Origin of the sequence: Escherichia sp. 10290 (assembly GCF_030295155.1) — a bacterium.
Lineage (GTDB): Bacteria > Pseudomonadota > Gammaproteobacteria > Enterobacterales > Enterobacteriaceae > Escherichia > Escherichia coli_F.
This window is the reverse complement of the sequence record NZ_AP025741.1, coordinates 1,723,247-1,953,932: the sequence shown is the minus strand read 5'-3', so window position 1 is coordinate 1,953,932 and position 230,686 is coordinate 1,723,247. Positions and strand designations below refer to the sequence as shown.

240 protein-coding genes and 6 pseudogenes (1 of these 246 only partly in view) are annotated in these 230,686 nt (G+C 50.2%); 117 read left to right on the top strand and 129 right to left on the bottom strand.

Features of this window, described 5'->3' with window-relative positions; all coding sequences use genetic code 11:
• Positions 1-13 precede the first annotated feature (13 nt).
• From QUE74_RS09850 to QUE74_RS09830, 5 genes are read left to right on the top strand one after another with little or no spacing between them, the layout of a single operon-like run.
• A complete protein-coding gene (locus QUE74_RS09850) occupies positions 14-1,564 on the top strand; it encodes an ABC transporter substrate-binding protein (RefSeq protein WP_000830533.1) in 1,551 nt (516 codons plus the stop codon).
• Position 1,565: 1 nt separating this feature from the next.
• Positions 1,566-2,588 (top strand): ABC transporter permease, encoded by a 1,023-nt coding sequence (locus QUE74_RS09845; RefSeq protein WP_000145093.1) that lies wholly within the window; start codon positions 1,566-1,568, stop codon positions 2,586-2,588.
• Positions 2,585-3,481, top strand: coding sequence for a D,D-dipeptide ABC transporter permease (ddpC, locus tag QUE74_RS09840; protein WP_000979633.1), 897 nt, complete (start codon positions 2,585-2,587; stop codon positions 3,479-3,481). The genes QUE74_RS09845 and ddpC overlap by 4 nt, the downstream gene beginning before the upstream one ends.
• Positions 3,478-4,464, top strand: coding sequence for an ABC transporter ATP-binding protein (locus tag QUE74_RS09835; protein ID WP_000193572.1), 987 nt, complete (start codon positions 3,478-3,480; stop codon positions 4,462-4,464). Before ddpC ends, QUE74_RS09835 begins: the two co-directional genes overlap by 4 nt.
• A complete protein-coding gene (locus tag QUE74_RS09830; RefSeq protein ID WP_001285546.1) occupies positions 4,457-5,383 on the top strand; it encodes an oligopeptide/dipeptide ABC transporter ATP-binding protein in 927 nt (308 codons plus the stop codon). The genes QUE74_RS09835 and QUE74_RS09830 overlap by 8 nt, the downstream gene beginning before the upstream one ends.
• Before the next feature lie 55 nt (positions 5,384-5,438).
• On the opposite strand, the gene osmC is transcribed toward QUE74_RS09830, so the two are convergent.
• Positions 5,439-5,870, bottom strand: a complete 432-nt coding sequence (osmC, locus tag QUE74_RS09825; protein WP_000152305.1) for a peroxiredoxin OsmC — start codon at positions 5,868-5,870, stop codon at positions 5,439-5,441.
• 343 nt (positions 5,871-6,213) lie between these two features.
• On the opposite strand from osmC, the gene bdm reads away from it, so the two are divergent.
• The 6 genes from bdm to QUE74_RS09795 all read left to right on the top strand — a co-directional run bounded on the left by bdm (position 6,214) and on the right by QUE74_RS09795 (position 10,415).
• A complete protein-coding gene (bdm, locus tag QUE74_RS09820) occupies positions 6,214-6,429 on the top strand; it encodes a biofilm-dependent modulation protein (protein WP_000495766.1) in 216 nt (71 codons plus the stop codon).
• A gap of 101 nt (positions 6,430-6,530) precedes the next feature.
• The gene (gene sra / locus QUE74_RS09815) at positions 6,531-6,668 is read left to right on the top strand and encodes a stationary-phase-induced ribosome-associated protein (RefSeq protein ID WP_000841554.1); all 138 of its coding nucleotides are present in this window, start codon (positions 6,531-6,533) and stop codon (positions 6,666-6,668) included.
• Between the two features lie 156 nt (positions 6,669-6,824).
• A complete protein-coding gene (gene maeA / locus QUE74_RS09810) occupies positions 6,825-8,522 on the top strand; it encodes a malate dehydrogenase (RefSeq protein WP_000433464.1) in 1,698 nt (565 codons plus the stop codon).
• 134 nt (positions 8,523-8,656) lie between these two features.
• Positions 8,657-9,667, top strand: a complete 1,011-nt coding sequence (gene adhP, locus QUE74_RS09805; RefSeq protein WP_000642407.1) for an alcohol dehydrogenase AdhP — start codon at positions 8,657-8,659, stop codon at positions 9,665-9,667.
• A 185-nt stretch (positions 9,668-9,852) separates the two neighbouring features.
• Complete coding sequence (locus QUE74_RS09800) at positions 9,853-10,131, top strand: type II toxin-antitoxin system RelE/ParE family toxin (RefSeq protein ID WP_000605673.1); 279 nt, start codon at positions 9,853-9,855, stop codon at positions 10,129-10,131.
• On the top strand, positions 10,131-10,415 hold the full coding sequence (locus tag QUE74_RS09795; RefSeq protein WP_000781370.1) for a HigA family addiction module antitoxin: 285 nt from the start codon (positions 10,131-10,133) through the stop codon (positions 10,413-10,415). The genes QUE74_RS09800 and QUE74_RS09795 overlap by 1 nt, the downstream gene beginning before the upstream one ends.
• 227 nt (positions 10,416-10,642) lie before the next feature.
• Here QUE74_RS09795 and fdnI read toward each other — a convergent pair whose 3' ends face one another.
• The 3 genes from fdnI to fdnG are packed head-to-tail and all read right to left on the bottom strand — an operon-like array spanning position 10,643 to position 15,233.
• Positions 10,643-11,296 carry a formate dehydrogenase-N subunit gamma gene (gene fdnI, locus QUE74_RS09790; protein WP_000045648.1) on the bottom strand — a complete coding sequence of 218 codons (654 nt, stop codon included), beginning with the start codon at positions 11,294-11,296 and terminating at the stop codon, positions 10,643-10,645.
• Positions 11,289-12,173, bottom strand: coding sequence for a formate dehydrogenase N subunit beta (gene fdnH / locus QUE74_RS09785; RefSeq protein WP_001240580.1), 885 nt, complete (start codon positions 12,171-12,173; stop codon positions 11,289-11,291). The genes fdnI and fdnH overlap by 8 nt, the downstream gene beginning before the upstream one ends.
• 12 nt (positions 12,174-12,185) lie before the next feature.
• Positions 12,186-15,233, bottom strand: coding sequence for a formate dehydrogenase-N subunit alpha (gene fdnG, locus QUE74_RS09780; RefSeq protein ID WP_015953395.1), 3,048 nt, complete (start codon positions 15,231-15,233; stop codon positions 12,186-12,188).
• A 231-nt stretch (positions 15,234-15,464) separates the two neighbouring features.
• Here fdnG and yddG point away from each other — a divergent pair, with 231 nt between their 5' ends.
• From yddG to QUE74_RS09730, 10 genes are all read left to right on the top strand, one after another.
• Positions 15,465-16,346 carry an aromatic amino acid efflux DMT transporter YddG gene (gene yddG / locus QUE74_RS09775; RefSeq protein WP_000198214.1) on the top strand — a complete coding sequence of 294 codons (882 nt, stop codon included), beginning with the start codon at positions 15,465-15,467 and terminating at the stop codon, positions 16,344-16,346.
• Between the two features lie 259 nt (positions 16,347-16,605).
• Positions 16,606-17,706, top strand: a complete 1,101-nt coding sequence (gene ompC / locus QUE74_RS09770) for a porin OmpC (protein WP_000768391.1) — start codon at positions 16,606-16,608, stop codon at positions 17,704-17,706.
• A gap of 169 nt (positions 17,707-17,875) precedes the next feature.
• Complete coding sequence (locus QUE74_RS09765; protein ID WP_286332017.1) at positions 17,876-19,141, top strand: leucine-rich repeat domain-containing protein; 1,266 nt, start codon at positions 17,876-17,878, stop codon at positions 19,139-19,141.
• Positions 19,142-19,202: 61 nt separating this feature from the next.
• The gene (locus QUE74_RS09760) at positions 19,203-20,453 is read left to right on the top strand and encodes a leucine-rich repeat domain-containing protein (RefSeq protein WP_000671668.1); all 1,251 of its coding nucleotides are present in this window, start codon (positions 19,203-19,205) and stop codon (positions 20,451-20,453) included.
• 324 nt (positions 20,454-20,777) lie between these two features.
• Entirely contained in the window at positions 20,778-22,166 is a 1,389-nt protein-coding gene (narU, locus tag QUE74_RS09755) for a nitrate/nitrite transporter NarU (protein ID WP_001207897.1), read from the top strand.
• Between the two features lie 94 nt (positions 22,167-22,260).
• Complete coding sequence (gene narZ / locus QUE74_RS09750; RefSeq protein ID WP_001360619.1) at positions 22,261-26,001, top strand: nitrate reductase Z subunit alpha; 3,741 nt, start codon at positions 22,261-22,263, stop codon at positions 25,999-26,001.
• Positions 25,998-27,542, top strand: a complete 1,545-nt coding sequence (gene narH / locus QUE74_RS09745; RefSeq protein ID WP_000702545.1) for a nitrate reductase subunit beta — start codon at positions 25,998-26,000, stop codon at positions 27,540-27,542. The genes narZ and narH overlap by 4 nt, the downstream gene beginning before the upstream one ends.
• Positions 27,542-28,237 carry a nitrate reductase molybdenum cofactor assembly chaperone gene (narW, locus tag QUE74_RS09740; protein ID WP_001166338.1) on the top strand — a complete coding sequence of 232 codons (696 nt, stop codon included), beginning with the start codon at positions 27,542-27,544 and terminating at the stop codon, positions 28,235-28,237. Before narH ends, narW begins: the two co-directional genes overlap by 1 nt.
• The gene (narI, locus tag QUE74_RS09735; RefSeq protein ID WP_000617115.1) at positions 28,234-28,914 is read left to right on the top strand and encodes a respiratory nitrate reductase subunit gamma; all 681 of its coding nucleotides are present in this window, start codon (positions 28,234-28,236) and stop codon (positions 28,912-28,914) included. Before narW ends, narI begins: the two co-directional genes overlap by 4 nt.
• Positions 28,915-28,993: 79 nt before the next feature.
• Positions 28,994-29,887, top strand: coding sequence for a PhzF family isomerase (locus QUE74_RS09730; protein WP_000804357.1), 894 nt, complete (start codon positions 28,994-28,996; stop codon positions 29,885-29,887).
• A gap of 95 nt (positions 29,888-29,982) precedes the next feature.
• Here the strand turns inward: QUE74_RS09730 and nhoA are convergent, their stop codons facing one another.
• A complete protein-coding gene (gene nhoA, locus QUE74_RS09725; RefSeq protein ID WP_000187938.1) occupies positions 29,983-30,828 on the bottom strand; it encodes an N-hydroxyarylamine O-acetyltransferase in 846 nt (281 codons plus the stop codon).
• A gap of 174 nt (positions 30,829-31,002) precedes the next feature.
• On the opposite strand from nhoA, the gene QUE74_RS09720 reads away from it, so the two are divergent.
• A complete protein-coding gene (locus tag QUE74_RS09720; protein WP_000085933.1) occupies positions 31,003-31,572 on the top strand; it encodes a flavin reductase family protein in 570 nt (189 codons plus the stop codon).
• Positions 31,573-31,610: 38 nt separating this feature from the next.
• Here the strand turns inward: QUE74_RS09720 and QUE74_RS09715 are convergent.
• From QUE74_RS09715 to QUE74_RS09675, 9 genes and pseudogenes are all read right to left on the bottom strand, one after another.
• Positions 31,611-32,006, bottom strand: a pseudogene (locus QUE74_RS09715) (IS256 family transposase); the annotation flags it as partial.
• 14 nt (positions 32,007-32,020) lie between these two features.
• The gene (locus QUE74_RS09710; protein WP_000420776.1) at positions 32,021-33,157 is read right to left on the bottom strand and encodes an ISAs1-like element ISEc1 family transposase; all 1,137 of its coding nucleotides are present in this window, start codon (positions 33,155-33,157) and stop codon (positions 32,021-32,023) included.
• 206 nt (positions 33,158-33,363) lie between these two features.
• Complete coding sequence (gene ltrA / locus QUE74_RS09705; protein ID WP_001100280.1) at positions 33,364-34,686, bottom strand: group II intron reverse transcriptase/maturase; 1,323 nt, start codon at positions 34,684-34,686, stop codon at positions 33,364-33,366.
• 564 nt (positions 34,687-35,250) lie between these two features.
• Complete coding sequence (ltrA, locus tag QUE74_RS09700; protein WP_001100278.1) at positions 35,251-36,573, bottom strand: group II intron reverse transcriptase/maturase; 1,323 nt, start codon at positions 36,571-36,573, stop codon at positions 35,251-35,253.
• Between the two features lie 562 nt (positions 36,574-37,135).
• On the bottom strand, positions 37,136-37,525 hold the full coding sequence (locus QUE74_RS09695) for a hypothetical protein (RefSeq protein WP_000850032.1): 390 nt from the start codon (positions 37,523-37,525) through the stop codon (positions 37,136-37,138).
• 30 nt (positions 37,526-37,555) lie between these two features.
• On the bottom strand, positions 37,556-37,945 hold the full coding sequence (locus tag QUE74_RS09690; protein WP_000813323.1) for a hypothetical protein: 390 nt from the start codon (positions 37,943-37,945) through the stop codon (positions 37,556-37,558).
• A 77-nt stretch (positions 37,946-38,022) separates the two neighbouring features.
• A complete protein-coding gene (locus tag QUE74_RS09685; protein WP_024166165.1) occupies positions 38,023-38,355 on the bottom strand; it encodes a hypothetical protein in 333 nt (110 codons plus the stop codon).
• Between the two features lie 21 nt (positions 38,356-38,376).
• Entirely contained in the window at positions 38,377-38,577 is a 201-nt protein-coding gene (locus tag QUE74_RS09680; protein ID WP_001355405.1) for a hypothetical protein, read from the bottom strand.
• A gap of 337 nt (positions 38,578-38,914) precedes the next feature.
• Complete coding sequence (locus tag QUE74_RS09675; protein WP_001360615.1) at positions 38,915-39,532, bottom strand: glutathione S-transferase family protein; 618 nt, start codon at positions 39,530-39,532, stop codon at positions 38,915-38,917.
• A gap of 282 nt (positions 39,533-39,814) precedes the next feature.
• Between QUE74_RS09675 and ansP the strand changes: the two genes are divergently transcribed.
• A complete protein-coding gene (gene ansP / locus QUE74_RS09670) occupies positions 39,815-41,314 on the top strand; it encodes an L-asparagine permease (RefSeq protein ID WP_001256482.1) in 1,500 nt (499 codons plus the stop codon).
• Positions 41,315-41,428: 114 nt separating this feature from the next.
• On the opposite strand, the gene yncE is transcribed toward ansP, so the two are convergent.
• Positions 41,429-42,490, bottom strand: coding sequence for a 7-bladed beta-propeller protein YncE (gene yncE, locus QUE74_RS09665; RefSeq protein ID WP_000550653.1), 1,062 nt, complete (start codon positions 42,488-42,490; stop codon positions 41,429-41,431).
• Between the two features lie 241 nt (positions 42,491-42,731).
• Between yncE and pqqU the strand changes: the two genes are divergently transcribed.
• Complete coding sequence (pqqU, locus tag QUE74_RS09660) at positions 42,732-44,834, top strand: TonB-dependent receptor PqqU (RefSeq protein ID WP_000689342.1); 2,103 nt, start codon at positions 42,732-42,734, stop codon at positions 44,832-44,834.
• A gap of 35 nt (positions 44,835-44,869) precedes the next feature.
• On the opposite strand, the gene mcbR is transcribed toward pqqU, so the two are convergent.
• Both mcbR and curA read right to left on the bottom strand, forming a co-directional pair.
• Positions 44,870-45,535 (bottom strand): colanic acid/biofilm transcriptional regulator McbR, encoded by a 666-nt coding sequence (mcbR, locus tag QUE74_RS09655; protein WP_001119578.1) that lies wholly within the window; start codon positions 45,533-45,535, stop codon positions 44,870-44,872.
• Between the two features lie 198 nt (positions 45,536-45,733).
• A complete protein-coding gene (gene curA / locus QUE74_RS09650; RefSeq protein WP_001355404.1) occupies positions 45,734-46,771 on the bottom strand; it encodes an NADPH-dependent curcumin/dihydrocurcumin reductase in 1,038 nt (345 codons plus the stop codon).
• 180 nt (positions 46,772-46,951) lie between these two features.
• Between curA and QUE74_RS09645 the strand changes: the two genes are divergently transcribed.
• Both QUE74_RS09645 and QUE74_RS09640 read left to right on the top strand, forming a co-directional pair.
• Complete coding sequence (locus tag QUE74_RS09645) at positions 46,952-47,467, top strand: GNAT family N-acetyltransferase (RefSeq protein ID WP_000027557.1); 516 nt, start codon at positions 46,952-46,954, stop codon at positions 47,465-47,467.
• Complete coding sequence (locus tag QUE74_RS09640; RefSeq protein WP_001076528.1) at positions 47,467-47,916, top strand: DMT family transporter; 450 nt, start codon at positions 47,467-47,469, stop codon at positions 47,914-47,916. The genes QUE74_RS09645 and QUE74_RS09640 overlap by 1 nt, the downstream gene beginning before the upstream one ends.
• Here the strand turns inward: QUE74_RS09640 and ydcY are convergent, their stop codons facing one another.
• Positions 47,917-48,150 carry a DUF2526 family protein YdcY gene (gene ydcY, locus QUE74_RS09635; RefSeq protein ID WP_000018633.1) on the bottom strand — a complete coding sequence of 78 codons (234 nt, stop codon included), beginning with the start codon at positions 48,148-48,150 and terminating at the stop codon, positions 47,917-47,919.
• Between the two features lie 85 nt (positions 48,151-48,235).
• Positions 48,236-48,409, bottom strand: a complete 174-nt coding sequence (gene ortT / locus QUE74_RS09630; protein ID WP_000061178.1) for an orphan toxin OrtT — start codon at positions 48,407-48,409, stop codon at positions 48,236-48,238.
• 194 nt (positions 48,410-48,603) lie between these two features.
• On the opposite strand from ortT, the gene yncL reads away from it, so the two are divergent.
• The gene (gene yncL, locus QUE74_RS09625) at positions 48,604-48,699 is read left to right on the top strand and encodes a stress response membrane protein YncL (protein ID WP_001303494.1); all 96 of its coding nucleotides are present in this window, start codon (positions 48,604-48,606) and stop codon (positions 48,697-48,699) included.
• A gap of 399 nt (positions 48,700-49,098) precedes the next feature.
• Here yncL and QUE74_RS09620 read toward each other — a convergent pair whose 3' ends face one another.
• The 8 genes and pseudogenes from QUE74_RS09620 to hicB all read right to left on the bottom strand — a co-directional run.
• Positions 49,099-49,908, bottom strand: coding sequence for a CatB-related O-acetyltransferase (locus QUE74_RS09620; protein ID WP_001102745.1), 810 nt, complete (start codon positions 49,906-49,908; stop codon positions 49,099-49,101).
• A 233-nt stretch (positions 49,909-50,141) separates the two neighbouring features.
• Complete coding sequence (gene patD / locus QUE74_RS09615; protein WP_001163863.1) at positions 50,142-51,566, bottom strand: aminobutyraldehyde dehydrogenase; 1,425 nt, start codon at positions 51,564-51,566, stop codon at positions 50,142-50,144.
• A gap of 21 nt (positions 51,567-51,587) precedes the next feature.
• Entirely contained in the window at positions 51,588-52,382 is a 795-nt protein-coding gene (locus tag QUE74_RS09610; RefSeq protein WP_000555478.1) for an ABC transporter permease, read from the bottom strand.
• Complete coding sequence (locus QUE74_RS09605) at positions 52,372-53,313, bottom strand: ABC transporter permease (protein ID WP_001251300.1); 942 nt, start codon at positions 53,311-53,313, stop codon at positions 52,372-52,374. Before QUE74_RS09605 ends, QUE74_RS09610 begins: the two co-directional genes overlap by 11 nt.
• Positions 53,314-54,327, bottom strand: a complete 1,014-nt coding sequence (locus QUE74_RS09600; RefSeq protein WP_000220426.1) for an ABC transporter ATP-binding protein — start codon at positions 54,325-54,327, stop codon at positions 53,314-53,316.
• A gap of 17 nt (positions 54,328-54,344) precedes the next feature.
• Positions 54,345-55,490, bottom strand: coding sequence for a putative ABC transporter substrate-binding protein YdcS (gene ydcS, locus QUE74_RS09595; protein ID WP_000047460.1), 1,146 nt, complete (start codon positions 55,488-55,490; stop codon positions 54,345-54,347).
• 244 nt (positions 55,491-55,734) lie between these two features.
• Positions 55,735-57,141 carry an aminotransferase-like domain-containing protein gene (locus tag QUE74_RS09590; protein ID WP_000760601.1) on the bottom strand — a complete coding sequence of 469 codons (1,407 nt, stop codon included), beginning with the start codon at positions 57,139-57,141 and terminating at the stop codon, positions 55,735-55,737.
• A gap of 78 nt (positions 57,142-57,219) precedes the next feature.
• A pseudogene (gene hicB, locus QUE74_RS09585) lies at positions 57,220-57,456 on the bottom strand (type II toxin-antitoxin system antitoxin HicB); the annotation flags it as partial.
• A 178-nt stretch (positions 57,457-57,634) separates the two neighbouring features.
• Here hicB and QUE74_RS09580 point away from each other — a divergent pair.
• Positions 57,635-57,865: a YncJ family protein gene (locus QUE74_RS09580; protein WP_000494241.1), complete on the top strand. Its 231-nt coding sequence runs from the start codon at positions 57,635-57,637 to the stop codon at positions 57,863-57,865.
• Positions 57,866-57,960: 95 nt separating this feature from the next.
• Here QUE74_RS09580 and rlhA read toward each other — a convergent pair whose 3' ends face one another.
• Complete coding sequence (gene rlhA / locus QUE74_RS09575) at positions 57,961-59,922, bottom strand: 23S rRNA 5-hydroxycytidine C2501 synthase (protein ID WP_001355400.1); 1,962 nt, start codon at positions 59,920-59,922, stop codon at positions 57,961-57,963.
• A 72-nt stretch (positions 59,923-59,994) separates the two neighbouring features.
• A complete protein-coding gene (gene sutR / locus QUE74_RS09570) occupies positions 59,995-60,531 on the bottom strand; it encodes a DNA-binding transcriptional regulator SutR (protein WP_000429504.1) in 537 nt (178 codons plus the stop codon).
• Positions 60,532-60,583: 52 nt separating this feature from the next.
• Between sutR and ydcO the strand changes: the two genes are divergently transcribed.
• The gene (gene ydcO / locus QUE74_RS09565; protein ID WP_071533111.1) at positions 60,584-61,795 is read left to right on the top strand and encodes a BenE family transporter YdcO; all 1,212 of its coding nucleotides are present in this window, start codon (positions 60,584-60,586) and stop codon (positions 61,793-61,795) included.
• A 34-nt stretch (positions 61,796-61,829) separates the two neighbouring features.
• Here ydcO and QUE74_RS09560 read toward each other — a convergent pair whose 3' ends face one another.
• The 3 genes from QUE74_RS09560 to tehA all read right to left on the bottom strand — a co-directional run bounded on the left by QUE74_RS09560 (position 61,830) and on the right by tehA (position 64,382).
• Positions 61,830-62,498 carry a DUF3313 domain-containing protein gene (locus QUE74_RS09560; RefSeq protein ID WP_001261024.1) on the bottom strand — a complete coding sequence of 223 codons (669 nt, stop codon included), beginning with the start codon at positions 62,496-62,498 and terminating at the stop codon, positions 61,830-61,832.
• A gap of 301 nt (positions 62,499-62,799) precedes the next feature.
• On the bottom strand, positions 62,800-63,393 hold the full coding sequence (gene tehB / locus QUE74_RS09555) for a tellurite resistance methyltransferase TehB (protein ID WP_000586746.1): 594 nt from the start codon (positions 63,391-63,393) through the stop codon (positions 62,800-62,802).
• The gene (tehA, locus tag QUE74_RS09550; RefSeq protein ID WP_001355399.1) at positions 63,390-64,382 is read right to left on the bottom strand and encodes a dicarboxylate transporter/tellurite-resistance protein TehA; all 993 of its coding nucleotides are present in this window, start codon (positions 64,380-64,382) and stop codon (positions 63,390-63,392) included. Before tehA ends, tehB begins: the two co-directional genes overlap by 4 nt.
• A 123-nt stretch (positions 64,383-64,505) precedes the next feature.
• On the opposite strand from tehA, the gene ydcK reads away from it, so the two are divergent.
• The gene (ydcK, locus tag QUE74_RS09545; protein WP_001234021.1) at positions 64,506-65,486 is read left to right on the top strand and encodes a YdcK family protein; all 981 of its coding nucleotides are present in this window, start codon (positions 64,506-64,508) and stop codon (positions 65,484-65,486) included.
• Here ydcK and rimL read toward each other — a convergent pair.
• The 4 genes from rimL to hglS all read right to left on the bottom strand — a co-directional run bounded on the left by rimL (position 65,478) and on the right by hglS (position 69,668).
• On the bottom strand, positions 65,478-66,017 hold the full coding sequence (rimL, locus tag QUE74_RS09540; RefSeq protein ID WP_001353208.1) for a 50S ribosomal protein L7/L12-serine acetyltransferase: 540 nt from the start codon (positions 66,015-66,017) through the stop codon (positions 65,478-65,480). The genes ydcK and rimL overlap by 9 nt on opposite strands.
• Positions 66,018-66,079: 62 nt before the next feature.
• Positions 66,080-66,304 carry an HP1242/YdcH family protein gene (locus QUE74_RS09535; protein WP_001296778.1) on the bottom strand — a complete coding sequence of 75 codons (225 nt, stop codon included), beginning with the start codon at positions 66,302-66,304 and terminating at the stop codon, positions 66,080-66,082.
• Between the two features lie 140 nt (positions 66,305-66,444).
• Positions 66,445-68,100 (bottom strand): glucan biosynthesis protein OpgD, encoded by a 1,656-nt coding sequence (gene opgD / locus QUE74_RS09530; protein ID WP_000375956.1) that lies wholly within the window; start codon positions 68,098-68,100, stop codon positions 66,445-66,447.
• A gap of 224 nt (positions 68,101-68,324) precedes the next feature.
• The gene (hglS, locus tag QUE74_RS09525; RefSeq protein ID WP_000013752.1) at positions 68,325-69,668 is read right to left on the bottom strand and encodes a 2-oxoadipate dioxygenase/decarboxylase HglS; all 1,344 of its coding nucleotides are present in this window, start codon (positions 69,666-69,668) and stop codon (positions 68,325-68,327) included.
• Positions 69,669-69,884: 216 nt separating this feature from the next.
• Here hglS and QUE74_RS09520 point away from each other — a divergent pair, with 216 nt between their 5' ends.
• The gene (locus tag QUE74_RS09520) at positions 69,885-70,808 is read left to right on the top strand and encodes a LysR substrate-binding domain-containing protein (protein WP_000414564.1); all 924 of its coding nucleotides are present in this window, start codon (positions 69,885-69,887) and stop codon (positions 70,806-70,808) included.
• Between the two features lie 36 nt (positions 70,809-70,844).
• Here QUE74_RS09520 and trg read toward each other — a convergent pair whose 3' ends face one another.
• From trg to cybB, 3 genes are all read right to left on the bottom strand, one after another.
• Positions 70,845-72,485 (bottom strand): methyl-accepting chemotaxis protein Trg, encoded by a 1,641-nt coding sequence (trg, locus tag QUE74_RS09515; protein ID WP_001098536.1) that lies wholly within the window; start codon positions 72,483-72,485, stop codon positions 70,845-70,847.
• Between the two features lie 282 nt (positions 72,486-72,767).
• A complete protein-coding gene (locus QUE74_RS09510; protein WP_000731856.1) occupies positions 72,768-72,941 on the bottom strand; it encodes a YdcA family protein in 174 nt (57 codons plus the stop codon).
• 244 nt (positions 72,942-73,185) lie between these two features.
• On the bottom strand, positions 73,186-73,716 hold the full coding sequence (cybB, locus tag QUE74_RS09505) for a cytochrome b561 (RefSeq protein ID WP_001355398.1): 531 nt from the start codon (positions 73,714-73,716) through the stop codon (positions 73,186-73,188).
• 188 nt (positions 73,717-73,904) lie between these two features.
• On the opposite strand from cybB, the gene gap reads away from it, so the two are divergent.
• Complete coding sequence (gap, locus tag QUE74_RS09500) at positions 73,905-74,906, top strand: type I glyceraldehyde-3-phosphate dehydrogenase (RefSeq protein WP_000048645.1); 1,002 nt, start codon at positions 73,905-73,907, stop codon at positions 74,904-74,906.
• 41 nt (positions 74,907-74,947) lie between these two features.
• On the opposite strand, the gene aldA is transcribed toward gap, so the two are convergent.
• The 5 genes and pseudogenes from aldA to hrpA all read right to left on the bottom strand — a co-directional run bounded on the left by aldA (position 74,948) and on the right by hrpA (position 82,769).
• On the bottom strand, positions 74,948-76,387 hold the full coding sequence (gene aldA, locus QUE74_RS09495) for an aldehyde dehydrogenase (RefSeq protein ID WP_000115923.1): 1,440 nt from the start codon (positions 76,385-76,387) through the stop codon (positions 74,948-74,950).
• Positions 76,388-76,582: 195 nt separating this feature from the next.
• A complete protein-coding gene (gene ydcF / locus QUE74_RS09490) occupies positions 76,583-77,383 on the bottom strand; it encodes a DUF218 domain-containing protein YdcF (protein WP_001027936.1) in 801 nt (266 codons plus the stop codon).
• Between the two features lie 115 nt (positions 77,384-77,498).
• Positions 77,499-77,564: pseudogene (locus tag QUE74_RS29580) on the bottom strand (hypothetical protein); the annotation flags it as partial.
• A gap of 232 nt (positions 77,565-77,796) precedes the next feature.
• Positions 77,797-78,654 (bottom strand): DUF2262 domain-containing protein, encoded by an 858-nt coding sequence (locus QUE74_RS09485; RefSeq protein ID WP_000365422.1) that lies wholly within the window; start codon positions 78,652-78,654, stop codon positions 77,797-77,799.
• A gap of 212 nt (positions 78,655-78,866) precedes the next feature.
• Positions 78,867-82,769, bottom strand: coding sequence for an ATP-dependent RNA helicase HrpA (hrpA, locus tag QUE74_RS09480; protein ID WP_000139586.1), 3,903 nt, complete (start codon positions 82,767-82,769; stop codon positions 78,867-78,869).
• Between the two features lie 200 nt (positions 82,770-82,969).
• Here hrpA and azoR point away from each other — a divergent pair, with 200 nt between their 5' ends.
• Complete coding sequence (gene azoR, locus QUE74_RS09475) at positions 82,970-83,575, top strand: FMN-dependent NADH-azoreductase (RefSeq protein WP_000048948.1); 606 nt, start codon at positions 82,970-82,972, stop codon at positions 83,573-83,575.
• 53 nt (positions 83,576-83,628) lie between these two features.
• Here the strand turns inward: azoR and QUE74_RS09470 are convergent, their stop codons facing one another.
• The 10 genes from QUE74_RS09470 to QUE74_RS09425 form a co-directional block, all read right to left on the bottom strand.
• Positions 83,629-84,945, bottom strand: a complete 1,317-nt coding sequence (locus QUE74_RS09470; RefSeq protein ID WP_000206187.1) for a phosphatase PAP2/dual specificity phosphatase family protein — start codon at positions 84,943-84,945, stop codon at positions 83,629-83,631.
• Positions 84,935-86,692, bottom strand: coding sequence for a bifunctional alpha/beta hydrolase/class I SAM-dependent methyltransferase (locus QUE74_RS09465; RefSeq protein WP_000431867.1), 1,758 nt, complete (start codon positions 86,690-86,692; stop codon positions 84,935-84,937). The genes QUE74_RS09470 and QUE74_RS09465 overlap by 11 nt, the downstream gene beginning before the upstream one ends.
• Positions 86,693-86,707: 15 nt before the next feature.
• Positions 86,708-87,604 carry a phosphatidate cytidylyltransferase gene (locus QUE74_RS09460; protein ID WP_000890920.1) on the bottom strand — a complete coding sequence of 299 codons (897 nt, stop codon included), beginning with the start codon at positions 87,602-87,604 and terminating at the stop codon, positions 86,708-86,710.
• Positions 87,604-88,209, bottom strand: a complete 606-nt coding sequence (locus QUE74_RS09455) for a CDP-alcohol phosphatidyltransferase family protein (RefSeq protein ID WP_000177530.1) — start codon at positions 88,207-88,209, stop codon at positions 87,604-87,606. Before QUE74_RS09455 ends, QUE74_RS09460 begins: the two co-directional genes overlap by 1 nt.
• A 170-nt stretch (positions 88,210-88,379) precedes the next feature.
• Positions 88,380-90,686 carry a DUF2773 domain-containing bactofilin gene (locus tag QUE74_RS09450; protein ID WP_286332004.1) on the bottom strand — a complete coding sequence of 769 codons (2,307 nt, stop codon included), beginning with the start codon at positions 90,684-90,686 and terminating at the stop codon, positions 88,380-88,382.
• 63 nt (positions 90,687-90,749) lie between these two features.
• The gene (gene pdxI, locus QUE74_RS09445; RefSeq protein WP_000097814.1) at positions 90,750-91,610 is read right to left on the bottom strand and encodes a pyridoxine 4-dehydrogenase; all 861 of its coding nucleotides are present in this window, start codon (positions 91,608-91,610) and stop codon (positions 90,750-90,752) included.
• A gap of 207 nt (positions 91,611-91,817) precedes the next feature.
• Positions 91,818-97,355: a pectate lyase-fold domain-containing protein gene (locus tag QUE74_RS09440; RefSeq protein ID WP_001355392.1), complete on the bottom strand. Its 5,538-nt coding sequence runs from the start codon at positions 97,353-97,355 to the stop codon at positions 91,818-91,820.
• 646 nt (positions 97,356-98,001) lie between these two features.
• Positions 98,002-98,328: a YdbL family probable chaperone protein gene (locus QUE74_RS09435; RefSeq protein ID WP_001360607.1), complete on the bottom strand. Its 327-nt coding sequence runs from the start codon at positions 98,326-98,328 to the stop codon at positions 98,002-98,004.
• Between the two features lie 4 nt (positions 98,329-98,332).
• On the bottom strand, positions 98,333-98,518 hold the full coding sequence (locus tag QUE74_RS09430; protein ID WP_000698143.1) for a YnbE family lipoprotein: 186 nt from the start codon (positions 98,516-98,518) through the stop codon (positions 98,333-98,335).
• On the bottom strand, positions 98,515-101,154 hold the full coding sequence (locus QUE74_RS09425; RefSeq protein WP_000900929.1) for a YdbH family protein: 2,640 nt from the start codon (positions 101,152-101,154) through the stop codon (positions 98,515-98,517). The genes QUE74_RS09430 and QUE74_RS09425 overlap by 4 nt, the downstream gene beginning before the upstream one ends.
• Positions 101,155-101,361: 207 nt before the next feature.
• Between QUE74_RS09425 and ldhA the strand changes: the two genes are divergently transcribed.
• Both ldhA and hslJ read left to right on the top strand, forming a co-directional pair.
• Positions 101,362-102,351: a D-lactate dehydrogenase gene (gene ldhA, locus QUE74_RS09420; protein ID WP_000762229.1), complete on the top strand. Its 990-nt coding sequence runs from the start codon at positions 101,362-101,364 to the stop codon at positions 102,349-102,351.
• A gap of 110 nt (positions 102,352-102,461) precedes the next feature.
• Entirely contained in the window at positions 102,462-102,884 is a 423-nt protein-coding gene (gene hslJ / locus QUE74_RS09415; protein WP_001309480.1) for a heat shock protein HslJ, read from the top strand.
• Here the strand turns inward: hslJ and QUE74_RS09410 are convergent.
• Positions 102,881-103,147: a putative hemolysin gene (locus QUE74_RS09410; RefSeq protein ID WP_001295715.1), complete on the bottom strand. Its 267-nt coding sequence runs from the start codon at positions 103,145-103,147 to the stop codon at positions 102,881-102,883. The genes hslJ and QUE74_RS09410 overlap by 4 nt on opposite strands.
• Before the next feature lie 273 nt (positions 103,148-103,420).
• Between QUE74_RS09410 and nifJ the strand changes: the two genes are divergently transcribed.
• From nifJ to uspF, 3 genes are all read left to right on the top strand, one after another.
• Positions 103,421-106,945, top strand: coding sequence for a pyruvate:ferredoxin (flavodoxin) oxidoreductase (nifJ, locus tag QUE74_RS09405; protein WP_000628263.1), 3,525 nt, complete (start codon positions 103,421-103,423; stop codon positions 106,943-106,945).
• Between the two features lie 365 nt (positions 106,946-107,310).
• Positions 107,311-108,444 (top strand): porin OmpN, encoded by a 1,134-nt coding sequence (gene ompN / locus QUE74_RS09400; protein WP_000837907.1) that lies wholly within the window; start codon positions 107,311-107,313, stop codon positions 108,442-108,444.
• A 140-nt stretch (positions 108,445-108,584) separates the two neighbouring features.
• Positions 108,585-109,019: a universal stress protein UspF gene (gene uspF, locus QUE74_RS09395; RefSeq protein WP_001295593.1), complete on the top strand. Its 435-nt coding sequence runs from the start codon at positions 108,585-108,587 to the stop codon at positions 109,017-109,019.
• A 458-nt stretch (positions 109,020-109,477) separates the two neighbouring features.
• Here uspF and QUE74_RS09390 read toward each other — a convergent pair whose 3' ends face one another.
• From QUE74_RS09390 to QUE74_RS09290, 21 genes and pseudogenes are all read right to left on the bottom strand, one after another.
• On the bottom strand, positions 109,478-110,056 hold the full coding sequence (locus QUE74_RS09390) for a DUF4376 domain-containing protein (protein ID WP_000701862.1): 579 nt from the start codon (positions 110,054-110,056) through the stop codon (positions 109,478-109,480).
• A 14-nt stretch (positions 110,057-110,070) separates the two neighbouring features.
• The gene (locus QUE74_RS09385; protein WP_286331996.1) at positions 110,071-112,161 is read right to left on the bottom strand and encodes a prophage tail fiber N-terminal domain-containing protein; all 2,091 of its coding nucleotides are present in this window, start codon (positions 112,159-112,161) and stop codon (positions 110,071-110,073) included.
• 90 nt (positions 112,162-112,251) lie between these two features.
• Positions 112,252-113,043, bottom strand: coding sequence for a hypothetical protein (locus QUE74_RS09380; RefSeq protein WP_000017388.1), 792 nt, complete (start codon positions 113,041-113,043; stop codon positions 112,252-112,254).
• Entirely contained in the window at positions 113,040-113,411 is a 372-nt protein-coding gene (locus QUE74_RS09375) for a hypothetical protein (RefSeq protein ID WP_047089024.1), read from the bottom strand. Before QUE74_RS09375 ends, QUE74_RS09380 begins: the two co-directional genes overlap by 4 nt.
• A 45-nt stretch (positions 113,412-113,456) precedes the next feature.
• Positions 113,457-116,675 (bottom strand): annotated as a pseudogene (gene gpJ, locus QUE74_RS09370) (phage attachment tail tip protein J); the annotation flags it as partial.
• A gap of 66 nt (positions 116,676-116,741) precedes the next feature.
• The gene (locus QUE74_RS09365; RefSeq protein WP_001332187.1) at positions 116,742-117,080 is read right to left on the bottom strand and encodes a hypothetical protein; all 339 of its coding nucleotides are present in this window, start codon (positions 117,078-117,080) and stop codon (positions 116,742-116,744) included.
• Positions 117,081-117,152: 72 nt separating this feature from the next.
• Positions 117,153-117,728, bottom strand: a complete 576-nt coding sequence (locus tag QUE74_RS09360) for a tail assembly protein (RefSeq protein ID WP_236927366.1) — start codon at positions 117,726-117,728, stop codon at positions 117,153-117,155.
• The gene (locus QUE74_RS09355; protein ID WP_032287410.1) at positions 117,692-118,435 is read right to left on the bottom strand and encodes a C40 family peptidase; all 744 of its coding nucleotides are present in this window, start codon (positions 118,433-118,435) and stop codon (positions 117,692-117,694) included. Before QUE74_RS09355 ends, QUE74_RS09360 begins: the two co-directional genes overlap by 37 nt.
• 10 nt (positions 118,436-118,445) lie before the next feature.
• Positions 118,446-119,144 carry a phage minor tail protein L gene (locus QUE74_RS09350; RefSeq protein ID WP_001152535.1) on the bottom strand — a complete coding sequence of 233 codons (699 nt, stop codon included), beginning with the start codon at positions 119,142-119,144 and terminating at the stop codon, positions 118,446-118,448.
• Positions 119,144-119,473, bottom strand: coding sequence for a phage tail protein (locus QUE74_RS09345; RefSeq protein WP_000847337.1), 330 nt, complete (start codon positions 119,471-119,473; stop codon positions 119,144-119,146). The genes QUE74_RS09350 and QUE74_RS09345 overlap by 1 nt, the downstream gene beginning before the upstream one ends.
• Complete coding sequence (locus tag QUE74_RS09340) at positions 119,470-122,049, bottom strand: phage tail tape measure protein (protein ID WP_286331993.1); 2,580 nt, start codon at positions 122,047-122,049, stop codon at positions 119,470-119,472. The genes QUE74_RS09345 and QUE74_RS09340 overlap by 4 nt, the downstream gene beginning before the upstream one ends.
• Entirely contained in the window at positions 122,030-122,443 is a 414-nt protein-coding gene (locus QUE74_RS09335) for a phage tail assembly protein T (protein WP_000533421.1), read from the bottom strand. The genes QUE74_RS09340 and QUE74_RS09335 overlap by 20 nt, the downstream gene beginning before the upstream one ends.
• A 26-nt stretch (positions 122,444-122,469) precedes the next feature.
• Entirely contained in the window at positions 122,470-122,901 is a 432-nt protein-coding gene (gpG, locus tag QUE74_RS09330) for a phage tail assembly chaperone G (protein ID WP_000479033.1), read from the bottom strand.
• Between the two features lie 13 nt (positions 122,902-122,914).
• Positions 122,915-123,667, bottom strand: a complete 753-nt coding sequence (locus QUE74_RS09325) for a phage tail protein (protein WP_000235024.1) — start codon at positions 123,665-123,667, stop codon at positions 122,915-122,917.
• A gap of 7 nt (positions 123,668-123,674) precedes the next feature.
• On the bottom strand, positions 123,675-124,070 hold the full coding sequence (locus QUE74_RS09320) for a phage minor tail U family protein (protein ID WP_000683087.1): 396 nt from the start codon (positions 124,068-124,070) through the stop codon (positions 123,675-123,677).
• Positions 124,067-124,600: a phage tail protein gene (locus tag QUE74_RS09315; RefSeq protein WP_000975024.1), complete on the bottom strand. Its 534-nt coding sequence runs from the start codon at positions 124,598-124,600 to the stop codon at positions 124,067-124,069. The genes QUE74_RS09320 and QUE74_RS09315 overlap by 4 nt, the downstream gene beginning before the upstream one ends.
• Before the next feature lie 14 nt (positions 124,601-124,614).
• Positions 124,615-124,968 carry a head-tail joining protein gene (locus QUE74_RS09310; protein WP_001204560.1) on the bottom strand — a complete coding sequence of 118 codons (354 nt, stop codon included), beginning with the start codon at positions 124,966-124,968 and terminating at the stop codon, positions 124,615-124,617.
• Entirely contained in the window at positions 124,961-125,344 is a 384-nt protein-coding gene (gpFI, locus tag QUE74_RS09305; protein ID WP_001355131.1) for a DNA-packaging protein FI, read from the bottom strand. The genes QUE74_RS09310 and gpFI overlap by 8 nt, the downstream gene beginning before the upstream one ends.
• A 51-nt stretch (positions 125,345-125,395) precedes the next feature.
• Positions 125,396-126,424 carry a major capsid protein gene (locus QUE74_RS09300; RefSeq protein ID WP_000522660.1) on the bottom strand — a complete coding sequence of 343 codons (1,029 nt, stop codon included), beginning with the start codon at positions 126,422-126,424 and terminating at the stop codon, positions 125,396-125,398.
• A 57-nt stretch (positions 126,425-126,481) separates the two neighbouring features.
• Positions 126,482-126,838 (bottom strand): head decoration protein, encoded by a 357-nt coding sequence (locus QUE74_RS09295; protein WP_286332220.1) that lies wholly within the window; start codon positions 126,836-126,838, stop codon positions 126,482-126,484.
• A 298-nt stretch (positions 126,839-127,136) separates the two neighbouring features.
• On the bottom strand, positions 127,137-127,784 hold the full coding sequence (locus QUE74_RS09290; protein WP_286331990.1) for a helix-turn-helix domain-containing protein: 648 nt from the start codon (positions 127,782-127,784) through the stop codon (positions 127,137-127,139).
• 182 nt (positions 127,785-127,966) lie between these two features.
• Between QUE74_RS09290 and QUE74_RS09285 the strand changes: the two genes are divergently transcribed.
• The 53 genes from QUE74_RS09285 to QUE74_RS09030 all read left to right on the top strand — a co-directional run bounded on the left by QUE74_RS09285 (position 127,967) and on the right by QUE74_RS09030 (position 163,177).
• A complete protein-coding gene (locus tag QUE74_RS09285; protein ID WP_000989761.1) occupies positions 127,967-128,203 on the top strand; it encodes a helix-turn-helix domain-containing protein in 237 nt (78 codons plus the stop codon).
• The gene (locus QUE74_RS09280) at positions 128,203-130,245 is read left to right on the top strand and encodes a Mu transposase C-terminal domain-containing protein (protein ID WP_286331988.1); all 2,043 of its coding nucleotides are present in this window, start codon (positions 128,203-128,205) and stop codon (positions 130,243-130,245) included. Before QUE74_RS09285 ends, QUE74_RS09280 begins: the two co-directional genes overlap by 1 nt.
• 18 nt (positions 130,246-130,263) lie before the next feature.
• Positions 130,264-131,157, top strand: a complete 894-nt coding sequence (locus tag QUE74_RS09275) for an AAA family ATPase (RefSeq protein WP_021564510.1) — start codon at positions 130,264-130,266, stop codon at positions 131,155-131,157.
• A gap of 14 nt (positions 131,158-131,171) precedes the next feature.
• Positions 131,172-131,396, top strand: a complete 225-nt coding sequence (locus QUE74_RS09270) for a hypothetical protein (protein ID WP_000361029.1) — start codon at positions 131,172-131,174, stop codon at positions 131,394-131,396.
• A gap of 12 nt (positions 131,397-131,408) precedes the next feature.
• Positions 131,409-131,624: a hypothetical protein gene (locus QUE74_RS09265; RefSeq protein ID WP_000279302.1), complete on the top strand. Its 216-nt coding sequence runs from the start codon at positions 131,409-131,411 to the stop codon at positions 131,622-131,624.
• Between the two features lie 29 nt (positions 131,625-131,653).
• Entirely contained in the window at positions 131,654-132,298 is a 645-nt protein-coding gene (locus tag QUE74_RS09260) for a DUF3164 family protein (protein WP_000206137.1), read from the top strand.
• 1 nt (position 132,299) lies between these two features.
• Positions 132,300-132,533: an ANR family transcriptional regulator gene (locus QUE74_RS09255; protein WP_086217544.1), complete on the top strand. Its 234-nt coding sequence runs from the start codon at positions 132,300-132,302 to the stop codon at positions 132,531-132,533.
• The gene (locus QUE74_RS09250; protein ID WP_012904652.1) at positions 132,514-132,705 is read left to right on the top strand and encodes a hypothetical protein; all 192 of its coding nucleotides are present in this window, start codon (positions 132,514-132,516) and stop codon (positions 132,703-132,705) included. Before QUE74_RS09255 ends, QUE74_RS09250 begins: the two co-directional genes overlap by 20 nt.
• Positions 132,706-132,785: 80 nt before the next feature.
• On the top strand, positions 132,786-133,172 hold the full coding sequence (locus QUE74_RS09245; RefSeq protein WP_021564515.1) for a DUF7448 domain-containing protein: 387 nt from the start codon (positions 132,786-132,788) through the stop codon (positions 133,170-133,172).
• 63 nt (positions 133,173-133,235) lie between these two features.
• Positions 133,236-133,952 (top strand): DUF2786 domain-containing protein, encoded by a 717-nt coding sequence (locus QUE74_RS09240; RefSeq protein WP_286331982.1) that lies wholly within the window; start codon positions 133,236-133,238, stop codon positions 133,950-133,952.
• A gap of 2 nt (positions 133,953-133,954) precedes the next feature.
• Positions 133,955-134,182: a hypothetical protein gene (locus QUE74_RS09235; RefSeq protein ID WP_073521068.1), complete on the top strand. Its 228-nt coding sequence runs from the start codon at positions 133,955-133,957 to the stop codon at positions 134,180-134,182.
• Complete coding sequence (locus tag QUE74_RS09230) at positions 134,179-134,403, top strand: hypothetical protein (RefSeq protein ID WP_021564517.1); 225 nt, start codon at positions 134,179-134,181, stop codon at positions 134,401-134,403. Before QUE74_RS09235 ends, QUE74_RS09230 begins: the two co-directional genes overlap by 4 nt.
• A gap of 30 nt (positions 134,404-134,433) precedes the next feature.
• Complete coding sequence (locus tag QUE74_RS09225) at positions 134,434-134,769, top strand: hypothetical protein (RefSeq protein WP_166738691.1); 336 nt, start codon at positions 134,434-134,436, stop codon at positions 134,767-134,769.
• Positions 134,766-134,942, top strand: a complete 177-nt coding sequence (locus QUE74_RS29575; RefSeq protein ID WP_404856076.1) for a hypothetical protein — start codon at positions 134,766-134,768, stop codon at positions 134,940-134,942. The genes QUE74_RS09225 and QUE74_RS29575 overlap by 4 nt, the downstream gene beginning before the upstream one ends.
• Positions 134,943-134,954: 12 nt before the next feature.
• Complete coding sequence (locus tag QUE74_RS09220) at positions 134,955-135,365, top strand: hypothetical protein (protein ID WP_029392800.1); 411 nt, start codon at positions 134,955-134,957, stop codon at positions 135,363-135,365.
• Between the two features lie 154 nt (positions 135,366-135,519).
• Complete coding sequence (locus tag QUE74_RS09215; RefSeq protein WP_168997932.1) at positions 135,520-135,798, top strand: hypothetical protein; 279 nt, start codon at positions 135,520-135,522, stop codon at positions 135,796-135,798.
• On the top strand, positions 135,770-136,165 hold the full coding sequence (locus QUE74_RS09210; RefSeq protein ID WP_097456918.1) for a gp16 family protein: 396 nt from the start codon (positions 135,770-135,772) through the stop codon (positions 136,163-136,165). Before QUE74_RS09215 ends, QUE74_RS09210 begins: the two co-directional genes overlap by 29 nt.
• Complete coding sequence (locus QUE74_RS09205) at positions 136,162-136,500, top strand: hypothetical protein (protein ID WP_000734972.1); 339 nt, start codon at positions 136,162-136,164, stop codon at positions 136,498-136,500. The genes QUE74_RS09210 and QUE74_RS09205 overlap by 4 nt, the downstream gene beginning before the upstream one ends.
• A gap of 100 nt (positions 136,501-136,600) precedes the next feature.
• Complete coding sequence (locus QUE74_RS09200; protein ID WP_001192995.1) at positions 136,601-137,068, top strand: Mor transcription activator family protein; 468 nt, start codon at positions 136,601-136,603, stop codon at positions 137,066-137,068.
• A 26-nt stretch (positions 137,069-137,094) separates the two neighbouring features.
• Positions 137,095-137,373, top strand: a complete 279-nt coding sequence (locus tag QUE74_RS09195; RefSeq protein ID WP_000186479.1) for a hypothetical protein — start codon at positions 137,095-137,097, stop codon at positions 137,371-137,373.
• A 182-nt stretch (positions 137,374-137,555) separates the two neighbouring features.
• On the top strand, positions 137,556-137,948 hold the full coding sequence (locus QUE74_RS09190) for a phage holin family protein (RefSeq protein ID WP_001372993.1): 393 nt from the start codon (positions 137,556-137,558) through the stop codon (positions 137,946-137,948).
• Positions 137,938-138,234 carry a phage holin family protein gene (locus QUE74_RS09185; protein WP_059239175.1) on the top strand — a complete coding sequence of 99 codons (297 nt, stop codon included), beginning with the start codon at positions 137,938-137,940 and terminating at the stop codon, positions 138,232-138,234. The genes QUE74_RS09190 and QUE74_RS09185 overlap by 11 nt, the downstream gene beginning before the upstream one ends.
• Entirely contained in the window at positions 138,218-138,763 is a 546-nt protein-coding gene (locus tag QUE74_RS09180; RefSeq protein ID WP_286331976.1) for a glycoside hydrolase family 108 protein, read from the top strand. Before QUE74_RS09185 ends, QUE74_RS09180 begins: the two co-directional genes overlap by 17 nt.
• Positions 138,760-138,942, top strand: a complete 183-nt coding sequence (locus tag QUE74_RS09175; protein WP_250299391.1) for a hypothetical protein — start codon at positions 138,760-138,762, stop codon at positions 138,940-138,942. Before QUE74_RS09180 ends, QUE74_RS09175 begins: the two co-directional genes overlap by 4 nt.
• Positions 138,943-138,974: 32 nt before the next feature.
• The gene (locus QUE74_RS09170; protein ID WP_052922006.1) at positions 138,975-139,163 is read left to right on the top strand and encodes a hypothetical protein; all 189 of its coding nucleotides are present in this window, start codon (positions 138,975-138,977) and stop codon (positions 139,161-139,163) included.
• Positions 139,164-139,269: 106 nt separating this feature from the next.
• Positions 139,270-139,476 (top strand): hypothetical protein, encoded by a 207-nt coding sequence (locus QUE74_RS09165; protein ID WP_149012738.1) that lies wholly within the window; start codon positions 139,270-139,272, stop codon positions 139,474-139,476.
• Entirely contained in the window at positions 139,476-139,976 is a 501-nt protein-coding gene (locus tag QUE74_RS09160) for a DUF1804 family protein (protein ID WP_000312575.1), read from the top strand. The genes QUE74_RS09165 and QUE74_RS09160 overlap by 1 nt, the downstream gene beginning before the upstream one ends.
• A 52-nt stretch (positions 139,977-140,028) precedes the next feature.
• The gene (gene terL, locus QUE74_RS09155) at positions 140,029-141,669 is read left to right on the top strand and encodes a phage terminase large subunit (RefSeq protein ID WP_286331971.1); all 1,641 of its coding nucleotides are present in this window, start codon (positions 140,029-140,031) and stop codon (positions 141,667-141,669) included.
• Positions 141,669-143,264 carry a DUF935 domain-containing protein gene (locus QUE74_RS09150; protein ID WP_286331970.1) on the top strand — a complete coding sequence of 532 codons (1,596 nt, stop codon included), beginning with the start codon at positions 141,669-141,671 and terminating at the stop codon, positions 143,262-143,264. Before terL ends, QUE74_RS09150 begins: the two co-directional genes overlap by 1 nt.
• Positions 143,251-144,417, top strand: coding sequence for a phage head morphogenesis protein (locus QUE74_RS09145; protein WP_286331968.1), 1,167 nt, complete (start codon positions 143,251-143,253; stop codon positions 144,415-144,417). Before QUE74_RS09150 ends, QUE74_RS09145 begins: the two co-directional genes overlap by 14 nt.
• Complete coding sequence (locus QUE74_RS09140) at positions 144,414-144,965, top strand: phage virion morphogenesis protein (protein WP_286331967.1); 552 nt, start codon at positions 144,414-144,416, stop codon at positions 144,963-144,965. Before QUE74_RS09145 ends, QUE74_RS09140 begins: the two co-directional genes overlap by 4 nt.
• A gap of 209 nt (positions 144,966-145,174) precedes the next feature.
• A complete protein-coding gene (locus QUE74_RS09135; RefSeq protein ID WP_286331965.1) occupies positions 145,175-146,290 on the top strand; it encodes a phage protease in 1,116 nt (371 codons plus the stop codon).
• On the top strand, positions 146,291-146,686 hold the full coding sequence (locus tag QUE74_RS09130) for a hypothetical protein (protein ID WP_000375807.1): 396 nt from the start codon (positions 146,291-146,293) through the stop codon (positions 146,684-146,686). It abuts the gene before it with no gap.
• A gap of 10 nt (positions 146,687-146,696) precedes the next feature.
• Entirely contained in the window at positions 146,697-147,605 is a 909-nt protein-coding gene (locus tag QUE74_RS09125; RefSeq protein ID WP_012904629.1) for a Mu-like prophage major head subunit gpT family protein, read from the top strand.
• Between the two features lie 3 nt (positions 147,606-147,608).
• Positions 147,609-147,950: an HI1506-related protein gene (locus QUE74_RS09120; RefSeq protein WP_096981717.1), complete on the top strand. Its 342-nt coding sequence runs from the start codon at positions 147,609-147,611 to the stop codon at positions 147,948-147,950.
• A 3-nt stretch (positions 147,951-147,953) separates the two neighbouring features.
• Positions 147,954-148,385: a gp436 family protein gene (locus QUE74_RS09115; protein WP_000119402.1), complete on the top strand. Its 432-nt coding sequence runs from the start codon at positions 147,954-147,956 to the stop codon at positions 148,383-148,385.
• A complete protein-coding gene (locus QUE74_RS09110) occupies positions 148,382-149,020 on the top strand; it encodes a DUF1834 family protein (protein WP_071533729.1) in 639 nt (212 codons plus the stop codon). Before QUE74_RS09115 ends, QUE74_RS09110 begins: the two co-directional genes overlap by 4 nt.
• Positions 149,021-149,033: 13 nt before the next feature.
• Complete coding sequence (locus QUE74_RS09105; protein WP_001371970.1) at positions 149,034-149,243, top strand: DUF2635 domain-containing protein; 210 nt, start codon at positions 149,034-149,036, stop codon at positions 149,241-149,243.
• Complete coding sequence (locus tag QUE74_RS09100) at positions 149,236-150,657, top strand: phage tail sheath C-terminal domain-containing protein (RefSeq protein WP_286331962.1); 1,422 nt, start codon at positions 149,236-149,238, stop codon at positions 150,655-150,657. The genes QUE74_RS09105 and QUE74_RS09100 overlap by 8 nt, the downstream gene beginning before the upstream one ends.
• A 12-nt stretch (positions 150,658-150,669) precedes the next feature.
• Entirely contained in the window at positions 150,670-151,044 is a 375-nt protein-coding gene (locus tag QUE74_RS09095) for a phage tail protein (protein WP_109955566.1), read from the top strand.
• Entirely contained in the window at positions 151,041-151,424 is a 384-nt protein-coding gene (locus QUE74_RS09090; protein ID WP_032082845.1) for a hypothetical protein, read from the top strand. The genes QUE74_RS09095 and QUE74_RS09090 overlap by 4 nt, the downstream gene beginning before the upstream one ends.
• A 14-nt stretch (positions 151,425-151,438) precedes the next feature.
• Positions 151,439-151,597, top strand: coding sequence for a hypothetical protein (locus tag QUE74_RS09085; RefSeq protein ID WP_176478299.1), 159 nt, complete (start codon positions 151,439-151,441; stop codon positions 151,595-151,597).
• Positions 151,587-153,818, top strand: a complete 2,232-nt coding sequence (locus QUE74_RS09080) for a phage tail tape measure protein (protein ID WP_286331958.1) — start codon at positions 151,587-151,589, stop codon at positions 153,816-153,818. Before QUE74_RS09085 ends, QUE74_RS09080 begins: the two co-directional genes overlap by 11 nt.
• A complete protein-coding gene (locus QUE74_RS09075) occupies positions 153,818-155,167 on the top strand; it encodes a DNA circularization protein (RefSeq protein ID WP_111986178.1) in 1,350 nt (449 codons plus the stop codon). Before QUE74_RS09080 ends, QUE74_RS09075 begins: the two co-directional genes overlap by 1 nt.
• The gene (locus QUE74_RS09070) at positions 155,151-156,362 is read left to right on the top strand and encodes a phage baseplate assembly protein (protein WP_286331891.1); all 1,212 of its coding nucleotides are present in this window, start codon (positions 155,151-155,153) and stop codon (positions 156,360-156,362) included. The genes QUE74_RS09075 and QUE74_RS09070 overlap by 17 nt, the downstream gene beginning before the upstream one ends.
• Positions 156,362-157,012, top strand: coding sequence for a phage baseplate assembly protein V (locus QUE74_RS09065; RefSeq protein ID WP_286332203.1), 651 nt, complete (start codon positions 156,362-156,364; stop codon positions 157,010-157,012). Before QUE74_RS09070 ends, QUE74_RS09065 begins: the two co-directional genes overlap by 1 nt.
• 53 nt (positions 157,013-157,065) lie before the next feature.
• Complete coding sequence (locus QUE74_RS09060; RefSeq protein WP_000372931.1) at positions 157,066-157,416, top strand: phage GP46 family protein; 351 nt, start codon at positions 157,066-157,068, stop codon at positions 157,414-157,416.
• Positions 157,416-158,495 carry a baseplate J/gp47 family protein gene (locus QUE74_RS09055; protein WP_129049175.1) on the top strand — a complete coding sequence of 360 codons (1,080 nt, stop codon included), beginning with the start codon at positions 157,416-157,418 and terminating at the stop codon, positions 158,493-158,495. Before QUE74_RS09060 ends, QUE74_RS09055 begins: the two co-directional genes overlap by 1 nt.
• Before the next feature lie 3 nt (positions 158,496-158,498).
• A complete protein-coding gene (locus QUE74_RS09050; protein ID WP_286331892.1) occupies positions 158,499-159,071 on the top strand; it encodes a YmfQ family protein in 573 nt (190 codons plus the stop codon).
• Positions 159,071-160,000 carry a phage tail protein gene (locus QUE74_RS09045; RefSeq protein WP_286331893.1) on the top strand — a complete coding sequence of 310 codons (930 nt, stop codon included), beginning with the start codon at positions 159,071-159,073 and terminating at the stop codon, positions 159,998-160,000. The genes QUE74_RS09050 and QUE74_RS09045 overlap by 1 nt, the downstream gene beginning before the upstream one ends.
• The gene (locus tag QUE74_RS09040) at positions 160,000-160,575 is read left to right on the top strand and encodes a tail fiber assembly protein (protein ID WP_286331894.1); all 576 of its coding nucleotides are present in this window, start codon (positions 160,000-160,002) and stop codon (positions 160,573-160,575) included. Before QUE74_RS09045 ends, QUE74_RS09040 begins: the two co-directional genes overlap by 1 nt.
• Positions 160,576-160,619: 44 nt before the next feature.
• On the top strand, positions 160,620-162,584 hold the full coding sequence (locus tag QUE74_RS09035; RefSeq protein ID WP_286331895.1) for a prophage tail fiber N-terminal domain-containing protein: 1,965 nt from the start codon (positions 160,620-160,622) through the stop codon (positions 162,582-162,584).
• 14 nt (positions 162,585-162,598) lie between these two features.
• Positions 162,599-163,177, top strand: a complete 579-nt coding sequence (locus tag QUE74_RS09030) for a DUF4376 domain-containing protein (protein WP_000701861.1) — start codon at positions 162,599-162,601, stop codon at positions 163,175-163,177.
• A gap of 125 nt (positions 163,178-163,302) precedes the next feature.
• Here the strand turns inward: QUE74_RS09030 and QUE74_RS09025 are convergent, their stop codons facing one another.
• The 5 genes from QUE74_RS09025 to QUE74_RS09005 are packed head-to-tail and all read right to left on the bottom strand — an operon-like array spanning position 163,303 to position 168,986.
• Positions 163,303-164,808, bottom strand: coding sequence for a S49 family peptidase (locus QUE74_RS09025; RefSeq protein WP_001253890.1), 1,506 nt, complete (start codon positions 164,806-164,808; stop codon positions 163,303-163,305).
• The gene (locus tag QUE74_RS09020; protein ID WP_024262268.1) at positions 164,798-166,390 is read right to left on the bottom strand and encodes a phage portal protein; all 1,593 of its coding nucleotides are present in this window, start codon (positions 166,388-166,390) and stop codon (positions 164,798-164,800) included. Before QUE74_RS09020 ends, QUE74_RS09025 begins: the two co-directional genes overlap by 11 nt.
• The gene (locus QUE74_RS09015) at positions 166,387-166,593 is read right to left on the bottom strand and encodes a phage head-tail joining protein (protein WP_000259002.1); all 207 of its coding nucleotides are present in this window, start codon (positions 166,591-166,593) and stop codon (positions 166,387-166,389) included. The genes QUE74_RS09020 and QUE74_RS09015 overlap by 4 nt, the downstream gene beginning before the upstream one ends.
• On the bottom strand, positions 166,577-168,505 hold the full coding sequence (locus QUE74_RS09010; RefSeq protein ID WP_001355129.1) for a phage terminase large subunit family protein: 1,929 nt from the start codon (positions 168,503-168,505) through the stop codon (positions 166,577-166,579). Before QUE74_RS09010 ends, QUE74_RS09015 begins: the two co-directional genes overlap by 17 nt.
• On the bottom strand, positions 168,477-168,986 hold the full coding sequence (locus tag QUE74_RS09005; protein WP_000235436.1) for a terminase small subunit: 510 nt from the start codon (positions 168,984-168,986) through the stop codon (positions 168,477-168,479). Before QUE74_RS09005 ends, QUE74_RS09010 begins: the two co-directional genes overlap by 29 nt.
• Before the next feature lie 377 nt (positions 168,987-169,363).
• Between QUE74_RS09005 and QUE74_RS09000 the strand changes: the two genes are divergently transcribed.
• Positions 169,364-169,576 (top strand): YlcI/YnfO family protein, encoded by a 213-nt coding sequence (locus QUE74_RS09000; protein ID WP_000095729.1) that lies wholly within the window; start codon positions 169,364-169,366, stop codon positions 169,574-169,576.
• Between the two features lie 174 nt (positions 169,577-169,750).
• Positions 169,751-170,979 (top strand): IS3-like element IS2 family transposase gene (locus tag QUE74_RS08995; protein WP_088895425.1). Its coding sequence is split into 2 segments (ribosomal slippage): positions 169,751-170,066 and positions 170,066-170,979, totalling 1,230 coding nucleotides; the frame shifts between segments, so codons are not numbered across the junction.
• A gap of 943 nt (positions 170,980-171,922) precedes the next feature.
• Here the strand turns inward: QUE74_RS08995 and QUE74_RS29570 are convergent.
• From QUE74_RS29570 to QUE74_RS08870, 25 genes and pseudogenes are all read right to left on the bottom strand, one after another.
• Complete coding sequence (locus tag QUE74_RS29570; RefSeq protein ID WP_001355464.1) at positions 171,923-172,390, bottom strand: lysis protein; 468 nt, start codon at positions 172,388-172,390, stop codon at positions 171,923-171,925.
• Position 172,391: 1 nt separating this feature from the next.
• Positions 172,392-172,529: a hypothetical protein gene (locus QUE74_RS08985; protein WP_000227441.1), complete on the bottom strand. Its 138-nt coding sequence runs from the start codon at positions 172,527-172,529 to the stop codon at positions 172,392-172,394.
• 75 nt (positions 172,530-172,604) lie between these two features.
• Positions 172,605-172,886 carry a hypothetical protein gene (locus QUE74_RS08980; protein ID WP_000271099.1) on the bottom strand — a complete coding sequence of 94 codons (282 nt, stop codon included), beginning with the start codon at positions 172,884-172,886 and terminating at the stop codon, positions 172,605-172,607.
• 70 nt (positions 172,887-172,956) lie between these two features.
• Complete coding sequence (locus QUE74_RS08975; RefSeq protein ID WP_042966600.1) at positions 172,957-173,328, bottom strand: M15 family metallopeptidase; 372 nt, start codon at positions 173,326-173,328, stop codon at positions 172,957-172,959.
• Positions 173,329-173,412: 84 nt separating this feature from the next.
• Positions 173,413-173,784: an enterotoxin gene (locus tag QUE74_RS08970; protein WP_000095643.1), complete on the bottom strand. Its 372-nt coding sequence runs from the start codon at positions 173,782-173,784 to the stop codon at positions 173,413-173,415.
• A complete protein-coding gene (locus tag QUE74_RS08965; protein WP_001355274.1) occupies positions 173,774-174,553 on the bottom strand; it encodes an enterotoxin A family protein in 780 nt (259 codons plus the stop codon). The genes QUE74_RS08970 and QUE74_RS08965 overlap by 11 nt, the downstream gene beginning before the upstream one ends.
• A gap of 88 nt (positions 174,554-174,641) precedes the next feature.
• Positions 174,642-175,187: a glycoside hydrolase family 108 protein gene (locus QUE74_RS08960; protein ID WP_000836752.1), complete on the bottom strand. Its 546-nt coding sequence runs from the start codon at positions 175,185-175,187 to the stop codon at positions 174,642-174,644.
• A 1-nt stretch (position 175,188) separates the two neighbouring features.
• Positions 175,189-175,467 carry a phage holin family protein gene (locus QUE74_RS08955; RefSeq protein ID WP_001355273.1) on the bottom strand — a complete coding sequence of 93 codons (279 nt, stop codon included), beginning with the start codon at positions 175,465-175,467 and terminating at the stop codon, positions 175,189-175,191.
• Positions 175,457-175,849: a putative holin gene (locus tag QUE74_RS08950; RefSeq protein WP_001294583.1), complete on the bottom strand. Its 393-nt coding sequence runs from the start codon at positions 175,847-175,849 to the stop codon at positions 175,457-175,459. The genes QUE74_RS08955 and QUE74_RS08950 overlap by 11 nt, the downstream gene beginning before the upstream one ends.
• Positions 175,850-175,906: 57 nt before the next feature.
• Positions 175,907-176,332 (bottom strand): subtilase family AB5 toxin binding subunit, encoded by a 426-nt coding sequence (locus QUE74_RS08945; protein ID WP_000823297.1) that lies wholly within the window; start codon positions 176,330-176,332, stop codon positions 175,907-175,909.
• 67 nt (positions 176,333-176,399) lie between these two features.
• Positions 176,400-177,125 (bottom strand): scabin-related ADP-ribosyltransferase, encoded by a 726-nt coding sequence (locus QUE74_RS08940; protein ID WP_001355271.1) that lies wholly within the window; start codon positions 177,123-177,125, stop codon positions 176,400-176,402.
• 387 nt (positions 177,126-177,512) lie between these two features.
• The gene (locus QUE74_RS08935) at positions 177,513-178,055 is read right to left on the bottom strand and encodes a DUF1133 family protein (protein WP_000640112.1); all 543 of its coding nucleotides are present in this window, start codon (positions 178,053-178,055) and stop codon (positions 177,513-177,515) included.
• Entirely contained in the window at positions 178,052-178,342 is a 291-nt protein-coding gene (locus tag QUE74_RS08930) for a DUF1364 domain-containing protein (RefSeq protein ID WP_000228027.1), read from the bottom strand. The genes QUE74_RS08935 and QUE74_RS08930 overlap by 4 nt, the downstream gene beginning before the upstream one ends.
• Positions 178,342-178,941, bottom strand: a complete 600-nt coding sequence (locus QUE74_RS08925; protein ID WP_000940302.1) for a DUF1367 family protein — start codon at positions 178,939-178,941, stop codon at positions 178,342-178,344. Before QUE74_RS08925 ends, QUE74_RS08930 begins: the two co-directional genes overlap by 1 nt.
• Before the next feature lie 155 nt (positions 178,942-179,096).
• Positions 179,097-179,174, bottom strand: a pseudogene (locus tag QUE74_RS08920) (hypothetical protein); the annotation flags it as partial.
• Between the two features lie 250 nt (positions 179,175-179,424).
• The gene (gene hokD / locus QUE74_RS08915) at positions 179,425-179,580 is read right to left on the bottom strand and encodes a type I toxin-antitoxin system toxin HokD (protein ID WP_000813254.1); all 156 of its coding nucleotides are present in this window, start codon (positions 179,578-179,580) and stop codon (positions 179,425-179,427) included.
• 320 nt (positions 179,581-179,900) lie between these two features.
• On the bottom strand, positions 179,901-180,659 hold the full coding sequence (gene paa / locus QUE74_RS08910) for an AcfC family adhesin Paa (RefSeq protein WP_001815900.1): 759 nt from the start codon (positions 180,657-180,659) through the stop codon (positions 179,901-179,903).
• 160 nt (positions 180,660-180,819) lie between these two features.
• Positions 180,820-181,353: pseudogene (locus QUE74_RS08905) on the bottom strand (fimbrial protein).
• 4 nt (positions 181,354-181,357) lie between these two features.
• On the bottom strand, positions 181,358-181,522 hold the full coding sequence (locus QUE74_RS08900) for a hypothetical protein (protein ID WP_122368318.1): 165 nt from the start codon (positions 181,520-181,522) through the stop codon (positions 181,358-181,360).
• Positions 181,519-182,265 carry a DUF1627 domain-containing protein gene (locus tag QUE74_RS08895; protein ID WP_000450653.1) on the bottom strand — a complete coding sequence of 249 codons (747 nt, stop codon included), beginning with the start codon at positions 182,263-182,265 and terminating at the stop codon, positions 181,519-181,521. Before QUE74_RS08895 ends, QUE74_RS08900 begins: the two co-directional genes overlap by 4 nt.
• 32 nt (positions 182,266-182,297) lie before the next feature.
• Positions 182,298-182,759 carry a replication protein P gene (locus QUE74_RS08890; protein WP_000139472.1) on the bottom strand — a complete coding sequence of 154 codons (462 nt, stop codon included), beginning with the start codon at positions 182,757-182,759 and terminating at the stop codon, positions 182,298-182,300.
• The gene (locus tag QUE74_RS08885; protein ID WP_001355270.1) at positions 182,752-183,666 is read right to left on the bottom strand and encodes a DnaT-like ssDNA-binding domain-containing protein; all 915 of its coding nucleotides are present in this window, start codon (positions 183,664-183,666) and stop codon (positions 182,752-182,754) included. The genes QUE74_RS08890 and QUE74_RS08885 overlap by 8 nt, the downstream gene beginning before the upstream one ends.
• Before the next feature lie 509 nt (positions 183,667-184,175).
• Complete coding sequence (locus QUE74_RS08880; RefSeq protein WP_000695003.1) at positions 184,176-184,589, bottom strand: hypothetical protein; 414 nt, start codon at positions 184,587-184,589, stop codon at positions 184,176-184,178.
• Between the two features lie 19 nt (positions 184,590-184,608).
• Complete coding sequence (locus tag QUE74_RS08875) at positions 184,609-185,031, bottom strand: toxin YdaT family protein (RefSeq protein ID WP_000702028.1); 423 nt, start codon at positions 185,029-185,031, stop codon at positions 184,609-184,611.
• Positions 185,015-185,290: a transcriptional regulator gene (locus QUE74_RS08870; protein ID WP_000171142.1), complete on the bottom strand. Its 276-nt coding sequence runs from the start codon at positions 185,288-185,290 to the stop codon at positions 185,015-185,017. The genes QUE74_RS08875 and QUE74_RS08870 overlap by 17 nt, the downstream gene beginning before the upstream one ends.
• A gap of 104 nt (positions 185,291-185,394) precedes the next feature.
• Here QUE74_RS08870 and QUE74_RS08865 point away from each other — a divergent pair, with 104 nt between their 5' ends.
• Both QUE74_RS08865 and QUE74_RS08860 read left to right on the top strand, forming a co-directional pair.
• Positions 185,395-185,859, top strand: a complete 465-nt coding sequence (locus QUE74_RS08865) for a helix-turn-helix domain-containing protein (RefSeq protein WP_001253183.1) — start codon at positions 185,395-185,397, stop codon at positions 185,857-185,859.
• A gap of 235 nt (positions 185,860-186,094) precedes the next feature.
• Positions 186,095-186,400: a hypothetical protein gene (locus QUE74_RS08860; RefSeq protein ID WP_000144718.1), complete on the top strand. Its 306-nt coding sequence runs from the start codon at positions 186,095-186,097 to the stop codon at positions 186,398-186,400.
• Here the strand turns inward: QUE74_RS08860 and QUE74_RS08855 are convergent.
• Positions 186,362-186,595 carry a hypothetical protein gene (locus QUE74_RS08855; protein ID WP_001559054.1) on the bottom strand — a complete coding sequence of 78 codons (234 nt, stop codon included), beginning with the start codon at positions 186,593-186,595 and terminating at the stop codon, positions 186,362-186,364. The genes QUE74_RS08860 and QUE74_RS08855 overlap by 39 nt on opposite strands.
• 400 nt (positions 186,596-186,995) lie before the next feature.
• On the opposite strand from QUE74_RS08855, the gene QUE74_RS08850 reads away from it, so the two are divergent.
• The 11 genes from QUE74_RS08850 (at position 186,996) to ttcA (ending at position 195,961) form a co-directional block, all read left to right on the top strand.
• Entirely contained in the window at positions 186,996-187,844 is an 849-nt protein-coding gene (locus QUE74_RS08850) for a Rha family phage regulatory protein (RefSeq protein WP_000935601.1), read from the top strand.
• Positions 187,845-187,890: 46 nt separating this feature from the next.
• A complete protein-coding gene (gene kilR / locus QUE74_RS08845) occupies positions 187,891-188,112 on the top strand; it encodes a killing protein KilR (RefSeq protein ID WP_000560228.1) in 222 nt (73 codons plus the stop codon).
• Positions 188,106-188,282: a YdaE family protein gene (locus QUE74_RS08840; RefSeq protein ID WP_000258918.1), complete on the top strand. Its 177-nt coding sequence runs from the start codon at positions 188,106-188,108 to the stop codon at positions 188,280-188,282. The genes kilR and QUE74_RS08840 overlap by 7 nt, the downstream gene beginning before the upstream one ends.
• 74 nt (positions 188,283-188,356) lie before the next feature.
• Complete coding sequence (locus QUE74_RS08835; RefSeq protein ID WP_001355267.1) at positions 188,357-188,632, top strand: hypothetical protein; 276 nt, start codon at positions 188,357-188,359, stop codon at positions 188,630-188,632.
• A 101-nt stretch (positions 188,633-188,733) separates the two neighbouring features.
• Complete coding sequence (gene recE / locus QUE74_RS08830; RefSeq protein WP_000105093.1) at positions 188,734-191,880, top strand: exodeoxyribonuclease VIII; 3,147 nt, start codon at positions 188,734-188,736, stop codon at positions 191,878-191,880.
• A gap of 14 nt (positions 191,881-191,894) precedes the next feature.
• Positions 191,895-192,983 (top strand): RecT family recombinase, encoded by a 1,089-nt coding sequence (locus QUE74_RS08825; RefSeq protein WP_001355266.1) that lies wholly within the window; start codon positions 191,895-191,897, stop codon positions 192,981-192,983.
• A gap of 63 nt (positions 192,984-193,046) precedes the next feature.
• Positions 193,047-193,241, top strand: a complete 195-nt coding sequence (ralR, locus tag QUE74_RS08820) for a type I toxin-antitoxin system endodeoxyribonuclease toxin RalR (protein WP_021500490.1) — start codon at positions 193,047-193,049, stop codon at positions 193,239-193,241.
• A complete protein-coding gene (locus QUE74_RS08815) occupies positions 193,234-193,422 on the top strand; it encodes a DUF1187 family protein (protein WP_001356607.1) in 189 nt (62 codons plus the stop codon). Before ralR ends, QUE74_RS08815 begins: the two co-directional genes overlap by 8 nt.
• Positions 193,423-193,521: 99 nt before the next feature.
• Entirely contained in the window at positions 193,522-193,737 is a 216-nt protein-coding gene (xisR, locus tag QUE74_RS08810) for an excisionase XisR (RefSeq protein WP_000079604.1), read from the top strand.
• 1 nt (position 193,738) lies between these two features.
• Positions 193,739-194,974, top strand: a complete 1,236-nt coding sequence (locus QUE74_RS08805; RefSeq protein WP_000040840.1) for a tyrosine-type recombinase/integrase — start codon at positions 193,739-193,741, stop codon at positions 194,972-194,974.
• Positions 194,975-195,025: 51 nt separating this feature from the next.
• Positions 195,026-195,961 (top strand): tRNA 2-thiocytidine(32) synthetase TtcA, encoded by a 936-nt coding sequence (gene ttcA, locus QUE74_RS08800; RefSeq protein ID WP_001157387.1) that lies wholly within the window; start codon positions 195,026-195,028, stop codon positions 195,959-195,961.
• 128 nt (positions 195,962-196,089) lie between these two features.
• On the opposite strand, the gene dbpA is transcribed toward ttcA, so the two are convergent.
• The 4 genes from dbpA to ydaN all read right to left on the bottom strand — a co-directional run bounded on the left by dbpA (position 196,090) and on the right by ydaN (position 198,986).
• On the bottom strand, positions 196,090-197,463 hold the full coding sequence (gene dbpA, locus QUE74_RS08795) for an ATP-dependent RNA helicase DbpA (RefSeq protein WP_000123713.1): 1,374 nt from the start codon (positions 197,461-197,463) through the stop codon (positions 196,090-196,092).
• 30 nt (positions 197,464-197,493) lie between these two features.
• Entirely contained in the window at positions 197,494-197,667 is a 174-nt protein-coding gene (ynaL, locus tag QUE74_RS08790) for a proline-rich small protein YnaL (protein WP_001296046.1), read from the bottom strand.
• Positions 197,668-197,941: 274 nt separating this feature from the next.
• Positions 197,942-198,925 carry a zinc transporter ZntB gene (gene zntB, locus QUE74_RS08785; RefSeq protein ID WP_000387385.1) on the bottom strand — a complete coding sequence of 328 codons (984 nt, stop codon included), beginning with the start codon at positions 198,923-198,925 and terminating at the stop codon, positions 197,942-197,944.
• Between the two features lie 13 nt (positions 198,926-198,938).
• The gene (gene ydaN / locus QUE74_RS08780) at positions 198,939-198,986 is read right to left on the bottom strand and encodes a protein YnaN (protein WP_211180494.1); all 48 of its coding nucleotides are present in this window, start codon (positions 198,984-198,986) and stop codon (positions 198,939-198,941) included.
• Positions 198,987-199,179: 193 nt separating this feature from the next.
• Here ydaN and dgcM point away from each other — a divergent pair, with 193 nt between their 5' ends.
• Positions 199,180-200,412 (top strand): diguanylate cyclase DgcM, encoded by a 1,233-nt coding sequence (gene dgcM, locus QUE74_RS08775; protein ID WP_001355263.1) that lies wholly within the window; start codon positions 199,180-199,182, stop codon positions 200,410-200,412.
• A 20-nt stretch (positions 200,413-200,432) separates the two neighbouring features.
• Here dgcM and smrA read toward each other — a convergent pair whose 3' ends face one another.
• Together smrA and QUE74_RS08765 are read right to left on the bottom strand one after the other, a co-directional pair.
• Positions 200,433-200,996, bottom strand: coding sequence for a DNA endonuclease SmrA (gene smrA / locus QUE74_RS08770; RefSeq protein WP_001046832.1), 564 nt, complete (start codon positions 200,994-200,996; stop codon positions 200,433-200,435).
• Between the two features lie 329 nt (positions 200,997-201,325).
• Positions 201,326-202,234, bottom strand: a complete 909-nt coding sequence (locus QUE74_RS08765) for a LysR family transcriptional regulator (protein ID WP_000885452.1) — start codon at positions 202,232-202,234, stop codon at positions 201,326-201,328.
• Between the two features lie 175 nt (positions 202,235-202,409).
• Between QUE74_RS08765 and abgA the strand changes: the two genes are divergently transcribed.
• The 6 genes from abgA (at position 202,410) to uspE (ending at position 209,303) form a co-directional block, all read left to right on the top strand.
• The gene (gene abgA, locus QUE74_RS08760) at positions 202,410-203,720 is read left to right on the top strand and encodes a p-aminobenzoyl-glutamate hydrolase subunit AbgA (RefSeq protein ID WP_000444963.1); all 1,311 of its coding nucleotides are present in this window, start codon (positions 202,410-202,412) and stop codon (positions 203,718-203,720) included.
• Entirely contained in the window at positions 203,720-205,165 is a 1,446-nt protein-coding gene (gene abgB / locus QUE74_RS08755) for a p-aminobenzoyl-glutamate hydrolase subunit AbgB (protein ID WP_001156423.1), read from the top strand. Before abgA ends, abgB begins: the two co-directional genes overlap by 1 nt.
• Positions 205,166-205,201: 36 nt before the next feature.
• Positions 205,202-206,728 carry a p-aminobenzoyl-glutamate transporter gene (gene abgT, locus QUE74_RS08750; RefSeq protein ID WP_000062976.1) on the top strand — a complete coding sequence of 509 codons (1,527 nt, stop codon included), beginning with the start codon at positions 205,202-205,204 and terminating at the stop codon, positions 206,726-206,728.
• A 10-nt stretch (positions 206,729-206,738) separates the two neighbouring features.
• Complete coding sequence (ogt, locus tag QUE74_RS08745) at positions 206,739-207,254, top strand: methylated-DNA--[protein]-cysteine S-methyltransferase (RefSeq protein WP_000945011.1); 516 nt, start codon at positions 206,739-206,741, stop codon at positions 207,252-207,254.
• Between the two features lie 194 nt (positions 207,255-207,448).
• A complete protein-coding gene (gene fnr, locus QUE74_RS08740; protein ID WP_000611911.1) occupies positions 207,449-208,201 on the top strand; it encodes a fumarate/nitrate reduction transcriptional regulator Fnr in 753 nt (250 codons plus the stop codon).
• A gap of 151 nt (positions 208,202-208,352) precedes the next feature.
• Positions 208,353-209,303: a universal stress protein UspE gene (gene uspE / locus QUE74_RS08735; RefSeq protein ID WP_001252105.1), complete on the top strand. Its 951-nt coding sequence runs from the start codon at positions 208,353-208,355 to the stop codon at positions 209,301-209,303.
• Positions 209,304-209,352: 49 nt separating this feature from the next.
• Here uspE and QUE74_RS08730 read toward each other — a convergent pair whose 3' ends face one another.
• On the bottom strand, positions 209,353-209,610 hold the full coding sequence (locus tag QUE74_RS08730) for a DUF2534 family protein (protein ID WP_000605090.1): 258 nt from the start codon (positions 209,608-209,610) through the stop codon (positions 209,353-209,355).
• 243 nt (positions 209,611-209,853) lie between these two features.
• On the opposite strand from QUE74_RS08730, the gene ynaI reads away from it, so the two are divergent.
• The gene (gene ynaI, locus QUE74_RS08725; protein ID WP_000559880.1) at positions 209,854-210,885 is read left to right on the top strand and encodes a low conductance mechanosensitive channel YnaI; all 1,032 of its coding nucleotides are present in this window, start codon (positions 209,854-209,856) and stop codon (positions 210,883-210,885) included.
• Between the two features lie 45 nt (positions 210,886-210,930).
• Here the strand turns inward: ynaI and mppA are convergent, their stop codons facing one another.
• Positions 210,931-212,544, bottom strand: coding sequence for a murein tripeptide ABC transporter substrate-binding protein MppA (mppA, locus tag QUE74_RS08720; RefSeq protein ID WP_000683032.1), 1,614 nt, complete (start codon positions 212,542-212,544; stop codon positions 210,931-210,933).
• Positions 212,545-212,726: 182 nt separating this feature from the next.
• On the opposite strand from mppA, the gene mpaA reads away from it, so the two are divergent.
• Complete coding sequence (gene mpaA, locus QUE74_RS08715) at positions 212,727-213,455, top strand: murein tripeptide amidase MpaA (RefSeq protein WP_000219116.1); 729 nt, start codon at positions 212,727-212,729, stop codon at positions 213,453-213,455.
• On the opposite strand, the gene ycjG is transcribed toward mpaA, so the two are convergent.
• Complete coding sequence (gene ycjG / locus QUE74_RS08710) at positions 213,430-214,395, bottom strand: L-Ala-D/L-Glu epimerase (protein WP_001355260.1); 966 nt, start codon at positions 214,393-214,395, stop codon at positions 213,430-213,432. The two genes, mpaA and ycjG, sit on opposite strands and share 26 nt — an antisense overlap.
• 118 nt (positions 214,396-214,513) lie before the next feature.
• Here ycjG and tpx point away from each other — a divergent pair, with 118 nt between their 5' ends.
• Positions 214,514-215,020, top strand: a complete 507-nt coding sequence (tpx, locus tag QUE74_RS08705; RefSeq protein WP_000084379.1) for a thiol peroxidase — start codon at positions 214,514-214,516, stop codon at positions 215,018-215,020.
• Between the two features lie 43 nt (positions 215,021-215,063).
• Here the strand turns inward: tpx and tyrR are convergent, their stop codons facing one another.
• From tyrR to QUE74_RS08690, 3 genes are all read right to left on the bottom strand, one after another.
• Positions 215,064-216,605, bottom strand: coding sequence for a transcriptional regulator TyrR (gene tyrR / locus QUE74_RS08700; RefSeq protein WP_001355259.1), 1,542 nt, complete (start codon positions 216,603-216,605; stop codon positions 215,064-215,066).
• Between the two features lie 147 nt (positions 216,606-216,752).
• Positions 216,753-217,814 carry a YcjF family protein gene (locus QUE74_RS08695; protein ID WP_000138728.1) on the bottom strand — a complete coding sequence of 354 codons (1,062 nt, stop codon included), beginning with the start codon at positions 217,812-217,814 and terminating at the stop codon, positions 216,753-216,755.
• Entirely contained in the window at positions 217,811-219,208 is a 1,398-nt protein-coding gene (locus tag QUE74_RS08690) for a YcjX family GTP-binding protein (protein ID WP_000825801.1), read from the bottom strand. The genes QUE74_RS08695 and QUE74_RS08690 overlap by 4 nt, the downstream gene beginning before the upstream one ends.
• Positions 219,209-219,352: 144 nt before the next feature.
• Between QUE74_RS08690 and QUE74_RS08685 the strand changes: the two genes are divergently transcribed.
• On the top strand, positions 219,353-220,351 hold the full coding sequence (locus QUE74_RS08685; protein ID WP_000075351.1) for a LacI family DNA-binding transcriptional regulator: 999 nt from the start codon (positions 219,353-219,355) through the stop codon (positions 220,349-220,351).
• A 110-nt stretch (positions 220,352-220,461) separates the two neighbouring features.
• Here QUE74_RS08685 and ompG read toward each other — a convergent pair whose 3' ends face one another.
• The 10 genes in view from ompG to QUE74_RS08635 are tightly spaced (at most 44 nt apart) and all read right to left on the bottom strand, a layout consistent with a single transcriptional unit that may run on beyond the window.
• Complete coding sequence (gene ompG, locus QUE74_RS08680) at positions 220,462-221,367, bottom strand: monomeric porin OmpG (RefSeq protein ID WP_000735233.1); 906 nt, start codon at positions 221,365-221,367, stop codon at positions 220,462-220,464.
• A gap of 44 nt (positions 221,368-221,411) precedes the next feature.
• Positions 221,412-222,494 carry an ABC transporter ATP-binding protein gene (locus QUE74_RS08675; RefSeq protein WP_000057969.1) on the bottom strand — a complete coding sequence of 361 codons (1,083 nt, stop codon included), beginning with the start codon at positions 222,492-222,494 and terminating at the stop codon, positions 221,412-221,414.
• Positions 222,495-222,507: 13 nt separating this feature from the next.
• Entirely contained in the window at positions 222,508-223,167 is a 660-nt protein-coding gene (gene pgmB / locus QUE74_RS08670; RefSeq protein ID WP_000775805.1) for a beta-phosphoglucomutase, read from the bottom strand.
• Positions 223,164-225,431, bottom strand: a complete 2,268-nt coding sequence (locus QUE74_RS08665; protein ID WP_000198075.1) for a glycoside hydrolase family 65 protein — start codon at positions 225,429-225,431, stop codon at positions 223,164-223,166. Before QUE74_RS08665 ends, pgmB begins: the two co-directional genes overlap by 4 nt.
• The gene (gene ycjS / locus QUE74_RS08660) at positions 225,428-226,483 is read right to left on the bottom strand and encodes a D-glucoside 3-dehydrogenase (protein ID WP_000833584.1); all 1,056 of its coding nucleotides are present in this window, start codon (positions 226,481-226,483) and stop codon (positions 225,428-225,430) included. The genes QUE74_RS08665 and ycjS overlap by 4 nt, the downstream gene beginning before the upstream one ends.
• Positions 226,484-226,492: 9 nt before the next feature.
• Positions 226,493-227,281, bottom strand: a complete 789-nt coding sequence (ycjR, locus tag QUE74_RS08655; RefSeq protein WP_000690245.1) for a 3-dehydro-D-guloside 4-epimerase — start codon at positions 227,279-227,281, stop codon at positions 226,493-226,495.
• Between the two features lie 16 nt (positions 227,282-227,297).
• Entirely contained in the window at positions 227,298-228,350 is a 1,053-nt protein-coding gene (ycjQ, locus tag QUE74_RS08650) for a D-guloside 3-dehydrogenase (RefSeq protein ID WP_000737371.1), read from the bottom strand.
• 30 nt (positions 228,351-228,380) lie between these two features.
• Positions 228,381-229,223 (bottom strand): carbohydrate ABC transporter permease, encoded by an 843-nt coding sequence (locus tag QUE74_RS08645; protein ID WP_000224670.1) that lies wholly within the window; start codon positions 229,221-229,223, stop codon positions 228,381-228,383.
• Positions 229,210-230,091 (bottom strand): carbohydrate ABC transporter permease, encoded by an 882-nt coding sequence (locus QUE74_RS08640; protein WP_001080777.1) that lies wholly within the window; start codon positions 230,089-230,091, stop codon positions 229,210-229,212. Before QUE74_RS08640 ends, QUE74_RS08645 begins: the two co-directional genes overlap by 14 nt.
• A gap of 20 nt (positions 230,092-230,111) precedes the next feature.
• A protein-coding gene (locus QUE74_RS08635) for an ABC transporter substrate-binding protein (RefSeq protein WP_000597441.1) crosses the window boundary here: on the bottom strand, positions 230,112-230,686 show its 3' end. The gene runs 718 nt beyond the window's last position; only the last 575 of its 1,293 coding nucleotides appear in the window; the start codon falls outside the window, past its right edge — the gene reads right to left on this strand; it ends in the stop codon at positions 230,112-230,114.

The window sequence follows — 230,686 nt, the reverse complement described above, 5'->3', positions numbered from 1 at the left end:
TCAGGAAACTGTTATGAAGAGATCGATTTCGTTTCGTCCTACATTGCTCGCGATCGTCCTTGCCACAACAATGCCGGTTGCGCACGCCGCCCTACCGAAAGATATGCTGGTGATCGGTAAAGCTGCCGACCCACAAACCCTCGACCCGGCGGTAACAATTGATAATAACGACTGGACAGTGACCTACCCGTCTTATCAGCGACTGGTTCAGTACAAAACGGACGGTGATAAAGGCTCAACAGACGTTGAAGGCGATCTGGCGAGTAGCTGGAAAGCGTCTGACGATCAAAAAGAGTGGACGTTCACCCTGAAGGACAATGCTAAATTTGCCGATGGCACACCCGTCACTGCCGAAGCAGTAAAACTCTCTTTTGAGCGGTTACTAAAAATCGGTCAGGGGCCAGCAGAAGCATTTCCCAAAGATTTAAAGATTGATGCTCCCGACGAACATACGGTGAGGTTTACCCTTAGCCAGCCATTCGCACCGTTCCTCTACACGCTGGCGAATGACGGTGCATCCATTATCAATCCGGCGGTCTTAAAAGAACATGCGGCCGATGATGCCCGTGGTTTCCTCGCGCAAAATACCGCTGGCTCCGGACCGTTTATGCTGAAAAGCTGGCAAAAAGGTCAGCAATTAGTTCTGGTGCCAAATCCGCATTACCCCGGCAATAAACCGAACTTCAAACGGGTATCGGTAAAAATTATCGGTGAAAGTGCCTCCCGTCGCCTGCAGCTCTCCCGTGGCGACATTGACATTGCCGATGCGCTGCCGGTGGATCAACTCAACGCCCTGAAGCAGGAAAACAAAGTCAACGTGGCAGAGTATCCGTCACTGCGCGTCACCTATCTGTATCTCAATAACAGCAAAGCGCCACTTAATCAGGCGGATCTGCGTCGGGCCATTTCCTGGTCTACCGATTATCAGGGTATGGTTAACGGCATTCTGAGTGGTAACGGAAAACAAATGCGCGGCCCGATTCCGGAAGGCATGTGGGGATACGATGCGACGGCAATGCAATACAACCATGACGAAACGAAAGCCAAAGCCGAATGGGATAAAGTGACGAGCAAACCCACCAGCCTGACGTTTCTCTACTCCGATAACGACCCGAACTGGGAACCTATTGCTCTGGCAACACAATCCAGCCTCAACAAGCTGGGCATCAATGTGAAGCTGGAAAAGCTGGCGAACGCCACCATGCGCGACAGAGTGGGTAAAGGTGATTACGACATCGCGATTGGCAACTGGAGTCCGGATTTTGCCGACCCGTATATGTTTATGAATTACTGGTTTGAGTCAGACAAAAAAGGTCTGCCGGGTAACCGCTCGTTCTATGAAAACAGTGAGGTCGATAAGCTACTGCGCAATGCGCTAGCGACCACCGACCAGACGCAGCGTACCCGGGACTACCAGCAGGCACAGAAAATCGTCATTGATGACGCTGCTTATGTGTATCTGTTCCAGAAAAACTACCAACTGGCGATGAACAAAGAGGTGAAAGGCTTTGTGTTCAATCCCATGCTGGAACAGGTCTTCAATATCAATACCATGAGTAAATAACGTGACCTTCTGGAGTATTTTACGCCAACGCTGCTGGGGGCTGGTGCTCGTGGTGGCGGGCGTCTGCGTGATTACGTTTATTATCTCGCACCTGATCCCCGGCGACCCGGCGCGGTTACTGGCGGGTGACCGCGCCAGCGATGCTATCGTGGATAATATTCGCCAGCAACTGGGACTGGACCAGCCACTGTACGTACAGTTTTACCGCTACGTCAGCGACCTGTTTCAGGGTGACCTGGGAACATCCATTCGTACCGGGCGTCCGGTGCTGGAAGAGTTGCGCATATTTTTCCCGGCGACGCTGGAACTGGCATTTTGCGCCCTGCTGCTGGCACTCCTGGTTGGTATCCCGCTGGGCATACTCTCTGCAGTCTGGCGAAATCGCTGGCTGGATCATCTGGTGCGAATAATGGCCATTACCGGAATCTCCACGCCTGCGTTCTGGCTTGGGCTGGGCGTCATTGTGCTGTTTTATGGTCATCTGCAAATTCTTCCCGGCGGCGGAAGGCTTGATGACTGGCTGGATCCACCAACGCACGTTACCGGCTTTTATCTGCTCGATGCGCTGCTTGAAGGCAACGGTGAAGTCTTCTTCAATGCGCTACAACATCTCATCTTACCGGCATTAACGCTGGCGTTCGTTCACCTGGGGATTGTCGCTCGCCAGATCCGCTCAGCTATGCTGGAACAATTGAGTGAAGACTACATTCGTACCGCCCGGGCCAGCGGCTTGCCCGGCTGGTATATCGTTTTATGTTATGCGCTACCCAATGCGTTGATCCCCTCAATTACCGTATTGGGGCTGGCGCTGGGCGATTTGTTGTATGGCGCAGTGCTCACCGAAACCGTTTTTGCCTGGCCCGGAATGGGTGCATGGGTAGTAACATCAATACAGGCGCTCGACTTCCCGGCAGTGATGGGCTTTGCCGTCGTGGTTTCATTTGCTTATGTGCTGGTCAACCTGGTGGTGGATTTGCTCTATTTGTGGATTGATCCGCGTATCGGACGTGGAGGTGATGAATGATGCTAAGCGAGGAAACGTCCGTCGTACGCCCACCAAAACAAACGCGATTTAACGGTGCAAAACTGGTATGGATGCTGAAAGGCAGTCCGCTCACCGTGACCGGCGCAGTCATCATTGTATTAATGCTACTGATGATGATTTTTTCACCGTGGCTGGCGACGCATGATCCCAACGCCATTGATTTAACTGCCCGCCTTTTGCCGCCTTCTGCGGCGCACTGGTTTGGCACCGATGAAGTGGGACGCGATCTGTTTAGCCGCGTACTGGTCGGCAGTCAGCAATCAATTCTCGCCGGATTAGTGGTGGTCGCCATTGCGGGTATGATGGGTTCGCTACTCGGGTGTCTATCCGGTGTGCTTGGCGGACGCGCAGACGCGATCATCATGCGCATCATGGACATTATGCTGTCGATTCCTTCGCTGGTGCTGACAATGGCGCTGGCTGCCGCACTTGGACCGAGCTTGTTTAACGCCATGCTGGCGATTGCTATCGTGCGAATCCCGTTTTATGTGCGCCTGGCGCGGGGGCAAACATTAGTTGTCCGCCAGTACACTTTCGTTCAGGCGGCGAAAACCTTTGGTGCGTCACGCTGGCATCTGATCAACTGGCATATTTTACGTAACTCCCTGCCGCCGCTGATTGTGCAGGCATCGCTGGATATTGGTAGCGCGATTTTAATGGCCGCCACGTTGGGATTTATTGGCCTGGGTGCTCAACAACCGAGTGCTGAATGGGGGGCGATGGTGGCGAATGGTCGCAACTATGTGCTCGATCAATGGTGGTATTGCGCATTTCCGGGGGCAGCGATTTTGCTTACCGCCGTCGGGTTCAATCTCTTTGGTGATGGTATTCGCGATCTGCTTGACCCGAAAGCAGGAGGAAAGCAGTCATGACCCAACCCGTTCTGGACATTCAACAGCTGCATTTGAGTTTCTCCGGTTTTAACGGCGACGTTCACGCGCTCAACAATGTGTCATTGAAAATCAACCGCGGTGAAATTGTCGGTCTGGTGGGAGAATCCGGCTCGGGTAAATCAGTCACTGCAATGTTGATTATGCGTCTGTTACCGACGGGCAGTTATTGCGTACATCGGGGACATATTTCACTGCTGGGAGAAGATGCTCTTAACGCTCGGGAAAAACAGCTTCGTCAGTGGCGCGGAGCACGAGTGGCGATGATCTTTCAGGAACCGATGACCGCCCTAAATCCGACACGTCGAATAGGTCTTCAGATGATGGACGTGATCCGCCATCATCAACTAATAAGTCGTCGGGAAGCCAGAGCTAAAGCGATTGCCCTGCTGGAAGAGATGCAAATCCCGGATGCCGTGGAAGTTATGTCGCGCTATCCGTTTGAGCTTTCAGGTGGTATGCGCCAGCGGGTAATGATTGCGCTGGCATTCTCCTGCGAGCCGCAATTGATTATTGCCGACGAACCGACTACGGCGCTGGACGTCACGGTACAGTTGCAGGTACTGCGTCTGCTTAAACATAAAGCCCGCGCCAGTGGAACTGCGGTACTGTTCATCAGCCATGATATGGCCGTGGTGTCGCAACTGTGCGATAGCGTTTACGTGATGTATGCCGGAAGCATGATCGAGAGCGGCATGACGGCAGACGTTATCCATCATCCCCGGCATCCGTATACCATTGGTTTGCTGCAATGCGCACCGGAACATGGAATACCACGCCAGCCATTACCCGCCATTCCAGGGACGGTACCAAACCTCACCCATTTGCCTGACGGCTGCGCTTTTCGCGATCGTTGCTATGCGGCAGGTACACAGTGTGAAAACGTCCCGGCGCTGACAGCGTGTGGTGACAACAACCACCGCTGCGCCTGTTGGTATCCTCAGCAGGAGGTCATTAGTGTCTGACACGTTATTAACGTTACGCGACGTCCATATCAATTTCCCGGCCCGAAAAAACTGGCTTGGTAAAACTACGGAACATGTTCATGCCATCAATGGTATTGATTTACAGATCCGTCGTGGTGAAACCTTAGGGATCGTCGGTGAGTCAGGCTGCGGCAAAAGCACCCTCGCACAGCTTTTAATGGGTATGCTGCAACCGAGCCACGGGCAGTACATCCGTTCAGGATCACAACGCATTATGCAGATGGTGTTTCAGGACCCGCTCTCTTCGCTTAATCCGCGCTTACCGGTGTGGCGCATCATCACGGAACCGCTCTGGATTGCTAAGCGTAGTAGTGAACAACAGCGGCGAGCGTTGGCAGAGGAGCTGGCTGTGCAGGTGGGTATTCGTCCGGAGTATCTCGACCGCTTGCCTCATGCGTTCTCAGGCGGGCAGCGGCAACGTATCGCCATTGCCAGAGCACTCTCTTCGCAGCCTGACGTGATTGTGCTTGATGAGCCCACCTCGGCGCTGGATATCTCCGTCCAGGCGCAGATCCTCAATTTACTGGTAACGCTACAGGAAAATCGCGAGCTGACTTATGTGCTGATTTCACACAATGTCTCGGTGATTCGTCATATGAGCGATCGGGTAGCGGTGATGTATCTCGGGCAGATTGTAGAACTGGGCGACGCGCAGCAGGTGCTCTCTACTCCGGCACATCCATACACCCGATTATTGCTGGATTCCCTGCCCGCCATTGATAAACCGCTGGAGGAAGAATGGGCATTGCGTAAAACGGAACTACCAGGAAACCGCACGTTGCCACAAGGCTGTTTTTTCCGTGAACGTTGCCCTCTGGCAACCCACGGATGTGAAGTCCGGCAATCATTAACAATAAGGGAGGACGGACGTGAGATCCGGTGCTGTCGGGCGCTGTAGAGACGCTAACAACGCATCAGGCAATCACGCGCCTGACGCGTCATCCGGCAACGCTTTACGATTTCAACTGGTAATCCAGCGTAATTTCCGCTTTCAGTACCTGAGAAACCGGGCATCCTGCTTTTGCTTTCTGGATAATGCCGTCAAAGGTAGAGGCATCAATACCCGGCACGGCAACTTCGCTCTTCAGGGCGATTTTAGTAATCGCAAACCCGGCATCCACTTTATCCAGCGACACATCGGCGGTGGTATCAATCGATGTTGGCGTGAATCCCGCTTCCCCCAGCATTAATGAAAGCGCCATTGAGAAACATGCTGCATGCGCCGCGCCAATCAGTTCTTCAGGGTTAGTTCCTTTTTCGCCTTCAAAACGCGTATTAAATCCATACGGCTGTTGGTTCAGCACGCCGCTCTCGGTGGATACGGTTCCCTTCCCGCGTTTGATATCGCCTTCCCAGTGTGCCTGACCTTTCTTATGGATTGTCATTGTTGCTCTCCTGTGGGCTTAAAAAGGAAATTATAGACTACGTGAGAAACAGCATGAGGATAAGCGGGATATTCCGAATAGAATCCGGCGAAAATATTATCTATGTACTTAAATAAAATTCCCACAATAGATAACCGGGAATATATAACTCAAGAGATATTGCATCAATATCAATCAACTCACACCAATAATATTCCCATTAATATCATGGAGTTAAAATATAAAATTCATCAACCAGGACTAATCTTAACAACGAAGCGGCAAATATTTGCCATGCTGAATGTGCTTTATAAATCTGCGATCCGTAGCAGACACCATAAATACACAGACACGGAGAATCACTATGTTTACTTATTATCAGGCAGAAAATTCAACAGCAGAACCCGCTCTGGTTAATGCCATTGAGCAAGGCCTTCGGGCAGAGCACGGTGTTGTCACTGAAGATGACATTCTCATGGAGCTGACCAAATGGGTGGAAGCTTCTGATAACGACATCCTCAGTGATATCTACCAGCAAACGATCAATTATGTGGTCAGTGGCCAGCACCCTACGCTTTAAGGTGCTATGCTTGATCGGCAACCTAATTTAGGGGTTTAGCACGTGTTTCTTCGCTACGGCGATGTTGTCCTTAAAACTAGCAACAGGATTGAGGAGTTAAAATGAAATCGAACCGTCAGGCACGTCATATTCTTGGACTGGACCATAAAATTTCTAACCAGCGCAAAATAGTTACCGAAGGTGATAAATCCAGCGTGGTAAATAACCCAACCGGCAGAAAACGTCCCGCTGAAAAGTAATCTTTAACAATCAGTCCTCAATGACGATTAAACACCATTGCCTGCGCAATGGTGTTTTTGTTTTTAACTGCTTTATACTTGGAGCCGATGCCCTGGCGGTAAAGCAAAGACGATAAAAGCACCCCAGGGATGGATATTCAAAAAAGAGTGAGTGACATGGAACCAAAAACAAAAAAACAGCGTTCGCTTTATATTCCTTACGCTGGCCCTGTACTGCTGGAATTTCCGTTGTTGAATAAAGGCAGCGCCTTCAGCATGGAAGAACGCCGTAACTTCAACCTGCTGGGGTTACTGCCGGAAGTGGTCGAAACCATCGAAGAACAAGCGGAACGCGCATGGATCCAGTATCAGGGATTCAAAACCGAAATCGACAAGCACATCTACCTGCGTAACATCCAGGACACTAACGAAACCCTCTTCTACCGTCTGGTAAACAATCATCTTGATGAGATGATGCCTGTTATTTATACCCCAACCGTCGGCGCAGCCTGTGAGCGTTTTTCTGAGATCTACCGTCGTTCCCGCGGCGTGTTTATCTCATACCAGAACCGCCACAATATGGACGATATTCTGCAAAACGTACCGAACCACAATATCAAAGTGATTGTGGTGACGGACGGCGAACGTATTCTGGGGCTTGGTGACCAGGGCATCGGTGGGATGGGTATTCCGATCGGTAAACTGTCGCTCTATACCGCCTGCGGTGGCATCAGCCCGGCGTATACACTGCCGGTGGTGCTGGATGTCGGGACGAACAACCAGCAGTTGCTTAACGATCCGCTGTATATGGGCTGGCGTAATCCACGTATCACTGACGACGAATACTATGAATTCGTGGATGAATTTATCCAGGCTGTGAAACAACGCTGGCCGGACGTGCTGTTGCAGTTTGAAGACTTCGCACAAAAAAATGCGATGCCGTTACTTAACCGCTATCGCAATGAAATTTGTTCTTTTAACGATGATATTCAGGGCACCGCGGCGGTAACAGTCGGCACACTGATCGCAGCCAGCCGTGCGGCGGGCGGTCAGTTAAGCGAGAAAAAAATCGTCTTCCTCGGCGCAGGTTCAGCAGGATGCGGCATTGCGGAGATGATCATCGCCCAGACCCAGCGTGAAGGATTAAGCGAAGAAGCGGCGCGGCAGAAAGTCTTTATGGTCGATCGCTTTGGTCTGCTGACCGACAAGATGCCGAACCTGCTGCCTTTCCAGACCAAACTGGTGCAGAAGCGCGAAAATCTCAGTGACTGGGATACTGACAGCGATGTGCTGTCATTGCTTGATGTGGTGCGCAATGTCAAACCGGATATTCTGATTGGCGTCTCAGGACAGACCGGGCTGTTTACGGAAGAGATCATCCGTGAGATGCACAAACACTGTCCGCGTCCGATCGTGATGCCGCTGTCTAACCCGACTTCACGTGTGGAAGCCACACCGCAGGACATTATCGCCTGGACCGAAGGTAACGCGCTGGTCGCCACCGGCAGTCCGTTTAATCCGGTGGTATGGAAAGATAAAATCTACCCTATCGCGCAATGCAACAACGCTTTTATCTTCCCGGGCATTGGGCTGGGCGTTATTGCTTCCGGCGCGTCACGTATCACCGATGAGATGCTGATGTCGGCAAGCGAAACGCTTGCTCAGTATTCGCCGCTGGTACTGAACGGCGAAGGTCTGGTACTGCCGGAACTGAAAGATATTCAGAAAGTGTCCCGCGCAATTGCGTTTGCGGTTGGCAAAATGGCGCAGCAGCAAGGCGTGGCGGTGAAAACGTCTGCCGAAGCTCTGCAACAGGCCATTGATGATAACTTCTGGCAAGCCGAATACCGCGACTACCGCCGTACATCCATCTAAGCCTGCGCCCGGTAGTGACTGCTACCGGGCAATTTTCCTCTTCCTTTTTCAGATCTCATCCATACTGGGTAGTGGCGAATAAATCTCATTTGCCTCACCTGCTATGCAGAACATCATCCGAAAAGGAGGAAACTATGAAGGCTGCAGTTGTTACGAAGGATCATCATGTTGACGTTACGGATAAAACACTGCGCTCACTGAAACATGGCGAAGCCCTGCTGAAAATGGAGTGTTGTGGCGTATGTCATACCGATCTTCATGTTAAGAATGGCGATTTTGGTGATAAAACCGGCGTGATTCTGGGCCATGAAGGCATCGGTGTGGTGGCAGAAGTTGGCCCCGGCGTTACCTCATTAAAACCAGGCGATCGCGCCAGCGTGGCGTGGTTTTACGAAGGATGCGGTCATTGCGAATACTGTAACAGCGGTAACGAAACGCTCTGCCGTTCAGTAAAAAATGCCGGATACAGCGTTGATGGCGGCATGGCGGAAGAGTGCATCGTGGTCGCCGATTACGCGGTTAAAGTGCCGGATGGCCTGGACTCGGCGGCGGCCAGCAGCATCACCTGTGCGGGCGTCACCACCTACAAAGCAGTAAAACTATCAAAAATTCGTCCAGGACAGTGGATTGCTATCTACGGTCTTGGCGGTCTGGGCAACCTCGCCCTGCAATACGCGAAAAATGTCTTTAATGCAAAAGTGATCGCCATTGATGTCAATGATGAGCAGTTGAAACTGGCAACCGAAATGGGTGCAGATTTAGCGATTAACTCACGCACCGAAGACGCCGCCAAAATTGTGCAGGAAAAAACCGGTGGCGCTCACGCTGCGGTGGTGACAGCGGTAGCTAAAGCTGCGTTTAACTCAGCGGTCGATGCCGTTCGTGCAGGCGGGCGTGTTGTAGCAGTCGGTCTGCCGCCGGAGTCTATGAGCCTGGATATCCCACGCCTTGTGCTGGATGGCATTGAAGTGGTCGGTTCGCTGGTCGGCACGCGCCAGGATCTAACCGAAGCCTTCCAGTTTGCCGCCGAAGGCAAAGTGGTGCCGAAAGTCGCCCTGCGTCCGTTAGCGGACATCAACACCATCTTTACTGAGATGGAAGAAGGCAAAATCCGTGGCCGTATGGTGATTGATTTCCGTCGCTAAGAGGCCCTTGCTGCGACTGCCATGTTTGAGTCGCAGCCTGTTTTGCGAGACGCTTTCCGCAATTTCACTCTTCTTCTTTTCCTCCCCCATCTTTCCCCTCACAATTCGCGAAAACGTAGCGAAATTTGTTGCGCTGCACGGAACAATAGTGATAGTGTTCCTTTCGAGGGAACAAGGATGAAGAGATGATAATGAATTTCAGACACAAGGGATTGCGTGACTTGTTTCTTCTCGGCAAAACCTCCGGCGTTATACCGACGCAAATCAAACGATTACGCCACCGACTCGCTGTGATTGATGCAGCAAGCTGTCTTGCTGATATCGATATGCCCGGTTACCGACTACACCCGTTAAGCGGCGATCGTGATGGAATTTGGGCGATATCTGTCTCGGGCAACTGGCGAATCACATTTGAATTCGTCAATGGCGATGCATACATACTGGATTACGAGGACTATCACTGATGAAAATGGCCAATCATCCCCGCCCGGGGGACATTATTCAGGAATCACTGGACGAGCTGAACGTCAGCCTGCGCGAGTTTGCCAGAGCAATGGAAATTGCGCCCTCAACGGCAAGCCGATTGCTGACCGGAAAAGCCGCGTTGACGCCAGAAATGGCGATTAAACTTTCCGTGGTGATCGGCAGTTCGCCGCAAATGTGGCTGAATCTACAAAACGCCTGGAGTCTGGCAGAGGCAGAAAAAACGGTAGATGTGTCGCGATTACGCCGTCTGGTTACGCAATAAAAAAATGGCACCTTATAAAGCGCCATTTGAAACTGATGGCAAACGCAAAATTGCCTGATGCGCTACGCTTATCTGACCTACACGTTCACTGCAATCTATTGGATTTGAACGGTTTGTAGGCCGGATAAGGCGTTCACGCCGCATCCGGCATGAACAAAGTGTACGTTGTCTACAATAAAAAATGGCGCTTTTTACAGCGCCATTTTCAGCTTAAAGTTCAAAAGAGATTATATCCCTTCTTCACTCTCTTTTTTCGCTTCTGCCTTTTCGATTTCACGATACCAGCGTGGATGGTGTTTCTTCGCCCAACGACGGCTCACCTTCCCTTCGATCATCCCTTTAATCGACCCTTTCACCCAGAATGCCATATACATATGAATCAGGATGGCGTGGATCAGGATGATACCCGCAGCCGCGTGAATCAACAGGCTATAACGGACAACCTGCATCGGGAAGTACTGCGCAAAGTACGGACGCCAGATAATCACCCCGGTTACCAGCAGCACGAAAATCATGCTCATGATCGACCAGAACATCATCTTTTGCCCGGCGTTGTACTTACCAACATCCGCCACTTTGTGTTCATTGCCTTTTAATACTTCGACAATGTTCAACAGCCACGGAATATCTTTCTTATCCGGGATGTTGTGATGCACAAAACGCACAAACATAAACATCAGCGCGACGAAAATCGCAATGCCGAAGAACGGGTGCAAAATGCGTCCCATCTGCGGCGTACCGAAGGTTTGTGTCAGCCATTGCAGCGTCGGGAAGAAGAACGAAATCCCGGACAGCGCTACCAGGAAGAAGCAAATCACCACGGTCCAGTGACAGGCGCGATCAATAAACTTGGTGCGCACAATCATTTTCGACTTACTCATGATGATCCTCCTCGTCATCGTCCACTTCCTTATTCGGGCCAATACCGATGTAGTGGAAAATTAACCCGGCAAAAGTGGCGATAAAGCCAGCCGCTGCCAGCGGTTTCAACGCGCCTTTCCACAGATTTACCGATGTATCGATCTTCGGATCTTTCGGCAGACCGTGATACAGCTCCGGCTGATCGGCGTGATGCAGCACGTACATGACGTGCGTACCACCGACCCCTTCCGGATTGTAGACACCAGCATGTTCGTAACCACGCGCTTTCAGTTTCGCCACGCGCTGTTCCGCCAGCTCCAGCATCTCCTTCTTGGTGCCGAAGTGGATAGCCCCGGTCGGACAAGTTTTCACACAAGCCGGTTCCTGACCAACGCTGACGCGATCGACGCAGAGTGTGCATTTATATACACGGTTATCCTCTTTGTTGAGGCGTGGAATATTAAACGGACACCCGGCAATGCAGTAACCACAGCCGATGCAGTTTTCCGACTGGAAATCGACAATCCCGTTAGCGTACTGAATGATCGCACCAGCAGACGGGCACGCCTTCAGGCAGCCCGGATCTTCACAGTGCATACAACCGTCTTTACGGATCAGCCACTCCAGCTTGCCGTTCTGTTCGGTTTCGCTAAAGCGCATCACCGTCCAGGACTTGGCGCTCAGATCGGCGGGGTTATCATAAACCCCGACGCAGTGCCCCACTTCATCACGGATATCGTTCCACTCCGAACACGCCACCTGACAGGCTTTACAGCCGATACAGGTGGAAACGTCGATAAGTTTCGCGACTTCTGCTTTGTAATCACGCACCTGAGAAGGCGGCGTGATGGAGTTAGTTGCGGACCTTTTGATAATGTCCTGCGTTTCCATAGCCATCTGTTCGCCCCCTTACGCCTTCTCGATGTTGACTAAGAACGCTTTATATTCCGGCGTTTGCGAGTTTGCATCACCGACATTCGGCGTCAGAGTGTTAGCGATATAACCTTTACGCGCGACACCCTCAAAGCCCCAGTGGATTGGAATACCCACCGTTTCAACCTGCTGACCGTTTACATTCAGTGGTTTCAGACGGCGCGTTACCACAGCCACCGCGCGGATAAAGCCACGCTTGCTGGAGACAGTGACACGATCGCCATTGGCAATGCCTTTCGCCGCCGCCAGCGTTTCGCTGATTTCCACAAACTGTTCCGGCTGAGCAATTGCGTTGAGCAACGCGTGCTTGGTCCAGGTGTGGAAGTGCTCGGTCAGACGATAGGTCGTACCCACATACGGGAACTGCTCTTTTTTACCCATCCGCAGCGCGTCTTGTTCATACAGACGAACCACCGGGTTAGACACCACGTTCGGATGCAGCGGGTTAGTGCCCAGCGGCGTTTCAATTGGCTCGTAGTGTTCCGGGAACGGACCTTCCGCCATTTTGTTGATGGCAAACAGGCGTCCCATCCCTTCCGGCTGCATGATAAACGGCCCGGTTGGTGTACCCGGTGCGGCATTGCCGAAGTCCGGAATATCGTTACCCGTCCACTTGCTGCCGTTCCACTGGATCAGCATCCGTTTCGGATCCCACGGTTTACCGTTGATATCCGCCGAAGCACGGTTGTAGAGTACGCGACGGTTGAGCGGCCACGCCCAGGCCCATCCCAGCGTATTCCCCAGACCGGACGGGTCGGAGTTATCGCGGTTAGCCATCTGGTTGCCTTGCTCTGTCCAGCTACCGGTGTAGATCCAGCAAGACGATGCGGTTGTACCGTCATCACGCAGATGCGCAAAGCTACTCAGTAACTGACCTTTCTTCGCAATCAGCACGCCATTTGCGTCATAGAGATCTTCCAGCGCATAGCCGTTGTTCTCTTTTGCCACTTCGTCAGACTGCGGCTCGTGCGGCTGCTTGTAGTTCCAGCTCATCTTCATCAGCGGTTCTACGCCTTTACCACCTTCGGCCTGGTACAGCTCGCGCAAATGATGGTAGATACCCGCCAGAATTTCGCCGTCATTACGCGCTTCGCCCGGCGCATCCTGACCTTTCCAGTGCCACTGCAACCAGCGACCGGAGTTAGCGATAGAACCATCTTCTTCGGCAAAGCAGGTCGAAGGCAGACGGAATACTTCAGTCTGAATAGACGCCGGATCGACATCGTTCGACTCGCCATGGTTCTGCCAGAAGGTGGAGGTTTCAGTCACCAGCGGATCGATAACCACCATGTACTTCAGCTTGCTCAGGCAGCTCACCACTTTGTTTTTGTCCGGGAAGGACGCAACCGGGTTAAAGCCCTGGCAGAAATAACCGGTGACTTTACCTTCATCCATCATGTTGAAATACTTGATGACGTCGTAGGTCTGGTCCCACTTCGGCAGCCAGTCGTAGCCCCAGTTGTTCTCTTTCTGCGCAGCATCGCCGTAGAAAGATTTCATCAGGCTAACGAAGAACTTCGGATAGTTGCTCCAGTAGTTCACCTGATCAGCCAGCGTCGCTTTCGGCGTGTTCGCTTCCAGATACGACTGCAAATCAACCTGTTTTTCTGACGGCAGCGTCAGATAACCCGGCAGGCTGGTAGAGAGCAGGCCTAAGTCAGTCAGGCCCTGAATGTTGGAGTGACCACGCAATGCGTTCACGCCGCCACCGGCCATACCCATGTTACCGAGCAGCAACTGGATCATCGCCATAGTACGGATGTTCTGCGCACCCACGGTGTGTTGGGTCCAGCCCAGTGCGTACAGGAAGGTGGTTGTGCGATCCGGCGCGCTGGTGGAGGCCAGCACTTCACACACTTTCAGGAAGTCAGCTTTTGGCGTACCGCAGATGTTTTCTACTACGTCCGGCGTGTAACGGGAAACGTGCGCTTTCAGCAAGTTCCACACACAGCGCGGATGAGTCAGTGTTTCATCGCGTTTCGCATAGCCGTTTTCATCGAACTGATAGTTCCAGGACGACTTATCGTACTGACGTTTTTCAGCGTCGTAACCGCTGAACAGACCGTCTTCAAAAGTAAAATCATCACGCACCAGCAGGCTGGCGTTGGTGTAATGCTTAACGTATTCGGCGTTGATCTTGTTGTTTTCGATCAGGTAGCGCAAAACGCCAGACAGGAACGTAATGTCCGTACCGGAACGAATAGGTGCGTAGATATCCGCCACAGAAGCGGTACGCGTAAAACGGGGATCGACAACGATCAAGGTTGCATCGTTGTTGTTTTTCGCTTCCATCGCCCAGCGAAAACCGACGGGATGCGCTTCAGCAGCGTTACCGCCCATCACCATTACGACGTTAGCGTTTTTGATATCCACCCAGTGGTTGGTCATCGCACCGCGACCAAATGTTGGAGCAAGACTTGCTACCGTTGGTCCGTGTCAGACGCGCGCCTGGTTGTCTACCGCCAGCATCCCGAGGGAGCGGGCAAATTTCTGTGTCAGCATCCCGGTTTCGTTGCTGGCACCGGAAGCACACAGCATACCGGTAGAAAGCCAACGGTTTACCGTTACTCCCTGCTCATTCTTTTCAATAAAGTTAGCGTCACGGTCTGCCTTCATCAGCTTCGCAATGCGGGAGAATGCTTCTTCCCAGCTAATGCGCTGCCATTTGTCAGAACCTGGCGCACGATATTCCGGGTAGCGCAGACGGTTTTCGCTGTTGACGTAATCCAGCAATCCGGCCCCTTTCGGGCACAGCGCACCACGGCTTACCGGATGATCCGGGTCACCTTCAATGTGATAAATCGCTTCTCTGGCGTTTTTCGCGCCATCACCCAGGCTATACATCAATAGCCCGCAACCTACGGAACAGTATGTACAAGTGTTACGGATCTCTTTCGCGCGTAATAATTTGTAGTTTCGCGCCTGAGCCAGTGCTTGCTTCGGGGCAAAACCCAATGCCGCGACTGTTGTTCCCGCCATACCGCCCGCGCAGATTTTAAAAAATTGTCTGCGACTGACGTCCATTGCTTTCCTCTTTTTTCAGGGGTATTACTGCGCGAGGAAACTAACAGTAAAATTCTGAATCTTTTTGCGCGAAATCAAAAAGAACAGCTGTTTGCCACAAAATAATCCGCCTGCGCAAATTGACCTACCTCAATAGCGGTAGAAAAACGCACCACTGCCTGACAGGCCAGTTAAAAAAATGCTATAAAATTCAGCTTAATTTTTAACGGCAAGAGAGACAAAACAGCAAGCATGACACGACAAAAAGCAACGCTAATAGGGCTAATAGCGATCGTCCTGTGGAGCACGATGGTAGGATTGATTCGCGGTGTCAGTGAGGGGCTCGGCCCGGTTGGCGGCGCAGCTGCTATCTATTCATTAAGCGGGCTGCTGTTAATCTTCACGGTTGGATTTCCGCGTATTCGGCAGATCCCGAAAGGCTATTTACTCGCCGGGAGTCTGTTATTCGTCAGCTATGAAATCTGTCTGGCACTTTCCTTAGGTTATGCGGCGACCCGTCATCAGGCAATTGAAGTGGGTATGGTGAACTATCTTTGGCCCAGCCTGACAATTCTCTTTGCCATTCTGTTTAATGGTCAGAAAACCAACTGGCTGATTGTACCTGGATTATTATTAGCCCTGGTCGGTGTCTGCTGGGTGTTAGGCGGTGACAATGGGTTACACTATGATGAAATCATCAATAATATTACCACCAGTCCATTAAGTTATTTCCTGGCGTTCATTGGCGCTTTTATCTGGGCAGCTTATTGTACAGTAACGAATAAATACGCACGCGGATTTAATGGAATAACCGTTTTTGTACTGCTGACAGGAGCAAGTTTGTGGGTTTACTATTTTCTCACGCCACAACCAGAAATGGTATTTAGCACACCCGTCATGATTAAACTCATCTCTGCGGCATTTACCTTAGGATTTGCTTACGCTGCGTGGAACGTTGGCATTTTACATGGCAACGTCACCATTATGGCAGTAGGTTCGTATTTTACGCCCGTACTTTCGTCGGCGCTTGCTGCGGTACTGCTTAGTGCTCCGCTATCGTTCTCATTCTGGCAAGGCGCACTGATGGTCTGCGGCGGTTCCCTGCTCTGCTGGCTGGCGACACGTCGTGGATAAAATTATTGCCGGGTCATAGCACCCGGCAGTTAACCCGCTAAATTACGACAATAATAAAAAATAAACTTCAAATACCAGTAATTCACCTTATATCTCATTTCGACTTCGATCACATATCGATAAATAATATTATTTCATCTATTATTCTCATTGTTTTTAATCACCATTCTATTTTAAAAACAGTATGTCATTTGTAAATGACGCCGTTTAAAATTCGTTTAGAAAATAGGTTTAACGATAATTAAAAGGATACTGTTAAATGAAATTAAAAATAGTTGCGGTGGTTGTAACTGGTTTGTTAGCTGCGAACGTAGCACATGCTGCCGAAGTATATAACAAGGATGGTAATAAACTCGACCTTTATGGCAAGGTTACCGCTCTACGTTATTTTACTGATGATAAGCGTGACGATGGTGATAAAACTTATGCCCGTCTCGGTTTTAAAGGAGAAACGCAAATCAATGATCAAATGATTGGTTTTGGTCACTGGGAATATGATTTTAAAGGCTATAACGATGAAGCCAACGGCTCGCGCGGCAACAAAACCCGCCTTGCCTATGCAGGTTTAAAAATTAGTGAATTTGGCTCTCTGGACTATGGTCGTAACTACGGTGTCGGTTATGACATTGGTTCATGGACCGATATGTTGCCAGAATTTGGTGGCGATACCTGGAGCCAGAAAGATGTCTTCATGACATATCGTACCACTGGTGTGGCAACCTATCGCAACTACGATTTCTTTGGCTTAATTGAAGGGCTGAACTTTGCCGCACAATATCAAGGCAAAAATGAACGCACTGACAACGCTCATCTTTATGGTGCTGACTATACGCGTGCCAATGGTGACGGTTTCGGTATCTCCTCAACTTATGTTTATGATGGCTTTGGGATCGGTGCTGTGTATACCAAATCTGATCGGACAAATGCGCAGGAAAGAGCAGCGGCTAATCCTCTCAATGCCTCCGGTAAGAATGCAGAACTGTGGGCAACAGGTATAAAATATGATGCCAACAACATTTACTTTGCAGCTAATTACGCTGAAACATTAAACATGACCACCTATGGTGATGGTTATATCTCTAACAAAGCACAAAGTTTCGAAGTGGTGGCCCAATATCAATTCGACTTCGGCTTGCGCCCATCACTCGCTTACCTGAAATCAAAAGGCAGAGATCTGGGGCGTTACGGCGATCAGGACATGATTGAGTATATCGACGTTGGTGCAACGTATTTCTTCAACAAAAATATGTCGACCTATGTTGATTATAAAATCAACCTGATCGATGAAAGCGACTTTACCCGTGCCGTAGATATTCGCACCGATAACATCGTCGCAACGGGCATTACCTATCAGTTCTAACATCATCTCCTGACCAGCCCTTATCTGGGCTGGTTTTTAATTTAAGTGCTGCTGTATGACTCCTTAAGTAAAAATGAGCAATTTTTGATATTTCTGGTCATTCACCTCAATTAATATTCTTCCATACCCTCCGGGGACATCTTAGTATAATATTTATTGATGAGTGATTATGACCAATATTAATACAGCTTGTGTAAAAAATAATGCCAGTTATCAAGTGAATAACGCATTACCTAACAGAGAAACCATCGCCAGCAATTTTTTTGAACAACTGGCACAATGGGGTGAGAAATCGCTTAATAATGGCGTAGAAAAAAGAACTATTCTAGAGCGAATTAATGAAGCTTACAACTCAAACATGGAATCTCTTAATTTGTCATATCTTGATTTGAGTGAGTTACCGCCTATCCCCCCTACAGTTAAGACATTGAATTTGGAGGGGAATTGTCTAACTTTCCTTGACTTTACCGACAATGCTAGTCTTATCAATATCAACCTCACCTTGAATAATATTGAAACGATAACCTTTCCAAATGAATCAAAACTGGAAAATATTTATATCGATTGCAACAAGCTGGAAAGTTTAGATTTAAAAAATCAGCATTCATTGGTTAATCTGGAAGCGCAAAATAATAATCTAAAAGAAATTAATATTTCTGACAGTTATAAACTGAAATTTCTTAACCTTGATAATAACCAGCTAACATCGCTGGATGTTTCTCAACAAGAATCTCTGATTGAGTTAAGTGCTTGTCACAATATGATCAATGATCTTAAATTACACTATCACCCCATGGTGAAAAAAATCGCTTTAAACGACAACCATATTGCAAATTTAAACGCTAAAAGCACTGCGATACTAGAATATTTAGACTTAAGTAATAACAATTTATTACCAACAGATAACATTAATGAGTTAATATCATCAAAACATCTTTGGTATTTATCAGTTAACGGTATTAACAATGATCCTATTGCACAAATGCAGTACTGGAATGCAATAATGGATTTAGTTGATAATATTGATGAAGTGACCATTAAGATATCTTATGATCTAGCAATTAAAAATATCGACACCAGTAATAAGCATCTTGTAGAAATAAGCAAAAATACTGAAGGTGATAATAAAGAAAACAATGATTCAATGTCGATTCGTTACCGTTCAAAACCTTATTTCAGCAATTTAACTTTAATAGAAAAAGAAACAACACTTTCTGAAGAAGAATTAAAATCTATTCTGCCTATGTATCGCGCGTGTCGGTTTGATAACGACACGCCCCTATCCTCATCCTCATCCTCATCCTCATCCTCAGAACTCAAGGACGCAACAGGCACCCCTATCTGTTATTACATTTATGATGAGAATAAAAATTCCTTAGGTTATGGACCAACATTTCATAATTGGTTAAGCCAATCCTTTACCACAGAGTTATAAAAAACATCCTGACTTATCAAGGATAATAAATCAAAAAATATATTATTGCCATGGAGTAGTTATGAAGTTTCCTTTAATCTTTTTTAAAACAAAGCAGTCCCTACAGCGACTCCCAGAACAGAATTTATATAGCTGGATGCATGAATTGAATAAATGGAAAGAAGAATGCATAGTCACAGGTGAACTTCATCGTCAAGAATGCCGAAAAGAAGCGGCAGAAAGGATAAACCGTGCTTTTTTGTCGAAGCAGAATGACATTGATTTATCTGGACTTAATTTAACTACTCAACCACCAGGGCTGCAAAACTTCACCTCTATCAATCTTGATGAGAACCAACTCAAACATTTTGATGCAACCAACTACGATAAACTCATCAACCTTAGTCTGAATAGTAATGCTCTTGAGTCTATAAATTTTCCTCAAGGCAGAAATGTAAGCATTAAACATATATCTGTGAATAATAATGCTCTCAGAAATATTGATATAGATGGGCTTTCATCAGTTACTTATTTTAGTGCGGCACATAATCAACTAGAGTTTGTGCAATTAGAATGTTGCGAAAGGCTGCAGTACCTGAATCTCAGCCACAATCAATTAACTGATATTGCTGCAGGAAATAAAGATGAACTCTTACTTCTGGATCTATCCCATAATAAACTAACAAGTTTACATAATGCCTTATTTCCCAACTTGAATACGTTACTTATCAACAACAACTTGCTTTCTGAAATTAAAATATTCTTTAGCAACTTCTGCAATGTACAGACATTAAACGCTGCGAACAATCAGTTGAAAAAAATAAACCTTCATTTCCTGACTTATCTTTCATCTATCAAAAGTTTAAGGCTGGACAATAATAAAATAACCCGCATTGACACTAAGAATACATCCGATATTGGAACTTTATTTCCCATAATAAAACAGAGCAAAAACTTAAATTTTTTAAATGTTTCTGGGAAGAACAATTGCCCTACTATGCAGCTCATGTTATTTAATTTGTTTTCCCCAGCACTTAAGCTTAATACTGGCCTGGCAATTCTTTCGCCTGGTGCATTTGAAGTTCACTCTGACGGACTAGATGTGGATAACGAATTGTTTCACTATACTTTTAAAGAAGCATACACCCCATATAATATACACACTTATAAAACAGAAGAAGTTGTAAATCAGATGAATATAAAAATTAAAAATATGACCTTAGATGAAATAAACAATACTTACTGTAATAACGATTATTACAATGAGGCGATAAGAGAGGAACCGATAGACTTTCTGGACAGATCGTTTTCCTCCAGCTCATGGCCTTTTTAGTGAATAAATCATCACTAATTCTATAAGTGTCTGGTCTTATTAAGAATATAGTTAATATGCAACCCTTTAGATTCACGATCTGAAGGGTTGAAACATGGCATACGTTCAAAGATTAACCCACGTTTGAAGGTTAGCCTGTTAGTTACATTTAGTAACACATATCTGTCTGCTTAATCCCCATTCTGCCCCCGCGGTTACGCTTTCTTATCTATTCTTTCAATCAGCACTTCACCTAATTCATCCTTAATTCTAATAACTGGCTATTGCGCCTTACCTCCTGTTTTGTCTTTTTTTCATTACCAATGTGTACATGTGAGGAACAATATGGCACTGCAAAATGAGAAAAATAGTCGTTATCTTTTGCGCGACTGGAAACCAGAAAACCCGGCCTTCTGGGAAAATAAAGGAAAGCATATTGCACGAAGAAACCTCTGGATATCAGTCAGTTGTCTACTTCTTGCCTTCTGTGTCTGGATGCTATTTAGCGCAGTTACTGTTAATCTCAATAAAATCGGTTTTAATTTCACTACCGATCAACTCTTTTTATTAACCGCATTACCCTCCGTTTCTGGCGCATTATTGCGTGTCCCCTACTCCTTTATGGTGCCTATATTTGGTGGACGCCGATGGACGGTTTTTAGTACTGCAATCCTGATTATTCCTTGTGTCTGGCTCGGAATTGCCGTGCAGAATCCGAATACTCCTTTTGGGATATTTATCGTTATCGCTTTGCTATGCGGTTTTGCAGGTGCGAACTTTGCTTCGAGCATGGGCAATATCAGTTTCTTCTTCCCAAAAGCCAAACAAGGGAGCGCACTTGGGATTAATGGCGGATTAGGAAACTTAGGTGTAAGTGTGATGCAGCTGGTTGCGCCGCTGGTGATTTTTATCCCCGTATTTGCCTTTCTCGGCGTCAATGGCGTACCACAGGCCGACGGTTCGGTAATGTCGCTGGCGAATGCCGCATGGATTTGGGTGCCATTACTGGCGATTGCCACTATTGCCGCCTGGTTAGGGATGAATGATATCGCCAGTTCACGCGCGTCAATCGCCGATCAATTGCCTGTATTACAACGTCTGCATCTCTGGCTGCTCAGTCTTCTCTATCTCGCCACCTTCGGTTCGTTTATCGGTTTTTCTGCGGGTTTTGCCATGCTGGCGAAAACCCAGTTTCCGGATGTGAATATTCTGCGTCTGGCGTTCTTTGGCCCATTTATTGGTGCCATCGCGCGGTCGGTTGGTGGTGCTATTTCCGATAAATTCGGCGGCGTGCGGGTGACGTTGATCAACTTCATTTTTATGGCGATTTTCAGCGCCCTGCTGTTCCTTACCTTACCGGGCACAGGCTCTGGTAATTTCATCGCATTTTACGCCGTCTTCATGGGGTTGTTTCTGACCGCGGGTCTGGGAAGTGGTTCTACTTTCCAGATGATCGCCGTCATCTTTCGCCAGATAACGATTTATCGCGTCAAGATGAAAGGCGGCAGCGATGAACAGGCTCAGCGGGAAGCGGTCACCGAAACGGCGGCAGCATTGGGCTTTATCTCAGCGATTGGCGCAGTTGGCGGCTTTTTTATTCCGCAGGCGTTTGGCATGTCGCTCAATATGACCGGCTCGCCGGTAGGTGCGATGAAAGTGTTTTTGATCTTCTACATCGTTTGTGTGCTGCTGACCTGGCTGGTTTATGGTCGGCGGAAGTTCAGCCAAAAATAAGAAATCGATGCCTGACACGTCTTATCAGGCTACAACCGTGTCGCATCCGACAAGGCATCAGATCCCAATTCATTCCTGGAGCAGGAGTTATGTCATGAGTAAACTTTTGGATCGCTTTCGCTACTTCAAACAAAAGGGCGAAACATTTGCCGATGGTCACGGCCAGGTGATGCATAGCAACCGCGACTGGGAGGACAGCTATCGCCAGCGTTGGCAGTTCGACAAAATCGTGCGTTCCACTCACGGCGTTAACTGTACAGGCTCCTGTAGCTGGAAAATCTACGTTAAAAATGGCCTGGTGACCTGGGAAATCCAACAGACCGACTATCCTCGCACTCGCCCTGACCTGCCCAATCATGAACCTCGCGGCTGCCCGCGTGGTGCAAGTTACTCCTGGTATCTTTACAGCGCCAACCGACTGAAATACCCGCTAATACGTAAACGACTGATTGAACTGTGGCGTGAAGCGCTCAAGCAACACAGCGATCCGGTACTGGCGTGGGCATCGATTATGAATGATCCGCAAAAGTGCATGAGTTACAAGCAGATACGCGGACGCGGCGGTTTTATCCGCTCCAACTGGCAAGAGCTAAACCAGTTGATTGCTGCCGCTAACGTCTGGACCATCAAAACCTACGGCCCGGATCGCGTTGCCGGTTTCTCGCCGATTCCAGCCATGTCAATGGTTTCTTACGCCGCCGGAACACGCTATCTGTCGCTGTTAGGTGGCACCTGTTTAAGCTTCTACGACTGGTATTGCGACCTGCCGCCCGCCTCACCGATGACCTGGGGCGAACAAACCGACGTGCCAGAATCTGCCGACTGGTATAACTCCAGCTACATCATCGCCTGGGGGTCTAACGTACCGCAGACACGTACGCCGGACGCCCACTTTTTTACCGAAGTACGCTACAAAGGCACTAAAACCATCGCCATTACCCCTGACTACTCTGAAGTGGCCAAATTGTGCGACCAGTGGCTGGCACCGAAACAAGGCACTGATAGCGCCCTGGCGATGGCAATGGGCCATGTGATTTTAAAAGAGTTCCATCTCGATAATCCCAGCGACTATTTTATCAACTACTGCCGCCGCTACAGCGACATGCCGATGCTGGTAATGCTGGAACCTCGCGACGATGGTAGCTACGTTCCCGGGCGCATGATCCGCGCGTCTGACCTGGTAGATGGGCTGGGCGAAAGCAACAATCCGCAGTGGAAAACCGTAGCAGTTAATACAGCAGGTGAACTGGTGGTGCCGAACGGTTCGATTGGTTTTCGCTGGGGAGAAAAAGGCAAATGGAATCTGGAATCCATTGCCGCCGGTACGGAAACCGAATTGTCGTTAACTCTGCTCGGTCAACATGATGCCGTTGCAGGCGTGGCCTTCCCCTACTTTGGCGGCATTGAAAATCCGCATTTTCGCAGCGTAAAACACAATCCGGTCCTGGTGCGCCAATTGCCCGTTAAAAACCTGACATTAGCCGATGGCAACACCTGTCCGGTCGTCAGCGTTTATGATTTGGTACTGGCGAATTATGGCCTCGATCGCGGGCTGGAAGATGAAAACAGCGCGAAAGATTACGCTGAAATTAAACCTTACACCCCTGCCTGGGGCGAGCAAATTACCGGCGTACCGCGCCAGTATATTGAAACCATCGCCCGTGAATTTGCCGATACCGCCCATAAAACGCATGGGCGCTCGATGATTATCCTCGGTGCTGGCGTCAACCATTGGTATCACATGGACATGAACTACCGTGGGATGATCAACATGCTGATCTTCTGCGGTTGTGTCGGCCAAAGCGGTGGCGGCTGGGCACACTATGTCGGTCAGGAAAAACTGCGCCCGCAAACCGGCTGGTTGCCGCTGGCCTTTGCGCTCGACTGGAACCGACCACCGCGCCAGATGAACAGCACCTCGTTTTTCTACAATCATTCCAGCCAATGGCGCTATGAAAAAGTCTCTGCTCAGGAGTTACTTTCACCGCTCGCCGATGCCAGTAAGTACAGCGGTCATCTGATTGATTTCAACGTTCGCGCCGAACGTATGGGCTGGCTACCTTCTGCGCCGCAGCTGGGGCGTAACCCGCTCGGGATTAAAGCTGAAGCCGACAAGGCCGGATTATCCCCCACAGAATTTACCGCTCAGGCGCTGAAATCGGGCGATTTACGTATGGCCTGCGAACAACCAGATAGCGGCAGCAATCATCCGCGTAATTTGTTTGTCTGGCGTTCTAACCTGCTTGGCTCCTCCGGCAAAGGCCACGAATATATGCAGAAGTATCTGCTGGGAACCGAAAGTGGGATTCAGGGTGAGGAACTCGGTGCCAGCGACGGGATCAAACCAGAAGAAGTCGAGTGGCAAACTGCGGCGATTGAAGGCAAGCTCGACCTGCTGGTGACGCTCGACTTCCGTATGTCCAGTACCTGCCTGTTCTCCGATATCGTTCTGCCCACCGCCACCTGGTACGAAAAAGACGATATGAACACCTCGGATATGCATCCGTTTATTCATCCGCTTTCTGCGGCGGTCGATCCGGCGTGGGAATCACGCAGCGACTGGGAAATCTACAAAGGTATTGCCAAAGCATTTTCGCAAGTGTGCGTAGGGCATCTAGGCAAAGAAACCGACGTGGTATTACAACCCCTACTGCATGACTCTCCGGCAGAGCTTTCGCAGCCGTGTGAAGTGCTCGACTGGCGCAAAGGCGAATGCGATCTGATCCCGGGTAAAACCGCGCCCAATATTGTGGCAGTGGAGCGTGACTACCCTGCTACCTATGAACGCTTTACCTCTCTCGGGCCATTGATGGACAAACTTGGCAACGGCGGTAAAGGGATTTCGTGGAATACCCAGGATGAAATCGATTTCCTCGGCAAACTCAATTACACCAAGCGTGATGGCCCGGCACAGGGGCGACCGCTGATTGACACCGCCATTGACGCATCAGAAGTGATTCTGGCGCTGGCACCGGAAACCAACGGTCATGTTGCAGTCAAAGCGTGGCAGGCGCTGGGCGAGATCACCGGACGCGAACATACCCATCTGGCGCTGCACAAAGAGGACGAAAAGATCCGCTTTCGCGATATTCAGGCGCAGCCGCGTAAAATTATCTCCAGCCCCACATGGTCCGGTCTGGAAAGCGATCACGTCTCCTACAACGCCGGATACACCAACGTTCATGAATTAATTCCGTGGCGCACGCTGTCGGGACGCCAGCAGGTCTATCAGGATCATCCGTGGATGCGTGCCTTTGGTGAAAGCCTGGTGGCTTATCGTCCGCCTATTGACACGCGTAGCGTCAGTGAAATGCGCCAGATACCGCCAAACGGCTTCCCGGAAAAAGAACTTAACTTCCTGACGCCGCATCAGAAATGGGGCATTCACTCAACCTACAGTGAAAACCTGCTAATGCTGACGCTCTCTCGCGGTGGACCGATTGTCTGGATCAGCGAAACCGATGCCCGTGAATTGACCATTGTCGATAACGACTGGGTGGAAGTGTTTAACGCCAACGGCGCGCTGACTGCCCGCGCGGTGGTCAGCCAACGTGTACCGCCGGGTATGACCATGATGTATCACGCTCAGGAACGCATTATGAATATTCCTGGTTCGGAAGTAACCGGCATGCGCGGCGGCATTCATAACTCGGTCACCCGCGTTTGCCCAAAACCAACGCATATGATTGGCGGTTACGCGCAGCTGGCCTGGGGCTTTAACTACTACGGCACCGTCGGCTCGAACCGCGACGAATTTATCATGATCCGCAAGATGAAGAACGTTAACTGGCTGGATGATGAAGGTCGCGATCAGGTACAGGAGGCGAAAAAATGAAAATACGTTCGCAAGTCGGCATGGTGCTTAACCTCGATAAATGTATCGGCTGCCATACCTGTTCGGTGACCTGTAAAAACGTCTGGACCGGACGCGAAGGCATGGAGTACGCATGGTTTAACAACGTCGAAACCAAACCGGGCATTGGTTATCCGAAAAACTGGGAAGATCAGGAAGAGTGGCAAGGCGGCTGGGTCCGCGATGTCAACGGTAAGATCCGCCCGCGTCTGGGCAGCAAGATGGGGGTGATTACCAAAATCTTCGCCAACCCGGTGGTGCCGCAGATTGACGATTACTACGAACCTTTCACCTTCGACTACGAACATTTGCATAGCGCGCCAGAAGGTAAACACATTCCTACTGCCCGCCCACGTTCGCTGATTGACGGCAAACGGATGGACAAAGTGATCTGGGGGCCAAACTGGGAAGAACTGCTGGGCGGTGAGTTCGAAAAACGTGCTCGCGACCGCAACTTTGACGCCATGCAAAAGGAGATGTACGGTCAGTTTGAAAATACGTTCATGATGTACCTGCCGCGCCTGTGCGAACACTGCCTTAACCCCAGCTGCGTGGCGACCTGCCCCAGCGGCGCGATCTACAAACGCGAAGAAGACGGTATTGTGCTGATCGATCAGGACAAATGCCGTGGCTGGCGTTTGTGCATTAGCGGTTGTCCGTACAAAAAAATCTACTTCAACTGGAAAAGCGGTAAGTCAGAAAAATGCATCTTCTGTTACCCACGAATTGAGTCAGGCCAACCCACCGTGTGCTCAGAAACCTGCGTGGGTCGCATCCGGTATCTGGGCGTGCTGCTTTACGACGCCGACCGCATCGAGGAAGCGGCGAGCACCGAACGCGAGGTTGATCTCTACGAACGCCAGTGCGAAGTGTTCCTCGATCCGCACGATCCCTCGGTGATCGAAGAAGCCCTGAAACAAGGTATTCCACAAAATGTGATTGAAGCTGCCCAGCGTTCGCCAGTCTACAAAATGGCGATGGACTGGAAACTGGCGCTACCGCTGCACCCTGAATATCGCACCCTGCCGATGGTCTGGTACGTTCCTCCGCTGTCACCGATTCAGTCCTATGCAGATGCGGGCGGCTTGCCGAAAAGCGAAGGCGTGCTGCCCGCCATCGAAAGCCTGCGTATTCCGGTGCAATATCTCGCCAATATGTTGAGTGCCGGTGATACCGGTCCGGTACTGCGGGCGCTGAAACGGATGATGGCGATGCGCCACTATATGCGTTCACAAACCGTGGAAGGTGTTACCGATACCCGCGCCATTGACGAAGTAGGCCTGAGCGTCGCCCAGGTCGAAGAGATGTATCGCTACCTTGCCATCGCCAACTATGAAGATCGTTTTGTCATTCCAACCAGTCATCGGGAAATGGCGGGTGATGCTTTCGCAGAACGCAACGGCTGCGGCTTCAGCTTTGGCGACGGTTGCCACGGCTCAGACAGCAAATTCAACCTGTTCAACAGTAGCCGTATCGATGCCATCAACATTACCGAAGTGCGCGATAAAGCGGAGGGAGAATAATGCAGATCCTCAAAGTGATCGGCCTGTTGATGGAGTACCCGGACGAGCTGTTGTGGGAGTGTAAGGACGACGCGCTGGCATTAATCCGCCGCGACGCGTCGATGCTCACCGATTTTGCACTCGACCTGCTCAACGCGCCGCTGCTGGATAAACAGGCCGAATGGTGTGAAGTGTTCGACCGCGGGCGCACCACGTCGCTGCTGCTGTTCGAACATGTTCATGCCGAATCCCGCGATCGAGGCCAGGCAATGGTGGACCTGCTGGCGGAGTACGAAAAGGTCGGTCTGCAACTGGATTGTCGGGAACTGCCCGATTATCTGCCGCTGTACCTGGAGTACTTAAGTGTGCTGCCGGACGATCAGGCAAAAGAAGGATTACTCAACGTTGCGCCGATCCTCGCCCTGCTTGGCGGACGCTTAAAACAACGCGAGACACCGTGGTACGCGTTATTTGACGCCCTTTTGCAACTGGCAGGAAGTCCCCTGTCAAGTGACAGTGTCACAAAACAAATTCGTAGTGAAGAGCGTGACGACACCCGCCAGGCGCTGGATGCGGTGTGGGAAGAAGAACAGGTGAAGTTTATTGAAGATAACGCCACGGCGTGTGACAGCTCGCCGCTTAATCAATATCAGCGACGCTTTAGCCAGGATGTCGCGCCGCAGTACGTCGACATCAGTGCGGGAGGTGGGAAATGATTCAGTATCTGAACGTCTTTTTTTACGATATCTACCCGTACATTTGTGCGACGGTGTTTTTCCTTGGCAGCTGGCTGCGCTATGACTACGGGCAGTACACCTGGCGCGCCTCCTCGAGCCAGATGCTCGATAAACGCGGGATGGTGATATGGTCGAATCTGTTCCATATCGGCATTTTGGGGATCTTCTTCGGGCACCTGTTCGGCATGTTAACGCCGCACTGGATGTACGCGTGGTTTTTGCCAGTGGCAGCGAAACAACTAATGGCGATGGTGCTCGGCGGTATTTGCGGCGTGTTGACGTTGATTGGCGGTGCAGGACTGCTGTGGCGCAGGCTGACAAATCAGCGTGTGCGTGCTACTTCCACCACGCCGGATATCATCATCATGAGCATATTGCTGATCCAATGTTTGTTGGGGCTAAGTACCATACCGTTTTCAGCACAGTATCCTGATGGTAGCGAAATGATGAAACTGGTGGGGTGGGCGCAAAGTATCGTCACTTTCCGTGGAGGATCGTCAGAAATGCTTAACGGCGTAGCGTTCGTCTTCCGCCTGCATCTGGTATTGGGAATGACCATCTTCCTGCTCTTTCCGTTCACCCGACTGGTGCATGTGTGGAGCGCGCCGTTTGAGTACTTTACTCGTCGGTATCAGATTGTGCGTTCGCGGCGATAATTCTCCCCCTGGCCGGATAGTCCTTCGCTCTCCGGCCACTTGCAGGCTATGATAGTTCTCCAGCCACAGGAGAACGTTAATGAAACCGCAGGTTTATCACGTCGATGCTTTTACCGCTCAACCGTTTCGCGGCAATTCTGCCGGTGTTGTTTTTCCCGCCGATAAACTTAGCGAAGCGCAAATGCAGCTTATCGCCCGCGAATTAGGTCATTCGGAAACTGCTTTTCTGCTGCACAGCGACGACAGCGATGTACACGTTCGATACTTTACGCCAACGGTTGAAGTGCCAATTTGCGGTCACGCAACGGTGGCTGCGCACTATGTACGTTCAAAGGTATTAGGTTTGGGAAATTGCACGGTATGGCAAACGTCGCTGGCAGGAAAACATCGCGTGACTATCGAAAAGCACAACGATGATTATCGTATTTCGCTGGAACAAGGTACGCCAGGCTTTGAGCCACCGCTGGAAGGTGAAACACGTGCAGCGATTATCAACGCGCTTCATCTCACTGAAGACGATATTCTGCCAGGCTTGCCAATTCAGGTGGCAACCACAGGACACTCAAAAGTGATGATCCCGTTGAAACCAGAAGTGGATATCGACGCTCTTTCGCCTGACCTTGCTGCGCTGACCGCAATCAGCAAGCAGATTGGCTGCAATGGTTTTTTCCCGTTCCAGATCCGCCCTGGCAAAAATGAAACCGATGGTCGCATGTTCTCACCTGCGATTGGTATTGTGGAAGATCCGGTGACCGGGAATGCCAATGGCCCGATGGGCGCATGGTTGGTACATCACAACTTACTACCCCACGATGGCAGCGTGTTGCGTGTTAAAGGCCATCAGGGGCGCGCACTGGGGCGTGACGGCGTGATTGATGTGACGGTGACAATTCGAGATAACCAACCGGAGAAAGTCACCATTTCTGGCACAGCGGTGATTCTTTTCCATGCTGAATGGGCCATTGATTTTTGATACCGTTGCCTGATGCGCTTCGCTTATCAGGCCTACAACCGGGCTAATGTGGGCCGGTTGTAGGCGTTTACGCCGCATCCGGCCCCTGGCACAAACTATTTCCCCGCCTCCGGATGCGTATCAAACGCCGCCATCACCAACGCCAGTTCATCCACAGTAAAGCCATGCTTTGCGTCATCTACGCCCAGACCAAACTGCTCCTGCATCACGGCATATAACGACGCCACATCCGCTAGATTCCGCTGCTCCACTGCATGTCCATTTTCATAATGGGTGAAATGAAAATTGGTCAGTGTCAGTTTGCCACCGTCCGGCAAATGGCGGCACATCAGCAAATGATGGCGAAAATGCGATTGCGGCCAGTGCGCCGACCAGAAATTCCCCATCACATAATCACTTTGTTGTTGTTCACAGAGATCAAAACGGTACATCGACTGCCAGTGCTGATGATGATTAAACTGCAAAATCCAGTCGTTCCCTTCCTGTAACAGCCGATATTCGCCATGTGGCGTTGTTTGCGCGATATCCGCCACTAAACGAATCGGCGCAGTCAAAGTCTGCCCACCGAAACCGACATCGGCAATCCAGTGTTCGCCTTCCAGCTCCACCAACAACAAACGATGGGTACGCGGCGGTAATGCTGGCGGATTAGATAACACTACGCGCCCTAACAGACTGCGTACCTGAAAACCCAGCTCGCGTAACACCCGCTCAAACACGCCATTCTGCTCAAAGCAGTAACCACCACGCCGGGCGAGCACCAATTTCTCTTCCAGCGATTGATCATCAAGCTGCATTTCTCTCGGCAGCAAAACATCGAGATTTTCAAATGGAATGGTGCAATTGTGTTTCAGGTGTAATGCGCGCAGCGTTTCGATATTGACCGCAGCCGCTCCCGACCAGTTAATGCGGGTAAAATAGTGATTCAGAATGGGCGTCATCAGGCGTTTCCGTTTGTGGTTTTCTCAATTTATAACCTGGAATAGACGCCGCACCGGCTATTTTGTGCGATCGCGGACATGCATCACGTTCGCAAATCGCCAATCCCGTTAATTTCGTTACTTATTGCGTTACGAGCTACGCTTTTAAAACACCCTTCTTAGCGAGGCGATACCGTGAGCCGATTCATCCCCGTCGAATTACACCATGCCAGCCGTCTGTTAAACCACGGCCCCACAGTTTTGATAACAACTTTTGATGAAAAATCACAGCGACGTAATGTGATGGCTGCGGCCTGGTCGATGCCGGTGGAGTTTGAACCGCCACGTGTGGCGATTGTGGTAGATAAATCGACATGGACCAGGGAGTTGATTGAGCGTAACGGTAAATTTGGCATCGTTATCCCGGGCGTTGCGGCGACTAACTGGACGTGGGCGGTGGGAAGTGTGTCGGGTCGTGAAGAAGATAAATTTAATTGCTATGGCATTCCGGTTGTGAAAGGTCCGGTGCTTGGATTGCCGCTGGTTGAAGAGAAATGTCTGGCATGGATGGAGTGTCGATTGCTACCAGCGACTTCTGCGCAAGAAAAATACGATACGCTATTTGGCGAAGTGGTATCGGCAGCGGCAGACGCACGAGTATTTGTCGAAGGCCGCTGGCAGTTTGATGATGACAAACTCAATACACTACATCATTTAGGTGCTGGCACGTTTGTTACCAGCGGCAAGCGAGTTGCCGCTGGTTAAAGAGAGAGCGTTCAGAATTCTGTGTGACGTTAAAAATTCTACAGCGTCATCACATTATTCAGCCGCCCTTCAAAATAAATAGCTAACTGTGACAATGTCAAATTCCAGCTCTGAACTGGCATTGTCCATTTTTTCTGCGCATTCATCAGTCCCAGGTAAAGTAGCTTCAACAGGCTGTTTTCATTCGGGAAGGCACCTTTTGTTTTGGTCAGCTTTCTGAACTGCCGGTGAACTGACTCGATAGCATTGGTCGTGTAAATCACCTTACGGATACCCGCCGGATAACGGAAGTAATGCGACAGATTTTCCCATTTTCGCCGCCACGACTGAAGCACCACCGGATACTGCTGACCCCATTTCGCCTCCAGCTCGTCCAGCGCTGTTTCTGCCGCCTCCTTCGATACCGCACGGTACACCGGTTTCAGGTCGGCCATGAGCCAGGGAAAGATTACGAAAGCCCGCTCCCCGCAAGGACTGACGCCAGATACTTTCTGTCCATGGCTGCTTTTCGCATCTTACGTCTTAACCCTGCCTTGAATACCTTATCATTCGTCAAAATATTAATAGCGATGTGCCGTATCCCTGAAAATAATTCTGCTGCATTTCCTCTTCTTATTTTGCAGTCGTCTTCATTCATTACCACGTCCAGACGCCAGTGCAGCTTATTCTCCACGTGCCAGTGATTTCGGATCGCTGTGGCGAACTTCTCTGCGGTTAAATCAGCAGAACTGATATAATATCTGACCGTCATTTCTGGCTCTTTCTTTTGTTCTGCTATTATTGACCGAAAGGAGACTGCCACGCATAATTTCTTCAGACCTTTCCATTCAAACGTGAAATCAATAAGTTCATCAGGGACATCGCAAACAATATGAAGACGGATTTCTTCTCTGCCGTGACTCTTTTCACTAATTGCGTAACTGTCATGCTCTGGATTATTTAATTCTTTCAGCGGAAATTTTTCCTCGAAGGCTTTATTTAGCCGCCCCTGGTTTCCTTTTACAGCGAATAAATAATCACCTCCCTGTTTTTGTATCTTCTCTGCAATATCTTTCTGGCAACCCATCGCATCAGTTGTGATGATTTTTCCTTTAATATCCAGCATGTTAAGAAGTTCTGGGATAGCTGTAATCTCATTGGATTTCTCATCCGTCTTGATCTGTCCGATGACCAGACTGTGCATTGTTGAGAACGCACTAATGACATGAATCGCTCCCCTGCGGCGACTCTTGTCATAAGAGTGCCGGAGCGTTTTTCCATCAATTGCAATGACGTCTTTATCATCTGAAGAATGACATTCACGCATCCGGTTAATAAAGCATTCGTGAAATTTTGCAGGACTGATACATGATACAACTCTGGCAATAGTATCGTGAACAGGAATACCATTTTCAAAATCACCATATTGCTTCAAAAAATCGAGATGAGTTTCCCCGAAATCCTCTATATCTTCCCAGCCTTCTGCACCCGAAATAACGGCACAAATAGTCAACAGTAGAATATCCGATAATTTATGCTCCACTTTCCAGGCTTGTCTGTAATCGGGGATAATAGAAATATGTTCCATCAATTTTTTAAGTTCCATTTTGTTCTCCTTAATTATGTAAGGAGTATTTGATCATGTATAAGCAATAAAAAACAGCTTCAGGTAATGAGGAATATCTCAATTTTTAAACATAAAATGCGAATTGTTTAGTACAAAAAAGCAGCGTTAAGTGAGTAGGCCACCGGAACCTCCCCGACAGCCTCTCGCAGAACCGTACGTGAAACTCTCGCTTCATACGGCTCCCGTCAGGCAAACGCGCTTCCTGGTCCTGCTTTCCAGTGGGCAAACAACTCCGGCTTCTCTTTTGACAGTCTTTCCATTAGCTGACACGCCTTCGTCTTTCTATACCACAGGGTTTTATATTTCTTTCTCGCCCACGCAATCAGCGTCAGATTAATATATCTGCATACTTTCTTCATCGCTGATTTGTGGTATCTCGCGTAATAATTCAGCCACCCCGATATTATCAGATTCAGCCACTTCGCAATATCTTCGAGACTCATCTCCACCCTGCGTCTGATCCACAGTTTCCTGAGTTTTCCAATCATGCCTTTCTGCGCACGGTTACTCGCCGCCGGGCTGAAACTCGTAAAGAGGTTTCCCCGCCGGTGGTTACGTGCTCTTCGCGCTCTGAACGTATACCCCAGAAAATCAAACTGCACTGTTTCATGGTTCGCCTGTCGTTCGCTGTCTTTGCAGTAAACTATTTTCGTTTTCTCCGGATGTAATTCCAGTCCACATTCCTGAAAACGTTTTGCCAGCTTATTCAGTAATTCCTCTGCCTGTTGTTTACTGCCACAATGAATTAATCCATCATCTGCATAACGGCACCAGGGAATTTCCGGATAATGTAACGTCAGCCATTTATCAAACACATAGTGCAGAAATAAATTCGCCAGTACCGGGCTGATGACTCCACCCTGTGGCGTACCTTTATTTCTTTCCTTCAGTGTTCCATCCGGCATCTGCACCGGCGCTGTCAGCCAGCGGCGAATAGACAGTCTTACCCATTTATCCGCACAATGTTTATCTACTGCCCTGAGTAATAAATCGTGGGGGATATTATCGAATAACCCTTTAATATCAAACTCAAGACACCAGTCGTATTGCCAGCAACGTTTTCTGGTGACTGCTATTGCATCCAGCGCTGATTTTCCATGCCGGTATCCGTATGAATCATTCAGGAAATAACGCTCCACTAATGGTTCAAACGTTACCAGCACCGTCATCTGCGCTATTCTATCGCTTACTGTCGGTATTCCTAAAAGTCTTTTGCTGCCATCCTTCTTCGGAATTTCCACCGCACGCACTGGCGGCGGCATCCAGCTTCCCGACGATAACCTGTTCCAGATTTTGTACAGATTTCCTTTCAGATCCCGCTCAAAATCTTTCAGCGTCTGGTTATCCACTCCGGCAGCTCCGGCATTCGCCTTTATCCGCCGGTACGCTTCCACCACATGCAATTTACTGACCTGAAACGGTTTTGTCTGTTCACACACAGTCTCCTCCTGCCTACAGTTGGGCTGTGATGCAGACTGCCCGACGCTGTCCCTTCGCTCCACGTTCATTACAAACGCTTCCTCACTACTACGAACAGCTCTGCCCCGGTTTCGCACATCGATACTCTCATACTCATAATTTCGGTTATTTGTAATTCTCTCTTGACATTGCGACGACCGGTTCCCGTAGTTCCTGCAAAGAGCCCGATACAGCGTCATGCCTGCTATACACCGGACATCATTCACGCAGCATTCGGAATTCACCCGTAAATTAATCCCGGCGGTATCACGAAACCTCCGGTTTTGATGTCACTTAGGACTAACGACGTTTCAACACAGGTTCGGGTTTACTCATCTCACTGTATCTCACATAGGATCAGATCTCGTCTGATCGTTCCCCCTGCGCTCACTACCATGGCTCTTTACCACAGCAGCCGGGGTTGTTTGGGACCGACTTCCGACAGCAGATCCCGGTGGGCCTGCCACCATCTCTTCACAAGCTTATGCTTATTACATGCAAAACGTCCCGTTTTGCATCTTTGTGCCTACGGCACACAGTGAGTAGGCCACCGGAACCTCCCCGACAGCCTCTCGCAGAACCGTACGTGAAACTCTCGCTTCATACGGCTCCCGTCAGGCAAACGCGCTTCCTGGTCCTGCTTTCCAGTGGGCAAACAACTCCGGCTTCTCTTTTGACAGCCTTTCCATTAGCTGACACGCCTTCGTCTTTCTATACCGCAGGGTTTTATATTTCTTTCTCGCCCACGCAATCAGCGTCAGATTAATATATCTGCATACTTTCTTCATCGCTGATTTGTGGTATCTCGCGTAATAATTCAGCCACCCCGATATTATCGGATTCAGCCACTTCGCAATATCTTCGAGACTCATCTCCACCCTGCGTCTGATCCACAGTTTCCTGAGTTTTCCAATCATGCCTTTCTGCGCACGGTTACTCGCCGCCGGGCTGAAACTCGTAAAGAGGTTTCCCCGCCGGTGGTTACGTGCTCTTCGCGCTCTGAACGTATACCCCAGAAAATCAAACTGCACTGTTTCATGGTTCGCCTGTCGTTCGCTGTCTTTGCAGTAAACTATTTTCGTTTTCTCCGGATGTAATTCCAGTCCACATTCCTGAAAACGTTTTGCCAGCTTATTCAGTAATTCCTCTGCCTGTTGTTTACTGCCACAATGAATTAATCCATCATCTGCATAACGGCACCAGGGAATTTCCGGATAATGTAACGTCAGCCATTTATCAAACACATAGTGCAGAAATAAATTCGCCAGTACCGGGCTGATGACTCCACCCTGTGGCGTACCTTTATTTCTTTCCTTCAGTGTTCCATCCGGCATCTGCACCGGCGCTGTCAGCCACCGGCGAATAGACAGTCTTACCCATTTATCCGCACAATGTTTATCTACTGCCCTGAGTAATAAATCGTGGGAGATATTATCGAATAACCCTTTAATATCAAACTCAAGACACCAGTCGTATTGCCAGCAACGTTTTCTGGTGACTGCTATTGCATCCAGCGCTGATTTTCCATGCCGGTATCCGTATGAATCATTCAGGAAATAACGCTCCACTAATGGTTCAAACGTTACCAGCACCGTCATCTGCGCTATTCGATCGCTTACTGTCGGTATTCCTAAAAGTCTTTTGCTGCCATCCTTCTTCGGAATTTCCACCGCACGCACTGGCGGCGGCATCCAGCTTCCCGACGATAACCTGTTCCAGATTTTGTACAGATTTCCTTTCAGATCCCGCTCAAAATCTTTCAGCGTCTGGTTATCTACTCCGGCAGCTCCGGCATTCGCCTTTATCCGCCGGTACGCTTCCACCACATGCAATTTACTGACCTGAAACGGTTTTGTCTGTTCACACACAGCCTCCTCCTGCCTACAGTTGGGCTGTGATGCAGACTGCCCGACGCTGTCCCTTCGCTCCACGTTCATTACAAACGCTTCCTCACTACTACGAACAGCTCTGCCCCGGTTTCGCACATCGATACTCTCATACTCATAATTTCGGTTATTTGTATTTCTCTCTTGACATTGCGACGACCGGTTCCCGTAGTTCCTGCAAAGAGCCTGATACAGCGTCATGCCTGCTATACACCGGACACCATTCACGCAGCATTCGGAATTCACCCGTAAATTAATCCCGGCGGTATCACGAAACCTCCGGTTTTGATGTCACTTAGGACTAACGACGTTTCAACACAGGTTCGGGTTTACTCATCTCACTGTATCTCACATAGGATCAGATCTCGTCTGATCGTTCCCCCTGCGCTCACTACCATGGCTCTTTACCACAGCAGCCGGGGTTGTTTGGGACCGACTTCCGACAGCAGATCCCGGTGGGCCTGCCACCATCTCTTCACAAGCTTATGCTTATTACATGCAAAACGTCCCGTTTTGCATCTTTGTGCCTACGGCACACCGTGATCTTTCCCTGGGAATAAAAGAAAGTTCACTGTAGTTATTAATGATATTTACTTCTTCATTCATATTTTACCTATTTAGAAAAACATATGCTCGCTTCCTCCGTGATAGAGATAACATAATCAGGTATTATTTCAAATACAGGAGTAATTAAGTATGGTCTGGAGTAACCATTATTAAAATCCACACTATCAACTAAAAAACTAATAATGCTATCTTTGTCAGAAACAATCAATGATTCTCGGTAATAAGTTTTTTTACCTTTATTTCTCACAATATTCAGTGCAATGTAGAATCTATCGTCTATCATAATGTCAGAAAGATTTTTAACATGATCTACCCAAGTGATGCTTCGACATTGCTCTTTTTTATTGAGCATTGCAAAAAAAATATCTTCTTTCACTTTCTCACTTGGTAACTGACTTAAAGGTTTTATACCTGTAAATATAAATTTAGTTTTCATATTGGCTAATTCGTTTGAAGAGTTGCTACTTTATTCAATCCAGTAAGCTAGTCGCTCTCCAGAACTTAGATTTTCCCTTTTGTAATAAAATACCGTATCGAAATTAAGTGAAATGTTTGCCGCTATAACTTTAAACTGTAATATTGACTCGGAATAAAACTCGAGAATAATATTAGCATCATTATCATCGTTAATTATTTTTAGTTTCATAAAATCATCAAGAGGATCACAAGTCCAGTGCGTATCACCACTCATGTAAGATGGTGCATTTATTATTATTTCAAAATTATGATAGTACGAAAGATCACTACTGCCAACGATAATTAATCGCCCATTACTATAGAGATAAATTTCAAAATCTATCCAACAGTTATTTCTGTAATTACGCCTAATTTCGTCCACTACATTTTGTTGTTTCATTTTGGATTCTTGTAAAAGATAATTACTACGCATTGACTAAGTGAAATATTATCTTCTATAGATCGTATCTGTAAAATTTAAAATGTGTTAACTTCACTTCTTAATAATACAAATTCCTCCAGGCTTAATATTTTATTTTTTAATTCATCATGCCTGATCGTATCATTGATATAGAGAAGATAAGTATACTCAGGATAATCGACCTCATCCACTACGCCATCCAAAACATCATAATTTTCTTTTAGAAGAAAATGTTCATGTCTTTTGTCTCCGGGCAATAAATAGATTCCGCCATAATAAAGGCTTTCTTTCTCTTTAAATGTGATTTTTATCAGATCTTCTAACATCTTCTGCGCATCATATATTTCCACCCCATAATATCCATACAAGTCATAATAACCCATTCCCATTTCACCTGTTTGAATTTGTATTCATTCACCCTCACGGGATTTACCAATTACATTCAGCAGTGGCATTAAATGTAATGTTACAAAACTATCACATCTTTCCTGAATTATCATTTGGATATAATGTTTTGTGTCATTGCTACCATATTCAGCCATATAGAATATTACTGCGTCCATTATATCTCTTTCATAGTTTTCTAATGCATCAACAAATACATCAACCAAAGTATTAACGTCTTTACTTGATGGATGCTCTGAAAGATTATTTTCATTTGTGAGAATCTGAATCGTACCATTACGATTCTCTTAGAAATATCATTAAATACGCTACCGCCCTACCCTGATAACATGATCTGCACTGCGTTATCATATCGACATGTTTCTCTATATGCGAAGAGATGTTTTATTTTCGGATTAAATTAAATTGATATTCAATATAAAATACAGAATCACATCAGCGACATAAATAGTTGTAACAACTTCAATTACCATTCATAGCAAACAAATAGACGTCCAGTTAACTTTGCCGGTGATTTATTAACATTAATCTCCGGCATTGTTGTTAAATAATGGCATTCCTTTTTAGTACTTCTTGTAACTTTGGTATCTGACATACAGCATCAGCAATCGCACTGATATTCGTGGCATTATCCTGAAACCATTCATGCCCAGGCCCCCATGTGCGCATTGTGCAAAGATAACAGTCCACCAGCGTGAGTTGCTCTCCAAACACATACGGTTCAGCAGTCAATTGTGAATTCAGCCAGATATAAAGCGATTTGCGATATTCAATAACATTCTTCTTCAACTGTTCAGGTGCGTCGGGGACCCAACGTTCAGGGTAATCGGCGAAGGTAAACGTTGGATAGACATTAGCGACCAGCCAGACCAATAGCCGTTGAAACTGCTGACGTTCGGCACGCCCAACTGGTGGCGCAAGATCCGGGCTGCGGTCGAGCACCATTAGCGCAATAGCCGCGCTTTCGGTCATAATCTCGCCATTTTCCAGCGCCAGTGTCGGAACCTGACATAGCGGATTGAGCTTTTGCAATAGCTCACGCGCAATACCTTCACTGTCAAAACCGCTGACATCAACAAACTTATAGGGAATATCTGCCAGCGTAAGCATGAGTTCGCTGATTGTAGAACCCCATCCCGGCACGCCATACATCTTTAACATAGCGCCTCCAAAACGCCTAAAAGCTTAAGTGTAGAACACCCATTTCACACGGCGTTGAGGGGCCAGAAGCGCCTTTCTGACTCTTTTATAACCACACACCTGAATTACCCCCCTAATTTATATGGTTATTTTTTGCATCGTTTCCCGAATGAAGGTAGGATTCTGCGCCGACAGACATATACCCATAAAGAATAACGGTTAGCGCTGTCATAGTTACCGTGAATAAAGAATGTATTTGTGGTAACGAGAAACGTTAATTCATGAAGATCATCAGGGAGCGCAATGAGATCACATAACAACGACGTAACTGATCAACACGCCGCGAAACGCCGCTGGCTTAATGCCCACGAAGAGGGGTATCACAAAGCGATGGGCAATCGCCAGGTACAGATGATCGCCATTGGCGGCGCGATTGGCACCGGCTTGTTTTTAGGTGCAGGAGCCCGACTGCAAATGGCGGGGCCAGCACTGGCACTGGTCTATTTAATCTGCGGCCTGTTTTCATTTTTTATTCTGCGTGCATTGGGTGAGCTGGTGCTACACCGCCCTTCCAGTGGCAGTTTTGTCTCTTATGCCCGTGAGTTTTTAGGAGAGAAAGCCGCTTACGTTGCAGGCTGGATGTACTTCATCAACTGGGCGATGACGGGGATTGTCGATATTACCGCCGTCGCTCTGTATATGCATTACTGGGGTGCGTTTGGCGGCGTGCCGCAGTGGGTCTTTGCGCTCGCTGCGCTGACCATCGTTGGCACCATGAATATGATTGGTGTGAAATGGTTTGCGGAGATGGAGTTCTGGTTTGCGCTTATTAAAGTGCTCGCCATCGTGACCTTTTTGGTCGTGGGTACAGTGTTCCTCGGTAGCGGTCAGCCGCTGGATGGCAACACCACTGGCTTTCATTTAATTACCGATAATGGCGGCTTCTTCCCCCACGGTTTACTGCCTGCGCTGGTATTGATTCAGGGCGTAGTGTTTGCTTTTGCCTCTATTGAAATGGTTGGAACAGCTGCCGGAGAATGTAAAGATCCGCAGACCATGGTGCCTAAAGCCATTAACAGTGTGATTTGGCGTATTGGCCTGTTTTACGTCGGCTCCGTGGTGTTGCTGGTTATGTTATTACCGTGGAGCGCGTATCAGGCGGGGCAAAGTCCGTTCGTGACGTTTTTCTCTAAACTGGGCGTGCCTTACATCGGCAGCATTATGAACATTGTGGTACTGACTGCTGCCCTCTCCAGCCTGAACTCAGGTCTGTACTGCACCGGGCGTATTCTGCGCTCAATGGCGATGGGCGGCTCTGCACCAAGTTTCATGGCGAAAATGAGTCGTCAGCATGTGCCGTATGCCGGGATCCTGGCGACGCTGGTCGTTTATGTTGTTGGCGTATTCCTTAACTATCTGGTGCCGTCGCGCGTATTTGAGATTGTGTTGAACTTCGCGTCGCTGGGAATCATCGCTTCATGGGCGTTTATCATCGTGTGCCAGATGCGCCTGCGTAAAGCGATTAAAGAAGGCAAAGCAGCGGATGTCAGTTTTAAACTCCCAGGTGCGCCCTTTACGTCGTGGCTGACATTACTGTTTTTACTGAGCGTCCTGGTGCTGATGGCGTTCGATTACCCGAACGGGACTTATACCATCGCTGCGCTGCCGATTATTGGCCTTCTGCTGGTTGTAGGTTGGTTTGGTGTACGCAAACGCGTTGCAGAAATACACAGCACTGCGCCAGTCGTCGAGGAAGATGAAGAAAAACAGGAAATTGTGTTTAAGCCTGAAACGGCGAGCTAATTGCAAAATTGCCCGGCTACGTGCCGGGCAAATTTAGATTACTGACGAAGGTGTGCCGCATGCGGCGTGATAAAAGTCAGGCAAGTCTCTCCGTTTTCACCCTCGCCATATCTATTACAGCGCAATACGAATCACATCGTCTGGCTGGGTAGCTTCCTGCTGTTTAGTGGATTTTTGTTTCACACTGACATACAGCGTTTTGCCATCGGCAGACAGCGCCAGGCTGTTTGGATGAGTCGGCGTATCGAACGTTTTCACCACTTTATAGCTTTTCGCGTCAATCACACTGACTTTACCTGCCTGACGATGCGTTACGTAGGCTTCATTACGCGCTGGGTTAAACAGCACAGCCAGTGATTCCGGTGCCGCAACCTTCGCCAGAATATTGCCATTACGGGTATCGACCACTAGCACTTCTGCCGCTTTAGAATCGGTGATAAATGCACGCTGCCTGGCGGTATCGAGGCTGATGTTGATAAAGAAGTGCTCTTTGCCATCATCCAGCAGCTTTTTACGGCTGAGGATTTTATTGTCGGCGGTGTCGATGGTAATCAATTCACCATCGGCATTAGTGGTGTAAAGACGTTTGCCTTTGCTATCCAGCGCCAGACCGGTACTCATTTTACCGGTGTTCTGGATGGCGGTTTTCAGTTTGATATTCTCGCCATCAACGACCCAAATCACGCTCTCTTTACCAATACCACTGATGTAAACGGTGTTCGTGGCATCATCAGCTACCAGCTCACGCGGTTGCAGCGGGCGCACCTCTTCCGTGCGCTTACGATCATCCAGCACCAGACGGCCTTTCACTTCGCCCGTTTTGGCATCTATCGCCGTGACCGCGCTGTTTACGGTGTTACCAAACCACAACGTCTGAGTCGTGTTATTGATGGTGGCACCAAACGGCTTGAGATCGTTATGGATCGCCTGAGTTACCTCCAGAGTGACCGGATCGAGACGATAAACCACCCCGCCTTTATCCAGTTTGCGGCTTTGTGAAGTAGCGAGCCACAGCGCGTTTTCCTGCTGGCTATAAGCCATTTCGTAGGCACCTTTACCTACCGCTTTACGCAGCATTTCTTCTGCGGCCTGCGTACTGAATGATGAAGCAATAAGCAATGAACCTAACAGTAATGAACCACGCAGGCGCGATGAAAACAGATGACGTAAATGCATGACGACTCCCTTTGATGAACCGATATTTTTGCTGCTTCACAATGCTTCGCTAAGCGTAATCATCGTTACGCTCTTGTTATAAATGGGAATGGTAATCATTATTTTCTCAAATGTGGAGCATTTCTTGCCGTTACGACTACAATTTTCTCAATTACTTAACGTATTGTGCCGTTTCATTTTCCATAAATTTACAATTTCATTACCATGACGGCGTTTTCCCATTCTTAACCTGGCTTTTTTCATGAAGATTTTTTCCGTCCGACAGACCGTTTTGCCCGCACTGCTTGTCCTTTCCCCCGTTGTTTTTGCCGCTGATGAACAGACTATGATTGTCAGTGCCGCACCGCAGGTGGTTTCAGAACTGGATACCCCAGCAGCAGTAAGCGTGGTGGATGGCGAGGAGATGCGCCTGGCAACACCGCGCATTAACTTGTCCGAATCACTGACCGGCGTGCCTGGTTTGCAGGTACAAAACCGGCAGAACTATGCGCAAGATTTACAGCTGTCGATTCGCGGATTTGGCTCCCGCTCCACTTACGGTATTCGCGGTATTCGCCTGTATGTGGACGGTATTCCCGCCACCATGCCCGACGGGCAAGGGCAAACATCCAACATCGATTTAAGCAGTGTGCAAAATGTGGAAGTGCTGCGTGGCCCCTTCTCTGCCCTGTATGGCAACGCGTCTGGCGGTGTAATGAATGTCACCACCCAGACCGGACAACAGCCACCAACCATTGAAGCCAGTAGTTACTACGGCAGTTTTGGCAGCTGGCGCTATGGGCTGAAAGCAACGGGCGCAACGGGAGACGGCACACAGCCCGGTGATGTCGATTACACCGTCTCAACCACGCGTTTTACGACCCATGGCTATCGTGATCATAGTGGCGCACAGAAAAATTTAGCCAATGCCAAACTGGGCGTTCGCATTGATGACGCCAGCAAATTAAGCCTGATTTTCAATAGTGTGGATATCAAAGCAGATGATCCTGGTGGTTTAACAGAAGCAGAATGGAAGGCGAATCCGCAACAAGCGCCACGCGCTGAACAGTACGACACGCGAAAAACCATCAAGCAAACTCAGGCTGGGTTGCGCTATGAACGTAGCCTAAGTTCGCAGGATGATATGAGTGTGATGATGTATGCCGGAGAACGAGAAACGACCCAGTACCAGTCAATCCCAATGGCCCCCCAACTTAACCCATCGCATGCGGGCGGTGTGATTACTCTACAACGTCATTACCAGGGGATAGACAGCCGCTGGACACACCGTGGCGAACTGGGTGTTCCGGTCACGTTCACTACCGGCCTGAACTACGAAAACATGAGTGAAAACCGTAAAGGCTACAACAACTTCCGCCTGAACAGCGGTGTGCCGGAGTACGGGCAAAAAGGTGAGTTGCGCCGCGACGAACGCAATCTGATGTGGAACGTCGATCCTTATTTACAAACGCAGTGGCAGCTGAGCGAAAAACTGTCGCTGGATGCTGGCGTGCGCTACAGCTCCGTATGGTTTGATTCCAACGATCATTACGTTACTCCGGGTAACGGCGATGACAGTGGTGATGCCAGTTATCACAAATGGCTACCAGCCGGATCGTTAAAATATGCAATGACCGATGCCTGGAATATCTATCTGGCAGCCGGGCGTGGTTTTGAAACGCCGACGATTAATGAGCTGTCTTATCGTGCTGACGGTCAAAGCGGTATGAACTTTGGTTTAAAACCATCCACCAACGATACAATTGAGATCGGCAGTAAAACGCGTATTGGTGATGGGCTGCTTAGTCTCGCATTGTTCCAGACCGACACCGATGATGAAATTGTTGTCGATAGCAGTAGCGGTGGACGTACGACTTATAAAAATGCCGGAAAGACCCGTCGTCAAGGTGCTGAGCTGGCATGGGATCAACGTTTCGCGGGAGATTTTCGCATAAAAGCGTCCTGGACCTGGCTTGATGCGACCTATCGCAGCAATGTTTGCAATGATCAAGATTGTAACGGTAACCGGATGCCGGGGATCGCCCGTAATATGGGCTTTTCGTCGATAGGTTATGTACCGGAAGATGGCTGGTATGCAGGTACGGAAGCGCGTTATATGGGCGATATTATGGCCGATGATGAAAATACGGCAAAAGCGCCGTCTTATACTCTCGTCGGCTTATTCTCCGGGTATAAATACAATTACCACAATTTAACTGTGGATTTATTTGGTCGTGTCGATAATTTATTCGATAAAGAATACGTTGGTTCTGTCATTGTCAATGAGTCGAACGGGCGATATTACGAACCTGCGCCCGGGCGAAATTATGGTATCGGCGTGAATGTTGCGTGGCGATTTGAGTGATTATCTTGATGCCCGGTATTTGCCGGGCATTTAATTTAACGATTATATTGCTGGTATAACATAGCAACATTTTGTTGCATAATTTCAGCAAGACAATGTCTGCATCGCTCTTTGTCTTTTACTTTCAACGCGGCGAGTAGTTCATGATAGCTTTCTATACGATCCTGTAATTCCGCTGGATTAATCGCTTCATAAAGATAATGTAAACCAGGTCCCATCCTGACCCACAGTTGCTCAATCATCTCACACAGGATGGGCATATTTGAACGATGATAAATCGCTAAGCGAAATAACCTGTTCGCATTAATGATTTGTTCCATGTCGCCCTTTTCTTGCGCCTGCTGTAATTTCTCGAGCAATTCCTCTAGTTCCGCCAGGTCTTGCGGGGTGAGGTATTCAACAGCCAGAGTAACTGCCATTAATTCCAGCTCGTAGCGGATCCGATTGATTTCGTCTAATTGACGTTTCCCCACTTCCGGAACTGTAAATGCTTGCGCTGGTGCGACAGAAAGCGCATTCACCGAAACCAGACGTAATAATGCTTCACGCACAGGTGTAATACTCATACCTAATTGCTCCGCCAGATTTTTAGTAATCAGGCGTGCGCCAGGTTTTAGTGCGCCAATACTTAGTTGATGTTTCAGGTCGTTCTCAACCTGCATAGTCAAACTGACATGTTTCATTTTTTCCGTTCCAGGCATTTTACTTCCTTCGCGTGTTTTCTTTCCGACCCTGCCTGCATAGCAGAAGGCGTTCACCTGGTGTGTTAAAATGAATAATCATAAGCCACTCACCTTTGTAGTTATTAGCAGCAGAACAATGATGTGGTCAGTTAATTAAAGCTGAAAATAAGCTTTTTGCCTGGATTTTTATGGCGGCCTTACGCCGCCGTTGAAACTTTAATCATCATCCGCCACGCGGATCACCACTTTGCCAAAGTTTTTACCCTTCAGCAGGCCGATAAACGTCTGTGGGGCGTTCTCCAAACCGTTGGTAATTTGTTCACGATAGTGAATTTTCCCCTCTTTCACCCATTGTCCCATCTCCTGCTGAAACTCATGGATACGGTGACCATAATCCTGACCAATAATAAACCCTTGCAAGCGAATGCGTTTTTTCAGCACCGTTGCCATCAACAGGGGTAAACGATCCGGACCGGGTGGTAGCTCTGTAGCGTTATAGCTGCTCACTAAGCCGCAGACGGGAATGCGCGCGGATGTATTGAGTAACGGTAGCACCGCATCAAATACCTTACCGCCAACGTTTTCATAATAAATATCGATACCTTTTGGGCACGCTTTCGCCAGTTGCTCGGCAAAATCATCCGCGTGATGGTCAAGGCAGACATCGAAGCCCAACACCTCGGTAGCATGGCGGCATTTTTCCGCGCCACCAGCTACCCCCACCACTCTGCAACCTTTAAGTTTGCCGATTTGCCCCACCGTCGCCCCCACTGGTCCTGTCGCTGCAGCTACCACCAACGTTTCGCCTTCTTTGGGCTGACCGATATCCAGCAGGCCCATATAAGCGGTAAAGCCTGGCATCCCCAGCACACCCAGCGACCACGATGGATTTTGCGGATGATCGCCAAGTTTCACCAAATCATCACCACTGGATATGTCATAGTCCTGCCATCCACTGTAGCCCAGCACCCAGTCACCAGGCTGGTAATCAGGATGATTTGACTCCACGACACGGCTCACCGTACCGCCGACTATCACGCCGTCAATGTCAACCGGCGGTGAATAAGATGGCTCATCGCTCATACGTCCACGCATATACGGGTCCAGTGACAAATAAACTGTGCGCAGTAATACCTGTCCTTCACCCGGTGTGGCGACATCATCTTCTTCAAGACGAAAATTCTCCGGAACCGGCGCGCCATGCGGACGCGAGGCCAGAACCCAACGGCGGTTACGCTGCTTTTGTTGCCCCATAATGCTCTCCTGTGCTTTTGGCATGAATCCATCAATAGTAGCAGGCTCGCAGGATTGGTTTTGTTTGCAGTCGTCACATCCCCTCTGCAACACGCAATAATTTCATCGAGGAATCCGTTGCTTCGGGCTGTTTTCGATAGTATTGATAACGTCATTATCATTATTTTATCGAGGCCAGACATGTCCATCCGTTTTGCCCGCAAAGCCGACTGTGCTGCCATTGCGGAAATTTATAACCACGCCGTGTTGTATACGGCGGCTATCTGGAATGACCAAACGGTGGATGCAGATAACCGCATTGCCTGGTTTGAAGCGCGGACCATAGCAGGTTATCCGGTGCTGGTGAGTGAAGAAGATGGCGTGGTGACGGGATATGCCTCGTTTGGCGACTGGCGTAGTTTCGATGGTTTTCGCCATACCGTGGAGCATTCGGTTTATGTCCATCCTGATCATCAGGGCAAAGGTCTTGGGCGTAAATTGTTAAGCCGATTGATTGATGAAGCGCGGGATTGCGGGAAGCATGTTATGGTCGCCGGGATCGAATCGCAAAATCAGGCTTCGCTGCATCTCCACCAGTCGCTGGGATTTGTCATCACCGCACAAATGCCGCAGGTGGGCACTAAATTTGGGCGCTGGCTGGATCTGACATTTATGCAGTTGCAACTCGACGAACGCAGTGAACCGGACGCAATCTGATGAATCAGTCGCTTACCCTTGCCTTTTTGATTGCCGCAGGGATTGGTCTGGTCGTCCAGAACACGCTAATGGTGCGCATCACCCAGACCTCCTCTACCATTCTCATCGCCATGTTGCTGAACTCACTGGTAGGGATTGTGCTCTTTGTTTCTATTTTATGGTTTAAACAAGGCATGGCGGGGTTTGGCGAACTGGTGTCCAGCGTACGCTGGTGGACACTTATACCCGGCTTGCTGGGATCTTTTTTTGTCTTCGCCAGTATCAGCGGATATCAGAATTTGGGAGCGGCGACAACTATTGCAGTACTGGTCGCCAGCCAACTGATTGGTGGTCTGGTGCTGGATATCTTCCGCAGTCATGGCGTACCACTACGGGCGTTGATCGGCCCAATTTGTGGCGCAATTTTACTTGTGGTTGGTGCCTGGCTGGTGGCCAGGCGCACATTTTAATCAGAGGATGGTGCCGCCTTTGGTTAACTGTTCGTGGCGCGCTTCCATATCTTCTTTATGCTTGCGACCGTGATGGGCGATCGCTGTGCGCAGACGCTGCTGCTGGGTGTAGCGATCTTCCCGACTTAACTCCGCGTCATCGCTCAGGGCGATTAATAATTCGTTCATATGGGCAATGACGCTCTCTTCAATCGCGGCATCCACGCGCGCGATGACTTCATCCAGATGCGACATACTTTCTCCTAAGCCACTTGTGAAATTTATCGATTCATCCAAATGATATAAGTCTGCGTGGTGCCGTCAAGCCAGTGCGTAAGATTTAAAACAGTGAAAACAACAGCGCCACCGGGAAACTCATCGGCCATGTTGCCCCCACCAGAAAGGCGCTTAAGAAACGGATGCGTTTCTTATCGTGAGAAAGAAACCAGGTGATAAGAAATGCGATTGCTGCCATAACCGCATAAAAAACAAGCATGTGTTGATAGAGAGACATGTACGGGCGTCCAGCCAGATGAATAAAACGCGCGCAAATATGCGTCATTTTTTGACGTGCATCAAGTTTTTTCACCAGTTTGAGAAAAAATCATCAAACAGCAACTTGCCCTTATCCATCTTCAGAATGAGTATTATTGCGGATTTTCTTAACCCGTACTATACACATAGGGGCAATGATAAAAGGTGGCAAAAATGAATGTTTCCAGTAGAACTGTAGTACTGATAAATGTCTTTGCTGCTGTTGGTTTGTTTACTCTTATCTCTATGAGATTTGGCTGGTTTATTTGATGTAGTGATTTTGCACGCAGCACGTACTGTCAGAGAAATCACTGCTCTGACAGTACGCAAGATCATCTCATACTCTCCAGGTTTACAACATTATCCTTAATATTTACTTCTTTTTGCTGACATCTACATTGAAATAAGTAGAAAACATCCCCCTCCTATCGTCCTTACAGACAGCTTACTGATTCAAAGGGAACTTTGTTTTCACATTTTTCTATCATCATTACTTTAGACGCGCGGGGTCTATAAATGCTTTGTACTTTCAGGGAATAAAGTAAATATAAAAAGATGGCATAAAGTTTATGCATGGCAGGATGTTTGCAACCTCCTTGAGGACGCTGTCCCATTGAAATTGCAAACCCCGCACTGGTTATCTGCCCATTTATCATGTAAAACAGACAATTATAGGTCTCTGAATATCTCAGAAAGATTGAATTTTTTATAGTCCCTCTCTTGGATATTTCCATTTGATATCAATCGATTCATCTCTTCAACAAAATAATTTATATCATCACATTTGTTATTATCCGGAAGATCTGAATAATTATAATTCCACCACTTTATTCTCAACAATTCATCAATAATATTTGAATCAAATCTAAATCTGATTATTTTTGCAGGAACTCCTGCAACTATGGCATATGGTGGCACATCTTTGGTAACAACGGAATTGGCAGCAATAACAGCACCATCACCTATTGCGATGCCACCTTTCAATACAACATCATTTCCTATCCAGACATCGTTTCCTATAATCGGATTTTCAGGTTTGGTAATGAATGGTTTCAATGTCCATGGCCGTTCGAACTCACTCAAGGCAAATTTATCAAATTCACCGTTATAAGTCATCATGTGAGTAGTAAAACGATTCATAGGATGATTTCCACCCATTATTTTTACATTTGATGCAATACTACAAAATCGTCCTATATGTATATTCCCTGAAAAATGACAAGTTGGAAATGAAAATGCACCTACACTGGAAAAATTTTTTACAGGCATTGTTGAATATTCTTCAGCAATAACATTCTCTTCAATTGATATTTTGTCACCTTTTGAGAAAAGAAATAAATTCCTTTCTTTGTAAGACTTCTTCCCTTTATGATTTAAAAATATTTTATTATCCATGCAAAATTCAAAGTGTTTTTTCGTCCACCTAAAGGTAATGGTTTTATTTTTATCTTCCGTGAATTTATATAACTGTACGTTCATACTAAAGACATCTACTTTTACTTATAAATTATTAGTTGAATAACGATACTCTAAAGTCTTCTATGAATCAACCATGACAGGATGAAAAATCACCATCATACCTTTAGCGCATAATAGTCGTCTAACTTTTCCACTCGTTTTAATGTATTCATTCTTATTAATCGCCAATGACTCAAAACTTCAAACGATAGTGGCCATCATATAATTTCATATAACAGCCACTAACATTTAACTTAATGTTTAACCATGACATGGCGGACGACGGTGTAATCCTCCAGCCCATAAAGTGACATATCCTTGCCGTAACCAGAAAGTTTCTGTCCACCGTGCGGCATTTCACTTACCAGCATAAAATGGGTATTGACCCAGGTACAACCATATTGCAGCCGTGCGCTGACACGATGCGCCCTGCCCACATCTTTAGTCCATACCGAAGATGCAAGTCCGTACTGGCTGTCATTCGCCCAGTTCACCACCTGTTCTTCATTGTCAAAGGCCGTCACGCTCACCACCGGACCAAATACCTCTTTTTGCACGATGGCATCGTCCTGTAACGCGCCAGCCAGCAGCGTAGGCGCATAGTAATAACCATTACCCTTGCGCTTTTCACCACCGGTGATCACTTTGATGTGCCCTGTCTCTTTCGCCTCTTCTACCGCCTTGCTGACACGTTCGAGATGTGCCAGCGAACTTAACGGTCCAAGCTCCGTGGACTCGTCATCCGGCGCACCAGATTTTAACGTTGCCACTGCAGCACCGAGTTTTTCCACCAGCGTATCGTAAATACCTTTTTGCGCGTAGATCCGACAAGCCGCAGTACAATCCTGTCCGGCATTGTAATAGCCAAAAGTGCGAACACCTTCGACCACTGCTTCAATATCAGCATCATCAAAAACAATCACTGGCGCTTTGCCACCAAGTTCCATATGAGTACGCTTAATAGACGGCGCTGTATGGCTGATGATGTGCTCGCCGGTGGCGATAGAGCCCGTCAGCGACACCATCCGCACTTTGGGATGTCCGGTCAGCGGATCGCCCACTGTTTTGCCTCTGCCAAACAGCACATTAATCACGCCAGCCGGGAAGATATCTTTCGCCAGTTCAGCCAGCTTCAACGCTGTCAGCGGCGTAATTTCTGATGGTTTAAGCACTACGCAGTTCCCTGCCGCCAGCGCCGGAGCCAGTTTCCACGCGGCCATCATCAGCGGATAATTCCACGGTGCGATAGAAGCCACGACCCCCAACGGATCCCGACGGATCATTGAAGTATGACCTTCAAGGTATTCGCCGGCCGCCAGACCATTGAGGCAGCGCGCCGCCCCGGCGAAAAAGCGAAAGACATCGACAATCGCCGGAATTTCATCATTGAACGCACTATGCAGCGGTTTGCCACAATTACGGGACTCCAATTCGGCAAAAACCTGACCATTTTCTTCAATAACATCGGCCAGTTTCAGCAGGCATTCCGCACGCGCTTTCGGCGTGGTTTGCCCCCATTCGGCAAATGCTGCATCTGCCGCGCGAACAGCAGCATCCACCTGCTCTGCGGATGCCTCGGCAATCTCCAGTAAAACGTCCCCCGTTGCCGGATTATAGACAGGCTGTTTTTCCCCTTCGCCGCTAACCAGTTCTCCGTTAATCAGTAACTTATGTTGCATAGCATATTCCTGTATCAGTGGTTATTGACCATTGTCGCCTTCGCGGGTTAGCCACCAGGCCCCCAGGATCGGCAAGGTTGTTACCAACATAACCAGCAGTGCCACCACGTTGGTTACCGGTACATCACGTGGTCGCCCAAGCTGATTGAGCAACCACAACGGTAACGTTCGTTCATGACCTGCCGTAAAGGTCGTCACGATGATTTCATCGAACGACAAGGCAAACGCCAGCATTCCTCCTGCCAGTAGCGCCGAACTGAGATTCGGCAACACCACGTAGCGGAAGGTTTGCCAGCCATTGGCCCCAAGATCCATTGACGCCTCAACCAGACTCCAGGAGGTACGGCGAAAACGGGCGATGACATTGTTAAACACCACCACTACGCAAAAAGTCGCATGACCGACCACGATGGTGAAAAATCCCGGCTCCAGATTGATGGTTTTAAAAGCAGTTAATAGCGCCAGACCAGTGACAATGCCCGGCAGCGCAATGGGCAGCAGCAATAGCAATGAAATGGCGCTTTTACCGAAAAAGTCCCGACGCCACAGCGCAGCAGCGGCCAGTGTCCCTAATACCAGCGCAATTAATGTCGCCAGCGCCGCCACTTTAAGTGACAGCGTCACGGCTTCAAGAATATCACTACGCTGTGCTGCCACGCTAAACCAGCGCAGCGTCAGGCCTTGCGGTGGAAAACTAAACGCTGCATCTTCGGTATTAAAAGCATAGGCGGCGATAATCAGGATGGGAAAATGAAGGAAAACCACGCCGCCCCAGGCCGCCAGTTTAAGGAAAAACGGTGCGCGTTCAGAGTGCATCGAATGCTCCCAGACGTTTCACGAACGCCAGGTACAGTGCGATGAGAACAATCGGCACCAGGGTGAATGCCGCAGCCATCGGCATATTGCCAATCGCCCCCTGCTGGGAATAAACCATATTGCCGATAAAATATCCTGGAGGGCCAACCAGCTGCGGAACGATAAAATCGCCCAGTGTGAGTGAAAAGGTAAAGATAGAGCCAGCGGCAATACCCGGGATCGCCAGCGGCAGCACCACATAGCGAAAGGTTTGCCGTGGACGCGCGCCAAGATCAGCCGACGCCTGCAACAATGACGGCGGCAAACGCTCAAGCGCCGCCTGCACGGGCAGGATCATGAACGGCAGCCAGATATAGAGAAACACCAGAAAGCGCCCCAGCCCGGAAGTTGACAACGTGTTACCGCCCACCGCGGGTAATGTAAGGAACGCTGTCAGCAGTGGTTCCAGCCCCAGATGTTGTAAAAACCACTGCGCCACGCCATCTTTTGCCAGCAATAAGGTCCAGGCATAGGCTTTTACGATATAACTCGCCCACATTGGCAGCATCACCGCAATATAAAAGAACGCTTTCATTTTCCCGCAGGTATAGCGCGCCATATACCACGCCATCGGAAAAGCCAGAATGGCGCTGGCGATAGTGACAGCCACAGCCATGGTTAGCGTGCGGAGGATGATGTCGTAATTCGCCGGATTAAACAGCGCACGGATATTCGCCAGCGTCAGTTCTGGCGTTACCGACATGGTGAAATCGTCAAAGGTATAAAAGCCCTGCCATAACAACGTCAGGAGTGAACCAAAATAGACAATGCCAAACCACATCAGCGGACCAAGCAGCAGCAAAAACAGCCCCAGTCCCTGTTTCCGCCAGAAGAAACCTGACACCTTACCCAACCCTGGGCGCGCAGGTGATTGCAATACGTTCATCGCCATTCACCTCTCCTCAACCAGCGGCACCATCACATCGCGCGACCAGGAAACCATCACCTGTTGTCCGGGCGTGAGCGTGGCAGGCAGTTCTTCGCCTGTCATATTGGCCTGACTCACCAGCAGTTTTTCACCGCCATTCAGTCTCAGTTCAAAACGGGTCGCCGCGCCCTGATACTGCACCGCCTGGATCGTGCCATTAACTTGCACTTCGCCGGGGGTGTTGAGGCGGATATGTTCCGGTCTCAGGGCAAAACTGCCTATCATGCCGCAAAGATTCTCGGCCATTAGCGGCTCAAAAACGTTGGATGTCCCGACGAATCCGGCAACAAACGGCGTGCGCGGACGCATATAGAGATCGCGCGGGGAATCGACCTGCTCAATACGACCGTTGTTGAATACCGCAACACGATCGGACATCGATAATGCCTCGCCCTGATCGTGGGTGACGAAAATAAAGGTGATGCCAAGAGACTGTTGTAGCTTTTTTAGCTCCAGTTGCATCTGCTCACGCAGCTTAAGATCCAGTGCGCCGAGCGGTTCATCCAGCAGCAATACGCGCGGTTCATTCACTAACGCTCTGGCAATGGCAACCCGCTGACGCTGACCACCAGAAAGTTGTGACGGTTTACGTTGCTGTACAAATCCGAGCGCCACTTTCTCCAGCGCCTCTTGCGCCATTACGTGTCGCTGTTTTTTATCCACCCCTTTGACCATCAGCCCATAGGCCACGTTGTCAAGAATCGACATATGCGGAAAAAGCGCGTAGTCCTGGAAAACGGTATTCACGTCCCGCTCCCACGGTGGCAGATTGCTGGCGGGTTTACCAAAGATAGATATAGTCCCGCCGGAAAGCTGTTCGAATCCAGCAATCAGGCGCAGGCAGGTGGTTTTGCCGGAGCCAGACGGCCCCAGCATTGAGAAAAACTCACCATCTTTTATCGCAATACTGACACCATCTACCGCGCGCACATCACCATACAGTCGCGATACGTTGTCAAACTCCACTGCGTACGTCATAAAACACCCCAGCGAAGTTAGCGGCCGCCCATAATGGCAATATAATCCTGCGTCCAGCGACTGTAGGGAACAAACTTGCCCCCTTCTGCTATAGGCGTTTTCCAGAAGGCGATTTTATCGAAATAGTTAAAACCGTTTGTTTCACAACCTTTTTCGCCTAATAACGGACTGGCTTTACACCCTTCCGGCACTACCGGTAACGAGCCAAACCAGGCCGCCACATCGCCCTGCACTTTTGGCGTTAATGACCAGTTCATCCATTTGTAGGCGCAAACCGGATGTTTCGCTTCGCTATGTAGCATGGTGGTGTCAGCCCAACCGGTAACGCCCTCCTTCGGGAAAACGGTAGCGACAGGCTGGCCTTCGGCTTTCAGGGCGTTGGCCTGATAGGGCCATGCACTGGAAGCAACCACACCCTCGTTTTTGAAATCGCTCATTTGCACGGTAGTGTCATGCCAGTAGCGATGGATCAAACTATGTTGATCGCGCAGCACTTTCAGCACCGCCTGGTACTGTTCTTCGGTGAGTTGATAAGGATCGCTGATGCCCAACCGCGGCTGAGTGGCTTTAACGAACAACGCAGCATCCGCAATATAAATAGGGCCATCATAAGCCTGAACGCGGCCTTTATTGCTCTTACCGTCCGGCAGATTCTGCGCAACAAAAACCACTTGCCAGCTATCCGGCGGCGTCGGGAAGGTTTTCGTGTTGTACATCAACAGGTTCGGACCCCATTGGTAAGGTGTGCCATAAACTTTGCCACTAACGTTAAACCAGTCGCCTTTAACCACGCGCGGATCGAGCGTTTTCCAGTTGGGAATCAATGCGGTATTAATCGGCTGCACGCGTTTGCCCATAATCAGGCGCAGCGAGGCATCGCCGGATGCTGTAACCAGATCGTAACCCCCTTTGGTCATCAGACTGACCATTTCATCAGAAGTCGCGGCGGTTTTCACATTTACCGCGCAGCCTGTCTCTTTTTCGAATTGCGTTACCCAGTCGTATTGTTTATCAGTTTGTCCGCGTTCGATGTATCCCGGCCAGGCGATAATATCCAGTCGCCCTTCCGGTTTATCTAAATTGGTAGGCGGTTCGGCGGCGTGAGCGGTCATTATTGTCATGGTGAGCGCACACAGGCTGCTGCGGGCAAATGTCTTGCTCATAAGGTCTTACTCCTGTCGTAATTAATTGTTCAGCCGCCGTGCCGTAAAAATATCTCCTTGTTTAACCATAGACGGCGGCTTGCAGGCACACCTTCGCCCCTGAGAAAATTTAATCAGGTTGTGAGCTACCGCGCATTATGCCGTCTGTGAGATTATCTTCTGGAGTATAGACAAGGGGTTAGGAAATATGACTGCTATTCGAAATTCATATTACCCAACCTAAGAGGAATTAAATTAAACGCTATTACAGCCGTTCTTGAATAAGTTTGCCTAATTGTTTAACCGCCTGTTCTTCGCGCTCGCCCCACTGCCATGCAGTATTAAAACGAAAAAAATGTGACCAATTTGCACCGGTAGAAAACATTTTACCCGGCGCAATACTGATATGATGCGTCAGTGCCGCAAGGCTTAATTCGCCCGCATCTAACGGCGCGGGGAGTTCCAGCCAGAGAAAATAACCGCTGTCATTATGATGAATTTTCACTTCCGCAGGCAGATAACGCAGCAGCGCCTGCCAGGCACGTTGTTTACGTTCCGCAAGCTGACGACGTAAACGACGAAGATGGGCGTCGTAACGGCGCGTGGAAAGATAATCCACAAGCGCAAGCTGCATCGGTGAACTGGTCGAAAGCGTACTCATCAATTGCAATCGTTGAATTTTGCGTGCGTGTTTTCCAGCGGCGACCCAACCAATACGAAAACCTGGCACCAGACATTTCGAAAACGAAGAGCAATGCAAAACACCATCGTGGCGATCCCACGCTTTCGCAGGCAGCGGTTTTTCCCGTCCAAAATAAAGTTCGCTGTAAACGTCATCTTCAATCAGCGTTACGTTGTACTGATTGAGCAACGCTACCAGCCGCGCTTTTTTCTGCGGCGTTAAGGTAAATCCGAGTGGATTCTGGCTATTAGTCATCAGCCAGCACGCTTTCACCGGATACTCCTGCAACGCCAGTTCCAGCGCCTGAAGATCGATCCCTTCGTTAACGTCCGTCGCCACCGATAACGCCTTCAGCCGTAACCGCTCCAGCGCCTGCAACGCGCCGTAGAAACAAGGATTCTCTACTATCACCCAATCGCCTGGTTCCGTTACCGCTTGTAAACTGAGGTTTAATGCCTCTAACGCCCCGGCGGTAATGACAATTTCATCAGGAGAAATAGTGATGCCCTGTAAGGCATAGCGACGAGCAATAGCCTGACGCAGTTCTGCGTTTCCTGGCGGTAAGTTTTCAATCACGCTCATCGCCGTGGCGGTTTTGCTTACCTGCGCCAGCGAGCGGTTTAGTTGTTGGAGGGGGAAAAGTCGCGGGTCGGGAAAGGCCGAGGCAAACGGAACTACCGACGGATCGCGACTGGCCTGCAACATATCAAAAATATAGGTGTTGATATCGACTGCTTCATCTCGAGTGACTGGAATGACTGGCGCTTTCGGCATTTTTATTGCCTGTGGCGCAACGTAATAACCCGACTGCGGTCGCGCGATAATATGTCCCTGACTTTCGAGCAACTGATAGGCATGGCTGACAGTCATAAAGCTCATGCCAGAAAGCGCCACCTGGTCACGCAACGAAGGCAAACGATCTCCGGGTTGCCAGATCCCCGACGCAATCTGCTCGCGTAATTGTTCTGCAAGCTGCTGGTATTTTTTCATTATCGAATCGTTATTATGTGCAGGTGATTCGGCAGTCTATATCAGTTGTTAAAAATGACAACTTTTCATTAACTGTTATCAAACCATCACCAGCGATAACTCTTTGCCAAGCGCCTTAGCCGCAAGCTGGACGGCGTCGATTTTTGTCGCATGGTGCAAGTTAAATAAGCGCGTAATTTCCTGTTTAGGTTTGCCAATTCGCCTGGCTAACTCTTGCTGAGTGATTTCTGACGGTAAAAAAGCATTTAACAGCAATACCTTAGAGGCGACGCTCAAAGGCACTTCAATAAAGTGATCGTGACTATTTAATGGCGAAGTTTACCTCCGTGTGTAATGTGCTCGAAAATAGCACTAAATCGCCGCAACGGCAGAATGCAATGCAAAATCAGGAAGGAAGATTCCAGAATTTCTTTGCGCTAATTTGCAAAACTGAATAATAACCTCAAGAAACGATCGGCATCATAGCGGCAAAAGGTGAGAAAAAGGTGGCGGGATGTTTACGAAGGCGTTATCGGTTGTCTTATTAACGTGTGCGCTGTTCTCAGGACAACTCATGGCAGGGCACAAAGGACATGAATTTATGTGGGTAAAGAATGTGGATCATCAGCTGCGTCATGAAGCGGACAGCGATGAATTGCGTGCTGTGGCGGAAGAGTCGGCGGAAGGTTTGCGCGAGCATTTTTACTGGCAAAAATCGCGCAAACCAGAAGCGGGACAACGTTGAGTCATTTATTTATTGCCGGATGCGGCGTGACGCCTTACCCGGCCGACAAGATCATGCAGATTCAATAAGTTGTGAGTAACCAGAAAACTGGCGTTTTACCCTTTTCGCTTCGGCAATGTTTTCAGCAGATCATCCGGACTTACGGATGCCACTACGCTTCCCGGTAACGGCATTTTCAGTATGTGATTTTTGATTTTGCCAATGACGTGCATCTCGCATGGGCGGCAATCAAACTTTAGCGTTAACACTTCATCGCCGTTAACCAGTTGCATTGGCGTCGCCTTCCAGCTTTTGATATTGCCTTTCGCCTGTTTCGGGCACAGATTGAAGGCAAAGCGCAGACAATGCTTGGTGATCATCACCGGCACTTCGCCCTTCTCTTCATGTGCCTCATACGCCGCGTCAATCAGTTGCACACCATAGCGATGATAAAATTCACGCGCTTTCTGGTTGTATACGTTCGCGAGGAAACTCAGATGCGTTTGCGGATAAACCGGCGCAGGGTCAGCAACCGGTTTACGACTGCCGCGCTGATAACTGGCAAGACGCGCAGCATCCAGCATTTCGGCGGCCTCACGGCGGAACTGATTTAACAGACTGTTCGGTACAAACAGCGCCCCCGGCAAATTAATTTGCACATTGCGGGCGTAATAGATGGTTTGCCCCAGTTTTGCCAGACCATCCTTCAGATTGTTCATTGCTTTTTCGGCGTTATTGGCTTCGTCGAACTGCCCGTCCAGCGTATGCGTAATGCTGACACCCTCTTCACTGGTGAGGGTCAGAATCAGTTGTTCCTGCCAGCCGCCCAGTTCAATGTCTACCGCTACGCGACGTTCGCTGGAGGTTTTTGTCAGTGCCTGCTGCCAGTTATGATCAAGATTACGGTTTAGTGGGTGATGAGGACGAATTTTGTGCAAATCTGCTGGCATTTCATTTGGCCAGACGCGGTACTGATTTTGCCCGGTTTTTTCGACTGTATTGGCGCGAAAGCCAACCACTTCACGTTTAATCATCACATTCAGACCATCGCCATTAGCTAACGGCTCGGTGACGGCAACATCGAGATGATCCTTCGCCACTTTTAATACTTCACCGACCGGCAGGCCGATAAACTTGGGGGAGTCGAACGCGCCGATATCCCCTTTACGGGCGTTAACAAAGTAGTCGGTACTGCCACGATGGAAGGTTTTTTCCGTCGACGGTACGAAGAAATGCTCGGTACGACCGGATGAAGCACGCGCCAGATCGCCACGTTCATCAATAATGGCGTCCAGCATTTGGCGATAATGCGCGGTGATATTCTTCACGTAGCTCATATCTTTGTAACGCCCTTCAATCTTGAAGGAGCGCACGCCAGCATCAATCAGCGCGCCAAGGTTAGCAGTCTGATCGTTATCTTTCATCGACAGCAGATGTTTTTCATAGGAAACCACCCGCCCCTGATCGTCTTTCAATGTGTATGGCAAACGGCATGCCTGCGAGCAATCGCCACGGTTGGCGCTACGCCCTGTTTGCGCATGAGAAATGTAGCACTGACCAGAATAGGCCACGCACAATGCACCATGAATAAAGAATTCAATGGTCGCGTCCGTGGCCTGGTGAATCGCGCGGATCTGCTCAAGATTCAGCTCTCGCGCCAGCACAATCTGCGTAAAGCCAACATCAGAGAGGAACTTCGCTTTTTCTACTGTGCGAATATCGCACTGGGTACTGGCGTGCAGTTCAATCGGCGGAATATCAAGTTCCAGAATCCCCATATCCTGAACAATCAGCGCATCGACGCCGGTCTGGTAGAGGTCGGTAATCAGCCGTTGCGCAGGTTCCAGCTCATCATCATGCAAAATGGTGTTAAGCGTGACGAAAATTTTTGCACCATAACGATGGGCAAACGGCACCAGTTCGGCAATATCTTTCAGGCTATTACTGGCATTATGACGGGCACCAAAACCAGGGCCGCCGATATAAACAGCATCGGCACCGTGCAAAATAGCTTCGCGGGCAATGGCGGCATCGCGTGCCGGGCTTAACAGTTCAAGTCGATGAGAAGATACGGTCACATTCTTATCCAGTAGCTGAAAAATGGCGGCTATTTTAGCCACAAGCGCGACGTTGCGAAATAGTTTTCCCGCTTAACTGCGTGGGTAATGGATGAGGGAATGAAAATGTACGATTTGCTCCCCACCATTACGATAGACATGCGTAACGTCTGCAGCAAATCGAGCGCCTTCTTCACAATTAAGGCTCTGCCATTCACCATCAACGCACAGATCAAGTTGCCCATCAATGACGACAACATGTTCGATTACTCCCTTCTCATGGGGCGTCGATTCACTTATTGCACCAGGTGCCATCTGAATCGAGAAGTGTTCAAAGCAGAGTTGTGGATCATAAGGAAACAGCGAAGTGATCACCATCGCCTGCTGTTGCGGATCATAAACTGAAGGCGTAGCGGACTGCGGCGGAGAAATAAATGTCGAAAATGGCACATTCAACCCGGTGGCAATTTTCCATAATGTCGCGACCGTCGGGCTGGATTCATTACGTTCAATCTGCCCTAACATCGCTTTAGAAACACCCGTCGCTTCTGCCAGTCGCGAAAGACTCCAACCGCGCTGCTGACGTAGTTGTTTAAGTGTGGTGGATAAAAAGCGAGTGAGATTTTCCATGTGACTCCTCCGGCAAAGCGGAAGTTTATCACTTGTGCGTTATAACGGACAAATGCTACGGTACCTGTACGCTATAACGCACGAGGTGACCATGCGTCTGTTTTCTATTCCTCCACCCACGCTACTGGCGGGGTTTCTGGCGGTATTAATTAGCTACGCCAGTTCAGCGGCAATAATCTGGCAAGCAGCGATGGTCGCCGGAGCCACCACTGCACAAATCTCTGGCTGGATGACGGCGCTGGGGCTGGCAATGGGCGTCAGTACGCTGGCTCTGACATTATGGTATCGCGTGCCTGTTCTCACCGCATGGTCAACGCCTGGCGCGGCTTTGTTGGTCACCGGATTACAGGGACTAACACTTAACGAAGCCATCGGCGTTTTTATTGTCACCAACGCGTTAATAATCCTCTGCGGCATAACGGGACTCTTTGCTCGTCTGATGCGTATTATTCCGCACTCGCTGGCAGCGGCGATGCTGGCCGGAATTTTGTTACGCTTTGGTTTACAGGCGTTTGCAAGTCTGGATGGTCAGTTTACGTTATGCGGTAGTATGTTGCTGGCGTGGCTGGCGACGAAAGCTATTGCGCCACGGTATGCGGTTATTGCGGCGATGATAGTTGGCATCGTAATCGTTATTTTACAAGGTGACGTTGTCACAGGGGATATTGCCTTTAAACCCGTTCTCCCCGCTTATATTGCCCCTGAATTTTCGTTTGCTCACAGTCTGAGCGTTGCACTCCCCCTTTTTCTGGTGACGATGGCATCGCAAAACGCACCGGGTATTGCGGCAATGAAAGCGGCCGGGTATTCGGCTCCTGTTTCGCCGTTGATTGTATTTACTGGATTGCTGGCGCTGGTATTTTCCCCTTTCGGGGTTTATTCCGTCGGTATTGCAGCAATCACCGCGGCTATTTGCCAAAGCCCGGAAGCGCATCCGGATAAAGATCAACGTTGGCTGGCAGCTGCCGTCGCAGGCGTTGTTTATTTGTTTGCAGGTCTGTTTGGTAGCGCCATAACTGGAATGATGGCCGCGCTGCCCGTGAGTTGGATCCAGATGCTGGCAGGTCTGGCGCTGTTGAGTACCATTGGCGGCAGTTTGTATCAGGCGCTGCATAATGAGCGTGAGCGCGACGCGGCGGTGGTCGCATTTCTGGTAACGGCAAGTGGACTAACGCTTGTCGGGATTGGTTCTGCGTTTTGGGGATTAATTGCCGGTGGCGTTTGTTACATGGTGTTAAATTTAATCGCTGACAGAAACCGATAATAAAAAGCGCCATCTTACGATGGCGCGACTGGAATTACTTTTTGTTAACGTCAAACATGGTGGCATCGGTCGCCATGTCATCAATAACTTGCTTAATATTCTCGAAAGCCATTGGCGTACTTTCATTATTCAGGTCTTTACCTTCGCCCTGACGAACGACTTTGATAACCGGTTTATTAGTAGCTGCATCAATTAGCTCACCTTCAAAATACAGGCGAGTATCCATGGTACGGTGGCCCGTCGCCATTTGCGTCCCCGCGACCACTAATGCGACAGGAACCACTTCATAGAATTGCAGCCCTTCTTTGCTGGTATCTACACCGGTAATGGCCCCACGGAAAATCAGACTACGCGGCCCAGCGGTGGTAACCAGTGGTTTACGCTGCGCAATCGCTTCTTTCATTTCGGTGTTGGTATAACTCAAAATTTTATCCAGAACTTTCTGCCCTACCTGGGTAGATGGTTTCGGTACCGGATAATAAGTGACTGGGTTCCAGACGATGCTGTCATATTTGCTTTGATCAAAACTCGGGTCTACCCAACGTAAAACAGGCTTACCCGTTGCAGAAGTTGTTTCTTTTAAATCAGAGTAATTGTTTAAAAAGCCAGAATATTTATCTGGCTGGGTGATTTTAGAGGCACAACCAGACAGAGCCAACAAGCCGCATAAAGCTGCAACTTTCGCAAATGATGTGGTACGCATGAATAGTTTCCTGAGATGATTATATTACTTTTTAAGTTATAGCAAAAAGCACCGCTTCGTGTTGTGGCAAAAAAAGTGTTGGTAAAAATAAATTTATCAGCCCCTTTTCAGACGACATAGTCAATGCCGAAAAAGGGGCTAAGTCAATCATCAGTAGTTAAATATCAGTGCGTTAAGCTGATGAAAAACTTCGACTACCGTGATTAATTTCACATCCTTTTGATTAAAAATATGCTTACCGAAAAGAACAACGGTTAACCATCTCAACGCGGGGCATTTTCACGCGCCTTGTTCTACCGGGTCATTTTTTACGTGCCAGTATCGTGGCGAAACGCAGTTTAATCCGATTACCGTTGGCATCGGTGCGGTGCAACTCACCGACGTTTTCATTGTATTTCACCATCTCCCAGCCTTCGTAATATCGACGTAATTCTCCCTCTTTGAAGGCAAACGGGAAGCCGACGGTACATGGATAATCAGCGGTATCCATCGCCGCCACAATCAGGTTGTAACCACCAGGTTTAGTGCAACGTTGCATATTGGCAATCAGCCCTGGGATGGTTTTAGCCTCAAGGAACATCAGCACCACAGTCGAAAGAATAAAATCGTATTGCCCATCAAAGGTGAGGTTATTCAGATCAACGACCCGGGTATGTAAATTATCCAGATTTTCAATGGATTTAATGCGCTCGACGTTGGCGATACTCATGGCATTTTTATCCCATGCGTCAACTTCATAACCATTGGCTGCCAGGTAAAGACTGTTACGACCATTGCCACAGCCCAGATCCAGCGTTTTACCGGGTTTAACCACTTTCACCGCTTCCAGTACTTCAGAGTGTGTGCGGGTTAATTCATATTTTTCAGTAAAATAGTTTTCGTCACGGATGATCATTCTTTGTCCTCAACTTTCATTAAAACAGCGCGCTCTGTTCTGATTAACAATTTCCCCTGCATCAGAAGCGCGAAAGTTCGGATGAGCAGTATTGCAATTATAAAATTGGTAAAGATAAACAGCGGCACCGCCAGCGTATGGAAAAATCCATTATCGCTGCCACTCCCCAAATGCAAACCGGTGGTTGCCAGTGCAGATACGCCGAACGAGAAACTCCAGAATGAAGCATTAAATGGCTGGGAGAGATACCATGGCATCAGACGTAGCATAAACAGCAGTTGCAGCAGCCCATAACCGAAAAGCATTTTCGCCAGCGTGTCACCCTCGCCGCCGTTGACGCTCAGCCAGGCACTACAGGCCACCAGCGCAGGAGCGAGCTGAATGCCGAGTGATGTCCGCAGCGCCGTGGGTAATTCTCCCGAACTGCGCAGACGCTGCAAGATCACCGGTTCCAGGCTTAACCATGAGAAAACGCCTGCGCCTAAAAACACCAGACCGGCGTCGGTGTAGCCCAATGCACCACAGGCCATTGCGCTGATAAAGTTGTTGGCAACTGTCGGCAGATACAGTCCAGGCGTGGTAGCTTCTTCAGGATGAGATCCGCGCCATAATCCCGCAGTTTGCCAGGCGGCATAAGCCAACTGAACCACGACACCAAAACTGAACAGGCATACCGCCAGTGGGCGAAACCACGGAACAAAACCAATCGCTACCAGCATCGTCGTTGCAGGAAACAAACTCACAAAACTGCTCATCACTGGATGGCGCACTTCCGCCAGCACGCTATTCGGAAAGCGTATGAGTCGGGTAATAAATGCGCTAGTCAATAATCCCCAGATGATCATCGCCAGAATTACCAGCCCATCTCCTAACCAGTGGCTGACCTGCCAAACCTGGCTGGCATAGCGCCAGGCAAATCCCATCCCTATCGTCCCCAACACAATACCAAAGTAGCCTGCCGGCAAATTGAGCACTTTATCGCTCTGCATCTTCTTACTCATTTTGTTTAATTTATAAAGTATATTTGAAATACATTTTATGGAATTTTCTCGAGCATAGCCAGACTCGCAGAATTTGCTACGGTTATAGTAAGTCACCTGTGGGAAAACGCTATGCGCAAATATCGTCTAAGTGAAGAACAGCGAGCCTTTAGTTATCAGGATGATGGCACTAAAAAAAGTGTGTTATTACGGCAAATTATCGCCATGAGCGATTTTAACGATGTGATAGCAGGAACCGCTGGCGGCTGGATCGATCGCGAAACGGTGTTAGCGCAGGAAGGTAATTGCTGGATTTACGATCAGAATGCTATTGCGTTCGGCGGAACGGTGATTTCCGGTAATACGCGTATCACCGGCACCAGCGTCCTTTGGGGAGAGGTTTACGCAACGGATAACGTCTGGATCGATAATAGTGAAGTCAGTCAGGGTGCATATATAAGTGACAGTGTCACCATTCGTGACTCATTAGTTTGCGGTCAATGTAGAATATTTGGTCACGCCTTAATTGATCAACATTCTATGATCGTCGCCGCGCAAGGCTTAACCTCCGACCATCAACTCCTGCTACAAATTTATGATCGCGCAAGGATTAGCGCCTCGCGTATTGTCCATCAGGCACAAATTTATGGCGATGCCGTCGTCCGGTATGCTTTTATTGAACATCGCGCCGAAGTTTTTGATTTTGCCAGTATTGAAGGTAATGAAGAGAACAACGTCTGGCTATGCGATTGCGCTAAAGTCTACGGTCACGCGCAGGTGAAAGCTGGCATAGAAGAAGATGCCATTCCGACAATTCATTACAGTTCGCAGGTAGCGGAATATGCCATTGTGGAAGGTAATTGTGTGTTAAAACATCATGTCTTGATTGGCGGAAAGGCAGTGGTACGTGGCGGACCGATTCTGCTCGACGAGCACGTTGTAATACAAGGTGAGAGCCGTATTACAGGTGCGGTGATAATTGAAAACCATGTGGAGTTGACCGACCACGCCGTCGTTGAAGCCTTTGATGGCGACACGGTTCATGTCCGTGGTCCAAAAGTCATTAACGGCGAAGAGCGCATTACGCGAACGCCGCTGGCAGGGTTATTGTGAATCGATAATACGCGCGTATAAGTTCACATCATCATAGGCATCATTCAGGAACTCAGCCTGTTTCAGGCAACCTTCAAGGATAAAACCATTGCGCAAAGCGACCTGGTTGCTTTGCGCATTGTCCACCCGACATTTGATCACGAAGCGTCTAAGTTCACCAGACTGAGCGTAATGATGAATCAATGCCTGCAGCGCCTGAGAAATGATCCCCTGCCCCTGATGAGATTCGTCCAGCCAGTAGCCGATTTCAGCGGTTTTATTCAGTGGTTCAATACGATTAAACGAGATAACGCCGATAAGTTCATCTTCTTTGAAAATCATGAACATTTTGGCATAGCCGCGTTGATGCAACATTACATTGCCCTGCACCGTTTTTCGCGTGTCCTCTTCACTTTGAACAAACTGCGGCCAGTTTAGCGACTGCTGTAACCAGGTTCTATTTTTACAGATTAACTGATAAAGAGGTGTGACATGACTTTCTGCAACAGCATGTAATTCAAGTGATTCACTTACTTTTATCGTTTCAGCCATCTTATCTCCAGTCAATCCATGCAGTTGTTAAAAAAGCCGCCTGGCTGGCGGCTTAGGAAAGTTTACACCTCTTTGACGCTCTCCTGCTGCAGGATTTTGAGCATCTCATCTTTTAACTGTAGCTTTTGTTTTTTCATGCGGACCACTTCCGCATTGTACCCTCGACCGTCGGAACCTTCCTTTCTGGCAATTTCATGATCAAGTTTATTGTGTTTATCGAACAAGGACATAAAGCGAGGATTTTCGTTTTTCAGACGGGATATTAAATCTCGGTATTCTGGAAACATACGCACTCCCTGTTAGTGGCTGACAAGGTGTATCTGAAATACACACCATCAGATTACTCATTTAACTTAGGGAAAAATGCGAGCGGGATCGTGTTTAACCAGACGGCACCTCCCGAAGAAGGTGCCGAAGAAAAAAACGATTAACTCATCACGCGGTCGTCAACATACTGACGTTTATCCGGCGCTGGCGGGAAATACTGATACAGCCATGTTTCACTGATAGCGTCGCCCTGACAACGCAGATACATCCGCATATCGACCGGATCAGTGGAGTCCGAAGTCGGATACCAGTCAAACTGAATACGATAACCATCAATGGGTTCAATATAGAGAATTTCGATTTGCTTCGCTTCCCCACTGGAAAGCGTAATCACCGGCTCAATGCCTTTTGGTGCGGCAGCTTTCAGATCACCACCAACGAAATCGACGGCAAAACGACGCGCCCATTTTTCGGGATAGTGTTCACCAGGCGCCCAACCTTCCGGGAAACCGCCCATGCCGGTACGCGTTGCCATAACGCGCGCTAATGGGCAATGAACAGGCGGTTGCGCACTCCAGTACAGACGATACTGGAATGCAAACTCATCACCCGCTTTTACAGCTTTTTCTGGCTGCCAGAAGCAGACAATGTTATCCAGCGTTTCGCCCGTTGTTGGGATTTCCATCAGGCCGATGGTGCCCTTACCCCACTTGTTACGCGGTTCCACCCACAGACTTGGGCGTTTGTTATACCAGCCCATAATGTCCTGATAATGAGAGAAATCACGATCCAGTTGCAATAAACCAAACCCTTTCGGGTTGTTGTCGGTGTAAGCATTGAACTGCAATTTTTGCGGATTATTCAGCGGACGGCAAATCCACTCGCCGTTGCCCCGCCACATGGACAGACGATCAGAGTCATGGATTTGCGGATGAATGGTGTCGCACATCCGACGTTCATTAGTGCCGCAGCTGAACATGCTGGTCATCGGCGCAATGCCCAGCTGTTTAATGTCTTTGCGCGCATACAGGTGATTTTCCACATCCATAATCACCTGACTTTTCTCACAATGGATAGTGAACTTATAGGCACCAGTAATGCTGGCGCTATCGAGCAACGCATAAACGGTAAAGGTGGTTGCCCCCGGTTTTACCGTATCAAACCAGAAGGCGGTAAAGTCGGGGAACTCTTCTTTACTGTCGGTGTAAGTGTCGATCGCCAGGCCGCGAGCCGACAAACCGTATTGATATGTATCATCAACCGCGCGGAAATAACTCGCACCGAGGAATGATACGACATCACGGCGCGCCAGTTCGGGGGCTTTAAACACGCGAAAACCGGCAAAACCGAGATCGCTTTGCCCTTCTAATTGTTTGGTATCAACACCCGCATCGTTGTATTTGAACAACTCCGGGCGAAAGTGAATTTCACGCGCCAGATGTGTTGCGGGATCAACAGAAAACATACGAACGCGGCGACGGAATCCCATTCCCATATGGAAGAACTGAGCGTCCAGTTGACGGTTCTCAACGTTATGCCAGAGCGATTTTTCGGCGTCGTATTGAATACTGTTATAAGCCTGCGGCGTCATTGTCGCCAGAGTGTCAGGTAACGGACGCGGCGCACCACGCCACGCGGTTTGCGCTAAGTCGTGCGCCATTGACTGTAGAATGGAGAAGTCAAAACGCTGGGTTTGCCCGTCGGCAATATCAGAATCTGCCGCGAATGCCGCCTGAGAAAAAAGAGAAGCAATGCCGCTGGTACCGCACACGGCGGCCATAGCCATTGAACCTTTAATAAATCGTCTACGATCCATACCTGAAAGTGAGTCCTTCTGGTGTTGTGAATGGTCCCGCGCTGGTCGTTTTCAGCGGCAAGAAAGTGCTTATTTATGACCGCTCACTCTAGACAATATTTATTAATAATCCAATTGTTGAACTCAGAGAATATGCATTAATCGGCAATTTTTTTATGTCGATGGGATGAGCCTGATTCGTTTGTAAAATCAGGCAAATTTTTGCAAAGGCGGATGGTCAGAATTTAAAGCAAACCACAGCGACGTTTACTGCGTTCTTCCGCTTCCTGATAAAGCTGGAACTCATCCAAAACCGGGCAGCCCAACGCCTGCTCAAATGCTTCGCGACTGGCATTACCGTGACTGCGTGCCTGCGTTTCATTACCCAGATTTGACTGGAAGATCCCCGCCGCGCTAACGGGCAAGAAATCTTCATAGGTAATGGGTTGCGCCACTATCCAACCACGTTCAATTAAGGGCTGTGGATCGTCTCCGGGATGAATCGCCTGACGATGCGCCTCACCCGAAGGCGTCAAACGGTACCGGAACCATGCCAACCCTTGCTGACGCATTAAAAACTCACTGTCAGGAAAAGTGCGGAAGGTTTCCTGTAAATGCATTTGGTGAGTGAGATTATCCTGCCCGGTTCCAGCGTTCCGCAGTAGATCATCATACAGTTGTCGTCCTTTCGGCGTTAATGCCACGCCACGCTGCTCTATTTCACCAAAGCGCGCGGTATGCGTGCCCTGTTTCTGCCCCGCAAACAACACCGTCTCTTCCAGTGCTTTAAAGCTGGTCTGGCGTAGTAAAATCGGTACCTCGCGGCGCGGCGGCCCTTCGATCAGAATTTTGGGTTCAATTCCGCATTCAGGCATCATCGACTGCACCCGGTCAATATCCAGCGTGCGTGGCGTCAGGTGGTTGATATGGCATCCAGGAAAACAGACCACATCAGCAATCAGCCGATGTTCGTTATGCAAGGCGCGATAGGTTACTTCATCCACCGTTGCTGACTGGTGCCAGCGAAACGTTTCCAGGGCTTCCTGCACAAACTCCTGTGCCTGTGTTTCGTTAAAACCGCCCCGCTGCTCATACTCCTCTAACAGTTGTCGACAACGTGGGGTGAAGATATCGCGCTGACATAGAATCTCCGCCGCTTTCTGGCGCAAAAATTCGTTCTCGATAAGCTCCAGGCGGAGTAATGAGGTAAAAACGCGGAAGGGATTACGCGCCAGAGAAGCATCATCAATGGGCCGAAATGCTGTGGAATGTACCGGCACCCCCGCCTGCGAGAGATCGTAATAGCTCACCGGGTACATCCCCATAATGGCAAACATCCGCCGAAGAGTAGCAAGCTCTTGTGCAGTCCCAACGCGAATTGCCCCATGACGTTCAACATTCAGTCGCGCCAGCTCGTCTGCATTTACCATTTTTTCGTGCAGTTGAGGATTGTTTTCCAGCACAGCCAGATTCACATCAGCTACCAGTTCCAGCAGCGTGCCGTACTGCGGAACTTCTTGCTGGTACATGGCTGACATTGCCTGCGAAAACTGTTCCCGAATCTCATCCGCCGTGATGCTGTTCGCCATAATGTCTGCCTCCATTGGTCAGTAATCTGGAGTGTAGGTAACCACATTCACTCTGGCGGGAAGAATTTACAAACTGTGATCTCGCCGCGAAAACATCAATATTATCCATTTTCCTGTAACGCAATTGCTTTAATTGTTAATAATATTTTGCAATCAAGTTATCATAATCAAACAACTTCACTTGTCAGCGACACCGCTTCGTTTTTAACATCGCTTATGGAAAAAAATAGTCTGTTTAGTCAGCGCATCCGTTTGCGCCACCTTCATACATTCGTAGCTGTTGCACAACAAGGAACTTTGGGGCGCGCAGCTGAAACCCTTAATTTGAGTCAACCTGCGCTCTCCAAGACATTGAATGAACTAGAGCAATTGACAGGTGCTCGCTTGTTTGAGCGTGGTCGTCAGGGGGCGCAACTTACCTTACCCGGCGAACAATTTTTAACACATGCAGTCAGAGTTCTTGACGCTATTAACACTGCCGGACAGTCGCTTCATCGTAAAGAAGGTCTTAACAATGATGTCGTCAGGGTAGGTGCATTACCTACCGCGGCGCTGGGAATATTACCTTCAGTTATAGGTCAGTTTCATCAGCAACAAAAAGAGACGACCTTGCAAGTTGCGACAATGAGTAACCCTATGATTCTGGCAGGTTTGAAGACCGGCGAAATCGATATCGGGATTGGTCGAATGTCAGATCCCGAACTGATGACCGGGCTTAATTATGAATTGCTGTTTCTTGAATCGCTGAAGTTGGTCGTTCGTCCCAATCACCCACTGCTTCAAGAGAACGTAACGCTAAGTCGGGTGCTGGAATGGCCTGTCGTTGTATCACCAGAAGGTACTGCACCACGCCAGCATTCAGATGCATTAGTGCAGAGCCAGGGCTGTAAAATTCCTTCGGGCTGTATCGAAACGCTGTCTGCTTCGCTATCTCGTCAACTTACGGTTGAATACGACTACGTGTGGTTTGTCCCTTCTGGCGCTGTAAAAGACGACCTGCGTCATGCCACGCTGGTGGCCCTGCCTGTTCCGGGGCATGGTGCAGGCGAACCGATCGGAATATTGACCCGCGTAGATGCGACGTTCTCTTCCGGTTGCCAATTGATGATTAACGCTATTCGAAAATCAATGCCGTTCTGAAAAGTAAGGGATCTTTCGATCCCTTCTTTGATATTTTCACGCTGTTGCGAAACTAACAGACTCACCAGCTCCGCGTGATTCTGCCAACACAGAATGTTTGTTCAGGCGGAAAACGTCTACCGCCTCAGTTAATCGTGCAGCCTGTTCTTCAAGGGACACCGCCGCCGCTGAGGCCTCTTCTACCAGAGAAGCATTCTGTTGCGTCACCTTATCCATTTCGGAAATCGCCTGGCTCACCTGCGTTATGCCTCTACTTTGTTCATCCGAGGCGGCGGCAATCTCCTGCATGATATGTGTGACACTCGCGACGGCATCAACAATCGTGCTCATGGTTTTCCCTGCCGTTGCCACTTCAACCGACCCCAGGTCAATTAACCTGACTGATTCACTGATCAAGCCTTCAATCTCTTTCGCCGCCTGGGCGCTGCGACTTGCGAGTGTCCGTACTTCGCTGGCGACAACGGCAAATCCACGTCCTTGCTCACCCGCTCGTGCGGCTTCAACGGCAGCATTCAGCGCCAGAATATTTGTCTGGAAAGCAATGCTGTTGATGACGGCAGTGATCTCGGAAATTTTCTTTGAACTCGTGGAGATTGCTCCCATCGTTCTAACTACACCGGAAACCGTCTCCCCGCCATCGCTGGCTTTAATGGAGGCCTCTTGCGCCAGTTTGCTGGCATGATGCGCGTTATCCGCATTCTGTTTCACCGTCGCAGTGAGTTGCTCCATGCTAGCGGCAGTTTGTTCGATTGCCGCCGCTTGTTCTTCGGTGCGAGATGAAAGGTCCGCATTGCCAGCGGAAATTTCGCTGGTGCCACGATAAATCTCTTCCGCGCCCTGTCGAACAGTCCCGACTGTCATCCCCAGTGAATGCTGCATTTGCTGTAAATGATGACTTAAGCGACCGATTTCATTACGACCCGCCGGTTCATCATTCATCGTCAGATCGCCACTGGCAATTTTTTCAATCCGTTGTGCGGCATGTTGCAGTGGACGAATGACGATCCGACGTAGCACCATAAATGTTATCAGCGTCATGACCACGGCAAGCACAAACGCGCCAATCATAAACATCACACCCAGGCGGGTACGCTGATGGGCCTGTTCCGCCAGTTGGTTGGCTCTGGTGCTACGTATCTTAACGGCTTTGTTCAAAATATCGGTATAAGCATTATCCAGCGGTCGGATCTGCTCACTTTCATGATTGATAATCGCTTCAAACATGCCATTTTTGGCATATTTCAACATAGGTTGCATACCCGTGATATAAGCCTGGAAACGTTGATTTAATTCAGCGTCGAGAGCTTCATCAGCAAGTGTTTTCACCGGCCGACTCTGGTAAGCCCGATAACCTTGCTGCGACTGTTTAATCTCCGATTCGGCTTGCGCAATATTTCGCTTCATTGCTTCCATTTCCGCAATACGACTCGCCGCCCCGGCCTGAATCATATTGATCCGGGCCGAACGCAAAAAATCTGAGCTGTTCGCTAACCCGGTCCGAATCTCAATCTCCGCAGTCACATCACGCTGATCGCGATCGGCCTGCCAGAGGAAATAGCCAGCCAGGGCTGAACTCAAGGCAAACAGAAGTAAGATACCGCCAAGAATGCAGGCAAATAACGGAACCAGCCTGATGTGATGCAAAAAACCTAATCGCTGTGAGGGAGTTGTATTCATTACCGTTGTCTCTCTTCCAGGTTTACTCCTGATAGAAAGTCATCGGCATTTGACGGTAATTACTTACGACTAAAAACCTCTTTGCGTCACATTTTTACAACAATTATTGCAGAGAAGATTAATGCCATTGGATTGAAGAAAGTGAGGAATGGTTAAACTGGCTAACCCGAATGACGAAAAATTCTGGAAAACAGCACGCTATTTCGTGAAGTGATTATTTTCGTCCCTAAGGAAACCTCATAGGATGCCTGCGGGTGCCTGTACTGCCCCCCTTTTTACGCTTCAGTTAGTGCATGTTTTTTTCGATGCACTAATAGAACCATCATTACAGACAAATTTGCCGCCTGCTGTACAGTGAGAGATCCCCCCTTTCGAACCAGAGCAGGGTTTGCGCCCGGCATCGGCATAAAAGGAAACAAGCGCTCCCATAACCAAGATAAGTGCCAATTTTTTCATATAACCTCCATGGTTTATCGAATCTTATGTTCGATTTGAACGTTATACGCTGGTTTATTTTGATACCGTTGATGAGATCAAAGAACGGGTGAATTGATTAAAGATAAGCCAGATGGGCATATGGACAAGGATTATGGTTTTATTTGTCATACAAATAAATATAATAGGCGCTTCCGATGTAGGCCCGTATTCTTCGCCTGTACCACGGGTCGGTTTTAGTACAGGCGTTTTCTTTAAATATCCTTCAGGAACGTTTACGCGGCATCATGCGTAGAAGTGTGTTGTCCTTCCAGAAATAGTGGTGTGCCAGTGCAGCCGCAGCGTGCAACCCGATGACAAAATATCCCAGATTCGCCAGCGTCTCATGCCACCACTTTAAGCTATCAACCCGTTCGAAATTGGCCTCTGCTGCGTAAGGCATTGTCATACCAAACGCAAACCATGGGTTGCCCCGGTTATACATCATCACCAAACCAATCACTGGTAGCGCAATAAACAGGAGATAAATCACCAAATGTCCCAAATGTGCCAGTCCCGTCATCATCGGTTTTGGTTTAGGTACAATCGGCGGAGTTGGGTATTTAAGCCTTAACAAAAGACGAACAACCATCAGCACGAGAATTGAGATGCCACAGGAAACATGAATCATGTTGATGAGCGGCCGATCGCTACGTGGGAAGAAACCACGAAACTCCATTGCGCAATACGCTGCGATAACCAGCAAAAAGACCAGCCAGTGAATGCCGATTTGTAACCTTGAATATTTACTTTCCATAACATTTCCTGCTTTAACATAATTTTCCGTTAACATAACGAGCTTTTCTTAAAATTTCATTAAATTTTGTTCACCCGTTTTCAGTACGTTACGTTTCACGGCAAGAATGTAGATTGCCCATCCCGCCATCCTGGTCTAAGCCTGGAAAGGATCAATTTTCATCCGAACGTTCCTGACAGGAGAAGACCATGAGTAAAGTTGGTATTAACGGTTTTGGTCGTATCGGTCGACTGGTGTTGCGTCGATTACTTGAAGTCAAAAGCAACATAGACATTGTCGCTATTAATGATCTCACTTCCCCAAAAATTCTCGCCTACCTGCTGAAACATGATTCAAACTACGGACCGTTCCCCTGGAGCGTTGATTTTACGGAAGATTCACTTATCGTTGATGGAAAAAGTATCGCGGTTTACGCCGAAAAAGAGGCTAAAAATATTCCATGGAAAGCGAAAGGCGCAGAAATCATTGTCGAATGTACTGGCTTTTATACCTCCGCCGAGAAATCGCAGGCGCACCTTGATGCTGGTGCGAAGAAGGTGTTGATTTCCGCCCCTGCCGGTGAAATGAAAACCATCGTTTATAACGTCAATGACGACACACTGGATGGCAACGACACCATTGTTTCCGTGGCGTCATGCACCACTAACTGTCTTGCACCGATGGCCAAAGCCTTGCACGACAGTTTCGGAATAGAAGTCGGCACGATGACGACCATTCATGCCTATACTGGCACCCAGTCACTGGTGGATGGCCCGCGAGGTAAAGATCTACGCGCTTCACGTGCAGCGGCAGAAAATATCATTCCCCACACTACAGGCGCGGCAAAAGCCATTGGTCTGGTGATCCCAGAACTGAGCGGCAAACTGAAAGGTCATGCGCAACGCGTACCCGTGAAAACAGGTTCGGTGACTGAACTGGTGTCTATTCTTGGAAAAAAAGTGACTGCCGAAGAGGTGAACAACGCGCTTAAAAACGCGACAAACAATAACGAGTCATTTGGTTATACCGATGAAGAAATAGTCTCTTCTGATATCATTGGCAGCCATTTCGGGTCGGTGTTTGATGCCACGCAAACCGAAATTACCGCCGTGGGCGATTTACAGCTGGTGAAAACGGTCGCCTGGTATGATAACGAATATGGCTTCGTCACGCAGCTTATTCGCACCCTCGAAAAATTCGCTAAACTCTGACGAGCAAAGGCGGAGGGAAAAGCCTCCGCCTCTTTCACTCATTACGACTGTAAATAAACCACCTGGGTCTGCAGGTATTCATGCAAGCCATGTTTGCCATCTGCGCCGCCAATACCGGATTTACGCCATCCGGCGTGGAATCCTTGCATAGCTTCGAAGTTTTCACGGTTGATGTAAGTTTCACCAAACTTCAGCCCTTTAATAGCTTTCATCGCGACGTTCAGATTTTGGGTATAGAGTGATGAGGTCAGGCCGTAATCACTGTCATTAGCCATTGCGATAGCCTCTTCCAGCGTGTCAAATGCGACCACTGGCAGCACCGGGCCAAAGGTTTCCTCGTGCATAATCGACATTTCCTGACGAACATCCAGCAGCAAAGTCGGCGGATAATAATATCCTTTCCCCTCAACCGCTTTGCCCCCCAACGCTACCCTCGCCCCCTCTTCGACTGCGCGCGCCACTTTTTGCTCGACCCTTTCCAGCGCCGCGGCGTTAATCAACGGCCCCATCGCAATGTCGTTGCGTTCAGCGGGGTTACCAAATTGAACCGCCTGCATCGCTTCACCCAGCCGATTGACGAAATGATCATAAATGCCTTTCTGTACATAAACACGTTCTGCACAGTTACACACTTGCCCACTATTAATGACGCGTGAATCAACGATGGCTTTGACTGCCAGTTCAAGATCGGCATCGTCCATTACGATAGCTGGTGCTTTACCACCCAATTCCAGACACACTTTTGTGATATTTTTTGCTGCAGTCGCCATGATCTTTTCACCTGCAGAGACGCTGCCTGTCATACTGACCATTGCGACCTTTGGGTTACCCGCCAGTTCTTGCCCAACGGTTTCACCACGCCCCAGCACAAGGTTAAACACACCGCGTGGAAGGCCTATTTCATCGACAATTTTGGCAAAAGCAATCGCATTGTTTGGCGTAAATTCACTGGGTTTAATGACGATAGTATTACCGGTCAAAAGAGCGGGAGCCATTTTGCGGGCAATGAGGAAGAACGGGAAGTTCCACGGCAGAATGCCGGTAGTCACGCCAAGCGCACGTTTAAAGAGAAGAATATTTTCTCCTGGACGATCGCTTTGAATAATCTCACCTTCGTAACGCCGCGCCCACTCTGCCATGTAATCGATATAATCCGCAGTAAATGCTACCTCAACTTCGGCCAGCTGCTGGATCTTGCCCCCTTCTTCAACAATCAGCGCACTGATTTCACTGGCGCGTTCGCGGATCCCGACGGCGATTTTGCGTAACCAACTGGCGCGTTCAATGGCAGGCAATGCTTCCCATTCTGGCTGCGCGCGCTCTGCGGCGTCGATTGCTTTGCGAGCATCTTCAGCCTGACCATCGGGAATGCGGGAAATCACCGCCTCTGTTGCGGGGTTAACCACATCAATCCATGCGTCTCCACGCCAGGTAACAAACTGTCCATCTATATACATAGGATGTTGAACGGGTACTGACATGGGCGACTCCTGTGATTTATATGTTTGTTTTTGGTAAATGTATTGTTAATTAACATCAATCATCATAGAGACGGCATCGTGAAAGGACAATTCTGTGAAGGGCTTCATAAAAAGAAGGGTAAAAGGAATAAAAGGCAGAAAAAAAAGTAAGGAGTCATGCCCGTTTGCAAACAGTTGTTCTCAAACGGGCAATTTTCAACGTAGCGAGCGACTTTCCATCGCCTCGATAAGCACAGCATCGTGTTTCAGCGTTTGCCATGCCTGGGTGACTTCTGCAGGAAAATCAACGTGAACGATAAAATCTCGCCCACGGGGACCATAGCCATCACTATCATCGCGTAAACGTGGCATCTCACCGGTAAGCAGTGATAGATAACGCTCAACCGGCCATAATCCTTCTAACTGGTTAATAAAGATTACACTGTCTTCGTTATTTCCCAACTGAGGAACGAATCCGGGATAACTTAACCAACGAGGTGCGTCTGGATTGTCACCGGTAATACGACGGAACGTCGCCATTGTGCGCCGCTGCATGGTGGGATCCTGTACAACAATAGCGGTGTGAACTCGTTCTACGGCCTGATTCAGTAGAGCAATGCTAAAGCGTGCGTTTTCACCGCAGTTTGTTGACTGGTCTTCAATCCAGATTTTTTCATGCGGAATGTGCCAGAACTGATGAGCGATATCCGCCAGGATGGTAGCTTCTGCTCTGCCAGTGGTGCGGATAGTGTTGTAGTGCGGATGCTGTGCGATGGCGCTATACAAAAAAGTTGTCGAGTGACCGATACCACCACTAATCAGTAGAGGAATTTGCTGATCGCGGGCAATCTTACATGCCGCATCGATAGTCGGCATAACCGCATTGCCTGCAAGGATCACGCAATCGGCCTGATACGGCACCTCACCGGAGAAATCATCCTGCGCCAGCCACTGACCGATAACATTTATGGCATCTATGGTTGCCGGCGAAAGCGTCGGAAACGGGGTAATGTTCATGGTTCCTCCTTATCGTTCCCTTAAGAATACTGCGTGAGATAATAATGAGAAGCGGAGCACTCTGAAAGGAAGATGATGCTTTTTCTATCGCGCCATCGCGAACCAGACACTGGTTTTAGTCATACTGTATTTGCGGAGAAACTGTTGATAAAACATCAATAACATAATGTTCTATCATTTTTAAATGACAGATAATCTGGTGTGATATTTATATAATATTCATTCTTATATTTCTCAATCAAGGGAACATTTGGTATCCAGTGTATCATCCTCATCAACCAGATGTGTTATAAGCACTTTACCTCGTTAATTTTAATATTACGAGTTACAGGACAAAACATCACTCGCATTTAGTCCAGTAACTCGTAGTAGCCAGAGTATACATACCCATTGATAAAATGCCTGGCAATAAATTAACCCGCTATACTCGCACTCGTCGGCCCTGTTTCAATACTACCCACAATATCAATAATGTGACCCCAGAACATATCATCATCGTTATAATATAATGAATAATCTCCATTATAATCCATAGCCAACTCAACAAGATTTATTCTGCTAACAAACATATCTTCTGTAATTTCTTCATCTTCTTCATCTTGAAGCCAGTCATTGGCCAATTCAGTTAATTGTTCTGCAGCATATTGGCGGAACTCCTGATCTTTTTGTTGCATATGACTACATAAAAATCGCAGATTTTCAAAAGCCTGTTGCCAGGTATATCTATCATTCTTATCTACTTCCATAGATACAGAAATATTCTGATCATTCCATTTCACTTCCCCGCTAAAACAGGAGTAGTCTTTATTAAGCACGAAAGTCCCCAATTGCTGATCTTCAACAACAACTGGTTTGCGATATTCTTTCTGAATATTGAGCAGTTCCTCACACTGAACATGACTTTCAAGAACCTCAAGAACATAAAACCGATTATAAAACTCGGCTAACTTTCCTTCCGGCACGGTCCTGTCAATCAAATCTCGTACTCTCAGGCGATATATACCACCAGACTGCATATTAAACGGCCACGCACAGCCTTGAGTTTTCTCATTTTCTTCTGTTATCAACCAGTTGAGTCGTCCATCTCCAACGTGAATTTCTCCCGTAGTCAGACTCTTCCAGGCGAGTAAGTGTTCAACCGCTGTCCAGTAATTATCACCGTTACTCTTACCCGCGCCACCGCCAGTATCACTAAGAAGAACGATAATTTCTTCTTCTGTATCTTTAAATGTATGACTAAATTTTTTGTATTCTTCAGAATTTAAGTCCATTTTTGCCCCGGTGAAAAATAAATTTGATCAATAACATTGAGTGCCGCAGTAAAGAATGTGTTATCGATAATTCAAAAATGACTGCGTACGCCACAAGCCTACTCCCCACGCGACGTAAGGAGTACCGCCCTTGCTATTTTTCAGAATTCATAAAGAAAAAACCCGGCGCTAAATGCTGACCGGGTTTTAGATTTATCAGGTAAATAGCAGGATTAACCGCTAATCTGCTCCATCGCCTGCAAAATACGCTTATCCGAAATCGGATAAGGCGTACCAAGTTGTTGAGCGAAGTAGCTGACGCGCAGCTCTTCTATCATCCAGCGGATCTCTTTTACGTCTTCATCTTCACGACGTGCTGGCGGCAGTTTGTTGATCCACTGCTGCCACGCCTGCTGGACATTTTCGACTTTCAGCATCTGGGCGCGGTCGCGATGTGGATCAACCGCCAGTTTTTCCAGACGTTTTTCAATCGCCTGTAAATAACGCAGCGTGTCGCCCAGCCGTTTAAAACCGTTGCCAGTGACAAAACCGCGATACACCAGCCCGCCCATCTGCGCTTTAATGTCAGAAAGCCCCAGCGCCATGGTCATATCCACCCGTCCTTTCAGGCGTTTGTTGATATTGAACACTGCCGTAAGGATTTGCTCGACCTGCTTCGCAATATCCACCACCGTGTCGTTCAGTTCAGCGCGGACTTTTTCATGAAGCGCGGCAAAGCCTTCTTCCGTCCAGACCGGGCCGCCCGCCTCATCAATCAACTTATCAACACCGCAGGAGATGCAGTCGTCAATGAGATCCAGCACTTTACCGTACGGGTTAAAGTAGAGACCCAGCTTCGCTTTGTTCGGCAGTTTCTCATGCAGATATTTAATTGGCGACGGAATGTTCAGCAACAGCAAGCGACGCAAACCACGCCACATAGCCTGCTGTTGTTCCTGCGGGTTATCAAAAAGCTTAATCGCTACGCTGTCACGCTCATCCACCAGCGCAGGCCAGGCCTTCACTTTGTAGTTGCCACGTTTCTGCTCGTAGTGATCCGGTAAATTACCGAAGCTCCAGATATGTAACCCGCTTTGCTCAATACCATCATCGGCAACGGCGGAAAGCGTTTCCTGCACTTTGCCTTTCAGGGCGTCTTTCAGATCCTGTAATGAGCGCCCTTCTTTTAGCTTCTTATTTTTGTCGTCCACCACGCGGAAGGTGATTTTCAGGTGATCGGGCACCTGATCCCAGTGCCAGTCTTCGCGGTCAACGGTAACGCCGGTCATCCGCCGTAGCTCGCGCTCAAGGCTGTCGAGCAACGGCAGTTCCAACGGCGTGACGCGACCTAAAAACGCTTCGGCGTAGTTTGGCGCGGGTACAAAATTACGCCGTACCGGTTTCGGCAACGATTTGATTAGAGCAATCACCAGTTCACGGCGCAGGCCTGGGATCTGCCACTCAAACCCGCTTTCCTCAACCTGGTTAAGTAACGGCAGCGGAATATGCACGGTCACACCGTCAGCATCCGCCCCCGGCTCAAACTGATAGCTTAAACGCAGCTTGAGATTGCCCTGATGCCAGAAGTTCGGGTAATCCAGCTTGCTGATTTTTTCCGCCCCTTCTTTGATCAACATGCTCTTTTCAAAGTTGAGCAAATCAGGTGTTTCGCGGCTGACTTTTTTCCACCAACTATCAAAGTGTCGTGAGGAGATCACATCGTGGCTGATGCGCTGGTCGTAAAATTCAAACAACGTTTCGTCATCCACCAGAATATCGCGGCGACGTGATTTGTGTTCCAGTTCTTCCACTTCTGCCCGTAGTTTCAGGTTTTCACGGAAGAATGCGTGACGCGTCTGCCAGTCACCTTCCACCAGCGCGTGGCGAATAAAAAGTTCACGACACAGCGCAGGATCAATCTGGCTGTAGTTGACCTTACGCGCAGCAACAATCGGCAACCCGTAAACGGTGACTTTTTCAGTTGCCATCACCGCGCCCTGCGCCCGTTCCCAGTGCGGTTCGCTGTAGGAGCATTTAATCAAATGCTGGGCAACTGGCTCTACCCATTCCGGATCGATGCGTGCCGCAATGCGCCCCCACAGGCGGCTGGTTTCTACCAGTTCCGCCACCATTGCCCATTTCGGCGGCTTCTTGAATAAACCAGAACCGGGGAAGATGGAGAAACGCGCGTTACGTGCGCCGGTATATTCCTGTTTATCGGCATCTTTCATGCCGATATGCGAAAGCAAACCTGTCAGTAAGGCGATGTGAATTTCGCGATACTCCGCCGGTTCGCTGTTAACCGGAATGCCAAGTTCTTTCACCACCTGGCGCAACTGGGTGTAGATATCCTGCCATTCGCGCACGCGCAGATAGTTAAGGTAATCGGTACGGCACAGGCGACGGAAGGCGTTTGAAGAGAGCGCCTTTTGCTGCTCGCCGAGATAATTCCACAGATTTACAAACGCCAGGAAGTCGGATTCTTTATCGTGAAAGCGACGATGTTTTTCGTCCGATGCCTGCTGCTTGTCCATTGGCCGCTCACGCGGGTCCTGAATAGAGAGCGCGGAAGTGATAATCATCGCCTCACGCACGCAGCCATGTTTCTGCGCTTCCAGCACCATTCGCGCCAGACGAGGATCGACTGGCAGTTGCGAGAGCTGGCGACCGAGCGGCGTCAGTTTATAGGCGCTGGCCTGTTCATCAGTGGTGATCGCGCCCAGCTCTTCGAGCAGACGCACGCCATCCTGGATATTGCGTTTATCCGGCGCTTCTACAAACGGGAACGCAGCGATATCGCCCAGCCCCAGCGCGGTCATCTGCAAAATAACCGAGGCCAGGTTGGTACGCAGAATCTCCGGATCGGTAAACTCCGGGCGCGAGAGGAAATCGTCTTCGGAATAAAGACGAATGCAGATCCCTTCTGACACACGACCACAGCGGCCTTTACGCTGATTAGCTGAAGCCTGCGAAATGGGCTCAATCGGCAGACGCTGCACTTTGGTGCGATAGCTGTAGCGGCTGATACGCGCCGTACCTGGGTCGATAACGTATTTAATCCCCGGCACAGTCAGCGAGGTTTCCGCGACGTTAGTCGCCAGCACAATGCGCCGTCCGCTGTGCGACTGGAAGACGCGGTTCTGCTCGCTGTTCGAAAGCCGTGCATAAAGCGGAAGAATTTCCGTATGGCGTAAGTTCAGCTTGTTCAGCGCATCGGCGGTATCGCGAATTTCTCGCTCGCCGCTCATAAAAATCAGAATGTCGCCAGGGCTTTCCTGGCTCAGTTCATCTACGGCATCGAAAATCGCCTGCAACTGGTCGCGCTCGGTGTCATCAGCTTCTTCAACAATCGGGCGATAACGCACCTCCACCGGATAGGTACGACCGGAGACTTCGATAATCGGCGCATTATTAAAGTGGCGCGAAAAGCGTTCCGGGTCGATAGTCGCGGAAGTGATAATGATTTTTAGGTCAGGACGCCGCGGCAGTAACTCTTTCAAATAACCGAGGAGAAAATCGATATTCAGGCTACGTTCGTGCGCTTCGTCAATAATGATAGTGTCGTACTGCATCAGCAGGCGGTCTTGCTGGATCTCTGCCAGCAGGATACCGTCGGTCATCAGCTTGACCATCGTGTTATCACTGACGTGATCGCTGAAACGCACTTTATACCCGATGCAACCGCCCGGCTCCGTTTGCAGCTCTTCCGCAATACGGTTCGCCACCGTTCGTGCCGCCAGACGACGCGGCTGGGTATGGCCGATCAGCCCTTTAATCCCGCGGCCCAGTTCCATACAGATTTTCGGTAACTGAGTCGTTTTACCGGAACCCGTTTCCCCGGCGACGATCACCACCTGGTGATCACGGATTGCTTCGAGAATGTCCTGCTTTTTCTGACTAACCGGCAAATTGTCCGGATAAGTGATTTCCGGTCGTGCTGCTTCACGCAGCAGGACTTTCCCTGCCGCCTGGTCAATCTCTTTCGCCATCTCCTGGAAAATGGCCTGTTGTGCATCAGGATTTTTAACCTTCTTCACGCCGTGCAGACGGCGGGAAAAACGCAGTCTGTCACGCAGCATCAGCGAATCCAACCGTTGCTGCAAGGCCGTAAAGGTCAATTTTTGTTGTTCTGTCATAACGTTAGTGGGCAGTTGGCTGCCTGATTAATTTTCTTTTAAATGATAGATATAGAGTACCACATCGCGGCTTTCTATGCGTTGTTCAATAAATTCGAACATAGGCTTCGATTTATTGCGCTATCTCTGTGGCAGGATTGTGAATAAAGTGTCAACAAGCAACGGGGCATCGCCCATTCAAACATCTATAAGGAAACACCATGAGCAAGGTATTAGTTCTTAAATCCAGCATCCTGGCAGGGTACTCTCAGTCTAATCAGTTGTCCGATTATTTTGTTGAACAATGGCGCGAAAAGCACTCCGCTGATGAAATCACCGTGCGTGACCTGGCTGCAAATCCGATTCCGGTACTGGATGGCGAACTGGTTGGTGCACTGCGTCCGAGCGATGCGCCGCTGACTCCGCGTCAGCAGGAAGCTCTGGCGCTTTCCGATGAGCTGATTGCCGAGCTGAAAGCCCATGACGTTATCGTTATTGCGGCACCGATGTATAACTTCAACATCTCAACTCAGTTGAAAAACTATTTTGACCTGGTGGCACGTGCAGGCGTTACTTTCCGCTATACCGAGAACGGTCCGGAAGGTCTGGTAACGGGTAAAAAAGCCATCGTTATTACCAGCCGCGGTGGGATCCATAAAGATGGCCCAACGGATCTGGTAACGCCGTATCTGTCCACATTCCTGGGCTTTATCGGCATTACCGATGTGAAATTTGTCTTCGCCGAAGGGATCGCGTACGGCCCGGAAATGGCAGCGAAAGCGCAGTCTGACGCGAAAGCAGCCATCGACAGTATTGTTGCTGCATAACCGGACACTATTTTGATGTGGACTGTAGATATTCAGTCCACATCTCAATCCACTTACCTGTTCTCCCACAATCTCAGCATCGCTTTGTGCTCGGCTGTCAGCACAATCTGCGGGCGTCTGACGCGAATATAGTTAATCGCTTCATCAACGGTTTTACAGTGTCCGTAACATAACAGCCATGCGGCCACCACCAGCGCACTGCGCGATAATCCCAACGCGCAATGGACCAGAATGCTGCCTTGCTCTTTGCGTAATGTTTCCAGCATCGCCACGGCCTGTCGGAGCTCCCCCTCTTCCGGAACCACCAGATCCAACATAGGTACACAAAAATAGAGTCGATCTTTTGTCGCTCGTCCGCGAGGGAATTCAAAGGTGACGTCCAGAACCGCATTCTGTGCCGGAATATGTCGTGGAAACGTCCCTAAATAAACACCCGCAGTAATTTCGCTCACCGGCTCCAGCCGACGACAAAACCAGTGCATCGATATCCACATACCGATGCGCCAGGGCAATGTCAGCCAGTAAACGGCAGGCGGGAGTTTCCCCTGACTATCTTTCCCTGTTGTTATCGCGCCAAGCCCACCGTACCCACGGCCAATAATGAGTAGCGATAATACTGGCCAACATAACCAGACTGACCACCGTAACTGATTCATCATCATTAGCGTCATCAATACTATGCACGAACACGCGCCTACGACATATGGCAGTGCTATTTTGATTCGACGTTGATCAGGTATCTGGTAGTTCCAGCGACGGTCGACGGGCACCATCCAGTCAATCAACATACCTACCGCCAGCCCTGTGATGACATCAATAAAATGATGCTGCCAGGTCGTCAGCGTAGAAATAGCGATGAGTAAAAACCATCCGCCACAGACTTTACGCCACCTCACAGCCAGATGCTGACGATAGTGACGCCAAAGTAGCCAGCAGAGAATAATATGCAGCGAAGGGGACTGGTTATAAGGCAGATCAAACAGTTCAAGTTGCGAAAATAGCCATCCCGTCACCCCACTCACTTCAGGGCGGATAAAACTAAACTTCAGCGGATAGAGCAAAAAACCGCAACAGGCCATTACCGTTGCCAGAATAAGCCGGTGGACCAGTCGGCGCTGTTCGAATGTCGAGCGACAAACGAACAGCGAAAATCCATATAAAAGATCCAGACTCCAGTAAGGAACAATAGTCCAGGGAAGAAAAGGGATCGCCGTTTCCCAACCGAACACCTGACTGGGGATATCATGGTTGTTAAGATCCTGAAACGCGGTGAACTGATTAAGAAATCCATATGTGAAGAAGAAAAACGGGGCCAGCAACAATAACCAGCCAGCTCCTTGTAGCAATACGCTCCGGCGTTCAGTGGTCACGACGCACCGCCATCGAAACCGTAAAAATGCCCCACTCATCAATCCGTTGTGTGCATTTATCAAATCCGGCATTACGCACGAGCGAATCCATCTCCCCTTGCGAACGCACGCGCATTACCCACGGTTTACCATCTTTATGACTGGTTAACACCCCGGCAATCAGCTCCAGTTGTGGGTGCCACGGCTGCCCGGTGTAGATGAGAATGCCACCCGGTTCGATGGCATTGGCAAGACCAGCGAGGGAGTTTTTTACCTGCTCGTTTTCGGGAAAAAGCTCATACAGGCCAGAGACAATCGCCAACGTAGGCCGCGGAGTTAACGCGCTGAGTTCTGCCGTATTAAACGCATCGCCCTGTTCAAAACGCGCCCGCCCAGACATTCCCTTTTGGGCAATCATCTCTTGCCCCTGTGCAACATTTAACTCACTGTAATCACGTAACAAAATATCGCTTACGGCAGGCTCGTTTGCCAGCGCATCCAGTACATAGCGCCCATGCCCTGCGGCAATGTCAACCACGCGGACGGCTAAACCTTTGGCGTGGAGATCGGCAACGGCTTGTTTAATCAGCATTTGTAAATGGGCTTTGCGCTGGCGAATACCGCGCCAGCCAACACTGTTCAGGTAGATTTTGTCGATAAAACGCCCGAATGCGTTACTGCCTTGCGGTTGATTTTGATAAACATAATCCAGCGAACTGCCTGAATCAAAGCCGGTGCTCATTCCGAGATGCAGGCCCGCAGATTGCGCCCCGAACAGTTTCATCGCCTTTCGCATAAAGCGATACGCCAAATCAATCGGCGATAATGGCACGGGTCCACCAGAAAGGAGCCGCCATCGATCCGCAGATGGTCCTGTGCGCTCTTCATGCTGATAATCAAATTTTTGCGACTTGTTAGCATATAAACGGCTGATAAAACTTTGCATTTTTTCAAATGCCTGCGCCCTGTTCTCTTCACCCAACGTGTCGTGATAAAAGCCCGGCAGCAGATGCAGCTCTTTCAGAGGGCTACGTAATCTCTGATAAAAATCAATCTGCGGTTGGCGACGCACCACATAGTCATCGCCCGATATCAGAAGTTGCGTGGGGAGCGTAATCGCCGCCGCATCGCTAACAATACGTTCAGACGTTTTATAGAGATCGAGCAAGATATTGACGGCAATCGCCCGTGTGATCAGCGGATCATTATTGAAACTCGCTACCCGTTCCCAATCGTGGGTCAAATAGCGTCCTTTCACATAGGAATTAATAAAAAACAGACCACGCAGACGATGCCATAACGCCAGCGCAGGACGTGCCAGCGGCACATACAATTTAACCTTAAAGGCCGGAGAAGCCAGCACCAGCCCGCGAATAGCAGGCGCATAATCATGAACCCATGTGGCAACCAGCACTGCGCCGACGCTTTGCGCGATCACAACCACCTCTTCCAGCCCGACCTGGCTGTCGCTGGCAGCAAAACGGACAAATTCATCGACATCCTGCACTGAACGCGCAAGAGATGGGCTATAACCACGCGGCCCCGAAGTTTGTCCATGCCCTCGGGCATCCCAGGCATAAAAAGCAGTATCTGGCATCGCCAGTTCATCAACGATATGTTGTAGACGACCAGAATGTTCATGACCGCGATGAAATAAGACGATGACCTTTTTCACCCCTGGCTGTAAAGCGGGCCAGTGCCGATAAAACAACGCTGTATTATCACTGGTGGTAAAAAAATGTTCCCCAGGGATGCGTGAATTTTCCATTTTCTCTATTTTCCTTCAGTAACAGCAGTAGCGAATAAAATAAAAAAATACCGGAGCGGTGAAAATTAATGAGTCAATCCTGTCAAGGAGTCCGCCATGTCCTGGTAATAGTTTTCCACTATCTTTAACACCAATATCTCGTTTGATGGCTGACATCACTACATCGCCGCAAAAACCACTAATACCAATTAACAAACCCGCTAATAATGCCTGTAATGTATCTAGCGGTGTCAGCAACGGTCCAATAATCAGTGACGCAATCATGGTGGTGATTACGCCGCCCATCAGACCTTCCAATGTTTTTCCCGGGCTGACTTTAGGGACCACTTTTCTTCTGCCGCAGGATTTTCCCCATAAATACTGTGCAATATCGTTTGACTCGGTTAATGCCAAAAGAAATAACACCAGTAACGCCCCGCCCTGGATATTTGTGGTTGGCAACATTAATAACCAGGCGGCATGACTCAAGGCGAAAACGGTCATTATCCAGCCACAAAAAATGGCGCTCACGGTATGCAGAAAACCAGAGGGGTCACCCACTAAAACTCGCCAGGTGGCTAATATCAGAAACCCAGCCAAAGGTATAAATAACAGAAACAGCTCAAAGCAATTAAAACCGATAAGCAAATAGTTAAGAGGAATACCCCAATATAACCAACGCGGAAAATGTACAGATATAAGCGTACAATATTCTTTCAATGCCAGAAAACTTATCAGCGCAAAAAACGTCAACGTCATCCAGCGTGGACCTGAAATCACCATTGAAAAACAAATGACGATGCCCCACCAGGTACGAATACGTAATGTAACCTCACCCCCTTTTCTCTCCGGTAACCGCCATATCAGAAAACGGTTTATCAGCGTTGCTAAAATTAACAACGCGAAAAGTGTTGCCAGAGATTTTTCCAGCATTATCTTTCAGCACTCATAAAAAGCACACTCCGACAACGATTAATCGCAGTCCAGATAAGCAGAATTGAAGCAATACTCCATAATAAATTATTCCATTGCATCCACTGGGGATAAATGGCAATGGCCAGCCCCCACAAACCAAATATTAACGCACGATCGCTTTTGCCAAATGGACCGGCATAACTGCGAATACCGTTAATCGTCTGCGCGAGTAAACCGCAAAACTCAGTCAATATGGTGCAAAATAACATGAGTATTACGAGTGATGCGTTACTTTCCGGTAAAAATAAAAACGGTAAATAAAGCGCAATATCGGAAATAACATCGCCAGTTTCGTTCAAAATCGCCCCAAGACGTGTTTGCTGATTACACTCACGCGCCATCATGCCATCCAGCGCATTGAGTGCCATACGGACAAAAAGCACGATGGGCAATAGCAAAAAAAGGATGGGGCGTGCCACCAACATCAACAGCAATCCGGTAAGAAGAGAAAGCGCCAGTGCAGCAAGAGTGATGTGATTCGCTGTAACATGGTGCTTATAAAGCCAAAACATCGTCGGCCTTAACAGCGACTGAAAGAGCGGTTTTATCTGGTAGAGCGTCATTATCAATCCTTGATAATTCGGTTTGCGCTATGGTGCATCAATTCCCCTTACGGAGATATCGCAACACGCCGCTTCATTAAAAATTCAGAATATATCAAGGTATTGGGGACTCACTGCCAGGAATGATTATCCCCAATTAATCAAATGGTTAAGAAACATTACGTTGTGGATCAATACAACTCATCAAGTTTTCTCATCGCTTGTTCCCGTATTGCGCGCGTCTTACCGTTAAGCGCCAGCTGGCGAACTAAATCCAGTTCAGGGTTAACAAGCTCTAACGCCAGCAAAGGATCACGTTTCAGCCTCGCCTTTAATACATCAACTGGAAAACGGGGATTATTCATCGCCACAATCCACCACTCGGGATCAATTTCTGCCGCCAGTGCCGCAGGGGGGGTGTGGCGGTTGCTAAGTGCGCCGAACTTGAAAAATGTGAGATTGCTTTTCGCCAGTGTACTCCACCATATACGATCCGGTTGTTTTGCCAGTACATCCAGTTGTGCTAACGCATCGGGGTCGAGTGCATAATAAACACGTAACGCTTCGTTAACCTGCGCACGGGAGCTGTTTTCCTGCCTCAGAAAAAACTTCGCCCAAATATCATTGCGTGGCGTGTTTTTCTGTAATTCTTTGAGAACAACAGCGGGTAAATTATCCCAACTAATTAATGCACTCTCTAAAAAGTCCCAGTCGTCCGAACGTATCAGAGAGGTGGCATTTAATAGCATCTGGTCATCAACTTCACCGTAGCTGATAAGCTCAGACAAAATCATATCAGCGCTGGTTTCATATGCATCTGAATCTGCTTTGGGATTATTTTTCCGATGCGATAAAGCACGTTGCCAAATTTTTTGTTTCATCGACGTGCTCAGATACTGATTTTTCGCCAGATTACTCCACCCCTCAGGATCGTTGAAACGTGTCAATAATCGTTGTAGAGCAGCGTCAGAGTGAATTACCTGCATATCCCGACAGCAAAAGTAGGCAGGGGATTTTTTCTCCATCCTTTTAACAAAATTAAACTGTAAGTTATCTGGCAATGCTAAAAATAACACACGTATTAGATCATCGTCATTCTCGAATTTTTGGTATAAATATACTGCAACTTTGTCACTCTCTTGTGGCGTCATCCGCAACAATTGACCATGGTGTTTCATCTCTGCCAGCTTTGACGCTAAGCTTGTGACAACATCGTTTGATGAATCGTTCGCCAACTGCATTGCCTGATTGTAGGTGAGTTGTCCTCCAGCACCGACCTGACGAATAGAGGGATCATCACTGCGGATATAGCCATCAATAATGGATTCGGGCAATAACCACGCATCTTTATAAAGCTCCTGAATGATCATATCCCAATCTCTTTTCGCCAGAGTCATGACGATATCCAGAGGGAGATTTTCACGTAGCGCAAGATTCAACGGACCGACACCATCAGGTAGATGACTCATTCGCGTCATTATTTCGACAGAGAGCGGTTCACGGTCGAGCAACCCCAGAACAACAGGCTGGTAACCCAATTGCTGATCGGTCAACTCCAGAATCTCATTGTCAGGCATATATCTCGCCATACTTGCAATCGTTTGTCCATCATTGCTATTAATAAGTTGTTTGCGTAGGTTAGCTGAAATTCCTTTAATCCTTGGGAGAGTTCGCATTATGGCAAGATCAAATGTCGCAATATCTCGTCCTTCAAATGCAGCAACGTTGCCTTCATCCAGCATTTGCAATTCCTGCACTAACTCAGGAGAAGGCTTAGGGCGAAACAGCGCTTCTTTTTTCATCAGATTACAGATATTCCCTGCCATGCGAATATTGCTTCGCTTAAAAATTTCTTTCAGAGCATCTTCATCATTTATTAGACCCCAATAATATGCATCAGGATTTATTATCATCAGCGCTTTTTTGACATTTTCAGTGTCATTTTTATCACTCGCACGGACCATGAATTCACTATTTGTCGAAGACGCAACAACAGGTGCAATTATGTCATTGATAAATATCCCACGCGCATTAACACTCCCCTTAATCGTAGACGGATTATCGTAATATGAATCGATAAATACCAGTCCACTTGCATTTATCGAACCGGTAATTAACAGTGGTGAATCTGTAACTATATTCGTTGCCGTCACGTTACCGAGAATAACCCATGGATTAGAAAGAGAGAAAGTGGAAATATTACCTTTGACTGTCAAATTGCCAAGAACAATCAATTTTTGATTACTCTCTATATTACCTTCTACCACTAAATCGCCACGATGCACTTTCCAGTCCGATGCAGATAAACCGAAGGGGACAAGATTCACGCTACTGTTGATAGCTTGTTCAACTTGCTGTTTATCTTCAGCGGTAGCCGCAGATAAAAATGGATTAATATCAACTGCATTTGCAACACATCGAAGTTCCGCCTGTACTGGAAGACTCAGGATAAACAGGGGAAGTAAACGTATCCAGCCGCAAATCCTGGCCTTAAACATATGCACTCCATGCCATTAAAAAAGAAACAAAAGGGAAATGCATCTTTCCCTTTTGTATATTCGTTATTCTCGCGAAATACCATCCAACGTAGACAACACGTCCGCAGAAAGATGCAATTTTTCTGCGGCCATATTCTCCCGTAAATGAGCAACAGAAGACGTTCCTGGGATCAGCAAAATATTCGGTGAACGCTGTAAAAGCCACGCCAGCGCCACCTGCATTGGTGTCGCATTAAGGCTCGTAGCAACATCGGAAAGCGTGGAGGATTGCAGTGGCGTAAAGCCCCCCAGCGGGAAGAACGGCACGTAGGCAATGCCATCATGAGCCAAAGCATCAATCATTGCGTCATCAGCACGATGAGCAATGTTGTATTCATTCTGCACACAGACGATTTCGGTAATCTTACGCGCCTCTGCAACCTGCGTCGGTGTTACATTGCTCAGGCCAATATGTTTTACCAGGCCTTGTTGTTGCATCTCTGCCAGCACGGTCAGGCTGGCTTCAATCGATCCTTCTGCTGGGCCATGACCATCCCCCATCATAACGCGCAGGTTAACCACATCCAGTACGTCCAGTCCGAGATTACGTAGATTATCGTGTACCGCTTTTTGCAACTCTGCCGGAGAAAATGCGGGCAACCAGGAGGCGTCCTCTCCACGCCGCGCCCCAATTTTAGTAACAATGGTCAGGTCGTCAGAGTAAGGATAAAGCGCTTCGCGGATAATCTGATTGGTGACGTGCGGACCATAAAAGTCACTGGTATCAATGTGATTGACGCCCAATGCTAGCGCCTCGCGCAGAACGGTTATAGCGACGTGGCGATCTCTGGGCGGGCCGAAAACCCCAGGACCTGCCAGTTGCATCGCGCCATAACCAAGACGGTTAACGGATTTTGTACCGAGAGTAAATGTGTTGCTGCTCATCGCACCCTGCCCTGTAATAAAACGAATTCAGAAAAATCAGTATAGAAATGAAAAGAGATAAATAATGCGAAGGCGTAAACAAGATTACTGGATGAGTTGCTCTATTGTCCTGAAAAACACCAAAACAAAACGCGTCAAGCGCCGCATCCGGCAATAAAAAACCGCAACCTGTATCAGCGTTGCGGTTTATGCATCACATACTAAAAATTAGAACGTTTTCTTGAAGTTCAGCATCACGCCTTTATCGCTGATACCATCCTCTTTCCAGTGGTAAGCATCCAGATTCAGCGAACTTTCTTTGCTGCTGTACTTCACGCCGACGCTTGCCAGACTGTTGATGCCGCCGCCCTTTTGCCCATCATCGACATTAAAGTGCTGGCTGCCTGCGCCTGCCAGGCTTGCCGTGCGCTGGCTCTTGCTGTAGCTGAGGTTCGGCCCACCTTCCAGCGTGGCGTTCACACTCCAGCCGTCTTTCCCTGCGTAGTCCAGCTTCAGCCCGACGATGCTGTCCACCGCCGTTTCGCTGCCGCTGTTCATGCTCAGGTTAAAGTCTCCGGCATTGCGCTCCTGATAGTCGCCTTCCAGCGTGTGACGCAGTTTCACACCCGCATATGGCGTGATTTTCAGCCCTTCGCGCGGTTCAAAGGTTTTCGCCCCTTCGCTGCGGAACTCCAGGTACTGTTGTTTCACATTCGTGTCTGCCGTCTTACTGATGTCGCCGTAAGCCACCGAACGGCTGCTGTCCAGTTGGTGGATATCGTAACGCAGCGCGTTATTCCAGCTCATACCGTTGTCAAAGGACATCTGATGCTTCAGGCCAAAGAACTGGCTGTAGCCGCCTGTAACACCATTATCACCCGCTTTCTGCGCACCGTCGCCGTCCAGACGGGCGATACCGTACTCCAGGCTCATGGTCTGGTTTTCGCTCAGGTCGAGGGTTTTACGCAGCGCCAGCATGTCGTACTCGGTATTGTTACCCAGCTCAGCACGCGGATCGCCTTTCGCCACCACGTTAAATGCCAGAGCGTTGCCCATCTTCGGTGCTGCGTCCGCCAACATGCTGAAGCGGTTACTCAACACGCGCGCCTCACGGAATACCGTGGTAGCCTGGCTCCCGCTGACTTGTTTTAGCGCGTTGTTCAGCTCTGCAGTGGTGCCGACGTTCAGACTGGTATACAGCTCGTTGTTGGTGTAACCCGCATCCAGCGCTTTTGCCACGTCATTCACTGAGGCATCCGTCGCCACATCGGTGTAGGCGTTTTTGCTCATGGTCACGTCAACGTTGCCGCTGGCGTCGGTACTGCCTGTCGCCTGCCAGACAACAGATGTCGAAGTGATCGCTTGCGCATCGGTCAGGTTGCTGCCTTGCACCACATCATCAAAGCTGACGGTTTTGTCCGCCGTTCCCGCCGCAAAAGCGGTGTTGATCTCCACGCCTTTCATACTGGCGTTATTGACCATCAGCTTACCGGCGCTACCGTCGGCGTTCGTCCCCACCACGTAACCATTGAGGTTGTTCATGCCATCGTTACGGCTAACGGAAGAAGAATGGCTGCCGTCGTATGGCGTAATGGTGGGTTCTTCCGGCGCGGTAAAGTCGACATAGTGTACTTCCGTACCGTCTCCCCCTTCGCCACTGCCCTCTATCGGCGTGCCAGATTGTTTAATCAATCCGGAACCATTCACGTTGTCGTCAATATAAACAGTGCCGTTGTTAACAATATGACCATTGCTCCCGAGCTTGCTGAAGGCGAAGGAGTTATTGGCGTAGATATTAATCGTACCGTTGTTTTCAACCACACCATCCGCTTTGGCGTCCGATGCTAATTGCATCCCAATCATGCCTGTTTGTGTCGTGCCTTCGCTGCCGACATTGATGGTGCCATTGTTAACCATTTTTGCGCTGCCGTGCGCATTCATGGCGATGGTATTATTTTTATCAATATTGATAGTGCCATCGTTAATTGCCCGGCTACCGGCGTTATTATTTGACGTCGTAACCTGGCCGTTAATCACACCTGTCGTACCGTTATACAATGTATGCCCATTACCGCCGGTAGCGATATCAGCATCCCCATTCACTGTACCCCAGTTGTTGAAATGCCCAGCCCAAAGTCCGTTATCAAGAAGATCGACAACACCACCGTCCAGGTTATTGAAGGTCGCGTTTTTATCAACCGAACCACTATGAACCGTTCCTGCGTTATTGAATGTGGCTGCGGCAGAAAAATTCACTTTATTGACCGTTCCACCCGCTTCGTTATTCATCACGGCAGAAGCAGAGGCTCCCTTCCATGCTGTTACCGTCCCGGCGTTATAAAACGTACTGGCCCATTGTTCAACAGTGTTGATAGTGCCGGAGTTGTTGATAACAGAACCCGCAACGGTTGTACCTACTTGCCCGGTCACTACACCTTCGTTAGTAAACACGCCGCCATCCACAGAAACGGTTTTTGTCGTGCCCTGGTTGGTGTATTCCCCACCCGTTGCAATATCAACCTCGTTTATACTGCCCGTGGTTTCATTGACCAGATGACCAAAGTCAGCCACGGTGACAGCCCCTCCGGTTACGGTACCCGCGTTGGTTACCAGGGTTTCAGCGGTCGCTATCATATCAGTAGAACCACCGGATGAAGACAGGTTAAGCGTCTCCCCCTCGGCCGTAATGATATCGCCGTTTCTCCAGCTTAATGAAACGAACCCATCAGTCGGGTTATAGGCGTTACTGTCCTGGCATATACCAAAAGTACAGATGGTTCCGTAATTAACGATAGTCCCGCTGCCATCGTTATAGAATGCCTGCCCGTTTTCAGCATTGATATTGATGATGCCCGTCTGGTCATTAACTGCGGTACCGCCACTATAAACTGCCATACCAACGAGTTTATTCGCCCCCAGGCTGCCATCAAAGTTCTCATTCTTCTCGAGGTTGATGGTACCCTGATTAACCACCGTATTATCGGTACCGTATGCTGCCATCCCAGCACCTGCATTATAGATAGTGATAGTACCTGACTGCTGGTTAAGCGCGGTAGCATTTTGCCTTGCGCCACCATAACTGTCCGTTCCTACCGCCATGCCGACACCATAATTTTTTGCATTGCTGCTGCCGATATCGTTGCGTAAGGTGGTGGTATCGTTTTCATCTACCCAGATCGTATCCAGGGTAATCTGGCCTGCATTTGTTACAGTCGAATGATTAATCGCCAGCATACCGACATTACCCCGGCCATACATATCAATAACGCCATTCGCACCATTTAGCGCTGAACCATTATCCTGAGCAGTCATGCCCGTCATACTAACAACGCCACTATTAAAAACCGTGGGATCGCTCAATGACAAAGCATTGAACATATTCAAAACGCTATACTGTTCCATCACTTTAGCCGTAATGGTACCGTTATTCACCGCCGTCCCACCTTCGGAGCTAAAGAAGGCTTTATTACCGGATTCCGGCGATACATCAATTGCGGATGAGTAATCATATTGCTCAAGTAAAACATTACCGTTATTCGTTGCAACGGAACCCGTACCCGATATATTGGTAAACCCCATATTCCAGAGCTCAACAAACCCGTTATTGATAACTTGTGACCCTGAACTGACGCTAAGTATTTCTGATGGGTTATTGCCATAATGCGCGTAAACGTCAATATCCTTCATACTGAAGGTCGCATCCTCCGTGATTTCAAGAAAAGCATTATTGCTTACCTGAATAATATTTGCATAGCCCAGCGGAAATTGACCGCTGACTGAGGAGTCTCCTCCCAGATAAACCGACGAATGACCATCAACCTTAATGAGCGGAATATCACCATAGCCCGTACGACTTGCGGCTGGGACTGAACCATCCGTCATAGCCGATGCTTCACCGAAAAGTTGAATACCACCCCGTAAGGTAACGCTATTTTCATCCCCTGAAATCACCAACCCACTGATGTTTTCCTGGCTACCATTGACAGTACTATAGGTGTGATGCGCAAGTTCGCTATCAACCTTCAATGTTAACTGACCATCCAGCGTCAGGTCATTATTGTTACCCGAAACACGAATACCTACGGAAGAATCGAAAAAGTGTTCTGCTGCATTATCAGTCGTCTGATCTTTATCCACCATAATATTACCGGTAATTTCAACTTCATTGCCATCACCGGCCACATTTACCCCTGTAGCAACACTGCCAGTCACATTAAGCTCATTCGTTGCCAGCGTCATGGTGTTATTATTTCCAGACACATCCAGACCGGTTGAATAATCCCCAACATCCATACGGCCAGCCAGAGAAATTTCGCCCCCATCTCCAACAACGCGAATCCCGGTACTGGCATTTCTGGCAGTGATATCCCCTACATTGATAAAGGTAGAATAATTACCCTCAATCAGAATCCCTGTCGCATTGGTCTCTGAACTGCCATTACTGACGGATATATCCCCCCTGTTAATGAACGTCGACGCATCACCACTGAGAGAAACACCCAGCGATTTTTCATCCACCACCGTTATATTGCCTTTGTTGCTGACGACTGCGCCATTGCCCTCAACATCAATACCCCGTGCAGCATTGCTAACGTATAAATCCCCTTCCTGTTTAACCGTCGCATTATTACCAACGATTTTGCTACCCGATGAATTTTGCCCATCAACCGTCATATGGCCTTTATTATCGGTCCTGACATCATTACCGATAATAAGGGCCCCTGTTCCACCATTATTGACGGTGGAGTCGCCAGTGTTATTTAAGATTGTACGATCGCCATTAACGATAACCGCCGTCCCAGCATCGACCACCGTCTGACCGTTATTATTAATGGTTATATTATCGCCGGTCAGGATACCGACCACCGAATCTTCACCGACAGCCTCTGTTTTACCCTCGTTTGTCAGCGTAATGTTGTCACCATTAATCATCATCACTGTACCGCCATTCAGGGCCGTGTTGCCGCCCTGGTCAGTGATAATTGCATCATTAACGGTAATTATTCTGCCCGTTGTTCCATCAGACACGACGCTGGCTAACTGTGTGACGTGGAGTTTACCTTCGTCATCATAGCGCCATTCCGTATCACCAGTGGTACTCACTCCACTAAAGATGGCGGTATGAGTCTCTTCATGGTTTTCCCACTCAGTCACAATGGTTTTTCGGCCATCTTTTGCCGTCAGCGTGTAGCTACCATCTTCATTTTGGGTATAAGTGAACGTCGCCCCGCGAATCTTCAAGGTTTGCGCGTCCTTGTCCCATGTCACATTGTTATCAAAGACAACGGGTTCTGTTCTCGGGGGGTCAACATCATCATCGCTATTGTCGGGTGGAGTAACATCACCGCCTTTATCTGGGGGGGTAACATCATCGGCGTTATCTGGCTTTACAGGTATATCTGAATCTTCATCACTGGGAAGGGGTGGCGGTAGAGGGCCATTATCATCTGGCGGTATGGGCTGGGAAAAAGAAGAGTGAGCAGAATGATCATTGTCATGAGACAATTCAATCACTGCGAGTGTTGTCAGTACCGCCGTGGCACCTAATGCCAGTAACGAGCTGAAACCATTATTTGTAACAACAGCACATTTTTCTGGCACTGTTTTCAACTTCGTTGACGGTCGGGCGTGCCCTTCTGACTGACATGTCATTTGAGAGCTTCTGCGCATACTGTCTGCACTCTCGCCTTCTGTTATTTCCGCCCCCCAGCTTTGGCCACTTAACGCTATAGCGATACACGCTGATAATAACGTTTTCTTTTGCATGAGAAATCCTTTTCAATGAATGACATTTCAAATAATAAAATATGAGTAACAGATAAGAAATAGCCACAGGCTGTGTCATGATTTAATGTCTGCTCTTGAAATTTTATTTAGCAATCCCAGAATATTCAACTTAATTAGTATTTCGAAACCTCAATGTAGACACATAAAAAACAAATTATTCGATTACTTAGGCTATTTGTTGCATTAATACACATCCTCTAACAATAATCAGACAAAAAGCAATGTCAGCGTCAAATTGGGTAGCTGATTCATATTACTGATCACTCCGTAAATTCATTCATCGTGAAAATATTAACATTTCAACCATGTTCCATTTAATCAACCCACTGAAAATCTGGAGGTTATCTACTGCGGTTTGTTGTTGACTGCCCCTGACAGGTTTACCTGGCGTTGACAGAAGATGAGGCTTGCAAAATGCTAAAAACAATGTGGTGTTACAAGCAATCCCATAAACCTCGTAACTTCACTTAAATGAGCGATGCCGTCCATATTTGGGTTGACTATAAAAACCCTTAATATTGAGGTTGATGATGATATTCATGATGGCGTTGGAAAAATAGGACACCCATAAAATATCTATACAGCCTTTAAATTAAATCATTGAAATATCGCTGTTGCATAGTGCTTATTTTTGCAACCATTTCCCGTTAATTCCCTGCACATATTCCCCCCGTTTGGCCCGAGCTACAAGCCTTTGTCCGGCAAGCTTCGCGATATCATCTACCGATACATTATTTTGCTTTGCCAGTTGTTGATAACTCACTTTACGTGCGTCATTAATCTCGGTTACTAATTTCTCTGTTTCAGCATCCGTTTTCAACGCAACCAAATAACCGTTAAATGTTTCACCTACCCGCCCCTGGATTCTGGCCTCGTCCAGTGTTAATGCCACTACATTGCTGCTTACCAGTCCAACAAGAAACGCACAAAGAAGTAATGTTTTCTTCATCATCGCCTCAGAAAAGATCGCTACGGGTTTTGAGTAAATCTTCGACATCTTTGTCTGCCTTAATGATGATCTCATGCTCAATTTTAACGTTCATATTGATAGTGATCGGTTCCTTAGGTGCAGCGACTTCAATGCGAGGCGTACAGCCAACCAGCATAAAAGATGACGTCAACGCAGCCAGTAAAATTTTCATTGTTTTTCCTCACACCTTTTTCCTTGCGGACAGCCATTTTCCGGCAGACGCGCGTTCTGCTCCAACCATGCCTGGAGATTATCGCCAAAGCGTAAACTGCGCCACAGCGTAAAAATATTCTCTTCATGATGGTAATTAAGATTTACCGTACCACTTTTACCGTCGACGCGACTGGTACCTGTAATATTGGCCTGCATGGTTAACACACCGAGATTATCTAAATTAATTTTTGTCGATGAACGGCTAATTTCCATATAGCGCAACCAGTTAATCGCAGAACCCGCGGTCATATTGTCTTTCACCACCGCATCTGCGGTGTCTTTATCCAGCCGCAAGGTCATTGGTCCGCTATTTGCCAGCCAGCCGTCTTTAACTATCCATTTTTCATTGTTCAGCCATAAAGGCAATGCCCCACTAAATGCCCCGGACATGGCGAATTGTTTCGGATTGACGGCGCTAACCAGTTCGCTGGATGAGAGATTATTCAGCCGCAACAGCGCCGGGTCATGTTGCGGCATGCGTAATTGTTTCATCAGCACGTTACCGCCTAACACATCGACGCTAACATCGGTCAACAACAATGGTTCGTCTTCACTCCACGGATAACGCCCTTGCAAGTCAGCCGTAATATTTTTCGCTGTCACCAGATTAATCACTTCGGCAATTCGCAACGTAACGGGGCCGCGAGTCCCCAGATGCCAGGCTCCATCGGAAAAGCGAAATGGCAAAACAAAATCGACACCGTTAACCTGATTATCTGGCATCCAGGCACTACCGCCTTTCAACACACCGTGCCCTCCCGCGCGGAATCCTTGTTCAGGCGCAGCAGAAAATGCGACCTGGGCATATAGTTCGCCATCGCGTAAGTTCATCTTCCAGTCGGGTGGCACCAGCGGCTGGAATACGGTCAGTGATTGTTTAGGCCACCAGGCGTTACCGCGCAGACGAATACCGTCCCAGCGACCATTTACCCGAACCGGGCCAATCTCACCAGCATGTAAATCGCCTTTAAAGAGGAAATACGTCGGATCGCGTCCATCGACACTAAATTTTAAGGTTGATGGCGGTAACACACTGCCACCAGTGAACAGTGTTTGCCCGGCGTCCAGTGACAGCGCGCCGCTGAACGAAGGATTCTGCACATCACGTACCCAGACAACGGGCTTGTCGAGAATCAATCGCGGCTTTTCTACCGTCATTGTCCCGTATTGCAATTTGTCAAAGCCGGTGGAGAGATCGGTCAGCGTAATCGTGCTGTCACGCCACTCACCTTTTCCTGCGACATCCCAACTGGCGTGCATTGGGGTAAAACTGCCCTTGCCCCAGTAGCGCCACTGCCAGCGGCCAGCGTCAGGGAGAAAATCATTCGCCAGTCCATCCATATGCAGCACGAAATCGCCCAGTTCATTTTCATGCGCCTGCAAAATGGCCTGCAAACGTCCGTCAACACCACGTTGGGTGACTTTTACACCCGCTAAAGGCCAGCGGATTTCATCGATGTCCAGCGAATCGATGACTCTTCCCTTCGAACGTAATAACGCGCCTGGCTCAAAGGCCAGCATTGGGTCAGTCAGACTTCCGCTTAGCTGCGCAGGTAAACGGGCATATAAAATGAGGTCCGCCTGTTTCGCTTCACCGGTCAGTTGCAAAGGCAGCTGGCTGTTATCCATACTTAATTTTCCTGGGCCAAAATTAAGCACCGCGTTGCCCTTACCCGCTTGCCCCTGGGTCAGCACACTCAGTCGTCCGCTGACCAGAGCATTCTCAAGCCCTGCCTGCCAGTTGTCGACTTTGACACCCAGTCGTCCACTCAAAGGAAAACCTGCATACGGCCAGCTCCAGCGACCATCGCTTACGGTCAATTGTTGGCGAGTAATTTGCCACGGCAGATCGAGCAACGGATCGCCGTTATCCCGTGCCAGCACAATCAATTGCCCGCTATTTTCCTGCCAGTCCAGCTCGGCATCCACCAGTGAAGGCTCCTGCGGCAAGTTTAACGTCGCAGTAGCATGACCACTTACAGGAAGTCCATCCGGCACTAGCGGCATAGTAAATTCCCCCACCAGTTTAACTGGCGGCTGATTTTCAAACGCGACGACATCCAGTTCGCTGACTGTAAGTTGTTGCCCTTTCAGCTGGCCTTGAAATTTAACTTTTTCGCCCTGATAACGCAGTTGCTGGATATCGGAGTTTAATGCGAGAGAGAGTTTTCCCTGCCATTCCTGCCAGGGAGAAAAAATCAGTTTATCGATATTGATCCAGGTGTTAGGCAACATGGCCTGCCACTGCGCGAGGGTTTTTGGAGCGGCTGGCGATTGCTCCGTCTGCGGCAATTTCGCCAGACAAGCAGAATCAAGTTCTACCGTGCCGACGTTCAATAACCAGCGGCTGGGATGAGAAAGGCTGGCGTTTGTGATATGTGCAAGCTGACAATCGCCCACCAGATAACGGAGATCGGGAATGATTAAACCTTTACGCGTAATGCGTGGGCTTTCATCTAAAGCAATACGTGTCCCGAGCGGTAGCCAGATGCCCGCCAGCGTGGGAACCCACAAGCCGAGCGTCATCAGCAGCGTCAACGGCACAAGAATAATCAGTAATAACAGCGCGAGAACGGCTTTATATTTACCCAGCATGGGTAGTTAATATCCTGATTTAGCGAAAAATTAAGCATTCAATACGGGTATTGTGGCATGTTTAACCGTTCAGTTGAAGGTTGCGCCTACACTAAGCATAGTTGTTGATGAATTTTTCAATATCGCCATAGCTTTCAATTATATTTTATATTTTGTAAAATATTTTTAGTAGCTTAAATGTGATTCAACATCACTGGAGAAAGTCTTATGAAACTCGCCGTATATAGCACAAAACAGTACGACAAGAAGTACCTGCAACAGGTGAACGAGTCCTTTGGCTTTGAGCTGGAATTTTTTGACTTTCTGCTGACGGAAAAAACCGCTAAAACCGCCAATGGCTGCGAAGCGGTATGTATTTTCGTAAACGATGACGGCAGCCGCCCAGTGCTGGAAGAGCTGAAAAAACACGGTGTTAAATATATCGCCCTGCGCTGTGCAGGCTTCAATAACGTCGACCTTGACGCAGCAAAAGAACTGGGGCTGAAAGTAGTCCGTGTTCCAGCCTATGATCCAGAAGCCGTTGCTGAACACGCCATCGGTATGATGATGACGCTGAACCGCCGTATCCACCGCGCGTATCAGCGTACGCGTGACGCCAACTTCTCTCTGGAAGGTCTGACCGGCTTTACCATGTATGGCAAAACGGCAGGCGTTATCGGTACTGGTAAAATCGGTGTGGCGATGCTGCGCATTCTCAAAGGTTTTGGTATGCGTCTGCTGGCGTTCGATCCGTACCCAAGTGCGGCGGCGCTGGAGCTCGGCGTGGAGTATGTCGATCTGCCAACCCTGTTCTCTGAATCAGACGTTATCTCTCTGCACTGCCCGCTGACACCGGAAAACTACCATCTGTTGAACGAAGCCGCCTTCGATCAGATGAAAAATGGCGTGATGATCGTCAATACCAGTCGCGGTGCATTGATTGATTCTCAGGCGGCAATTGAAGCGCTGAAAAATCAGAAAATTGGTTCGTTGGGTATGGACGTGTATGAAAACGAACGCGATCTGTTCTTTGAAGATAAATCCAACGACGTAATTCAGGATGACGTATTCCGTCGCCTGTCTGCCTGCCACAACGTGCTGTTTACCGGGCATCAGGCATTCCTGACAGCAGAAGCGCTGACCAGTATTTCCCAAACTACCCTGCAAAACTTAAGCAATCTGGAAAAAGGCGAAACCTGCCCGAACGAACTGGTTTAATTTTGCCGCTCCCCTGTACGCCAGGGGAGCTTATTCAGATAATCCCCAAAGATATTTCATCCTCTATTCTTAAAATATTCCTCAGTCAGAAACCGTAATTGAGAACCACAATGAAGAAAGTAGCCGCGCTTGTTGCGCTAAGCCTGCTGATGGCGGGATGTGTAAGTAATGACAAAATTGCTGTAACCCCAGAACAGCTACAGCATCATCGCTTTGTGCTGGAAAGCGTAAACGGTAAGCCCGTGACCAGCGATAAAAACCCGCCAGAAATCAGCTTTGGTGAAAAGATGATGATTTCCGGCAGCATGTGTAACCGCTTTAGCGGTGAAGGCAAACTGTCTAATGGTGAACTGACAGCCAAAGGGCTGGCAATGACCCGTATGATGTGCGCTAACCCGCAGCTTAATGAACTCGATAACACCATTAGCGAAATGCTGAAAGAAGGTGCACAAGTGGATCTGACCGCGAACCAGTTAACGCTGGCGACCGCGAAACAGACATTAACTTATAAGCTGGCGGATTTAATGAATTAATAGCTGCCACAGCTCCCGGCGGCAAGTGACTGTTCGCTACAGCGTTTGCCGTTGGGTAATGCACACATCCCAATCGCCGTACCATCCAGTTGACGGGCAACAGAAAGCGAACCGCCGATCATTGCACAATTTGCTTCTCCACTACTGGACATCGACGCTTTTAAACCTGGCGCTACGTGCGCCGCAGTCGCCTGCTGAACAGGTTCACTACTACACGCCGACAATAATAAAGCGGCACACCCTACCCAAAACGCTGCTCGCATCTTTTCTTCCTCTGATCTTCAAGCCAAACGACACCGCCATAAATAATAGGCAGCACAGAGGGCGGCGTCGAGAGCTGTCCTGCGCGTTGCCCCGCATTTTTACTTTTTTATGGCTATTTTTTTGCCCTCTGTTTGATCAAAACATTCATTACGCTGATGTAGGGGACACAAAAGAGAAAATGCAGAAGAAAGCCATTTGCTAAAATTGAAAGATAACTACTGGGCGCGCAGCAATTTCGTGCGCCCCTCATTTGCGCAATGTAAGGGTGTCATATGATTACTATTGACGGTAATGGCGCGGTTGCTTCGGTGGCGTATCGCACCAGTGAAGTTATCGCCATCTACCCTATTACCCCCAGTTCCACGATGGCAGAACAGGCTGATGCATGGGCCGGAAACGGCTTGAAAAACGTTTGGGGAGACACACCACGCGTGGTTGAAATGCAGTCGGAAGCGGGTGCTATCGCTACCGTGCATGGTGCTTTGCAAACTGGCGCCCTCTCAACATCGTTTACGTCATCGCAGGGTTTGCTGCTGATGATCCCAACGCTGTACAAACTGGCAGGCGAACTGACGCCGTTTGTCCTGCATGTTGCGGCTCGTACCGTTGCCACACATGCACTCTCTATTTTTGGCGATCATTCCGACGTCATGGCAGTGCGCCAGACGGGTTGCGCGATGTTGTGTGCAGCAAACGTCCAGGAGGCGCAAGACTTTGCTCTCATTTCGCACATTGCGACGCTGAAAAGTCGCGTGCCATTTATTCATTTCTTTGATGGTTTCCGCACCTCCCACGAGATCAATAAAATTGTCCCGCTGGCCGATGACACTATTCTTGAACTGATGCCGCAGGCAGAAATTGATGCTCATCGCGCCCGTGCACTAAACCCGGAACATCCGGTGATCCGCGGTACGTCCGCCAATCCTGACACTTATTTCCAGTCTCGCGAAGCCACCAACCCATGGTACAACGCAGTCTATGACCATGTTGAACAGGCAATGAATGATTTCGCTGCCGCGACAGGTCGCCATTATCAGCCGTTTGAGTATTACGGGCATCCACAAGCGGAACGGGTGATTATCCTGATGGGCTCTGCCATCGGCACCTGTGAAGAAGTGGTTGATGAATTGCTGACCCGAGGCGAAAAAGTGGGCGTGCTAAAAGTTCGCCTGTACCGCCCCTTCTCCGCCAAACACTTACTGCAAGCATTGCCGGACTCTGTTCGGACAGTGGCGGTGCTGGATCGCACCAAGGAGCCAGGTGCGCAAGCGGAACCCCTGTACCTGGATGTAATGACCACACTGGCTGAAGCCTTTAATAATGGCGAGCGCGAAACCCTGCCCCGTGTCATCGGCGGGCGCTATGGTCTTTCATCCAAAGAATTTGGCCCGGACTGTGTACTGGCGGTATTTGCCGAGCTCAACGCGGCTAAACCGAAAGCGCGCTTTACGGTTGGTATTTACGATGATGTGACCAATCTGTCACTTCCGTTGCCGGAAAACACCCTGCCAAACTCGGCGAAACTGGAAGCCTTGTTTTATGGTCTTGGTAGTGATGGCAGCGTTTCCGCGACCAAAAACAATATCAAAATTATCGGTAATTCCACGCCGTGGTACGCACAGGGCTATTTTGTTTACGACTCCAAAAAGGCAGGCGGCCTGACGGTTTCTCACCTTCGCGTGAGCGAGCAGCCGATTCGTTCCGCTTATCTCATTTCCCAGGCTGATTTTGTTGGCTGTCACCAGTTGCAGTTTATCGACAAATATCAGATGGCTGAACGTTTAAAACCTGGCGGCATTTTCCTGCTCAACACGCCGTACAGCGCAGATGAAGTATGGTCGCGCTTGCCGCAGGAAGTTCAGGCCGTGTTAAACCAGAAAAAAGCGCGCTTCTATGTGATTAACGCGGCGAAAATCGCCCGTGAATGTGGCCTGGCGGCCCGTATTAATACCGTCATGCAGATGGCTTTTTTCCATCTGACGCAAATTCTGCCTGGCGACAGCGCCCTGGCCGAATTGCAGGGCGCGATTGCCAAAAGCTACAGCAGCAAAGGCCAGGATCTGGTGGAACGCAACTGGCAGGCTCTGGCACTGGCGCGTGAATCGGTAGAAGAAGTTCCGCTGCAGCCGGTTAATCCGCACAGCGCCAATCGACCGCCTGTGGTTTCCGATGCTGCTCCTGATTTCGTGAAAACCGTTACCGCTGCGATGCTCGCCGGACTTGGCGATGCTCTCCCCGTTTCGGCGCTGCCGCCAGACGGCACCTGGCCGATGGGTACCACCCGCTGGGAAAAACGCAATATTGCCGAAGAGATCCCCATCTGGAAAGAGGAACTCTGTACCCAATGTAACCACTGCGTTGCCGCTTGCCCACACTCAGCTATTCGCGCCAAAGTAGTGCCGCCTGAAGCAATGGAAAATGCCCCTGCCAGCCTGCATTCGCTGGATGTGAAATCGCGTGATATGCGCGGGCAGAAATATGTCTTGCAGGTGGCACCGGAAGATTGCACCGGTTGTAACCTGTGCGTCGAAGTTTGCCCGGCGAAAGACCGTCAGGATCCAGAGATTAAAGCCATCAATATGATGTCGCGCCTGGAACATGTGGAAGAAGAGAAAATCAATTACGACTTCTTCCTGAATTTACCAGAAATCGATCGCAGCAAACTGGAACGTATTGATATTCGTACATCGCAACTGATTACACCGCTGTTTGAATATTCAGGTGCTTGCTCTGGTTGTGGCGAGACGCCGTATATTAAATTGCTGACTCAGCTCTATGGCGATCGGATGTTGATCGCTAACGCTACGGGTTGTTCTTCAATTTATGGCGGTAACCTGCCCTCTACACCGTATACTACCGATGCCAACGGTCGTGGACCGGCATGGGCGAACTCGCTGTTTGAAGATAACGCCGAATTTGGCCTTGGTTTCCGCCTGACGGTCGATCAACACCGTGTCCGCGTGCTGCGTCTGCTGGATCAATTTGCCGATAAAATCCCGGCGGAATTACTAACTGCGTTGAAATCAGACGCCAAGCCAGAGGTTCGTCGTGAACAGGTTGCAGCTTTACGCCAGCAACTCAACGATGTTGCCGAAGCACATGAACTGCTACGTGATGCAGATGCACTGGTGGAAAAATCAATCTGGCTGATTGGTGGCGATGGCTGGGCTTACGATATCGGCTTTGGCGGTCTGGATCATGTATTGAGTTTGACGGAAAACGTCAACATTCTGGTGCTGGATACGCAATGCTATTCCAACACCGGTGGTCAGGCGTCGAAAGCGACACCGCTGGGTGCAGTAACTAAATTTGGCGAGCACGGCAAACGTAAAGCGCGTAAAGATCTTGGCGTCAGTATGATGATGTACGGTCATGTTTATGTGGCGCAAATTTCTCTCGGCGCGCAGCTCAACCAGACAGTGAAAGCGATTCAGGAAGCAGAAGCGTATCCGGGACCATCGCTGATCATCGCTTATAGCCCGTGTGAAGAGCATGGTTACGATCTGGCACTCAGTCACGACCAGATGCGCCAACTCACTGCCACCGGCTTCTGGCCGCTATATCGCTTCGATCCACGTCGAGCCGATGAAGGCAAACTGCCGCTGGCGCTGGATTCACGCCCGCCGTCAGAAGCACTGGAAGAAACGTTACTTCACGAGCAGCGTTTCCGTCGTCTGAATTCGCAGCAGCCAGAAGTGGCAGAACAGTTATGGAAAGATGCCGCAGCTGATTTGCAAAAACGCTATGACTTCCTGGCACAAATGGCCGGAAAAGCGGAAAAAAGCAACACCGATTAAATGCTCTGGATAAGGATTATCCAATTCTAAAAAAAAGCCCGAACGACTGTTCGGGCTTGTCTTCTTATATGTTGGAAAATCAGTGGCAATGCAATGGCCCAACAGAAAATAAAATCTGTGACAATAAAGGCATATAACCCGCGCAGAATAACGTATAGCAAATTAAAAGTATAATTTTTATTTTGTATGTATTATCTTCGATACATTCACCAGACTTATTATCATTTCAGAGGAATTATTTGATTAAGGTTTTACTTAAGGCGTAACAAATGATATTTATCGGCTAACTGAACTTCTCCTTTAGGATGTTTTCATTCCCCGAAATGGGGATAAAAGGCAAATAAAATAACTAAAGGATTTATTCAATGAAAAGCAAAGTACTGGCACTTTTAATTCCTGCCCTGCTCGCCGCAGGTGCTGCACATGCAGCCGAAGTTTATAATAAAGACGGCAATAAATTAGATCTGTATGGCAAAGTTGATGGCCTGCATTATTTTTCTGATAATTCAGCGAAAGATGGCGACCAGAGCTATGCGCGTCTGGGTTTTAAAGGCGAAACCCAAATTAACGATCAACTTACTGGCTACGGTCAATGGGAATACAATATTCAGGCAAACAACACTGAATCTTCAAAAAACCAGTCATGGACCCGTCTGGCATTTGCCGGACTGAAATTTGCAGATTACGGTTCTTTCGATTACGGACGTAATTATGGCGTACTGTACGACATCGAAGGCTGGACCGATATGCTGCCTGAATTTGGCGGTGACTCTTATACCAATGCAGACAACTTTATGACTGGTCGTGCCAATGGCGTCGCGACTTATCGTAACACTGATTTCTTCGGTCTGGTAAATGGTCTGAACTTCGCGGTGCAGTATCAAGGTAACAACGAAGGAGCCAGTAATGGTCAGGAAGGCACCAACAACGGACGTGATGTTCGCCATGAAAACGGTGACGGCTGGGGTCTTTCCACAACATATGATTTAGGTATGGGCTTTAGCGCTGGTGCGGCATACACCTCTTCTGACCGCACCAATGACCAGGTTAACCATACTGCGGCTGGTGGTGATAAAGCAGACGCGTGGACTGCTGGGCTAAAATACGATGCTAATAATATTTACCTGGCAACCATGTATTCAGAAACGCGTAATATGACCCCGTTTGGCGACAGCGATTATGCTGTTGCAAACAAAACCCAGAACTTTGAAGTCACTGCACAGTACCAGTTTGATTTTGGTCTGCGTCCGGCAGTCTCTTTCCTGATGTCTAAAGGCCGTGACCTGCACGCTGCCGGTGGTGCAGACAACCCGGCAGGTGTTGATGATAAAGATCTGGTAAAATACGCCGATGTTGGCGCGACTTACTATTTCAATAAAAATATGTCCACCTACGTTGACTATAAAATCAACCTGTTGGATGAAGATGACAGCTTCTACGCTGCCAACGGCATCTCTACCGATGATATTGTCGCTTTAGGTCTGGTTTATCAGTTCTAAATCCTCCTGCCCGCTGTTATGGCGGGCTTTTTCTGCTTATTCTTCCTCCTTTGATCTAAATTAAAAATGTGAACTCCGTCATTACACAAAAAGTGTCATCTGGCGTTACACTTTATGCGGATACTAAAACAGGAGGTTTTATGAACAGAACGATTCTTGTCCCTATCGATATTTCCGATTCAGAATTAACTCAACGCGTGATTAGCCACGTTGAGGCAGAGGCAAAGATTGATGATGCAGAGGTTCATTTCCTGACGGTAATACCTTCACTGCCCTACTATGCCTCTCTGGGTTTAGCGTATTCCGCAGAATTACCGGCAATGGATGACCTGAAAGCGGAAGCCAAATCGCAACTGGAAGAGATCATTAAAAAATTTAAACTGCCAACCGACAGAGTGCATGTCCATGTTGAGGAAGGCTCGCCCAAAGACCGCATTCTGGAATTGGCGAAGAAGATCCCCGCTCATATGATCATCATTGCTTCCCATCGACCGGATATCACCACTTATCTGCTCGGTTCTAACGCCGCAGCTGTAGTGCGTCACGCAGAGTGCTCCGTGCTGGTTGTGCGCTGACACTAACGCCCGCACATTGCTGCGGGCTTTTTGATTCATTTCGCAAATGTGCTGACATTTTCCCCTCTAATCCGTACCATACACGCCACAGTTTTTATATCAGATTTCTTATGCTGGGCGTTCCGGCATGACGCATACTCTTCTGATGCCATATAACGAATTGAGTCGCTTTTAAATGTCGCAAAATCAAGAAATTAGTAAGAAAGAACAATACAACCTGAACAAGTAAGGACAAAAATTGCAACCATCTGACTCATAAGTATTTTATTTCATTTTCAATGAATTAAAACATATCAGCAACTACAATAAACCACAATGACCTACTCTTTTTTTGCCCCATTTTTGCCCCTTTTGTCCCAATTTTGCCACAACAAAACAATCCTGAACCCGATTAATTCCAGTCTAATTGACGTATAATTCTGGGCGGAAAGCGCGCCAAAAAAGCCCGGAATTGACCGCTAATTATCGCTAATCACCATTTCCCTGATTGAACGCAAATCATCCAGATTATTCAGTTGTTCCTTCATCTCCCGCTGGCGTTCGTGGATTTTAAAGCCCTCCTCCACCATGGCCACCATCATGGCATCGTTCAGCGCAATAAGTTTCTCCCTGGTCAGTACGACGTTATTATTATCCGCATCAGTCCAGAAAAAACCCTCCGGAAGCAGTCCGGCCTGCGCTGCTGCAACCACGGGGGCAAGACGTGACTGCGAGGTTTTTCCGCCATCAAAACGACGGCCATCAAACGTGAAAATAAACTCAACGTTTTCCTGACTGTCGCGCCATGCCTCAATTTCCCGCCTTTTGGCATCCTTTGCCGCTGCAATAAGTTCAGGCGTGACAGTGAACGGGGCGATTTCGCCCCATTTCCCGCTTTGCAGCTCCTGCCAGATGTGCTGGCCTGTCGGGGCCATATCATCCTGTATGGCGGTATACAGGGCAAACTCCGTTTCACCTTCAAATAACACCTCGCAGTCAACCGCACCATTTTCAAGATAATGTGCGTTTCTGATGCCTTTCACCGCTCTGATTTTCATGCCTGATTTCCTCATTACTCAATGCGTACAAAAAGACCGATAAAGCCACGCTGAGTACCATAATTGTTACCCAGGCCCGAAAGCGCCGTGTAACGACCGGGGAAGTTGTATTCACCGGCACCGCCAATCACAACCTGCGGTGAGGATGCGTATGTCCCTGTATCACTAACCTGTGCACTCATGGCCAGAGGACCAAGACGGGAACCCGGCACAGTATCACCGAGTCCCAGAGAAGCATTTTCACCAAAACTTTCTCCCTGATATACCGCCATAATCGGCACACCGACGGCCGGGTATTGGTAATATGAGAACGGGCCATTACCGGCGGTTGAGGACATCAGATATGCCAGGGAGTTGCCGTCATACACAATAAGGCTTGATGTTGCATTCCAGCTGTTACCACTGTAGCGATAACGCATACAATGTATGCTGTGCTCATCCTCGTAATACTGGTTGTAGTACAGCAGCGTTTTGAATTTACGCGCCGTGTCTGAACCATTGTTATCAGAGGGTGACCACATCACATCAATGATACCGTTAAATTTCGTGGTGCCCACCAGCAGCGTGGAGGAGTCCGCAATACTGACCGCATACCGCCCCGGGGTGACTGTCTGCAGCCATATAACGAAATCAGCCTGTCCGTTAAATGACAGAGCTTCGGCGCTGGTGAATGCCTGTCCAAACCCATACATCCCGGACAGGGCCAGCCTGCCCGGTGTGCGGTCACGGATATCACTCTGGGGTTCCATCGTCGCAGCCGCGTTCAGCTCAAGCTCCGTGCGCATGGCTTCAGCCGTGTCATGCGCCAGTAATGCGCGGCCCTTCTCTGACAGCAGAGACAGTGAGGCATTCCCGTCTGTATTGAAGTACAGAAGATTATCTGCCCGTTGCGTCAGTGCGCTGATTGCCGTTAAGACGTCATTAAGCGGTTGTTTGCCTGCCAGCGCGTTTGTGATTGTCGTCGCAAAGTTCGGGTCATTGCCCAGCGCCGCTGCCAGCTCGTTCAGGGTGTCCAGAACTTCCGGCGATGAGCCAACCAGCGCAGCAAGCAGTTTGCGCACAAACGCTGCGTTCGCTGCTTCCAGACCGGCGGCATCATCCGGTGGGGTTGGGGTGGTTGGGGTGCCGGTGAAGGCCGGACTGTCCAGTGGCGCTTTTGTTTTCGTCTCCTCCATGACGGTTTTGACAGCCTTTGGCGTGGCAGCCAGTTCCTCGCTGTCGTTATCCGTGTCACTACACAGTTGCACCAGACCTTTTTCTGTCGTGGAGGCATTTGTTGCATTCAGGTCATCAACTATCTGCTGCGCCTCATCCCTGTACTGTTTCGCGTCCTGCGCATTGTCTGCACCTGCATCCTGGCTGGCTTTAGCCTGTCGGGCGTATTCGGCGGCACTGTTTTTGTGCCCCAGCGCCGCATTTGCCGACAGTTCTGAACTGGTCGCTGCTGATGATGCGGCATTATGATAAAGGCGGGCGCGTTCGGCGGCATCGACTGATTCGTCCCGCGCTGTGCCTGATGACTGTGCGCTGTTTTCTGCCTCACCCGCAAAACGTTCCGCATCATCACGGGCCGTTGCGGTTGTCGTCACATCCTGTGCCGTCTGCTGTGCGTTTCCGGCTGCAGCTTCGGCGCTCTGCTGTGTCTGATTTTTTAGCTCTTCTGCCTCATCCTTACTAACCGCCGCAGATGTTGCTGCATTGATTGCATCATCAGCAGCTGTTTCTGCTCTCTCCCTGTCACTGACCACCTGCTCAGACAAGCGAACAACGGTATTTACCATTTCCTCAAAACGCTTCATTACCTCAGGGCGTAAATCACCCTCCTTTGGTGCATCCAGAAAAGCATTCAGCGTATCCGGCTCATCTGTCGGTGCAACATAAATTTCCCCCGCCTTTACAGGAGGATGCCCTGAGCGGGACAAAAATACATCATAAAATCCCGGCTCAGCATTAATAGTATACCCGCCATCACTTCCCGTAAGACAGGTTGCCACAATATTAACCACAACTGTCGGACTGGTTCTTCTGGCACGCAATTCAATCGCACAGTTTACGACAGGCTCACCCGCTCCGTCCTTCAGGACACCTGAAATCTTTACTGCCATATTCACCTCACAAAAAAGCCCGCCGGTTCCGGCGGGCTGTGATTACATTCAGATTTTCTGTTTCATTTTGCCGTGATTTCGTTACAGCACTTAACCGTTAACGTTCCTTATCTCCACAGGGTTATAATTCGTCGGTAAGCCGGATACATCCGCAACCATGACCTGGGTTTTCATTGAGCCAACCCAGCCTCCTGTCGGTGATATATCGAGATAAACACCTGTCGGTATTATGGATATATAGAGATTACCGTTACCGTCAAGATGACAACACTCATTATAGTAATATCCACCCTGTAAGGATGACTCAATCCAGCCCCTGCCCAGAGGCATTGATAATGCTGTGTTATTGACATCATCGGAAACATGCCCGACATTACTCCAGTTACTACCGCTCTCATGCCCTGAATGGTTTGGATATTGCGGTTCAAGCCATTTCACATCCCGTAATTTCAGAAAATACCACCCGGAATCAAATATAATTCCTCCTGAACCGTCAAACAGTTGCATACCGTATGAACTTCGCTCCGGCGGTATCCACTTGTCAAAAATATAATACTGAACCGTGCCAATATTTATATTCCACCATTTAAACACGTCTATACTTGTCACCGATATATATGTTCCGGGATTAACAAAATCAGGGGACAGCTTATTGACCCCGGTTTTTTGTGTCAGCCTCGAATTATTTGTATTCATCTTCAGAAACAATAAAGGACTGTTCATTCCGGTTGTTATCAGACTGATTGCGCTCGTCGTGTTCCCGCCAGAGATAAAATGACCATTACTGAACTGACCGGCACTTCGCAAAACATAATTCACATCTTCCGCATCTGCCACTGTCAGTCCATAGTCATTAATTAGCTGAATGCCATAACCGCTCATCGGTGGTAAACCCCACAATGAACATCCACACCGCCAACAGCCAGGAGATACCCCAAATCATCAGGATATGAAACATGTCTTGCTGTATAGGTTAAGGTGACGCTGTTACCGTTGATGATAATATCCGGTGCCACCGGATACCATACCCTGCCGGAAGGCACCGTAATCCCCTTCCGTGTCACACAATGTGTGAATGGGGTTCCATTGTTAAAACTGACACCAAATGTCACTGACCACGGGATATTTGATGCCAGTGCTTCAATGATCGGAACATGATATGAGAATAAACGTCTGCACATAATTGCAGACGTATCCGTAACCACCCTGCCCGTTGCATCCATGATTTGCCAGCCATATTGCAATGACATATTCGCTCCTCAGAATAACCTGCCCATTCTCACCCGAATGACATTGTTTTCATCATCGACCCTGAAGCAGTTCAGTTCCCGGCTCAGATCCCAGCCTCCCTGTCCCCTGACTTCAAATCCCGAAGAACGAAGAACCCCCGTAATTTCCGCAAAATCAATCGTCGCCCTGGACATGAAAACCTCATTCAGGAACAGCTGATCCCCCTGAGCCACAAACAAGGGTGTTGTATTACCATTCGCAGGATTAACCATCGCAATCCTGTCTGCCGCCAGCAGCACCTGGCTCTGCATACCGTCAGGGGTATTCTCAATACCGGCACCGATACCCGCAATATAAAGGCGACCATCCTGCATCTGCTGCAGTTTCACGGCCCACATACTGTTCAGGTTATTACTGGTGTCCGTCTGAACCTTTTGTATCTGCTGGATGGTGGCCTCCTGATCTCCCAGCTTCTGGTCCGTTGTCGTCATGATTTCACTGCTTTTTTGATCCACATACTGGCGAACCTGCGCTATCTGGCGTGCATTCTCTTCATTACTCTGACTGACCGTCTGCGTGAGTTCGCTGCTGACGTTATCCACTCTCTGGCTCACCTGTGATATACCCAGTGACAGCTCATCATTTTTTTTCGCAACCAGCTGCGTGAGGCTGTTTTCTGTCTCCCCGATTTTTTGGGTCACTTCAGCAATATCACTCTCTATCTGCTGATTGATCTCATCCTCCAGTTGCTCAACTTCACTGCGCAATGCCGAGGCATTAATACGATCGTTCAGCTCCTGCCCCAGCAGGGTGCTGTTTATTTTCCCTTCAAAAAAATGGAGATATTTCTCAGCATCGTTACCCGGCTGGCCAACAGCCTCCACAAATGCCGATTTGCCGACGGTATTCACACTGCGAACGTAAAAATAATAATTATTGCCCGGCTCAATATCCGGTCCGGAGGCTATCCAGTACAGCGCCGTACCAAGATAGCGGGCTGTGGTTTCAACCTGCCTGATATCGATAATCCGCTTTTCCGATAACCAGAACTCAAACTGTACCGTCGGGTCATATACAGCCAGTTTCGGGACCGCCGTTATCTGAAAATACCCCGGTATCAGTTCAATAGTGACAGGCGCTACCGGTGCCGCAATCCGGAACGATACCGACGCCGGATCACCCTGCTGCCCCCGGGCATTTACCGCCCGGACCGTCAGCATATAACGCCCCAGCGCCAGTTGTCTGAAGCGGTATGTGGTTTCCGTCGTCCGGGCTGTGCTGACCAGCCGCTCACTGCCGTCGTCCGCTGCCACGGTCAGGCGAAGCATGAAGCTCACGCCCTTCACCACCTTCGGCGTGTCCCAGCGGGCCAGTACCTGATACTCCCCGCTGTCTGCGGTGACTTCGGCGGTAAGGTGCTGCACCGCTGGCGGCGTGACACCATTCACCGTGCCGCTCTGGTCGCCGTCAAAGTGCGCCCCGTTATCCACGATGGCTTCTTTTTCCGGTACATGCTGCACGGCAGTGATGGCATACGTGCCGTCGTCGTTCTCACGGATACTCACGCAGCGGAACAGGCGCTGGCGCAGCGTCGGCAGCTTCAGCCCCCACACGCTGTATTCTGCAACGCCGTCAGGAACACGGCTCACTTTCACCTTCATGCCGTCGGTGACGGACTGAACCTCCACGCTGACCGGATTGCCATTTCCGTCAACCAGGCTTATCAGCGTGGTGCCGGAGGATGGCAGCGTGATTTCACGGTCGAGCGTCAGCGTCCGGGTCTGGCTGTTCACCGCCAGCACGCGACCACCGATGCTGATACCCGCATAGTCATCATCGCAGATTTCAATGATATCGCCCGGCACATGGCGAAGCCCTTCGGCACCCACGCTGAAGTCCACGGTCTGCGTTTCCAGCAGTTCCGTTTTAATCAGCCACAGCCCGGCGCGGTGCGCCTGCCCCCGGCTGGTACAGCCAAAGGCATCCATCTTCGTGACGTTACGACCGTAACGGGCAATGGCCTGCGTGTCCTCCACAAGCTCTGTTGCCGTCTCCCAGCCGTTGTCCGGGTCAATCCAGTTCACCTCAACGGCATTATGGCGGTCCTTCAGGGCGCTGAAGCTGTAGCGGAACGGCGCGCCGTCATCCGGCATCACCACATTACTGCGGTTATAGGTCCACACCTTATCCGACGGCCGGTCCTGCACGAACGTCAGCGTCTGCCCGTTCCATACCGGCATACAGCGCATCGCCGAGCAGAAATCACTGAGCACATCCCACGCCTTACGCTGTGTTGTCAGGTAAGCATTACAGGTGATGCGCGGCTCCGTGCCGCCAAAGCCGTCCGGCACTGACTGGTCGCAGTACTGGCCGATGACATACAGCGCCCATTTATCCACATCCGCCGCACCAAGACGTTTCCCCATGCCGTAGCGCGGATGGGTCAGCATATCCCACAGACACCAGGCCATGTTGTTGCTGTATGCCGGTTTAAACGTTCCGTCCCAGATACCGCTGTATTGCCGCGTCTGCGGGTTATAGTTCGACGGCACCTGCAGAATGCGCCCGCGAAGATGATAATTACGACTCACCTGCTGGCTGCCGAACTGCTCCGAGTCCACCTGTACACCGACCAGTGCCGTGTTCGGGTAGCCCTGTTTCACATCGATGATTTCGGTGTATGACGACCAGAGCGTTTTGTTCTGCAGCTGGTCTGTAGTGCTGTCCGGCGTCATCCTGCGCATCCGGATACTGAACGGGCGCGGCGGCAGGTTACCCACCACCACCGAGGCCAGATACTGTGAGGTGGTTTTTCCCTTAATGGTGATGTCTTTTTCCGTCACCCAGCCACCGTTACGTTGTATCTGAACCAGCAGGCGGACTTCCGACGGATTCCGGTCCCCCTTTGAGGTGGTTTCCACCAGTGCCTGCACACCGAAGGTAAAGCGCAGACGGTCGATGTTTGCAGACGTGATGGTCCGGGTAATCGGCGTGTCGTACTTCACTTCCGTACCCAGCACCGTCTCGGAGCCGGAGGATTCAAATCCCTCCGGCGGTGTCTGCTCCTGCTCACCTGCACGGAACACCACCGTGACACCGGAGATATTGGTATTCCCCTCACTGTCCAGCACCGGCGTACTGTTCAGCAGCACGCTTTTTAATCCATCCACCGGACCTTCAACCGGCCCTTCGCTGATGGCATCGATCACACTCAGCAACTGCGTGGACTTCAGGTTATCCTTCGCTTCGCGCGGGGTATGCCCCTTACTGCTTCCTTTACCCATTCCTCACACTCCATAAACGACAAAGCCGCCCAAAAGGCGGCTCATGAGTTACGGCAGGATTAACTATTATTTACATGCATTAACACTATCAGCAAAAATTTTTGGCGTTAATGCTGGTACTCGTTCATAAAGAGTAAAACTACTGCCATTTCCTGCTTTTTTGATATCAAGCACAACATCGTACCCACCCATAGCCTGTGGAACTAAAAGGCTTACCCCATTCTCAATAGGAAGGGATGTTATAGGTGTTCCATTACCAGCCCATTGTCTGGATATGCAGCCTGACAATTCATCAATATTTTTTAATGAATTACCTTCCATTACAGGTTTTCCGGATTTTACGTAATCCAAAGATTTACATCCTGTTAAGGCAATAATCGTGCAGAATAAAATCGTTTTGTTCATATAGCTAACCAACAGAATAATTATCAGTATTCGATATAAATATTAAATCAGTTAGAACATGAGTAAATAATATTACCGCCCAATTACCACAACCTGACCACCATCCCCTTCATCTGCCGTGCTGATCTCCTGAGATGCCACACGTGACCCCACGCGCATTTCACCGTACAGAACAGGCAGGACATTGCCCTGGGCAACCATGTTATCCAGCGAGGAGAAATAGGTGTTCTGTTTGCCGTTATCCGTTGTCTGTGTACGTGGAGTTTTGGGTTTAGGGGCCAGCATCTGTGCAACACCACCAAGCGTCATCGCTGCCCCCATAGAAAAGAGAATGTCACTGAAAGCGATACTGATTCCCGGCATCCAGATTGCCGTAGCAATCAGCGCCGCACCCAGCACTGCCTGAAAAACACCGCCACTTTTGGCACCCGCCAGACGCGGTACGATGTGGATCACGGCACCATTTGCCAGCGGCTCATTAAGACGGGCAGATAATTCGTTTTCGCCTGCATCACGCCCGGCAATGCGCACCTGATACCAGCCCTCATTCAGTTTCTGGCGAAACGACGGTAGCTGCGTGGCCAGCGCCCGGATGGCTTCGGCTCCCGTTTTCACACGAAGGTCGATGCGGCGGCCAAATCGTTGCAAATCCCCGTAAAGGCAGATGCGTGCCATGCCCGGTGACGCCAGAGGGAGTGTGTGCGTCGCTGCCATTTGTCGGTATACCTCTCTCGTTTGCTCAGTTGTTCAGGAATATGGTGCAGCAGCTCGCCGTCACCACAGTAAATGGCGGCATGATTCGGCACAGATGAACCAAAACAGCACAGCAGCACATCGCCCGGCTGCGCCGCTGACAACGGCACCTGATACAGCCCTGTGGCCTCCAGATTATCCAGATAGAGATTCTGGCCGTTACGCCACCAGTCATCCCCGCGATGAAAATCCGGCATCTCAATCCCCGCCAGATGGTAAGCATCCCGGAACAGCGTGTAACAGTCCGTCACCCCGTGCTCAAAGCGTCGCCCGGTAAGATGTGGCACACAGCGGAACTTGTGAATCGCCCCCCGGCAGACCAGCCACCACGGCAAATCACTCTGCACCTGCAGCCGCCTGTCGGCCTCACTCAGCCAGGGCAGTCCACCGGGGTGGCTGTGGACCAGCGCTACAATCTCACCCTGCATTTCTGCCCGCAGCCAGTCCTCCGGCGACATCCGGAAATACGCCTCCGGCTCACCGGAGATATTCACGCAGGGAAGATACCTGTCTCCCTCCGGCGTTCTCACCACGAAGCCGCACGATTCCGCAGGCGAACACCGCCGGGCGTGCGCCAGAATCGCTGATTCAGTCTGTGTCATAAAATGGGATTTACTGCGAAAGTTTGTTAATGGAAAGGAAGCCGCCAAAGTTGCCGACGTTATTGCGAAACTTACAGCCACTCAGGCATTTGCTGCATTTATCTTTCGTGATATCGGACGTCGGCTGGTCATATTCATCCGCGACAGCCGGACCGTGATAACCGCACTCGTCACCGCGATAGGTCCAGGTGCAGGTGTTGGCCAGCATGATACGTCCCGGAAAAACAGCGCCGTCCGTTTCCGTCGGCGTGGACAGTACAAAAGAGGCACTCACCGCGCTCAGTTCGCTGCACTGCTCAATGCGCCAGCGGCTGATCACCTCCTGCTCCGGATCGGCGTCACTGTTTCCGTTGACGAAGTTCACCGCATCCAGAAAACGGGCGTAAACCTTACGCCGGACCACCGTTCCGCCGACCAGACTCTGCAGATCTTCCGCCATCCCGGTGACCATACCGTACAGGTTAGAAACCGTCAGCGTGGGGCGCGTACTGGTGCCTTTGCCATTCAGTTCAAAACCGCTCCCCTGAATGGGATACGCCTGATACTGTCGCCCCTGCCAGGTGACCGGCTCACCTTTTTCGTTCTGCTCATTACAGAAAAAATAACGTTCTCCACCGACCTCTGTCAGATCGATTTCCCAAAGCACCACGCTGGCCGACTGCTCCGCACGGGTGCATTCATTCAGTGTTTCCTGCCGGATATCCTGCATCAGTTCACCACCTGTTCAAACTCTGCACTGAACTCAACACGCAGCATACTGACCCGCGACGACCATTTTGCGCAGGTCACCTTTATCTGCCGGTATGCATAAGGCGGCGTCCACAGAAAGGCCTTCCAGCCCCCGTGCTCTGCCAGAAACGACTCCAGATGCCGGGCCTCCTCCCGGGTCACGGAAAGCGTCACACTGTACGTTTTCAGGTCGGCATTCAGCCCGGCAGGCGCTCGCTGGGAATAGCCATCACCAAAGCGCACCTTTCTTACAGAAGGGGCCGAAGCCACATCCATACCGGGTTTCACTTTCCAGCGGAAGGTTTTCATCGTCCACCTCCGGAGAACAGGCCACCATCACGCATCTGTGTCTGAATTTCATCACGGGCACCCTTGCGGGCCATGTCATACACCGCCTTCAGAGCAGCCGGACCTATCTGCCCGTTCGTGCCGTCGTTGTTAATCACCACATGGTTATTCTGCTCAAACGTCCCGGACGCCTGCGACCGGCTGTCAGCCAGACTGCCCGGTGTACCGACATAACCACCGGTGGCATAGCCGCGCATCAGCCGGTAGAGATTCCCCACGCCAATCCGGCTGGTTGCCTCCTTCGTGAAGACAAATTCACCACGGTGAACAATCCCCGCTGGCTCATATTTGCCGCCGGTTCCCGTAAATCCTCCGGTTGCAAAATGGAATTTCGCCGCAGCGGCCTGAATGGCTGTACCGCCTGACGCGGATGCGCCGCCACCAACAGCCCCGCCAATGGCGCTGCCGATACTCCCGACAATCCCCACCATTGCCTGCTTAAGCAGAATTTCTGTCATCATGGACAGCACGGAACGGGTGAAGCTGCGCCAGTTCTGCTCACTGCCGGTCAGCATCGCCGCCATATTCTGCGCAATACCATCAAAGGTCTGCGTGGCTGCACTTTTAACCTGCGACATACTGTCCGTGGCGCTCTCTTCCCACTCACTCCAGCCGGACTTCAGGCCTGCCATCCAGCTCCCGCGAAGCTGGTCTTCAGCCGCCCAGGTCTTTTTCTGCTCTGACATGACGTTATTCAGCGCCAGAGAATTATCGCCATACTGTTCCTTCAGGCGCTGTTCTGTGGCTTCCCGTTCTGCCTGCCGGTCAGTCAGCCCCCGGCTTTTCGCATCAATAGCGGCCCGTTTTGCCCGTTGCTGCTGTGCGAATTTATCCGCCTGCTGCGCCAGCGCGTTCAGGCGCTCCTGATACGTAACCTTGTCGCCAAGTGCAGCCAGCTGGCGTTTATACTCCAGCGTCTCATCTTTATGCGCCAGCAGGGATTTCTCCTGTGCAGACAGCTGGCGACGTTGCGCCGCCTCCTCCAGTACCGCGAACTGACTCTCCGCCTTCCACAAATCCCGGCGCTGCTGGCTGATTTTCTCATTCGCTCCGGCATGCTTCTCCAGCGTCCGGAGTTCTGCCTGAAGCGTCAGCAGGGCTGCATGCGCCCGGTCTTCCTGACGCTCCCCGGCTGACACTTTGACACCTGACGACTTCGGTTTTTTCAGCGTCGATTCATAATCCTTTTTCGCCGCCGCCATCAGCGTGTTGTAATCCGCCTGCAGGATTTTCCCGTCTTTCAGGGCATTATTCAGCTCTTCCTGCCGGTCAGTATATTTCTCCAGTGGCGTCAGCAGGCGCTCATACGCCTTCTGCGCCTCTCCGGTATACTTCAGCTGTGACGCCTCACGCTCAGCCCGGTCCCTTGCCACCAGTTCACCGGCTTTTTCCATATCCGACTGCAGCGTGGCTGCCGCCAGCCCCAGACGGGCATTTTCACGGTCATCCCATGCACCCTGAAGGTTGGCACGGAAAGAGGAGGTCTTTCCCCGGCGCTGACTCCGGCTCTGGTACCACTGCCATTTTTTATCCGCCTCATCAAATGCCTTCTGCGCACTGGCGAGCATATCCGCTGAGGATTCAGGACGACCGATATCCAGGATGGCATCCCACATCAATTTGAATGCCTTCCCGGTTTTATCCGCCCAGGTTTCCAGCGTCCCCATGTTTTCTTTCAGGCGACGGGTCTGCTCATCAAAGCCTTTTGTGGCGATATCGTTCGCCGCCTGTAAGGCCCCTGCCTCATCACCCGAACGCTGCAGCTGCGCAACATACGCAATCTGCTCTGCCGTCACGTTACGGAACTGGCGCGCCATAGCCATCAGTCCCGACGTCGGGTCGGTGGTCAGCTTTCCAAAAGCCTCTGCAACCTTGTCCACTTCCACACCGGATACAGAAGCAAAACGCGCCACACTCTGGTTGATGGCATCAAACTGTTCACCACCACGCACACCGGCATTCACCAGGGCTGCCAGTGACTCACTCGCCTGGTTAAACGTCAGCCCTGCTGCCTGTCCGGCTCTGGAGAGCGTCAGCATGCGATCGGCAGTCAGTCCGGACTGATTACCGGAAAGAACCAGGGTTTTATTAAACGCTGAAAGCGTGGAATCCCCCTGGTACCAGGCATACGCCAGCGCACCTGTCGCCACCGCCAGCGAGGTGACCCCGACCATCGGCAGGGTGATCGCACCGGCAAGCCCCCTGAACATGGGGAGCATCCCGCCGAAGGCGTCCTTCACCTGACCGCCCTGTTGCAGCAGAATAAGCCAGGGATTCTGACCACCGGCAAGCTGCGTGGCGATATCCGTAAACTGTGCAGGCAGGGTACGCATGGCCGCTTTATACTGCCCGACGGAAATCCCGGCTTTTTGTGCAGCCAGCGCCTGACGGCTCAGGCCCTGTTCAACAGCACTGGCGGTTTTTCTGGCGTCGGTATCCAGTCCTGAAAAATGACGCCTTACCCGGCTTATCTGCTCATCGAAACGGACCGCATCCAGACTCAGGTCAATAACAAGATCACCAACCGGCTGGGACATATCTCACACCTCCAGGAATCCCCGCTGAAGCCATCATTAATGCGACATCATCCTCACTGACATCCACCACATCCGCAGAAGGTGAAATATCGCCCCCTCCTTCCCCACCAAACCGGATGCCTCCGGCAAGTCCTGCCGCTTTCTGCATCAGCATTTTTTCCTCATCCGCCATCTCCGTCTGCTCTTCCTCACGCCGGGGGGCAAGCAGACTGAAGTCCGAGGGATACATATCCGGATCGCAAAAAAACAGGCTGAGTACGGTGTACGTCAGCCCGGAAAAATGCATATCCAGCTGGGTATCGTGAAAATAATGCGTGCGGTAAAAATGTCGCCAGTCGGCATATTCGGTGGATGTCATCCCGGCAAGCATGGCGCGCCAGTCAGGCCTCCCCATCTCACGCGCCAGTCTGAGGGCAAAATTCAGCTCGCCGTCGAAGACTTTCCCGCAGAAAAATCATCATCAGTAAGCGCATTATTTTTCGCCACTTCGGTGATATCCGTATCCACATGAACAGGCTCACTCATCCCGGACAGACGCAACACCACGTCTTCCGCCCGGGCAATGGCATCAGCAGGCCAGGTGGTCAGGACTTCCTGCTCAATCTGCATCACAGCCTCATTCATTGACGGTGACTCCGTTTTCTGCGGATGGTTATGCCACAGGGACATCGCCACCAGAAACGCCCCGGTTCTGACAAGGTCTTCCACGCTCACCTGCAGGTTGCCGCTGGCTTCAGACTCTTCTGCCCGCCGTTTCAGGAGGGCAAGATGCTCTATACGCTGCAGCGCAGACAGTTCGGAAAGGGTGACGGACACACCGTTATATTCAAATTCTTCTGTTTTCAGAAACATGTATTACCTCCGTTTACCCTGCAGCGCCCGCTTCAGTAACGGTGACTTCAGCTACCGTGGCAAACTGACCATTACCGGAAATCACGGGGATACTCACTTTTCCAGCCTTAACCCCCGTCACAGTGATCACCATATCTTTCACAGCAATGGTTCCCGTTGACGGATCGGCGGAAACCGCTCTGAACGTCTTGTCGGTTGCACTTTCCGGCTCAAAAGAAACAGTCAGGGTGGTTGCTTTCCCTTTTTCCACAGTACCGGATGTCGGCGTCACCTTAATTGCAGTGACCGGCGTAATTTCGCTGCGTTCTTCCGCCACGGAGGGTTTGCCCACGTTGGTAACTTTCACTGTTCGGGTGATCACTTCTTTCGCCGTCACGGCCTTACCGATACTGCTGACCCAGCCACGAAACACATCCACCGTGCCATTCGGAAAACGGATTTTATAGGCCCGGACATCGCCGCTTTCAAACCAGCCTATAAGCCCTTTCTGGCCTTCCTCTCCCGGTTTCCAGGCCAGCGTAAAACTGGTATCACCCGCAGATTTCTGTCCCTGCCCGGTCGCGGTCCAGTCCGCGTCTTCATCATCCAGGTAGTTATCATCGTAGGATTCTGCCGTCATCTCGCCGGGTGTCAGATCCTTCACCTTAGCCAGTCGCTGCCAGTCATCGTCTGACAACGGGTTTGCATAAGCATCACCCGTGCCGGTGTAAACCCACAGTGTGGTACCGGCACCTTTTACCGGCGCCAGGGGATTTGGTGTTGCCATATCGTCCTCACATCTCGTATGTAATGGAATAAGTCAGATCTGCAGAACTCCACAATGCCATATCGTCATCACGACGATAGTCATAGCCCTGCGTAACCATCGTGGTAATCATGCCTGCCAGTGCAGGGATCGCCGCCATCGCCGGGTAAATCCGGCTTTCCATCCACTGATCAAGCTCTGAATCCGGTACCTGTGCCGGTAAAAACACCTCAATATGCAGTGTGGCCCGCCAGGTATCTGCATCCAGCTCTTCACCGGTATACTCTGCATCCGTCAGATAAACCGCGACCGCGGGAAAATCCTCTTCGTCAAAAACAACGGGGCGACCATCAAACAGCGTCGCCCCGTGTTCATGCTGCTCCAGTGCATCCAGCACTGCAGCACGGATATCAGTATGTTTCATCGTTTTATCGCAATCCTCAGTTGTTGTTTCAGCGCATATGCCAGTTCTCCGGGCAGGCGTTCACGCCGGATACGGTCAACGTTTTCATCAAACGCCTGTTTCAGTGGGGCCGCCATCGGGATTTTCACCACATCAATGGGGTAACGGTTTTTCCCGGCCACACGCTGCATTACATGCCAGCGACCATTTTTTAATCGCTGAATAAATGCCCGCTGATAACGATGCTGACCGGCTTTGAGTATGCTGTTCGGACGACGGCCCAGCATCCTGATCCCCAGCTTAATCACCGGGAGATCACCGCGTTTAACGATAATTTTGGCATTCGGATTTCTGACCGTGGCCCGTTTCAGTCTGGACCGTTCCTTTACCAGTTTCCGGCTCACCCTGGTCTCCCGGGCAACCTGTGACGAAGACTGATTAATCGCCGTTGTGGCCACGCGGTTAATGGCCATTGCTGAAGCCGCCGGAATGGCGTTTTTACGAACCCGGCTCAGATTTTCAATCGCCTGATCAAGCCCTTTTATCGCCATAATTCACCCTGCGTTTATCGTCGCCGGTTAACTGCCGGTGGTTGCCCACGGTTGAGCCAGAGATAACAACTGCCCCCGTCATCCGGAGAAACACGATCCACCCAGAATGTCTCACCATTAATGGTCAGCGTGTCACCACGCCGCACAGCACGAACCGTATCCGTCCGTACAAATAATGACGGGCAGCTTCCTTCAATACGGACCCCGCTACCGGCAAACCCCAGCGATTCCGGATCGTCAAAAACCCCCTGAACTTCGCTGCCACACTGTGCCCCCGAGGTGAACTGCGCACAGAGCCCCATCACTTCAACAATCGTGCTGTCCACCCCGGCAAGGGCAGCATCAAAGGCATTCTGAAAATCACGCATGCTCAGCCGTTCCGTGCTGTATCATGGCTGTCGCCAGTGGTGATGGCACCAGAACACGCATGCCCCGGTACGTCAGTTCAACGGGACGGCCTGTCTCCGGGCAATACCCCATCACATGCAGGCATTTCCGCACACGAACCGCTTTAACATCATCCGTAGCATCAGTGTTGTGCAACTGCTCACCATCGTCTGTGTGATTTTGCTCAGGCCCGCTCTCATCACCAGGCATAATGCCCTCCCGGGAAGCAGCAAGCTCCTCTTCCCACTCAGACACACGTTGCGCAATATCCGCAGCACTCCCCGATATATCCGCCTCGCGCCCCAGCAGGCCAGCCAGTTGACGAAGACGATTCAGATTTTCTTCTTTTGTTGCCATATCAGCCCCCTGTGAAAAAAGACACGGGGGCATTTCGCCCCCGCTCACGGATTATTTCACCTGCACCACCACAAACTCATCCGGATCCGGCAGCACCATCAGCGGTGCGGACTGCGTCATGGTAAATTCACGGGCCGGATCGCCCACGGTCAGCCAGTGTTTCGGATAACGGGAAGAGGCCACCACACCTTCGGACAACGCCTGTGCATCCTGAATGGCACCATAGCAACGAATGCCCTCTGCTGCCGTATTCCCCAGGACCAGTGTACCCTCCGGCAGATAACGTTTTTCGGTACCGTCTTCTGCCACATAAGACGTTTTTGCCACCACAATGGCCAGATCACCGTAATACCCTTTGAAAGACACCACAGCCCCCAGGTCTTTCACTGCCGTTTCGAGTTGTGAATTTGAGCCGCGACGGGTATCCAGTTTTTCGCGGAAAAGCTTAAAGCCATTCAGCAGACGCCAGACAGTACCGTCCATAATGGCAATATTCACAAGACCGCTGGCCTGATCGCAGTAAAGGTCAATATCATGCGTCGGATCAAACGTATCACGGTCCTGCTCAGACCATTTTTTACCGTCGGCCTGCTCAATGTTATTTCCTTCAGAGCGTCCAAAATCAACCTCAATTTTCTCGAACTGGTCTCCTTCCATGGTGTATTTGCCATACAGCACGGCATTCACCGCCTGCATTTCTTCCACCTGGACAATGGCGTGCTCTTCCTGTTTGAGGTTATCTGTGATGATACGCAGACGACGGTAGGCCGGGTCGTTCAGCTGAGCCGGATCTTCACCGGGAAGACGCTCAACCGCCTGCTGGTAATTAAATTCGTGTTTCGGCTTGACGTAGCCCGGACGTAACACGCGGGTTTCACCACCACGATGACGCAGCACTTTTCCTTCAACAACCGGGGAAACATAGGCCGCCACCGGCGTTTTTCCGGTAATTTTGTCCAGCATCACCTCTTCGGTATGGAAATTCACCGTACGGCGGAAAAACAGCTCCAGAAACAGCGCACGATATTTCACTTTTTGTTCGGTATAACCGAGCAACTGGCGGGTCGTAAACAATCCCATAAATCAGTTCCTTTCATTCAGAAATCAGTCAGGCCACCGCGGTGGCCTGATAACGTGTTACGGCAGCGCCGCGTGACTCAGGGCTGTGCCGACAAAGGCGTTGGCCTTTTTGTGTTCATCCACACTTTCAGGCCAGCGGATTGCCTCCGTCGCAAAGGTCCCCGACTTGTAATACGTCAGCACCGTCTCTGTGCCTTCAAGCGGCAGTACCAGTATGCCAGCCGCACTACCGGCTTTCTGTCCGTCCCAGACCACCAGTTTCCCGGTAGACTCATCCAGCATCAGGGGCGTCAGTGCCGGTGTTGCCTGAGAAATCCCGCTGCTGCCTGTGGCGGTGTGAGCCGGATCATTACCGGCAAAAATACGTACTTCCGCACGCTGTTCAGTGATGGTTTTCGTTTGTGGGGTGGTGATCAATTCTGGGCGGAGTTAGTACAGCCTGGTAGAACCTGCAAGCCTTGTGTGGCGCGGGGTGTGGTGATTTAGTGTGATTCTGGGCGGATTTGTGAGAAATGACCAAAAACGCTTTTTTTTGCGCTCATTTCTGGGCGCTTTTGATCTGGTTCTGCTACAAACTTAACGGGTTTTAAATGCTTTTAAAAAGTGTTTTATCCTTGCCCGTTTTCCTCAATTTGTTCTCATCTGTTGTGTTCGGTTTTGTTGTGGTTATTGCTGATTAGCTAACAGCACACGCCCCGCCAAAACGAGGCGCTTATGCTGATTTCTTGTTTACAGGCTTCGTTTCTTGCTCCGGCGTGGCAACGGTCTGACCACCTGGCGACCTAGCTCGTATATGAGATTCGATGCGGCGCAAAATCTCTTTGTCAATTTCTTCATTACCAGCCAATGCCATGCAAATAGTGTCTTTAAGCGATTCCCTGATGTTTAGTCTTCTGATGGCATTCTCCAGTTCGTCCAGGTCGCTGTCGGCCTGCGTAGCTTGCCTGGTGGGTTGCTGTAGGCGTTCCAAGATTCCTTTAATGCCCATATCGCATATTGCACTTATCAGTTGCTCCTTAACTTCTGTGGACGCTCTTTTCAATAACTCGTTAACTAGCTCGTTTGTAATATCGGGAGAAGGCTGCGCTGTTTGATTTGATAGAGAACCTTCTTTGGCGTTGGGTTCCTTACCGTAAGCGAGCCAATTTAAGCTCACTTGCTCTTTATCTGAGATAAGGCAAGCTATTTTAAAAGAAGGCTCAGTTCCTTTATGAATGTAGTTGTTTAAGGTTGAAGGGGGGATTCCCCAATCACTCGCAGCAGTTCTGACACTGCGGTTACCTATCAGCTTTACTAAACGCTCTCTGAAACTTTCTTTTCCCCGGTCGACAAAAGAAAAAGCATCATCATTTCTGGTCATTTTTTCTTTCCTCTATAACTAGTTGATTTTAATTGTAAAAACCATATAAAGACCAAAATCAAAAAGAAAATACAAAGAAAGGGCTATTTTTGCTTTACATGGGCTACATATGGATCAATACTTGTATCCGAAGGGATAACACGGCGGTGTTATCCGCACGGATAACTTTTAAGGGTAACCTAATGATGGTTAGAAATGAAGTAATGAACAAAGACTGGCACCGCGAGTACATCGTTGCCGCTGTGCACACCAAAGGTTTTACATTGCGTGAACTTTCTGAACGCGCTGGTCTAAAAAAAGACTCTTTAAAAAATGCACTGTATCGCTCATGCCCTAAATATGAACGCATCATAGCCGATGCTATTGGTGTGGAACCTGCGGAGATCTGGCCTAGCCGGTATGCCAGTAAGGCGGCGTAATGTTTTATTCAGCCAATGAGCTGGTCGGTCTTCCTGGTTTGCCCGGCACAGTTCAGGGGGTGCGCTGGACACTCAATCGGATCACAGAGACGCACCCGGAATGGAAGCGCAAGCGCGAAGGCACCAAAGCATTCGAGTATCACATCGACTGCCTGCCCACTGAAGCGCAGAAAGTTTTACGTAAGCGCCTGACCCATCAGGTCCTGGAAGATACGCAACTGCCCGCCGTTGTTGAGCAGAAGGCAGTTAAAAACGTCGCCGTTCGCGATGAACTGGAGGTGATGGTCAAATGCCCGGAACTGGCATTACGCGAAGTCCAGGCACTGACTGACAAGCAAAAGGCCATCGCTGATGCGCGGATATTGCTGGCTACTGAAGTGCATAAACTGCGCGAATACGCCGGAATGACAAGGAAGGCCGCGTTAAAGCACATCGTTGATGGCGTGCGCATGGGGGCGTTACCTGACCGCATTATTGAAGCGGCAAATACCGCAAATGCACGTCAGGGAAAGCGAACCGGTGTCAGCACCGGCAGCCTGGATAGCTGGTACTCCAGCTGGGTGATGGCGCGCGGTGATGCCAATCAGTTACTGGCGTTACTGGCTCCCGGTCATCATAAGGGGACACCGTGGGAGCAGGTCTGGTGGTTGAGCGATTTCTTTATGTTCTATCGCTCATGGAAGCGACCGACCGTTGAATATGCGTATCGCGAGTTTTCAGCCTGGTGGCATGAAAAACACGCGGATGATGCGGGAATGCTGGCGGCACTGCCTTCAGTTCACGCAGTAAGACGGGTGTTAAGCAACGTCCCGGTGATTGTTAAGGAGCGTTTCCGCTCCACCGGTTCCTCCTGGCGTTCGCTCAATCCCTTTGTGCGGCGCGACTGGACATCGCTACCGGTTAATGCGGTATGGGTCGGAGATGGTCACTGTATGAAAATGACCGCGTTTAACCCACTGACCGGCAATATTTTCCGACCAGAAGTGACGCTGGTTATGGATGCGGGGCAACGCTTTGTTGTGGGCTGGTCACTGTCCCTGTCGGAGAACGTGATAGCTGTTGCTGATGCGTTGCGTTACGGCATGGCACAGCACGGGATACCGCTGATTTATTACTCCGATAACGGGGGCGGCGAAAAAAACCGGGTGCTTGATGCCGATATCACCGGGATTCTGCCCCGTCTGGGTGTGGAACATCACACGGGGATACCAGGTAACCCACAGGGGCGCGGGGTGATTGAAAGGCTTAACAAGGAAATTCCCCGGGATGTGGCCCTGAGTTTCCGGACGTACTGCGCAAGGGATGCAGACAAGGAAACCGTAATGATGCAGCAACGGATTATGCAGTCAGCCATTAAGGCCACCCACAAAGGGAAAGAGCTGACAAAACGGCAGGTTAAGGCGAGGGATGAAATCCCCACCTTTGAGCAACTGATGGCAGCCATAGAGCTGGAGGTCAGACGCTATAACAACCGGCCACACAGCAGCCTTCCCCGCAAAGAGGATGGCGAACATTACAGCCCGGCAGCGTATCGCCGGAAACTGATAAAAGAGCAGAATGTTGAAATTGATTTCCTGTCGCCGGAAGAACTGCATGAAATGTTCAGGCCGGAAGTGACGCGCAAAACATTTCGCGGGGAAATTCAGTTATTCAACAATATTTATTACTCATATGAGCTGGCCGCAGAGCACGGGAATGAAGTCAGGGTCAGTTACGATATTCATGATGCAAACAGCGTCATTGTCCGGCGGGCTGATGGCTCTTATATCTGCGATGCCATCTGGAACGGTAACAAGGTTGATGCCTTCGCTAAACCAGTTATCGAACAAAAACTGGAGAAACGCGTCAAGGGCCGCATTGCACGGGCCACGCAGAAAATCGAAGAGGCTAAACGCGAGCTTACCCCGGCTATTACGCAGAAGCCTGACTTTAATCTGGGATATGGACTGGAACGCCCGGAGAAAAAGGAAAAAGAAGAACTTTATTTATTCGCATCTGAACGCGAACGCAATTTAAAGAAAAACGGCACAAACAACCGTTAATTTAAAAGGTATTTAATTATGAGTTTAATTACGCAATTAAATGACGTAATGGCCCGTCGCGGCTATACGCAAACCCACGTCGCCCGTGCTATTGGTCGTAGCAGCGCCGTTATCAACCAGTATTTACAGGGTAAATATCAGGGCGATATGGCTGATATTGAAGAACGCATTTCTGCCTTTGTGACCCGTGAGCGGGAAAAGGAAAACAGCCGCCGTATTAAAGCGAAATTTGTTGCCACCGGTATGGCTGCCAAAGGACTGGAGGTGTTGGCCTATGCTCACCTGGAATGTGAAATCTGCGTACTGTATGGCGCGGCAGGTCTTGGCAAAACAATGATTCTGCGTGAATACGCCGCCAGAAACCGGGATGCGGTCCTGATTGAAGCCGACCCGGGCTATACAGCCAGAACACTGCTTGAGGAGCTGTGCCGCCAGCTGGGGGTTAAGGTTCGTGGCAATATCCACGAACTGATTGATGCATGTGTGCGAGAACTGCGTGATTCCGGTCGCCTGCTGATGGTGGACGAGGCTGAACTGCTCCCCTATCGCGCACTGGAGGTTCTGCGCCGTCTGCATGACAAAGCGGGTATCGGGATTGTCCTGGCGGGTATGCCACGCCTTCTGATTAACCTCAAGGGACGTCGCGGTGAGTTCGCCCAGTTATACAGCCGTGTGGCGCTGGCGCTTAACCTGGGCGATACGCTGGCGCAGGAAGATTTTAACCAGATAGCCACCGGGCTGATGCCGGAAGCAGCAGAACCGGAAATCAGCGAGGCGCTTTATACACGTTCGCTGGGTAATGCCCGCCGCCTGTTCAAACTGGCGCGTGGTGTGTACCGGATTTGTGATATCAGCGATGCGCCGGTCAGTGTGCAGGCCATTGATAAATTCGCAGAAATGTTAATTCACTGATGGAGAATAAGACGATGGACAAGCAGACCATTAACGCCGTCCGTTCCCGTGCCCGTGTGGCCATTCACACCACCGGCGGTCGTGTAACGGGACAGCATCACCGTTTACCTGTGGTTTATGCCTGCCCGCCCGTGGGTGGTCCTGTATGGCCGGTAACGGAAATCGTCCAGACATTCAGCGGCCTGCGCCGCGTGGTGAAAACGTCCTGTATCGACGGCTGCACCGTCGTATGGCAATAAGAGGAAATCAGAATGGCGGTCAAGTTAGAAGTAATTATCTACACCGATGAAAACGGCACGCTTCGTGTCAGGAGTATGGGGGCTATTGATAAAAAAGGATTTACGGATGAAGAGGTCGGTGTAAGACAACGGTTATGGGAGGTAATGAATCAAACTCTTAATAAAGAATTTAACGGCGTTGATTTATTTTCTGTTGGCGTGGAACCCTGCGCGCATAACACACATTAATCTGTAAATATCACTGAGGTAATTTAATTATGACGACTGAAAATAAAGTTAAGCAATACACGAAAACTCAAGCGCCTGAAGGTTACTGGGTGGATGCCCGTGGCGTAATGACACCTGAAAGCCTTATCAAAGATATTGACCGCGACCGTGAGCAGCTGGTCGGTGAGCTTGTGGAGATGGTGATTGCTGCCTCTGCCTCACTGCGTGAACTGAAACTGCGTGCGTTTGGTGATATTCAGGCGTTTATTGACCTGTCGGCGGAGAAATACGGCGCTGTGAAAGGCGGTAAAAAAGGGAATATCACGCTTTACAGCTTTGACGGGCGTTACAAGATTCAGCGCGCTATGCAGGACCGTATCGCGCTTGATGAACGCATTCAGACCGCGAAGGCACTGATTGATGACTGCCTGGCTGACTGGACGGAAGGAGCGCGCCCTGAAATTAAAGCCATCATCAGTGAGGCATTCAGCACGGACAAGGAAGGCAACATTAACACCGGGCGCGTTCTGGCTCTGCGTCGTCTCGATATTACGGAGGAACGCTGGGATAACGCCATGAAACTGATTGGTGAAGCCGTCCAGGTGGTTGGCAGCAGAAGCTATATCCGCGTGTATGAGCGCGTCGGTGATTCTGATGAATACCGCGCAATCCCGCTGGATATTGCAGGGGTTTAACATGCATCAGGATATCAAAGAGTACAGAGCCGGAAATAGTTGCGCAGCGTATTCGCTGGGCGCATCCAGAGCAGAACAACGCGGTGATTATGCCGAGGCTGAAAAGCTGTGGCGTAAGGCAGCGCAAAGCCCGTGTAGCACCCTGCGCCGCATCTGGGCTGAACACCGGGCACAGTTCTGTGCCAATGCTCACCTGAAAGGATGGAGGCCGCCTCATGAACGCGAAGAACTTTAATCAGTTATATCCGGTGGGGACTCGTTTTACACATACCGACAGCGCAGTGTTTGGTTGTGGTCGTGTGGTGAAAACTGTTGCGCCAGCCAGAGATTTTAAATGTGGTTGTGTGGTTGAAATTAATGTTGAGCCTTATTTCGTAAAAGTCGAAACACTGAAAGCACCGCATTAATTTAATTTGTTTTTAATTGTTATTTAAAACAGGCGTAAACCCGCCGGGGCTGGCTTACGCCTGAATCTGGAGAAATGAAAATGAGTGTTACCGTTATCAATGAAATGATTGGGCGTACATTTAAAGAAGTAGTTAAGAATGAAAACGATGAACTTGTTTTTCGTGGTGATTATTCCCGGGGGGTATGGGGAACCGTGTTTACATTTTTCCACTTTCAGGAAGGTTGCGAAAAAGTCTGGATTGAGGACATCGTCGGAGACCTTGACGACCTGAAAGATGAACCGCTGACAGAGGCTGAAGTGGTTACCGAAGAATGTGATGTTGGGGAAGGTCATCAGACATGGAGTTTCTTTAAGTTCGGCACATCAAAAGGCTGTGTAGTCGTCAGATGGTGCGGTGAGAGCGAGGGCTTTTATTCTGAGTGCGTTTCACTGAAGCGGGAATTAACTGACGTCTTCGATTTTTAACTCTGACTTCGTTTTTTTATGGCGCAGGTAAACAGGTCTGCGCCTGAATAAGAGAAATTCATTATGGAAAATAAAAGCAAATACATCGCCAAAATTAAAAAACTGTTACGCCTTGCCAGAGGAACATCAAGCCCGGAAGAAGCCGCTAACGCTATTGCAAAAGCCCAGGCTTATATGCGCCAGCATGGTATCAGCGAAAACGACGCAGAATTGTTCGACATTCAGGAAGCTGTCAGCGCGGGTGCGCCGAGTGATGCCAGTACACCGCCGCGTTATATGCACATCCTGTGTGACCTGGTCTGTAAAGCCTTCGGCGTCGAGTGTTACATCTCCGGTGAGTACCGGGCATCTGGTTCACTCAAACGTTACGTTCGTTTTTATGGCCCTGACAGCCGCCCGGAAATTGCGGCCTACGCGTTTGATGTGCTTTCCCGTCAGATGATGGCAGAGCGCAAGAAATATCAGGATAAACACTGCAAACGTTGCGGCCCGTCCACGCGGGTGGCCCGTGGTGACCAGTTCTGCGAAGGCTGGGTCTTTGGTGCCCGTGATGTCATTGCGGTGTATGACGTCTCCCCGGAAGAAAAAAGCCGCCTTGAGCTTTACAGAAAGAACCTGCACAGCACTAAGGGACTGCGCGACGGGGATATGCGCACGGCTAAAGCGTGTCGGGGTGCAGAGTTTGCCGCTACTGCCGGTTTTATCGCCGGGAAAAACGCCAGACTGCATCAGGGGGTTAATGGTCAGAGCAACAGACCGCTGACACTGGGGAGGGTGTAACGATGGCTTTTAAACTTCTCAGTGTTACCGAAGCAATATACCAGCCGCCCGGAGAACGCCACGAATACAGGATGAATGACGGTAGCGCGGTGGTTGAGTTCCCCGGATATCCGGGGGCTTCCCGGTGGCGGTTCTATGACAGTGCGGGACGCCGGATTATTAAAAGAACCGTGCACAACGCCATGAAAGCCGCTGTAGAACGTCACAAAAGAAGGTTTAACTGCAAATGAATATTGAATTTTATGACTACGGAGTCACCGCAAAAATCATTGTTACCTGCTGGTTCTGGGAGTTCCGTCGCTATTGTCGGGTTGTGGATGCGGCGCTGTTTGTTGCTCCTGAAGTGCGCCACCAGAGTGGCGGTGGCCTTTTAATGAAAACCGTCATCACCGGTAAAACGGTTCCGATGTTACGGGCGTTTAAAGTGGCAAAACAGGAGGCTGCACAATGAGTAACGAGCACATCCATCATTATCAGCGTGATGGGTCAATTTTCATATGCCAGCGTTGCGGCACAGCAAAGCATCGTAATGGTAAATACTGGTGGGCCGGTCGCTATTCAGAATCTGAACCACCATGTGGTGATGATGTTGTGGGGCAGGATGCGTGGTTTGAAACTGCAAAAAGCGAGGAAGGATGAGATGAAAAACCGTAAAGCAAAACGACTTCTTTTACAGCGACCTGTGCGTGTGGTGGAGCTGGTTATTAGCAACCATAAGATAGCGGTACTCCATCCATTTGGTCAGGTGGCTTTTGCCGCAAAGCGTAAGCCTACTGCGTCACAGAACAGGCGGAATAAAGGGTACGCAGTACGATGAAAAACCGTAAGGCAAAAATTCTGTTAGCTCGCAGAAACGGCTTTGATGTCTGGCGATGGTTGAGGATTAGTAACAGACGAGTGAGATTGACGGGGTGTTGCAGGGTGATGGGGCACAGTTGTTGCAAAAAGCCCAGCGCGGCGCAAAACCGCAGGAAAAATCACGGTATGTAAAGGAGGTACCAGGTGAAGAAAATGATTTTTGTGGCGGCATTGCTAACCATTACCCAACATACGCAGGCTTCAGCAGTTATTGTGGCATCTGCCGCTGCGACCACGGCTGCTGTAGCTGCTGCAAACTCTGCGAATATCGCAAGCCAACAGGAGCGGGATGCTGCTAACGCATCAGCCAGTGCTCTCCCGATTTCTGTTAAGGGCAGTAAGCAACATCTGGGGTTCATAACGTGCGGTAAGCGTTCTTATGAAGCTGTAGGATCACTGGGATGTACGGTATATGGCGACAGTGAGAGCAGAGAAATTCCATGGAAAACGTGGCCCGGATACGTTCTTGGCTCGAAGCTCCCGGCCAGTTATGAGGTAAACGCCGTGTCGTTTGATCACTATAACGGCGTGGCAACTGTCTATTTCACATACTGAGGCCCGGCATGAAATTTTCTGAATCACGGAGCAACAACACGATGAAAGCCATCACCGTAACTCGACGTTCCTGATTTCGCGGGTTGTTTAAACAGTAATCAAATGCAGACCAAAACATGTGTTTTGGTCTGCCAAAAGTGATGTTTTGGTCATTATGAAGATTGAACAAATCGGAATGGCAGCTTTCAGGCAACAGGCTGAAAGCGGTGGCGTGGATGAGTTCGTCGTGCAGCGGTTCGGTGGTGTGTATCACCTCTTCGCTGTGAATCGCCACGCCGGGGTGTCCTATTTTCTACAGGAACGCCGTGGCGATTACAAGACGTGGCTGTCTCTTGATCGTGCCGCCACGTTCCTGTCAGGAATTGGCGTTTCACGTTTTACCGTGCGTTTTGAGGATAACAAACATGCTGAAAAAGATGATCGGAGCCATTAAAGCCGGTCAGGCGTATCTGGGGTGGGATGATGTCCTTTATCGCCAGACGCTGGCCCGCCTGACCGGTAAAACCAGCACCACACGCTGCAACCTCGATGAACTGCGCATCATCCGGGAATACATGCACGAACAGGGATTTCCGCGCAAGGCCCCCGCCGGTAAAGGTCGCCGCCCTCGTGTTGCAATGAGCAGAAAATCGGTATTATCCAAAATTGAAGCGTTGCTGGCTGATGCCGGTCGTTCCTGGGCGTATGCAGAAGGACTGGCATCTCACATGTATAAGCAACATGTGATCGAATGGCTGACGGATGAACAGCTTTTTGGGGTGATGGTGGCGCTGGTTAAAGATTCAAGGAGACGTAAATGAAAAAACTGTTATTACTTATTCTGGCTTTATGTTTTACAGGGATATCCCATGCTTCTGATTCAGAGGAAGATTTGATCAAAAAAACATTACAGGGCGATTATCAGGCACAACGTAATCTGGCTTATTCATACATGAATGGCTGGGATGATATTTCAAAGGATATCATCAGAGGATGCGCTCTCAGGAAGGTTATTCTCTTGACACAAGCCAAAGCTGACATTGGCGATTATGGAAATGAAGCCATAGATTGCCGAAAAGTGCATCCAACAGATAACCAGAAAGTATGGGAATATGTCAGAGGATACCTGGTGTTGATAAACGAGAATAAAAAATAATATGAACAAAAACCTTCGCAGGCGCGGAGGTTTTTTTATGGTCTGTACAGACGATCATGTATGGCTATAATAACAGTAAGTTACTACCGGAGACGCCATCATGCAGACCTTCAGTGAAACAGATCTTCGCGATGCGCAGGCACTGCTGCCCGATTCCGTGCAGCAACTGATTAGTGTGATTGGCTTCCCCGCTCTGACCCGGTTGATTCGTTCTTTTGGTGGCGTGACGTTAAGTGGTAAAACCGGCGCACACGCCGAACGCACCGGCGGTGTCCATGCCCTGTTACATGACGTGCTGACCGAAGACGAAATCAACAAACTGATCCGCTTTCTTGGCGGTGCTCCGTTTTACATTCCCCGTTGCGATCATGCGTTACGTGCCCTGCGTAACACCCGTTTTATGGCTGATTTACAGCAGCATGTAAAAGACGGATGCTCACACCGGCAGGCGCTGGCACTGCTCTGTCCCCGTTACGGCATTTCAGACCGGTACGCATGGCAGCTGATACACCGACGACAAAAACAGACTTCGCTGAAAAGCCCCACCCAGGTGGGGCTTTTTGATTAATGGGCCTCAGAAAAAAGGAGACACTTATGACCAACTATACGGCACTTGGCGAGTATACAGCCTACTCAGAGCAGGCACGGGATGCTGCCGGACGCCGCTTCGCTTATATGAAAAATCTGGCCAGCCAGTTAAACCGAATGGCCGAACAACCGGATATGGTTGTTCAGGAAGAAGCGTTGCAGTGTGCCATTGCTGACATCATCGCCAGCGAAAACGAGATGCGCGCAGCGATGGAAAAGGCGAACGCCTCTGCTCCGCTTTGTAATAAACCTCTTATTACGCCGGATTCTCTTTCCCGCTTCTGATTTATCACCCCGCCGCCGCGGGGTGCTGAACTCCCCCAGCAGTACCCACCACACCAGACCGTTTACCCTGTCCACTCAGACCACAAGGCACCTTAAGGGATAGCGCCCTGCAAAAGGCTTTTGTGTCTTTGACAGGGTGTTATTTACGGGCCGTCAGTGGCTCAGATTTACAGGAGAAACTCATGTCTGAACCCTTATCAGGCGGCGGAGCTGTGGCAGTCACCATCGGTGGTGCCAGTGTGTTTGGTCTTCTCACCAATACCGATTTCGGGGTCGTGGTGGGCGCGTTTGCCGGGGCGCTTTTTGTTGTCACGCAACAGAAAGAAATCCCGGTATGGCGAATGGCCATCCACCTGCTCGTCGCGTTTGTGGTTGGCGTTCTGGGGGCTGGCGTGGCTGCGTCACTGATGCAGTGGCTGACCCACTACAACGACAAACCGCTCGATGCATTGTGTGCGGTCGGTGTCTCTGCTTTATCCATCAAGATACTGACTTTTCTTTATCAACAGGAAATTTCATCGCTGTTCGGCCTGTTTTCCAGACTGCGCGGCGGAGGGGGTGGAAATGGAAAGTAGCCTTGCCGGTATCGTGAACGTCTGGCTGTGTCTCGCCATTGTGCTGGGGTTGTTTGTATATCGCCGCCACGGTGCGGCGCATAAACCGCTGATTACCTGGCTGGCGTACTGGCTGATGCTCGGCTACATCATCATCCCGTTCCGCTGGCTGTCCGGTACATACACGCACTCCAGCTGGCTGGTTGTGGCGCTGAATCTGGTTTTCTGTGCGCTTATCGTGTGGGCGCACGGGAATTTGTCAAAAATCCTTTCGTTACTGAGGCATCCACATGAAATCAAAAGATGAAATTTTTGATGAAGTCCTGGGCAAAGAAGGCGGTTACGTCAATCACCCGGATGATAAGGGCGGTCCGACCAAATGGGGCATTACGGAAAAAGTCGCCCGTGCCCACGGATACCGTGGCGATATGCGTGAGTTAACCCGCGAACAGGCGCTGGACATCCTTGAAGCCGATTACTGGTATGGCCCGCGATTTGACCAGGTCGCCGCATTATCCCCTGATATTGCCGCAGAGCTGTGTGATACCGGTGTGAATATGGGGCCATCCGTGGCGTCCAGAATGCTCCAACGCTGGCTGAACGTTTTCAACCTGCGCGGCAGGCTGTACCCGGATATGGACGCAGACGGACGCATCGGACCTCGTACCATCAGCGCATTGCGCGTCTTCCTGAATAATCGCGGTCAGGACGGTGAACGGGTGATGCTGACAGCCCTGAACTGCACGCAGGGTAACCGCTATCTGGAGCTGGCAGAGAAACGCGAGGCTAACGAATCGTTTGTTTATGGCTGGCTGAAGGAGCGCGTGGCGGTATGACGCGTCAGCACTGGACCCACAGAACGCCACGTAAAGCCGCGCGCTGTGTTCTGGCCCTGTTTCTGATGATGTTGCTTCCGGTGGGATGCACAGACATTAACAGAACGGGCCAGCTGTTTGACGCGGCGGCGCAGGTCTGCCGGATTGTTGATGGCATCCGGCAGTGTTCACAGAACTGAACATCTGCCAGTTGTTTCACTAAGGAGAAGTTATGGCATCACCAGTTATGAAATATTTCGCTTATGAACATCTTCCGGCTTCGTTACAGGAAGTGAGTAAACCGATTGGCGATCTGGCAAGAAAAATGGATGAGTCTCTGCCAGACGGGCCGGAAAAGTCGGTCGGGTTACGTAAATTGCTGGAAGCAAAAGATGCTTTAGTTCGGGCGAAACTGGGTTAATGACTTAACAAGGCTACCAATTTTTTGATGTGGTGGCGCAGGTCTGCCGGATTATTGACGGCATCCGGCAGTATTCACGGAACTGATTTTTTGAAGGTCTGACACAGTGAGCATTATCAGATTTACAGAATGCGCAGGCTCAGGGAGCACCAGCGCTGTCATGGTTGTCGCTGAACGCATAACCCATTTTTACCGTCAGTGTGGTGCATATGGTGGCACGATCATTGAGCTGGATACCGGGAAAAACGTGTATGTTCTTGAAAATCCCGACGAAGTTAAATGCCTGATTGAACAGGCTCAGAAGGACACTTAATGGCGTGGTCACAGGATATCAGGGACAAAGTCCGTAACGGGTACATCTTTGACCAGCTTCCGCTGGATATCGTCGCCATGAAGTACGCCGTGCCGCACGACACCGCGCGGCGCTGGAAAACGCAGGCGATGAAGAACGGCGACGACTGGGACAAGCTGCGGGCCGCGCACGCGCTCGCCGGTGACGGGCTGGAAAGTGTCGCCCGCACCGTACTTATCAGTCTGGTGGTGAAGTGTCAGACGACGCTTGAACGGCTGAACCAGAACCCGGACATCCCGCCGCAGGAATCCGTCGAACTGCTGGCGAGCCTGTCCGACAGTCTCAGTAAGGCGGTGGCCAGCAGTAAAAAAATCCTGCCGGAAACCGACCGGCTCGCCACGGCACTGGAAGTGGTGCAGCGGCTCGGCGCGTTCATCAAGGAGCGTCACCCGGCACAGTATGCCCCGTTTCTTGAGGTGCTCGAAGGCTTCGCTAAAGAGCTTGAGGATAATTTCAGTTAACCACAGCGGCCCGGTTTTCCGGGCCGTCTGATATTTGTATACCAGGTGTGACGTGGCAAAACGTAAACTTTCCATTAAAGAGTTTCAGAGAAGCCTGCAGGAGTACATCGCCAACCTCCGCCAGACCATTGAGGCTGAATGTCTGGGGTTCGATGTTAACCCGCAGGCCACACAGGCCCGCCGGGCGGCAGTCTGCGACCCGGTGACGGGCTACGATTATTTTGTCGAAAACTATTTCCCGCACTACGTCCGCAACCCGGCAAAAAGCGAGCTGCATAAATACCTGTTCACCCGTCTGCCACAGGTTGTGGCAAGCCCGGACCCGGAGAACGACGCCATCGCCGCGCCCCGTGGTGAAGCAAAATCCACGCTGGTGACGCAGCTGTTTACCCTGTGGAACATTATCCGGGCCATTAAGCATTACCCGGTCATCATTATGGACAGTATCGACCAGGCTTATCCGATGCTGGAAGCCATCAAGGCTGAACTGGAATTTAACCCCCGTTTAAAAAACGATTTCCCGGAGGTGTGCGGACAGGGGCGTGTCTGGCGTATGGGGACCATCGTCACGGCCAACAATATCAAGGTGACCGTTGCCGGTAGTGGTAAAAAACTGCGTGGTCTGCGCCACGGTCCGTACCGCCCTGACCTGGTCATCCTCGACGACATCGAGAACGACGAGATGGTGCGTAACCCGGAGCAGCGCGACAAGCTGCATGACTGGCTCACCAAAACCGTGATGCCGCTGGGTGAGGCTGGCGGTAAAACCGATATTATTTATATCGGAACCATCCTGCATTACGACTCCGTGCTGTCGCGCACGCTGAATAACCCGATGTGGAAAACAGCCCGCTTTAAAGCTGTTATTCAGTGGCCTGCCAATATGAAGCTGTGGGACGAGTGGGAAGAACTCATCCGCAACAAACAGCCGGAAGCGGCGGAGGCGCTTTACCGACAGAACGAGGCTGAGATGCTCGCCGGGTCGGTGGTGTCATGGGCGGCGCGTCCCCTGCTGGCGCTGATGAAAATCCGTGTCCGTGATGGTCACGACACCTTTGATTCTGAATACCAGAACGACCCGGTCAGCGGTGAAGATGCGCTGTTTGCGGGCTGCATTAAATTCTGGGTTAACCGTCTTGATGAATGGGTGTTTTATGGTGCTGTTGACCCCAGTCTCGGGAAGAAAAACAAAAACCGCGACCCGTCGGCCATTCTCGTGGGGGGCTTTAACCGCTTTACCGGCATTCTGGATGTGGTTGAAGCCGATATCCGCCGACGTCTGCCGAATAAACTTATCGAAGACGTGATCAAGTATCAGCGTGAATATCACTGCCTGTGCTGGTCGTTTGAGTCCGTCCAGTTTCAGGAGTTTCTGCGTACCGTGCTGGTTGAGCGTTCGGCGGCGCTGGGTGTGCCGGTTCCGGCGCTGCCGGTCATCCCGCTGGAGGATAAGGCGCTGCGTATCGAATCCCTTCAGCCGCATATGGCCAACGGCCTGATCCGCATCAGTCACACACATCAGACACTGATTGACCAGCTGCGCCACTACCCCAAAGCCGACCACGATGATGGCCCGGACTGTCTGCACATGCTGTGGACGCTGGCGGTATCGCGCAGCGCAAAATTTCAGATACACACCCCACGCAGCACCGGGCGTGACCGTGGCGGGCGTTTTGGTTCAGGAGGATGGTAATGGCACAGCTTGTTGATATTTACGGACGCCCGCTGAAACGTGAGGCACTCAAAACCACGCAGTCGGTCAGAGTGGCGGAACGGCTGCGCATTTATCCCGACCACCCGTCCCGTGGTCTGAACATCAGAAAACTGCCGCGCATTCTGGAAGCTGCCGAACGCGGTTATCTTCCGGCGCAGGCGATGCTGTTTGCGGATATGGAAGAACGTGATGGCCATCTGTTCGCCGAGATGGAAAAGCGCAAAAAAGCATTGCTGACGCTGGACTGGTCGGTGGAGCCGCCCCGCAATGCCTCGAAGGCAGAAAAGGAGCTGGCCGCCGCCGTGGATGAATGGCTGCACGGTATCCCGGACATGGAGGACATCATCCTCAACGGGATGAGCAGTGTCGGTTACGGTTTCAGTTGTCAGGAAATCAGCTGGGCGTTCGTGGATAAAACGTGGTTACCGGATGCGGTGACGCTGCGCCCGCATAACTGGTTCATTACCCTGCCGGAACACAATGACGAACTCCGTCTGGATGACGGCAATCGTGGGGAGGATGGTAAGGACGGTTCCGCGCTGTGGCCGTTCGGCTGGCTGGTTCACCGTTACAACGCCCGGTCGGGGTTCCTGGGTTCATCCGGCCTGTTCCGCGTACTGGTCTGGCCGTATCTGTTCAAAAACTTTGCGCTGCGTGATATGGCAGAATTTCTGGAGATTTACGGCCTTCCGGCGCGCATTGCGTACTATGCACAGGGCACCAGTGACGAGGACCGGGACAACATTCTTGAGGCGCTGGTCAATCTGGGTCATGAAGCGGTGGCAGCCCTGCCGCAGGGTAACGAAATTGAGTTCAAGGAGGCCGCGTCCGGCGGACCGGAGGCGTTCATGTCGATGGTGGAATGGGCAGAGCGCACCACCTCAAAAGTGATTCTGGGCAGTACGCTGACCAGCCAGGCTGACGGTAAAACCTCCACCAACGCGCTGGGTAATGTGCATAACGAGGTCCGGCACGACATTCTGGCCGCCGATGCTCGCCAGCTGTCCGGCATGTTCAGCAGCCTGATACAGATGATGGCCAGCCTGAACGGCTGGCAGGATATCCCGTCACGCCGTCTGCCGCGTCTGGTGTTTGATGTGCAGCAGGAAGCCGACATTAAGGGGGTGGCGGAAGCCGTCAGTGTGTTGCTCAACAGTGTGGGGATGAAGGATATCCCGGCGTCGTGGGTGCGCAAAAAAACCGGTATCCCCACCCCGAAAGACGGCGAAGAGGTACTGGTGCCGGTGGCACAGCGTCTCCCTGTGCAGGCGGGCCTCAGCCAGCTGCGTGAGCGGCTGAATGTTGCCGCGCTCAGTCAGCAGGACAACGGGGAGGACGACCCGGCACAGCGCGCCATCGACCGGGCAGAACTTCCGGCAGAGGCCATCGCGCAGGGGATGAACGAACTGGTGGCCCCACTGGTGCAGGCCATACAGGAAGGTCAGGATGCAGACGAGGCCATGAACGTACTGGCGGAAGCATGGCCGGAACTGCCGGATGACACGCTGCGGCAGCTGCTGACACAGGCATTCTTTGTGGCGGATATCTGGGGGCGACTGAATGCCGAAAGCTGACGATGTTGATCTGGGTTATGCGTACACCCTGAAACCGGAAGAAGCGATTAAGTATTTCGAAAGCAAGGGGTACGTTATCGGCTTCCGCTGGCACGATGTGAAGGACATCGCCAACGCCCGGGCGTTCACGGTGGCGGGCGTGCTGAAACTGGATGTGCTGAAGGATATCCGTGATGGCCTGACGGCGGCACTGGCTGACGGCGGGACGTTCCGGGAGTTTGCTGCACAACTGGAGCCGTTACTGGAGAAAAAAGGCTGGCTGGGTAAACGGCTGATTGTGGACGAGGACACCGGCGAACTGCACGGCAGGCAGCTGACGCCGCGCCGGTTGCGTACGATATTTGATACCAATATTCAGTCGTCATATAACGCCGGACGTTATCAGCAGCAGATGGCGAACGTGGCTGACCGGCCTTATTTTGAGCGCGTGGCAGTGATGGACCTTCACACCCGCCCGAAACACGCCGCCCTGAACGGTTTTACCGCCCGGGCGGATGATCCTGTCTGGGCGTTTTTATATCCCCCGGACGGTTATCACTGCCGCTGCCGTATCCGGGCGCGTTCGGCGTCGGATGTGGAGAAATATGGCCTGACGGTGCAGAGCTGCGAGGGGCGGCTGGTTGAGGTTGAACAGGAATATGGTCAGCCGGGCCAGACCATCAGAACAATGGGGCTGAAGATGCCGGACGGCTCTGTATACACCGCTGACCCGGGCTTCGGTTTTAACCCCGGCAAAGTGGCATGGCAGCCGGAACCGGAAAAATACGATTACCGCAGCGCCCGCCAGTACGTCACCGGCACCCTGACCGGGCCGGACTTTGCCCGGGGGCTGGCGAACGTCAGCGAACTGGATGCGCGCCAGCGATATCCGCTGGCTATCCGTTCACCGGAGCAACTCGCCGCCACGGGCGCTGCACGGCAGACGGTAAACCTTACGGCTGACGTCATGAAGCGCCTCAGTGCAGCAGACACGCCCCCGACCAGCGCCGACTATATGCTGATACAGCAGACCATCGAACGGGCGGAGCATGTCACGCAGGACGGCAACACGTGGCGGTATGCGTTACAGTCGGGCGACCGCTGGTCAGTGGCGACGGTTGAGGATGACACGCTGACAGACTGGGTGATGCAGGACACCCCGGAGGCATCATGAGCACCGCTAAACTGGATATTAAGATTGATTTAAGCGCGTATAACACCACGCTGGGTAAGCTGATTCGTTCCGTGAAGGACCGGCGTGACCTGATGACGGCACTTGCAGGCTCCATGCTGGATGCGGTTGAGACTAATTTTGAACAACAGGGTCGCCCGAAATGGATGGGCTGGAGTCCGTCATATGCGAAGCGACGCGGCCCCGGGCAAATCCTTCAGAAGTCCGGGCGACTGGCTGCCAGTATCCGCTCTGCGGTTAACAATAACGAGGCCACGGTCGGGACAAACGTCCGTTATGCCCGTATCCACAACGAAGGCGGCGAAATCCGCCATCAGGCACGGACGCAGAACCTGTATTTTAAACAGTACAAAAACGGCAGCGTCAGCAGTCGTTTTGTGAAAAAGCGCAACAGTAATTTTGTGCAGAGCGCAACTGTCGGAGCGTATACGGTCAACATGCCCGCGCGTCCCTTCCTTCAGCTTGTGCAGGACGACATCGACGAGCTGGAGAACACCGCAAACCGCTATTTTGCGCGTGTGATTGACTGAATGACCAGAAACGCGCTGTAATCATCTCTGACAACATAAACGCCTCACGGATGAGGCATTGCAGCACCGCACCCCATAAATGCCGTCAGAATCGTTTTTAAAAGGGTTTTAAAAACGGTTTTATTTCCCCTTTTATCCTTTCCCGTTATGGCAGGGTGCTGAACACCCTCCGCAGTACCCCGTGTTCCCCTTCTGTCATCATACCGCGTATGAAGATGAACATTGCGGCGTTAAGCCTCGAAATTACTAAAGCAACCCACAGCGAAATCCAGCTGTTTCCGGCGGGTGAGTTCAGCGCGGTGGATGGTCGCCCACATACCGATGAAGTCGAAAGCGGTAAATGGGTGCTGACCGCTGAACTGGCCGCGCAGCTTGTCGCGCAGGTGGCCGCCCGTACCACGCCTTTTGTCATTGATTACGAACATCAGACGCTGCGCGCCGTAAACAACGGAAAGCCCGCCCCGGCGGCGGGCTGGTTCAGCCAGGTGGAATGGCGGGAAGGTGCGGGCCTGTATGCCACCGGTGTGGAGTGGACGGATAACGCGGCGGCCATGATTGCCGCCGGTGAGTACAAGTTTATTTCCCCTGTTTTTGCCTACAACAAGCGCGGCGAAGTGCTGGAGCTGTTACACGCTGCGCTGACCAATACCCCGGCGCTGGACGGTATGGACGCGGTCATGCTGGCTGCGGCCAGCCGTCTGGCGAGTCTGTCAACTGAAACGGAGAACACAACGGTGGATGAAGAACTGTTAAACGATTTGCTGTCCAGTCTGCGCTGGATGCTTAACCTCCCGGTTACCTCAACGGCGGAAGATATCAAAAACGAGCTGCAAAAGGTCGTTGACATGATTTCGAACGGTCAGGGAACGGCGGCGGCATCCGTCAGCCTGCTGACCCTGCTGAATCAGAAAGACGAGCAAATCGCCAGCCTGTCAGCAAATGCCTATGACCCGACGAAGCATATCCCTCTGACGGCATATGAAGAACTTCAGGGACGTTATGCCGTACTGGCGCAACAGTCCGGTGAAGCCGAAGCCGGGGCACTGATTCAGGCGGCGCTGTCTGACGGGCGGCTGCTTCCGGCACAGGAGGACTGGGCAAAAGATTACGCCAGCCGCGATATCAACGGCTTTAAGTCCTGGCTGGATAACGCACCGAAACTTGTTGCGCTCAGTCAGACCCAGACCGGCGGCAAACCACCCAAAACGCCGTCACCGGCCCTGGCGCAGATTAAAACCGGCGATGACGTCGATGTCGATATCGCCATTTGTTCAATGATGGGCGTTGATCCAGAGGATGTCGCCCGTTACGCAGGAGATAAGTAAATGGATCGCAATACCCCCTACCGTGACGGCGAGCTGAACCCGGTGCCGGTTGCCGCTGCAACCGAAATTTTTGGTGGTCATATGGTGGCCGTTAACGCATCCGGTTATGCCGTTCCGGCCAGTGCCACGGCCTCACAGATTACGCTGGGCGTGTCTGATGGCTGGGCGGATAACAGTACCGGCAGCGATGGCGATGTCACCGTTCTGGTGCGTTGCGGCAAAGATTTTCTGATGGTGAACAGCACCTCAGACCCGGTCACACAATCGCAGGTCGGCAAGCTGTGCTACGTGGAAGACAGCGTAACCGTGGCAAAAACCGACAACAGCAGCGCCCGTCCTGTCGCCGGGAAAGTGATCGGCATCTGTGGCGATGGCGTCTGGGTTCATTTCAGTTAAGGAGCGAAACGTGATAGTCAACGCTAAAAACCTCAACCAGATTTTTATTAATCTGAAGACCACCTATCAGAAAGCCTTCGACCAGACTCCCACTGACTGGCAAAAAGTGGCAATGGAAGTGCCATCAGGCAGCAAGGAGAACGACTACAGCTGGTTGAGTCGTTTCCCGAAAATGCGCGAGTGGGTCGGTGATAAAAACGTTAAATCTCTGGAAGCCTTCAACTACACCATCCGCAACAAGGACTGGGAAGCCACGGTTGAAGTCGATCGTAACGACATCGAGGACGACCAGATTATGGGCTATGCCCTTCAGGCCAGAGACGCGGGCCAGTCAGCGGCAGAACTCCCGGCAGATATTGTGGCGTCCCTTATCAATAACGGTTTTACCAGTCCCTGTTACGACGGCCAGATGTTCTTTGATACCGACCACCTGGTCGCCGGTAAATCGGTGTCCAACAAAGGCACTAAAAAACTCAAAGTGGGGTCGCTTGCTGAAGCGAAAGCCTCCTACGGTGCTGCCCGTACGGCCATGCGCAGTCTGAAAGATGACGAAGGCGCGTCTCTCAGAATCCGTCCGAATCTGCTGGTTGTGCCACCGGCGCTGGAAGATGACGCGAACTACCTGATGACCGCCGAGAAGTTCCCGGACGGTACGCCGAACCCGTACCGCAACACCGCTGAAGTGCTGGTGATGCCGGAGCTGACGTCGGATTCTGCATGGTTCCTGTTCGACACCTCCCGCTCGGTCAAGCCGCTGATCTTCCAGCAGCGTAAGAAACCGGTTTTTGTGGAGCAGACGGACTACAACAGCGACAACGTATTCATGCGTAAGAAGTTCCGGTTTGGTGCCGAAGCGCGCTGTAACGGCGGTTACGGCTTCTGGCAGATGGCATTTGGTTCTGATGGTACGACGGAGTAATGCATGGAAAAGGTGATTGAAATTACCGCCCGCCGTGAGGGTTTTCGCCGCTGCGGTGTGGCACACAGCGCAACCACGAAGGAATGGCCTGCGGATGCGTTCACCCCGGAACAGCTGGCGGTGCTGAAGGCTGACCCCATGCTGATTGTGGTGGAGCGTGATAAAGCGTCCGGCCAGAACGACGCGGACCAAAGTGATGAACTGGTCGCACAACTGGATGCCGAACGCCAGAAAGTCAGCGAACTGACGGCGCAACTGGAAGAAGAACGCCAGAAAGTCAGTGAACTGACCGCACAGCTGAACGCCGCACAGAAAACACAAAAAGCGGACAAAAAGGAGAAGTAACCCATGTCTTACGCCACACCGGAACAGTTCATCAGGGCGTTCAGTGAACGCGAGGCGCGCACACTGACGGATGAAGACATGACGGGATTCATCGACGAAGAAAAGCTGGCCTCCGCGCTTGCGCGCGCCAGTGCCCAGATTGATGGCTATCTGGTGGGGCGTTACCGGACCCCGTGGCCTGACAGCCCGGGGATACTGGTGGGTTACTGCTGCGATATCGCCCGTTATCACCTGGCGACCGATTACCGTATCTGCTCAGAAGAAATTCAGATGCGCTACCGGGACGCCATCCGCTTTCTGGAGAAAGTCGCGGCAGGACAAATCAACCTCGGGCGGGATACGTCCGGCAGCGTGATCCAGTCATCGTCACAGGTGCGTATCCGCTCCGGCTCCCGTCAGTTCGGGCGTGAGTCCACGCGGGGAGGTGCATTCTGATTACTGACATTGAACGGGCGCTGGTTGAGCGTCTGCGCTGTGGTCTGGGGCATATGGTGCAGGATGTCCGCACCTATGCCGGTGAACTGGATGAAGACCCGGGCCGGATTGTTCGCAGCCTTCCGGCAGCCTGGGTGACGTTCGGCGGCATCGTGAAAACCGAACGCTATTCCACGTCACGCCGGAAATACATTGCCACCGGACGCTTTGTGGTTGTGGTGGGTGATTACAACACCCGCAGCGAACAGAGCGCCAGACAGGGAGGCTCTGTCCGGGATGAAGTCGGGACAAACCAGCTGGTTGAATCCGTCCGTCGCCTGCTGACCGGTCAGGATTTGGGGCTGGAGATTGATTATTTCGAACCCGGGCGGGTCAGGACGCTGTTTAACACCGGCGTGGCAGAGCGGGCAATGTCCGTGTTTGCCTGTGAGTTCGATACCCGCTGGGTGGAGCACGCGCTGGAGAACGGCAAATGGCCGGAGCGTGGCGCAGAAGCGGACCGCCTCTTCAACCGCTACCACGGCAGGCTGTCAGACCCTGACCCGGATTTACTGCGAATTGGTACGCAATACGGCGCAGATATCTGTGGTCTGGATGAATTAAGAGAGCAACAGCATGAACAAAATGAAGGTTAAGGCGGCTCACGGGATGAAGTTCCCGATGGAGGATAACGCCCGGAAATACATCACCACGGAAGCGGTGACCGTTGAGAATACCGCTTATTACCGGCGCGCCGTTCAGGACGGTGACCTGATTCTGGTGAAGGATGAGCCTGAAACCACCGTGACGGCTGAACAGGACGCCGTGCAGGTAAAAGCGAAGGCGAAGAGAGAGAAACAGGTGGATTCCGATGAGTGAAATTCAGTTTGACACCATTTCGGGCGGTATCCGTAAGCCCGGTGTGCATTTTGAGTTTAATACCCGGCTGGCCGTTAACACGCTGCCGGGTAATGAACAGCGTGTTCTTGTGATTGGTCCGATGCTGTCAGGCGGCACCGCCACGCCCCTGAATGCCGTTTCCGTGTATTCCGAAGACGAAGCGGATTTGTATTTCGGGGCCGGTTCGCTGGCCGCTGCAATGGCGCGCGCGGCCATTAATGCCAACAGCTATCTGCAACTGGATGTTATCGGTATTGCAGACAGTGGCGCAGGACAGGCAGCAACCGGCGCGGTTACCGTCAACGGTACAGCAATCAGCAGCGGCACACTGTCGGTATGGGTTGCCGGTGAGCAGGTCACGGTGGATGTGGAAACCGGTGATGAACCGTCGAAAATCATTCCGGCACTGGTGGAAGCAATGGCGCAGACGCCCTCGCTTCTGGTGACGGGGGAATACAAATCAGAAACCTCTCAGCTGACGGTGACCACCCGGACCAAAGGAGCCTGGGGGAATGACATCACCCTGTCAGCATCCACCACGGCAGGTGGTCTGACCGTGAGCGCCACGCCGATGGCGAACGGTGAAATGGACCCGGATATTCAGCCCGCACTGGATGCGGTCTTTGCCGCTGGTCACAACATTCTGATTTGTCCGTTCAGTACCACGCCAGCCCTTGCCGCCCTGAAGCAGCATCTGGAGAAAACCGGGAACGCGATGGAACAGCGCGGCGCGATTGGCTGTGCGGGCTGGACGGGCAGTCTCGGGAACGGGATCACCCTGGCAGCCGGTGTGAACAGCGGGCGCGTGTCCGTCCCCTGGTATCGCGGCTCCGTGAAGCTGCCAGCGGTACTGGCTGCCATCTACGGCGCTGTGATGGCGGGCGAGGAAGACCCGGCGCGTCCGCTGAACTCGCTGGCGCTGTCCGGGCTGGATGTGGTCGCCATGTCACAGCGCGAAAGCCGTAACGAGCAGGAAAACGCCCTGCATAATGGCCTGACGCCGGTTGAGGTTGGCCCGGGTAACACGGTACAGATTGTGCGTGCGGTCAGTACGTACACGGTTAACGCACAGGGCGTGACTGACGTCTCGTTACTGGATATCACGTCCATCAGAACGCTGGACTACACCCGCAAGGCGTGCCGCGAACGCATCAGCCTTCGCTTCCCGCGCGAAAAACTCAGCACCCGTACTATCGCAAAAGTGGAAAGCGAACTGTATGACGTGCTGATCAAGCTGGAGGAAGCGGAGATTCTGGAGAACGTGGAAGCGAACAAGGCAAAGCTGCGCGTTCAGCGAAACGGGAAAGATGCAAACCGTCTCGACTGTGTGGTTCCGGCGGATGTGGTTAACGGCCTGCATGTGTTTGCCGGTCGCATCGACATGATTTTGTAAGGAGCGCGGTAAATGTCCATTAAAGAATATGTCGGCTCGATTGTGCTGGAGGTGGACAGCCAGGAAATCGAGATCACCGACTTCGATGTTCAGATCAACACCGGACGAAAGCTGGTCAAGACCATGAACAAAACCGGCAGGGCCAAAGGCTTTGCCCGTGGCATTGCCACCTACGATATTTCAGTTTCGGCGGTTATCCCTGATACCAACGAGCCGGACTGGGAAAATCTGGAAGGTGTGAAAATTTCAATTTATCCGCTCAGCAACAGCGGTAAGCGCACCTCCTATCTGGACTGCTTCACTGTTGAAGTGGGTGAGAAATACACCGTCGACAATGAAGCGAAAATTGATATCAAAATGGCTGCACTCAGGAAGGTGACAGGATGACTTTGATTAATACACATACCGGCGAACTGTCAGTTGGCGTGGAGTTTAACGGTATCCTTCATAAAAACTTTGAGCTGCGTCTGCCGGTCATGCGTGATAACGGGCAGGCACTGGAAGAAACGGAAGAACGCTTTCAGACGGTGGCGGGATTCGCGGCGGATTATTACTACCGCTGTGCGGTGATGGCGGCAACGCTGGTCCGTCTGGGAGATATCCCGCAGGAAGAACTGACGGCGGAACTGTTGTATGACCATATGGTGCCGGAAGATTTTGAGATTCTGAAAGCGGCACGTGACATTCTGAAGGTAAAGCGGAGCGGCGGGAATCCCGGCTCGCCGGACTCCGGCTCGCAGTCCTCATCCTCGGGCGCTACGGAATAACCGAAGAGCAAATCATGACCATGAGCCGTCCCGAGCTGGACGGCTGGCTTGCCGCCGTTGACAGGCTGAACGGCGGCGGCTCAGGAAGGACGGACACCTCACAGACCACCCGCCAGTCATTTAAATCCCTCAGAAAGAAACGCAGAAAAGGTAAACAGAAAAATGGCCGGTAATTTCAAAGTTGGCATGACCCTGACTGCGAAGGACGAAGCCTCGCAGGTTCTGGAAAAGGGAAAAAAGAAGGTTGTAAAAGCCACTGAAGGAGTGGAAAAAGCAACCAAAAAGGCAGGTCAGGAGCAGAAACGCACCGATGATGAGAGCATCAACAGCACAAAAAGGGTTGTCACCGAATTACAGCGTGCAGCCCGTGCCCGGGAAACGCTTGGCATCCGTTCGGAGCATGAAATCCGCCGGGAAATCGCCCTTACTGAAGCCAGTTATAACCGCCTTGCCCGTAGTGGCGTCATGTCTGCCCGCGAACAGGCGCGGGCATGGCGTGCCACGAAAGAGCAAATCCGGGAACTGAAGCGGGAAATGCGCGGTGTCGGCACGCTGGCAAAGGCGGCCAATATCGGCGGCAACGTTCTGACAATTGGCGGTGGTATCGCAGCAGGTGCTGCCATCATGGCGCAGCCGGTCAAAAAGCAGATGAGTTACGAACGCCAGCTGGCAATGATGGCGAATACCGCCTTCAGTGATGGTGGACTGGAGGGGCGCAAAGCTGGTCTTGAACAGATGAAAAGCAGCATCCGTAACGCAGTGACCTATGGTGGTGGCACGAAAGAGGATGCAGCCGAAACGCTGGATGCCCTGCTGAAAGACGGCATTTCATTTGAAACAGCCAGTAAGTGGCTGCCTGAACTGATGAAATACGCCACGGCTTCCGGTGCATCAGCGACAGACCTGGCTAAGGTGATGATTAAGGGCAAAAAGACCTTTGGATTCAGGGATGAAGATATTTCCACCGTTCTGAATATGGCGATTGCAGCGGGCAAAGAAGGCAGCTTTGAACTGAACGACATGGCCCGCTGGTTATCCCAGCAAATGGGCGCTGCGTCAGCTGCGGGGATGAAAGGCAAAGATGATTTCGTCAAGATTCTGGCGCTGAATGAAGCTGCCGCCATCACGGCGGGCAGCAGTGATGAGGCTGGAAATAACGTGGTTAACTTGCTGGCAAAACTGACCAGTAAGGATATTGAAACAGCGGCTGCGGGGATAAATTACAACGGTAAGGGAATCGACTTTTCCGGCACACTGACTGAAGCGCGCGAACATGGACTTAATCCGATAGACGCGCTGTCCAGCCTGATAGACAAAATTGTTGCCAGCGATAAACGCTATCAGGAGCTGCAAAAGAAACTGGCCTCCGCCAGGGATAAAGGCGAGCAGACGGCTGTTTATGATTCGATGGCAACACTCCTTGAAGGCTTTGGTGTCGGAAAGCTGGTTGCAGACCGTCAGGCGTTGATGGCGTTGTTAGCCTACCGTAACAACCCTGAATACCGGAAAAAGGTTGAAGACGCGATTAATCAGCAGCGCACCCTGCCGGAAGGTCAGCGCGCGGGTGATGTGGATTTTAAATTCATATCAGACACGAATGATTTTAAAACCGGGCAGGCTAAAAACACGCTTGAATTTTCACAAATGGACAGCGTGAAAAAGCTGGCGGATGCATCCGGTACTGTGGCCGATGCCATAAGCTGGGCGGGTGAAAAGTTTCCGGGGCTGACCACGGCAGTGGTGGCAGCCACGACCGCCATTGAAGCGATGACCGCAGCGGCCCTGACATGGGCCGGGGTCAAAATCCTGACCGGGGGAAAATCCGGTGGCAAGATTGGCGACGTTGTTGGTGATGTGCTTGAAACCACAATTAAGAAAGGCAAAGGGTTAAAACTTCCCGGCATTGCCGGTGGTCTGCTTTCTTTCGGTGGCACCGTTACGGCACTGGCTACCGCAACCAGCCCGGAAGAAGACGCCGCCGTCGAAGGAAGCGAGGAGCGCTGGAAAAATATACGGGCTAAATATCCTCAGTGGCTGATTGATGCTGCCCGTGAAAAGTACCAGCCGTGGTGGCAGTTTGGCGAAGGTTACTCAACAGAAAACGAGAAATGGATCCAGCAGTATCTTGACGAACTGAAAAAAACCGGGGTTATCGCCGGTGATTCTCTGCCGACACCAGAACAAGTCCGACAGCAAGCCGGGATGACCGCGGCTGATACCATTAATGCATCCGGTAAACGTGGTGGTCAGCCCGGCGTTCAGAATGGCGGACAGCCGCCAGCGCCCCCGGTTAACGTCACCACTCAGGTGGTGCTCGACGGGCAGGTTATCGCAGAGGCGGTGAATAAATACAACCTTCAGGACGGTAACAGAGGCACGGGAGGAACTTACTGATGGGCTGGGCTGAAAACCTGCAAAACGCCTCCTTTCGTGGCGTGCAGTTTGATGTGCTGAACACGGATGAACAAATCAGCCGCGACCATGCGGTCTATGAATACCCGTTTGTTGACGGAGCGGATTTGCACGATCTCGGACGCAAGGCGCGGCCGTTCCGCATGACGGCGTTCCTGTGGGGGGAGTATTACGAATATAAACTTGAAAAGCTGATCGCCGCCCTGGACGAAGGCGGCGCTGGTGAGCTGATTCACCCGGTTTACGGCTCCGTACCATCGGTGATTGTGACCGGCTACAGTATCCGCCATGACGCAGAAAGCCCGGACAGCTGCACCATCGACATGAGTTTTCTGGAGAACCGCACCGGCAGCGCGTTGTTCAGCACTCCGTTACCGGAGCTGTTTGCACAGCAGTTATTTGAAGAACTGGATAAGTTACTGGCACAGTTAAGCGAATTATTTGACGCTGTTACGGCCCCTTTAAAGACCATTAACAGCGTGATTAAAAAAATCCAGACGGTACGCGCCACGCTGGTGAATACCCTGCTGACGTTCAAAAGCGATTTTCTCTCATCCATCGACAATATGATGTCACTGGCCAGCGAACCCGGAAAGTTCATCGGCGGGCTGGCAGAGGTGCTGGAAATCCACACGTCAGATGTCGGACACGCGGTGCCGGTGCTGGAGCGTACTGATTCCGCCACCACGACCGGACTGACCGGGGAAGACAGCGTCGCCAGTTCTGCGACAGTGATGACCTGCTGGAATGAGGTGATGGCAGATATGGATGAGCTGGTCGCGCTGCCGGTCGCACTGGTCAGCGGTGATAAAACGCCGTCTGTGGCACTTCCGCCGGATGCATCCGTGGAAGACGTGCAGGACGTGAAAGCGGCTTATGCGGTTCTGGCAGCCTCAGAGCTGGCCAGCGTGGCGACGGCGATACTGTCAGATGAGGCCCAGTCAGAGCAGCTTATACCGGCGGATATCGGGCGACTGGTCGGGGATGTGCGCACCCGCTTACAGGCCGCCATCACGCTGTTCCGTGAACGCTATGAAGGCGAACGCGAACGGATAACCGAAACCGCATCACCGCTGGGGCTGATGTACCCGGAAATCATTCAGAGCATGAAGAACGTGGCGGCATCCGTGCAGGATGTCGGCCTGCTGGTTCTGTCTCGCCGCCCACCGCTGACGCAGAAACAGGTGCAGGCGGACAGCTGTCTGCTGTTGCTGGCGTGGCAGTGGTACGGTGATTACAGCCGTGCGGCAGAGCTGCAACGTCTGAATCCGCAGCTGCGTGACCCGAACAACATAACCGCCGGGATGGTGATTAATGCCTATGCAAAATAACGACGACAAAATCAGCCTGGTCATTGCCGGAAGGTCGCATTCTGACTGGAGCAGTTATCGTATTGACAGCGATTTCCTGAAAGCCGCCGACGGCTGGCAGCTTCAGCTGGGACTGCCTGAAAAGGTGTTCCCGGCGGATATCGTCCGGGGTGCGCCGGTCCGTTTGCAGGTGGGAGACGAGACGGTCCTCAGTGGTCGCGTGGACAGCGTGCGCCGCAGTGTATCCCGTCAGAGCTGCACGCTGACCCTGTCCGGGCGTGATGATGCCGCCATCCTGGTGGACTGTGCCGCACCGGTGTTCAGCGCCAACCAGCTGACACTGGACGAGGTCATCGACAGGATAGTCAGACCGCTGGGGATACAGCGCATCCGTATTCAGGCGTCCGGTGTGTCACGTAATGACAAGGTCGTTATAGAGCCGGGGATGCGTGCGTGGGATGCACTGGCTAAAGCTGCCGCCGGTCGCGGCTTATGGCCGTGGTTTGAGCCTGACGGGACGCTGGTTGTGGGTGGCCCTGACTACACCACCACGCCGGTGGATACACTGATTATGAAGCTGGACGGCACCGGGAACAACGTGATGGAGCTGGACGATACCCGGTCCATTAACGGCTGTTTCTCCGAGCTAACGGTGCTGGCCCAGAGCCACGCCCGCCGCGCAGACAGCAAGAAACAGGTGGCCGTGGTGCCGCTGGATATCTGGAACGAGGACGGCAGCGTGCGCACATTGTCCGGGCAGGACAGCGGTAATACGGACAGTGGCCAGACAGGCATTCATAACATGAAAGCCGTTGCCACCGACCCCACCGTGGATTATTACCGCCCGCAGATAATCACCCAGGGCGACACCAGCAATCTGGAGCAGGTGAACTGGCGCGCAAAAAAAATGATGAGTGATGCCCGCCTGTCGGGGCTGGATATCGTCGCACTGGTTGCAGGTCATCGCACGGCAGATGGTGTTCTGTGGCAGCCCGGCCAGCGGGTGCGGATTGTCAGCGAACCCCACGGCATCGATGCCATCTTTTTTCTGATGGGGCGTGAGTTCAGCGTAGGCCGGAACGGGCAGACAACCCGGCTCCGCTTTAAGGAGGATGGCGTGTGGATACCTGATGCCTACCCGCGCGAGAAGAAACGCCATCATCGCAGGGGCAAAAAGAAAAAAGAGGTCGCCATTGTTAAGGTCTGGGAGAAATGATGTGGGACAAGGTTAATCAGCGCATACAGCAGGCACTGGTCGCCGTTCGCCAGGCGTTCAGGGTGGTGACCGGTACGGTGGACAGTTCGACCAAAGTACAGCTACTTCAGCTGAACGGGCTGGCAGGCGAACAGCTGGACGGTGCGGAGTATTTTCAGCATTACGGCCTCACCACATCCCCGCCGCCCGGCTCAATGGGTATTGCCGTTCCGCTGAACGGTAATACCTCCCATACTGTCGTCGTGGCCACAGAGCACGGCGCATATCGCCTGACGGAACTGAAACCCGGCGAGGTGGCCCTGTATACCGACGAAGGCGCGAAAATCGTACTGAAGCGCGGACGGGTTATTGAGCATGAATGTGATGTTTATCGGGTGAAATGCAAACGCTATGAGGTCGAGGCACAGGAAAGTGCCGCATTCACGACACCGTTACTGACGGCCAGTGATAAGCTGACGGTGGAAGGTAAAATCACCGGCAACGGTGGCATGGCCATCAGTGGGGGCAAGAAATACGCCGCCACCTTTGAAGGCAACATCAACCATGTGGGCGGTGTGATTACCTCCGTTGACGTCACCATTAATGGCGTTAAAATCGGAACGCACAAACACCCGACCCCACACGGCATGTCTGACACGCCGGTTAACTAAGTGCTGAACACCCTCACCTGATTCTGACCTGTCCATGCTGCCAGACTGGCGGCATGGACCAGACGATTTCACCTGCAACCGGCGACTACGAACGCCGCCGGATTTATACACTCCATAACGCGGTTTATCTGCGACTGGCGACACCGCTTGGCAGTTACTGGGCGGATGCGTCGCTGGGGTCACGCCTGCACGAACTGAAGCGGGAAAAAGACGTTTCCCGTGTTCACAGGCTGGCGGCGCAGTATGCCAGCCAGGCACTTCAGCCCCTGCTTGATGACGGGCGGGCAAAATCCATTACCGTTGACACGAAAGCGGGTCAGCGCGGCTGGCTGTTGCTGCTAATCACCGTCACGGATAACGCGGGCACACCGCAGACGTTTGAACACCCTGTGAGGATTATGTAATGCCGTTTCCTGTTCCGGGCGTTGCTGAAAACACAGAACGCCAGCTACGTGATATCGCTAACGCCCTGCCGGGAGAAACCATCGACACCGGCGCTGACAGCGACTACCGCATTCGTGCAAATGCCGTATCCGGCGTGGCTGACGGGCTTTATATGCATCAGGGATGGATCCTCCGTCAGGTGTTTCCTGACACGGCAGACCCTGAATATCTGGAGCTGCACTGCCGCACGCGCAATGTTTTTCGTAAAAAAGCAACGGCCTCATCCGGTCCGGTGGTGATTACCGGCACACCCGGTAAGACGCTGCCAGCCGGTGCGGAAATTCGCGGTGAAGGTGTCAGCGTGGCCACCACAGCAGACTGCACCATCGGTGATGAAGGCAGCGCAGAGGTGGCGGTAAAAAGCACCACCACGGGTGCACAGACGAATGCATCCACGACGCAGACGGCAACGCTGGTCAGCCCGCCGGAAGGCATCAACAGCACGGTGACGATTAAATCCCTGACCGGCGGAACGGACAGGGAAAGCGACGCCGACCTGCTGGCGCGTTATCTGGATATTCTGCGCAGGCCGCCCGCTGGCGGTAACAAATATGATTACAAACGCTGGGCGCTGGAAGTGGATGGCGTTACGTCTGCGTATGTGGAGCCGTTACGTCGTGGGCTGGGGACGGTTGATGTGGCCATTACGTCAGCCAATGACCTCCCTTCGCAGGAACTGATTAATGCCGTGCTGGCGCATATTGAGGAAGTCCGCCCGGTCACAGCGAAGGACACAATGGTACTGGCCCCGACGAAAAAAGCCGTTGATTTCGTTGTTCGGGTAAAAACCAGCGGCCTGACCGTTGAGCAGATAAAACCGCAGATAACTGACGTTATCACGGATTTTATGAACCGACTGGAGCCGGGGCAGGAATTAATTATTTCACAACTGGAAACCCAGATTTCATTAATTTCCGGTGTCAGTGACCGGCGAATCATTACGCCAGCAGACAATGTAAAAGCCATTATTAACGCGTCAACGTGGGAATGGCTGCGCCCGGGAAATATTGATATTCAGCCTTTTCCGCGTGAGGGGTGATTCATGAATATGGTCGATTTATTTCGCGCCATGCTGCCGCCTGTCAGTTATGACCAGAACGGGAAATATATTTCCGCGGAGCTGACCGCCGAGGCTGACGTCATGGAGGCCGTGAAGGCATCAGCGGCAAGCGTTCTGGCACAAATCACCCCATTGCAGGCATCGATGACGCTGTCCGACTGGGAGCGCGTGTACGGCATTGTCCCCCGTGAAGGAGCAACACAACAGGAGCGGCGGCAGAACATCCTGGTCAGGATGGCCGCCACAGGTGGGCTGTCAATCCCTTACTTTAAGAGCCTTGCCGCCAGCCTGGGCTACACCATCACCATTACGGAGCCGCGAGCGTTCCGGGTGGGGATAAACCGCTGCGGCGACCGTCTGCTGATACCGGAAATCCGCTGGGTGTGGCAGGTCAATGTTATCGGGACAAAAACACCGGTCTACCGTTTCAGAACGGGGGCGTCGGCAACCGGCGAACCGCTGACGGCCTTTGGTGAATCCATTTTAGAAAACACGTTTAAAGACCTTAAACCGGCTTTTACAGACTGTTATTTCACATATGAGGTGAAGGAATAATGCAGAATTTAATGCCTCCGGTGAATACGCCGGATAAGCTATTTCATGATGGTGACCCCACTCAGGGAATTGAGGGAACCATCGTTTACGCCGAATATATGAATAATCATCAGGCAGCAACGCGCGATTTGCAGCAGGAGGTGATTAACGTTCTTAAAGGGGTTGGCGTAACCCCGGACCCGAAAAAACAGAATCAACTGTTTGAGGCGCTGGCCTTATATGTCGGGAAAAAAGTTCCTGATGCATCATTAACGAATAAGGGTGTCGTTCAGCTCAGCAGCGCAATAAACAGTGATTCAGAAGAACTGGCTGCCACCCCAAAGGCAATAAAGTCGTTAGCAGAAAAAATCACTGATTTACAGGGTACAGCTTTGCCGGTTGGAACACCAATCCCGTGGCCATCTGATTCAGTGCCATCCGGTTATGCCTTAATGCAGGGGCAAAGTTTTGATAAAGGCTCTTACCCTAAACTTGCGGTTGCCTATCCGTCCGGGATTATTCCTGATATGCGCGGCTGGACAATCAAGGGTAAGCCTGCCAGTGGTCGTGCTGTATTGTCTCAGGAGCAGGACGGCATTAAATCACACGCCCACAGTGCCAGTGCGTCAAATACCGATTTGGGAACGAAAATAACCAGTTCGTTTGATTATGGTTCAAAATCGACAGATGCGGGTGGACTGCATAATCATGATGTCGGTCAGCAGGTATCTGTCAGTGCCGGTGGTGGCTCAACGGTAAACATGAATAGCGGTGTAAGAAACCTTTACACGGGGCAGGCAGGAAACCATGCGCATGGCGTATATATCGGCCCTCATAATCATGCCGTCGCCATTGGTTCACACGGTCACACCATTACTGTTAACGCTTCCGGTAACGCAGAAAATACCGTCAAGAACATCGCATTTAATTATATTGTGAGGCTTGCATAATGACTTTTAAAATGAGTGATAAAGCACAGACCATTCGTGTATTTAATTTTCTTGAAGATACAAAAGAATTTATCGGCAGTGGTGACGCTTATATACCGCCTCATACCGGATTACCCGCAAACTGTACGGATATTGTACCGCCGGAAATCCCCGAAGGTTTTACAGCAATGTTTGATACTGCTGACAATTCATGGCGTCTGGTTGAAGACCATCGGGGGGAAACGGTTTATTCAACAGAAACCGGAAATGCAGTCCCGATATCTGAACTGGGGGAACTTCCTGAAAATGTCACATTTATTGCACCAGACGGAGAATACCAGCGCTGGGATGGCAGTCAGTGGATGACGGATGAAGAGGCGAAGCGTGATGCGCTGATTAATCAGGCGGCAGAAAAGAAAGCCAGCCTGCTGAAACAGACTGGAGAACAAATCGCAATCTTACAGGATGCTGTTGATTTTGGTGAAGCAACACCAGAGGAACAGGAGCAACTGACAGCCCTCAGAAAATTACGAATAAAGTTAAATCGTATTCAACCGGAAAATGCACCAGATATCGACTGGTCAGACTTTGAATAAATCAGACAGCCGCCGCAGGCGGCTTTTTATCATTCAGAGGTTTTATGTCTGTATTAATCTCAGGTGTGCTTATTAATGGTGCCGGCGTTCCGATGGCGGAATGCAAAATTTATTTAGATGCACTGGTTAATACCAGTGAAGTGGTCACTGAATCATTCGCGGTTATTGAAACCGATGCGGCGGGACAGTATGCCTTTGAAGCGCAAAAAGGCAAATACACCGTTCACATCAAGCAAAAGAACGGCCCTAAGTGCTGCGTGGGTGATATTTCGGTTTACGACGACTCAAAGCCCGGCACGCTGAACGACTTTCTGACCGCCCTCGATGAAGGCGACCTGAAGCCGGATGTCGTTAAACGCTTTGAGGAAATGGTGGCACAGGCGCAGCAGAGCGCCGAAGCCGCAGCGAAAAGCGAGCAGCAGGCAGGGCAACATGTCGCTGATGCGCAGAAGATTAAGGGGGATTGCCAGACACTGGCGGATAACGTACAGCAGAATGCAGAATCCGTTACCGAAGATAAAAAGCAGGTGGCACAGCTGGCATCATCTGCCACACAGGATGCGGCCCGCGCAGAGCAGGCCGTAAAGGATGCCGACAGGATAGTCCAGAAAGCGGTTGATAAACTCGGTGAAGCCGCAACGCTGACCGGCGAGGCAAAAGCCAGCGCCGAAGCGGCAGCAAAAAGCGAGCAGAGCGCGAAACAGCACAGGGACGAGGCGCAACGGATAGTTGATGACCTGAAGGGAAGTAATGCTTCCACGACAGAAAAAGGTCTGGTGCAACTCTGTAGTGATACAGACAACGACAGCGAAGAACTGGCAGCCACACCAAAAGCCGTCAAAGCCGTCATGGACGAGACGAAAACAAAAGCGCCACTGGACAGCCCGGCGTTCACCGGCACGCCAACCACACCAACCCCACCGGATGATGCCGCCGGTCTGGAAGCAGCGAACGCAGCGTTTGTGCGCAAACTGCTTGCTGCGCTGGTTGGCTCATCGCCGGAAGTTCTGGACACCCTGAACGAGCTGGCAGCGGCGCTGGGCAATGACCCGAACTTTGCGACGACAATCACAAACGCGCTGGCAGGCAAACAACCGCTTAATGACGTCTTAACGGCAATCAGCGCACTGACGCAACGGGCAGATAATCTTCTGTACTTCAATACGGACGGGAATGCCTCACTGTCTCCGCTGTCAGAGAAGGCCCGCGCATTACTGGCGCATGACACGGCTGAAGCCATGCGCACGGAGCTTGAGCTGAACGCGGCTGCGACGATGGAACCCCAGAGTGATATCCGTGACCGCACACCGGGCAGGCTGGCCCTGTCCGGGATGTATGGGTTTGGACAGGCATTCACCAGCGCCGAAGCTCTGTCATTTAACGGACAGGCTGATTTCGTTATATGGCTGCAGACAGTCACCCCGGGGCGTTATGCGGTCAGTATTGCGGACTCCTCCACGCTGCTGAAGGGGACCACGAAATTTAACGGTATCATTGATGTGATGTGGTCACCGTCTGATAACGACGAATCAGACACGGCGCGTAAATTCAAAACGCTGCTGTACTACAACCAGTATTACGAGGATGAGCACAGCATACATTGTATGCGTTATCGCTACAGTGGTAACAGCTGGAATGCAACATCAAGCCTTATTGTGTATGACGGCAACTCCCTGGCATATCTGATGTCCTCAACCGCCGGTAATGGTCCGTTCTCATATTACCAATACCCGGCCGTCGGTGTGCCGATTATGGCGGTATATCAGGGAGAAAGTTTTGGTGAAAATGCTTCTCTGGGACTCGGTGATACTGTGCCGGGTTCCCGTCTTGGTCCTCTGGCCATGAGTGCACAGGTTAGTGATACAGGGACATACGCATCCTCACCGCAGGTTGTGATTGGCGGTGCCGGTGAATACAACTTCCCCGGTCGTTACACGGCGCTTTCGGGCCTGGGTAACAATTATGGTACTCAGCGTGGCTTTATCGGTCTTTTTGTACGCATTGAGTAATGAGGAAATCAGGCATGAAAATCAGAGCGGTGAAAGGTATCAGAAACGCACATTATCTTGAAAATGGTGCGGTTGACTGCGAGGTGTTATTTGAAGGTGAAACGGAGTTCGCCCTGTATACTGCCATACAGGATGATATGGCCCCGACAGGCCAGCACATCTGGCAGGAGCTGCAAAGCGGGAAATGGGGCGAAATCGCCCCGTTCACCGTCACGCCGGAACTTATTGCAGCGGCAAAGGATGCCAAAAAGCGGGAAATTGAGGCATGGCGCGACAGTCAGGAAAACGTTGAGTTTATTTTCACGTTTGATGGCCGTCGTTTTGATGGTGGAAAAACCTCGCAGTCACGCCTTGCCCCCGTGGTTGCAACAGCACAGGCCGGACTGCTTCCGGAGGGTTTTTTCTGGACTGATGCGGATAATAACAACGTAGTACTGACCAGGGAGAAACTTATTGCGCTGAACGATGCCATGATGGCGGCCATGGTGACGGAGGGCTTTAAAATCCACGAACGCCAGCGCGAGATGAAGGAACAACTGAATAATCTGGATGATTTGCGTTCAATCAGGGAAATGGTGATTAGCGATAATTAGCGGTCAATTCCGGGCTTTTTGGGCGCGCTTTCCGCCCAGAATTATACGTCAATTAGCCCAGAAAAAATCGCGAAGTTACACGTTACCATATTGTAAAAACCTCCTGTTGATGGTCAGCACTGACTTCATGGCATGGCCATGAGCAATTTCACGTCCGCATCACCGTCTGCCGACGTCTGTGACACGCCACCCTGCACGGCTGCCGGTGAATGGTTCGCCATGATGCGTTCAAACATGGCGGTTGTGGATGCAGAAACCGGTTCTGCTTTATCCGGCGATGAGGACAGAATGTCGCGGGCAGCCTCCACCGTCATTCCGGGAAACGCCGCCAGTTTTTCAGCCTGCGCCTCAGCCCCTTTTGCCTCATCCAGAGCCATAATCTGATCACGGAGTGAGGGTCCGGCATCCGCCTGCGGTGAAGCCGCCAGGATCGGGCGGGCTTTTTCCACCGTCATATCCGGCATCGCCGCCAGCGTTGCCGCCAGTTGTTCACGACCTTTAGCTTCTTCACACGCCATAATGCGATCGGCTTCACTCTGCGCGGATGCCACCGGCTGCTGCGGTGCTGCCGCGGCCAGAATCGCCCGGGCCTGTTCAACGCTCATGCCCTGTTGTCCTGCCAGCATCGTGGCAAGCTGTTCACGTCCTTTCGCTTCCTGACACGTCAGGATCCCCATCACTCGCTGGTTCTCCTGCGCGGCGGCTTCCGTTGCAGTTAATTGCGGCATAGTGCCTCCTGTATCATGTGTGTTCAGCGCCGCAGCCATCACGCTGATGGCATCCGACGCATTGATTAATTCATCCGCCAGCCCGGCCTCAATACCGGACTGACCTTCAAAAACGGCAGCCTCTGTCCCCGTGACCGCATCCACAGACAGCCCGGTATACATCGCCACTTTTTCGGCAAACATCCGGTGCGCCGCATCAATGCGCTGCTGCATGTCCTGACGCACCTCTGCCGGTAAGGCTTCAAACTGATTGCCATCCACCTTGTGCGCCCCGGCATAAATCAGCGTGATATCCACTCCGGCCTGCGCCAGATGACCGGCATAGCTGACATGGCCCATCATCACGCCAATGGAGCCGATACGGGATGTCTGGGTAACCAGCCGTCGGGAGCAGGCCGACGCCAGCAGCATGGCCGCAGAACAGGCCGTATCATTACACAGTGCCCAGACCGGCTTCTGCTGCCGGAGGCGGTAAATCATGTCAGCGCAGTCAAACGCACCGGCGGCCTGCCCGCCCGGACTGTCAATATCCAGCAGTACGCCCCGGACAGAGGTGTCCGCCATTGCCTGCTGAAGACAGGCAACAATGCCGTCATAGCCTGTCATTCCAGAAAATGGCCGCATACCACCCAGCCGGTGCACCAGCGTGCCGGTCACCGGCAGTACCGCAATACCGCTCACCACCCGGTAAACACGGGCCGGTCGTTTACCTCCGGCCATGTACTCGTCCGTTTCAGCCAGCATCCCGGGAGCATCAAGCTGTACCTGCTGTTGTGGTAACGAAAGACTTGCTGCCCCCATCTCGCGCCCGAGCGCGCAAAAGAAAACCCGCGCATAGGCGGGCTCCAGAAGCAGCGGTTCATTGAATGCTGCGGCAATAATGTGTGAAAGATTACGTCTCACGTGGTGTTGTCTCCTCTTCCGGCCTGCGACTCTCCGCTATCTGCTGCTGATACGCCTGCGCTATCCACACCGGACGTGAGAGTCCGGCTTTTTGCCGCTCTGCAGATTCCCTGACCTGCTGGCGGAAAATGTCCTGATAATCCTCGCCCATCAGCGCCAGCTCTTTCTCATACGTGCTCAGTCCGGCCTCAATGCGCATCACCGATTCCTGGACTTCCTTGAGCCCGTCAATGGCCATTCTTCCGGCACCAATCCACTCTGCCCGTGACCAGGCTGATCGCGCCTGATAAAAATCAAAACGTGCCCGTGGCGGACGAATAATCCCCCGAAGAAGTGCCTCTTCCAGCCAGCAGGAAAACATCTGCGTGGCCAGCCGGGCCGCAATAAATTTTCGCCGCCCCATAAAATAGCGCCACGACTCATTGGCGGAGGCGCGGGCACTTGAGTAACTGACCTTCGAGTAATCACGGGACAACTGTTCGTAGGAAACGCCAAGACCGGCGGCGATATACCGCAGAAGCGCCTGTTCAAGCGCAGAAAATCCATTGTCTGAATCCTGCGCAGTCTGTAGTTTCAGATCATCACCAGGGAAAAGGTGCGGAATTTTGACACCGCCCAGTGTCACGTGATTCGTGTCATACCAGCTGGAGAACTTCTCCAGAATATTAATAAGCGGATTATCCTTCTGCTCCTGTGGCGCGCCGGCGATATATTCAAAGGCCTTTTCGGTATCAAGTTCACTTTCAATCGTCGCTGCATACATCGCCTTCACTATGGCCGACTGAAGCTGTGTTGCCTGCAGGGAATCGAGCATCTTCAGCCGTTCCATGACGCTGTAAAACTGATTAGCCCCACGGGTCTGCCCGTCCTCCACCGGCTCGAAAATATGCAGCATGGCCGGACGCCCGGTGGGAAGTTCACGCGGGATCCGTTCCCATCGTCCACTACCAGAGAACGGAAAATCATCCTCACAGATATGGTACGCGACGGCACGGCCATATCGATCGACCTCCACACCAGCCCGCAGAAAACGGTTCCCCATACCGTGTCCAGGCGTGTCCACCCGTTTCGGACTCACGGCTTTAAAACGCGTACGGAATAACTGCGTGGTTTCCGTATCCCAGACCGGCTGCACAAAGATTTCGCCGTTAAACGCATGAACGCCCACACCTTCACGGATAAATTCCGTGAACGTGCGTTTTCCTTCCACGTCGATCTCGCCAGACATCCCTTCGGCGTATTCCGACCAGGCCGCCTCCACCTCATCGACAAAGCTTTTTGCTGCGGTCTCCCGCATCCCCAGCCAGCGCCAGTTCGGACGGTAGCTGATCAGAAACATATGCCCGACAATGTGATCCTTATGCAGGGCCACCGCATTAGCCGCTATTCCGTTATTGCGCACCAGATCATCTGCCCGGGCATTCCCCAGACGCAACGCGGGCAGCAGGGCCGCATCGGCACTCTGCGCCGGTGGCAACCACTCCGCCATTTGCCCGCCAAATCCTGCGCCGCCCCCGTGGTAGCTGAGGCTCTCCCGAAGCGGAACGCCGTTCACATCAATCAGGACAGGCGTTCGTTTCATAACCTCACTCCCAGCGGACGACGGCGACGGCGGGTTGTCCCCAGTACCGACTCCGCATCATTGATCGCACGGTTAAGCTCATCCAGAGAAGCCGCCGTATATTCAATTCTGCGACCATCTTTCTGGACAGACACCACCCGTTTACCGGTTAATAAATCAAGGCGCGCCTGACGCAGCGCCTGCAGTTCAGCGACTGTAACCATTCACTCCTCCGGACAGCTTCGCTGCCAGTTCTTTCAGGGTTGGCCGGGTTGTCTCTTCTTCCCGGGATTTTGCCAGTACAGCCAGATCAAGCTGCCAGCGTTGCACGGACACACGTAATGCCGCGTAGGCATACACCAGGCAGTCCAGCGCTTCGTTACGCCGCTTTTTGTTATCCCACAGCAGACGCATCTTTCCTTTTTCCCACTTCTCCACCAGCTCTTCCGCCACCAGTTGCTGCGCCTCTGTCTGCGAAAAAATCTCCGGATCATCAGGAAAACGGATGGCATACGACGTGGCTTCATCCGCAGGCGTGGGATCGGCTTTCATACGGGCATAGAGAATTTCTTTTGCGGTGTCTGTCCCCACTTCACACAGATACACTCCCCGCTGATTGCGGGTTTTTGGCATGGTGATCACCGGCTTGCCATAGACAGATGCGCCTTTTACCGGCAGTACCCGGAAAACACCGTGTTTTTTTGATCTCTGATAAACGATTTCACCATCGATCCCCCCGGTGTCCCAGCAGACACGGGAAATGGTCATTTCAGTGCCATCCGCATGGCGGTATTTTTTGTTGATCGCCGCATCCACACGTAACAGCGTCTCTTCCTCATCGGGACGCCCCATAATGATGATTTTATCCACCAGAAAGGCTTCCTCTCCCGGAGCCCATCCCCAGACATACATCTCAAAACGGTTTCGCTGCGAGTCAATGCCCGCCGTCAGATAAACCACCCGGGCAGGCACCGCCGCCGTGTAACGCACAACCTTATCCATCAGTACCTGGTGATCGAGTTTTTCGCCCACGGCCTCTTCCCAGGTCTCGCCCAGCGTGGTGTTCACAAAGGTTTTCAGGCCGTTGGGATCTTTCAGTGCATCCAGCCAGTCATAGACAATCTGTACCCAGGTGGTGAACGGACTGTACGCCGTCCAGATATGGAATGTGATGGAGCGCGGCGGCGGAATTTCATTACCCGCAGCGCTGAAAAACGTCAGGCCGTCACGGGTCCACATGCCCGTGTTTTCACAGATCCACCGCCCGTTGCTCTGGTCAAGTTCAGACTGATGGATCACGCAGCCATGATGTTCACAGAGGTAGAAAACGCTTTCGGGGCTGTCCTTCTCCCATTTAAGGCCAAAAGGCGTGGATTCATCGCCAAATTTCAGATACTGCGCCTCCCCACAGTGCGGGCAGGGCACATAAAAACGCATGAAATGTGCCGACTCGTTAGCGGCTTTTTCGATCTGACAGGTGCCTTTGATTTTAGGCGTCGAGCCGCGAATGGATTTTGGCCATACAGAGCCCTCAATACGCTTATCCCCCAGCAGGGTTGGCGAGCCCTCTTTTTCGACATCCGGCTCGAACGAGGAAAGTTCGTCATAGCAGACCACGTCCACGGATTTTTCACGGTAGTTTTTGGCGGCAGCGCCGCCCAGGCACCAGAAGCCCACACCCGATGAAAAGCGTTTCAGCGTGAGAGTATTGTCACGATGTTTACGACCCAGCCATGGGGAAAGGTCTTTCAGGCATGGCACGTCCCGAATCGTCGCCTCCACGTGAGACTTCATAAAATCTTCAGCGGCAGAATCCGTAGGCTGAAAAAGCAGACTGTTACGGGATTTATGCTCAATAAAATACCCGACCACCCCCAGCAACATCTTTGTATAGCCAACACGGGCAGATTTAATCAGATTAACAGTGCGGATCTGATCATTCCCCATGCTGTTCATGATGGCGATCTGGAATGGCAGCGTTTTCCATTCTCCCTCACCATATGAAGATTCTTTAGGCAGATAATAATTTTGATCAGCCCATTCAACTGGCGTCACCGGCAATGCCCTTATCAGGGGCTGTAATGCTGTTGTGACAGCGCTCATCATATTATTCAGTTGTTGCTCTGATATATTCATCGAGTAAATCCGGTAATTTATCCCCCGCCCGCGCACACTGATTTGCCCCCTTCGCAATAAGGGTTTTCAGATGGTCAAGATGGCGCGGTGTTAAATCAGGAAACTGTCGCTGCATGGATAAAGGGATGGAATCAAGCGTACTGGATAACGCCATTGCCAGCTTACTGAGGGCAAAAATACAGAACCCGGTGTCAATAAGTTTTCCTTTTGACACCTCATTTTTTAACTGCTGTGTAACAGCCTGTTCTGCTGTCAGTTCCCATCTGGCAATAAGCAATTTCTCCTCATAGTCGTCTTCGCTATCGCCATCAGGCACATCGTTTTTACTTCTCCTCAGATACGATATGTAAAAATCGCGCCAGGCATCCAGATCCAGTTGCCCTCGCTTATTCGATATCGGGGCACCCGGCAATTTCTGCAATCTGCGAAGCTGGCGATCGGTCAGACTTAAATGCCTGGCAACTTCAGTCTGCGTAGCCACTCCTCACCTCGCAATCACAACAAAACCGGTCATGTCCGGCTTACATGTCTATTTTTTGTTCATGTCCGGTTCACAGAAAACCTGTTTTTATATTTTTCATATAGTTAACTTGAAGAGAAACCGGACATGGATCCCGGAAAATTTTCATAAATAGCGAAAACCCGCGAGGTCGCCGCCCCGTAACAGGCCGGATCGCCAGAAAGGACCCGAAAATGATAATAATTATCAATTAAATAAAAGTTATCTCAACCGACAAGTTCACCATGAAAGAGGACAAATAATGAGTTCGGTCTCAATGCATTAATTGATCTGCATCAAATTTAAGTAAAAACATCTTTGGACAATACAGAACACTGCAGTGAATATGGAAAAAGACAATGTCATCGAAGAACAAAACCAGCAAAACAACAACCCGTAACATCCGTTTTCCCAATCACATGATTGAGCAGATCAATATCGCCCTTGAGCATAAAGGCTCCGGCAACTTTTCGGCATGGGTTATTGAAGCCTGTCGCCGGAGGCTGGCAGCAGACATAAAATGTGCCCGTCAGTTAACTGTAACAAAAAATGATACACCGTCTGCTCTGTGATAACTGTTCATATAACCATTTCTTTATATTGCTGAATTTACAAAAAGTCGCAGTTATTAGTCGTATTTATTCCGAATTGAAATTAGACTGGCCCCCTGAATCTCCAGACAACCAGTATCACTTAAATAAGTGATAGTCTTAATACTAGTTTTTAGACTAGTCATTGGAGAACAGATGATTGATGTCTTAGGGCCGGAGAAACGCAGACGGCGTACCACACAGGAAAAGATCGCAATTGTTCAGCAGAGCTTTGAACCGGGGATGACGGTCTCCCTCGTTGCCCGGCAACATGGTGTAGCAGCCAGCCAGTTATTTCTCTGGCGTAAGCAATACCAGGAAGGAAGTCTTACTGCTGTCGCCGCCGGAGAACAGGTTGTTCCTGCCTCTGAACTTGCTGCCGCCATGAAGCAGATTAAAGAACTCCAGCGCCTGCTCGGCAAGAAAACGATGGAAAATGAACTCCTCAAAGAAGCCGTTGAATATGGACGGGCAAAAAAGTGGATAGCGCACGCGCCCTTATTGCCCGGGGATGGGGAGTAAGCTTAGTCAGCCGTTGTCTCCGGGTGTCGCGTGCGCAGTTGCACGTCATTCTCAGACGAACCGATGACTGGATGGATGGCCGCCGCAGTCGTCACACTGATGATACGGATGTGCTTCTCCGTATACACCATGTTATCGGAGAGCTGCCCACGTATGGTTATCGTCGGGTATGGGCGCTGCTTCGCAGACAGGCAGAACTTGATGGTATGCCTGCGATCAATGCCAAACGTGTTTACCGGATCATGCGCCAGAATGCGCTGTTGCTTGAGCGAAAACCTGCTGTACCGCCATCGAAACGGGCACATACAGGCAGAGTGGCCGTGAAAGAAAGCAATCAGCGATGGTGCTCTGACGGGTTCGAGTTCTGCTGTGATAACGGAGAGAGACTGCGTGTCACGTTCGCGCTGGACTGCTGTGATCGTGAGGCACTGCACTGGGCGGTGACTACTGGCGGCTTCAACAGTGAAACAGTACAGGACGTCATGCTGGGAGCGGTGGAACGCCGCTTCGGCAACGATCTTCCGTCGTCTCCAGTGGAGTGGCTGACGGATAATGGTTCATGCTACCGGGCTAATGAAACACGCCAGTTCGCCCGGATGTTGGGACTTGAACCGAAGAACACGGCGGTGCGGAGTCCGGAGAGTAACGGAATAGCAGAGAGCTTCGTGAAAACGATAAAGCGTGACTACATCAGTATCATGCCCAAACCAGACGGGTTAACGGCAGCAAAGAACCTTGCAGAGGCGTTCGAGCATTATAACGAATGGCATCCGCATAGTGCGCTGGGTTATCGCTCGCCACGGGAATATCTGCGGCAGCGGGCTTGTAATGGGTTAAGTGATAACAGATGTCTGGAAATATAGGGGCAAATCCAAAAATAAAAAAGAATAACAATAATAATCTTCTACCCTTATCAGTACCTTTACTGCTGTGCTCCAACACAGCAGTTTTTTGATTATGCTCACATATTTTTCATCCCCACCGCACTGCACATTATAACTGTTGCTTTTCAATTCAGGCTTTGTGCAGGTATGTCTGAATCTCCTCCGGGAGAGGTCTTCATCGTTATCAGCCCCAAAACACACCAGCGACACTGACAAAGAGCCTGCGAGTGCAGTTGCCCCGTTTTCGTTTTATGATGTATTCACCCAGTCAAATAATGAGCAAATTCAATCCATGTCAGACGGCAGAGAATCATAAAATTTAACCATCGTGCTTACATAAACAATCCGATAAAGACTTAACATACTTAAAATCGCATATTGCATAAGAATAAATAATAAGTCATCAAAAAACATCGGGCAAAACTACCGCAACTCCAGTTAAAAAGACAATATATTAATCCAGCGACCTCATTTATTATTCAGAAATGCTTAATAATAAGATATTTCCTGTTATTCCTTTATGGAGATCGGGTAACTGCTCCATGCCAGTCTTGTTGAATGGCTCAAAAAATAAGAGAATAATTCATAACATATATTGTAATTCAGGCTCGGTTATTTCGAATTGAATACTTGCATTAAAATCTGATAAAAAATTCGTCATAACAACAACATTCTCTTCTGCATGTGCCATAACCTGCCGTAACAACCCGGCAGGTTTTTTTATTGAATAAATTTCCGGTTTCTTCCACCATCGCACCGGCCAGGCGACTATGAGGGGACAACGCCGCGCTCCGTTAACGCAGTAAACCCCGGTGTGTATCGTTTTTGATTATCCCCGCACACTCGCGCAGAGGAGTCTCCCCGTAGGGCTGCGGTCTCTGTTAATGCGGAAATACGGCGACGATACAACGCATTGAAAAAACTATTTCAGGCACTGAGTACGGATATATTCCTGAAGCGTTCTCAATGCTGCCTGGTCGCTGATGATTCCGTCTCTGATACCGAGAACGTTTCGTCCAGCAACTGGAGAGAGTTCGACGCCCGCATCATTGCCCACGCGGGCGGTGGCGGTGGCTTCACGCACGGAGCCTGGACAGGTGGCGTTGATCCGCAGGCGCTTACGACCAGCGGTAACATCAGCACGCAAAGTTTCATTTTCAGCTCTCGCATCGGCTAATTCCCTCGAGTATTTTGCATCGAGCGCAGCAACATCACTCTGGCGCTGCTGCATATCAGTAATAGTGGCATTCGCCAGTTTCAGCTCACTGACTTTTTTATCGCGCTGCGCTTTGTAGGTGATGGCGTTATCGCGGTAATGGTTTGTTGCCAGACACAGCGCACCACAAACCAACAGCAGGGCAATAATGACCATATACAGAATGCGGTTCATATCACCACCAGCGAATCTGCCCAATCAGGTAGCCAACAGAGGCGATAAACATCACCAGCCAGAGCATGATGAATTTCCAGTTTGGTAATTGCTTAATCCTTAGTCGCAACTCCCGAATCAATTTGCTAAAATCGACCACAGGTTCTCCCTTGCTCCTTTCAAGGCGTGAAAACTAAAAACCCCGGACTGTTCCCCCAGCCGGGGTTTTGTTTTTTTATTTACTGCCCTGGGTGCGGCATCTGGCTATTTCATTCCTGGCTTTACTGTCACCGCGACAGATACAACGCACCGTATCTCCGGTCAGCGTGGTAATGTAAGCCTCATCCTCTTTTTCTACCGGAATACATGGAATATCCCCGCCCCGGCAATACTCAATTTTTGCTACCAAGTGAGTGTCACGCGGATAGAACTCCAGACGATACATATCCCCCAGGACATGCACTTCCTCAACCTGGCGACCATCTTCAGTTACGGTAATTTTTTTCAGTGCGTACATACGTACCTCCGTTCTTTCGTTTTTTGAGCAATAAAAAAGCCGCTCATGGCGGCCCTGTATGTTTTGCAAGCTATCGCTTCAATTGAAAATGTGGGCCGTCTTTAAGCGTCCGCCAGTCCCCGCCCCATTCGATGGGGGTATTCAGCTCTTTCGCTGCCTGCTTAAATGCCTGCGCGATTTTCTCGTACAGAGGCCAGTTCCATGACACCTGGCTGCCCATGTAAGCAACAACATCCACCGCATCACCTGTCAGGTGGCGGCTGTTCATGGTCTGGCTCTTGCCTTCTGCAACCAGTTGTTTCTGGCGTTCTTTCGTGCGCAGACCTTCCGTAATACCGAAATCAACCTCCGTCAGCTCCAGCGCACGACGAACCACAGCAACCAGTTCTCGTTTAACGCCATCAAGATTATTTTCACTACGATAACTAAATTTTTCTGACATAATTAATCCACATATTAGATTTTCTCAATAAATAAAAATCTCCTTACACAGGGAAAATAAACACCATCAAAAAACAACTGACACTCATGACTCTCTATCTAATTCCATAGCCCAAATGTGATTTGGACTTGAAGATGTTTTTGCGCACAAATTAACTTTCGTATCTGAGAGGATGGCCGCCATTGCAGTTTTTCTGATTTCTCCACTTAAGAAATTATCCGGATAATCCCGTCCACCCGGAATATACCAAACACCTCCAGTATTACTTACCACATAGATCCCACGAGTATTTGTGTTTACATCAGCAATATATTTCTTCAGTTGCACTCCTGCCACAATATCTGCAGTGGTTTGATTACAAATATTCCTGAAGTGTTCACTTACACCAGCATATACCTGACCAGACAGAATGCCAGTCATCAAAACAAAAGCACCAATTATTTTCTTAGAGCTCATCTCTTTCTCCATGCACACCAATAAAATCATCTTCGCTCATGAAAAACGTTAACGCCAGCCTGCGTTTTAAGAGTTTTTTAAAATTCATCAAATCATATTTCGATAGCACATTTGTCGCTGAAATGCACACCCCTCCTTTAAATTCTTTATTATTCGGCACACACTGTTCAGGAGCAAATGTACTCCATGGCATTTCTCTCCAGGCTGGGAAATTGCTCGGAAACCCTGCAAGTTGATAGCCATCTTCATTAGGTGCAACCGTTAACCCTCGAAATAAATCTCCTCGATAATCCCTGTTTCGCTGCATTCCCCCTTCTATCGCACCAAAAGATACTCTATACCAGCCTATAATTTGTGATAAGGGAATCCCTCCTAATGCAGCAAATTCATTTTCACTGGGATATGGACTATACCGTCCTAACACACCATTCACATCAAATAAATTTGGTGCTGGTGCGACTACATATATGTAATATTCATTATAACTGCCAAGTATATTCTGCCCGATTAAATGAGCCTGTCTCAAAGTTGTAGTTGTAGATACATACCCATCGTTATATCTAGTGTTCCCCGTTACTGTTCCGCGAGCATGCTCATACAGATTGATGTTAATTGGCGTTCCGCGCTCATAAGCCTCCTGCTGCCCCCTTGGCAAAAGCCCTCCTGCACGTCTTATTTCATCAGGTGTTCTGGAGTCTGCTCTAAAGAAATCGTTTGCTGAAACAGAAAATGATATAAAAACAAAAAACAACAATACATGCTTAATCATTTTAATTTTTCACAACACCCTATCCATTTTAAAAAACATTATTAAAACTTATAACATAGGTGATTTTTTATAATCTATCTAAATCCAGCTATACAATGACGCGTTGTTTCAGCCAACCGTAGACAAATGACTGGTTGGCTTCTCGCTTCTCTGCCAGCTCCAGATAGAGTTCGCCCTGGGTACAGTTCAGCGCGGTCAGCATCACCAGTTCGCCATCTCTACCACGTTTTGACAGATAGGCGCGTAACGCATTAATGGTACGTGGGCCGATACGCCCGTCTGTGTCCATATCCGGGTACAACTTACCTTGCTGATTGAATACGTTCAGCCAGCGTTGAAGCATTTTGGTTGCAACTGACGGCCCCATGTTCACGCCCGTGTCGCACAACTCTGCAGCAATATCCGGCGACAGAGTTGCCACCTGGTCAAAACGTGGTCCGAACCAGTAATCCGCCTCGAGTATTTCCAGCGCCTGCCCGCGCGTCAGGTCACGCATATAGCCCTGATATCCGTGCGCGCGGGCGATTTTTTCAGTAATGCCCCATTTGGTCGGACCGCCTTTATCATCCGGGTGATTGACGTAACCGCCCTCTTTTCCCAGAACTTCGTCAAAAATTTCATCTTTCGACTTCATATCACCGCCTTCGTAATACAAGGATTTTTGAAACGTTACCGCGTGCGCGTATTACCAGCACGCAGAACAGCAGGTTAAAAAACACCACCAGCCAGTTACCGGGAATAATGGTGCCGCAGAGAAAGGCAAGCGGCGGAAGCGCATATACCGTCATCAGCAGCCAAGCCAGCCATGACATCAGCGGCTTATGTCTGGAGTCACGACGACGATAAAAAAAGAGCGTCAGCACTATAACCGTGCATGACGCCACATTCAGCAATCCGGGAAGGTTACTTAACATTGCCGCCTCCTCCGCCCCTCAGGCGGGAGAACAGGCCGGACACCAGTGATGCGATATCCTGCTGGTGGATGAACGACAGAATCTTTACCGACACCACCGATACCAGCACCGCACACAGCGCATCTGCCGATGTGCCGTCATAACCTGTTTTTGCCGCTATCCAGGCAGACAGCACACGCGCTCCCAGCACGCCGACAATGAACGACACCAGAAAATGCGCCGCCACCCGCCAGGCTGAAAGCGCCTGCGGCATCGTTGCCACAAATAACGCCCCGGCGAACGCACCAAACACAATCCCGAAATCCGTTCCGGTAAACAGCCCGAATACCGTCGCCCCGCCGAGCGCCGCTGCCGTACCGGAACCGGATAAGGGTTCAGACATAAATACCTCTCAAAATCAGCGTGATGGGAGTTTATACCAAGTTATAAAATTATGTGATTAAGTATCTTTTTGTGGTCCCATACAATAATCAGATGAACTACATGTGCTTAAAGAAATTAGTTCGTTAGTAGAGAAGGCCTTTTTAAACTCGGAATCACTCCACACATTCTCCTTATAATAGACCCTTATACTTTCACCAGTAGCATAATAATACTTAGCCATTTCCATCATGGCATCGAAACCTTGTTTATGAGATCCAAAGACATCCACCTTACACATATTGTGAATGGGAAGAGTCACATTATCACGCTTTATACCAATACAAAAAAACTGACTTTCCTTACCCCCGGATGTGTAAACTCCATATGATAAATTATTTATCTGAACATTACTAAAGTACTTATCATAATCACTCATTACGGCATGACTGGTACCAGATAACAATGAAAGAGCAATTAAGGAATATTTTATTTTCCGTTTCATAAAACCTCTTATATACGCTAATAAGTTAATCAACAAATAAAATAATAAACACATCATTTCAATAGCATTATTTTATTATTTCTTTTAACACACCTCTTGCATCATAAAACTCGGGTTCATAATAAGTGGCTCTTTTATTTAAACCATCTCTTCTGACTCCCTTCAGAGCAAAACAAGCACTGATCAGACTTCCAAATGCATTGATTCTTTCTCTAACTGACACAGTTGGTACAACTAATTGAGGTATAACACCTGGATTTACAAACGTGGATCCAGGAACATACCTGGCATTGGTGGTTCCTGGTCCATCAGATACTTGGCTGTTGAATCTGTCATAAGTCAACTCCACAGCCTCAACAATATTCTCACCAGGTATATGTTCCACCGCGACAATCTCGTTCTGCTCCCTCATCATTATCCGCTCAAATCCAGAGAAGGTTATACCGCGCTGGGTTAGATAATTGACTGACGGTTGAATAGGATAAAAAATATTATTTGCTCTGATACGGTAACGATATAACCTACCGTGAAATCCAGAACTTGAATAATATTGTCTGGCTATGTTATATGTTTCAATTAAACTGGTTGTGGTAGCAATAAATGCACTATCCCTACTCCCTGCCGCACATGAGTCCCCTCTTAAATGTTGCTGTAAGTTTCTGTTAAAACCATGGGATCTAAACCCATCACGAAATATTTCCTCTGGCGGGCGAGAATCCACTCTATAAACAAAATCCGTAGCATTCGCATACCATGAGAAAGAAATAAGAAATAATATAAACATTTTCAACACAATATTTCACCTCTTACTTAAAAATAATAACAACGCCTCCATCAAAATAAATGTAAGGAATGATTAAAAGTCAATCAGAGAGTTGCTGTCCTCCATGGTTAGCTGACATCTATTTACTCATTTAATTAATCAGAAACATACCACCATCACATCTCGCGCTAATTAAATAAGAAACACCATGTATCTAACAAAATATTAAAATTAATACGGTCTTTGTTTAACAGGAACAGCCAGAATGTGAAAATATAATCAGAAGTGTATACTACGGACGTATGAATAAAACAAAACCCGCTCGAAGGCGGGTTCTATTAAAGTTCATGCGCAGACTCACCTCGCGATACAGCTTTGCGAAGCGTAGCGAAATTGAAGCAGTTTGTGCGTAAAAAATCAAGCTATTTTTTGAGCAAGTGATTCTCGCATGGGAATGTATAGCGCATACTCAGCAACAGCCAACCAATTAGCAATTCGCTTTTCACATGTGCTAAAACACCACTCTGGGTGTGCATCATTCAGCAATTCAGCCATTTTGCGCTTAGTCATCCCCCGTCCTTCATACCGCTGCTGGAGGATACAAACCAACCCCGGATGATCTGCCAGCACTTCACTAATCACCCGATCAATGCATAGCGCCTCGGCATCAGTACAATGCACCAGCCAGCTCTTTTGCTTGCCATTGATAATTTCTCGCAAAAATGATTCCAGTTCAGGTTTCTCTATTCCCGCTTTTTTCATTCTGAATAGGGCTTCATTGATGGCTGTTTTCGTCAACTTTTTTGACGCCAGCAACTGATTGAACATATTCCCTGACCTACCGCCGCCAATGTACGACCAGCGCCCCCACATACGTAGTTTTCCCTGAATCCAGACACTTTCCAGCGTGTTGAGACGAAGGTGTTCTCCGCTTTTTCCTGTATTCGTTGGGTAAATCATAAATATCCCTCCTTTCTCCAGATTTCTTGTGTGCGAAAAACACCTTCTGCATGCATCAGGCGTAATTCTTCTTTGGTGTAATCGCTGTTTTTTACCCGCCCGTCGATTAAATCGTGGCACGAGCTACAGGCAATCGCTGCCTGCATATCGTGTGGCTTTATCGCTGTTCCGCACGTTCCCGCCAGTCGGTAATGCGCCAGCACAGACGTTTCCGGATCGTGATTGCAGTAGCCAGGAATTCTGACGGTGCACATCTGCCCCCGCGCCGCTTTACGTAAGTCCACCATTACGCAAACTCCAGCAGCTGCGCGGCCACATTTTCGACTTCCTCCGGAGAGGAAAATTTACGGAACAGAATCCAGTTCCACAGCACATTCAGTACAGATTTATAAACCTGCTGAAACTCGGTTTCGTCCATATTCGCAAACGAGATGGATTTCGCCCGACGCCCACGACTACCATCAGGATAAAAATGCTCGGTGTAAAATCCGGCCTGAATGGTTACCCACTCGCGGAAAGCGTCAAATGACTTGAGTAATGCCACATCCCGGGTTCTGCGAGTCGCAACGGTGTTAAGGTATTGCTCTGCGGCATCACTCAGGGCTGGCGTATGTTCCCGACCTACTGATTCGCACAGGTAATCAACGAAACCTGATACCAGTTTTCGTTCGCGAGGCGTGATCGCCCCACCGGCCGGAGTCCAGTAATCGAATCCCAGTTGCAGGAGTTTGAAAAAACGCTTATGGAATGCGTAGTTACGCACACGCTTAAAGTCTGCGTGTATCCACTCGCCTATTTTGATTTGATGCAGAAAATCGCAACTCTCCGGCGTCGCCGGGAGAAGTAAACCAGAAGAAGTTTGTTTGACCAGTTGTATATGCGCCATTGCTATCTCCAATGGCGCTGTAGGTTGCCAGTTGTTCAGGCTGGCTTACGAATTATAACTCATTCCCGAACCACCTTGAAACCGAGCCTTTCCAGGTATTCAATGAATGCCTCGATAGATAAAATTACATGATCATCAGGAATTAACGTTGCGTAGACAACTTCCCCATTCTCAACGCGCACAGCATAGAGGCCATTTTCACTAAAAATTTCACGCAATTCTTCGATTTTCATCAGCAGAATCCTTCCGGATAATTAGCATTCCCCTGTTTGGGGTCCATCCCTCTTCTCCCTGCGCGCTAACTAAGCAATATGATTCTATTTACTCCAAACGGCCCCTCAAGAACCACAACCAAAGGAGTACACAAAAAGCTAATCAACTACGCTGCACAACAAAAAACCCGCCGAAGCGGGTTAAGTGCGGGTGCGTTGAGGATGCCTGACACATCAGAGGTGGCGAGGGATTTCTCCCCCGCCTGGTCTCTTACTCCTCAGGTTCGTAAGCTGTGAAGACAGCGACCTCCGTCTGGCCGGTTCGGATTCGTACCTCGCAGAGGTCTTTCCTTGTTACCAGTGCCGTCACTATGACGGTTAAACAGATGACGATCAGGGCGATTAGCATCGCCTTTTGCTGCTTCATAGCCTGCTTCTCCTTGACCTTTCGGTCCGTAAGAGGCAATCTATATGTGACGAGCATATAGGGGCCTCACTTTGTACTGACCCCAAAAAGTTGGACAGTTAAACACGAGGCAGATAGCCTCAAGCACCCGCAGCAATTCTACTTAACTCTGCCGTTACAGCAAACCGTTTTCGCCCGATATGGGAATTCCCATATCGGAATGAATTCAGTTCACCTGGCGAGGCTTAGCGTACAATTTTTTCCGTTTTGTGAGCTGCCCCTACATGCCGCTGGCGCGGCATCCGGAAAAAGAATCCACGTCCTGAAGGACGTGGAGGATGTCAAGTGCCTTTCCTGGTCCAGCCATATTTTTTGAATGCAGGCGCCGCTTCATCGGTTTGTAGCCATTCTGCAAATCGACGGGTTTCATCATTTGCATCCTGACGTACTGTAATGTTCATATCACGCCATATCACGTAGTCTGGCGCTATTTCCACGACATCACCAATTTCTGGATTACTGGCTGCCCAGTCAGCCCAGGTTATCCAGACATCTGCTTCAGGCTGATTCTCAAGAGCCTTACGTGCAGTTCCGCTGTTGGGCGCATATAAAATAATATTTTTTCGGATTGCGGCGACAGTTTCTATATTCCCTTTACGTCCGGCAATATCTTCCCAGACGCCAGTGCCTGATGTATTACTGGTACCACCACCATCATTAACAATTACGCCAATCCCGGGTCTGGTCAGGTCGTCAATACTCCGGATATTTTTAGGATTACCTTTCTTTACCAATAAAATACTTTTTCGCAGATAAAGAGGCTGAATATCTTTTTCACTGAAGCTGTCTTTATGGTCCCGAATGATAGCCAGAGCAGATTGTTCTGATGCGCCAAACAAGATATCTGCATTTTTTTTGGCATCTTCATTCCATTTGTTCTGTGGGCCGTAATGAACGTTCACTATAATACCTGTTTTTTCGGCATAAAGTTTGGCTGCATCAAGCAAGGCTGTATGCGGGCCACCAGGACCATACAGATTGATATCAGCATAAGCAGCAGAAGACAGGAATATTAAAAAACCTGCCATTATGTTCCTCATAAAAAACTCCTTTTATTGGTTATCATGAAATAAAGTTATAAACACTACAAATAATATATATTACATCCAGATAAACTTATCCGACTTTACCTCGTGCATAGTTTGTTATTTAAAGTTAACAAAATAAGGAAAATTATACGCATATTGAAGAGTATAAACCTTACATGTTGATTACATTTTTGTAATCAACATCCTGTTTGGAATAGCCAGCCTTTAATGGATAACTATTTCTGACAATGCAATGAGTATAATCAAGTCCATCTTCCACTGAGAATTAGAGGCGGCATGCTTTTTCCGGCTCTTGCCGGATATCCGTAATTGTCCATAATCTGCAGATTTATACCTTCAGCATGACCTGTCAGCGAAAATTTGTCCGGTGTTTCTACGGGAATGACATCAAAAGTTACACGCACTCGCGTTACCGTGTAGACCTACTCTCCTGCACTTGCAAGATCACAGTGGTGTAACCGTAACAGGAATTTATTCTCTGGACCGGCAGTAAATCCCTGAGTGGCGTGGTTCCCATATCAATTTCCCGCCAGGCAGCCTCCATTGCCAGCGTACAGGCTGGAGCCATGACCTGCCCTTTAAATCTGGCCCGACCATCCCACCGGACGTGTTCTTCTCCCCTGAACTTAGGTACAGTCATCTCCAGTGGCACAAAAGTGTCAGCGCCATGATTTTTGACCGTTATCGCGCTACGGATATTTTGTTGACTGGTGAAAATCACCCCGCAGAATCAGGCTTATTCCCTTAACCCGGGCTTTCATCCTGACCGCCGCCTCACTACGGCCAATCAGACTGCCGATGCATTTTACCTTCATTGTTAGTATCATGATTTCAGGCCTGCACCATCCACTCATTGCCCGGACTTCCGACAAATCCCGGCAACCATATCCCGGTGCTTGTTCAGCTCCCGCAGCGCGGCGCAGACTCGCTCCCACTTCTGGACATGATTCTTCGCCCTACGCAGTTCGCGATTTGCCATATGCAGCGATGGCAAAATCAAATCATCTTCTCGCGTTGCAGTAAACGATGGCAGCGACTGCACAATGTCCGCCACAGTTTCTGTTTTAATATCTTCCTGTGTTGCATCTTTCTGTACCGGTAACGCAACACCGGCTGGCTGAGGAAAGGCTTTACCATCGGTTTCCGCTACCGATTCAACTTTCGGCTCTGCTGGTAAATTATCACCTGGTATGCAGTAACGAAATTTACCGTTCTGGTTTACGCGAATCAGACGACCTTTGCTGATTGCCATTGCCAGCGTTGAAGCAACTTTGCGGGATGTTGTACCGAACAGCGTAGCAAGTTCATCCGCCGTTTGTGGTCCGCGTTGTTCAATCGTCGCGGTTAAATCGCACTCTGAGATTTTCGCTACTGTTGCCGTGGTGGTTTCTTCCGGCTGTTCTTCTGGCGCTGGCTGTTCCTGCTGAACGTTGTTATCAGCCACACGCCAGGTGTACGCGCTTTTATCAACAAAACCAGCCTTTTTCAGTTCCCACAGCTCGTTCAGCACTTCTTCACGACTGATATCAAGTCGCGCAGCCAGCTCTACCGACGAGGCTTTTCCCATCGCTTTCAGTGCGTCAAAAACAGTCTCCATAAATTTCCTCCCGGTAAAAATTACTTCTCAACTCAAACAAAACCAGCCGTTTTCCGGCGTTCATACTCCTGTTTCAGCAACTCAATTGGCGTTGGTCCCGACGGGCGTTTTGGTGCCGCCAGCTGTCGCCGGACTGGCGGAATGCTCAGGCCGTTACCAACATGCTTTGCCCATTTCGTCAGTTGCCGTTCTGCAAGCCGTTTTAACTCCCCTTCGGTCATCTGGCGCTCAATCCCCTTTGAACGCATCTCGAGGCAAATGTGATACAGCACAGGCTGAGACCACGGGTATTTATCGCTTCCGTCGTATCGCCAGGACTCGTTGCGCCAGCGGCGGTACTCCTCCATCACAGCATCCACCGTCAGACCGAATGGATTGGCTCCGCTTTCCGAAATCAGCGCCACAAACTCAGCCAGGTCCGGAGGCCATGTTTCACCCGCCCGGCAGCGGTCCATGCACTGGCGGCAGACCTGCCGGATTTGCTGCTCAGTCATCGCGCCAATCTGTGCAATCCAGAGCTTCGAAGGTGCGGCCCCGTTCTTCCGGGGCCAGCGGTTCGAATAAACCTCCCCCATGAGTTCCCACAGCTTCCAGGCCGTTTCCGTCGCTGATAAATCCGTTTTCACGTTCCCACTGCTCACGTGCTGCCCGAATTTCCTGAACTGCCCGTGATGCGGTGCCACCTGGTGCTGCTGCATAGTTTGCCCCCTTGCTGACTGGTTTAACCTGCGCCCTGACATGATTTACGTGACGGGCGAATTTCTGCTCCCACTGAACCTGCGTGAAAACTTTCCCCTCCGCTGCCCAGTAGTCCCGGAAGGCGGCAAGTTCAGCAGGTGTAAATTCCGGCTCAGGAAGAGCCATCCCCCACAACGCAGCCCGTCGTCGAAAATCCCGTGACGGATACCAGCTATCGCTCATCGGGAATTTCCCGATGGGTTCGCTCAGGCCTTCCAGGTAATCAGGTTCCGCTGTCTGCAACGGCACGCCATTTGCCTCACTGGCCGGAGCACTCTCGCGCACGCGCGCGTTATGTGTGGGGTTTATATATCTGTTATCTGTTATCTGGATACCGCATGACAAAGCGTTAGCCTTATCCTTAGGCTTATCCTCAGGCAAAGGGATTGCCTTATCGAATGCCATCCCCAAAGCCTCAGAAACCCCGTAGGACGCGGCTCTCAGCGATTCCCTGGCCTCCCATTTGAGAGGGCAATCAGGAATTAAAGCGAATGCCTTTGCCCAGGATTTAATGACATTTATCGAGTTTGGCGGATTGTGTTTCGCAGCATTCGGGAGCCAAAAAACTCTGGCTTTGATATCTGCTTTCACCATGCCAAGATTCATGGCTTCGCCTAAGGCTAAGTCAAAGGCTTCGATATCCCACCCCAACTCTTCAGCCATTGCTGCCCGCCCGGCTTTAAACAACCCAGGAATAATCCCGGTAAATGGACTGGTCAGCAGATAAATAAACAAACTCTGTCCACTTGGAGGCAGAGGAGATAAAGCCCTAAATTTGGGATCATCCCATATCGTTATTTTTACCTTGCGATAAGGCTCATTGTTTGCCTTAGTTTTTGGCATGGGATTTGGCATGTTTTTAGCCTTAACCATAATTGCCTCATCTGGTGTCGAACCTTCCTCCGGATATAATCTGTGATTCCCCAAGCAACAGAACCAAAGGAGGTTCGACATGTCTTTAATGGCTGTTTGCCAAAAAATTAAAAATCACATGCGCACTGTGTACAAAATTAACCAGCACGACCACGACATGGTTAACCTGGTAACATGCAAGGCTATAGTTCTCACCCGCTTCCACCTGATTCTTACAAATCACTCACGGGATTCTCTCCTGAGCCCCAGTAGCTATGATTCGCTGGCGAGATTGCTATACCAGGCAAGTGAAAAACGTATTACTGATCCCTTATCTGTTTCCCCTGTCCTTGCTCTTCACATTCTGGAAGACGCTCTCTATGACCCCCATCAGGAATGCGACTATCAATTTCTTGAAGCTGAGAAATCAATGAGAGAATGGTTCGTTGAATATCGCGAACGGCAGCAAAAGTTATCCTCAGAGTATTCAGAACTTCCGCAACTTCGCTGGAGTGATCTTCCGAACGAATTATTTGCTCTGACCCCAGAAAATTAATTCTTGGGGATAAATCGTCCATAACTGAACGCAGGCTAAGTTCTGCGCTCTGAAGCTTCCGAACCGAAGTTTCTGTACCCCAACCCGCAATTTCTGCATTTTTTGCAAGTTTCAGGATCCAGTCTCGTAGTTCGCCGGGAGTAAGATTTCCAGCATTGATAAACGGTTTGATTTTCATTGTTAGTTACCCTATTCACTTAATGAACAACAACAGAATCGCCGGACGAACCGCCGCCGCTGAAATGTGCTTTCCGGTAAACGGCCTGGACTGCATCATCATGCGCATCAATTGCCGTACTCAACGCTTCCTGCGCCGCCAGTAATGCACGGCGTTCCAGGGTATCGAAGATGCAGAGTCGGTGACGCAGCTCGCGCGGAAGAATTGCCAGAACCGCAGGGATCAGTTTCTGAATTTTTTCCCTTTGCGCTTTCGTTTCACCTTTCAACCAACGGTGATAGATATTCTGCTGATTGTTCCAGTCCTTGCCTGGTACCAGGGGCAATTCGCCGCCCCCCTGGCGCAGATATTCTTCAGTAATTGCATTGGCTACCCATGCCTGCCCTTTTTCAGCGGCCAGGGCTAACAGCACTGATTCAATGTGCTCATGCCTGATTTTCATGAATCAACTCCTGTGCATTTTGTGTGTTAGCTTTACATCCAACAGGTAAACCATCGGTCGGATTCGGGTAGATATCAGGCCGAAGTTCATGAGGTGTAACCTCGAAATTCGTAGCCTCCGCGATACGCAATACCTTTTCGGGGCTTAACTGACTACGGCCAGTAGCTACGAGGCTAATCATCGATTGCGAACAACCAGCGAGTACGGCCAAACAAGACTGTCGTACACGATTTTTTTTCAAATATTCATCTAATGTCATAAGGGTCACCTTAGTAATGCCTGTCAAAATATTAACTATATTAATTTAAATGATCAATACCTATATCAGTTTGAGTTTATGAGTTGTGTTCATAAGATGGTGGTATGAGAAGAAAACGCGAAGAAATCGCATCGCCAGAAGCTACGCAGCGTCTGCGCGCAGTCTGGGATGCCAAAAAAAGAGAGCTCAAACTGACTCAGGAGCTTGCTGCTGAGCTAATGGGCTTTGAGACTCAATCCACAGTTAGCCACTATCTCAACGGAAAGGCTCCACTAAACACTGATGCAGCATTAAAATTCGCTGTATTACTAAGAGTTAAGCCTGAAGAGTTGAGGCCTGATTTAGCTGATCTGATGAATTACGTCCGTTCCTCAGGAACTTATGACGAAAGTTTCGAAGGCGAAGGTTGGCGGATGGTTAACAAGCAACAAGCTGATTTACTGGATCTTTTTGAAATCCTTCCCGAATCAGAAAAAGCAAAACTAATCGAAAGGCTTAAAGGTCAAAATGAACTCTACAAAGAAGCGTTTGAAAAGATGCTGGCAGCTCAGAAACGCATGAAGAAATAGCTCCCGTAACCTCGTAACTAAACCGCCATTTTTGGCGGTTTTTTTGTCCCCTCAGCTCCCTCACCTTACTTTTTTATCAAAAAAAACACTAAAAATTTCATTACGATAGTACATTTTTATCAACAAAATGCATATTTGTGTTGATCATTCATATGAATATAACTAATATTATTGCAGAAGCAGCACGGCGCTGTAGGTTTTAGTTCCGCCACCCGGCGTTAAGGGGAGATATAAGATGACATTTACTCAGGGTATTGACCCGCTAGAAACTAATAATGCTGTATTTTGTCTGGCGTATGAATTGTCTGTACAGGCATCAACAATGGCAAAGGAAAGAGAGCTAACTCCAAGGCAGGCACGTCTCGCACTGGAACTCGCCAGCCGGGTATCAGTAGCAAAAAAAATCGCACCAGCCGTAATGGCACAAAACCTGGCTGATGCAATTACAGATCTCAGGTCACTACAACCATACAATTATCATGTCGAAGAGGCATTAGAAAAATTAATCGCTGCTGCCGACGCCATCGTTGATGAACTGTAATAATTGATATGCGGGAGAATTTCTATTCCTGAGAGATGCATTTTTCACGCCCGGGCAACGCCCGGCAATTGCCAGATTCAGTTTTTCACGCTGCTCTGGCGTAAGAAGTTTAACAAGTTCTTCAAGAACAAGCGCGGTAGCCTCTAATCTGGCGGAAAGATAATCAATATTTTTGTGTTGAGATTGAATAGGCATAAGCAATTCCTTACTGGTTGTGTGAGAACTCCAGTATACCACCGAGCCTGAAGTGGTAAAAAGACAGGCATACAACACGAAGGCGCACTTCCGATATTCATAAAGAGTCTGTCTTGTCTGTGAAATTTAAATGGTGGGAGTGCGCCTCCGGTTGTAAATAACGACATTGCTGTGTGTAGTCTTGGCGGCATCATTTTTTTTCTTGAAGTTCGGCTGATGTCCGCCCTTTTTAAAGTGAATTTTGTGATGCGGTGAATGCGGCTAAGCGCACGCGGAACAGTTAAAAGCATCTGTGTTATGGGTGGATTATCCGGCGTTAATTGTTAACTGGTTAACGTCACCTGGAGGCACCAGGCATCGCATCGACAAAATTCACTTCGGTGATGAAAGGTGAGAGAAAATGTTGAATGTAGCTATTGAAAACCAGAACGGGTGGAATTATAGTGCACCTGCACCTTATAAAACGGGTGCCGGGCGTGGAAACCCGATGATGATTACCGCGCATAACCGCGCTCAGGCGGTTTTTTTATGCGTAATGCACAGCCACATTCAGATTATGGTGGGGCGTGCAGGGCAGCCGCAAAGCTGGCCGGTTTCGGTAGTCGCCGGTATTTCCACCCCTGTACGTCTCACCACCCTTATGGTCGTGGAAAACCTTGGTGGTGAGTTATTTAAACTGACTATCGAGGCTGTCATTATGACTACTATCCCTACCCTTTCTCACCCTGACGTAACCATCGAAAACGGTCGCGCTGTAACTACATCCATTGCGATCGCAGAGTTTTTTGGCAAGCAACATCATCATGTTGTCCAAAAAATAGAATCCCTCGAATGCTCTGAATATTTTTTAACCAGCAACTTTTCGCGGGTTAAATTCGAACATCGCGGCAATTCCTATAATGCCTACCAGATCACCAAAAACGGCTTCGTTTTCCTGGTGATGGGCTTCACTGGCAAAAAAGCCGCTGCATTCAAAGAGGCCTACATCGCTGAGTTCGACCGCATGGAAGCAGAACTACGCCAGAATAATACCACTCCCACAAACAAAATCATTCCGGGCGATGGGCGCACTCTGGTTGTTCGCTTCGACAAATTCGGCAACGTCGAATTCACTGAAACCGTTCCTGATGACGCTCTCGTCTGTACCCTAGACACTTTCCGCCTTTATCTGGAGAAACAGGGCTGGACTCTTGTAAACCGAAGCGCAATTAAAAACATGACCGTCGAGCAGTTGCTGAGTATTAAATAGTTTTCTGGAATTTTCTTAATACGACAAATTTATTAAGGAGATAATTATGATTGCTCATCACTTCGGAACCGATGAAATACCACGCCAGTGCGTGACTCCTGGCGATTATGTTCTTCATGAAGGCCGGACATATATTGCCTCGGCAAACAATATTAAAAAGCGAAAACTTTATATTCGTAGCCTAACTACAAAAACATGCATTACTGACTGCATGATTAAAGTCTTCCTCGGTCGTGATGGTTTACCTGTAAAGGCGGAGTCATGGTGACGACTAAGAAAATAAAATGTGCTTACCACCTTTGCAAAAAAGACGTTGAAGAAAGCAAAACTATAGAAAGAATGCTTCACTTCATGCACGGGACTTTATCAAAAGACGAACCGAGAAAATATTGCAGTGAAGCTTGTGCCGAAAAAGACCAGATGGCACACGAACTTTAATTAATTGACTATTCGAAACTGAATTTATGCCAGAAATGGCAGGGATTCGCTCAACCTTAATTCAGGAGAAAAACATGATTACCAATTATGAAACCACTGTTGTAACTACCGATGACATTGTTCACGAGGTGAATCTGGAAGGAAAGCGCATTGGCTACGTAATTAAAACAAAAAATAAAGAAACCCCATTCACTGTGATTGATATCGATGGTCCATCAGGCAACGTAAAAACACTTGATGAAGGTGTCACAAAAATGTGCCTGGTTCACATCGGAAAGAATCTGCCCGCAGAAAAAAAAGCCGGATTTCTGGCAACTCTGATTGCAATGAAATTAAACGGTGAAATCTGAAAGAAATAGCCTGCGTATGGCGCAGGCTATGAACAGTGTGTATCCGGCAAGATCATTCACTGAACAAAACGAATTTTAATCTGAGTTGAGGTTAAAAAACAATGAGCACAAAACCACTCTTCCTTTTACGGAAAGCGAAAAAATCATCCGGTGAGCCTGACGTCGTCCTGTGGGCAAGCGACGATTTTGAATCAACCTGTGCCACTCTGGACTACCTGATCGTTAAGTCAGGTAAAAAACTGAGCAACTATTTTAAAGCTGTTGCCACGAATTTTCCTGTCGTTAATGACCTGCCCCCTGAAGGTGAGATCGATTTTACCTGGAGTGAACGCTATCAACTCAGCAAAGACTCCATGACCTGGGAACTAAAACCGGGAGCAGCACCAGACGACGTTCACCACCAGGATAATGCTCAGGAAACCAAAGAACTGGCGGGAGGCCTGGAAGAAAACGCGCAGGCAGACGCCCACGGGGATTGCCAGGATTGCGAAGTCTCTGTAGCCACTTTGCGGTTCACACAGCGTCTTCTGCACATTTTTACGTATGCGGCCGGGGATCGGAAATACCTGCATCATGCCACCCGTAAACAACGCGAACACATTACCGCTCTTGAGATGGATCAGGAAAACAGCTATGTCCAGAATCTGCTGTTGGCCATACGCGGCATGGCAGAACCGACAACTCTGGATAATGCCGCCCTGCTCCGCCTGACTGATGCAATTAAGGCAGTTTTCTCTATCACGAAAAAACATCAGCCCTATGAATTTAAGAATTTCATTTCAGCCTGGCTGGACACCGAACACATTGATCGCGGTCTTCTAACAAAAGAATGGCGAAAAGGGAATCGTGTTTCACGCATCACTCGCACAGATTCCGGTGCTAATGCAGGCGGCGGGAACCTTACCGATCGCGGCGAAGGTTTCGTTCATGATCAGGCGTCGCTGGCCCGCGACGTAGCCACTGGCATTCTGGCCCGTTCAATGGACGTGGACATCTATAACCTTCATCCGGCACACGCTAAACGCATTGAGGAAATTATCGCTGAAAATAAACCGCCCTTTTCTGTTTTCCGCGACAAATTCATCACCATGCCTGGCGGGCTGGATTATTCCCGCGCCATCGTGGTTGCGTCCGTGAAAGAAGCACCAATTGGGATCGAGGTCATCCCCGCGCACGTCACTGAATATCTGAACAAAGTACTGACTGAAACTGATCATGCCAACCCTGATCCGGAAATCGTGGATATTGCCTGCGGTCGTTCCTCTGCCCCGATGCCGCAGCGTGTAACAGAAGAAGAAAAACAGGATGATGAAGAAAAACCGCAACCATATTGCGCAATGGCAGATGAACAGGCAACGGCTGAAACAGTGGAACCGGATGCAACTGAACATCATCAGGACACGCAGCCGCTGGATGCTCAGTCACAGGTAAATTCTGTTGATGAAAAATATCAGAAACTGCGGGCAGAACTCCATGAAACACGGAAAAACATTCCGCCCAAAAATCCTGTCGATGCAGACAAATTACTGGTTGCTTCGCGTGGTGAGTTCGTTGAAGGGATTAGCGACCCGAACGATCCGAAATGGGTAAAGGGGATCCAGACTCGCGACTCTGTGTACCAGAACCAGCCAGAAACGGAACAAAACACGCCAGAAACTGTAAAAACCAGCCCGGATGTGAAACAACCTGAACCAGTAGTGCAACAGAGACCGGAAATAGTCTGCAATGCCTGCGGTCAGACTGGCGGGGATAACTGCCCTGACTGTGGTGCGGTGATGGGCGACGCAACATACCAGGAAACATTCGATGAAGAGAATCAGGTTGAAGCTAAGGAAAATGATCCGGAGGAAATGGAAGGCGCTGAACATCCGCACAAGGAGAACGCTGGCAACCATCCGCATCACGATTGCAGTGATGAAACTGGTGAAGCGTCAGCTCATGTAGCAACTGAAATCATGTGGCCGTCATATTTCGAGCCTGGCCGCTATGAAAACCTCCCGAACGAGGTTTATCACTCCGCCAACGGAATAAGCAGCACAATGCTGAAGGATGCCCGCATCAGTCTGATGTATTACCACGGGCGGCACATTGCCGGAACTATTCCGAACGAGGAAAGTGATGCATTGCTGCGTGGGCGGATCATTCACAGCTATGTTCTGGAAACGGATAAATTCGCTGATGAATATGCCATTCCGGTACCGGTTCCTGAATATGTGGTTACTACTTCTAACGAACTGATCACCATCATTAAAAAACACAATGCCAGTCTGCCATCACTGATGACACCAGAGCAGATGAAAGAGTGGATCGAAAGCTACAACAGCACTCTTATACAGCCACTGTCAGTAAGCGCTGGGGCCGAAGAAACAGGCATCCTTTACGGTTCGCTTCCGGAGGAATTTCGGCGTATTCCTGAGGGGGAAAAACACACAGCATCAGCAATGAAAGCCTGTATTAAAGAATACAACGCAAGCCTCCCTCCTCTGCTGAAAACCAGTGGAACACGGGAGCAGCTTCTGGAGCAAATTGAAACTGTAGATCCAGAACTGGCAAAAAAAGAACGTGCTAAATCGTTGCCTTACAACATCAGTGGCACAAAAGAGCAATTAACCGAAATCGCCCGGAAAATTCGCCCGAAACTGGTAACACTGGAGGACTGGCAAAAACGCCAGCAAGAAGAAAATGCAGGAAAAACGTTTATCAGTCCAGATATGTATGAACAGGCAAAAAATATTCACGCGGCACTGCAAAACAATACTGACGCGGCAAGACTACTCAACCACCCGGATCGCAAATCTGAAATCAGCTATTTCGGGTTTGATGAAGAAACCGGGCTGGAAATCAGGGTCCGTCCTGATATCGAAATCCGGCTGCAATACGAAAGCATTTGCGCCGACGTGAAGTCAGTCAGCCTCGGTTATGTGCGACAGGAACGACTGAAAGATCGCCTGCACCGTGAAATTATTGAGCGTGATTATCACCTCAGCGCCGCAATGTATTGTGATGTGGCAAACCTGGACAAATTTTTCTGGATCTTCGTCAACAAAGATGTTGGCTATCACTGGGTGGCAGTCGTGGAAGCCTCGCAGGAACTCCTGGAACTTGGTCGACAGGAATATCGCCGGACGCTACGCCAGATAAACGAAGCCCTAGAGACAAACAACTGGCCAGCACCGATTACCGAAAGTTATACCGACGAATTAAACGACTTTGATCTTCGTCGTCTTGAAGCACTGCATCTGGCTTAATGGAGAACCTGACCATGCAAAATACCAATATCATCACGACAGAGCAGACACCAAATACCATTTTTGCCAGTAACACTATTTTTAACGTTCAGGCGTTGACGCAACTTCAGGAAGTAGCCGGGTTGATGTCACAGGCCACCGTCACAGTTCCCGATCACCTTCGAGGAAAACCTGCCGACTGCATGGCAATCATCATGCAAGCCATGCAATGGGGCATGAACCCCTACGCTGTGGCTCAGAAAACACACCTGGTAAACGGAGTTCTGGGTTATGAAGCACAACTTGTTAACGCTGTGATCTCTAGCTCAAGTGCAATTGTAGGCCGCTTCCATTACAAGTACGAGGGAGACTGGGAGAAATGCTCTCGCACCCGAGTGGAGACCGTTAAGAAAACGGCCAAAGGAGGCGGAATCTATGAGAAAAAAGAAACGATCCCATGTTGGACCAGTGAAGATGAGTATGGTCTATCAGTTCGAGTTGGTGCAGTTCTTCGCGGTGAAAGTGAGATTACCTGGGGAGAACCGGTGTTTCTTTCCAGCGTGATTACGCGTAATTCTCCTTTATGGACCTCAAACCCGAAACAACAGCTCGCCTATCTGGCGTTGAAATACTGGGCTCGCCTTTATTGTCCTGACGTCATCCTGGGCGTGTTTACCCCGGACGAACTGGAAGAGCCACAGGAAAAAATCATCAATCCTGTGCCGGTACAGAATTATAGAGAGGTAAGCGAGCAGCGAACAGAAACCATCGAACAGCGTATTGACGAAGCGTGGATTGATGAATTCCGGCAGCGTGTCGAAAGCGCGGCCACGACTGAGGAAACCACTGCATTACGCCAAGAGATAGAGGATCAGAAAAACCAGATCGGCGAATTCTTTGCCGAGCTTAAAGGAAAAGTGGTTCGGCGTCATCACCGTCTCAATGCTATTGCCAGTATCGAGAAGATGATAAATGACCTGCCTTCATCAGGTGATCCAGAAGCAGAACAAAAATTTACTGCTCTGGAAAATACGCTGAATGCTGCTCGACCACATCTGGGTGAATTATATGAGGCGTATAAAACGACACTGACAGATATGAAACCAAAATATATCGACTCCTAATATTGACTTTGGCGGTGTAGCCTCACCGCCATCACAAAATTTTATCATATGAGAGAAAAGACAATGCGGTATGAAAAAGTCAAACCATGTCCGTTTTGTGGTTGTCCATCAGTAACGGTTAAAGCTATTTCAGGATATTACCGAGCGAAGTGTAACGGATGCGAATCCCGAACCGGTTATGGTGGAAGTGAAAAAGAAGCACTCGAAAGATGGAATAAACGAACCACTGGAAATAATAATGGAGGTGTTCATGTATAAAATTACCGCCACTATTGAAAAGGAAGGTGGCACTCCTACTAACTGGACAAGATATTCAAAATCTAAACTAACGAAATCAGAATGCGAAAAAATGCTCTCAGGTAAAAAAGAAGCAGGCGTTTCCAGAGAGCAGAAAGTAAAACTGATAAATTTTAATTGCGAGAAACTTCTGTCCTCGTGAGTTGCATTGTATTCAAATTAAAACTTCATAGCTGATTATTAATAATCAACGTCGGGCGTCAATTTCAGTCTAATATTGTCGCCCGCCAGAGGTGATGCGATGGCACAAGTGATTTTTAATGAAGAGTGGATGGTTGAATACGGTCTGATGCTTCGTACTGGTCTGGGGGCCAGACAAATTGAAGCATACCGTCAGAATTGCTGGGTGGAAGGCTTTCACTTCAAACGAGTATCTCCTTTAGGTAAGCCAGACAGCAAGCGAGGGATTATCTGGTACAACTATCCAAAGATAAATCAGTTTATCAAAGACTCATGATATGTCTAAATTACCAACAGGTGTCGAGATTCGAGGTAAATACATTCGCATCTGGTTCATGTTTCGAGGAAAACGATGTCGGGAAACATTGAAAGGCTGGGAGGTTACTAACAGTAACATTAAAAAGGCCGGGAATTTAAGAGCGTTGATAGTTCATGAAATCAACTCCGGTGAATTTGAGTATTTAAGACGTTTTCCCCAGTCCAGCACTGGGGCAAAAATGGTGACAACGAGGGTCATAAAAACGTTCGGGGAGCTTTGTGATATCTGGACAAAAATTAAAGAGACAGAGTTAACAACAAACACAATGAAGAAAACGAAATCACAATTAAAAACACTCAGAATAATAATTTGTGAAAGTACCCCGATATCACATATTCGTTATAGCGATATCTTAAACTACCGGAATGAACTGCTGCATGGAGAAACGCTTTACCTGGATAATCCAAGATCCAACAAAAAAGGAAGAACCGTGCGCACAGTTGATAACTATATCGCCCTGCTCTGTTCGCTGTTACGTTTTGCGTATCAGTCGGGATTTATATCAACCAAACCATTTGAAGGAGTAAAAAAATTACAGCGAAACAGAATAAAGCCTGATCCGTTATCTAAAACAGAATTCAATGCATTAATGGAAAGTGAAAAAGGACAGAGCCAGAACTTGTGGAAATTTGCCGTTTACTCAGGACTTCGTCACGGGGAACTGGCAGCTCTGGCGTGGGAGGATGTGGATCTCGAAAAGGGAATAGTGAATGTCAGAAGAAACCTGACGATACTTGATATGTTCGGTCCCCCAAAAACAAATGCCGGGATCCGGACAGTAACACTACTGCAGCCTGCTCTTGAAGCACTGAAGGAGCAATACAAACTGACCGGGCATCATCGCAAAAGCGAAATCACCTTTTATCATCGGGAGTACGGCAGAACCGAAAAGCAAAAACTGCATTTTGTTTTCATGCCAAGGGTGTGTAACGGAAAACAGAAACCTTATTACTCGGTAAGCAGTTTGGGGGCAAGGTGGAATGCAGCAGTAAAACGTGCTGGTATTCGCCGCCGTAATCCGTACCATACGCGGCATACTTTTGCCTGCTGGCTGTTGACGGCAGGAGCGAACCCGGCATTTATAGCCAGCCAAATGGGGCATGAAACTGCGCAGATGGTGTATGAAATTTACGGTATGTGGATTGATGACATGAACGACGAACAGATAGCCATGTTGAATGCGCGGTTATCGTAATTTCAAAGTTTGCCCCCAATTTGCCCCATTTAGTACCAGAGAACTGAAATAATGCAAGAAAATCAACTAATTACAAAGAAAGAACAATACAACCTGAACAAATTACAAAAACGTCTGCGTCGTAACGTGGGCGAAGCCATTGCTGACTTCAATATGATTGAAGAAGGCGATCGCATCATGGTTTGCCTCTCCGGGGGTAAAGACAGCTATACCATGCTGGAGATTCTGCGCAATTTGCAGCAAAGCGCGCCAATCAATTTTTCGCTGGTGGCTGTTAACCTCGATCAAAAGCAACCGGGCTTCCCGGAACACGTTCTGCCCGAGTATCTTGAAAAGCTGGGCATTGAGTACAAGATTGTGGAAGAGAACACTTACGGTATCGTGAAAGAGAAGATTCCGGAGGGCAAAACCACTTGCTCACTGTGTTCTCGTCTTCGTCGCGGAATTCTTTACCGTACCGCAACGGAACTGGGAGCGACGAAGATCGCGCTGGGTCACCATCGTGACGATATCCTGCAAACGTTGTTCTTAAATATGTTCTACGGCGGCAAGATGAAAGGTATGCCTCCGAAACTGATGAGCGATGATGGCAAACATATTGTGATTCGTCCGCTGGCCTACTGCCGCGAGAAAGATATTCAGCGATTTGCCGATGCAAAAGCGTTCCCGATTATTCCGTGCAACCTGTGCGGTTCACAGCCTAACCTGCAACGTCAGGTGATTGCTGACATGTTGCGTGACTGGGATAAACGTTATCCGGGGCGTATCGAGACGATGTTCAGCGCGATGCAGAATGTGGTGCCGTCGCATCTGTGCGATACCAACCTGTTCGATTTCAAAGGCATTACCCACGGTTCTGAAGTGGTTAACGGGGGTGATCTGGCGTTTGATCGCGAAGAGATCCCTCTACAACCGGCGGGTTGGCAGCCTGAAGAAGATGAAAATCAGTTGGATGAGTTACGACTGAATGTGGTTGAAGTGAAATAACCCGGATAGCGCCCGATGCGCAAGCTTATCGGGCTACTCTTATGGAGGCCGGATAAGACGCGGCCAGCGTCGCATCCGGCAATCCCGAAGAAGATGTTTACTCTTGCACCCTGCGATTCAACATTTCATTATTTTAATAACCGCACCCGGCACGTTTTTCCTTTAATCTTCCCGCCCTGTAACTGTTTCCATGCTTTATGAGCAACAGCCTGACGCACCGCGACATAGACATGCGCCGGATGCACGGCGATTTTGCCAATATCTGCGCCATCAAGCCCGATATCTCCTGTCAGCGCACCTAATACATCACCCGGGCGCATTTTGGCTTTTTTCCCGCCATCGATACACAACGTTGCCATTTCTGCTTCCAGCGGCACAATGGAACTATTAACTGGCGGCGTTTGCCAGTTAAGTTTTATCTGCAACATGTCAGAAATGATATTGGCCCGCTGTGCTTCTTCCGGGGCACAGAAACTGATCGCCAGACCGCTATTTCCTGCACGCGCTGTACGACCAATGCGATGTACATGAACTTCAGGGTCCCACGCCAGTTCAAAGTTCACTACCAGCTCAAGCGATTTAATATCAAGACCACGCGCAGCAACATCCGTCGCGACCAGCACACGAGCGCTACCGTTAGCAAAACGTACCAGGGTCTGATCGCGGTCACGTTGCTCCAGATCGCCATGTAACGACAATGCACTTTGCCCTATGTCATTCAGCGCGTCGCAGACAGCCTGACAATCTTTTTTGGTATTGCAAAACACCACGCAAGAGGATGGCTGATGCAAACTTAATAACCGTTGCAACAGCGGAATTTTGCCTTTGCTGGATGTCTCATAAAATTGTTGTTCAATGGGAGGCAGAGCATCTGTTGAGTCAATTTCAATCGCCAATGGATCGCGTTGAACTCGTCCGCTGATTGCGGTGATGGCTTCCGGCCAGGTTGCCGAAAACAGAAGCGTCTGTCGAGATGCTGGCGCAAAACGGATAACATCATCAATGGCATCGCTAAATCCCATATCCAGCATGCGATCGGCTTCATCCATCACCAGCATATTCAACGCATCCAGTGATACCGTGCCTTTTTGCAGATGGTCCAGCAAACGCCCCGGGGTTGCCACGATAATATGCGGCGCATGTTGCAACGAATCACGCTGCATACCGAACGGTTGACCACCGCACAAAGTCAAAATTTTGGTATTTGGCAGAAAACGCGCCAGCCGACGCAATTCACCTGCCACCTGATCCGCCAGTTCACGCGTAGGGCACAGCACTAAAGCCTGGGTCTGAAATAGCGACGCATCAATTTTCTGTAGCAGCCCGAGGCCAAAAGCCGCCGTTTTGCCGCTGCCGGTTTTCGCCTGCACGCGAACATCTTTTCCGGCAAGGATCGCCGGAAGCGCGGCGGCCTGCACCGGCGTCATAGTTAAATAACCCAACTCATTAAGGTTCGTGAGTTGGGCGGGAGGCAAAACATTCAGGGTAGAAAAAGCGGTCACAATCTGTTCTCGTGGTCATCGACGCAAAAATTAGCAAGCGCGTATCCTCGCAGATCTACGCTCACGATGCGACAATTTAATCGGTTCTTCATCGGGTGGTGGGTCAGGCATGGGTTGCGGGCGAGGGATTGGATCGGGCACTGGAACAGGATCGCCAGGAATCGGTTCAGGGACAGGAATTTGCAAATAAATGAGTGTCGTCATATTTCCCTCCGGTCATTGGGTGGACTCTTAAAGGGTAGACGCTGATATATAACAGGCAAAAAAAAGCCGACTCATCAAAGTCGGCGTCGTACGAATCAATTGTGCTATGCAGTAATTCAAAAAAGGAAGTAAGACAATATGGAGCGCAACGCCCATCGCTTGACGTTGCATTCACCTGCAAGAGAGATATTGCCCTGAATGGGTAGAGAGTTTATTGACTTCGCTCAAACTTTGCGGCGTTTTTGTATACAGATAGTAGGGAAAATTGCTGTTGTTACAACCATTTACTACGATGCAACCATAAAGCAACACCACCAATAAGAACGACTAACAGAATACAAAAAATTGAAAATCCGAATTGCCACCCGCCACCTGGGATCCCACCAAGGTTGACACCAAATAACCCGGTCAGAAACGTACTGGGTAAAAAGACCATTGCCATTAATGACATTGTATAGGTGCGACGGGCTAAATTTTCCTGCATCACCTGAGCGATTTCATCCGCCATCACGCCAGTCCGTGCTATACAGGCGTCAATTTCGTCCAGGCCGCGCCCAAGGCGATCGGCAATATCCTGCATTCGGCGGCGTTGATCATCATTCATCCACGGCAGACGCTCACTGGCAAGACGAGCATAAACATCACGTTGCGGTGCCATATAGCGACGCATAACAATTAATTGTTTGCGCAGCAGCGCCAGAAATCCACGCGGTGGAATTTGTTGATCGAGGAGATTATCTTCAAGGTCGATAATTTTATCGTGCAGCTGCTCAATAAATTCACTGGAATGATCGGTCAACGCATCGCACACATCCACCAGCCATCCCCCGCAATCGGTCGGACCAGTGCCTTCTTCCAGATCGCTTACCACATCGTCCAGCGCCAGCACTTTGCGTTGTCGGGTCGAAACAATTAACCGCCCGTCCATATATACACGCATGGCGACCAGTTGGTCGGGGCGCTCATCGGTGCTGCCGTTTATACAGCGCAATGTAATCAGCGTACCTTCACCGAGACGGCTGACTCGGGGCCGTGTGCTCTCGCCCGCCAGCGCATCACGTACGTTATTGGGAAGCAGCGGTGTTGTCGCCAGCCATTGGGCGCTATCATGGTGTACATAATTAAGGTGGAGCCAGCAGGGATGCGCTTCATCAATCACATCTGTATTTTCCAGCGGTTTAACGCCGCCTCTACCATCCAGCATCCAGGCAAATACTGCATCCGGGACATTAACGTCCGATCCCTTAATCGCTTCCACAGTGCCTCCATCATCAACGCATTATTTTGTAGTCTAGCCTTCTGGCCCTGTTACGCAACATCTCATCACCCCATTACCCTGAAATGATTAATAAAATTCTGTCTAAATTGAATACAAAAAGCAAAATGCTTTTCCATATACAAACCGTGTGAAGTGTTAAATAGCGTCTATCATTATCAGAATTATCTGATCATATGACGTGGCTTTTTTGCGATCGGATAGCAACAAAAATTGATAAAAATAACGGGATCTCAATGATTACGCACAACTTCAATACCCTGGACTTACTCACCAGTCCTGTCTGGATCGTTTCGCCCTTTGAGGAACAGTTAATTTATGCCAACAGCGCGGCGCGACTGTTGATGCAAGACCTCACGTTTAGTCAGCTACGAACCGGTCCCTATTCCGTCTCCTCACAAAAAGAACTACCGAAATACCTCTCCGATCTGCAAAACCAACACGATATTATCGAAATCCTCACTGTTCAACGTAAAGAAGAGGAAACAGCATTAAGCTGTCGGCTTGTTTTGCGAGAGCTGACAGAAGCAGAACCGGTGATTATTTTCGAAGGTATCGAAGCGCCGGCAACGCTGGGTTTAAAAGCCAGTCGTTCGGCAAATTATCAGCGCAAAAAACAAGGTTTTTATGCGCGCTTTTTTCTGACTAACTCTGCACCAATGTTGTTGATTGACCCCTCACGAGATGGCCAAATCGTCGATGCTAACCTCGCCGCGCTCAATTTCTATGGTTATAACCATGAAACGATGTGCCAGAAACATACCTGGGAAATTAATATGCTCGGGCGTCGCGTCATGCCTATCATGCATGAAATCTCGCATTTACCCGGTGGTCATAAGCCTTTGAATTTTGTTCATAAACTGGCGGATGGTTCGACTCGTCATGTGCAGACCTATGCTGGGCCGATTGAAATTTATGGCGACAAGCTCATGTTATGTATTGTGCATGATATTACTGAGCAAAAACGGCTGGAGGAGCAGCTGGAACATGCTGCCCACCATGACGCGATGACCGGATTACTGAATCGGCGACAGTTTTATCACATTACCGAGCCAGGCCAAATGCAGCACCTCGCCATCGCTCAGGATTACAGCTTATTGCTCATCGACACCGATCGTTTTAAACACATTAACGATCTCTATGGGCATTCTAAAGGTGATGAGGTGTTATGCGCCCTCGCCCGCACTCTCGAAAGTTGCGCTCGCAAAGGCGATTTGGTGTTTCGTTGGGGAGGCGAAGAGTTTGTCTTATTGCTACCAAGAACCCCACTGGATACCGCGCTTTCGCTGGCTGAAACTATCCGCGTAAGCGTGACAAAAGTGAGTATTTCGGGCTTACCACGCTTTACCGTCAGCATTGGTGTGGCGCATCACGAAGGAAATGAAAGCATCGATGAACTGTTTAAACGCGTTGATGATGCTTTGTATCGGGCGAAAAATGATGGACGCAACCGCGTGCTGGCGGCATAAGCCGCGGATGCGTCTCGAGATCAACGACTGCGCTTAGCGTGGCGCTCCCAGTTTTCTTGCTTTGCCTGCGCCGTTTTACGTAGTGCGACGTAACACGCCCCGCTGCCGCCATGATGCGGTAGCGCGGTACAATATGCCTGGACATCATCAAATTCGGTCAACCAGCGCGCCACATAGCTGCGGACAATATTGGCATGCGATTTATCTTCCCGCCCTTTACCATGAATAATCAGCACATTACGCAAACCATCCGCCAGGGCTTGTTGAATGAAACTGAACACCATTTTGCGGCACTCTTCCACCGGCTGGCGCAAAAGATTCAGGCTCGCCTGTTGCGGATATTTACCACTGCGCAGCTTATCCAGCACCCCATGTTGCAACCCTTCCCGCCGAAACTCCAGCGGCTGGCTTAGCGGAATGATGTCGAGAAATCCGGTGGTGAGGAAATTATCAAGTTGCAGCGTGTCGATACGCTGCGGCGCACGTTGGTTACGCGTTGGATGCCAGTGGACATCTGTAGCACGTTTCAGCGGCTGGACATCTTCCATGGCGTCAAGAAACAGCGATTTGTCGTCAAGGTTCATGTTACATCCTCCCGCAATTAAGAGCGCGATATGATAACCAGACCGGGTCGGTCCAACAACGTATTACCCAAAATTCCAGTAATAAGTTCCAAATATTGCCGATATTTTAAGCAAAATGCTTATGCATGATTATTCATTCACGATATTAATAATGTAACTTATATTTTCGTGAAATCTGTCACTGAAGAAAATTGGCAACTAAAGGTTAAAACCGTTATAACACAGTCACCGGCGCAGAGGAGACCATGCCGGATTTAAGACGCGGATGCACTGCTGTGTGTACTGTAGAGTCTGGCGGATGTCGACAGACTCTATTTTTTTATGCAGTTTTAACTTTGCAGATAGCCGCATTCTCGCCGAAATTGCGTGATTAATGACGCGGTCAGTGGTGTCTGGCGACTATCACGCCGCTGAATCAAATAATAGGCCGCTTTCGGTAAAATTTCGATAACCGGCAACATCACCAGCCCCTGTCCGTGCAAGGGATCGCAGCCCATTTCTTCAGGTAGTATGCTGAGAAAATCGCTTTTTGCCACCAGACTGATACAGGCTGAAAACGTCTCGCAGACTACGCCGACCTGTGGCGTTTGCGCCTGATCGTCAAGCAATTCACTCAACTGTTTGTAGTAGCTGCCGTGTGGCGTCGGCATTGTCCAGCTGTAGTCCAGTAACTGTTTGATCGAACGGGCACCAATGGCGGGATGTCCCGGGCGGCAAAAGATCGCGAATTGCTTTTCCAGTAATTTCTCAAAAGTAAATTCGTGGTCGTAGGGTCCCTGATAATAGGTATTGATGGTGAAATCCAGTTCTCCCTGGCGCAATTCATTAATCATCGACACCAGTTGCCCTTCCATAATGCGTACTTTTACCTGCGGATGCTGCTGATGAAAACGAGATATGACAGCTGGCATCAGACTGCGGGAAATACTGGCCCCCATGCCGATATTAATTTGCCCTGCCAGTTGCCCTTGTCGTTGGCGAATATCCTCTTGCGCTGCGCGCAGCTCTTCAAGAATAAGACTGGCGTGCTGATAAAAACTTTCGCCGGCATCAGTTAACGTCACGCCTTTACTACGGCGAAAAAAGAGTTGTGCCGCTAACCCTTCTTCCAGCTCCTGAATAGATTTACTCAGTGCCGGTTGCGACATATTCAACATTCGGCTCGCTCCGCGAATGCTGCCCTGACGAGCCACTTCAACAAAAGCCCGAATTTGATGAATTTTTACCTGAAAAGCCATGACGCCACCGATAACCGTTATTTATCAGACCAAAGAAACTGGCATCTACTTTAATGCAGATGATTGTGTCAGGGTAATTTATGAACGGTTAAAACTGTGAAAAATCAGTTAGTGATAAGTAAAAACTATCACTACGTGAACCGGGTCACATTTTTTACTGATGACGGGAAAGGTTATGGAGTCTTTGAATCAATTTGTTAATTCGCTTGCCCCAAGATTATCGCACTGGCGACGTGATTTTCATCGCTATGCAGAGTCTGGCTGGGTGGAATTCCGCACAGCCACCCTTGTTGCAGAAGAATTGCACCAGCTCGGCTATTCACTGGCGCTGGGCCGCGAAGTCGTTAATGAAAGTAGTCGGATGGGACTACCTGATGAACTCACTCTACAGCGCGAATTCGAGCGCGCTCTTCAACAAGGTGCGTTAGCACAATGGATCGCGGCTTTTGAAGGTGGTTTCACTGGCATCGTCGCCACCCTGGATACCGGTCGCCCCGGTCCGGTGATGGCTTTCCGTGTCGATATGGACGCGCTGGATCTCAGTGAAGAACGGGATGTCAGCCATCGCCCCTACCGCGACGGTTTTGCGTCATGTAACGCCGGAATGATGCATGCCTGTGGTCATGATGGACATACCGCTATTGGGCTTGGGCTGGCGCACACCCTTAAACAGTTCGAGTCCGGACTTCACGGCGTCATCAAACTGATTTTTCAGCCTGCAGAGGAAGGTACGCGTGGCGCGCGGGCGATGGTCGATGCAGGTGTAGTGGATGATGTTGATTATTTTACTGCCGTGCACATTGGCACTGGCGTACCTGCGGGCACCGTGGTGTGCGGCAGTGATAATTTTATGGCAACAACCAAATTTGACGCGCACTTCACTGGTACCGCCGCTCACGCAGGCGCAAAACCACAAGACGGTCACAATGCCTTACTGGCGGCAGCACAAGCAACTCTTGCGCTGCATGGAATCGCCCCGCACAGCGAAGGGGCTTCCAGAGTAAACGTGGGCGTTATGCAGGCAGGAAGCGGTCGTAATGTGGTTCCTGCCTCGGCGTTGCTGAAAGTTGAAACTCGAGGGGTCAGCGACGTCATCAATCAATATGTTTTTGACCGTGCACAACAAGCGATTCAGGGCGCAGCAGCCATGTATGGTGTCGGCGTTGAAACTCGGCTGATGGGTGCAGCTACCGCCAGTTCTCCTTCGCCGAAATGGGTCGCATGGTTACAAAGCCAGGCGGCTCAGGTCGCGGGGGTCAATCAGGCCATTGAACGTGTTGAAGCGCCTGCGGGTTCCGAAGATGCCACATTAATGATGGCCCGCGTGCAGCGACATCAAGGGCAAGCCTCCTACATGGTATTTGGCACACAGCTGGCGGCAGGTCATCACAACGAAAAATTCGATTTTGACGAGCAGGTTCTCGCTATTACCGTCGAAACGCTGGCGCGCACCGCGCTTAATTTTCCCTGGACGCGAGGTATCTGATGCAGGAAATCTATCGTTTTATCGACGATGCGATTGAAGCCGATCGCCAACGTTATACCGATATTGCTGATCAAATCTGGGATCATCCAGAAACACGTTTTGAAGAGTTCTGGTCAGCGGAACATCTGGCTTCGGCGCTGGAATCTGCAGGCTTCACCGTTACCCGCAACGTAGGCAATATCCCAAATGCCTTTATTGCTTCGTTTGGTCAAGGCAAACCGGTTATCGCCCTGCTGGGGGAATATGACGCCCTGGCAGGTTTAAGTCAGCAAGCAGGGTGCGCGCAACCTACATCCGCGACGCCCGGTGAAAATGGTCACGGTTGCGGACACAATTTGCTCGGAACCGCCGCCTTTGCCGCAGCAATAGCCGTCAAGAAATGGCTGGAACAATATGGGCAAGGCGGCACGGTGCGCTTTTATGGTTGTCCTGGCGAAGAAGGCGGCTCGGGTAAAACGTTCATGGTCCGCGAGGGGGTATTTGATGATGTGGATGCGGCACTCACCTGGCACCCGGAAGCCTTTGCCGGTATGTTCAATACCCGCACGCTGGCAAACATTCAGGCATCATGGCGCTTTAAAGGGATCGCAGCACATGCTGCAAATTCCCCTCATTTGGGACGCAGCGCCCTTGATGCCGTAACGTTGATGACCACTGGCACCAACTTCCTCAACGAACATATTATTGAAAAAGCGCGCGTACACTATGCCATCACAGAGAGCGGCGGGATCTCGCCCAACGTGGTCCAGGCGCAGGCAGAAGTGCTTTATCTTATCCGCGCCCCCGAAATGACCGACGTGCAGCATATTTATGATCGGGTAGCCAAAATCGCCGAAGGTGCGGCATTGATGACCGAAACCACGGTTGAATGCCGCTTCGACAAAGCCTGTTCCAGTTATCTCCCTAATCGCACCTTAGAAAAGGCCATGTACCAGGCTCTGTCCCATTTTGGAACCCCTGAATGGAAATCCGAAGAACTGGCTTTTGCGAAACAAATTCAGGCTACGCTCACCCCCAACGATCGGCAAAACAGTCTGAATAATATCGCCGCAACCGGTGGAGAAAACGGCAAGGCTTTTGCACTACGTCATCGTGAAACGGTACTGGCGAATGAAGTCGCTCCATATGCCGCCACCGATAACGTGCTTGCGGCATCAACTGATGTCGGCGACGTCAGTTGGAAACTGCCTGTTGCCCAGTGTTTCAGCCCCTGTTTCGCCGTCGGTACACCGCTACATACGTGGCAACTGGTTAGCCAGGGGCGAACGTCTATTGCTCATAAAGGAATGCTGCTGGCGGCGAAAACTATAGCAGCAACCACACTTAATCTCTTCATTGATTCAGGGCTATTGCAAGAATGCCAACAAGAGCATCAGCAAGTTACGGACACGCAACCGTATCACTGCCCTATCCCGAAAAACGTGACACCGTCACCTTTAAAATAACAACAACAACGCAAACACAACAAACGAGGAATGCCCATGAGTATGTCATCCATACCGTCGTCCTCCCAATCCGGGAAGCTCTATGGCTGGGTCGAAAGAATTGGTAACAAGGTTCCCCATCCTTTTTTGCTCTTTATCTATTTGATTATCGTACTCATGGTGACGACGGCAATTTTGTCGGCCTTTGGCGTCAGTGCGAAAAACCCGACCGATGGTACGCCAGTGGTCGTGAAAAACCTGCTCAGTGTGGAAGGATTACACTGGTTTTTACCCAATGTGATTAAAAACTTTAGCGGTTTTGCCCCACTAGGCGCGATCCTGGCGCTGGTTTTAGGTGCCGGTCTGGCGGAGCGCGTCGGCTTACTGCCAGCGTTGATGGTTAAAATGGCATCGCATGTGAATGCTCGCTACGCCAGTTATATGGTGCTGTTTATTGCTTTTTTCAGCCACATTTCTTCCGATGCGGCGTTAGTGATCATGCCACCGATGGGGGCGCTGATTTTTCTGGCGGTGGGCAGGCATCCAGTTGCAGGTTTACTGGCCGCCATTGCAGGCGTCGGTTGCGGCTTTACAGCTAATTTACTGATTGTCACAACCGACGTGTTGCTGTCGGGGATCAGCACGGAGGCTGCGGCTGCGTTCAATCCGCAAATGCACGTCAGTGTAATTGATAACTGGTATTTTATGGCCAGCTCCGTAGTCGTACTGACGGTTGTTGGCGGCCTGATAACCGACAAAATCATTGAGCCACGGTTAGGTCAATGGCAGGGAAACAGCGATGAGAAACTGCAGACATTGACCGAAAGTCAGCGTTTTGGTTTACGCATAGCAGGTGTCGTATCGCTACTTTTTATTGCTGCGATTGCGCTGATGGTGATCCCGGTAAACGGTATATTGCGCGATCCGATCAACCACACCGTGATGCCATCCCCCTTTATTAAAGGTATCGTGCCACTGATCATTCTCTTTTTCTTTGTGGTTTCGCTGGCTTATGGCATCGCTACCCGCACAATTCGACGTCAGGCGGATTTACCGCATTTAATGATTGAACCGATGAAAGAGATGGCGGGATTTATCGTGATGGTTTTTCCCCTCGCCCAGTTTGTCGCCATGTTTAACTGGAGCAACATGGGGAAATTCATCGCTGTGGGGTTGACCGATATACTCGAAAGTTCAGGGCTTAGCGGCATCCCGGCGTTTGTCGGTCTGGCGTTGCTTTCCTCTTTCTTATGCATGTTTATCGCCAGCGGTTCCGCAATCTGGTCGATTCTGGCCCCCATTTTCGTACCGATGTTTATGCTACTTGGCTTTCACCCGGCATTTGCGCAAATCCTCTTTCGTATTGCCGACTCATCCGTATTGCCTTTAGCGCCGGTATCTCCTTTTGTTCCACTGTTTCTTGGATTCCTGCAACGCTACAAACCAGACGCGAAACTGGGTACTTACTATTCGTTAGTTTTGCCCTATCCACTTATCTTTTTGGTGGTATGGCTGCTGATGTTGCTGGCGTGGTATCTTGTCGGTCTGCCGATAGGTCCGGGGATTTACCCTCGTTTGTCTTAAGAGAGAACGGATGCTGAGATTACTTGAAGAAAAAATTGCCACGCCACTAGGTCCACTGTGGGTGATTTGCGATGAGCAATTTCGCCTGCGGGCGGTTGAATGGGAAGAGTACAGCGAACGCATGGTGCAGTTGCTGGACATCCATTACCGCAAAGAAGGCTATGAACGCATTTCTGCCACCAACCCAGGTGGTTTAAGCGACAAGCTTCGTGAATATTTTGCCGGTAATCTTAGCATTATTGATACGCTTCCCACTGCCACGGGGGGGACGCCATTTCAGCGCGAAGTCTGGAAAACATTACGCACAATCCCCTGCGGGCAGGTAATGCATTACGGCCAACTGGCTGAACAATTGGGCCGCCCCGGCGCGGCGCGTGCCGTAGGTGCGGCAAATGGATCGAATCCCATCAGCATTGTTGTGCCTTGTCATCGGGTCATTGGCAGAAACGGTACCATGACCGGATATGCAGGCGGAGTTCAGCGAAAAGAGTGGTTATTACGCCACGAAGGTTATCTTTTGCTGTAAACATTAAACAATTTGTGCCAGCTTGTTCACACTTTTATGTAAAGATACCCTTAACAACTTAAGGGTTTTCAAATAGATAGACATATATTTACATCTAATATCGGAATTCTCTGCTGTTAAGGTTTGCTTAGACTTACTTGCTCCCTAAAAAGATGTTAAAATTGACAAATATCAATTACGGCTTGAGCAGACCTATGATCCCGGAAAAGCGAATTATACGGCGCATTCAGTCTGGCGGTTGTGCTATCCATTGCCAGGATTGCAGCATCAGCCAGCTTTGCATCCCGTTCACACTCAACGAACATGAGCTTGATCAGCTTGATAATATCATTGAGCGAAAGAAGCCTATTCAGAAAGGCCAGACGCTGTTTAAGGCTGGTGATGAACTTAAATCGCTTTATGCCATCCGCTCCGGTACGATTAAAAGTTATACCATTACTGAGCAAGGCGACGAGCAAATCACTGGTTTCCATTTAGCTGGTGACCTGGTGGGATTTGATGCAATCGGCAGCGGTCATCACCCGAGCTTCGCGCAGGCGCTGGAAACCTCGATGGTATGTGAAATTCCGTTCGAAACGCTGGACGATTTGTCCGGTAAAATGCCGAATCTGCGTCAGCAGATGATGCGTCTGATGAGCGGTGAAATCAAAGGCGATCAGGACATGATCCTGCTGTTGTCGAAGAAAAATGCCGAGGAACGTCTGGCTGCATTCATCTACAACCTGTCCCGTCGTTTTGCCCAACGCGGCTTCTCCCCTCGTGAATTCCGCCTGACGATGACTCGTGGCGATATCGGTAACTATCTGGGCCTGACGGTAGAAACCATCAGCCGTCTGCTGGGTCGCTTCCAGAAAAGCGGCATGCTGGCAGTCAAAGGTAAATACATCACCATCGAAAATAACGATGCGCTGGCCCAGCTTGCTGGTCACACGCGTAACGTTGCCTGATTTTTCCGCATCACTCACTATCCTTCTGTCATATCATTAAATTTTTCTGATTTATTGATCTGGCAGAAGGTTCATCACTGTTTCATTCACCAGATATGGGTTAATCTTTTAATTACAAACTGCGTTGACAGTTGTTGTAAGGAGACCCTGTATGGCTATGTATCACAACATGCTCGTTGTTATCGATCCTAACCAGGACGACCAACCAGCATTGCGGCGAGCTGTTTATTTACATCAACGGATTGGTGGCAAAATTAAAGCCTTTTTGCCGATCTATGACTTCTCATACGAAATGACCACCCTGCTCTCCCCGGACGAACGTACCGCTATGCGTCAGGGCGTCATCAGCCAACGAACAGCCTGGATCCACGAGCAGGCAAAATATTATCTCAATGCTGGCGTTCCCATTGAAATTAAAGTGGTCTGGCATAACCGTCCATTCGAAGCCATCATTCAGGAAGTGATCAGCGGCGGGCACGATTTGGTGCTAAAAATGGCGCACCAACATGACCGTCTGGAAGCGGTGATTTTTACGCCAACGGACTGGCATCTGTTACGCAAATGCCCAAGCCCGGTGTGGATGGTGAAAGACCAGCCGTGGCCGGAAGGGGGTAAGGCGCTGGTGGCGGTGAATCTCGCCAGTGAAGAGCCGTACCATAATGCGCTCAATGAAAAACTGGTCAAAGAGACGATCGAACTGGCAGAACAAGTCAACCATACCGAAGTTCATCTGGTTGGCGCTTATCCGGTAACGCCAATTAATATCGCGATTGAACTGCCGGAATTTGACCCGAGCGTTTATAACGATGCCATTCGTGGGCAACATTTGCTGGCAATGAAAGCTCTGCGGCAGAAATTCGGCATTAATGAAAACATGACACACGTAGAAAAAGGTCTGCCCGAAGAGGTGATTCCTGATTTGGCGGAGCACTTACAGGCGGGGATTGTGGTTCTGGGCACGGTCGGACGCACCGGTATTTCAGCAGCATTCCTTGGCAACACGGCGGAACAGGTGATTGATCATCTTCGCTGCGACCTGCTGGTCATTAAACCTGACCAGTATCAGACACCCGTTGAACTGGATGACGAAGAAGACGATTAACGACTCTTCAATAACTGACAAGGCCCGAGTTATCGGGCCTATTTTTTACTTACTGCTCTTCGCCGCCAAGGAAATAAATACCCAACGGGATTGCCAGCAACACAGTAAAGACCAGGCTATAAACAAAAATCATCGATGACTGAATCACATACATTGATGTCGTCCACTCAGACAGCGGAATATTGTACTGTTCTATAACGCCGCCGATGGTCGCGCGAGTCACAACCGACGCCGCAATAATGAAAACCGCCAACAAACCAAAGAGAAATTTCTTCCCTTTCGCTGACTTCAGTTTCGCCATAATCATGATGTAATCCTTGTGCAGACAAATTTCTTGTTACCTAAACGTAACAATACCATGACATTTCACCGTTGTCTGCTCTGAAAACCTCACCTCTTAGCTGGATTTACAATCAACGCATTGATTAGTTAGCTAATGTTGCTACTTCCTTCCCTGACTATTGATGATCTGAATGAATTGTCGCGGTAAAATAGCCCCGCCAGGGGTTTCCGGCATGACGACAATTATCTGGAGGAGCCTGATAAAACAATGATCGCTGAACTGTTTACAAATAATGCGCTTAATCTGGTCATTATTTTCGGTAGCTGCGCAGCATTGATTCTGATGAGCTTTTGGTTTCGCCGCGGAAATCGTAAAAGAAAAGGATTTTTATTCCATGCGGTGCAATTTTTCATCTACACCATAATTATCAGTGCTGTTGGTAGCATCATTAATTATGTTATAGAAAACTACAAACTCCAATTTATCACTCCAGGCGTTATCGATTTTATCTGTACGTCCCTGATTGCTGTTATTCTGACGATTAAGTTATTTCTGCTGATTAATCAGTTTGAAAAACAGCAGATTAAAAAAGGTCGTGATATCACCAGTGCGCGGATTATGTCGCGTATCATCAAAATCACCATTATTGTGGTACTTGTTTTGCTTTATGGCGAACATTTCGGCATGAGCCTTTCTGGCTTGCTGACCTTTGGTGGTATTGGTGGTCTGGCTGTTGGTATGGCCGGTAAAGATATTCTGAGTAACTTCTTTTCCGGGATTATGCTCTATTTCGACCGTCCTTTCAGTATTGGCGACTGGATCCGTTCACCGGACAGAAATATCGAAGGTACAGTAGCGGAAATTGGCTGGCGAATTACCAAAATTACGACCTTTGATAATCGTCCGTTATACGTCCCGAACTCGCTGTTTTCGTCTATCAGCGTAGAAAACCCGGGGCGAATGACCAACCGACGTATTACCACGACAATCGGTTTACGTTATGAGGATGCGGCAAAAGTGGGAGCCATTGTCGAAGCCGTACGTGAGATGCTTAAAAATCACCCGGCCATCGACCAGCGACAAACCTTACTGGTTTATTTCAACCAGTTTGCTGACTCGTCATTGAATATTATGGTTTATTGCTTTACCAAAACCACAGTATGGGCTGAATGGCTTGCCGCCCAGCAGGATGTTTATTTGAAGATTATCGATATTGTACAGTCACACGGCGCGGATTTCGCGTTCCCAAGCCAGACGCTGTATATGGATAACATTACACCACCAGACCAGGGTCGTTAATTCAGACATCACTGGCGTTACCCACAAGGGTAACGCCAGTTCACATCAATGTTTCACAATATACATAGTCCGGCTATACGCCACATCTTCCGGGTTATTAATGGGATAACCTTTCAGCCACGGCTTGATTAATCGTCCATTGGTATATTGATAAATTGGTGCAATCGGTGCTTGCTCCATGAGGATTTTTTCTGCCGCATTGTAATCGGCATTACGCGCTTTAACGGTATTTTCCGTCGATGCCTGGGCCAAAACTTTGTCGTAGGCCGGGTTGTTAAAGCGTGAAATGTTGCCTGAATGCGTTGACGTTAATAATGTCAGGAAGGTGGAGGGTTCATTATAATCCCCCACCCACGAGGCGCGGATAACATCAAAATTACCTGTATTACGACTATCGATATAGGTTTTCCATTCCTGATTTTGCAGTTTGACATCTACACCAAGGTTCTTTTTCCACATCGATGCCACAGCAATCGCAATTTTTTGATGGTTTTCTGAAGTATTATACAAAAGCGTCAGCTTCAGCGGTTTTTGCGGACCATAACCGGCTGCGCTCAACAAAGTTTTTGCCTGCGCATTCAGTTCTTCCTGACTCATTTGTTCAAACGGCGAAGGCTCCGGCGTGAATCCGGCAGTAACATCTGGCGTAAAATGCCACGCTGGTTTTTCGCCCGTCCCCAACACTTTTTCGGTCATCAGGCGGCGATCTATCGTCATACTTAATGCCAGACGAACGCGCTGATCTGCCGTCGGCCCTTTTTGCGTGTTAAACGCATAATAATAGGTTCCGAGCTGCGGCGGTGTATAAACCTGCCCCGGAATATCCTTCAACAGCTTCTGATACATATTTTTGGGGAAGGATTCGGTGATATCAATATCCCCCGCGAGATAACGCTTAGTGGCTGCGGATTCCTGATTAATTGGCAGGAAGGTCACTTTTTGCAACACCGTTTTGGCGTTATCCCAATAATGGGTATTTGGCACCACGACCAGTTTTTCATTGACTACACGCTCTTTAAGAACATAAGCGCCATTGCCGACCAGATTTCCGGGTTTCGTCCACTCTTTCCCGCTTTCTACGTTAGCTTTTTGCACCGGGAAGAAGGCAAAATTGGCTGTTAAATTCACAAACCACGGCAACGGTTTATCAAGCTGGATTTTCAAAGTACGGGCATCAACCGCGGTGACGCCTAGCTGATCAGGCGTAGCTTTACCATCAATAATCGCCTGTGCGTTGTTGATTCCCGCCAGCGCGGCAAACCAGGCAAACGGCGACAACGTTTTTGGGTCAACCAGACGTTGCCAGCTGTAGACAAAATCCTGTGCCGTTACCGGTGTGCCATCCGCCCATTTTGCGTTATCGCGCAGGGTGAAAGTCCAGATACGGTTGTCATTACTTTTCCACTGAGTCGCAACGCCGGGGACAATCTCCCCTTTCTCGTTCTGATTCACCAGTCCTTCAAAAAGATCGCGAATGACCTGAATCTCTGGCAGACCCACGGCTTTAGCGGGATCCAGCGACGCAGGCTCATCTTTAATATGGCGCACCAGCTCCTGCTTCTCTGCCAGTACTGTGCCGCTCGGAACTTCTGCAGCATACGAAAGAGAAATGCTGCTGACCAACAGCGCACAACACGTGACTGAAACAGAGTGCTTCATAAGTTACCCTCAAACCTGCGTTAATAATCATGCGTAATTATTTGTTTCGCCTTAAAGAAATGCAAACAACTTCCGGCAAAAAAGTGATACGAGATCGATAACATAGCGTTGAAGAAAAGGATTTGATAATCCGCAAAATTTGCACAACACTGCCTGTAATACTTCCTGAACCAGAGACGATCATGACCGTAACTCGCCCACGCGCCGAACGCGGCGCATTTCCGCCCGGTACAGAACATTACGGACGTTCATTATTGGGCGCGCCTTTGATCTGGTTTCCGGCCCCAGCCGCCAGTCACGAAAGTGGTTTGATTCTGGCTGGCACCCACGGTGATGAAAACTCTTCGGTCGTGACCCTCTCCTGTGCTCTGCGGACATTGACACCTTCTTTGCGCCGCCATCATGTGGTGCTGTGTGTGAATCCTGACGGCTGCCAGTTAGGGTTACGGGCCAATGCTAATGGCGTGGATTTAAATAGAAACTTTCCGGCAGCAAACTGGAAGGAAGGTGAAACGGTTTATCGCTGGAACAGCGCCGCTGAAGAACGTGATGTCGTTTTACTGACAGGTGACAAACCTGGCTCCGAACCTGAAACTCAGGCGCTGTGCCAGCTTATACATCGCATTCAACCTGCCTGGGTGGTCTCATTCCACGATCCACTGGCCTGTATTGAAGACCCCAGACACAGCGAATTAGGTGAATGGCTGGCCCAGGCGTTTGAATTGCCACTGGTAACCAGCGTCGGTTATGAAACGCCTGGCTCTTTCGGCAGTTGGTGTGCAGATCTGAACTTGCATTGCATCACCGCAGAGTTTCCGCCCATCTCCTCCGACGAAGCCAGCGAAAAATATCTCTTTGCGATGGCAAACTTGCTGCGCTGGCATCCTAAAGATGCAATTCACCCGTTGTGAACTGAAGCGCCGGTTCCACATCTACCGCCAGCCAGGTCGGTCCGTCAAGATCGGCGAAACTGACCTGCGGCACCAGCGGTAAAGCGGCGCTAATGGCACGAGAGGTACACAACATGCAGCCCAGCATCAGACTAAAACCTTGTGCACGTGCTTCAGTCGCCAGCGCCAGCGCTTCCGTCAGGCCACCCGTTTTATCGAGCTTAATGTTAACCATCTCATAGCGCCCTTGCAGCGCCTTCAGATTGCTACGAGTATGACAACTTTCATCTGCACAAATCGGTAACGGATGAATAAAATTCTCCAGTGCCGCATCGTCCTGCGCAGGAAGCGGTTGTTCAAGCATCGCAACGCCTAAATCCGCCAATAGCTGGCAACGCGCCGCCAACCCTTCTGAACGCCAGGATTCATTTGCATCAACGATCAGCGTCGCATCGGGCACAGCTGTGCGAATTGCCACCATCCGCTCACTGATAAGATGGTTATCCAGCTTCACTTTCAGTAATTTCGCGCCTGCCTGCCAGAGTGTTGATGCACTATTGGCCATCTGATCAGGCGTACCGATGACTACCGTCTGGGCAGTGGTGACTGTCTCGGGAAGCGTTATGCCGATCAAATCAGCCAGCGATTGCTGCTGTTTTCGCGCCGCCAGATCCCACAATGCACAATCCAGCGCATTACGTGCTGCGCCGGCAGGGAGAATTTTTTGCAACTCCTCCCGTGTCAGCCCTTTCTCTAATTGCGGCACGACGCTCATAATTTGCGCCATTACCGAGGCATCACTTTCTCCATAACGCGGATACGGCGTGCATTCACCGGTGCCTTTAATACCTTCTTCTTCCAGTTCAACCACCACCACGCGCGCTTCACTACGACTTCCCCGAGCAATCACAAACGGGGTATGTAAGGGCCAGGCTTCCTCAAATACCTTAACGGTTCTCATCTTTACTCCTTGTTGTCGCGGTGGTCTGCAGATTAAGCGCAAATAGCGTTTGCTGTGTTATTGACAGTTAGCATAAACTAGGTGTGACGTTAACTATATGTAAACAGGAAAGATAATCATGTCACAAACCGTTCATTTCCAGGGCAACCCGGTTACAGTCGCCAATTCCATCCCGCTGGCGGGTAGCAAAGCGCAGACTTTTACTCTCGTGGCAAAAGATCTGTCTGACGTCACCCTCGGTCAGTTTGCGGGTAAACGCAAAGTGCTGAACATTTTCCCGAGTATTGATACCGGTGTTTGCGCCGCATCAGTACGTAAGTTTAACCAACTGGCAACCGAGATCGACAACACCGTTGTGCTGTGTATCTCTGCTGATCTGCCGTTCGCCCAGTCTCGTTTCTGCGGCGCAGAAGGTCTGAACAACGTTATCACCCTCTCCACTTTCCGTAACGCTGAATTCCTGCAAGCCTACGGTGTGGCAATTGCTGATGGCCCACTGAAAGGTCTGGCAGCGCGTGCCGTTGTGGTTATCGATGAAAATGACAATGTGATTTTCAGCCAGCTGGTTGATGAAATCACCACCGAGCCGGATTACGAAGCAGCTCTGGCTGTACTGAAAGCATAAGTTAATATGCCTGATGGTGTTGCACCATCAGGCATATTCGCGCTTACTCTTCGTTCTTCTTCTGACTCAGACCATATTCCCGCAACTTATTGGCAATCGCGGTATGCGAAACGCCGAGACGTTTTGCCAGTTTGCGCGTGCTGGGATAATTGCGATAAAGCTGACTTAATACCGAGCGTTCAAAACGGCTGGTAATTTCGTCCAGCGAACCTTCCATCGCATCTTCGCCCACGGCTACCGTTGCGGCGTCATAATCCGGCAACAAAATATCCTGAGGACGCAGCTCATAGCCGTCCAGTTGTGTCAGTGCGCGATAGATAGCGTTCTTTAACTGCCGCACATTTCCCGGCCACGCATAACGCGTAAGTACAGTATTCAGGTCAGCGGCCAGTTTCGGACGCGGCACGCCCTGCTCGTCGGCAAAGCGGGCGACGAACAGCTCGGTTAACGGCATGATGTCCTGCGGACAGTCACGTAACGGCGGCAGATTGAGCGTCAACACGTTCAGACGATAATAGAGATCTTCACGGAACACGCCTTTTTGCACCAGTTCGACCAAATTCTTCTGCGTAGCGCAAATAACCCTTACATCGACATGCACTTCATGATCTTCACCAACTCGACGGAAAGTACCATCATTAAGGAAACGCAGTAATTTCGCCTGCATCCTTGGCGACATCTCGCCTATCTCATCTAACAGCACCGAACCACCGTTCGCCTGCTCAAAGAACCCTTTTTTACCTTCCGGAGCATGACCAAACAGTTCACTCTCGACCGCATCTTCCGGTATAGACGCGCAGTTCAGCGCCAGATAAGGTTTGCCCGCTCGTGGGCTTGCCTGATGGCAGGCGTAGGCAAAGAGATCTTTACCTGTACCGGTGTCACCCGTAATCAGCAACGGCGCGCTTAGCATCGCCAGTTTCTGCGCCTGTTCGACAACATGCTTCATTTTCGGGCTGACGGCGACAATTTGACTGAAGGCACTGACGTCCTGTGCAGCGACATTCTGCAACTGACGACCCATACGAATCGTCGAGCGCAACATCACCACCGCACCGGTCAGAACGTGTTGATCATTTTCATCCTGAAGATAAACAGGCGTAATCTCCATCAGGAAATTCTGCCCATTAATAACGACATGCTCGTTATGCGAGTCTTGCGGTTCGCTTTCCAGCCAGCGTAAAAAATTAAAGCCGTTAATTAATTGCGCGGCGGTATGGTTGCGCAGGCGATCCAATTTTTGCCCAAAAAGCTGACAGCTCGCCGGGTTCGCCATATCCACTTTGCTTTTCATATCAACAGAAAGCACAGGCTCAGGCAACGCCTCCAGTAACGCGCTCAACGCCAGATGCTCACGTTCGGAAGGCATCCACGGAACAGTGCGCACATCGGTAACACCTGCAATACGGCGTATTTCGGCCATCAGACTGCTGAAACTTTCAAATTCCAGTTCGGCAAAATTGAGGTAGATTCGCCCAATGGGGTCAATCTCAATACCGCGTAAATCAATACCTCTTAGCACGAGTAGATCGAGTAATTCGCGGGTCAGACCGAGTCGGTCTTCACAAAAGACTTCCAGACGCATGGGAACCTTCACCTGAAAAAAGAACAATTAATATGATGATATGACACTATTTGGATAGCAGGAAGGTTTCTGTCAACAATCATTGACACAAAGACGGAAAAACGGGCACTTCGGCGTAAAGATATCCGGTCAGCACCCGATATTGCATTATTTTTCGCTGGGCGTTTTGCCTTTTTGCAGCGTCTCTTTCACCTGACCGATAAGCTGACGACGGAAATCCCCGAGGCGAGGTTTGTCATCGTCAATCCACGGCAGCGGGCGGCAAAGCTCCATAGCTTTAATCCCCAGTCGTGCCGTCAGAAGTCCAGCACCAATTCCCTGAGCTGCGCGGGTAGACAAACGCGCAGCGAGATCTTGCGACATCCAGTCCATCCCCACTTCGCGCACCAATTCGCTGGCTCCGGCAAAAGCGATATTCAGCAATACCAGCTTAAACAGGCGCAAACGGCTGTAATATCCCAGTTCAATGCCATACAGCGTGGCGATGCGATTGATCAAACGCAGATTGCGCCAGGCGATAAATGCCATATCCACCAGCGCCAGCGGGCTAACGGCGATCATTAACGTTGATTCCGCCGCTGAGCGACTGATTTCGCGCCGCGCCTGGGCATCTAAAACCGGCTGGACCAGATGAGCATACAGGCTGACCACTTCACGATCGTTCTGCGTTTCATGGATTGAGGCATACCAGCGTTGCAGTGCCGGATGCGACTGGTCGATGCCCGCCTGCTGCGCCAGTTTTTCGCAGAATGCACGGCCTTTACCCGTGCCGTGGCTGTGCAACAAATCGCGCGCTTCGTCGCGTTCATGGGCGCGCTGTCGCAAGCGCCATAAGCGCCGCCACTCTGTTACCACAGAACCTACGCCAGCGCCGATAATCAATGCCCCAGCGGCACAGCCGCCCAGGGCCACCCAGTCCTGAGTTTGCCAGGCGTTCATCGTCCACTGCACACCCTGACCAACAACGCTTGCACCAAACAGAGCCAACCCGCCCATCACCATTTTGCGCCACAGGCTGCGTTTCGGACGTAACGCTGCGTCCATCACCGCTTCAACTTGCCCCTCTTCTTCCTGCGCTTCGTCGAGCGTGGCCGGGGCAAAATTTTGCGCCTGATTTTCGTCAAAGGTCTGCTGCGCCCTGAATTTTGGATTCTGATCGACCTCCAGTGGACCGTCGAAATCAATACGTGGTTTTAACGGTTCGGTCATCGCAATTTATCTCCTATTAAAAATTCCAGCGCAGCATCAAGGCGAATATGCGGCAACGGTTTGTCGACATCCATTACCTGCGGGCGAAACGCCTCAAACTGGAAGCCTTGCTTATCCCAGAACGCCTGGCCAGGCAAACGTGCGGGAACTTCGCCAGGATACACAGTGAGCGGTGCGCCATCGCTGAGTCGATTACCGCGCAGCGCCGGGATTTTCTCACCGTTAACATCAATAATGCCGCTGGTGGTCGCCTGAACTGACGCCAGCCCCAGGCAGTCCATGCTGATCCCTTCGAACGCCGCATTTTGCCAGGCATCCTGAATCAGTTGTTGCAGTAATGAAACCATATTGGCGTGCTGATCGATGGTCACATGATCCGCTTTAGTGGCAGCAAACAATAGCTTATCGATAACCGGCGAAAACAAGCGCCGGAACAAGGTACGCTGCCCGTAGTGGAAGCTTTGCATCAGCTGCGTCAGCGCCAGACGCATATCATTGAATGCTTGTGGTCCACTGTTGAGAGGTTGCAGGCAATCCACCAGCACAATCTGCCGATCAAAGCGCAGAAAATGATTTTTATAGAATCCCTTCACCACTTTCTCGCAGTAATAATTAAATCGTTCGCGCAGCATTCCGGCATTGGTGTGCTTGTCGGCTTGTGCTAGTTTTGATTCGCCCCAGGCATCGACATCTGGCCACGGGAAGAATTGCAGCGCGGGCGCACCTGCCATATCGCCCGGCAAGACAAAACGCCCAGGCTGAATAAAGTGCAGCCCCTGCTGTTTGCAGTGGTGGAGATAATCGGTCCATGCGGCAGCAATGTCTGCAAGACGGTTTTCGTCGGCAGGTGCTAGTGGGTCCAGCCCTTCGCACATCATTCGCCATTTTGCCGACCATTCGCCGCGCTGACCATTGAGTAAGCCCGTCATCTGGCGCGACCAGCTTAAATAGTCCTGCGCCAACATCGGCAAGTCGAGTAACCATTCGCCAGGATAATCCACTATCTCCAGATACAACGTGGAAGTGTCTTTGAAGTGACGCAACAGCGAATCGTTCGATTTATAGCGTAGCGCCAGGCGAATCTCACTGACGCCGCGTGTTGGGGTTGGCCAGGCGGGAGGATCGCCATATAACTGCGCCAGCCCTTCATCGTAGGTGAAGCGCGGAATGCCAAAGTCACGCTGGGGAATGCGTTTTACGCCCAGCAGGCGCTCTTCACGCACCGCACTTAATAGCGGCAAGCGTGCTCCGGCATGAATATTGAGCAACTGATTGACCATCGCAGTGATAAACGCGGTTTTGCCGCTGCGGCTAAGTCCGGTTACAGCGAGGCGCAGATGTCTGTCGACACCCCGATTCACCAGCGCATTAAGTTCATTTTTAAGTCGCTTCATTGCTGTCCTGTGGACCAGAAAAAAATCATTCGTAAGGATATGAATGTGGGGGCCATGCCCTTGATTATCAACTGCCCGTGTTGTCATCTTGAGGCGAACTCCATAAGATGTGCAGCATTCACGTTCGGACGGAGTTCCTGACCTATGTCCCCTACTATTTATGATATTGCCAGGGTTGCCGGCGTATCAAAATCCACCGTATCACGCGTGCTGAATAAGCAAACCAATATCTCCCCGGAAGCGCGCGAAAAAGTGTTACGGGCCATTGAAGAATTACAGTATCAGCCAAATAAACTGGCCCGCGCGCTGACCTCTTCGGGCTTTGATGCCATTATGGTGATTTCTACCCGCTCGACCAAAACTACGGCGGGTAACCCGTTTTTCTCCGAAGTTTTGCATGCCATTACCGCCAAAGCGGAAGATGAGGGTTTCGACGTGATATTGCAGACGTCGCACAACCCGGCTGAAGACTTACAAAAATGTGAAAGCAAAATTAAGCAGAAAATGATTAAAGGCATTATTATGCTAAGTTCGCCAGCAGATGAGTCTTTTTTCGCCCAACTCGATAAATACGATATTCCGGTGGTAGTAATTGGCAAAGTTGAAGGTGAATATGCCCATGTTTATTCTGTCGATACCGATAATTTTGGCGACAGTATTGCGCTGACCGATGCATTAATTGAAAGTGGACATAAAAATATTGCCTGCCTGCATGCTCCGCTTGATGTTCATGTTTCGGTTGATCGCGTTAATGGCTATAAGCAAAGTCTGGAAGATCATAATATTGCAGTGCGCAGTGAGTGGATCGTTGACGGCGGTTATACCCATGAGACAGCATTAAAAGCCGCACGGCAATTATTAAGTCAGTCACCGTTGCCTGAGGCAGTGTTTGCTACTGACAGCCTGAAATTAATGAGCATTTATCGTGCGGCGGCAGAGAAAAACATTGCTATTCCGCAGCAGTTAGCGGTGGTTGGTTATAGTAATGAAACGCTGTCGTTTATATTAACGCCTGCACCGGGCGGCATCGATGTTCCGACGCAGGAGTTAGGTCAACAAAGCTGCGAGTTATTATTCCGCTTAATTGCCGGAAAACCGTCACCACAAAATATTACCGTTGCCACGCATATGTCGTTGAAATAAATGCCAGCTACGTTGCCTGAATGCCGGATGCGATGCTGGCGCATCTTATCCGGCCTACATTTATAAACCGGATAAAGTACTCGCGCCGCATCCGGCAATTTAGCACATTATCAGAACGCGTAATTCACACCGACACCTGCATAATGGAATTTATCGCTGTCGCCTTCATCGTGATCCTGCCACTCAAACGCGTATTCCAGCGAAACGGAAAGACCATTCTGGAAATCATAACCGTAAAACAAACCAAGACGGTTAAAATCATGGCCTTCACGTTCGATATCATCCTGCCAGTCCCAGTTACTCCAGCGATCCAACCCAATGCGCGTATACGGTGTTACCGAGTGATTGCCGAGCGTCAGCGGTAAATAGGCGCGAATTTCTTGCGTGGAGAATTCACCGTTATTGCGGCTGTCGTCCATATTGAAGCCGCGCTCGAGATAATAGTTCACCCGCAAGGCAACCGTTTCGTTGAAGGTATATTGCAGACCCGTTTCCGTTTCGACACGGGTATCAGCATAACCGGTCGTATTCAGATCGTTGGCAAATTTATACATCGACAGCCAACCGTTGAAACGTAAATCGTCAGTCAGTTTCACATCCCAGTCTGGCGCGATTTTCCAGCGCTGCATATTTGCCGTGTCTTTACCCGGTTCATCAACGTAGTGATAACCATAGTTACGGAAACCACCGGTCAGGCCGAAACTGAAATCATCGCTTTCGAGAAACTGATAATGCACTTCCAGTTCCGGGCGATCAAACCAGGTTCCACGTTTACCCGCGCTATAATCTACCGGCCCTTCCTGGTAATAAGCCAGCGATATTCTCCACGGCCCATTGGCAGCATTAAAATAGACGGAAGGCTCCGCCAGCCCGTCCATATCTTCGCCATAACCCTCAACGTTTTCTATTTCGTACATCGCGCCGATATTAAAGTGCCAGTCTTTTTTTTCCTCAGCCTGTGCGCAGGCCATTCCCGCACACATCACCAGTGCGGTACAGGGTAATAACTTTTTCATTATTGTTCCTTGTATTATCCTGGGGGAATGCCTTCCCCCTGTATTTAGCGAATTGCTATTTCCGTTTCTGCATCAAAGAAATGACATTTGGTCATATCAAAATGAATAGTGACGTTTTCTCCTGCATGATAATCATTTAACGCACCGGCACGGACCACCAGCTCGTGCCCCCCAACCGTGGTGTAGAGCATAAATTCCGCACCGGTTAATTCCGCCACGCTAATTTTGGCGGAAATGTTATTTTCCTCTTGCGCATCCGGATGAATATCCTCCGGGCGTATTCCCATCACGATGGGTTTATGCAAACTTTCCTGCGTTTTCAGAACGGCTAATTTATCTTCGGGAATGGTTAATTTAAGCGTTTCCGTAACGAATTTATCGCCATCGATCGTGCCGCGAATAAAATTCATTGCTGGTGACCCAATAAATCCGGCAACAAACATATTCGCCGGTTGGTTATAGACCGTTTTCGGCGCACCGACCTGCTGAACAATCCCATCCTTCATAATGACAATCCGCGTCGCCATGGTCATCGCTTCGGTCTGATCGTGGGTCACGTAGATCATGGTGGTGTTCAGTTTCTGATGCAGCTTGCTGATTTCCGCGCGCATTTGTACGCGCAGCTTGGCATCCAGGTTAGAGAGCGGTTCATCCATCAAAAACACGCCCGCTTCACGCACAATCGCCCGTCCGAGCGCCACACGCTGGCGTTGCCCGCCGGAAAGCGCCCCCGGCTTGCGTTTCAGGTACTCACGCAGGCCGAGGATTTGCGCCGCCCAGTTAACCCGCTCATCAATCACCTCTTTGGCGATTTTTTGCATCTTCAGGCCAAACGCCATGTTGTCGTAGACCGTCATATGCGGATACAGCGCGTAGTTCTGGAAAACCATCGCAATATTGCGCGCTTTGGCCGGAACGTCATTCATTCGTTTGCCGTCGATCAACAGATCGCCGCCGCTGATCTCCTCAAGCCCGGCAATCATACGCAGCGTCGTCGATTTACCGCAGCCCGACGGACCGACAAACACGATGAACTCTTTATCGGCAATCTCCAGGTTGAAGTCCTTCACCACATGCACCTGGTTATCGTAGATCTTTTGAATATGTTGTAACGAAAGCTGTGCCATGTTGATTCCTTTGCTATACGTTTTGCCAGAAGGCCGATAACCGCGGCCAGGTCAGAGATTCCGTTGAGGGCAGCAACAGTTGCGCCCCGGTTAAGCTCGTGCCGATCCCCACCGAGCGCATACCGCTGGCGTTAATGGCGTCAATGCCCGCCTGCGCATCTTCAATGCCAATGCAGGCCTGTGGAGGCACGCCCAGCCCGGCACAGGCGGCGAGAAAGATTTCCGGATCCGGTTTCGAGTGTTTAAGTTGGGAAGCGTCCGCGCAGAAGGTGAAAAACTCGCGCAGCTCCAGCGCCGCTAAAATTGTTGGGGCATTCAGAGAGACGGAGGCCAGCCCTACCGGGATGCCTTGCGCCCGAAGATCTGCCAGCAAAGGCCGAATTCCCGGCAGAACAGCGTTAACCGTCAGTTCGCGCAGTGAGTGGACGTAGAGCAGATTTTTGCGATACGCCAGTTGCGCCCGCTCTTGCACGTTAAAGTCGCCCTCTTTGCCCCCGTGTTGCAGAATGCGCCGCAGGGACTCATCGCGGCTGATCCCTTTTAACGTCTCGTTAAATTGCGCATCGATGCTGATGCCGATTTCGGCGGCAATCTGCTGCCATGCCTGGAAGTGCAGATGTGCGGTGTCGGTGATCACGCCATCCAGATCGAAAATTACCCCTTGTAGTTTCATTCATCCTCCTGATGTTTGGTAGCGGTCCCATTGAAGGGCAAAATAAAATCACCCAAACAGAAAACAGATTCTTCAGTCACGGAAATAAGCTGACCGTTCAACCGCATTGAAACGGGCGCAGAAGTTCGAATCGCAATACGCTGCGCGTCGAGAGTGACCTGTAATTCGCAGCCCTGCCAGAACAAAGGGAAAGATAACTGTTGCCACTGCTCAGGTAACGCTGGGTTCAGATGTAATTCGCCGTCGCGCACGCTGACTCCGGCAAAACCCTGAATCGCCCCCAGCCAGATAGCGCCAGTTGCGGCGGCATGGATACCGTCATCGCAGCTATGCGGATCAGCACCAAGATCGATTTCACTCCCCTCGCGCCAGAACGGGTAACTCTGCGCAAGCAAGCCACAACGCGCGGCAACAATGCCGTGGATCGCTTTACTCAATGACGAGTCGTGAATGGTGCGCGGTTCATAAAATTGCAGATTGGCGAGACAAGAGGCCGCTGAAAATTGTTCTGGTAGCATGTAATTGAGCATCACCACATCGGCCTGCTTGAGGATCTGCATCTCGTTCACTTCTGCGCGTGAATAATCCAGCAGAATGGTTTGTTTGCCTGCCGCCGCTTTGTATTTCGCCAGATCTATCGCCGGTTTCGCCATAAACGAATCATCCTGCGGCAAAACGCCGTCGGGCTGAATTTCTGGCATCCACAGCTCTTTGAGGAACATGTCGGCACGATGAATAAACGCATCGTCGCTACAGCCAAACTGGCGAGCAATATTCAGTGCCTGTTGGACGTTGTAGCAGGCCATATAACTTGTGTATGCGTTATTGTTAACGTGTTCGGTATATTCGTCTGGCCCAATAACATCATGAATTTCCAGACGATCGTTAACCCTTACCGCGCGGCTAATCCAGAACTTTGCGGTCTCCAGCAGTAGCGCCATGCCTTCGTGAGCAACGAAGCTTTCATCCCCCGTTACCTGCCAGTATTGAATAACCGCCCAGGCGATATCGGCAACCAGATGATGTTCCGCCTGCGCTGAGGCCACTTTTTGCCGTAGCCCGGTACGAATGTTTATGGCGGCAAATTCCGGGGTCTCTTCTTCGCCGCTGCGTGCGCTTTCCCACGGAAATAGCGCGCCCTGCCAGCCATTGCGTCGCGCTTTCTCCTGCGCCCCCGGTAAGTTGTGCCAGCGATAGCGCAGCAAACTCCGGGCAATCGTCGGTTCGCTAAACAGATGGAACGGCAGCAGGAACACTTCCGTATCCCAGAAAACATGGCCTTTGTAGCCTTCCCCGGTTAAGGCTTTTGCCGCAATGCTGCTACGCTCGTCGTGGGCGGGCGTCATAATACGCAAATGATAAAGCGCATAGTCTAACGCCCGCTGATCGTGCGTATCGCAACTCTTTACCGTGATACGACGTTTCTGCCACCATTGCTGCCAGTTTTCTGTCGATGCTGCAAGAAGTTGGTCATAACTCTGTTGTGTACACATTTCAAGCTGGCGAAGCGACGCACTGCCCCACTCGTCTAAAGCGGCTTGTCGGTCATCCCGCCAGTCAATCCACACCCGCTTTTGCAAGGTCAGTGTTTCACCTGTGCGAAGTTGCGCGCTGGTATGTTGCAGCAAACGGCGCTCTTTGGCGGTATAGCACTGCTGAACGTCACCACTCGCCTGACAGTGACAACTGATTGCCACATCACTGCGCCCATCCTGGGTGGTGTAGATCCCCTGCATCAAATGCTGACCAAACACCCGGACCTGGGTTTCATCCAGATGCTGGCGACCGTGGTTGGTTTGCGTGGCGTTAATGCCTGTTGAGATCAGCACTGATGCCTCGGCGTCCAGCGGGGTAATACTGATTTCCAGCGCGATCAGCGGCAGTTGATCTGTCGAAACAAAACGACGACTTGCAAGGGTAAACCGTGCGCCGTCGCTGCTGCGCCAGATAACACTGCGGCGTAATTCTCCACTGGCAAAGTCAAGCTCACGCTGCCACGCTTCGCGGGATAACGAAAAAATCTCGCCGTTTAGGGTAATTTCCATTCCCACCACGTCTGGCAGATTCACCAGTTCGTTGATTTCTCCTTTCCCGGCTCGATGATAAAGCCCTGCCAGATACATGCCGCGCGTCTGCCGCGTGTAATCTTCTTCATGGCTGGCACGAAGCCCAAGATAGCCGTTCCCCTGCGCCATTAATGAGGCATATTTATTCAGGGTATGCTGGCTGAATTGGGGTTCCGTTAATGTTACTGGCCTGGTCATAATTCCACACGCATCCCTGTTTCTGCGGATTGATACAGCGCCGCCACCAGTTGCTGGATGATGTACCCTTGCTCGGCGTCGGCAATCATCACAGGCTTGCCCTGTACGTGATTGATAAAGGCTTCCATGCTGCGCAAATGACGGTTGTCGTCGGCCAGTTCCCGTTGCATCAGCGTCATTAATTCACCGTTGTTATCGGTGTAGATATGCGCCGGAAACAGCGTGGCTCCCGCTTTATCGCCGCAAAAGCTGACGTTCATCATCGACTGTTCGCGGATGTTGAGTGCAAATGATGTCTCCAGCAAAAGAATGCCGCCGTTATGAAATTCAATGGTGCCAAACAGCGAATCTTCGACGCTGTAGGTTGCCGGGTCCCACTCACCAAATTGACCACAGCTCTTTTGAGTACCTATTTTCTGAAAGCTGTGCGCCGTGACGCTTTTCACCGCCGGAAAGCCCAGCACATACATCGCGGCATCCAGCATATGAATGCCAATGTCGATCAGCGGGCCGCCACCCTGCAGTTCTTTATTGGTAAAGACACCCCAGCCGGGAACGCCGCAGCGACGCAGGGCGCGGGCGGTCGTGACGTAAATCTCACCCAAAACGCCGTTGGTCACCTGTTCACGCAATTGTTGCGTATCAAGGGCAAAACGATGGTGAAAGTCGTAGGCCAGCACCTTGCCCCGTTTGCGCGCGGTATCACACATCTCCCGCGCCTGTTCTGGTGTCATGGCGGGCGGTTTCTCGCACATCACATGGCAGCCTGCCTCCAGCGCCATCAGGGTATGCTCGTAATGAAAACGGTTAGGTGAACAGACGCTTACCACGTCAGGTTTTACCGCCAGCAGCATGGCCTGCGGATCGTCCCACACGGATGCGTTCCCGTATTTCTCTGCCAACGCCTGCGCCTGGGAAAGGCGGCTGTCACAGACAGCCACCAGTTCCAGATCGTTGCGGGTGCAGTAGTACGAAGCATGAACCTTATCCGCCACCTGGCCCGCGCCTATTATCGCGACCCGCAGCGGAGAGCTTGTCATTGCACTTTTCACAAAGACCTCTTAGCAGGTGCGCAACCAGGCCAAAGAATCACGGTACGCCTGAGCAGGATCTTCTGCCCGAATGCGCCCTTCATACACCACATAGCCCTGATAGTTATCGGCGCGCAGCTGTTCAAACAGCGCGTGGAAATCGAGGGTGCCGCTGCCCGGCTGATAGCGATGGTTATCGGCAATATGCACATGACCAAGCAGGTCACGGTTGTCATGCAGCGCCTGCGCCAGGTTATCCTCTTCGATGTTCATGTGATAGAAATCGCCGATAATCTGCACATGTTTAAGGTTGTTTTCGACGATGTAACGACGAGCATCGGCGAGCGTGTTGATCATGTGGTCCTGATAGCGGTTTAGCGGTTCGAGATACACCACCGTTCCGGTACGCGCGGCCACCTTTTCCAGGAAACGCAGGGAATCGCTCACCATTTGACGATCGCCGTCCAGGCTGCGCGGTGAGGTCATCGGCGGTAAGCGGAAGGTAAACATGCCCCACGCAGCCGGAACGACAATACCTTTACCGCCCACTTCCGCCAGCGCCTCAAGAATGCGCTCGATCTGCTTTAAACCATTAAGACGACGCTCTTCGATAAAGTCGCCAATCCAGCCGTCATAGCCGCCGCAGGCGGTGGTCACCGGTAAACCGGTTTCTTTGATCGCTGCTTTGACTTCTTCGAGATTGTTGACCAGCAGTTTGCCGTCAATCTCAAAACCATCAAAACCCATCTCTTTGATATAACGAAATTTCTCCAGAATATTTTCCGGAAAGAAGGCCTGATTCTGTGTGCCGATTTTCATTTTTCCGTCCTTAGAATTAAAAAGTTACGCCCATTTTGATGCTCTGTTCCGGATGCTGGTCGACATACTGCATGTAGCTTTCCGGGCTGTTAGCAAAGGTCACCACCGGGTCGATTAAATCTTCACAATTGAGATAACCGTTCATCAGCAGTTCCCAGCAGGTTTCTTCAATACGCTTGCGGCTCCAGCGCGGATAATCCGGGTTCGGTTCACTGCACGCACGAGAGAAGACAATTTTGGCGTTGTTGAAATGCGCTTCGCGTCCGAGGTTAAAACCTTCGGCAAATGGTTTGGCAAATGCGACATACGAGATGGTGCCGCCATAAGCCAGGCCGCGCAGTGCCGATTGCAGCGCGTCGGCGTAGCCGCTGGTTTCGATAATCACATCGGCACCCTGCTTGCCGGTCAGCGTTTTAATCTCTTTGCCTACATCCGTGCCAATGGGGTTAAGGCAGAAATCCGCCCCGTGGCGACGGGCAATATCACAGCGATGAGCGATAGGATCGACACCAATCACCACCGACGCGCCAGCGCGTTTTGCCAGTTGAATGGCAATTTGACCAATCGCGCCAAGCCCGACTACCACCACAAAATCGCCCACACGCACGTTGGCATCGCGCACGCCGCTCATGGCAAACTGCGCCGGGTCGTAACAGACGGCGTTTTTCCACGAGCTACCTTGCGGCATTTTGCGCAGTTTGTAGTTATTCACCGCGTTAATGATGACCGTTTCGGAAAGCGGGCCGTAGCCGCATACGCTGTCGCCCACCGCGTAGTCGGTAACCTCGCTGCCGCACTCGATAATGTCGCCAACCACCATGTTGCCAAGCTGGAACTTGCCAAACTCAATGCCGCGCGGCGCATCTGCCGGACGGGGGGTGAACATCTGCCATTCGCCATTAAAGTCTTCATTAATAAACGGGCTGGCGGCGCGGAAATCGACCACTTCCGTCCCGTGTTTCGGCGCGCCGAACCGCACGCGGATCTTCACTTCATTGGCTGAAATCGCCCTGTCTTCATACTCCACCAACGCGGCAACGCGCGGTGCTGTGGCTACTAACTTTTTCATGTAAAACTCCTTGTCAAGAAACTGGCCGCTTTAGCCCTTCACGCCACCGGCGGTCAAACCACTCTTAATAAAACGTTCCGAAAGTGCATACATAATCACCACCGGCAATGCGGTCACCAGCGAGGCCGCCATCATTCGGCCCCAGATGTAATCAGGGGTACTGAACAGCGCGTTCAGGCCTACCGGTAAAGTGAAATTGCTGGCGCTGGAGAGGAAAATCGAGGCAAACAGATAGTCGTTCCACGCCACCATAAAGCAGTAGACGAACACGGATATCAGCCCGGACATCGCCAGCGGTACCGTGATGCGGAAGATGATTTGCAGCCGGTTGAGGCCATCCATCATCGCCGCTTCTTCGATTTCATCGGGGATGGTGTCGAAGTAGCTTTTCAGCATAAACACAGCGGTAGGCAGGGTTTGCGTCACCATGGTGATGATCAGCGCCATCTCGGTGTCATAAACGCCAAGCGCGGTGATGATTTTGAACAGCGGCACCACCAGCAAAATGCCGGAGAACATGTACACCGTGTAAAAGCTGGCGTTGATGGTCATTCGCCCTTTAAAGCGCAGGCGGGAAAGCGCGTAAGCCCCGAGAATGCCGAGAAATACTGCTATCACGGATGAAACTACCGACACCACCAGGCTGTTACGGAAATAATCGACAAACGGGAAAATCACCGGGTTAAAAATGTCGACGTAATGCTCCAGCGTCCACTGCTGTGGCAGCAGCGTAGGATGCAGCGAGATCGCCTCTTTCGCGCTTTTGAACGAGGTCATCAGCATCACAAAAAAGGGAAACAGCGTGATGATGAGAAACAGCGCCAGCCCGCAGTAAAAACCGATGCGACTGAGTGTGCGTTTATTTGTTGCCATTGAGGTTCACCCGTTTTCTGGTCAGCAGAATGACAGCGAAAATAATGATGAAGAGCACCACTGAGATCGCCGCCGCTTTCCCTAAGTCATTAAAGGCAAAGGCGGTTTTGTAGAGATAGACGCCGAGAATATCGACCTTGGTCGTCAGCAAATAAACGTCAGCGAACATGTAGAACATCCAGATGGTACGCAGAGTCACCACCGTCGCCAGGACCGGCATAATCGCGGGCAGCGTGACGATGCGAAACCGTTGCCAGGCATTCGCGCCGTCCATCTCTGCCGCTTCGTACAGCGATTTATCAATGGTCTGCAAAATCGCCAGAAACGAGATAAAGGCATACGGGAAGTAGCGCCAGATGGCGAACAGCACCACCAGCACAAAACTACTGCCCGGGTTATCGAACCACAGCGGCGCCTGCTCATAGAGATGCAGAAGATCGACGCCGAGGTAGTTCACAATGCCGTAGCCGTTGTTGAACATGTATTTCCAGGCGAACACCAGCGAAATGGACGGCGTTACGTAGGAGAGGATTACCAACGAACGCGCGGTTTTGCGCAGGCGAAACTCGCGGTTGAAAAACATCGCCACCGCCAGGCCGAGCACGGTGCTACCTGCCACCACCAGCGCGGTATACCAGACCGTCATCCACAGCGAGTGCCAGAAGCCGGGATCGGAGAGAATACGCACATAGTTGCTCACCCCAACAAACGTTGCCTCGATGTTGGGATTGAGCGGCAGACGTAAAAAACTAATTTCGATATTCGACACCATTGGCCACGCCACCAGACCGCCCAGCAGTAATAAGCTGGGCGCGAGAAGCAGCAGCGCAAAGGGCATATCGGAACGACCTGAAAAAAGCCTGTTCATTGCGGATTCCTGTCCTGGGATTAGTGCTGTTCGATCAGTTCATCCAGCTTTTTCTGGCTCGCTTGCAGCGTGGTTGAGAGATCGGCTTTCCCCACGGTGACGTTATGCACCATTGAACTCACCACACCAGACCCCGTCACATCGCCCATGCGGGTAAAGTTTTTGTCCCCTACCGCACCAAAGACCTGAATGTTTGGCAGTTCGCTAATCAACTGATTCGGCAAGTCTCCCAGCGCCTTAATCACGTCGTTATCTTTCCAGGTGGCAGTCGTCACAACCGCTTTGTTCACCGGCAGCGCCGCGCCTGGCGACATCATCACCCAGTCGGCAATGTTGTCCGCCTGCTCCATAAAGGTGACAAATTTTTCTGCCGCTTCCGTCTCTTCGCTCTTTTGCCCGGCGGTAATGGTCAGCGAGGTCAACATGCCGTAGACCGCCGAGTTTTTCTCGGTTGGCACCACGAAACCGACATTTTTCGGGTCACCTTCTTTAATCACAGCCGGAAGGATATAGGTGGAGTAAATCGCCATCGGCGCGGTGCCGTTCATAAAGGCGTCTTTCACTTCCATAATGTCGTTAGAACCCGGCATGGTGT

Bases quoted from the DNA above. Each gene is read 5' to 3' on its own strand.
- QUE74_RS09710 (WP_000420776.1), bottom strand. From the start codon at position 33,157: ATGGAACTTAAAAAATTGATGGAACATATTTCTATTATCCCCGATTAC.
- gap (WP_000048645.1), top strand. From the start codon at position 73,905: ATGAGTAAAGTTGGTATTAACGGTTTTGGTCGTATCGGTCGACTGGTG.
- sutR (WP_000429504.1), bottom strand. From the start codon at position 60,531: ATGGAAAATCTCACTCGCTTTTTATCCACCACACTTAAACAACTACGT.
- smrA (WP_001046832.1), bottom strand. From the start codon at position 200,996: ATGAACCTTGACGACAAATCGCTGTTTCTTGACGCCATGGAAGATGTC.
- QUE74_RS09300 (WP_000522660.1), bottom strand. From the start codon at position 126,424: ATGGGATTGTTTACGACCCGCCAGTTGCTCGGTTATACCGAACAAAAA.
- cybB (WP_001355398.1), bottom strand. From the start codon at position 73,716: ATGGAAAGTAAATATTCAAGGTTACAAATCGGCATTCACTGGCTGGTC.
- QUE74_RS09730 (WP_000804357.1), top strand. From the start codon at position 28,994: ATGAAACCGCAGGTTTATCACGTCGATGCTTTTACCGCTCAACCGTTT.
- QUE74_RS09850 (WP_000830533.1), top strand. From the start codon at position 14: ATGAAGAGATCGATTTCGTTTCGTCCTACATTGCTCGCGATCGTCCTT.
- narW (WP_001166338.1), top strand. From the start codon at position 27,542: ATGCAGATCCTCAAAGTGATCGGCCTGTTGATGGAGTACCCGGACGAG.
- QUE74_RS09200 (WP_001192995.1), top strand. From the start codon at position 136,601: ATGCAGACCTTCAGTGAAACAGATCTTCGCGATGCGCAGGCACTGCTG.
- QUE74_RS09135 (WP_286331965.1), top strand. From the start codon at position 145,175: ATGAAGATGAACATTGCGGCGTTAAGCCTCGAAATTACTAAAGCAACC.
- pgmB (WP_000775805.1), bottom strand. From the start codon at position 223,167: ATGAAACTACAAGGGGTAATTTTCGATCTGGATGGCGTGATCACCGAC.
- QUE74_RS09795 (WP_000781370.1), top strand. From the start codon at position 10,131: ATGAAAATGGCCAATCATCCCCGCCCGGGGGACATTATTCAGGAATCA.
- yddG (WP_000198214.1), top strand. From the start codon at position 15,465: ATGACACGACAAAAAGCAACGCTAATAGGGCTAATAGCGATCGTCCTG.
- QUE74_RS09160 (WP_000312575.1), top strand. From the start codon at position 139,476: ATGGCGTGGTCACAGGATATCAGGGACAAAGTCCGTAACGGGTACATC.
- ortT (WP_000061178.1), bottom strand. From the start codon at position 48,409: ATGTCTCTCTATCAACACATGCTTGTTTTTTATGCGGTTATGGCAGCA.
- QUE74_RS09095 (WP_109955566.1), top strand. From the start codon at position 150,670: ATGTCCATTAAAGAATATGTCGGCTCGATTGTGCTGGAGGTGGACAGC.
- narU (WP_001207897.1), top strand. From the start codon at position 20,778: ATGGCACTGCAAAATGAGAAAAATAGTCGTTATCTTTTGCGCGACTGG.
- dgcM (WP_001355263.1), top strand. From the start codon at position 199,180: ATGATTACGCACAACTTCAATACCCTGGACTTACTCACCAGTCCTGTC.
- QUE74_RS09150 (WP_286331970.1), top strand. From the start codon at position 141,669: ATGGCACAGCTTGTTGATATTTACGGACGCCCGCTGAAACGTGAGGCA.
- QUE74_RS09260 (WP_000206137.1), top strand. From the start codon at position 131,654: ATGACGACTGAAAATAAAGTTAAGCAATACACGAAAACTCAAGCGCCT.
- QUE74_RS08805 (WP_000040840.1), top strand. From the start codon at position 193,739: ATGTCTAAATTACCAACAGGTGTCGAGATTCGAGGTAAATACATTCGC.
- QUE74_RS09315 (WP_000975024.1), bottom strand. From the start codon at position 124,600: ATGGCGATAAAAGGGCTTGATCAGGCGATTGAAAATCTGAGCCGGGTT.
- QUE74_RS09690 (WP_000813323.1), bottom strand. From the start codon at position 37,945: ATGAAACAACAAAATGTAGTGGACGAAATTAGGCGTAATTACAGAAAT.
- QUE74_RS08900 (WP_122368318.1), bottom strand. From the start codon at position 181,522: ATGAGTGGATGGTGCAGGCCTGAAATCATGATACTAACAATGAAGGTA.
- QUE74_RS09340 (WP_286331993.1), bottom strand. From the start codon at position 122,049: ATGTCCCAGCCGGTTGGTGATCTTGTTATTGACCTGAGTCTGGATGCG.
- hglS (WP_000013752.1), bottom strand. From the start codon at position 69,668: ATGGCGAACAGCATCACGGCGGATGAGATTCGGGAACAGTTTTCGCAG.
- QUE74_RS08870 (WP_000171142.1), bottom strand. From the start codon at position 185,290: ATGACATTAGATGAATATTTGAAAAAAAATCGTGTACGACAGTCTTGT.
- QUE74_RS08975 (WP_042966600.1), bottom strand. From the start codon at position 173,328: ATGTCAGAAAAATTTAGTTATCGTAGTGAAAATAATCTTGATGGCGTT.
- ynaL (WP_001296046.1), bottom strand. From the start codon at position 197,667: ATGACGACACTCATTTATTTGCAAATTCCTGTCCCTGAACCGATTCCT.
- ycjG (WP_001355260.1), bottom strand. From the start codon at position 214,395: ATGAGAACCGTTAAGGTATTTGAGGAAGCCTGGCCCTTACATACCCCG.
- QUE74_RS09380 (WP_000017388.1), bottom strand. From the start codon at position 113,043: ATGAGCGGTTATGGCATTCAGCTAATTAATGACTATGGACTGACAGTG.
- QUE74_RS09560 (WP_001261024.1), bottom strand. From the start codon at position 62,498: ATGCGTACCACATCATTTGCGAAAGTTGCAGCTTTATGCGGCTTGTTG.
- QUE74_RS08925 (WP_000940302.1), bottom strand. From the start codon at position 178,941: ATGGCGCATATACAACTGGTCAAACAAACTTCTTCTGGTTTACTTCTC.
- QUE74_RS09685 (WP_024166165.1), bottom strand. From the start codon at position 38,355: ATGGGAATGGGTTATTATGACTTGTATGGATATTATGGGGTGGAAATA.
- QUE74_RS09485 (WP_000365422.1), bottom strand. From the start codon at position 78,654: ATGGACTTAAATTCTGAAGAATACAAAAAATTTAGTCATACATTTAAA.
- QUE74_RS09600 (WP_000220426.1), bottom strand. From the start codon at position 54,327: ATGACGTACGCAGTGGAGTTTGACAACGTATCGCGACTGTATGGTGAT.
- ydcO (WP_071533111.1), top strand. From the start codon at position 60,584: ATGCTACGGTACCTGTACGCTATAACGCACGAGGTGACCATGCGTCTG.
- QUE74_RS09035 (WP_286331895.1), top strand. From the start codon at position 160,620: ATGTCTGTATTAATCTCAGGTGTGCTTATTAATGGTGCCGGCGTTCCG.
- uspF (WP_001295593.1), top strand. From the start codon at position 108,585: ATGAACAGAACGATTCTTGTCCCTATCGATATTTCCGATTCAGAATTA.
- QUE74_RS08895 (WP_000450653.1), bottom strand. From the start codon at position 182,265: ATGGAGACTGTTTTTGACGCACTGAAAGCGATGGGAAAAGCCTCGTCG.
- QUE74_RS08690 (WP_000825801.1), bottom strand. From the start codon at position 219,208: ATGAAGCGACTTAAAAATGAACTTAATGCGCTGGTGAATCGGGGTGTC.
- nifJ (WP_000628263.1), top strand. From the start codon at position 103,421: ATGATTACTATTGACGGTAATGGCGCGGTTGCTTCGGTGGCGTATCGC.
- QUE74_RS09265 (WP_000279302.1), top strand. From the start codon at position 131,409: ATGGCGGTCAAGTTAGAAGTAATTATCTACACCGATGAAAACGGCACG.
- kilR (WP_000560228.1), top strand. From the start codon at position 187,891: ATGATTGCTCATCACTTCGGAACCGATGAAATACCACGCCAGTGCGTG.
- QUE74_RS09440 (WP_001355392.1), bottom strand. From the start codon at position 97,355: ATGCAAAAGAAAACGTTATTATCAGCGTGTATCGCTATAGCGTTAAGT.
- QUE74_RS09365 (WP_001332187.1), bottom strand. From the start codon at position 117,080: ATGAACAAAACGATTTTATTCTGCACGATTATTGCCTTAACAGGATGT.
- pdxI (WP_000097814.1), bottom strand. From the start codon at position 91,610: ATGAGCAGCAACACATTTACTCTCGGTACAAAATCCGTTAACCGTCTT.
- QUE74_RS08865 (WP_001253183.1), top strand. From the start codon at position 185,395: ATGAGAAGAAAACGCGAAGAAATCGCATCGCCAGAAGCTACGCAGCGT.
- QUE74_RS09835 (WP_000193572.1), top strand. From the start codon at position 3,478: ATGACCCAACCCGTTCTGGACATTCAACAGCTGCATTTGAGTTTCTCC.
- sra (WP_000841554.1), top strand. From the start codon at position 6,531: ATGAAATCGAACCGTCAGGCACGTCATATTCTTGGACTGGACCATAAA.
- QUE74_RS09055 (WP_129049175.1), top strand. From the start codon at position 157,416: ATGCCGTTTCCTGTTCCGGGCGTTGCTGAAAACACAGAACGCCAGCTA.
- maeA (WP_000433464.1), top strand. From the start codon at position 6,825: ATGGAACCAAAAACAAAAAAACAGCGTTCGCTTTATATTCCTTACGCT.
- QUE74_RS08640 (WP_001080777.1), bottom strand. From the start codon at position 230,091: ATGAACAGGCTTTTTTCAGGTCGTTCCGATATGCCCTTTGCGCTGCTG.
- QUE74_RS09185 (WP_059239175.1), top strand. From the start codon at position 137,938: ATGGAAAGTAGCCTTGCCGGTATCGTGAACGTCTGGCTGTGTCTCGCC.
- paa (WP_001815900.1), bottom strand. From the start codon at position 180,659: ATGAGGAACATAATGGCAGGTTTTTTAATATTCCTGTCTTCTGCTGCT.
- QUE74_RS09145 (WP_286331968.1), top strand. From the start codon at position 143,251: ATGCCGAAAGCTGACGATGTTGATCTGGGTTATGCGTACACCCTGAAA.
- yncE (WP_000550653.1), bottom strand. From the start codon at position 42,490: ATGCATTTACGTCATCTGTTTTCATCGCGCCTGCGTGGTTCATTACTG.
- QUE74_RS29570 (WP_001355464.1), bottom strand. From the start codon at position 172,390: ATGAACCGCATTCTGTATATGGTCATTATTGCCCTGCTGTTGGTTTGT.
- QUE74_RS09760 (WP_000671668.1), top strand. From the start codon at position 19,203: ATGAAGTTTCCTTTAATCTTTTTTAAAACAAAGCAGTCCCTACAGCGA.
- QUE74_RS09345 (WP_000847337.1), bottom strand. From the start codon at position 119,473: ATGAAAACCTTCCGCTGGAAAGTGAAACCCGGTATGGATGTGGCTTCG.
- ycjR (WP_000690245.1), bottom strand. From the start codon at position 227,281: ATGAAAATCGGCACACAGAATCAGGCCTTCTTTCCGGAAAATATTCTG.
- tyrR (WP_001355259.1), bottom strand. From the start codon at position 216,605: ATGCGTCTGGAAGTCTTTTGTGAAGACCGACTCGGTCTGACCCGCGAA.
- QUE74_RS08950 (WP_001294583.1), bottom strand. From the start codon at position 175,849: ATGTCTGAACCCTTATCCGGTTCCGGTACGGCAGCGGCGCTCGGCGGG.
- ralR (WP_021500490.1), top strand. From the start codon at position 193,047: ATGCGGTATGAAAAAGTCAAACCATGTCCGTTTTGTGGTTGTCCATCA.
- QUE74_RS09270 (WP_000361029.1), top strand. From the start codon at position 131,172: ATGGACAAGCAGACCATTAACGCCGTCCGTTCCCGTGCCCGTGTGGCC.
- QUE74_RS09350 (WP_001152535.1), bottom strand. From the start codon at position 119,144: ATGCAGGATATCCGGCAGGAAACACTGAATGAATGCACCCGTGCGGAG.
- QUE74_RS09535 (WP_001296778.1), bottom strand. From the start codon at position 66,304: ATGTTTCCAGAATACCGAGATTTAATATCCCGTCTGAAAAACGAAAAT.
- QUE74_RS09075 (WP_111986178.1), top strand. From the start codon at position 153,818: ATGGGCTGGGCTGAAAACCTGCAAAACGCCTCCTTTCGTGGCGTGCAG.
- QUE74_RS09040 (WP_286331894.1), top strand. From the start codon at position 160,000: ATGACTTTTAAAATGAGTGATAAAGCACAGACCATTCGTGTATTTAAT.
- narZ (WP_001360619.1), top strand. From the start codon at position 22,261: ATGAGTAAACTTTTGGATCGCTTTCGCTACTTCAAACAAAAGGGCGAA.
- hslJ (WP_001309480.1), top strand. From the start codon at position 102,462: ATGAAGAAAGTAGCCGCGCTTGTTGCGCTAAGCCTGCTGATGGCGGGA.
- QUE74_RS09580 (WP_000494241.1), top strand. From the start codon at position 57,635: ATGTTTACGAAGGCGTTATCGGTTGTCTTATTAACGTGTGCGCTGTTC.
- QUE74_RS09100 (WP_286331962.1), top strand. From the start codon at position 149,236: ATGAGTGAAATTCAGTTTGACACCATTTCGGGCGGTATCCGTAAGCCC.
- QUE74_RS09410 (WP_001295715.1), bottom strand. From the start codon at position 103,147: ATGCGAGCAGCGTTTTGGGTAGGGTGTGCCGCTTTATTATTGTCGGCG.
- ydcY (WP_000018633.1), bottom strand. From the start codon at position 48,150: ATGTCGCATCTGGATGAAGTCATCGCGCGCGTGGATGCCGCGATTGAA.
- QUE74_RS09610 (WP_000555478.1), bottom strand. From the start codon at position 52,382: ATGCACTCTGAACGCGCACCGTTTTTCCTTAAACTGGCGGCCTGGGGC.
- QUE74_RS09430 (WP_000698143.1), bottom strand. From the start codon at position 98,518: ATGAAAATTTTACTGGCTGCGTTGACGTCATCTTTTATGCTGGTTGGC.
- tehA (WP_001355399.1), bottom strand. From the start codon at position 64,382: ATGCAGAGCGATAAAGTGCTCAATTTGCCGGCAGGCTACTTTGGTATT.
- bdm (WP_000495766.1), top strand. From the start codon at position 6,214: ATGTTTACTTATTATCAGGCAGAAAATTCAACAGCAGAACCCGCTCTG.
- QUE74_RS08880 (WP_000695003.1), bottom strand. From the start codon at position 184,589: ATGAAAATCAAACCGTTTATCAATGCTGGAAATCTTACTCCCGGCGAA.
- gpG (WP_000479033.1), bottom strand. From the start codon at position 122,901: ATGTTTCTGAAAACAGAAGAATTTGAATATAACGGTGTGTCCGTCACC.
- ompC (WP_000768391.1), top strand. From the start codon at position 16,606: ATGAAATTAAAAATAGTTGCGGTGGTTGTAACTGGTTTGTTAGCTGCG.
- abgA (WP_000444963.1), top strand. From the start codon at position 202,410: ATGGAGTCTTTGAATCAATTTGTTAATTCGCTTGCCCCAAGATTATCG.
- QUE74_RS09205 (WP_000734972.1), top strand. From the start codon at position 136,162: ATGAAAAAACTGTTATTACTTATTCTGGCTTTATGTTTTACAGGGATA.
- aldA (WP_000115923.1), bottom strand. From the start codon at position 76,387: ATGTCAGTACCCGTTCAACATCCTATGTATATAGATGGACAGTTTGTT.
- QUE74_RS09115 (WP_000119402.1), top strand. From the start codon at position 147,954: ATGTCTTACGCCACACCGGAACAGTTCATCAGGGCGTTCAGTGAACGC.
- QUE74_RS09290 (WP_286331990.1), bottom strand. From the start codon at position 127,784: ATGACCAGAAATGATGATGCTTTTTCTTTTGTCGACCGGGGAAAAGAA.
- hokD (WP_000813254.1), bottom strand. From the start codon at position 179,580: ATGAAGCAGCAAAAGGCGATGCTAATCGCCCTGATCGTCATCTGTTTA.
- mpaA (WP_000219116.1), top strand. From the start codon at position 212,727: ATGACCGTAACTCGCCCACGCGCCGAACGCGGCGCATTTCCGCCCGGT.
- yncL (WP_001303494.1), top strand. From the start codon at position 48,604: ATGAATGTTTCCAGTAGAACTGTAGTACTGATAAATGTCTTTGCTGCT.
- QUE74_RS09010 (WP_001355129.1), bottom strand. From the start codon at position 168,505: ATGAATATATCAGAGCAACAACTGAATAATATGATGAGCGCTGTCACA.
- QUE74_RS09020 (WP_024262268.1), bottom strand. From the start codon at position 166,390: ATGAAACGAACGCCTGTCCTGATTGATGTGAACGGCGTTCCGCTTCGG.
- QUE74_RS09275 (WP_021564510.1), top strand. From the start codon at position 130,264: ATGAGTTTAATTACGCAATTAAATGACGTAATGGCCCGTCGCGGCTAT.
- QUE74_RS09640 (WP_001076528.1), top strand. From the start codon at position 47,467: ATGAATCAGTCGCTTACCCTTGCCTTTTTGATTGCCGCAGGGATTGGT.
- xisR (WP_000079604.1), top strand. From the start codon at position 193,522: ATGGCACAAGTGATTTTTAATGAAGAGTGGATGGTTGAATACGGTCTG.
- QUE74_RS09335 (WP_000533421.1), bottom strand. From the start codon at position 122,443: ATGGGGAGGCCTGACTGGCGCGCCATGCTTGCCGGGATGACATCCACC.
- QUE74_RS09455 (WP_000177530.1), bottom strand. From the start codon at position 88,209: ATGACGCTCTACCAGATAAAACCGCTCTTTCAGTCGCTGTTAAGGCCG.
- QUE74_RS09105 (WP_001371970.1), top strand. From the start codon at position 149,034: ATGAAGTTCCCGATGGAGGATAACGCCCGGAAATACATCACCACGGAA.
- QUE74_RS09230 (WP_021564517.1), top strand. From the start codon at position 134,179: ATGAATATTGAATTTTATGACTACGGAGTCACCGCAAAAATCATTGTT.
- mcbR (WP_001119578.1), bottom strand. From the start codon at position 45,535: ATGCCTGGAACGGAAAAAATGAAACATGTCAGTTTGACTATGCAGGTT.
- ydcS (WP_000047460.1), bottom strand. From the start codon at position 55,490: ATGAGCAAGACATTTGCCCGCAGCAGCCTGTGTGCGCTCACCATGACA.
- hrpA (WP_000139586.1), bottom strand. From the start codon at position 82,769: ATGACAGAACAACAAAAATTGACCTTTACGGCCTTGCAGCAACGGTTG.
- QUE74_RS09435 (WP_001360607.1), bottom strand. From the start codon at position 98,328: ATGATGAAGAAAACATTACTTCTTTGTGCGTTTCTTGTTGGACTGGTA.
- QUE74_RS09195 (WP_000186479.1), top strand. From the start codon at position 137,095: ATGACCAACTATACGGCACTTGGCGAGTATACAGCCTACTCAGAGCAG.
- QUE74_RS09080 (WP_286331958.1), top strand. From the start codon at position 151,587: ATGGCCGGTAATTTCAAAGTTGGCATGACCCTGACTGCGAAGGACGAA.
- QUE74_RS09180 (WP_286331976.1), top strand. From the start codon at position 138,218: ATGAAATCAAAAGATGAAATTTTTGATGAAGTCCTGGGCAAAGAAGGC.
- osmC (WP_000152305.1), bottom strand. From the start codon at position 5,870: ATGACAATCCATAAGAAAGGTCAGGCACACTGGGAAGGCGATATCAAA.
- QUE74_RS08930 (WP_000228027.1), bottom strand. From the start codon at position 178,342: ATGGTGGACTTACGTAAAGCGGCGCGGGGGCAGATGTGCACCGTCAGA.
- ogt (WP_000945011.1), top strand. From the start codon at position 206,739: ATGCTGAGATTACTTGAAGAAAAAATTGCCACGCCACTAGGTCCACTG.
- curA (WP_001355404.1), bottom strand. From the start codon at position 46,771: ATGGGGCAACAAAAGCAGCGTAACCGCCGTTGGGTTCTGGCCTCGCGT.
- QUE74_RS08695 (WP_000138728.1), bottom strand. From the start codon at position 217,814: ATGACCGAACCGTTAAAACCACGTATTGATTTCGACGGTCCACTGGAG.
- QUE74_RS09520 (WP_000414564.1), top strand. From the start codon at position 69,885: ATGGAAAAAAATAGTCTGTTTAGTCAGCGCATCCGTTTGCGCCACCTT.
- QUE74_RS09215 (WP_168997932.1), top strand. From the start codon at position 135,520: ATGAAGATTGAACAAATCGGAATGGCAGCTTTCAGGCAACAGGCTGAA.
- QUE74_RS08730 (WP_000605090.1), bottom strand. From the start codon at position 209,610: ATGATTATGGCGAAACTGAAGTCAGCGAAAGGGAAGAAATTTCTCTTT.
- QUE74_RS08835 (WP_001355267.1), top strand. From the start codon at position 188,357: ATGATTACCAATTATGAAACCACTGTTGTAACTACCGATGACATTGTT.
- QUE74_RS09325 (WP_000235024.1), bottom strand. From the start codon at position 123,667: ATGGCAACACCAAATCCCCTGGCGCCGGTAAAAGGTGCCGGTACCACA.
- QUE74_RS09235 (WP_073521068.1), top strand. From the start codon at position 133,955: ATGGCTTTTAAACTTCTCAGTGTTACCGAAGCAATATACCAGCCGCCC.
- QUE74_RS09175 (WP_250299391.1), top strand. From the start codon at position 138,760: ATGACGCGTCAGCACTGGACCCACAGAACGCCACGTAAAGCCGCGCGC.
- QUE74_RS09460 (WP_000890920.1), bottom strand. From the start codon at position 87,604: ATGCTGGAAAAATCTCTGGCAACACTTTTCGCGTTGTTAATTTTAGCA.
- QUE74_RS08665 (WP_000198075.1), bottom strand. From the start codon at position 225,431: ATGACCAGGCCAGTAACATTAACGGAACCCCAATTCAGCCAGCATACC.
- QUE74_RS09050 (WP_286331892.1), top strand. From the start codon at position 158,499: ATGAATATGGTCGATTTATTTCGCGCCATGCTGCCGCCTGTCAGTTAT.
- QUE74_RS09285 (WP_000989761.1), top strand. From the start codon at position 127,967: ATGATGGTTAGAAATGAAGTAATGAACAAAGACTGGCACCGCGAGTAC.
- QUE74_RS09070 (WP_286331891.1), top strand. From the start codon at position 155,151: ATGCCTATGCAAAATAACGACGACAAAATCAGCCTGGTCATTGCCGGA.
- tehB (WP_000586746.1), bottom strand. From the start codon at position 63,393: ATGATCATCCGTGACGAAAACTATTTTACTGAAAAATATGAATTAACC.
- QUE74_RS08765 (WP_000885452.1), bottom strand. From the start codon at position 202,234: ATGGCTTTTCAGGTAAAAATTCATCAAATTCGGGCTTTTGTTGAAGTG.
- QUE74_RS29575 (WP_404856076.1), top strand. From the start codon at position 134,766: ATGAAAAACCGTAAGGCAAAAATTCTGTTAGCTCGCAGAAACGGCTTT.
- QUE74_RS09120 (WP_096981717.1), top strand. From the start codon at position 147,609: ATGGAAAAGGTGATTGAAATTACCGCCCGCCGTGAGGGTTTTCGCCGC.
- QUE74_RS08815 (WP_001356607.1), top strand. From the start codon at position 193,234: ATGTATAAAATTACCGCCACTATTGAAAAGGAAGGTGGCACTCCTACT.
- QUE74_RS08945 (WP_000823297.1), bottom strand. From the start codon at position 176,332: ATGAAACGGAAAATAAAATATTCCTTAATTGCTCTTTCATTGTTATCT.
- ltrA (WP_001100280.1), bottom strand. From the start codon at position 34,686: ATGAACGTGGAGCGAAGGGACAGCGTCGGGCAGTCTGCATCACAGCCC.
- ydcF (WP_001027936.1), bottom strand. From the start codon at position 77,383: ATGAACATTACCCCGTTTCCGACGCTTTCGCCGGCAACCATAGATGCC.
- QUE74_RS09620 (WP_001102745.1), bottom strand. From the start codon at position 49,908: ATGAACGTACAGTTATATAAATTCACGGAAGATAAAAATAAAACCATT.
- QUE74_RS09045 (WP_286331893.1), top strand. From the start codon at position 159,071: ATGCAGAATTTAATGCCTCCGGTGAATACGCCGGATAAGCTATTTCAT.
- QUE74_RS09065 (WP_286332203.1), top strand. From the start codon at position 156,362: ATGTGGGACAAGGTTAATCAGCGCATACAGCAGGCACTGGTCGCCGTT.
- QUE74_RS09060 (WP_000372931.1), top strand. From the start codon at position 157,066: ATGGACCAGACGATTTCACCTGCAACCGGCGACTACGAACGCCGCCGG.
- trg (WP_001098536.1), bottom strand. From the start codon at position 72,485: ATGAATACAACTCCCTCACAGCGATTAGGTTTTTTGCATCACATCAGG.
- QUE74_RS09250 (WP_012904652.1), top strand. From the start codon at position 132,514: ATGAACGCGAAGAACTTTAATCAGTTATATCCGGTGGGGACTCGTTTT.
- ompN (WP_000837907.1), top strand. From the start codon at position 107,311: ATGAAAAGCAAAGTACTGGCACTTTTAATTCCTGCCCTGCTCGCCGCA.
- QUE74_RS08855 (WP_001559054.1), bottom strand. From the start codon at position 186,595: ATGCCTATTCAATCTCAACACAAAAATATTGATTATCTTTCCGCCAGA.
- abgT (WP_000062976.1), top strand. From the start codon at position 205,202: ATGAGTATGTCATCCATACCGTCGTCCTCCCAATCCGGGAAGCTCTAT.
- QUE74_RS08970 (WP_000095643.1), bottom strand. From the start codon at position 173,784: ATGAGCTCTAAGAAAATAATTGGTGCTTTTGTTTTGATGACTGGCATT.
- QUE74_RS08685 (WP_000075351.1), top strand. From the start codon at position 219,353: ATGTCCCCTACTATTTATGATATTGCCAGGGTTGCCGGCGTATCAAAA.
- QUE74_RS09695 (WP_000850032.1), bottom strand. From the start codon at position 37,525: ATGAAAACTAAATTTATATTTACAGGTATAAAACCTTTAAGTCAGTTA.
- QUE74_RS08850 (WP_000935601.1), top strand. From the start codon at position 186,996: ATGTTGAATGTAGCTATTGAAAACCAGAACGGGTGGAATTATAGTGCA.
- QUE74_RS09255 (WP_086217544.1), top strand. From the start codon at position 132,300: ATGCATCAGGATATCAAAGAGTACAGAGCCGGAAATAGTTGCGCAGCG.
- QUE74_RS09390 (WP_000701862.1), bottom strand. From the start codon at position 110,056: ATGAAAATCAGAGCGGTGAAAGGCATCAGAAACGCACATTATCTTGAA.
- rimL (WP_001353208.1), bottom strand. From the start codon at position 66,017: ATGGCTGAAACGATAAAAGTAAGTGAATCACTTGAATTACATGCTGTT.
- QUE74_RS09170 (WP_052922006.1), top strand. From the start codon at position 138,975: ATGGCATCACCAGTTATGAAATATTTCGCTTATGAACATCTTCCGGCT.
- QUE74_RS09210 (WP_097456918.1), top strand. From the start codon at position 135,770: ATGCTGAAAAAGATGATCGGAGCCATTAAAGCCGGTCAGGCGTATCTG.
- ynaI (WP_000559880.1), top strand. From the start codon at position 209,854: ATGATCGCTGAACTGTTTACAAATAATGCGCTTAATCTGGTCATTATT.
- QUE74_RS09765 (WP_286332017.1), top strand. From the start codon at position 17,876: ATGACCAATATTAATACAGCTTGTGTAAAAAATAATGCCAGTTATCAA.
- QUE74_RS08960 (WP_000836752.1), bottom strand. From the start codon at position 175,187: ATGAAGTCGAAAGATGAAATTTTTGACGAAGTTCTGGGAAAAGAGGGC.
- uspE (WP_001252105.1), top strand. From the start codon at position 208,353: ATGGCTATGTATCACAACATGCTCGTTGTTATCGATCCTAACCAGGAC.
- QUE74_RS08955 (WP_001355273.1), bottom strand. From the start codon at position 175,467: ATGTTAAGTAACCTTCCCGGATTGCTGAATGTGGCGTCATGCACGGTT.
- QUE74_RS09590 (WP_000760601.1), bottom strand. From the start codon at position 57,141: ATGAAAAAATACCAGCAGCTTGCAGAACAATTACGCGAGCAGATTGCG.
- QUE74_RS08675 (WP_000057969.1), bottom strand. From the start codon at position 222,494: ATGGCACAGCTTTCGTTACAACATATTCAAAAGATCTACGATAACCAG.
- QUE74_RS08875 (WP_000702028.1), bottom strand. From the start codon at position 185,031: ATGAAAATCAGGCATGAGCACATTGAATCAGTGCTGTTAGCCCTGGCC.
- ldhA (WP_000762229.1), top strand. From the start codon at position 101,362: ATGAAACTCGCCGTATATAGCACAAAACAGTACGACAAGAAGTACCTG.
- abgB (WP_001156423.1), top strand. From the start codon at position 203,720: ATGCAGGAAATCTATCGTTTTATCGACGATGCGATTGAAGCCGATCGC.
- QUE74_RS09385 (WP_286331996.1), bottom strand. From the start codon at position 112,161: ATGGCAGTAAAGATTTCAGGTGTCCTGAAGGACGGAGCGGGTGAGCCT.
- QUE74_RS08860 (WP_000144718.1), top strand. From the start codon at position 186,095: ATGACATTTACTCAGGGTATTGACCCGCTAGAAACTAATAATGCTGTA.
- QUE74_RS09675 (WP_001360615.1), bottom strand. From the start codon at position 39,532: ATGTTAAAGATGTATGGCGTGCCGGGATGGGGTTCTACAATCAGCGAA.
- QUE74_RS09090 (WP_032082845.1), top strand. From the start codon at position 151,041: ATGACTTTGATTAATACACATACCGGCGAACTGTCAGTTGGCGTGGAG.
- QUE74_RS09510 (WP_000731856.1), bottom strand. From the start codon at position 72,941: ATGAAAAAATTGGCACTTATCTTGGTTATGGGAGCGCTTGTTTCCTTT.
- ttcA (WP_001157387.1), top strand. From the start codon at position 195,026: ATGCAAGAAAATCAACTAATTACAAAGAAAGAACAATACAACCTGAAC.
- adhP (WP_000642407.1), top strand. From the start codon at position 8,657: ATGAAGGCTGCAGTTGTTACGAAGGATCATCATGTTGACGTTACGGAT.
- azoR (WP_000048948.1), top strand. From the start codon at position 82,970: ATGAGCAAGGTATTAGTTCTTAAATCCAGCATCCTGGCAGGGTACTCT.
- QUE74_RS09280 (WP_286331988.1), top strand. From the start codon at position 128,203: ATGTTTTATTCAGCCAATGAGCTGGTCGGTCTTCCTGGTTTGCCCGGC.
- QUE74_RS09000 (WP_000095729.1), top strand. From the start codon at position 169,364: ATGTCATCGAAGAACAAAACCAGCAAAACAACAACCCGTAACATCCGT.
- fdnH (WP_001240580.1), bottom strand. From the start codon at position 12,173: ATGGCTATGGAAACGCAGGACATTATCAAAAGGTCCGCAACTAACTCC.
- pqqU (WP_000689342.1), top strand. From the start codon at position 42,732: ATGAAGATTTTTTCCGTCCGACAGACCGTTTTGCCCGCACTGCTTGTC.
- QUE74_RS09800 (WP_000605673.1), top strand. From the start codon at position 9,853: ATGATAATGAATTTCAGACACAAGGGATTGCGTGACTTGTTTCTTCTC.
- QUE74_RS09085 (WP_176478299.1), top strand. From the start codon at position 151,439: ATGACCATGAGCCGTCCCGAGCTGGACGGCTGGCTTGCCGCCGTTGAC.
- patD (WP_001163863.1), bottom strand. From the start codon at position 51,566: ATGCAACATAAGTTACTGATTAACGGAGAACTGGTTAGCGGCGAAGGG.
- fnr (WP_000611911.1), top strand. From the start codon at position 207,449: ATGATCCCGGAAAAGCGAATTATACGGCGCATTCAGTCTGGCGGTTGT.
- nhoA (WP_000187938.1), bottom strand. From the start codon at position 30,828: ATGACGCCCATTCTGAATCACTATTTTACCCGCATTAACTGGTCGGGA.
- narI (WP_000617115.1), top strand. From the start codon at position 28,234: ATGATTCAGTATCTGAACGTCTTTTTTTACGATATCTACCCGTACATT.
- tpx (WP_000084379.1), top strand. From the start codon at position 214,514: ATGTCACAAACCGTTCATTTCCAGGGCAACCCGGTTACAGTCGCCAAT.
- ltrA (WP_001100278.1), bottom strand. From the start codon at position 36,573: ATGAACGTGGAGCGAAGGGACAGCGTCGGGCAGTCTGCATCACAGCCC.
- narH (WP_000702545.1), top strand. From the start codon at position 25,998: ATGAAAATACGTTCGCAAGTCGGCATGGTGCTTAACCTCGATAAATGT.
- QUE74_RS08890 (WP_000139472.1), bottom strand. From the start codon at position 182,759: ATGACTGAGCAGCAAATCCGGCAGGTCTGCCGCCAGTGCATGGACCGC.
- QUE74_RS08825 (WP_001355266.1), top strand. From the start codon at position 191,895: ATGCAAAATACCAATATCATCACGACAGAGCAGACACCAAATACCATT.
- QUE74_RS08645 (WP_000224670.1), bottom strand. From the start codon at position 229,223: ATGGCAACAAATAAACGCACACTCAGTCGCATCGGTTTTTACTGCGGG.
- ansP (WP_001256482.1), top strand. From the start codon at position 39,815: ATGAGATCACATAACAACGACGTAACTGATCAACACGCCGCGAAACGC.
- ddpC (WP_000979633.1), top strand. From the start codon at position 2,585: ATGATGCTAAGCGAGGAAACGTCCGTCGTACGCCCACCAAAACAAACG.
- QUE74_RS09375 (WP_047089024.1), bottom strand. From the start codon at position 113,411: ATGTCATTGCAATATGGCTGGCAAATCATGGATGCAACGGGCAGGGTG.
- QUE74_RS09015 (WP_000259002.1), bottom strand. From the start codon at position 166,593: ATGGTTACAGTCGCTGAACTGCAGGCGCTGCGTCAGGCGCGCCTTGAT.
- fdnI (WP_000045648.1), bottom strand. From the start codon at position 11,296: ATGAGTAAGTCGAAAATGATTGTGCGCACCAAGTTTATTGATCGCGCC.
- QUE74_RS09310 (WP_001204560.1), bottom strand. From the start codon at position 124,968: ATGCGTGATTTTCAGAATGCCTTTGATGCTGCCCTTGCCGGGGTGGAC.
- QUE74_RS09140 (WP_286331967.1), top strand. From the start codon at position 144,414: ATGAGCACCGCTAAACTGGATATTAAGATTGATTTAAGCGCGTATAAC.
- QUE74_RS09225 (WP_166738691.1), top strand. From the start codon at position 134,434: ATGGGTCAATTTTCATATGCCAGCGTTGCGGCACAGCAAAGCATCGTA.
- ydcK (WP_001234021.1), top strand. From the start codon at position 64,506: ATGCGCAAATATCGTCTAAGTGAAGAACAGCGAGCCTTTAGTTATCAG.
- ompG (WP_000735233.1), bottom strand. From the start codon at position 221,367: ATGAAAAAGTTATTACCCTGTACCGCACTGGTGATGTGTGCGGGAATG.
- QUE74_RS09450 (WP_286332004.1), bottom strand. From the start codon at position 90,686: ATGTTTAAGGCCAGGATTTGCGGCTGGATACGTTTACTTCCCCTGTTT.
- QUE74_RS09605 (WP_001251300.1), bottom strand. From the start codon at position 53,313: ATGGCGATGAACGTATTGCAATCACCTGCGCGCCCAGGGTTGGGTAAG.
- QUE74_RS08885 (WP_001355270.1), bottom strand. From the start codon at position 183,666: ATGGCTGAAGAGTTGGGGTGGGATATCGAAGCCTTTGACTTAGCCTTA.
- gpFI (WP_001355131.1), bottom strand. From the start codon at position 125,344: ATGGCAACAAAAGAAGAAAATCTGAATCGTCTTCGTCAACTGGCTGGC.
- QUE74_RS09645 (WP_000027557.1), top strand. From the start codon at position 46,952: ATGTCCATCCGTTTTGCCCGCAAAGCCGACTGTGCTGCCATTGCGGAA.
- QUE74_RS09245 (WP_021564515.1), top strand. From the start codon at position 132,786: ATGAGTGTTACCGTTATCAATGAAATGATTGGGCGTACATTTAAAGAA.
- QUE74_RS09030 (WP_000701861.1), top strand. From the start codon at position 162,599: ATGAAAATCAGAGCGGTGAAAGGTATCAGAAACGCACATTATCTTGAA.
- ycjQ (WP_000737371.1), bottom strand. From the start codon at position 228,350: ATGAAAAAGTTAGTAGCCACAGCACCGCGCGTTGCCGCGTTGGTGGAG.
- QUE74_RS09190 (WP_001372993.1), top strand. From the start codon at position 137,556: ATGTCTGAACCCTTATCAGGCGGCGGAGCTGTGGCAGTCACCATCGGT.
- opgD (WP_000375956.1), bottom strand. From the start codon at position 68,100: ATGGATCGTAGACGATTTATTAAAGGTTCAATGGCTATGGCCGCCGTG.
- QUE74_RS08840 (WP_000258918.1), top strand. From the start codon at position 188,106: ATGGTGACGACTAAGAAAATAAAATGTGCTTACCACCTTTGCAAAAAA.
- QUE74_RS09425 (WP_000900929.1), bottom strand. From the start codon at position 101,154: ATGCTGGGTAAATATAAAGCCGTTCTCGCGCTGTTATTACTGATTATT.
- mppA (WP_000683032.1), bottom strand. From the start codon at position 212,544: ATGAAGCACTCTGTTTCAGTCACGTGTTGTGCGCTGTTGGTCAGCAGC.
- QUE74_RS08965 (WP_001355274.1), bottom strand. From the start codon at position 174,553: ATGATTAAGCATGTATTGTTGTTTTTTGTTTTTATATCATTTTCTGTT.
- QUE74_RS09130 (WP_000375807.1), top strand. From the start codon at position 146,291: ATGGATCGCAATACCCCCTACCGTGACGGCGAGCTGAACCCGGTGCCG.
- QUE74_RS09465 (WP_000431867.1), bottom strand. From the start codon at position 86,692: ATGGAAAATTCACGCATCCCTGGGGAACATTTTTTTACCACCAGTGAT.
- QUE74_RS09240 (WP_286331982.1), top strand. From the start codon at position 133,236: ATGGAAAATAAAAGCAAATACATCGCCAAAATTAAAAAACTGTTACGC.
- recE (WP_000105093.1), top strand. From the start codon at position 188,734: ATGAGCACAAAACCACTCTTCCTTTTACGGAAAGCGAAAAAATCATCC.
- QUE74_RS08980 (WP_000271099.1), bottom strand. From the start codon at position 172,886: ATGTACGCACTGAAAAAAATTACCGTAACTGAAGATGGTCGCCAGGTT.
- QUE74_RS09320 (WP_000683087.1), bottom strand. From the start codon at position 124,070: ATGAAACATACTGATATCCGTGCTGCAGTGCTGGATGCACTGGAGCAG.
- QUE74_RS09355 (WP_032287410.1), bottom strand. From the start codon at position 118,435: ATGACACAGACTGAATCAGCGATTCTGGCGCACGCCCGGCGGTGTTCG.
- QUE74_RS08935 (WP_000640112.1), bottom strand. From the start codon at position 178,055: ATGATTTACCCAACGAATACAGGAAAAAGCGGAGAACACCTTCGTCTC.